The following is a 230,686-nucleotide window of genomic DNA, read 5'->3' on the forward strand; positions in this document are numbered from 1 at the left end:
GGCGTGTATCACGTCATGGGTGGCCTTTGCCGAATTAGCCAGGCCTTTGCAGAGGTTGCCCGTGAAGAGGGCGCTGAGATTCACACCTCTACACCGGTCGCTCGAGTTCTTCTTAATGGACGACGCGCCTGCGGCGTCGAGCTTGCGAGCGGCGAAAAGATCTACTGTGACGACGTCGTACTCAACGCCGACTTCGGCCATGCCATGACCATGCTGTTCGATGAGAAGGATCTTCGTCGCCACAAGCCATCGAACCTCCGCAAGCGAAAGTTCTCATGTTCGACTTTCATGATGTACCTCGGTCTCGATCGTGAATATGACGATGTCGAGCACCACACGATCGTCTTCGCGAACAACTACAAAAAGAACATCGAAGACATTTCGCATGGTCGTTCGACCTCAGAAGACATGTCGGTTTACATTCGAAACTCGAGCAAGACGGACCCGTCCAGTGCGCCCGCGGGCCACTCCGCGCTATACATCCTCGCCCCGGTGGCAAACAACACCAGCGACATCAATTGGAAGGAATATAGCCGGCAATGTCGCGAGTACGTTCTCCGCATCCTGCGCAAACGTACGCCCTACGGCGATGTCACGCCGCACATTCGTGAGGAGATGATCCTCACTCCTGAGGACTGGGAGAAGCAGCACTCCGTCTTCCTGGGTGCCACCTTCAACATGGCACACAGCTGGGATCAGATGCTCTACCTGCGCCCTCACAACAAGTTTGAAGAGTTCTCCAATTGTTACCTGGTAGGTGGAGGCACGCATCCCGGCAGCGGACTGCCCACCATCTTTGAGTCGGCACGTATCTCTGCCAATCTGATCTGCGAGCAATATGAGGTCCCATATCCCGTTGCGAAGCCGCTGGAGCCGGCACTAGTATGACCTCTGCTACCTCAGATCGGATTCTTGCCCGAGCCCGTGCTGCGCAACCCGCGTGGGCCGCACTGACGGTCTCACGCCGGTGCGCCATTCTGGGAAACTTGCGCCACGAGATCGCCCTTCAGTGCGAATCAATCGCCGATACCATCGCGCGCGAGACTTCGAAACCACTGCTGGACGCTCTCTCCGGCGACGTGTTCGTCACTCTGGAGCATCTTCGCTACTACGAGTCCTATGCCGCGCGTATATTGCGTCCGCGCCGCATCGGTAAGTCGTTTTTCTTGTTTCATGGTGCTCGCTTCGAGACATCCTTCGAGCCGCATGGTGTGGCCATGATATTCGGCCCGTCGAATTATCCTCTCCAGCTATCGGTAATTCCTCTCATCACTGCGCTCGCTGCGGGCAATGCAGTGGTGCTCAAGTGTTCCGAGCGCACACCCAAAACAGCAACTGTGATCGCGAGGCTCTGCGCAAAGGCGAATCTTCCAGTCAACCTTGTGCAGGTGTTATACGACGGCCCTAAACAATCCGCGGCCCTCATTGATGCTCGCCCTGACTTCATCTTCTTCACCGGAAGCAGCCGTCACGGGCAGCAGGTCGCAGAACGCGCTGCGAAGCACCTCATCCCCACGGTCCTTGAGCTGGGGGGAAAGGATGCAAGCCTCGTCTTTGCGGATTGCCATTTAGACCGAGCTGTTGAAGGGATCACTTACGGCGCCTTTTCCAATGCGGGACGCGTGTGCGTTGCAGTCAAACGTGTCTATGTTGAAGCGTCCATCCATGACGAGTTTCTTGCCCGCCTAAAGCATCGCATCTCGATGCTTCGCGTTAATACTGATCCAGACGCAGACTTCTTCCCGCTGACTGAGGATGCGCAATCTGATGTTCGTGCCCAGGTCGAAGACGCACTCTCCTGCGGAGCCACGCTGCACTGGCCGCAAGATCGTGCCACGGCCGCATATGAGCCGACGCTCCTCACTGACGTTCCCGCCGAGGCCCGCATCCTTACCGAAGAATCCTTCGGCCCCGTGCTCTGTGTGGCTTCTTTCCGAGACGAGGCCAAAGCCATTGCACTTGCTAACGCGAGCCCCTTCGCGCTCAGCAGCAGCATCTGGACTCACAATCAAGCGCGTGCCCGTCGCGTCGCTGCCCAGCTCTCTGCCGGAAGCTGCAGCATCAATGACGTCATCCGTAACATTGCAAATCCTCATGCTGCATTTGGTGGAAATCGTCTGAGCGGGTACGGCCGCTATCATGGCCCCGAAGGTCTGCGCTCTTTCTCGCGCATGAGGACCATCATGGTCGCCAGCGATCGCCGCACTCGCGAAATCAACTGGTTCCCATTCAATAGCCGCACTAGGCACCAACTTGCCAGCTTGATCAGATTCCGACACGGAGCGAACGGTCTCCTGGGACGCCTCAGCCGCCTGCTCCTGCCTCTCCTGGTCAGTGCGGTACTTCCTCTCACCCTCGGTGCGCGGTCCAAAACGGAGACGCATTTCACCATTGACGTCTATCTCACGCAGCAGGCACAAGGCGAGTTAGCCTATCTCGTCTTTGCTTCACCCTCCGGATTTCCTGGTGACCGCGATAAGGCACTCCGTCACGGATTTCTTCCCATCCCCTCTAACGCCCAGCATCTCCGCATTGATACCGATCTCCCACCGGGCATCTATGCTGTCACCGTTTACGAAGACCTCAACAGCAACCACAAGCTCGATCACAACCTCATCGGCCTCCCGCGCGAGCCGGTCGGCGTCTCGAACAACCCACCTGCGCGTTTTGGTCCTCCGCACTTCGATGAGTGTTCATTCCACCTTGGAGACACTGCTCAAACCATCACTATCACCTTGGTACACGCATCATGAGAGCTACTGAAAGAAACAAACGTGTCATCGTCATCGGAGCTGGGCTTGGCGGCATGTCCGCTGCCATCATGCTCGCTCGCAGAGGCTTCCAGGTCACCATCCTTGAGAAGAACGCGCAGGTAGGTGGCAAGCTCAATCAATTGCAAACCAAAGGATTCAGCTTCGATCTCGGACCCTCGATCTTCACACTTCCTGAGATCTTTCGTCCCATCTTCGAAGGTGACGGCAAGCGACTTGAAGACTATATAACCCTGCAGCGCGTCGATCCGCAGTGGCGCAATTTCTTTGAAGACGGAGTCGTCGTCGACCTCTGGGAGGATCCCGAAAGAATGCGCACGGAGCTCGAGCGCTTCGGTCCGCAGGTCTTCGGCGAGTACAAGGACTTCCTCAATTACTCACGCCGCCAATACGAAATCCTTGAACGTGGCTATCTCCGCCATGGTCTCGATACGCTTGTACAATTCTTCCGCTTTTATGGATGGAAGGAGGCCCGCGACCTCGACTATCTGCACTCGATGTCCGGCAGCATCTATAAGCGTCTGAGCAATCGTTATCTTCGCGATATCTTCGAATACTTCATCAAGTATGTCGGCTCCAGCGCACTCGACTCGCCCGCTTTCATGAACCTCATGCCGACCATCCAGATGGATTTCGGCCTCTGGTATGTTTCTGGCGGTCTGTATCAGCTGGGCCACGCATTCCGCAGACGTCTTGAAGAGACCGGCGTTACGCTGTGTCTCGAGCATGAGGTTCAGCGCATCGACTACTCCGGCAGCACCGCCACTGGCGTGCAAGTCCGCAACTCTCATGGAGATTTTCGCACCTTGCCCGCCGATTACGTCGTCTCCAACATGGAAGTTATCCCCGCAATGCAGCGGTTGCTGCATTCGCCCGCTTCCACCATGAAGAAGCTGCGTCGCTTCGAACCATCCTGCTCCGGTATCATTCTGCACCTCGGACTGGATCGGGTCTATCCGCAACTCGCACATCACAACTTCTTCTATTCTGCTAATCTGCACGAGCACTTCCGCCGCGTCTTTCGTGACAAGAACCTGCCGGACGACCCAACCATCTATGTCGTCGCCCCTACCCGCACCGATCCATCGCAGGCACCACCCGGCTGCGACAACATTAAGATCCTGCCGCACATTCCATCAATCAATGACCGTAATTCCTACACACGCGAAGATTACGTTGCGCTGAAAGAACTCTGCCTCGACAAGCTTGAGCGTATGGGCCTCAACGATCTGCGGCAACACATCGTCGTTGAGGACTTCTGGACTCCATTTGACATCGAGACTCGGTACGCCTCCAATCGAGGCTCCATCTATGGTGTAGTCTGCGATCGCCGCAGTAACTTCGCTTTCAAAGCGCCTAAGCAAAGCCCTCAGTTCCACAATCTGTTCTTCGTTGGCGGCAGCGTCAATCCCGGAGCGGGCATGCCCATGGTCACGCTGGGTGGCCAACACGTCGCTCGGATGATTATCGAGCAAGCCGCCAAAGGAAAGCCATGATCATTCCAGCCCTCCTCGGCGTTGTCGGACTTCCCGCCGGCTTCCTGCTCATCCGGCGCGTTCCTACATGCCCTTCCGCTCAGTCTCACGATGCGACCAGTCTTTCTATCGTCATTCCAGCACGTAACGAGGAAGACAACCTTCCTCGCCTTCTGCGATCGATCGCTGCATCCGTAGCACAGCCGGCAGAAATTCTTGTCGTTGACGATGCCTCTACGGATAAGACTGCACCTATTGCACGAAGTCTTGGCGCGACCGTTATCACTTCAGCTCCGCTACCCGACGGTTGGACTGGCAAGGCGTGGGCGTGTCATCAGGGAGCCCAGCGTGCCATCGGCAATCATCTGCTTTTTCTGGACGCGGACACATTCTTTGTCGACGGAGGCCTGGACCGTCTCGTTGTTCGCTGGCTCCGCGAACGTGATCCAAGACTGGTCCTATCGTTGCTGCCTTACCATGCCATGAGCGCCACATACGAGCAGTTATCGCTCTTTTTTAATGTCCTCATGGCTGGCGGAGCCGGTGGGTTCGGTTTAGTCTCTGAGCCGCGACTCTTTGGCCAGTCGCTCCTCATCTCCAAAGAAACCTACTTCGCTGTTGGCGGTCACGCTGCTGTTCGCGGCTTCGTCCTGGAGAATCTCAATCTAGCCGACCTTATCGGCGCCTCAGGGACGCGCATCCTCTGTCTGGGTGGACGCGGCACTCTTCATATGCGTATGTTTCCAGAAGGTCTCGGCCAGATGTCCGATAGCTGGACAAAAGCTTTTATCCACGGAGCCGCAGTCTCGGACAGCCTTGTTCTTGCGTCAGCCGTGATGTGGATCTCCGCTCTCTGGTCTACCGCGATACTCCTGATCGTCCCGCGTGACTATGGCCGCCTCGGCGTGGCCGTCGTTTACCTGCTGCTCAGCCTGCAACTTGTCTGGCTCGCACGTCAGCTTGGCAGCTACCGTTTCCTCACCTGCCTGCTGTATCCGCTGCCGCTCGCATACTACTGCGCTGTATTCGGCCGTTCCGCCGCGCGCCGCGCTCTCCGCCGCAAGACTGTCTGGCGAGGGCGCGAAGTATGATCGCGCTGGTGTGGACGGCGAACGTCCTCGGCTGGCCCATCCTTCACATCGCCATCGGCTTCATGTCTCTCCGCGTCCCGCCCCAAGTCTTCGTACGCGACACATGGCTCACCGCCCCGCGCTCTTGGGAACAAGATGGGCATGTGTATCGGGATTGGCTCGCCATTCGAAAATGGAAATACCTGCTCCCGGATGGTGCACCTTGGCTTGGAGGATTCGCTAAGAAAAAACTCCTCAGCCGCAATCCCACTTGCATTGCTCGATTTCTCATCGAGACACGCCGAGCCGAAATCGCGCACTGGTTCATGCTAGGCTGCCTACCCATTTTCTTTATCTGGAATCCGCCATGGGCGCGCTGGGTGATGGCCTTCTACGCTCTCGCGGCGAACCTGCCCTGCATACTTGCGCAGCGCTATAACCGATTGGTATTTAACCGCATCGCTCGCTCTCGATGCCGCACTTTCGTCCGACTATGAACCCACCTGCACAGAAAATCAATCCAGGGTCTCGCAGGCGACGCTACCTGATCCATCTGTGCTGCACGTACGATGAAGGCAGTCATGCCTGCCGCTATGCCGCTCGCATCCAACTCTGGAGAGCCCGCAGCAGCGTTCACGCGAAGACCCAAGAGCGTGTCTTCACAGACGAATATGAACTCATTGAAAGCATTAATCCCCTGCTCCCTCAGGGCTCCGATGTCCGTAACGTTATCAGCCACATTGAAAATCCAGATGGCTTTCTTTATCTTCTCAATCTCAGTTCCGAGGAAGCGAACAGTCTGGGATGGCGGGAATAAATCGAGATTGTCTGATTATAGAGTTTGAGGATGAACAGAAAATCATGTTCGGTGAAAACGCTCAAGGAGTACTAACCCTTCGATGTATTCATCGAAGACTCGTCTGTAACGGTAAGCCGCCTTGTCTCTACTGATCGCTAGTGAAGCGAAAGCTCACTCGGCGTAACTGGCCGTAGCGCTCATTGAGTCTTGTGCCGAAAGCCTTGTGAGTTCCTGATCGATTGCGAGCCGTCCGGAACTGTCTGGTTCGGGCTAGTGCGAATGGCCAGTTGTAGCAGTGCACGAAAAAGGTGTTTTGAGGCAAGTTAGACTCTGCAGACACACGCACCAGCGTCGATGAGATTGTGAGCACTCTGCCGAGAGACTAATCAATGGCGGCGTTACGTTGCATTCGTTGGCGACATAAGAGTGTCAGGGGTAGCGGAACGATTGTATCCAGGGGCAAACTCAGACCGCTCGCCGTGCGGCTCTAAAGCGAAGCTCTTCCACATTGAGTTCTCCGATCGCCATATCTCGAAAGACTCTGTAGACCGCTGGTGTAATTAACTCGAACCCCAGCTCTTCGAAGCGGAAGACCTCGCTGATGAAGATTCTGTTTTTGTGCCAGATGATGTCGCAGCTGTTGTTCACCCGTCGCAAAAGTAGCCCCTTCGGGTACGTGAACTCCGGCAATTTGCGTGGCAGTCGAACGGAGCTGGGGTGGTAGAGACTGGTTGGGACTTGGTTGTCCAGGCCCTCATGTGGGCGCTGGTTATTGAACACGTAGCGGAAGGTTATCGAAGCGGCTCTGCTGTGCGCGAAGGGATGCCGCAGGAGGTTTAGTTGTGTCTTCCTTTAGCGTTCGATGCATCCGCTCGTGGCGACCGTTTTGCTGCGGTCGGCCCGCTTGAATGCGCTCATGCACGATCCCGAGCTTCATCCAGCCGAGCGACAGCTTCGACAGCCCTAACAGTCCTGTTCCTGCAAACGGTGCGCCGTTGTCTGTTCTGATCCGTGCTGGCACCCCGTATTCCCGCATGGCCGCTTCGCAGATTGCTCGGACCTGGCTGAGGTCCATACGCGAGACGATCTGGCAACGAATCAAATAACGGCTATGCGCGTCAGTGATGGTGAATGGATCGCAGCGCTTTCCGTCGCCGGTGGCGAAGTAGCCTTTGAAATCCATGCACCAAAGCTGATTTGGACCAGTGACCAGAGAGAACGGCTCAGAGCATGGCGTGGTGCGTTTCCGCTTCTTCTGCGGACTGGTCAAGCCAGCACGGCTCAAGATATTACCGAACGTACTAGCTGCCGGCCACGCTACGTCTGGTTGCAGCATCTCCAACCTCGCTTTGAGCTTGCGCGCGCCCCAGGACGGATGCTTGGCCCGAAGCACGAGGATGGTGTTCTCGATCGGCTCAAGCGTCGCGTGGGAGCAACTATGCGGGCGGCGGCTGCGATCCACGAGTCCTTCTGGCCTCGTCTCGTTGTAGCGGTTGATCCAGCGATAGGCCGTTGGACGCGAGATTCCGTACGCGCGACATAGGTCCGCTACCGACATCTCTTCCTTCTGATAACTCGACAAAAACTGCAAACGTTGATCCAAGATTCGACTCTCTTTCCAGGGCATACAACATCGTCGTGCGTGCCCAAATACCGAGCATCAGTAGCCGTCGCGCTCCGCTGTAAACCATGTCTCCGGTCTGTTTTGTAACGGAACTGCTATACCCGCTACGACGAACTGAACAATGAGACTCGTATACTTGGCGCGGAGTAATCGCGTGAAGGATATGAATCGATGAAGCTGATCTTCCTCTATGGTTTGCCCGCCACAGGAAAGTTGAGCGTCGCGCAGGAACTGGCAGCGATGACCGGCTACAGACTCTTCCACAACCATCTCACAGTCGATATGCTTCTGTCGGTCTTCGACTTCGGTTCGCCAGCCTTCGTCGCTCTTCGGGAAGAGATCTGGCTATCGGTCTTCGATCAAGCCGGCCTTAGCCAGCTGTCAGCCCTCATCTTTACCTTCGCGCCCGAACCGACGGTGCGGCCCGGCTTTCTTCAGAAGGTGCTGACTACGGTCGCCAAGAGAGGCGGTGAAGTTGACCTCGTCGAACTCGTCTGCCCGTTGAACGAGTTGAAGCGACGCCTGAATAGCCCATCGCGGCTTCAATATCGCAAACTGACTTCCGCCACAGTATTCGATCAAATTCACGCAACCGGGGGATTCGACGGATCTTCCCTGCCGAAGCCTCGTCTCTCGATCGATACAAGTCTCTGCACCGCCGCACAGGCAGCAGCTAAGATTGCCGAGGTACTCGGACTCGATCTGTCGCTGACCTAACTTCGTTCACGTGCCGAGGGGATGTCACTTGAGAGGTCTTATCGTAGCGCATGGTGGAAGCCGAGCGGACCAAGCAGGCCAAACGTCTGCAGAAGCCATACGATCACTGCGATGATCACCACCACTCGGATGATTTGTTTGATGGTTCCATCCATCGGGATCAACCCGATCAAGTAAAGCAGAAGGCCAACCACGATCAGAGTGACGATGACGCTAATAAGCGCGGGGGTGAGCATAAGGATTTCTTCCTCTTTCTACAGAGCTGGTTAGTGTGATGCGGAAGTGCTCTGTTTTGAGGAGGCGATGGTCAAAAAAATGTATTCGGCTTCGTTGCAGTATCCGACGATTGCTGAGACTTAGCGGCGAATCTCTCCTGGTAGACGGCTCTACCAATCGCGGCTGTGATGGGGGATCCGCCCGCAGTCACCTTCTGTGAGGTAGCAGCGGAGTATTCCAAAGAGCACAGTGGCCCCTGCCCCGATGATCATGAAGAGAACGCCGGTTGTAATTCTTCCTGTGAAGTAAGGAAAGAGGAAGACAGCAACTCCCGCGTACATCAGAATCGTAAGTAAAGTCCGCGTGACGCTCTTCGTCATTCCTCGACCTCCAGTTATACCCGCGGCCAATGCCGGAGCAAAAACGTTCGCATACGCTTCGCCACTCGAATCGAATCAAGCGGGACCGCGTTTCGCGTCACTTGCGCTCCGCGGTACTGCACATCCTACTCCGAAAAAATAACCTTTTGCTAGACTTTTTGTTTTTTGGGACGCTGCAAAGTCCTGCAACTATGTTGATTCTAAGATTCGTCGTGCGTTGGTCGCCGATCTGGAGTGCTCTATCCGGTCACTATCCCCATCGCCAAAATGGCACCGATGACGGCACTGAGGTCCTCGACGAGTGCCACAGGCCAGTCTTTGCACCCCAATCGCACCACGATCTCTCGGCGAATCAAGATGCCTGCAAAGGCCCCTATGAGGGCACCCAACAAGCAGAGAATGACGCCCTCGACTCCAGATCCATTGAGTCCTGCCGCCACGATTGCACCCACCAACCCGGCAAATACCAATCTTGCTATCAATGGGAACGGCGCCGTCCGATTTGGTGTCTTCGGCAGCTTGTCCCCGACGTATTCCCCCAGCGCCAGCACGGTAAAGACGATCGCCGTCACCACTTTTCCGGTCCAGGATGCCCAGCTGTCGCCGACAGAGAGCTGGCCCGCATAAGCAAACCAGCAAAGAACTGCCATCGCGGTCATCGTCCGAAGGCCGGTTACTAGACCAAGCAGGGGAATGGCGATCAACCAGGTCATCATTTGCATCGCCATAGCGCTCCCCCTTTTCTCCGAGACTCGAAGGCCATCAAGCCGCGACTGCACTTTGGCCAGCTTATCGACCACTCCCGTTAGTGTTCAATCGAAAACTATACTCGCAGATGGTTTCCGCGCAGCCGCCGGCGAACCAGTATTGTCACACTACCGATTGCGACTCAATCAGATGTTCGTTGAAAACGGTCTGGCTATAAGGAAGTTATTCGCCTTGCAGCCAACCGTAAAGCGGGAACTTCTCTGCCATTTCGAGCACCATGCCGCGAATCTGCCGCAACTTCCCGGGGTCGGTTCGGTGTTCGAGAGCCTCCGCAATCCAACCTGCAATGACGCGCATCTCCGGTTCCTTCATGCCCCTTGTCGTCAACGCTGGCGTACCGATTCGTATGCCGCTGGGCCTCATCGGCGGATTGGTGTCGTAGGGGATTGCGTTCTTGTTGACTGTGATCCCAGCCTCTCCCAGAGCGTGTTCTGCTTCAGAGCCGAGCATTCCCTTCTGGAAGACGTCGATAAGGATGACATGCGTGTCGGTGCCGCCGGAGACGATGCGGTAACCCTCTGCGGCCATTGCTTCTGCAAGGACCTTTGCGTTGACGACTACCTGGTTCGCGTAGGTGGCAAACTCCGGCGCGAGAGCCTCTTTGAATGCTACTGCTTTGGCTGCAACAATGTGGATGAGTGGGCCGCCCTGTTGGCCCGGAAAGACGCTGCGATCTACGCCTGCGGCGAACTCGTGATTGCAAAGGATCATGCCAGCACGTGGCCCACGCAGGGTTTTGTGTGTCGTGGTGGTGACGATGTGAGCGTGGGGAATTGGGGATGGGTGCGCGTTGCCTGCGACGAGGCCGGCGAAGTGGGCCATGTCGACCATGAAGTAAGCTCCTACTTTGTCGGCGATGGCGCGCATGCGAGGGAAGTCGAACTGGCGCGGGTAGGCGCTGCCTCCACCTACGATTACCTTGGGTTTTTCGCGGATCGCGGTGGCTTCGAGCACGTCGTAGTCAACGGTTTCGGTATCTTTGCGGACCTGGTAGCCGACGATTCTGTAGAGTTTGCCTGAGAAATTGAGTTTGTGGCCGTGGGTAAGATGGCCGCCGTGGGCCAGGTCGAGGCCCAGGATGCAGTCGCCGGGGTTGAGGATGGTCATGTAGGCGGCTGCGTTGGCCTGGGAGCCGGAGTGGGGCTGGACGTTGACGTGGTCGGCGCCGAAGAGCTGTTTGGCGCGGTCGCGGGCTATGTTTTCAACGACGTCGGCGTACTCGCAGCCGCCGTAGTAGCGCTTGCCGGGGTAGCCTTCTGCATATTTGTTGGTGAAAACAGTGCCTGCGGCCTCTAAGACTGCGCGGCTAACGAAGTTTTCCGAGGCAATCATCTCCAGGCCTTCGTGCTGGCGCTTTATTTCGTTTTCAATCTGGGCGGCGATTTCGGGGTCGGAGGCGGCCAGCGGGGCGTTGCGGTCGATGGGCATGGCGTTATTTTATGTCACGGGTTTTCGTATTTTTTTTGTGGGTGGAATTTCGCGTGGTGTTTTGTGATTTGCTGTGTTTTTGGGGGGTGTTTTGGGGAAAGAGGGTGTTTCGGCGTGGTGTTTTGGTGGTGACATTGTGGTGAGATGCATGGCTAATGTGGACGCCAGACAATGTACTTTTCGACGGCTAAGAATGTGCCACAACTTTCAACTTTATTTTTACGGGGGACAATCGGCCTGATCGCCATGGGGTTCTGGTGATCGGGTTGCCTAGAGAAAAAGAAAATTGAAGGGTGCAAGAGCCTCTGATTTTCGATTTCAAACGAATAAGGTTTTCGGGCGGGCATCCATTCGGTTGCCGTTGGCGTTCTTATTGTCAGCAGGCATAAAGCAAGCAGCAATGGAAAGGATCACCTATGCAGACCTTATATGTTGGAATTGCGTTTTCGATGATGGTGATTCTCCCGCTTCTTGTCGCCAAGTGGAGCGGAGCGCCGCAACGGGATCTTGAGTCCTTCGGCAGCAAAGATCAAAAGATCATCAGCTAGTCAGCAGAGCGGAGTTTTGAAAAGCCACGAACGTGCTCTAGTTCGTGGCTTTTCGCTGCGCGGTGTGAACTTGTGGATGGAAGGTGACGGATCTCTTCACCTGGCTGTGCTTCGGTTGCAGGTTGAGGTAGACTTCACGATCGCACCCGACGAGTGAGCGATTTTTCACAAACTGGATGCGATCGATTCTTCTTCTCACTGCTCGCTTCATGGATGGATCGATGGCCAGAGCCATGATGGAACAGTCCAAGTGCGAGAACCTGTAAGGGATCGCGGTCGCGCCGGCCCGTTACTGTGTAACGGCTGCCCTGACGGTAAGTAGCGCCGTCGTGCGTGCCTGCGTCTTCGCAATTGCCGACTTCAGGAGTAATCCCGCCCGAGTGGGAACGCAGACGCACATGGAGTTAAGGGATTTGCTGGTGCTGCCAGCGCGCCCGGGCTGGGAACCGATGGCGACGATGACGAGAAGGACGGCTATGAAGATTGCGAGACGCCGCGTGGAATTATCGGCTGATGGAGGATACGGAGGCTGTGTCATGGGATTACCCTCTGGCGGGATTATACGGAGGCCGGGTTATGGAAGTTCCATAAAAGTACGGCCAACTTCCATGGGTCTACCCTCTGCGAGCTGGAAGTCGACGAACTCATGTCAAGTCAACGCGGGGGAGGCGAAAAGATCGGCCTTTCACCTCGCTTAGACTTCTAACAAGTCTTATCACTTCTTATAAGCCGACTTATCGGACTGATCCAACAAGTAACTTAGTGATTCGCGAATCCTATTGGCCCTTGTATGCGTTTGTATAGCCCTTCACGAATGACTCACGAAACTCCGTCTTGAACTGGTCTTTATCCATCCCCTTCGGGATCTTCGCGTGAGCATAGGCCTTGTTCTCGGTAGGACGGAACGCCTGGCCTCGCGACACGTCCGCCTGGCCCTGGTTGAAGCCTGCGGCGTAGCCTTGACGAGCCACCATGTTGGGAGTTCCGTTTTCGGGATAAGCCATATCATAGCCGCGCGGCGCACTCCAGCTAGCCGAATCGTCGCTTTGCGGAGTTTGCGCTAGCCCAGCCGGCACAACGCTGAAAGAAAGTGCACATGCGAGCACTACACATGACCAAGTGTTTTTGCGAAAAATCATAACAACCTCCAGACGGGCAGCATTGCAGCGCTACTCACCTGAGAAAGTACGACTCTGTATGCATCGCCGGGGTTGCCCTGACCACCATCACAGGTAATTGAACTGAAGCACCTAAAGCAGCTTGCGAATAGCCGCTGTCCCAAAGAGAGAAGGGCGGTGGGAGACGGGGCACGCGCCTATTGTTAGCGATTGGCCGGTAGACAGAATGCGGCCTCAGAGCACACTATCGATCAGGCACGAGGTCTTATCATCTGCTTCGACTTTGAAGAAGTCTGAGTGTTTGCAACTAATTCTGCACCTAGAGGAGACTATTATGCCGTTTGCTCGTATCGATCTGCTTAGGGGAAAAACTGCTGAGTATCGCGCCATTGTGGCCGACGTCGTGTACCAAGGGATCGTCGATGTCCTGAAGGCGCCGGATGGCGACCGCTTCATCGTCATGAGCGAGCATTCACCGGACAATTTAATCTACGACCCCAAATTCCTCGGCTGGGATCGATCGCCTGACTTCATTTTGATACAAGTGACCAGCACTGTCGGAAATAATAAAGATTCAAAGCTGGCCTTCTTTCGATATATAGCCGACGAACTGAAGAGTAGGCTATCCGTGCGCCCTGATGACGTCATGATCAACTTGGTCTTCGTTGACCGCTCGGATTGGTCCTTCGGCAATGGCGAGCCGTGGGTTTAGCCGATCATTGCCTGACAGGGCTCGATGGAAAGCAGACGTAGACCCTCGCAGCCTTACATCGGCAGAGTAACGCCTTGCCTGCGGCGGCGCGGGCTGGCGTTTGGATTCAGAGCATTTATCGAGCCTTTGCTGTTTGGGGAGATTCGAGTGCCGGGGCGGTCTTTGCCTGTGCGAGATGCTTGAAGGACTTGTAGATGAAGGAGCCGAGGTACCAGCCGTCGATGTACTTGTAGGGGGTTTCGCCGGTGGTGTAGTGGCCGCAGGGAAGCACCTTTGAGATGTAGTCGATCTTGAGGGCGTCGAAGTTGGTGAGGACGTCGAGCGAGTATTTGAGCGGGAAGGTGAGGTCATAGGTGGCGTGGACGACGAGGACTCGCTTGGGGGTTGCGGCGAAGCGTTCCATGTAGGACATGGGGCTGACGATGGAGAAGATCTCGCGGACCTGATCCTGGGTGAGGCCGGACTGCTCGAAGGCAGCGCGGATGTGGCGGGTGCTTTGGCCGGCCCAGACGACGTCTCCGAACCAGGTGGAGGCGTGGTTGAATGCGCAGACTTGGAGGCGCTGGTCGAAAGCGGCGGCGATGAAGGCGTAGCAGCTGCCGAGGCTGGTGCCGAGGACGCCGAAGTGCTCGTAGCCTTGTGATTCGAGCCAGTCGATGCAGCTGCGGATGTCGACTACGGCCTGGCGGCAGGCTTCGGTGGTGCGGCCTACGTTGGAGCTTACGGCGTAGTCGGAGCGCTCGAGTTCGGCGGGGCGGCGGACGTCGTGGTAGGGCTTGGAGAGGCGGAGGCAGGAGATGCCGAAGCTGTTGAAGAGGGTGCAGAGGGCGTTGTGGGAGAAGGCGTCGGCGTTCCATTGGGGCATGACGATCATGGCCTGTTTGGGCTTTCCCTTTTGTGTGTCCGGGTGTGCGGGATACCAACGCGCGTTGACCTGGTCGTTCTCTGGATAGCGGGTGCGGATGGGTGAGGTGAAGCGGAGGAACTCGGCCTCTTCGATCTCTCCGGTTTCGGCTTGGCGTTTGAGTTCGGCATCCTCTTCCAGGGTTTCGGGGCGGACGTTGGTGGGGTAGAGCTGGGGGTGACGGCGCTCGAGGCGGAAGTCGGCGGGGGTTTGGTAGCCAAAGAACTGGTCAGCGCGGGCGACGATGTCGCTGTTGATGGCCGTCATGCGGGCAAAGTCGTCTGCCACAGGCGTGTCGCTGAGGTGCGGGTTGGCTGCACGAGCGAGCGGGCTGAAGTCCTCAAGCCAGTCGAAACCCCACTCGAGGGGGCGGACGATGCGATTGGTGTCGCGGGTGGTGAGGGCTGTCTCCCAGGAGTACATCCACTTTGCGTAAAGCTTGGAGAGCATTATGTACAAGTTTAGCAAGAGTGCCGTGCAAAATCGTCTGGCGCCGCCATGAGGGGAAGTTTAGGACTTTTGTTGAGAGGAGTTGTGGGCTAGGCTGTTGCGTAAACCTGCGTGCATCTGTTCGTCAGCCTTTAGAAAAGTTGAGCGGGAGGATGGTGTGCGATGAAGTCTTATCCCGTGCCGCTGCGAAGGCGGCCGCGTCCTAAGAGTGCGAAGCAGTTTGTGGAGAGGGCGAAGGAGTTCTTGTGGGATGCAGCAGGGAGGATCACCTTCTGGCGTCTGGTGAAGGGCTTCGTTGTCGTCTTTCTGTTTCTGCCGTTGGTTGTATATGTCGTTCGCGAGGTGAATCGCGACGTTCTCATCATCGATCCGTTCGGCGTTCCCAAGAGTCTTTCGGAGGCGGGCCTTTCGTCAGAGGTTATGGCGAACCGAGTGGGGGAGAGGCTGCGCGTTATGGAGGCGACGACAAAGACCCAAATGAAGAAGGACGTTCTTGGATCGCAGGGGGAGGAGGCGTCGATTCCGGAGGTCGAGATTCCGGGGACGAAGTTAGGCCTGAAGACGATCGTCGATATGGCGAGGAGCCTCTTTCATCGTGATCCAAAGCACATCGGCGGCGACATCGTGGTTGCCGCGGCGGATGCGGCGCCATCCACATCCGACCCGCCAACGGTCAAGAGGCCGGCGATGATAACGGTGTACTTCAAGCAGGGGAGAAACGGGAGCCAGGCGCTGAGCGGGGTTGCCGAGCGGGACGATGGGAACATGCTGGTGCAGCGGGCGGCGGAGTTGGCTCTTGAACAGGTGAATCCTTACGTGCTGGCGCTCTATTGGGAAGATCATCGGGAGTTCGACAAATCGATCAAAGTTGCACAGGCAACGGCCGAAGACGCGTCTCAGGATCTGCCGCACCGAGGGGCTTGTTTCGTTGTTTGGGGAATTGCGCTGGACGGCGAGGAAAAGCATGAGGAGGCGATTGCGGAGTACCAGAAGGCGATCGAGTTGGATCCGAAGGATGCGCATGCCTACTATGACTGGGGAATCGCGCTGGACGGCGAGGGAAAGCATGAGGAGGCGAGTGCGAAGTACCGGAAGGCGATCGAGTTGGATCCGAAGGATGCGTATGCCTACAGCAACTGGGGAAGCGCGCTGGACGGTGAGGGGAAGTATGACGAGGCGATTGCGAAGTACCGGAAGGCGGTCGAGCTGGCTCCTAAGAATGCGCTTGCCTACTACAACTGGGGAAACGCGCTGCACAGCGAGGGAAAGCATGAGGAGGCGATTGCGAAGTATCAGAAGACGGTCGAGCTGGATCCGAAGTATGTGAATGCCTACTACAACTGGGGAATGGCGCTGGACGGCGAGGGAAAATATGAGGAGGCGATTGCGAAGTACCAGAAGACGGTCGAGCTGGATCCGAAGTATGTGAATGCTTACAACAACTGGGGAAACGCGTTGAACAACGAGGGAAAGCATGAGGAGGCGATTGCGAAGTACCAGAGGGCGATCGAGCTGGATCCGAAGTATGTGAATGCTTACAACAACTGGGGAAACGCGTTGAACAGCGAGGGAAAGCATGAGGAGGCGATTGCGAAGTACCAGAGAGCGATCGAGCTGGATCCGAAGAATGCGTTTGCCTATGGAAATTGGGGCCTAGCCTTGCAAATCCTCGGTAAAAAGAGTGCGGCTGCGGAGAAGTTTGCGAAGGAGAAAGAGTTGGAGGAGTCGAATTAGTACTATGCGTGGGGGATTCGCTGCGATGCGGTTGGTGTCGCGGGTGTGAGGGCTGTCTCGGAGGGTACGCATGCGCCGGGTGGCGGCAGCAAGGCGTCAGATGATTCCGCCGCCGGTGGTACGCGGCTTTCGGTAGTTGAGGCTGGCGTGGTCAGGACTTGGGTGGTTCACCTTCGAGGCGCGGCCGCTCTGGCGCATGCGCCGGTCAGCCTCCTCCCAGGAAGGCAGGGTATTTTCTTCTTGCTCCCAATGTGCGACGGAGGCTTCATCGCACCAGTGCATCAAGTGAGGCATTGCACTCTTGTGCGCCCCTGTCGTCATATATTGGCGCATACTTTCGCGTTCGTCCCAAGCTGTCATGGTCCAGAAAGTCCAGCTTCGGTCGGGCAAAAGCGCACCGGTATGGAATCCGGGGGCCTTCTTGACCTGTCGAAGTGAGCGCACGGTGTAGATCGCAAACACGGGCAGGTAGAGGATGGAGCGAATGCGCAAGCGTGTGAGGCTGATAAAGATCATGACGGATGGCCTGACTGTCCCTATGCTATCCCGTTACACGACTGCGGTCGTCACGGTGCAGCCTTGTGTTCAAGTTGAGTTGATGTCGCTAACCATATGCCGACTTTTCGTTACTGATCTGAACTCGAGGAGCGACTCGGCGATGGTGAGTTCATGAGAAACGGAAATTTCGGTGGGCAAGGCTGCAACTTCGAAATAAATAGCGTCACGTCGCTCTTGACAAACCATAACCATATGGTTATGGTTTCAATGTGAAGCCGGCTAATGCCAATCCTGTGTTCCGCGCTCTTGCTGACCCGACTCGCAGGGCCATCTTCGAGGAGTTGACCCGGCAGGGTGAGCAGACCGTCCACGCCTTGACTCGCTATGCGGGCGTGTCGCAGCCTGCTGTCTCCAAGCACCTGACGGTGCTGAAGCGGGCGAAGCTGGTACGGCATCGACGTGCGGGACGCGAGACTCACTATCGCGCGCAGCCTGATGCGCTGGCGCCGATGGTGGACTGGCTGCGTGACTACGGCGCATTCTGGCGTGACCGGTTTGACAAGCTTGAAGCACTTTTGGAAAGGATGGAGCCATGAGCAATGCAACAGAGAGTCGCAATCCGGCAGAGAGTATACGTACGCTTGTGATCGAGAGGGTATTCCCACACCCGCCAGAGAAGCTGTGGCGAGCGCTCACGGAGCGCCCGCTCCTGGCGCAATGGATGATGAACAATGATTTCGAGCCGGTGGTCGGGCGGAAGTTCCAGTTCCGGGCCGAACCCATGCCGAATTGGAATGGTGTTGTCGACTGCGAGGTGTTGATCGTCGACCCGCTTCGACGCCTGTCCTATAACTGGGGTGTTGGGGGAGGCGAAGCCGGGCTTCAATGGGTGGTGCTCTTCACGTTGACTCCAGCGGAGGGCGGCACCCAAGTTCGCATGGAGCAGTCCGGCTTCGGTCCCGATCAGCAGGCAGCTTATCAGGGTGCAAACTACGGCTGGCAGAAGTTCTTCGGCGGCCTGGAACGTGTCCTTTGGGAGGTGGAATGACCACGAAGGCAAAAAACATTACTTATTGGACTACGACCGGACTGATCGCGTTCTTTATCGGAAGCGGCGGTTGTGCGCAGATGGTCCAATTTTTCGGCAACCCCCATGGCGTTGTGCCGGTGCTTGGCTACCCAATGTATTTCTTTGCCATCCTGGGATTTTGGAAGGCGCTTGGAGCCATTGCCATCCTTGTGCCGCGTTATCCGCGGCTCAAGGAATGGGCGTATGCCGGCATCTTCTTTGACCTGACAGGCGCGGCTGCATCCTGCGCTGCAGTCGGGGGTTACGGCGCTTACGGCTTTCACGTCCTCGCCCCGCTCATCCTTACTGTTTTTACAGCGGTATCGTGGGCGCTGCGACCCCCAAGCCGTACCATCGGCGCCCTGTTTCCTGCGACAAATGGCGAACCGGTGTAAACGCGTGAGCAGCGTTTGCGTATTGAGTTCTCGTGGGCAAGCTGGCGGGCTTGGTTGCACTGCTCGTCGCGATAGTCCCGGCACGAGGCGCGATTTGTCAGACCGCGCCGCACGGAATCGCAGCTTGCTCAGCTCAGGTTAACGCTTACCGCGAGGGTCATACTGGAAACACTGCTCGAGCGACACACCAAGCACGATTGCGACTTTGAACGCGGTCTCAAGAGAAGGCGAATACTTGTCTTGTTCGATTGCAATGACGGTCTGCCGTGTGACGCCGACTCGATCGGCGAGTTCCTGCTGGGTCATCTCGCGGAGGGCCCGGAGTTCTCGAATCTGATTGCGTATTGCGGGCATCAGAGTGCTCTCCGGTAAGCCATAATCTGCGCCGCGGTCTTCGTGATATCTGCGATGACCAGCATGCCAAAGAAGACGCTCAGGAAATGAAGTCCTATCATCCGGTTTTCTAATTCGAGATGGCCGACTGTGGAGTGAAACCACAACATGCCCAGCCCGAGGACCATGAGGGACGCGAAGGTCAGATAACCGGCACGATAGCCGCGCAGCTCAATCAAGCGATCGCGCTCGTCCGTTACACGGTTGCGGGTTACGTCGGCAATGACCGACTGCAGGATGATCTGCAATACGATGATTCCGACAATCATGCCTGCGACCTTGTTGATGGAGTTTTGCTGGTGCAGGAAGAAGTAGGGGCCGTACACGAGGAGCTCCGCCACAAGCGAGGCGTAGAGAGACTTCTCCCGGTATGAAAGGTTTGGCGCCATAGCAAATCGCTCCGTTGTCAAAAATATTTGACATTGAGAAAGATAGCGCTGCACTCAGGATATGTCAAACATTTTTTACAATTATTTCCTTTCGCAGGGCCTGCTTGGAAACGAAAGGATCGCGAAGCGGTCTGTAATGGAAAGAGGATGAGAGCGCTCTGGAAGCGGTCTATTCCTCAATGCAGGCCGCCATAAACACATGAGCGGTGTTTCCGCATCGTTGGTTTCCGAAGTTGCGATCTTCACCGCACTTCGTTGGAGTGCATAGCCAAGCCAAATGGAATTACCGTTTGCCAGGTCCAAAGCTTTTTGTGCTAGCTGTACGCTCTAGAGTGAATTCAATGGAGTCTTTGCGTACTGTGCGCATTTTCTGCGAGAATGCGTTTGGAAATCGATAGCTGCGTCGCGAACATCCGCCGGAACCGGCAAAGAATCAACTCCGAATCGTCTCGCACACGCACTGTCCGGGCCCCAGTTATCCCCATCCCCGCAACCTCTGGAGGCTTCCATGCGCCCGAATGCATGTCTTCTCGCACCCCTTGCGGTGTTCTTCGCGATATCCACCCTCACCGCCCGCGCCGACACTTTCAGCTATACCTTCTCCGAAGGTCATTTGGGTCATGACGCCTTCACTTACACAAGCCCGACGCAGATCCTGACGACCACAACGTTCACGCCTACTACCTGTACCGTGCAGGCATCACAGGCTTGCTCGACCGTCTCGTTCGACATTGCAGGCTCAGCCTCTGCTTTGATCATCGATGTAGCAGCGGGCGGAGCCGATTCGTTCAATGGTTTACCCGCGTCCTTCTTTACCAACATTGGCGTGAATACCGCATTTAGCCCCAACACGATAACTCTTACGGTCACCGATATTCCGTCCGGAGTTCCGGAGCCCTCCAGCCTGCTGCTGCTCGGCACTGGCGTACTCGGCCTTGCCGGGGCAGCCTGCCGCAAGTTTCTCGCGGCCTGAGATCGCCAAACTGACCACTACACGACGTTGGCGGAGGTTGCAGGTTACGCTGAGTGCAGTGAGAATAGGTGCGGGAGTTTGGAGCACATATGAAAAAGGCCGTCGCGGGGGAATCTGCCTCTGCATTCATCGACGCGAAGATCAACGAACTTGGGGACTGGCGCGGGAAGATGCTCGCGAAGGTGCGCGAGATCATACACAAGGCAGACCCTGAGATCGTCGAAGAGTGGAAGTGGATGGGGACTCCCGTCTTCTCACACGGTGGCATCGTCTGCACGGGAGAGACGTACAAGAACGTGGTCAAGATGACGTTTGCCAAGGGAGCCGCGTTGAAGGATCCTTCGGGGCTATTCAACTCCAGCCTCGACGGGAATGTCAGGCGCGCCATCGACATTCACGAAGGCGAGAAGATCGATGAGGCGGCCTTGAAGGAGCTCATCCGCGCTGCAGTGACGCTCAATCTCGAAGGCGAGAGCAAGCCGAAGCCCCGGCGAGCGAGCAGCAAGAGAGTCGACTAGGTTCATGGCGGCTCGGGTCTCTGCTACGGCCATATCTACTCCGGGAGGAGTTTGGGCATCTGGCTCATGCGCTGAGCGGGCCTGTGAGAAGTGGGATTCTCTGGGCGTGTCGTCGGTCCAATTGCCCTCTGCTTTCTAGTTGCTTCCCGCGTCTGACTGATGTCGGGACCTGGCTGTGGAGGTGAGCTTGCGCAGGACGAACTCCTGTATGACGCCGTTGGCCATGTCGGCGGCGATGTCAATAAACGTGGTCGAGAAGACCAGCCCCGGGCCGCGATTCGACTCTGGATAGTAGGTGTTGGAGAGGGCACCGGAGACGAGATATCCGCCGAGGCCTGAAAAGTTCGGCTGCCAGCGTCCGTTATCTCCTTTGCAGATGAAGGGCGTGGAGAGGGCGTGGAGTGCGCGCGACTTCTTTGTGCCTGTGCCCTGGTAGAAGTAGCGGGGATCCTGATGCAGAATGGATGGCAGGATGGCGCCGCCGATCAGGATGTCGGTTAAACCGTTGGCGTAGTTTGCGCCCAGACGCTGGCCGTAGCCCTTGGTGCCCTGCTGGTAGTTTGGGGTGTCGGAGGCTTGATCGATGCCAGAGACGAAGGCTGCGCCGGCGAAGGTGACGGGGTCAATCGAGGTCTTGAGAGCGAGTCTGAACTTCAGTTTGGGCGTGAGTGGCACGGCGTTGTGGTCATAGACGACGTAGAAGTTGGGGATGAATCCAAGGACGCGCTGCTTTTCCTCCAGCTTGACCTGCTCGGTGGCGAGTTCCTCGGTGGAGAGAAGCGCGTTGACTGTGGTGATCGCGGCTGCAATCTTGAGGCGAATGTCGGTCAGGTCCATGTACTGACCTGGCCGGAGGATGATCTCGGGCGAACTCCAGTCTGCGAATCCGTTGGCACTGACGGTGACATGGTAGGGTATTCCCGGAGTGAGATGGTCGAGTTTGAAGAAACCGTCATCGCCCGTCCTCACGCGCAGCGGATCGGGGAGCGAAGGCGTCTGGAGAGCGACCGTGGCTCCGGGAACGGTGGCATCATTCACATCGGTCACCGTACCGATGATCGTTCCAGTTTGAGGTTCTGGTGCGGAGATATGCTGGGCTACTGCGACACCGATGAGCGACATGATGATGACCGACATACTGAGATGAAGGAGACACAGGCGACGCCCGATACTCCTCTGGTGTCGTGTCTTATCGACAACTTGTTGGGGGACTTTTTTCACCTCTGTCACTCCGAAAAATAACAGTTGAGAATCAGCACCTCACCCTACCTGGCCGTACCGAACGACGTTTGGACACCTGATCAGATGCATGCGTCGCGACTTGTGATTCTGGATATCCAGGTGTGATCGTTCCGAGGCTTCGCTCTGCTTTGTTGGCGAGCGATTCCTCCTACCCTTGGTGATGATAGGCCCTTCGGTTCGCTGTGTGGTAGGAAAGTGGGATTTCGTTAAATCTTCGCTTGTGCTTGCTAATTGTGGGCCGCTCATCGGATTTACAGCATCAGATGGTATGTTCGTGCTCTATTTCTGAAGAAATTACCCTTCGGAAGAGAGAGTGGAAAATGTTTTCCTACTTTTGGCAATCTGGGGCATTCGACGGTGTCGGATGAATGGTAACGGGATGCGGCAGTAGCGTTGAAAACAAAGAATGACGGGCGTTTTAACAGCATTGGCAGGCCAAGTGCAACTATGCAAGATGTAGCACAGAGTTCGCGGAGACAGCGAAACGGAGGGGAGAGCTATATGGCAGCAATTACGATTTATACATGCGTTTGCGGGGTCCAGAAGAAGACCAGCAATCATTGGGTTCTGGCCAAGGTTACGTCGCACGGCGTTACATTTATGCCGTGGGATGCGGAGTTGGCGAGGAGCCGTGACATTACCATTCTTTGCGGTGAGGGTTGCGCAGCATCGATGCTGAGCCGTTCACTGGGCGATTGGAAGAAGCCTGCAGTGGGCGTGACCAGCGTTGGTTCTGTAACTGATGTCAGCGCGGAAGAGTACGAGTTGGCGGTAGCTTAGGCTGGTTTCCCCGGGGAGCCGCAAGAGGCGCTCTGCGGGGACTTCGTGCTCGGCTTGTGTTCTGGAATGGAGACGGCTGAGCGCGGTTGGGGGTTGGGTTTTATTGGGTTAGTAGATGCCGGGGATGAGGCATTTGGTGGATTTGCTGTAGATCTCGTACTCGTGGCCAAAGGCGCGGCGGAGGGCTGACTCTTCTACGTGGATCCGGTAGAACAGCGCGGCGGTAGTGGGGACGAAGATAATCGCCAGGCCAAGCCAGTTACGGGTGTAGAGTCCGACGGCGGCGAAGATGAGAATGAGACCAGAGTAGGACGGATGGCGGACGAAGCGAAATACTCCGGTTTTGTGGATGGTTTGCGTGACGTGGATGGCGACGTTGGCGCTGAAGGAACGGCCGAGGGTGATGATGGCAGTCCAACGGATGGCGAGGCCCAGGATGAGAAGAGTGAGCGCAGTGAGTCGAACCCAGGGAGCACCGTGGTTGATGGTGTGGGAGTGGGTTTCGCCGTAGAACCTACCGAGGGTGATGGCGGCTAGGATAACGAACCAGAGGATGCGAAGAGAGCCTCGGTCTTGTATGTCGGCGCTGGGATTGCCGCGGCGGGTTCGCGTGATCACGAGGATGGCGACTTCGGAGAAGATCCAGGCGAGGTAGAGGATGCGAAAGAGAGCCGATACGTCCATTCGTGACCTCGTTCTGGTTTGTGAGGCGTGGTGGCACTTCGCGCGATTCTAGGGGAGCGGTGGGGTGATGCTTTCGACGATGACGCCTTCGGTTTCGAAGTGAGAGACGCGGTGGTCGGTGGTGTGGCCCATGTGGATCGCCTTCTTGAGAAGCGTGATGAGAGGGCGGGAGGTCTCGGGGAACCAGCGATCGGAGGATTGATCCCAGTCGACGGCGAGGTTGTAGGTGGCGTCGCACCTGGGGCAGGTGAGGGGCGTTTCGAGCCAGCGTTGGAAGGATCCGGTGGCGAGCTTGCGGACCGGGTCGGTGCCAGAGCGGATGGCTGCTATGCGGAGGTTCATTGGTGGGGATAGGGTAGCACTGGAGCTGGTCGTTGTTGCTGCGGAGTGACGAGAGCGATTGTGTTGGACCAGATGTTTGCGCTTGAGTAGGCTGTTCGGCAGGGTGAGAGACCGGAAGCGATGAACGACGAGGAAAGAGAGACGAACGAGTAACGCTCAGTGAGGAGCGGACAGAGTTGGCGTTGTTTCGGACGAGTTTGTCGCTGGACAGAACGACGCTGGCGTGGATTCGAACGACCTTGACGATGACGAGCTTTGGACTGGGCACGGTAACGTTCTTCCGGTCGATCCGATGCAGGCCAATACACCGGAGAATGTGCGCCTGCATGAGGGCGCGATTCGGTTTGGTGTGGCGCTGGTGCTGATTGGCGTGGTGGCGACGTTTTTGGTGGCGGCATCGCATCTGTCTGGGCTAAGAAAGCTGCGGGCGGGAGAGATACCGAGAGCAGCGAGATGGCCGTTGAGTATTTTGATCGCATTGCTTCTGGCTTTACTGGCGCTCTGGGGTATGTGGCTGACGTTTCACGGGTGAGTGCGCTTAGAGCTCGGAGAAGACGAGGCAGACGCGGCCTACGATGTAGTCGGCCGGGGTTTCGTGCGAGGCGAGGGGCAGGAGCTGAACGGGGAAGTCGCGGGAGTAGGGACGGAGGATGAGACGGCCCTCGTCGAAGTCCACGAAGCGGAGGAGGAGGGCGGCTCCGCAGCGGACGGCGTAGAGTGTGGGTTGGTGGGCGCGGTAGGGGGCGAGGGAGTTGTAGTGGCGGTCGAGGACAGCGATGGCTCCGGGGGATAGGAGCGGGTCCATGGCGGCGGATTGCTGGGTGTCGGCGCGAATGGCGAGGAAGCGCTGCCAGTGGGCGTGCTTGGTGGAGGGACGGGCTCGGTTGTCGTGAAGCCGAGAGGCGGATACCTGGACGGTTTCGATGATGGAGGCGGGGGGGATGCGCGCGTCGTCCATGGCGGCGGAGGGGGAGACGACGGGGATGGTTTCGATGGGATCGCTGTTTTCGGGGAGGGTTGGAGTGGAGGCTGCGTTGAGGTCGAGCGGGAGGATGTGTTCGATGGAGAGTTTTTGCGAGGCCAGGACGCGGTCGAGTCCTTCTAGAGAGAGGGCGCGTTTTCGGTTGAGGAAGTTGGAGATGTGGGCTTGCTGGAAGCCGGCCTGATGGGCGAGGCGGCTGCCGGTGAGGAGACCGCGGTCGATGCGTCGAAGGAGTTCAAGCCGAAGGAGTTCGTGAAGGTCTTGAAAGTTCATAATGGAGGGTAACCCTCGGCGAACCATATCATTGGGCAAGGCGAACATAAAGCGAAATATTCGCTTGACGCAATAAGTTTGTGCTCCAAACTACTGCTAACGAGGGATATACGAGACAGCATAGCCTGAGGAAAGATTGCGGTTGACAGTAATTTTGTCAAAAGCTATAACCTTGAGACTTTCCCAATGCGGAATCGAAGCGGTAAGGCGACCTAAAACCTCGAGCTGGGGTTTCAAGTGCCGGACTGCATTCGGAGACGTGTGAGGAGGAGACAGGGTGATTGATTTTTCCCAAGGTGTGACACCGAACTGAAGCAACGAGAAACGAATGTTGTCGTTTGTCCGACGGAGCCAAGAGAGCGAAGCGGCGAAGCGAACGGCGTTCCATAGCAACTTAGGCGAGCCCACTCGACCATTGTAAAAAATTGAGGCTCGTCCGGGGGAGAAGTACGCCTTGAAAGGGAACGAAGTGAACTACTTGCGCATGGATTTGAAGGTATGTGAAGGGTGCGGGGCGCTCTGGCTCCGTGCGGGCTCTGACGGTGTGTACTGCCGGGGATGTGCTGGGCGACTGGCAGAGTTTCCGGCTCCGCGAGGCAAACATGCTGGAGGCCGGAAGCGGCGGCGTGTGCGCGTTGCGGGATGCACTGCGGCGGCGGTGGGTGTTACTGGAGGTGCTCGATGAGTGCAGCTCTTGTGATTCTGCCGGCGGTGTGGGCTACGGCTTCGCCTTCTCGTAAGAAGACGCTGCCAGAGGTGGTGCAACAGACGAAGACGGCTCCGGAGCTGGCGTTCTACCGGAAGTATACGGAGGGAATGCTGCGACGGTATGTGAGGCTGTCGATGGAGGCGGGAAGAGCGCCATCGTTGCTGGGTCGCGAGATGTTTCGCGGGAAGGTGACGAGCTACCGAGTGCACAGCTTTGAAGATGTGGTGATCTTCGTGCATGACGTAGAGACGTGTCTCAAGAAGCTGAACGAGGGGCAACAACACTTGATCCGACGGATTGCGCTGCAGGAGTTTACGCAGGCAGAGACGGCTGGTCTGCTGGGGTTGAGCCTGAGGTCGGTGCATCGGCAGTATGCGGATGCGCTGGATGAGCTGACGGAGATCTTCCTGGAACGGAAACTTCTGGAGCCTGCGAAAGCTTGTCAAGAGGCTGGAACTGTCCTGTAACACCTAAACTATTGTTTCAATTGCTGTTATTTCTGTCTTGAAGTTGGCGTATGAGTTATGCGTCGCATGCTACTCTGGTAAGGTAATAAAAATTGAGACGGGAGAGCGCCCGGTGGCTGCTCTCCCGTTTGCTTTTGGGACAAGCTGGAGTTGTTTCGTGCCGATTTGGGAGTTGAGGAAAAAGTTGTCAATAGGCAGAAAGCGACTGTGAGGGTGTAAGTCGTTGTTTCGGTGGCGATTATTTGTGCTGGAAAGTTGGCGTATTAGTTATGGTCCAACTGCTATTCTGGAAAGGTAGTAAAGAATTGAAACGGGAGAGCGCCTGATGGCTGCTCTCCCGTTTGCTTTTGGGAGGAGACCAGGTGGAACGGAAGCGGGTGGCTGGAAGGTTTGTGCGAGAGGGGCTGGACGGGGACGGTGGCGTTCAGGGTGCGGGCAATAAGGATGCGGAAGCTGGCAGTAATGCTGCGAAGGGTCCGCGCCCAAGGTTCTGCAGAACGTTCACACGGGCTCGGGTGGCGGAAGCGTTGCCGGAGATTGTGGAACGGTTTGTAGAGGAGGCCAAGAAAGGGAGCATCGCGCATGCGAAGATGCTGGCCAATCTTGGAGGCCTCGACAAAGGCGAGATGCCAGAGGCGACGAAGCGGCGGGGAAAGAGCGTTGTGGGGCAGCTGCTGGAGAAGATGGCTCGCGAGCCGGAGGAGTAGGCGAGGCGAGTACCTGGGTGGTCAGGGGTTGTTCTGCGGTGGATTTGTAACTGATCTGGATAGGGCTGCAAATAATTTGTAACTGATCTTGATCGGATGAATCGATCGCGGGAAGGCGTGGTGGGGCGCGCCGTGGATGCGTCGGCTGAGAAAAAAGGCGGCCGCGTGTCTGCGGGCGGTGGTAGCGGTGTGATCGTTGGGCGGGCTTGAAAAAAATACAGGAGGTGCAATGGGACACTCGGAAGGGCTTCATCGGCGAAGTGCTGGGCTTGCTGGATGGTCGGAGCTTGCAGGCAGGCGGGATGGTTTGCGGGGCGCGGCGGGTCTCGAGATGCGGGCGATGGCGGTGGAGTTTCCGGTAGTGCATGGACATCCGAATCGGCTGCCGTTTGAAGGAGTATTGACGTTAGTGGATGTGGCGAGCGATAAGGCTCCGAGCGGTGCGAAGGGGCATCGAGTGGTGTTGACGCGTGCGGCGGCGGAGGCGGCGCTGCCAAGTCTGCTGGGGATGGCTGTCGACTACAAGGCGGGATGGGATGGACATGATGCGCGGCAGAAGTGCGGCATCATCACGTCCGCTGAGGTGGATGGACAGAGGCTGACGGTTGCGGGTTACTTGTTTGCGCGGGACTTTCCGGAGATGGAGGCGAAGATCCAGGGGAACGGGGCTGCATCGAACCTGATGGGGATGAGCTACGAATTGGCTGATGCGCATGTGGCGGATATGCGGGCGCAGGTGTGGACGCTGACTCGTGCGACGTTTACGGGGGCTGCGATTCTGCTGCGGGAGAAGGCAGCTTACCGGAGTACGAGCTTTCGTGTGAAGCGACCGACTGCGGGACGACGGGTCGCGGTGGCTCGGTAAAACCGTAAAAACAACTACGTGGTACGCGCACGGCGCGATCTGCCATCGAGGCTGACGCGCCTTCGGCGCCTAAACGAAATGAGGGAACGATGAGTTTTGTGAGTGTGATGGAGACGATCGGGAAGGGCTTTGCAAAGGGGCTGAAGTGGGCGGTAGAGTATGCGGTTCCGGTGGAGAAGCTGGTTGGGCTTCTGTTTCCGGTTGCGGCTCCGATCGCGAATGAAGTGGCTGATGCTACTTCGCTGATTCAGACGGCCGTGCTTCTGGTGGAGCAGAAGTATGCGGCATCAGGCGCGCAGAGCGGCACGGGTGCACAGAAGCTTTCGGAGGTTCTGCTGGTGACGGAGCAGTCGGTGACTGCGTTGCTGGCGAAGGCGGGCATCACTGCCGACAGCACCTATATCGCGAATGTAGTCTCTGCTGTGGTTGCGATTCTGAATGTGCAGAATGGTCAGGGCTCGGTAGCAGCCTAACGAGATTTCAGTGGGTGGACTGATTAACTGAAGAGAAAGGCGAAAGAGCATGGAGATGGAACTCGAGATGAAGGACGAGCTGGGAAGCACAGTGGAACGTCTGGCTGCGGCGGCTGGTTTGCTGGAGCAGGCGGTCGAAAGGCTGGCACAGCGGCAGAACGACTTTGCCGTGGATGCCGAGGCTTCGATTGGCCGGATCGTCGCAACTGTTGAGAGACAACGTGAGGCCGAGCTGGAAGAGAAGCTGGCTGCTGCGGAGGCTCAGATTGCCGAGCTGAAGGCCGCCGCTGCTTCTGTGCCTGCCGAGGTTACACATGGACGGAAGACGCTTCCTGTGTCCATGGCGAACCTGCTGGCGAAGCAGGGGGTGACGGTGGAGACGATGGAGGCCGGGGCTGTCGATGCAGCGCTGGTTAGTTTGAGCGTGGAACAGAGGATTGCGGTGAAGGCTCAGTTGATGAGGTCTGGTTTGCTCGGCTAACTGCTGGACGGTTGGTAGAAAGACGATCAACTGCAAATGTGTGCTGCGCGCACGGCGCGATCTGCCATCGGCCGACGCGCTTCGCGCCGGTTTATGGGGTTTATAGATGGCGCGGCTTTGGCTACGCCTTTTTGTTTTGAAAGGGAGAAAGATGAACGCGAAGTTTACCGATATTAATGGCGCTGCAGATTTCATTGGACCTGGCGCGATTGAAGTTCCGTTGTATCAGACAGAGATTCTGGACCTGGTTCAGCGCCGTGGGATCTTTGGACGCCGGATCAAGCAGGTTCCTGCAACCGGCCATCCTTCACGCTACTTTGAAGAGACTGCGATTCCGTCGCCTTCGGCTTCGGCCGGATTCGTCGATCCGCGCAACATTGTTGCGCCGCTGGTGAGCCCGACTCGCGTGGAGCGCAGTGTTCCACTGAAGGCGCTGGTTGCACAGATCAACTACAACCTGTTCGATATCGAGCTTGGCCAGCAGCAGAGCCAGTTTGCTTATCTTCAGGCGAAGGATCTTGCCGATACCGTTGATGGTGTTCTGCGTACGCATGACGTCGCACTCTGGAACGGCAGCGATACCAGCCTTAGCTCACCTACGACTGCACAGTATTTTGGCGCGGGTGCTCAGATTGCTGCAGGCGGCAACACAGTTTCAATCGGCACCAACCAGAGCATCGTCGATGGCTTCAAGTCGACCATTGCTCAGATGGTTTCGAACAGCTCGTTCGGCGTTCGTCCTACTGCGATCTATGCCAATCCTGTTCTGCTCGATCTGATCGATCGCGAGATGAAGGCCGAGTTCAACGTTGTGCTGAACACAAGGGAGATTTCGGCTGGCTTTACCGTCAAGACGCTTTCGACACAGGCCGGAGATATCCCGCTTATCCCTGAGTGGACGCTGAGTTATACCGGTACTCCCGGTTCTGGTTCGGCTGTACTTCCGGCTTACATCGTGACCGAAGACCTGATCGAGTACCACTGGTTGAGTGATCCGAATCCTCGCATCTTTCAACTCGGCGTCCCGGGCTCTCTGGCTTCGCAGTATGTGGTCGTGAAGTTTGGCGGCGTGGTTGTGAAGGGCGCGAACTATGCACACTACCAGGTTCTGGTCGACCGCTAGAGCTTGGAGCGTCTTTCGTTTTGACTGGTGTGATAGATAACTGCGGGGACCGGTGCTATTTGTGCCGGTCCCTGTTGCTTTTTGAGAGAGGGATGCGATGGGCTATTTGTTGCCGACGGAGTATGTGCAGTATGGACTGACGGCAGAGACTACGGATGATTGGGTGACGATGGCTTCCGTTCTGATGGAGTCTTATTGCCGGCGGCCTAGTCTGCTGGTGACGCAGTATGTGGAGCGAATGCGGTTGACTGCCGGGGCGCAGACAGTGCGGCTGAGCTATCGCCCGTTGGCCGCGGCGGTGGGAGCTGCCTCGGCGTTGGTTGGCGTGAGGGCTCGGTTTGCGAGGCCGCGCAGAGGGGAGCTGCCTGATCCTTTTCGTGAGCAGATCGCGTGGGCGTTCAGTGTGCCGGGGAGTTGGAGTGCTCTGGACGTGACGACTGTGGATGTGAATGAGACGACGGCGGAGCTTACGTTTCCCAGGAATTTTCTAGGGATCGATTACAACGAGGTTGAGGTGACCTACACATCGGGGCTGGTGACGGTGCCCGATGCGGTGAAGGTGGCTTGCGTGCAGATTGTGAAGAATGCACAGGCGACGCCGGGGACAAATGTGAAACAGACCAAGATGGACACGATGTGGATGCAGTACTTCAGCGCGTCGCTGATCGACCCGCAAGTGCAGATGCTGCTGAAGCCGTATGTAGCGGAGAGGCTTGGGTGAGGCGATGGCAGAGTTCGGAGATGCATCGATAAGAGCGCAGCGGACGGCGGATGTGTTGTTGCGCTCCTGCGGAGGGCGGTCTATGTTTCTACGGATGCCGGCACCCGCGAGCTCGGGCGACACGACAGAGCAGTTGGGATTGGCGGTGCCGACGTTTCAGGATGTGTCGCTGGAGCCGGTCGTCTTTCGGAAGGCTCGGGCTACGATGACCGAGGGCAACGCCGCTAAAAGCGAGCTAGTGGTTTCGGCTACGGCTGTGAACGCGCTGGTGGGGTCAATGGGATATTCGGCTGCAAATGTTTTGTTTGCCACGGCGTTTGGAGTGCTGATCGACGACGTGCTGATGGAGATCGAGTCGGCTTCGGAGTCGGAAGTGGGTGGCGCGACCTACGTCTATCGGCTGGTATTACGGGCTCCGTTGGCGTTGATGGTTTAGTTGCGGCATACATGTCACTGGAAAGGTTACAGATAAATGCAGAATGCTAGAGATACGTTTTATGTCACGCTGCGGGACAGGCTGGCGGCGGTGAATCCGGCACGATCGATCGTGCTGCGAGGGGTGACCCGGCCTGGCGTGCTGGTGGAGGAGAACGAGCTGGCTTCTGCGACTGTGCCGGTGAACGCGTTTTGCCTGCACTGGACGGGGCTTGGCGTGGATGCGCAGGGGGCGCTCCCGCTGGCCACGATGACTTGCGAGATCAGCTATGCAACGGATGGGGACTCTGGCAACGGTGGAATGGATCGGGGCCGGTTGCTGTCGGCGATGGACGCGGAGCTGGTAGTAGCGGTGAGCGCTGCTCCACAAAGTGCGACGAAGATGAACTATGTAGGAGCGGCGGGTGGTTCGGGGTTGGCTCCGGTGGCGATGGGGACGAATGTGTTCTGGGGTGACGCTACGTTTGGGGCGGCCGTGGTGAACCGAGAGCGGCTGGAGCGGGTGGCTACAGTCGAGGTGTTTTGCTACCAGGAAGCGGGTGAGCTGTGAGTACTACTGTTACTGCGATTGGTCTGGTGGGGGCGGTGGCTCCGGTGACGCGGAGGGTGAGGGCTTACTTTGCTCCGGTGAATCGGACGGCGGGGGCACCGACCTTGTTCGATGCGGCGCAGCTGGGGACGTTTACGTTGAGTTCGCCGCCGGCGCCGTGGGTGGACCTGGGGTGGTGCTCCAAGTTTGTGCGGAAGAGCGCGACCAAGATCGGGGCGCTGACGACGGGGGCTCCGGCGGTGGTGCAGAGCCAAGTTGTGACCCAGGTGGAGGCTACGGTGCAGCTCGAATTTGAGAGCTGGGGGAAGCTTCAACTGGCGCTTGCGGCGGGGTCGCAGCAGATGAATCTATTGAAGACGGTGAATGGAGCGGCCGCAAATGGGAGTGGCGGAGTCGCTGCGACGGCTATTCCGCTGATGGCTGGATCGACAGCGACTTCTTTGAATGTTGGGGCGGCAGCGGCGGCGCAGTTTCAGGTTGGGGAGCTGGTGTCCGTCGATGAGGATTATGTGGCGCAGGTGGGGTTTGTGGGGAGCGGGGTCAGCGCGGCTTATGTGAGTTCGCCGGGGTCGGTGGCGAATGACATCAACTACATTCGACGGGTTTCATTGAACGTGGGGCGGGTGGTGTCGATTGCCAACGGAGTGCTGCAGCTGGGCGCGCCGCTGCTGGCAGGAGCAGCGCCTTCGGGGATGCAGGTGAGCCCGGTGGTGGGGTTTGTCGATCGGGAGGGCGGTGGCTTTTTTCAGGAGTGGTCGGGGCTCTTCGTAATGGGTGGGGAGCAGGGAGACCGGATGATCTACCACTATCCACGGTTGCAGGCGATGCAGGGCTCGGCGGAGATCGTGGAGCCACTGGCGGGTCCGCTTGAGAAGGTAAAGCTGGCGGGGGGATTTCGCGCCTTGCCGGTGAAAGATGCTAACGACGGCGAGATGGTTCTGTGTTTCCGCAGTTATCTGCCGGGGGCGATGCGGGCCATTTAGCAAATCAACACTGAGCCTTTGATGGGTGGAAGCGAATGCAACGCGAGGACGACTCGCGTCGATGAGTTGTGCCCGGACGGACCGTGCCCGCGGCGAACGAGAGTGAACAGGAACGAGGAGAACAACGATGCATTGGAAGCCTAAGGGATGGACGCTGATCGGGATGCTGCTGCTGGCAGTTCCCGGGGCGATGACAGTGATGAAGGTGGCGGCGGCCGCGCAGGCGACGACACCGAGCACAATTGCTACGACGCAGGTTACAGATACGATCTACCGCGGAGACGGTACGCTGGCAAATGGAAGCGTGATTGTGAGCTGGCAGGCTTTCACCGCAGCGAGCGGACAGGCTGTGCCGAGCGGCACCACTTCGGCCACGATCACGAATGGAGCTCTAAGCCTCGCTCTGGTTCCTAATGCGGGATCGACGCCGATTGGGACCTACTATACGGCTGTGTATCACCTGGATGACGGGAGCGTCAGCCGGGAGTTCTGGGTGATTCCGGTGAGCCAGGCTCCGGTACAGGTGAGCACGATCAAGAGCACGGTGCTTCCTACCTCGGTGGCGATGCAGACGGTGAGCAAGAACTACGTGGACACCGCGATTGCAGCCGCGGTGACGGGACATCCGCTAGATAGCTCTAATCCTTTTGTTGAGAAGGCTGGGGATACGATGACTGGGCCGCTGGTGCTTCCGGGCGACCCGACGGCCACGACTCAGGCGGCGGATAAGCACTATGTCGATGTGAGTGTGGCTGGCGTTGCGGCTGGGTTGGGTCAGAAGGTTTCGACTCTGCCGTCGGCGACACAGGCGGTGGTGCAGCCGGTCGGGACTCAGCTTCAGGTGAACAATCTGAATGGCGATGAGTATGCGAGCCAATATGTAAACGGGCTGGGCGGGAACGGTATCACCAATGCGTTGACGAGTCCGGATTGTGCGAGCGGCTGCGACGTGAAGGTGGAGCACAGTTATCCGGTGGGCGAGAACTACTTCCCGAGCACATGGAACAGTGGAGCGGGAGGAACGCATGTAGAGGATGACAGGAATGGAGCGCGGCGCGATACCTATTTGAATCCGACCGGCTCTTCGGCTGGCGAAGCAGATGCCGGTCAGGTAATCGATGTGACCTCGACTCGAAGCTCGCAGGCTGAAGTTGCGGCCGGGGGATCGACGGATCCGAGTTCGTATGCGTTGTCGATCCGGCATCAGGGCCTGACGGGTGGGTCGAACCTGTTTCCGGAGGCTATCGGGAGTGTTCCTTACTTCAAGACTAACTACAATGCGATGAACGTTGCGGGTAGCTACAACACGATGGGACAGCACATCCTGGATGCGCAGACCATCGACTGCTATGGCGTGGGCGATTGTTTGATTGGATCTCAGTTTATCAACTCGTCGGGAGGATTTCGCGATGAGGCCGATGAGGGCGCACACCCGTTCGATATTCAGATCCAGGAAGATTTCAACGTATTCCAAGGAGTGTGCAGCGCCGGTTGTTCTCCGGGCTCGACGGTGGTGACGGCGGGTTCGGTGATGGCGGGGGGAACACAGGGTGAGGGGCGGTTTTTGATAGACAAGAACCCCGCGAAGACGATCTCGATCGGAGTGATAACGGGCGGAACGGGCCAGGTGAACAGCGGGCCGGGGCCCGGCGCGACTTTCAGTGGGACCAACTTTCCGGTTAGCGTGTTTCTTGCCACGGCTGTAACAATTCCCTCTCAGGCCAACAATGCGGCTCCAGGACCCGTGACGATTGCCATTGCAACGACTGGCCTGACCACGGGGTTCGCGACGAATACGGCTGCAGTTGCAAGTCCGAATGGAGTTGCCTGCCTTACAGACTCGCCCGCAAACGGTGGGCCTACTAACTACGAGATGGCGAACTACTCGGTGGTGGATGGAACGCACCTGAAGTTGACGCTAAACAAACCGCATCAGGCGGGAGCGACGATTGCTTTTGGTGGATTGTGCGGCTATGGGCTGGAGCAGACGGTGGATACGGTGGGTGCGATCCGGCAGGTGTTTCCTGTGATCGGGTCTTACTCGACGACTGGTCTTTACTATGCAGGCGGACTGACTTCGCTTGTAGCTGGTCAGGGGACCGGCAGCGGCTATCTGAATGTGACGATGCAGATTGCGGCGATTGCCCGGAACAATGGGGTGGTTACGGTGACGACGGCAGGCTCGTTGCCGGTGGATGTGAATGGGTTGAGCATGAACATCTCCGGCGTGGCGGACCAGAGCTATAACGGCAATTTTGTGGTGACCACAACTGGACCGAACGCACTGACGTTCGCCCAGGCGGGCGCGAATAGCACGAGCACGGGTGGTAACGTGTCGAAGCTAACGGGGGGTTATGTTTTGTATCCCATGGCAGAGGTGCTGGGGGTCTTCGACACTGCGACGAAGAGTGTGGATGGGCAACTGACGCTGGCTCCGAACACTGTGTCGTGGGCTGTGAACGATGCGTTGGAAGAGCCACATTATTATCAACAGCGTGTTTCGGGCGACGTCGAATTTATTGGACAGACAACGCCTCGTCCTACACTGGCGCAGACTGCGGGGGTCGAATACGAGGGGAACGTTGGGCCGGGACTCAGCGGGTGGACCGTCACCAATGCTGTGCCTGCGTCGAGTTACCTGGGCAATGGAGGAACTCATACGGTGCCGGGCTTTGCTTACGTAGCGCAGGGGATCTGGCAGCGAACGATGGATGTGCAGGCTGGTGAGCAGAGTGTGTTCTCGGTTCACTGCAACTCGCATGGATGTGGACGGTGGAACTCCGGCTACGACTTGTTTGATCTCGACAGCAACGTTGGCGTGGACTCGATGTCTTTCCAGCCAACGACTAGCACGCTGCAGATGAACCTGCGTGGTTCAAGCTATCAGTTCAGCCCGCAGGCGTTTACCGCGGGGACGATCAATGCGGGGACAGTGAATGCAACGACGTTGAATGGTGCGGTGGGCGCGGCACAGCTTCCGTTGTTTGGAGCCTCGGGTACGAGCCACTCTCGCGGTGCGGTTCCTGATCCGGGCACAACGGCAGGTACGACACGGTATCTGCGGGAGGATGGGACCTGGTCAGTGCCGGCGGGGACGGGCGGCTCGGGCGGACAGTCGGTTGGAGCGGGTTTGTCTGGTGGAGCTGCACCGATTCCGGGGGCGACGGCGGACTACAACTTCCTTGAAGGTACAGGGACAGTTGTTACCGACAACAGTGGCAATGGCAATAACGGCACGCTCGGCGCGGGTGCATTGTCTCCTGCATGGACTACTGCGGGTCTGAGCTTCAGCGGGCAGGAGCAGGTGGCTTTGCCGCCGGCGCTGAACAGCTCGGAGACCTTCTTTATGGGGGTTTATCTGCAGCCTATTACTACCTCCATTCCGGGCAACTCTTTCCCGATGCTGGTGGGCTCGAGCCTCGGCGGCAATGGTCTGAACCTGCTGTATGACTACGAGAATAACGGCACCCTCTCGCAGGATACGTATATTCTCGCACCTACGATCTATGGCAGTAATGCAGTGTTTACTGGGGTTCAGAATCTGGTGTCGGGATTCCACGTACTGACTTATGTGCTGGGAACTCCGGGAAGGACAGCGGATCAGATCTATATCGACGGAGTGCAGTCCACTTCGTATGATCCTAGATATCATTTCAACGCTGCTGGACTTCAGACCTCGGGAAACCTGTTTCTGGGGTCGAGCAATACGGGGATTTTTGGAAGTTCGGGGTTGAACGGCACCTTCTATCGAATGGTGACGATGCCTACGAATACGCTGACGGCCGCGCAGGTGCAACAGATAAGCAACCAGATAAGGAACGATGTTGCGAGCCGAGGCGTGAACACGTCGCCGGCGAAGATCAAGCAGGGAACTCCAACGCTGCACTGCATCGGCGACTCGATTACGGCAGGGCTGGGTACAACGAATCCCTACTGCTCGCTTTTGAGTCTCAGCAATCAGCCTGCGTACTCGATCGATAACTGGGGAATTGTTGGTGTCAGCTTGCAGGCGATCGATGCGTCGGAGAACAATCGGGTCGGCCAGCTTTGCGAGTCGAGTCGGGGACCGAGTGTTGCGCTGGTGTTTCTTGGCACCAATGACTTCCTGAACCCGGTGCAGACGCCTACTGGGGTGATTCCAAGCCTGGCCGGCGAGGTACAGACGCTGAAGGGCGCAGGGTGTCGGGTGTTTGTCGGTACGATGCTTTCGCGATCGGGCAATGACGGGGCAGGTGGCTCCTATGATGCAGATAAGGACGCGTATGACTCGCTGATTCTAACGGGAGCGAAGGCGTTCGGAGCCGATGGTGTGGTGGACTTCGCGGCCAATCCGCTGCTGGGTGCAGATGGTGCGACAAGCAATTCGACGTACTTCCAGGGGGATGCAATTCATCCGACGCAGGCCGGTCAGCAATTGCTCGCAAATGCTGCCAGCAATGCGCTGAACTACTACTTCGGATACAACCAGATGAATCCGCATGTGGTGAGCGCGGGCAGTTACACGATGCAGGCCGGAGACGGATACATTACGGCGAGCCCTACAGCGAACCAGACGCTGACGCTGCCGGATTGTACGGGCCAGAGCGGCGCGGTGTACACGGTGACGAACCTGCAGTCTGCTTTCACGGTGGGTGTGATTGCGGGCAGCTCTGCGCAGCTGATCAATGGACTTGCGGCGAGCACGGTGGTGCCGGTGCCGGCGAACGGGTCGTTGACGCTGCGGGATGTTCCGAATCCGAAGACGGTTTCGGGATGTCATTGGGAGATGTAGTTGGTTGCAAGATGGCGCGGCCTCGTTGGGTGACGGGGCTGCGCCTTCAGTTTTTCTGGATGAGGTTTGTGGAATGGGTGATGCTCAGCGGGATGTCGAGGAGCTACTGAAGCTGGGCAAGTGGATGGATGCGAAGCCAGCGGGTTTGGTGAAGGTAGCTGCGGGTTGGTTGAAGGTTCGGGACCGCGAGGGTGTAGAGCGGCCGTTGCGGGCCAATGCAGTGCAGAGGGCGTTTGAACGCGAATGCGGACGACAGAATATCGTTCTGAAGGCCAGACAGATGGGAATTACGACCTGGGTGGCGGGACGATTTTTTTTGAAGACTATTACGGCTCGCGGTGTGATGACGGTGCAGGTGGCACAAACGAGAGAGGCGGCGGAGGGGATCTTTCGGATGGTGCAGCGGTTCTGGGAGTGTCTTCCGGAGGAGATGCGGGAGGGTGTGTTGCGGCGGAGCAAGGCGAATGCGGGGCAGATGTGCTTTCCGGCTTTGGATAGTGAGTTTCGTGTCGTGAGTGCTGGAGACGAAAATGCTGGTCGTGGGTTGACGATACAGTATCTGCACTGCAGCGAGGTGAGCCGTTGGCCGGGAGATGCGGGAGCTACGCTGGCTGGGCTTCGGGCGGCGCTTGCTCCTGGGGGCGAGATGGTGATGGAGTCTACGCCGAATGGAGCTTATGGATGCTTCTACGAGGAGTGGGGGCGGGCGCTGGAGTTGGGAGATGGGACGCATTCGGGTAGTCATCGGGATGGCGGCGTGGTGCGGCACTTCTTTCCGTGGTGGATGGAGGAGGCTTATGTGGCGGCGCCTGTGGATGCGCTGCGGGAGGATGAGCTTCGACTGGTGATGGCACATGGTTTGACGGCGCGACAGATGGGGTTTCGCAGGGGGCTGGAGGCTAGTTATCGGGGGCTGCGGTCGCAGGAGTTTGCGGAGGATGCGGAGAGCTGCTTCAAGGCTACGGGCGAGTGCTGCTTTGAGGTGGAGGCTGTCGAGGGACGGCTGGCTTCGGTTGGGGAACCTTTGGAGGTGCGGCGGGGTGGAGCGTTACAGGTTTGGCTGCCTCCGATTGCGGGGAAGGAATATGTGGTGGCGGTGGATACTGCCGGGGGTGGGGCAGATGGGGACTTCGCGGCGGTGCAGGTGATCGAGAGGGAGTCCGGGCTGCAGTGCGCGGAGTTGCAGCAGAGGCTGGGGACGCTGGAGTTGGCGAGGGTTTCGGCGGAGCTGGCGAGGGAGTATGGCGGAGCGGTGATTGCGGTGGAGAGGAATAATCATGGAGCTGGTGTGCTTGCTTATCTGGATAGCGTGGAGCGGTATGCGCGTGTGTATGAGCAGGGCGGCGTTGCGGGTTGGTTGACTACGGCGGGATCGAAGCCTGGGATGGTGAGCCGGATGGGAGCTTTGCTGGTGGAGTCGCCTGGGATGTTCTTTAGTAAGCGGCTGCTGGGGGAGTGTCGGACGTTTGTTGCTATGGCTGGGGGGAGAACTGGGGCGGTGAATGGGGCTCATGATGATTGCTTGATGGCTATGGCAATTGGGCAGGTGGTTCGGGCGGAGTTATTGGGGAAGAGATGATGTCCTACCGGACGGCCCACTGCGCGTGGGGCGGCCACTTCGTGGCTTGTGTACCTTGTTTCGGTGAGTGATCGGTTGTGGGCCTCGCGTTGCTCGGCGCTGGCTGATTCCGGCCATCGGCCGGACCGAAGATGATCGGAGCGCCAAGACCGGCATACGCGTTACGAAGTGACCGCCCTCCGCGCAGGAGGCCCGTCCGGCAGGACACGGGTTATTCTGTTGCTGGGGTGTTCGGCTTGGCGGTGTTGGCGGTACAGGCGATTAGAAGGATGCGGGGCGGGGCACAGAGCCAGCTGATGCTGGGAGCTGATGGCAAGCTTTGGGTGGTGAAGTTTCAGAATAACCCGCAGGATGTGCGGGTGCTGGCGAATGAGCTGATCGCAACACGACTGGCAGCAGCAGTAGGGCTGACGGTGCCGAAGAGCGATGTGGTCGAGGTTACCGAGTGGCTGGTGGCGAATACGCTGGATATGTTCGTCGAGATGCCGAAGGGGCAACGAGAGCGATATACGGCAGGGTTGCAGTTTGGGTCGCAGTTTGTGGGTGGGTTGATGCCTGGGCAGGTGGTGGACTATCTGCCGGAGCAGCAGCTGGACGAGGTGAGGAACCTGGCGGAGTTCGCGGGAATGTTGTGCATCGATAAGTGGGCGGGGAACTGTAACGGGCGCCAGGCGGTGTTTGAGAGGAAGCCTCGGGAGAGGAAGTACCGGGCGACGTTTATCGATCAGGGGTTTTGTTTCAACGCGGGAGAGTGGACGTTTCCTGATTCGCCGTTGCGCGGGGTTTACCAAAGGAACCAGGTGTATGCCCGCGTGACCGGGTGGGAGAGCTTCGAACCCTGGCTGAGCCGGGTGGAGGCGATGGAGGCGGGGACGCTTTGGGAGATCGCAGAGGCGGTGCCCCCGGAGTGGTATGGCGGGGATACGGATGTGATTGAGCGGCTGATGGAGCAGATGTTGAGGCGGAGGCTGCGAGTGAGGGAGTTGATCGGGGAGTTTCGGGATTCGAACAGGGAGCCATTCCCGATGTGGGCGTCGGGGAAGAAAATTGTGGTGCCGCGGCAGTTTGCTGAGATCAGTGGAGTGGGAAAATTTGTAATGTAGGGGTTGGTTGTTGTGGCGGAATTGGAGGTCGATGGCTGAGCGGGTCCAATGCGAGTTCTTCTTGATCCGGTATGTTCCGGATGTGGTGAAGGGCGAGTTCGCGAATATCGGCGTGCTGCTGCGGGAGGCAGGACGCGACGATAGCGCGGTGGTGCGCTTTACGCGGGACTGGGCTCGAGTGAAGTGCATGGATGCGGACGCGGATATCGGTTTGCTGGAGGCGCTGGAGGGGGAGATTGGAGCGCGGTTGCGGAGGATGGGTAAAGACGCTCCGGGAATCAAGCCGGTGATGGAGATCCTTGAGGATACGCTGGCGAACTCAGTGCAGATGACCGAGGTGCGGGCTTGCCTGGCGGAGAGCCTGCCGGCGGAGATCGAGCAGTTGATGAAGATGTACGTTGAGCCGTTGAAGGTGAAGACGGAGAGGAAGCGGACGGGACGGGCGGCCATCGCGGGGGCGATGCGGACGGAGTTCGAACGGGCTGGGGTGTGGGGGCTGATGCGGAAGAGGATTGCGGCTTCGCTTTATACGCGGGCAGGCGATCCGATGAAGATCGATTGTGGGTATAGGCCGAACGGGGTGATTCGAATGTTTCAGGCGGTGTCGCTGGAGGGTGATGTGGAGGCGGCAAAGGGGTTGGCCTATTCTGCTCCGCAGTTGGTTGAGGGCGTGCGAAGGGTCGAGGGGGCGAAGCTGGAGTTGACTGCTATCGTAGAACCGTTGCGGGCTGTGTCGGACACCGAGGATGAGGCGATGGAGCGTTATCGTTTTGGCGTAGAGGCGATGGAGAGACAGGAGATTCGAGTGGTGACGTTGAACGATCTGGCCCGGGTGGCGGAGACCGCGAGGGTGGAGTTGAGGGTTTGAGAGGTTAGTTCCGGCTGGAAGATATCGGCCAACATGGTTTTGATTTCAAACGGTAGGCATGGCCCAGGGGCTGTGCCTTTTTCTTTTGCAGCAGAGACGGAAAGAGAGAGGGTAGCGATGGGCGTTCGGACGATGGTCAAGGATGTTTGGCAAAGACTGGCTGGAGTTGAAGCTGCGGCTGGAGATGCGGGGATGGGCGAGAGGAAGACAGCGATGCTGCCCTCGATTTTGAGTCCCTACAGACCGGCAGGACGGCCGGGGCAAAACTCTTTGCCGAAGCCGACTGCGGCGAATCTACGGAAGTTTGCCGAGACGCCGGTGGTGCGGCGGGCGATCAACGTAGTGAAGGACAAGATCGCGAGCATGGACTGGCAGGTGAAGGTGCGGCGCGGATATTCAGGCGTGACTGTGGAGGACGCTGAGGCTCGCATGAAGGTTCTGCGGCAGTGTCTTGAAGAGCCGAATGCTTCGGACAGCTTTCGGGTGCTTTGGGAGCAGGTGCTGGAGGATCTGCTGGTGGGAGGATTCGGGGCGGTGGAGATGGAAGCTACCGGTGATCCCGAGAGGCCGTTTCATCTTTGGGCGGTGGATGGCGCGACGATCCAGATCGATACGAAGTGGGATGGCGATCCGAACAAGCCGCGCTATGCGCAGGCTACGGGACGGATGGGACAGGAGTCTCTGGTGGCTCTGCTCGACGATGAGCTGATGTATCTGAGGCTGAATCCTCGCACCTACACGCCGTTTGGTCTGGGGAGGCTGGAGGTTGCGTTTGAGACGGTGAACCAGTTTCTGAGCGCGAGCCGGTATGCGGGGAAGCTGGCCAGCAACTCGGTGGCGCAGTATGCGATCTGGTTGAACGACGCTACTCCAGAGGAGCACGACCGGTTGATTCGTTGGTGGCAGGACGAGATTGAAGGCACAGGCCGGGTTCCATTTTTGAGCTGCGAGCAGAAGCCGGAGGTGATCCAGTTTGCCGGCGGCACGGATGCTGATCTGCGGCTGCAGTGGCAGGAGACGCTGATTCGCATGATCGCCAATGCGTTCGATCTGCCACCGATGATGCTTGGGGTTGCAAGTGATGTTAACAAATCGACCGCTGGGGAGCTGGCGGACGAGGCCTTCCAGAGCGCGGTCATTCCGGTTGCAAAGCTGCTGGCTGAGCATATTACGCGGGACTTGTTCGCGAAGAAGCTGGGTTGGCGCGAGTTCGAGTTCTGCTTCAACGACCTGGATAGCAGGGACGAGATGCAGGAGCTACAGATACAGACGACGCTGCTGCAAGCCGGCGTGTTGACCGTGGATGAAGTACGTGCGATGCGGGGGTTAGGCCCGATAGAGGCGGCGGTGACACAGTGAAGCTGACGATCGACAATCTGGATGGTGCGGGTGCAGTGGACTATAGCGCTGCTCTTTGTGGGAGCGGACCGGTAAAGATTGCACGCACGCTAAACGCTCCGTCGATATGCAGCGGCATGCTGGATGTGAGTGACGCTGGCCTGACGGTACCGGTGAGGCGGGGGCGCGTTGTGGTTACGGCAGCAAAGGGGGCGGTCCTTTTCACCGGCTACATTGCGACTGACCCGGAGGCGGTGTATGCGGGTGTGGGGCTCATGGGCTCGGTTTACCGATATGCCTTTAGCGCGGTGAGCGATGAGTGGCTGCTGGATAAGCAGTCCGTTCCGCTAAGCGGAGCGGGGCTGGCGCAAAGTGGGGGACAGATGCTGACGACTCTTACGAACCGCGTAGATGCCGGATTGTTTACCACAACTGGCGTGATGAACGGGCTGTCGGTTGGAGTCTTTGAACCTTCGCAGACGGAGAGCTGGTCTGCGAATGCGGGCGGCGTTGCGAGTGCAACGTATGCGGCATATCGGGTGTTGGATGGCGCGATTGGACTGCAGCCGGCGGGGACGGTGACCCATGCGCTCAGCGACGGCGACGGTTCGCTTCAGGTGGCGGCGCTAAAGACCACAGCCGTGAAAGAACTCGCGAACGACGTTACGGTGAGCGGAGAGATGGAGCCGACCGCATACATTACCGAGACGTTTGCGGGCGATGGCACGACGACGGTGTTTCAACTTTCGGAGGATCCGTTTCGCCCGAAGAAGACAGCGAACTCCGCGCAGTTTCTTACCGATAGCTTCAACGAGGCGGTGCTGGATACGCAGATATGGCAGGTCACCGATCCGGGGTCGCATCTTGGTTTGGGCACGTCTGGGCTGACGATGACCGGCGGAAACGGCTTTGACGGGCAGACCACGTTGACTGCGATCGACCAGGTTGAGATGGGCGGTTCGCTGGTGATTGAAGCGGGAAAGCTGCAACTTGGAGGAGCAAGCGCTGGTGTGGTGTGCGGTTTGTACAAGGGAGCTACGCAGAGTGCCAACTGCTTTGTGGGTTACAACGTGCGACAGAGCGGCGGAAACACGGTAGCAGTTCCGTTTGTGAATGGAACCGAAGTTGGAACTGTGTTCTCCCTGTTGCAGGGGCACACGTACACGCTGCGTATTCGATTGCATTGCGTGGAGATGCAACGTGTGTTGCAGAGCTACTATGCGATGGTGGATGGTGTGGTGAAGTCGTTCGGCGGAGGACTGGTGACAGCGCCGATGTCTGTGGTGTTTGAACTGCAGGACCTGGGCGCGTCTTCGAACACTCCAGCCACGGTTCTCTATGACGGATCGGTGGTGACGTCGCCAGCAAGCTGCAGCTTTGTTGCGGTGAACAGTGTGCAGCTGATTGGGTCGATGGGTTATTGCAGGATCACTCAGGCGGGCTCTGGCTGGGTGGTCAGTACGTTGTCTAGCGGCGTGAAGATGACGCGCTTGATCGGGGTTGCCGGCGAGGGAGTCGACTGCAAGATATCTGCAGCAGGAAAGGTTACTTTTTTTGCGGGCAGAGTTCCTGTCGCAGGAGAACTTGTAACCGTCACGTATCGCGGGCGGCTGAGAGCTGTGGCACGGCTGGCAGATGCGGCAAGCGTTGCGGAGGAGGCTGCAGGGGGCATGCCGGGAACGGCACAGTGGCTGGGGAAGGTGGTAAAGCCAGCGGCGCGGAGTTCGATGGATTGTGAGGGTGCTGCGATGGCGGTGCTGAGTTTTTCAGCGAGTCGGGCAGCGGCTGTCTCGGGAACTTATGTAGCGGTGAATCCCCAGGACGTTTGGCCTGGAGACGTTCTCGCAGTCACGAGCGCCGGTCAGACGATGAGCGTCGTGGTGCGAAAGGTGGAGATCGCCGATGGAATGGGATGTCCCGAGATGCTCACCTATCGCATGTCGTTTGCTAACGATTGGGCCGAGGGACTGGGGCTAACGCTGTCCGAGGCGATCGCTGTAGATGCGCTGCTCCCACAGACGGCGTTGAGCTCGACGTTGCCGGCTGGTGGCAGCGTGCTGGCGAATCTGCAGCAGCTGCAGGTTGTCAGCGCGACAGGTACGGCGCTGCAGGTGGATTCAGGAACGGCTCCTCCAACCGGAGGCGGGTTCGAGGTGAGGCGGCGGGACGGTAATTTCGGGCCAGGGGTGGACCAGGACCTGGTGCTGAGGAGCCCGGTGCGGAGCTTTTCGATTCCTCGCGAGGGGCAGGTGGAGCACTACTACGTCAGGATGTTTGATGGATCGACGCCTCCGCTGTACTCGCGATTTTCGAGTGCGGTGTTTACAGATTTACCGGTAAGCGAGTAATGGGTGGAAGGAGGGGAAGATGACGGAGTTCGAAGGGCAGGTTTTAGCGGATTTGAGTGTGCTGAAGAACCAGATGGAACATTTGCTGGGGATAGGACAGCCGGGGAGACTGACTCAGCTGGAGGACAGGGTTGATCAGCATGAACGCAGCGTGCAGCGTATTAAGGGGCTGCTGGGTGCAGGTGGAGCCGTATTGGCCATGTTCCATATGGCGATTGACTACTTGAGGCGATAGGGGAGAGGTTATGAATTTTCTGAAGTTATTTTTGCGATCGATCGCCTTGCTTCCAGGCGTAGTTCAAGGGACTGAGGCTTTGTTTGGGGCGAAGACCGGGGAGCAGAAGAAGGAAGCGGCGGTAGAGATCGTAGGGGCTGCGATCAACATTACCGATGCTGTGACGATGAAGCATATCGCCGACTCAGACAAGTTTACGCAGGGACTGAGTATGACGATTGACGGTGTGGTGATGTGTCTGAACGCGAGTATCTGGGCGAAGCGTTCGTAGTACTGCTCGGGGCACGGCGTGCACTGGAAACCGTATAATCGGGCCATGGACGCCGAGCCGCTGGGCACTGTTTTGGTTGGAGTTGTGATGGGAAGCCGCAATGATTATGCGGTAATGCGAGGCGCCGTGGAGGTGCTGAAGGAGTTTGGCGTTGCGCACGAGGTGCGGGTGGTGTCGGCTCATCGGACGCCGGATCTTCTATTTGATTATGCAGATTCCGCCGTTGAACGACGACTGCGGGTGATCATCGCGGGTGCTGGTGGCGCGGCGCATCTACCTGGGATGATTGCCGCAAAGACGGTGGTGCCAGTGCTTGGCGTGCCGATTCCGGCGACAGCTTTGCAAGGGATGGATTCACTGTTGAGCATTGTGCAGATGCCGAAGGGAATTCCGGTAGGAACGCTGGCGATTGGAGCGGCTGGAGCTACGAATGCCGGACTGTTAGCTGTGGCGATGCTGGCTACTACCGATGCGGCGTTGCGGAAGAAACTGGTGGCCTGGCGTGCGGCGCGGCGGGATGAGGTTCTTGCGCAGGTAGTCGGGGAAGATGAGGTTGGCGCGTGAGCTCTGGTTCTTCGAGTGCGAAACCGATCCTACCGGGGGCAACGATTGGGATCTTTGGCGGTGGGCAGCTCGGCCGTATGACGGCGATGGCGGCTCGTGGGATGGGATATCGCATCCTCGTGCTTGATCCCGATCCGGCCTGCCCAGCCCGGTTCGTGGTGGATGGATGCATCGAGGCGGGGTGGGATGATTCGCGGGAGGCAGCGAACCTTGCGCGCGGCTGTGACGTGGTAACGCTGGAGATTGAGCAGATTTCGCCGAGGAGCATGGAAGCCGCTGCGAGCTATGCGCCGGTGCGGCCGGGCGGTGCGATGCTCGCGGTGATTCAGGACAGGATCGAGCAAAAAGACTGGCTGCGGCGAAATGGATTCCCCGTGGGAGAGTATCGTGCGGTTCGGTCGCTGGACGATTTGCGGAATGCTGTGGCCGCGCTTGGAGCCAGGTGCTTCTGTAAGAGCGCTACTGGCGGGTACGACGGACGGGGTCAGGGTAAGGTTGGATTTACTGCCGGTGCGTCTCTCGAAGATGAGGTGAGAGGTGCGTGGGAGGCTTTGGGTGAGAGGGCCGGCGTGGCTGAGAAAGCGGTTGAGCTGGCGAAAGAGATCTCTGTGTTGGTTGCGCGTGCGCCTAACGGAGAGGTGAAGGTCTATCCAGCTGCGCTGAATCACCATGAAGAGCAGATTCTGGCCTGGAGCGTGATTCCCGCTCCGCTGTCTTCGGAGATGGAAGAGCAGGCTCGGGAAATCGCGGAGGCTATTGCGGATACATTTCAACTGGAGGGAGTGTTGGCCGTGGAGATGTTTTGCACGACCGACGGGAAGCTGTTGGTGAACGAGCTTGCTCCGCGGCCCCACAACAGCTACCACGCGAGTGTGCGGGCTTGTGTGACGGGGCAGTTTGAGCAGTTGGTGCGGGCGGTTTGTGATCTGCCGTTAGGTGACGTTGATGTTGTGCAACCGGCTGCCATTGCGAATCTGCTCGGCGACCTATGGCTGAAGGATGGACAGGCTGCCGAACCCAGGTTTGATGCGGCACTTGGAGTACCCGGGGTTAGGTTGCATTTGTACGAAAAACATAAGCCGCGTAAAGGACGGAAGATGGGTCATCTTTCGGCGGTTGGTGCAACGGCAGACGAGGCGGTTGAGCTGGTGTTGCGGGCGAAGGCTCTGCTGTGACGAAAACTAAAACAAGAAGCGCGGCCGACTAAGTCAAGTCTGCCGCGCGGTTCTTGTTTGAAGCTGGTTTCGGTTAGCCGATGTCTTCGGACCAGTTCTCGAGGTATGCCTTGAAGTCGGACATGAATTTGCCGGCATCTGCACCATCGACGATGCGGTGATCGAAGCCAAGGGTGAAGCGCTGGATGGAACGGATCGCGATGGACTCGTTGCCGTCCTTATCAGTGATGACTTCGGCTTCCTTATTGAGGCCGCCGATGCCGAGGATCGCGCTCTGTGGCTGGTTGATGATGGGAGTACCGAACTGCTCGCCGAAGATGCCGGAGTTGGTGAGCGTGAAGGTGCCGCCGGAGATCTCATCGGGAGCGAGCTTCTTGTTGCGGGCGCGATCGGCTACGTCAACGATGCCGCGAGCAATACCCAGGAAGTTTTTCTCTTCAGTCTGCTTCAGAACAGGGACGATGAGGCCCCAGTCGAGGGCGACGGCGATGCCGATATTGATGTTCTTGTTGTAGCGGATCGCTTCGCCTTCAATTGAGCCGTTGACGATGGGGTGCTTACGCAACGCGACGATCGCCGCTCGGGTAATGAAGGGCATGTATGTCAGCTTGACGCCGTTGCGCTGCTCGTACTTTGACTTCTCCTTCTCGCGGAGTTTGACGATGCGCGTCATATCCACCTTGAACACAGTGTGTACATGCGGGCTGGTGCGCTTGGACTCGACCATGCGCTGCGCAATGATGGAGCGCATCTTGGTCATAGGAACAAGCTCGCCGGGCTGCGGCTGGGGAGCGGCCGGTTTTGCGGCTGCCGAGGCCGACACGGAGGCCGCCGGAGCGACAGAAGCAGCAGCAACAGGCTTTGGACCCTGCTCCAGATGGCTGACGATGTCGGTCTTCGTGATGCGGCCCGAGGCTCCTGTGCCAGGAACCTGCGAGAGATCGACGTTGTTGTCTTTTGCTATCTTGCGGACCAGCGGGGAAGAACGGACGCGCTCGCCGGCTGCTGCAGAAGCGGAAGGTGCGGCGGGCGTAGGAGCAGCCGTGGTTGTCGCGGATCCAGGCGCCGATGCAGTCGGAGCGGCTGCCTTTCCGGCCGCGCCACCGATGACCGCGACCACCGTGTTGATTGTAACGGTGGCACCCTCCTGAACCTTGATCTCGGAGAGTGTACCGGCCACGGGCGACGGGATCTCGGCATCAACCTTGTCGGTCGAAATCTCGAAAATTGGTTCGTCGCGCTGGACTGTGTCGCCCACTTTCTTGAGCCACTTGGTAATCGTTCCCTCTGTGATGGACTCGCCCATCTGAGGCATTAGAACTTCGGTTCCAGGACCTGCGGCGCCATTCGAGGCAGCAGGCGGATTCCCCTGAACCGCGGGTGGTGCGTCGGCCGCAGCGGGTGTGACGGTGTCGGCTTTGGGATTAGCCGCCGTTTCAGTCTTTGCCGGAGACGCGGCGGGTGTCGATGACGAGCCGGCTTCATCGATGCTGCAGACGACAGTGTTGATCTGGACCGTCGTGCCTTCTGAGATTTTGATCTCCTTCAGAGTTCCGGCGGCGGGCGAAGGGATCTCCGCATCGACCTTGTCCGTGGAGATCTCAAAGAGGGGTTCGTCCCGCTGAATGGCGTCGCCCGGTTTCTTAAGCCATTTTGTGATGGTGCCTTCGGTGATGGATTCGCCCATCTGGGGCATAACTACGTCAGTCGGCATGAATATCTCTTCTCCCCTGATTTCAGGTGCGGCCTAGAGGTACGAGCGGCGAACCGCCTTGTGTCTGCCCGGTCCGCTGTCGGGCGTACGCAAATGGGATTATACGGCGGCGAGGTGATTGTTGGCCGCGCGGTGCGGTTAGCGAACATCGGCGGCAGCAACGGATTTATCGGTTTTTATGGGTGCCGCGAGCAACTGGTCAACTGATTCGCACCAGAGCATCTGGCGCTCGAAAACCCGGCCGAAGTTCCGGGCTGTCGAGTTAAACGCCGCCTCCATCGTTGGCTGGCGGTCGTGATCAGCCTCCACTTCGAGGCTTGTTACTTGCCGATCGGTGATGCCGCAAGGGATGATCCAGTCAAAATCTCTTAGATCCGTGGTCACGTTCAGCGCAAAGCCGTGGGACGTCACGCCTTGAGAGACATGGACGCCTATCGCCGCAATTTTCTTCTCGCGGATGCTGCCACCGGCCATCGTCCAAACGCCTGTGAGCTTGCAGATACGCTGCGTCATGACGCCGAAGTCGCCGCAGGTGCGGATTAATGTCTCTTCGAGCAGACGAACGTAGTCGACCGGGCCGAGATGAGGTCCTTTTTTCCCTGGCAGGTCGCCGCGCAGATCGATGATGGGGTACCCGACCAGCTGGCCCGGGCCGTGATATGTGACGTCGCCGCCGCGGTTGATTTCATACAGCTCGATTCCGCGCTGAGCCAGTTCTTCGTTGCTGGCAAGAATGTTGGAGCGATGTGCGTTCCTGCCAAGCGTCAATACGGGAGGGTGCTCCACTATCAGAAGCGTGTCGCCTATCAGATTCTGCTTTCGCGCCGCGATGACCTGTTGCTGAATAGCGAGCGCTGCGCTGTACGGGACGCGGCCGAGATTGAGAAGATTGATGTACATGAGCTGCTTCGTAACGTCGACGATTGCAAAAACAGCAGCAAGCCAGATCGCCCGGCTGCTGTCTCAACAATGATTCGGGCTAGACGTTGACGGCCATACCTTCAACGCTCGAGAAGCCGTCAAGGAGGGCCTCAGCCACCGTCGGATGCGCGTGGATGGTGAACATCATCTCTTCAATCGTGGCCTCGAGCTCGATTGCAGTGACGGCTTCGGCGATGATCTCTGTCGCGGTAGTGCCGATGATGTGGACGCCGAGAATTTCGCCGTGCTTCGCATCCGAGACGACCTTGACGAAGCCATCGTGCGCATCGAGGATCGTAGCCTTGGAGTTGCCGACGAACGGAAACTTGCCGACCTTGACCTGGAAGCCTTTCTCCTTAGCCTGGGCCTCTGTAAGGCCGACGCTCGCAATCTGAGGATCGCAGTAGGTGCAGCCCGGAATGCGGGTGCGGTTTACCGGCTTGGCGAATTTGCCAGCGATTCGGGCCGCAACGACGAGTCCCGCCATACTGCCGACGTGGGCCAACTGAGGCAGGCCAGCGACAATATCCCCGATTGCGTAGATGCCAGGTTCGGTCGTTTCCATCCACTCATTGGTGACAATAAAGCCACGATCCGGAGTGATCTTCACCTTGTCGAGACCTACATCATAGGTGCGCGGAGCCCGGCCAACCGCGACCAGCACCTTCTCGGCCTGTTTGGTCTCGCCCGTTCCATCAGACTTCGTGAAGTGGACCAGCACGCCATCTTTATTCTTTTCGAACTTGTCGACCTTCGCCGACAGGTGGACATCGATGCCACGCTTTTTGAACAGGCGCAGCAACTCCTTGCCGACGTCCTCATCCTCTGCGGGCACCATGCGGGGCAGCGCTTCGAGGATGGTCACCTCGGCCCCGAAGCTCCTAAAGATCGAGGCAAACTCGACCCCGACTGCGCCGGATCCCACGACCACCAGCGACTTGGGGGCTTCGTCGATCTTCAATATCTCGTAGTTCGTCAAGATGGTCGTGTCCGCTTCGTAGCCGGGGAGCATCCGAGCGTCAGAGCCGGTCGCCAACACAACTTTCTTGGCTTTTATGGTGTCAGTTTTGCCATCAGCCGTCTTCACCTCGATGGTGTGGACGCCGTCCTTCGCGGGACCAGTCAAACGACCGTAGCCTTTGATGGCATTGATCTTGTTTTTCTTCATTAGGAAGTCGAGACCCTTGACGTGACGCGAGATCACGTCGTCTTTGCGCGCTAATACACCCTTCCAGTTCAGCTTGGGCGGCGTCACTTCGATGCCATATCGGTCGGCATGTTTCAGGTGATCCCAGAGTTCGGCGGAGAAGAGCATCGACTTGGTGGGAATGCAACCCCAGAGCAGGCACGTGCCGCCCAGCCGGTCATTCGCGTCTATCAGCGCTGCCTTCAGGCCATATTGCGACGCGCGGATTGCGCAGGTGTATCCGGCGGGTCCACCGCCAAGCACTACTAAGTCGAAAATCGTATCTGCCAAGGGAACACTCCGTAGGATGTCGGAACTCAAACAGTTTCAATTTTACCCTCAAGCGTTGAGCCATCGACAGCACGCCAAGGACACTGATTCTCGCGAAGAGAAGTTGAGGCGCATCGGAAAAGACGATGATGCATCCTGTATCACGTCGATCGATAGGTAACGAAGGAGTGTCGCGAGGCGAAGTTTCGGCGAAACTCCTTGACACAGGCTAGATAATCAATCAGGGAGAAACGTTTCGATGGTTAGCAATGTAGCCCGGCTGACGAGCGCACTTCGCAACAGCGTTTTAGAGGAGGATGCCGATTCGCCTCCTTCCCCGGAGACCACCCTCACCGAGAGGATTGACGCTGTACGGCGCGATCTGGCTGAAACCGGGGTAGCCCTCTTCACTGACGACCGAGGCCACCGCTTCCGCATCGTCCGCAAGCCCGCCTAGACTATGAGTGCGCTGGTCGCGGGATTTCTGCTGATCGGCTACCTGCTAGCGCCGGGGGTCATCTACCGGCTCTTCTTCTCTGCTTACATTCCGGCAAGAAGATACCAGCGCACCCGCACCGAAGAGGTCGTCTTCTCGTTGCTCGTTACGATCGTGCCCTTTGTTCTCTCGTGGATCCTGCTAGTGCACACACCGTTGGGCAACCTGCCGAATCTATCGATCGGACCTTCCAAGGCCGAGGCCTATCGCATCGTCTTTCGTTCACTTCTTCCTGGCCCCGAACTTACCCCGCCGAATCCTCTCACCGCGAGAGCCCATCTGGCCGATTCTTATCTGCGTGCGTTTCTTGAGCAGGGCCGCTTCCTCTCTTTGCTGTGGCTCTTTTGCGCGCTGGAGGGATGGGCGTCAGGCCTGATCGTCTCACGCTACGGCGACTACAGCACCAACCAGCGCATGCACCGGCTGTTGAAGCGCTTCTGCGATGACTTTCTTCTCACGTATGTCTCGGAGTGGGAGCTGCTCTTCACCACACGTTCCCTGCCGCGCAATCAGCAGGACTTCGACGTCGAGATCGATGCTCTCGCCGCGGGCATTCTCTATCGTGGAAAACTAGTCGACTGGTTTCTAGATCAGGATGGAAAGCTGGAGGGCATCTTCCTCGAACGTGCCGCACGCTATCAGCAGGCAGAGTTGGAGCGCGATCGAGCGCACGGGGTGCAGAAGACCCGCGAGAGCTATTGGCGCGTGATTCCAGGGGCTAAGCTCTACTTAGTAGCGAGTACCATCGCGAACTACAACATTCGCTACGCTCCACCCATGCAGCAAGACACAACACTGGCCCAGCTACGCGCCCGTTTCGGTGAGGAGGCGATCATCACTCAACTTCCTCCCGACAGCTTCGAAGATCCCATTAACTCGCCTTAGCCACTGCTCAGCCTGACGAAATCGGTCGCTACGCGAGCACCTTCGCTGCATCCTTCGCGAAATACGTCACGATAAAGTCAGCACCAGCCCGCCGAATCGAAAGCAACGACTCCATCATCGTCCGCTCCGGCTCCAGCCATCCGCGCTGAAATGCGGCGTGCAGCATCGAGTACTCACCAGACACCTGGTAGGCGCCCATCGGCAGATCGTATCGTTCCCGCGCCTCGCGAATCACATCGAGATACGGCATCGCGGGCTTCATCAGCAACATATCCGCACCCTCCGCGATATCCTGGTCGATCTCGCGCATAGCCTCTCGCAGATTCGCACCGTCCATCTGGTAACTGCGACGGTCCCCGAACTGCGGAGCAGAATCAGCCGCCTCACGGAACGGCCCATAGAACGCCGAGGCGAACTTCGACGCATAACTCATCACTGGAGTCTGTTCGTGGCCGCCCGCATCGAGAGCATCTCGAATTGCCTCTACGCGACCATCCATCATGTCTGAAGGTGCGACAATATCCGCGCCTGCCTTGGCCAGCGAAGCTGCTGTCTTCGCGATCAGCGCGACACTCGAGTCATTCTGAATCTCGTAGTGATCCCCATCCCGCGCCACGACGCCGCAGTGGCCATGCGAGGTGTACTCACACAAACAAACGTCAGCGATTGTCACCAGGGAATCAAGCGCCCCATTCTTCTTCATCGATCGGAGCGCCTGCTGAACGATGCCGTCTTCAGCCCATGCCCCGGTGGCCTCTTCGTCTTTTTCGGACGGCAGACCGAACAGCAGCAACCCGCCAAGCCCCAGCGAAGCGCAGGCCTGGGCTTCCTTCATCGCTTCATCGATCGACAAGTTGAAGACCCCGGGCATCGAGCTGATCTCTTTGCGTATTCCTTCGCCAGGACAGATAAATAGTGGGTAGATCAGCGCGCCAGGATGCAGATGAGTCTCGCGAACCAGAGACCGCATCGCCTCGGTTCTGCGCAAACGCCGTAGCCGTGTAGCAGGAAAGTTCATGATTCCAGTTTACGTCCGACCTTCAGGTTCGATCCGCGATCGCATCGTACTCCAGACCAGAAGCCCCTGGGGCCAGCACCCACAAGGTATAGATCCCCAGCGCGGTTCCAAATAGCGGCTTCAACAAAGTCAAGATTCCGACGACGATGGCGAACGTCCTCCCCCAGGGCCGCCGCGTCAAAAGGCTATACCCTACCAGGACTGCCAACGCAGCCATAACCACCGTATAAGCTGCGATCAGGGGAAACAACGCTGTCATCCAGGAGTGTTCGAGGCCACTATGGTTGTTGAACGGCCAGTCGAACCCGCCGAAGTTGCGGAACGCAAATGCCCGCAGAAAAAACATTCCCATCAACCCGCCGATAATCCGGTACGCTCCAAAAACACACCAAAGCACTCCAAGCGTCTGCAGATTCCGCTGTACCCGGGGAACCGCTATAGGCATCGGTGGCTGCGGATAAGCAGCATACATCGGTTGAGCAGCAGCGACCTGCGCCCCGCATTTCGCACAAAAATGAACACCATCGACGACGGGAGATCCACATGCCTGACAGACCATCTCACACCTCCAACCTCTCAAGGCGCCGGCCCTGCGCTCTCGTTGCTACGCATAGGTTCGATCAGCAGTTCCCTGCGAGGGTACGATAAAGAGAGTGAATTCACCAGAGCTACTGCCGATCATCCCCTCCCCTCTACGCGAAGCGAGCGCTGCTGCCTTGGAGTGGCCACGCCTCCGCGAGTACATCGCCGGTCGTACCTTCTCCCCCCTTGGTCGCGCTTGGATTCTCGCACTCGAGCCCTGCGCCGACCTCGCCTGGATCGACCAGCAGCAGCAACGCACCGCCGAGCTGCGCGCTATGCTCACTCGTGGCGGCAGCTTCGATTTCCGCGGACTCTTCGATCCCACCACTCTTCTCGACAAAGCCCGTATCGAAGGCGCTGCCCTCGAGTCCACCGAGATTCGTGATCTCCTCGCCGTCGTGGAACGCGTCGCAGCGTGGCGCAACCTCATCGACCCTCCCCCAAATGGGACCCGCTATGAGTGGCCAGGAATCGCCGCATTCTCCGCGCCTTTGCTCGCCTACGACCTCGCGCCACTCCTTCGCGTCCTGCGCGGCAAGATCGAACCCGACGGCAGCCTCAACGACGACGCCTCCCCCGAACTCAATCGCATCCGACGCGCGATGGAGCGCCAGTACCGCGCCATCGAAGCAAGCCTCCGCAGATCCCTGCAAACCCTTAGCGAAGGCGGCAGCACGCAGGAAGATCTCATTACCATCCGCGGCGACCGCTTCGTCATCCCGGTAAAATCCGAATTTAAGCGCAAAGTCCCTGGCGTCGTTCACGGTTCGTCCTCCTCCGGACAGACCGTGTTCGTCGAGCCACTCGAGACCATCGAGCAGAACAACGAGCTTGTCCGGCTCCTTGATGAAGAGCAATCGGAGATACACCGCATTCTCGTCGCGATGACGCACGCTCTCGGTCAAAACTCCGCAGCGATTCATCTCGGCGCGTGCATTCTTGCGGAGGTCGAATCGCACCATGCTCGCGCTCGTTTCGCCGAGACCCTCAACTGCTCCCGCCCAAACTTCACGCAGGAGCTAGCGCTTACGGCCGCTCGCCATCCTTTGCTGGAGCTGCGCATGCGCGCTGACGCCGTGGTCGAAGGCATCGAACCCACCGCGCCAGTTCCGCTCACCATCATTCTTCCTGCCGAAGCCAAACAGCTTATTATTAGCGGCCCCAACACCGGAGGAAAAACCGTCTCTCTCAAGACCCTCGGCCTTCTCGCACTGATGGCCCAGGCAGGCATCCCTGTTCCCGCCGAAGAGGCGAATCTTCCACTTTTCAAAAGCATCTACGCTGACATAGGCGACGCCCAATCCATCGAGCGCAATCTCTCCAGCTTCTCCGCCCACGTCGTCAATCTCGATCGGATCTCGCGGGAAGCGACCTCAGATTCGCTTGTCCTGCTCGACGAACTGGGCTCGGCTACAGATCCCGAAGAAGGTGCCGCGCTCGCAGTCGCCATCGCCACTCACTTTCTCAAGCTCAATGCATGGTGTTGCATCACGACTCACCTCACCTCCCTGAAGGTCTACGCTGCCAATCACCCGGGCGTCCTCAACGCAGCCGTCGGCTTCGATCAGCAGACCCTCACCCCTACCTACGAGTTGCGCCTCGGTGTGCCGGGAGCCTCTGCGGGTCTTAACATCGCAGCACGACTAGGCCTTGCCCCCGAAATCATCACCGCAGCCCGCGCCCAGATGACCACGCAGACCGCTGACATCGGCGCCTTTCTCGACCAACTCCACAACCAGCTCACCGCAGCTGCTGCCGAGCGCGAAACCTTGCAGCTTCGCGAACGCGAGCTGTCCCGCGAAAAGGCTCGGGTCGAAGTCGAAGGCCGGGTTGAACAAAAGACCCGCACTAAAGAGCTCGAAGCCAAACTCAGCTCTCTCCTCGAAGACTTCGCCTACCAACTCCGCGAAACCGTAAAAGCCATTGACGACAAGGCTCTTGCCCAAAAGATCGCTCGCGACTCCGACCGCCGCATGGCCACACTCCGTCGCGAGTTCTCCGAGCAGTTCAACTCCACCGTCGTGGCCCACACAACGCGCGCGGATAAGAACGACCCAGCCGCCCAACCCCACATCCCCAAGGGCATCAAGGTCGGTGATCTCGTAAAACTCAAGTCGCTCGGCCGTCAGGCAAGAGTAGACCGGGTCATCGACACAAAAAACTTCGAAGTGTCGATGGGGCCGATGAAGATGCGTGCCGCCATAGACGACATAGCGGAGGTCGAGTCTGTAAAGGTAGTCACGCCGCTCGAAGCCGCGCGAAAACGCGGAGGCATCACCGTTGCCACAGCCAACAACGACACCGACTACATGACCTCCGAGATCAACGTCATCGGCCGCACCGCAGACGAAGCTCAGACAGAGGTGGAACGCTTCCTCGACCGCGCCTTCCTCGCCGGCCTGCCGCGCATTCGTATTGTGCACGGCACCGGCATGGGCATCCTGCGCCGAACCCTGCGTGAATACCTCCGCAATCATCCTCACGTCACGACCGTCACCGAGCCGCCGCAGAATCAAGGCGGACAGGGTGCCACCGAAGTCGAACTGCGCCAATAACCGGCATGCGATAAACTGCGCACAATCGGGCCCGATCACCCACGCTCATTGCAAAGGAAGCCCATGCCCTCTCACCGCACGCGCATCACCGTCATCGGTTGCGGCCACGTAGGAACCAGCTGCGCCTATGCCCTGCTTCAAAACCACCTCGCACGCGAGATCGTCCTAATTGGTGACACCGAAAACCTTGTACACGGGGAAGCTCTCGACCTACAGCAAGCCGTCCCGCTCGGCACCCCCGTGAAGATCTTCGCTGGCACCTACAAGGACGCAGCCGCAAGCGCCATTGCGATCATCACCGTAGGCACGCCAGGAAAGTTCAGCGGTTCACGACTCGACATGCTGGCAGGCAACGCCATTATCGTTCGTAGCTGCATCGCCAAGCTCATGGCAGAGGGATTCGACGGCGTACTTATTATCGCCACGAACCCTCTGGATGTCCTCACTTACATTGCTCAAACAGAATCGGGATTGCCCGTTAGCCAGGTCATAGGCACCGGAACGCTTTTAGACACAGAGCGTCTCCGCCACATTCTCGGTGAGAAGCTTAACGTCGATGCACGCTCAGTCCACGCCGCCGTAATCGGCGAACATGGAGATTCTTCGGTCGCGGTGTGGAGCGCGGCTCAGGTCGCTGGCATCCCCCTCGCTCAATATCCTGGCGTCGACACGCTGCCATCTCAGGAAGAACTTCTGATCAGTGTTCGCCACGCTGGCCCGGAGGTCGCCGCACTCAAAGGCAACACCTGCTTTGCTATCGCCGCCTGTGTCACTCGTATTTGCGAGGCTATCCTCCGAGACGAGCGTTCTGTTCTCATAGTCTCAACTATGATGACCGGCCAGTACGGCCTTAAAGAAGTCTCACTAAGCACGCCTTGCATAGTAGGCAACTGCGGTGTCGAGACTGTCCTCGAATTACGCCTCAATGAAGTCGAACAAAAGTCTCTCGAAGCATCAGCCGCGGTGCTAAAACATGCATACGCACAACTCCAGAAAAACGAATCGCCGCTATGAACTACACCTCTTTGGCATCGATCTGTACCAACGCGGAGGAAAATCGCCGACGCTCTTGAACACGCTGAAAACAAAGGTGGGCACGCCGCGGCGTTCTCCGCCAAGGCCCGTAAGCTGAGGCGATCGCTATCCGTCGCTTATGTTCCGCAGAAGGTCTGACTGACGCGCTCCTCAGGGCGTGCGGGCGTGGCATACTTTTTCAGATCTGGCCTGTTCTCGTATGGCCGTGACACTACGTCCAGCAGTTCCTCAAATGGCTGGAAGTCTTGCCGCTCCACCGCGGCATTCAGCGTTGCCTCCACCAGGTGATTGCGCGGCATAAATGCCGGACTTGCGATTCGCATGGCCGCAGCGCGGGTCGATGCGGGTATAGGCTCCACTTCCATGCGCTGACGCCATCCAGTAGCCCACTTGTCATAGCTTGTTGGTTCATCGAACAACAAGCGCGCTCCTTCCTCGCTTTCCGATCCGTCCACGACATCGCAAAGTCGTCGAAAAGTAAGGGTGAAGTCTGCGCGGTTGGCGGCCATGCGGTCCAGCAGATCCTGTGCCAGCGCCGCATCTCCATCACTCTCTGTAAACAGGCCCAGCTTACGGCGCAGACCAGCGACGCTAGCCGCCTCGTACTGCGTTATGAAGCCGGCAAGCGCTTCCTTAGCCGAAACCAGCGCGTTCGCCTCGCTTCCCGTCTCCTGCTCCAGAATGGGCAGCAAGGTCTCAGCCAGGCGTGTCAGGTTCCAGTGTGCTGCAGGGGGCTGGTTGCCATAGGCATAGCGTCCCTGGTGATCGATCGAGCTGAACACCATGGCCGGATCGTACGCCTCCATAAAAGCGCAGGGTCCGTAGTCGATGGTTTCACCCGAGATAGAAGTGTTATCGGTGTTCATAACGCCATGGATGAAACCGAGGAGCATCCATTGTGCGACCAGTTGTGCTTGTCGACTAACCACTCCATTCAGCAACGCCCGGTAAGGCTGTTTCGTCTCTGCAGCCTCAGGATAGTGTCGCGCGATCGCATAATCCGCCAGAATTCGTGTCCCTTCCGTATCACCCCGTGCAGCGAAGTACTGGAAGGTGCCCACACGAAGGTGGCTCGCCGCCACTCGCGTCAGCACGGCACCAGGCATGACCTCTTCGCGCATCACCTGTTCGCCCGTCGTCACCGCAGCAAGTGCCCGGGTGGTCGGCACGTTCAGCGCCGCCATGGCCTCGCTCAGAATGAACTCACGCAAGACCGGACCCAGAGCGGCTCTGCCGTCGCCGCGCCGGGAGTAGGGTGTAGGCCCCGAGCCCTTGAGTTGGATGTCGTAGCGTATGCCGTCACGCCCCACCACTTCTCCCAGCAGATTGGCGCGGCCGTCACCCAGCTGAGGCACAAAATGTCCGAACTGATGTCCGGCATAGACTATCGCCAGAGGTTCAGATCCTTCAGCCACGCGGTTGCCAGCAAATATCTCGACACCTTCAGGGCTTGTCAGAGCGTCAGGATCCAGCCCAAGCTTCACGGCCAACTCCACATTTACCTTGACCAGGCGCGGAGCACGAACAGGGGTAGGATCCAATCGCGAGTAGAAGCCTTCAGGCAACCGAGCGTAGGTGTTTTCAAAGTTGAAGCGAAAGGGTTGGCGGTCGGAACCGCCTTTTACGGGCGGTTCGGCCGCATCGGTTGAACTCATAACCCATTTTACGTTGGCTGTCGCTTGTTGTTTCCCTTCAAAAAGGTTTCTCGGTCAAGCCCCCCATGCTGACTAAGACGTTGCATAGCTTCCGCCGAGTCGCTTTCGAATGAGATGTGGTGGCAGGTCCAAGCTATTTAAAACAGCATGAAAATAACCCATAAACTGGCCAAATGGCCAGTTTATGGGTTATTTTTACAATCTTCAAACTCGCTCAAAGTCAGATTCTCATGGGCATTAGGATGTATCTGTATTTCACATCCTCATTCGCATCTTCGGGCCGCATCTGCCCCGCGCTCTGTGCATCCTTGAACTCCAGACGTACCTCGCCCGTGTTGCCAATAGCCTTCAAAAAATCGATAAGATACTGGCTGTTAAACCCCACCACCAGCGGATCGTAGTTATAGGGCGTCTCAATCGTATCTTCCGACTCACCCGCATCTGTGCTCGACGACGAAAGCTTCAGCTCATTCTGCTCCAGCCGAATCTTGATCGCGCCGCTTCGCTCATCCGCAAACTGCGCCACACGCTGAATAGAACCCATCAGATCTTCACACCGGACGATCACAAACTTGTTGTTATCGCGCGGCAGCACCGCCTCATAGTTCGGAAACTGCCCGGTCAGCTTGCGGCTGGTCAGCACACGCCCACCAACCCGGAAGAACAGGGTCTGATCGTCATCGCCAAACTCTAGCGTCTCAGCTTCGGTCGAGCCTAGCAGAGAGGAGAGTTCACTCAGCGCCTTGCGCGGAATCAGCGTCTTCTTCTCGCCCGACACGCCATCCAACGTCTCCCCCAGCTTCTCGATATGCGCCAGCCGATGCCCGTCGGTCGCAACCATGGCCATGCTCTCTGCCTTCAGAACCAGCAGCGCCCCATTCAAAGTGTAGCGAGACTCTTCGTTTGAGATCGCGAAGATAGTCTTCGAAACCATGTTCTTCAGCGAAGGAACCGAGATCTTCACCGCGCCGCTAGCCGGAAACTCCGGCACCTGTGGAAAGTTCGCCCGCGCCATCCCGACCATCTTCGTATTCGACCGGCCGGCCCGGATCTGCACCCAGTGGTTGTCCATCAGCTTGATCGAGATCTCGCCCTCAGGCAGCAGCTTGATGTAGTCGTACAGTTTACGGGCGGGAATCGTGCAGGCACCCGCCTTCTTCACCTTGGCCGCGCAGCTTGTCCGGAGACTTTGATCGAGATCCGTCGCGGTAATGGTCAACCGATCGCCGCCCTCGCTCTGCGTCGCTTCGAACAAAAAGTTCGACAGGATCGGAATCGTTGTCTTCCGCTCGACCACGCTCTGGGCAGCGGTCAACTCTCGCAGCAACTCGGCGCGGGAGACGGTGATCTCGAGGTTGCCGGTTGGGGCTGGCGCTGCGCTCGTCTCGGTCGGCAAAGTCATCTCGGGCTCCTGGGTCGCACTAGTCACAGTTTTGTCTCCGTCTTCGTAGTTGGTGCTGGCCAAACTGTACACCGAATCGAACTCGCGATGCATCTCAGCCGCTCAACGTCTGCTTGATTCTAGGGGTGAACCGCCCTCCAGCGCGACAGATTTCTTTGTGGAAACCACGGTTGTTGTGTGCGATGCCGAAACCTGCCACAACTTTCCATCAACGGCGATTACTGCTTCTAAGAAACAAGAGAAAAAGAGACAAATACTAGTAGCAGTAACCGTTCTCGCTTGAAAAGTGGATATCTATCCCATCGATCTCATAAATAGGTGTTTATGCCAGTGTCCTGTTTTAGAAAACCGGCTGGCCCAAAGCGCACGTTCAGGAAGACTAGCTCCGTTCGTCTCATCAACCGCCCTCTTATCCCACTTCCTCACAGCCATACCTTTCAACTTGCGAGAAGACTCATCCCCAACCGTGGGAATATTCACCAAATAAAACAGAATCATGCATTTACCCCAACCACTTTTTTCACACCTGCGTCTCATGCCAGAGGATAATCAGTCCCGAACCCAAAGGAGCCAGCATGAAGATCGCTCTCTTCGGAGCCAGTGGTGCCACCGGAAAACTCCTCACACAGCGCTGCATCCACGCCGGCTACGAGGTCACAGCGCTGTTCCGGTCCACCCCGCCTCCCCATTTGCTCTTCACACGTCCTGCGTCTCCAGGCGCTCGGGAGCCCCTGAACTTCAAGATCGTCCGAGGCAGCGCCTTCGACCCTTCCCCCGTGCGTCAAACCATCGCGGGCGCCGACATAGTCCTGTCAGCGCTTGGCGCAAACTCCCTCAAGAAGGAAGACGTCCTCGAGCGCGCCATCCCGCAGATCATCGCCGCGATGCAGGACACCGAAACTCAGGCCAAGCCTGTCCGCCGCATCATCGTTCTTGGGTCCGCCGGCGCACTCTCCACCTCGCTCGACAAGCAGCCCGCCTGGCGTCGCTGGATCGTCCAGAACATCGTCTACAACACCCTCCTCAAGTGGCCCGTGGCGTCGCAGATCTCACAATGGAACAATCTCTCCCACAGCAGCCTCGACTGGACCATGGTGATGCCTCCCATGCTCACCAACACGCCCGGCCGCGGCGCCTATCGCATAGACGGCGACGCCTTGCCCCCAAACGGCAGCCGCATCTCTCGGGAGGACGTAGCCGACTTCATGATGCAGCAGATCGGCAGCCCTCAATGGATTCGCAAAGGCGTCTACATCACCTGGTGAAAGAAAAGAGGGGAACTTCCCAGCGGTGTTCCCGTACCTCACTCACCCCCGCATCGCAGATCGCAACAGAAAGAAAACCTCAATGATCCTAAAGCTCCCGACGAAACTCGCTGCGTCGCTCCTCGCCATCGCTCTCTTCTGTCTTCCCACCCCGGCTCCTACTCAGACGCCAGCAAAAGATCTAAACGCCAACTTCTTAGGCAAGTGGACAGGCCAGTTGGAGTATCGCGACTTCCAGAGCAACGCCCAGGTCTTCCTCCCAACCTGGTTGACCATCACCGAAACCGCCGACCAAAGGGCCCTTCAGTTCAACTACATCTACGACGACGGTCCATCGAAGACCGTTCGCGAATTCACAACCGTCACCCTGGACCCAATCGCTGCAAAGATCACCTTCACCTCCGATCGCGATAAATCCACTGACATCTACACTCTTCAGGGGCTCGAGGACTTCTCCAAACTTGGCCGTGGCACCCTCATCCTCACCGGTCCTGGCAAAGAGAACGACAGGCCTGTAGACGTCCGAATCACACTCACCCTGCGCCGCAACCTCTACACCTATCGCAAGGAGACCCGCCGCCCCGGCGAAGACTTCAAATTCCGCGACGCTTACACCTTCACCCGCGCCGAGCCGCCCTCGACGCCCTGAGTGTCGCGACTCTCAAGGGTGCACTACTAGTTGTTCATCGCAGTCTCGGCTGCCCCAGCCATCTTTACCGCATGCGCCACATCCGTCCTCTGGCTGGTCTTGCCAAAGTCCGTCTGCCGAGCCGCCGCCGTGTAGAACGCACGCGCCTCCTCCGGCTTCTTGTCCTTCTCCGCAGCCATCCCGGCGCTCAGCAGCCCGTTCAGCCGGTTCGGGCTAAGATTCAGGGCCATCTTGTACTCCACCAGCGCCTCACCCGGTCTCTTTTCCATCATCAGAAGATCACCCAGCATCTCCCGCGCTGGAATATCCACCTCGCCCTGCCCCAGCTTATCCTGCTGGTCGGCAGCCTTACGCATCGCCGTCACAGCGTTCTCAGGCTTGTTCTCCGCGAACGCCTGCCACCCCACCATCTCGTTCCTCTCCACCTCCATCGAGCTGATGCGCGACGCGTAGGGAGATTTCTTCAGCGCCTCAACTCCCTTATCAAACTCCGTCAGCGCCGAGGCGGCGAGCTTCGCATCCTTCAGGTGTCCCGCCGCTACGCCATGGCCCCAGTACGTATCGAACTTCAGATACTCCTTCGAACCCGGTGCCGGGGCCTCGGCAGCCAGAGTCTTCCAGTCATGCATCTCAATGCCGTATACCGCTCGCACCTCGTTGTCCAAGCGATTCCCGCCATGCTTCATGTCGTCCATGCCCGGCATGGCCTCCATCCGGTTGCCGACCGACCGCATGTCGTAGGTCAGCTCTTTAGCTTTCTGATCCTGTCCCACCTGCAGGTACGCATAGATCAGGAACTCCTTCGCATGCATCTGATGCGCGGCCCCCGGTTGGCCCGCGGCCTCTGCCTTCTCCGACGCCTTCACCGAAGCCACATTTGAATCGATATCCTCCTGCCACATTCCCAGCCGCGCAAAGATGTGCCCCGGCATATGCAGCGCATGGGCCGACGCCGGCGCAATCTTCGCGTATTCACGTGCCGCCTTCAGACCTTCAGGCGCCAGCGCCGGAGTATCGCACGTATGAATGATGTAGTGCGCGAGCCCTGGATGGTCTGGATGCGCCTCGAACAAAGGGATCAGAATCGCCAGCGCTTCATGCTCATGACTCAACGAGGTATCTATCGGTGACTCCGCGGCGAGGATCGCCAATGCGTCGAACGCCGCCCCTTCCACATCGTCGGGATAAGCTGCGTGGAGCGCATTCATCTTCGTTTCATATGCATCTGCCCTCTGTTGAAACGTCGCATCTTTAGGATCGAAGAACGCGCTCAAAGCCCCGATATAGGCCTGCTCGCGCGTCGTCACCACTGCAGGAGGCGCAGCCGGCCTCCGAGCCTCGGCCATCTCCTCCTCGCCGGTCTTCAGCGCTGCGGACTCTGGTTCTCCCCAAAGCTCCTGGTACTTCGTCATAGCCACACCCCAGTGCGCCATCGCGCATCCTGGGTCGTCCTTCGCGATCGCACGAAACTGCATCTCCGCCTGGGTGTATCCAAACGAGTGCAGCAAAGCCACTCCATGCTCCATCGGCCCCTGCGACCGCGCCGCACACGACGTCGGAAACGAAACCCGTCCCAGCGTCCGATCCGCATCATCGTGATGATGGTGGTGCTCCGCCGGCATTGATTGGGCATACGCGCACATCGCCGCGCACAAAGCTCCAAGGAAAAGAAAGGTCTTTCGCATGCTCCCAAGGCTATGCCTTGATCCTCCAACTCCGCAACAGCCTCATTCGTGATTAACCAGAACCTCTGTGACCTTAGTAAAGTAGGTCTGTCACTCAAGGAGTTCCCGTGAAGCCAGCGAACCGAATCGTCGCTACCCTGCTGTCCTTATCTCTCGCAACTCTCGCGCATGCGCAGACCTCTGCGGCCTCGGCGCAGCCATCAACTCCTCCTACGTTGATCGGTTCCATCGCAACGAGAACCGACTGGCCGCAGGCCAAACCCGACGACGTGAAATCACCCGAAGCGATTCTCAATGCTGTCTACAGCGTGATCTCTGGCCCCAAGGGCCAGGCGCGTGACTGGGACCGTATGCGCTCGCTCTTTATTCCTGATGCGCGCCTTATTCCTGCAACGACGTCAGCTGCTAGTGGGCGTAGTGACGCGGTTGTTCTGACGATTGACGGCTATATCTCTCGCAGTCAGGGGCGGATGACTACTAATGGATTCTTTGAGCGCTCTATTCACAATGAGATCGAGCAGTTCGGCAATATCGTTCAGGTATGGAGCACTTATGAGTCTCGGCACAGCGCTGATGATCCCGCTCCTTTTACTCGAGGGATCAATAGCTTTCAGTTGTTGAAGGATGGAGACCGCTACTGGGTGGTCAACATCTTCTGGGATTCTGAGTCTCCTGCCAACCCGATCCCTGCAAAGTACCTTCCGAAGTAGATTTTTTCTGGCTCTGGTGGAAGGCGTTTTAATTGGGGTTTTTGGGAAACAGGGTGTTTTTGTTGTGGTGTTTTGGTGGTGAAGACGTGGTGTTTTGCGTGGTAAACGTGGTGGGTTAGCAGCGTGTTTTTGGGCTGCTAAAAGTGCGCCACGTTTTTGAACTATTTTTTTCGGGCACTGTCCTGCCGGACGGGCTCCCTGCGCGGGAGGCGGTCACTTCGTGACTTGTATACCGCTTCGCCTGGTCCTCGCGTTGCTCGGAGGGAAGATCGTGCCGACCAGCGAGAGGACCTACGCTGCATATCCTGCCGAGACCGGTACACGCGTCACGAAGTGACCGCTCCGCGCGTAGCGGGCCCGTCCGGCATGACAGGGGTTTAGCTCAGCGTCTCCATCAGCTTGTTGATGGTGCGGTTCAGGTCCTTGTCAGCCCGGCGCTGTTCGTCGATCTTCGAGATCGAATGCATCACGGTCGTGTGGTGCTTACCGCCAAACTGCCGCCCGATCTCGGGCAGGGAAGCCTCGGTCAACTGCTTGGCCAGAAACATCGCGATCTGACGCGGCACGACGATCTGGCGGGAGTTGTTCTTCTGCTTCAACTCCGCGACCCGCATGCCGAACTGCTCAGCCACAGTGCGCTGAATCGTCTCAATCGTAATCTTGCGGACCTGCGTATCGATGAACTGCTTCAGGCACTGCTGCGTTACGGCAAGCGTGATCTCGACGCCATGCATGCTGCACCAGGCGATCAGCCGCACCAGCGCGCCCTCAAGCTCACGCACGTTGGTCCGCACGTTCGAGGCGATAAACATCGCGACATCAGTGGGGAGCTGGGTCTGTTCGCTTTCGGCTTTCTTCTGCAGGATCGCGACTTTGGTTTCGAGATCGGGCGGTTGAATGTCGGCGATCAGGCCCCACTCAAAACGTGACCGCAGGCGATCTTCAAAGTCGGCGAGTTCTTTCGGAGGCCGGTCGCTGGCAATGACAATCTGCTTCATGCTCTCGTGCAGCGTGTTGAAGGTATGGAAGAACTCCTCCTGGGTACGCTCCTTGCCGGCGAGGAACTGGATGTCGTCGATCAACAAGACGTCGACGTTGCGGAACTTGTCCCGGAATCCGGTCATCTTGTCGTAGCGGACCGAGTTGATCATCTCGTTGGTGAACTTTTCGCCGCTGACGTAGCTGATAGAGGCGTGCGGCTGCCGGCGCTTAACGTCGTGGCCGATCGCGTGCATCAGATGGGTCTTGCCCATACCGACGCCGCCGTAGAGGAAGAGCGGGTTGTAGGCCTTCGAAGGCCGTTCTGCCACGGCCTGAGCCGCTGCCGATGCAAACTGATTGCCGCTTCCGATGACGAAGGCGTCGAACTGGTAACGCGGGTTGAGCTGCGAGGCTGCGCTCCAGTCAAATCGCGCCTGCTCGGGCGTCGGCCCCGATACTGAGTTCGTCGATCCGCCGAGGCGCTGCTTGGGTGCGTTCTGGCTGTGGCTCGGCACAGGCGCAAAACCGCCGTCTTCCCGGACCTTGGGCGCGCGCGGGTCCTGCTCGGGTGTGGTGAACGCGACCGACTCGACGTCCAGTCCGAGGTTGTCAATAGCTTCCTGGATGAGGTCGGCGTAGCGATCGCCGATGTGCTGAAAGTCCGTGGAGGGAATTCGCACGAAGAGCTTTTTGCCCTCAAGATGTGAGAACCGTGTCGGCTTGAGCCAAGTCTCGTAAGACTGGCGGTTGATCTTCTTCTCAAGCGCAGCCAGAATACGAACCCAATAATTCAATACGGCGGTAGCCGTCGGAACGAATGACATTCTTTAGTTTCCTTGTCTTGTTTCCTGTTCCAAACCAGACGTGGCACTTCTTTCAGTCGTGCGGTTCACACGATAAGCAGCAAATAGAGGTCCATCCCTGCCCCTGAGGACAGGTGAAGACGGCCCCTGTGTTGCCAGAATTCTCTCCGCTGAGCACCCGTTGCAACACTGGCCGCGGAGAGGAGTAGTCAACGTAAAACAGAGTGCGGGACGGCTGGGCTTGCAGAAAAACGTGTTGCGAATCGGGTTCGATAGTAGCACGGAAAAGATGGCGTTTTTCAGACCTTCGCATCAAAAAAAGGAAGTTGCACCATTACCAGTGAAGAACTGAAATCAAGCGTCTGTAGCAGGGAGAAAATACGTTGCGACCAGATGTTTCTTCTCTACTACTGCGAAGTTTCTTGTGTTAAGAGATTCGCGATCCGGTCTCTTTGTATGGTGGGTTGATATCACTATCAGGATATCCGGTGTGTCTGTTTTGCGGTGCATGTGCGCGCCTTTGGTGGCAGTGATTTTCTTTTACAGGATAGTTTGTTGAGTCGTCTCATTTCGAAACTTTCGTCTCCCCATTGCATTCCGTCGTCGCTGCGAAGGAGTTCGATGGCTGATCCGATCAAGAGTCTTCGCTGAAAATAAGTTCGTCACTGGCACAAAGGACCCTTTATGGAACGCTCGGCGCGTTTCCAGATTTCGATGGACTGGGCTTTGACAGCAGAGTCCGCCGACTAGGTTTGTCCCTCAGGCGGTTGCTCAGGGTAGTAGAACGCATGTATCGCCTTAATCTGTCCATCTACGATGTGAATTCGGTCAAAAACGTGATCCACTCCATTAACAGTCTCCATGTCGAAGACGGTTGCAACGTAATCTCCCTCGACAATGTGCTGCTTTAACTGAATACCCCTGACCACGGGGAGAATTTGCGTAAGGAATCCGAGTATGGTTGCACGACCCGTCAATTTTGGCATGCGCGGCCCTTCAAATGTTACGTCTTCGGCAAAGGACACTTTGGACAAGTCCTTTGTTGCAAAGCAATCCAAATAGGCTTCGACCACAGCGACTTTCTGTTCTCGTGACATGACTGCTCCTCGCTCGCATATGATCTCAGACGCGCCACTGAGAGCCAATGAGCTTGGTTTTCGGGCAACTAACCTTATCTGAAGCGTGTGGCCAAAGGACGCAGCATTACGGCTGTGAAAATCCCGTCCGATCGGGTATACTCAGAGATTGTTGCAACAGCCTAAAAGTTTGAGCAGGTGTTCTACCCTGCGCAGGAGTTTTTTGTCATGCCGAAGCGTACTTTTCAACCCAACCGCCGCCACCGCGCCAAGACCCACGGTTTTCTTTCCCGCATGAAGACCAAGGCTGGTGCCGCTGTCCTCAGCCGCCGCCGTGCCAAGGGGCGTCACAAGATCGCCGTCAGCGCCGGGTTCCGCGACTAGTCTTTTTGCTTAGAGCCAGTTAGCCGATCAGCGTCTTGATGGGCGCTTGATATACAGGTTCCTCAGGAACTCGTAAGCAATAGAAAATCTGAAAAAAGTATATGTGGTTTGCAAAGACCATCGGGGAGAGCTATCGCTCTCGTTCGATGGTGTTTGCCTTTTGATAGCCACCGCTCTGGGTTTCGAGGTCCATCATTCAGATTCGAAATGAGTTTCCGTCTGCGGCGGGATTGCATCGGCTAAACCAACATCTACCAGCACGTAAAGCATCTGTTTTGGGGCAACCATCCGGCCGCGGCAGGTCTCTTAATGGGTGTCGGCAACGTTGAGATAGTGGTCGACGGCCGACAAAGGAGAGAATTGTCATGGCACAGAACATGAATCAGCCAAACCAGGGAAATCAAGGGAACAACCCGTCGCAGGGAAGCAACCAGGGCAACACGGCGACGAAGAAACCGGGTCAAGAGACAAACGTGAAGAGTGGAGACAGCAGCTCCACCCCTAAGAAATAGGTAGCGGTTGTTTTTGCAGGAACGCAGAGGGTGATCGTCCCTCGAGAAGCTCGCCGGGCCGGCGGGCTTCTTTGCGTGAAGAGGGTGAGGCGGCTGAGGGCGCTGGAAAGAAGGGAAGCTTGTAGGATGGAGACAGCGAGCCGTCTGCTTGTACGCCAATGACCGCGAATCCAAATTCGATCTTTCGCCTGCGGAAACACGCCGACTACCAGCGCGTGTATAAGGCCAGCCGCAAACAGTTCGCGAAACAGATGAGCTACTTCTTTACGCTTCGCCCTCAGCTTGGGGCCGATGGAACTCCATTGCGGGACGCCGATGCGTCGAGTCCGCGTGTGGGGCTGACGGTGGGGAAGGTGATGGGAAAGGCGGTTGACCGTAACCGCATCAAGCGCCGGATGCGCGAGGCCGTTCGCAAGAATCTTGCAACACTGAATACACCGGTCGATGTGGTGCTGCACCCGCGCCGCAGCGTCATCGATCTCGACTATCCGACCCTGAAGCGCGAGGTGGCAAGCGTCTTTCGCGCTATTCAGAAGGCGGCTGAACGGCAGCCCAGAGAGGGCGCGGTCCAGCCGATGTCTTCCAGGTCGCGGTGAAAGCGTGATGGACTCTCAGCCCAGTGTCGGCGTCCGCGTGGCCTACGGCCTCTACAAAGCGATCGTGTCGCCCGTGCTCCATGCCTTCAGTCCGAGCCAGTGTCTGTACCTTCCGACGTGTTCGGAGTATGCCTACGTTGCGCTGGTTCGCTTCGGTGTCGTGAAGGGGTCGTGGCTGGCGCTTCGGCGCGTCGGCAGGTGCCACCCCTTCGCTAAGGGCGGGCTGGACCCCGTGCCTCTGCAACGCTCGAAGGTTACCGTGGCCGCACCTATTTCCACAGACCATTTATCATAAAGGTAGCGTCTCCAAAGTCTGAGGAGACGGCCTTACGTTTTAGCAAAGAATAGGAAGTCTCTTTTGGCAGAGTTCAAAAACCCCAATCAACAGGGCGGCGGCGACAATAAATCGCTCCTCGTCATGATGCTCGTCCTGGTCACCGTCTTCTTTGGCCTGCAGTACTTCCGCTCGAAGAATAATCCGCAGACGGCCTCACCTAACGTTAGCCAGAGCACCGCTGCTGTGGGCGGAACGCAAGCCCCCGCGCAGACTCCGGCTCCTCCGGCGGTGACAAATTCAGCTGCAGCTGCTCCCGCAGCCTCCGGGGTTCCGGCGGTGCAGGCTCCTGCTGAGGCGACCACCACGGTCGAAAATGAGCTCTACCGCATCACCTTCACCAACCGCGGCGGTCAGGTGTCGAGCTGGATTCTGAAGAAGTATAAGGACTCGGATGGCAAGCCGCTGAACCTGGTGCACACGCAGGCTGCGCAGCAGTTTGGATATCCGCTGTCGCTGTATACCTATGATGCTGCGTTGACGGCGAGCTTGAGTAAGGCACTGTATGTGCCGTCGGCTAGCGGGGCGCTGGCAGCTCCTGCGAGTTTGACATTCAACTACTCGGACGGGGCGACGACGGTTCGCAAGACGTTCTCGTTTGACGAGACCTATGTTCTGCACGCCGATGTTGAGGTGACGCGCAACGGCGCACCGGTTCGCGCGCTGATCAACTGGCCGGGTGGGTTTGGCGACCAGGACAATGCATCCGCCTACGCGGGGGCGCAACTTGACTACGCACAGAACGCGAAGGAGCAGCACCTGGCCGCGAAGAAGGTCTCGGGCGGCGAGACGCTCAATGGGCCGTTCGACTGGGCCGGTACCAGCGATACCTACTTTGCAGCGATCTTCCTGCCGGATTCGCCAGACACGGCGACGGTGGCGATGTTGCATAACCAACTCGACGTAGCGAAGACGATTCGACGGACGGGGCTTGGGTCGGGCGCACCAGCTAAGGGTGCGATTGAGGTGCCGGTCCTTGGCGCGGCGCTCGGTGACACGAGTGGCCGCACTCAGACCCGCGTGTATGTTGGCCCTAAGGCAGTGAACGTTTTGCGCGGCATTCACGCGACCGGCAATACAATTTCGCTCGAGCCGCTGTTGGACTTCGGCTTCTTCGGGCCCATCGGCAAGTATCTCTTCCTCTCGCTGCAGTTCATCCACGCCCACATTACGTCGAACTGGGGCTGGTCGATCGTGCTGTTGACGGTGTTGATCAACCTGCTGATTCTGCCGCTGCGCGTGAAGACGATGCAGAGCGGCCTGAAGATGCAGCGCATTCAGCCGCAGATGGACGCGATCAAGGAGCGCTACAAGAAGTACAAGGCGACTGATCCGAAGCGCAATGAGATGAACGTCGAGATCATGAAGCTGCAGAAGGATAACGGCGTGAACATGTTCGGGGGTTGTATTCCGACGTTGATCCAGATGCCGCTGCTCTTCGCCTTCTTCAGCATGCTGCCGAAGGTGGTCGAACTACGCCAGGCGCACTGGTTCTGGCTGCCGGATCTTTCAAGCGCAGACCCATACCACATCCTGCCGATCGTGATGATCGTGAGCCAGTTCCTGGTGCAGTTTTACACACCCTCGCCAGGCGTCGATCCGCAGCAGCAGAAGATGATGGCGTTCATGATGCCGGCGGTGTCGGGTTACATGACCTGGAATTACGCGTCGGGTCTGGCTCTCTACTGGACGATCGGCAACCTGATCAGCATTGGGCAGCAATCTGTGATGAACCGCACCAGCCTTGGCCGTGAGATGCGCGAGATCGCCGCGAAACGAGCCCGCCGCAAGGCAGGAACGCCGACGACCATTTCGGGAAAGCGATGAGGTTTGGTGCGATAAACGCGCCATCGTCGGCAGCGCGACCCCAAAGCAGCGATACTTTGAGAGAATCAAATAACCAGGGGTTGAAACTTCATTCCCTTGAAATCGGTCTTAAGAAAATGACGAACCCCCTGATGGATCAGGGCCGTGCAGTGAAGAAGATCGCGGACTTCCTAAAAACTTTAACAGACACAGGAAGTCTCGATTTGCAGTCTCACATCCTTGCCTGCAACGGCCACGTGCAACCCAACGCTGACACTCCAACCGGCGCGAACTCCTCTGCCGTACCGGGCGCTTCCGGCTCCGAACCGTCGCCTTTGATTTGCGTCGAGTTTACCGGCACAGATACTCCTCTTCTCCTTGCGCGTAACGGCGAGCTGCTCTACGCCATCGAGCATCTTGCCGCCAAGATCCTCCGGCTCGAGCCCGAAGAACACGACCTGATCTTCTTCGACGCAGAAGGCTTCAAAGCCAAACGCGACCGGGAACTCCATCTCGCTGCCGAGACAGCCATCGAGCAGGTTCGCGCCACAGGCAGACCCTACTCCTTCCCGCCTATGACTTCGCGTGAACGCCGGATGCTTCACCTCGCCCTGACGAAGTCTGGATTGCCGACAGCCTCTTCCGGCGAAGGTCCCAGACGCTTTGTGGTTCTCTATCCAGAGGGCCCGGCGCCTGCGCAGCCGATCCCGACGGCCGACCGTACACGCGCCATTCGCAACAGTTTCCGTCGGCGCTAACGGCGCATCCATAGCGAGTTATTGGGAAGGTCAACTTTGCGAGCGAGGGAGCAGACTGCTAGCTTCCCATCTCTGCTTCACCGAACTTCCTTTGGGAGCCACCGCGATCGTCACGGATTGACCATCGAGGTAACGGTGCCAGTCTTCGGACTCTGCCACCTGCTTGAGCCCGGCATTCCGCTCCATTAGAAAGGCCGTGAGGTGGCGCTTGACCAGGATCTTCGTCGCGAGCCGTCCTATCGCGCCCCAGGGAGCGGTGAATCGAATCTCGTCGCGCAACCGGGTACCGTCATCCATGGCCGCGAAGTGATGTTCATGCTCAAAGTGTGAGAAGACACCCGTAACCATGACGTCACGAAAGTACGAATAGGGTCGCAGAACCTCGATGCGGCTCTTGTGTCGCAGTTTCAAACCGAGATGCCGGCCGCGAAAGGTTACTGTCTCGCCCTCGCTGATCAGACCCTTCGTCACCCCTTCTACTGCCTGCTCTCGGGAAGAACGCGCCGATGCAAGATGAAGATCAACACTCAGGGACAGCAAAAAACATCGTTCTACCGGTGCATCGATCCAGCTTTCTAGTCGAATCGTCTCCATGTCCATGGCCCAGTCACCGTTTACTCTTCAGTACTTGGCGTAACAGAAATAGATTACGCCAGTAATAGTATCTTTCCTATCCCACCTTTTGCTGCCGCTGCCTGAGCCTCGCCCGCTTCGGCGAGCGGCACCATCCTGTCGATTGGAATGGCAAACTGTCCGGCAACCAGGTCTTCGGCCAACGTTCTCAGTGTTTTAGCGTCTGGCACGGCCTTAACCGCCTCGACCCTGACCGTGGGATGCAACTTCGCATCTGTCGGGGGCCCCAGTACCGAAGCGAAGACTCCCCCCGGTTTCACCTTTGCCAGGAGTTTGTTCGCGGTCTGGCCGCCAACCGCGTCCGCGACCGCATCGAGAAATCCGATTTTCTCCATTGCCGCCGAGTCATCAAGCGCGACGATGTGGTCGGCCTTCAAGGTCTCCGCCTCTTGTAGCTGCGACTTTCTCACTCCCGCGATTACGATAGCCCCGGCCTTCTTCGCGGCCCATACCGCCGACCGGCCAACGCCGCCGACTGCACCGGAGACCAGCACGGTCTGGCCGGATTGAATCTTCGTGCCGCGAGTAATCAGCTGCTCCCCAGTCAGTGCCACCAGAGGCAGTGCTGCCGCATGCACGGGATCCAGCTTCTCCGGAACGAGCGCGAGATCGGTCGCTTTGACTACCACCAGCTCAGCGTAGGTTTTTGTCGCAAATCCCATCACTTTGTCGCCGGGCGCAAAGCCGCTCACGCGTTCGCCTACCTCACGAACGATCCCTGAGAGATCTCGTCCGATGATCGCGGGCAGCTCCAGCGGAAAGTGCTGCTTCGCCTCTCCGCTCCGCATCTTGTAGTCGATCGGATTGATACTGGTGGCCACAACCCTCACCAACACCTCACCCCTGCCGGCAACGGGGTCTGGAACAACTTCATACTTCAACTTATCCGGTCCACCATACTCATGCAGGACGACAGCCCTCATCGAACACCTCTAGAAGGGTGAGATGCATACAGAACCACTCCCGCACTTGAAGTGGTTAAACAGATGGAGACTAAATTTGTTGTGCCTGGGATCGAAGATCGGGACGTAGCCTTAGTCCGCTAGTGTTTCTTCCGGAAGATACTTTCGCCACTCCTGACTCTCGGCTACTTTTTTCAGCAGCTTCATCCTGCGCCGAAGCACCCGGGAGATGTAAGGCACAAGGATCGTACGGGCGACGATTCTCCCCGCCCACGAAAGCGGAAGAGTGAACCGAATCTTGTCGTTCAAAACTGTGCGTCCATCGATGTAGAAGAGGTGATGGTCGTGTTGGAACCGCTTGAAACGTCCCCTCCCCATCGTGTCCTGAAAAAACACAGGCGATTCGTATTGGGTAATGAGGGTCTCATGCATCTGCGGAAAGCCGAACTTCCATCCTGCCCACAGCAGCTTGTCTCCAGGTGCAATCGTTCCCCTGGTCTTGCCTTCGATCGGCTTCATTCCCAGCGTTTTTCCCACCAACTCAATGTTGGTCGAAAGCAGGAAACATCTCTCGATCGGAGCATTGATATGAACACTGTCGCTAATCGTAAACATCGGTCCCCTGTCGATTGTACTGCTGTTCAGCTTGCAGACTCAATCTAAACCTTTGTCCGTCAACAGATCCGCGGCGTCGCCGAACACCCTCGCCCTGCTCTATCGATACTTATCGCTTGATCATCAGTGATGGAGATCTCAGGAAACAGGTCCTCAACATCATGCGAATCCGCGTTCTGCTTCAGCCTTCTGGTGACAGCTATGGCATACCAGCTGGGTGTTTCTTGCAGTATACCCATCGATGGCACGAAAACGATCAAGTTCCGCGCCGCGTTCCGGCAACGTTGTATGGCACAACGCGCAAAGTCCAAGCTGACTCTTCCGCTTCGCCTCTTTCAGCTTGCGGCGCTGGGTCGGCGTTCCGCGCTCGTCGAACTCCAGGCGCTTGAGGATGTATCGCCGCATCTGAAACAGGCGTTCGCGATCGTCGCCGGTGACAGCAACGATTCGCTCGCGCAACTGATCGAGGATTGTAATCGCCGCTGCCCGGTCCTGATCGGAGAGCGAAGCCATCGTCAACTCCTCCACGTCGATTGAGAGTGCAACCGTCTTAAATCACAGAGCAACCGACCTTAATCACAGACCAACCGACTTCGAAGCGACCAATCCCCCGGCTCGTTCGATAAAGTCGTTGAGCGCAACACTGCCCTCATCGCCCTTTCCGCGTGTCCTCACACTCACGGCTTCCGTAGCCGCTTCCTTGTCGCCCACCACCAATACGAAAGGTACCTTCTGCAGGGTGAACTCGCGGATCTTCGCGTTCATCTTTTCATTCCGCTGGTCGAGCTCCACGCGCAGGCCCTCAGCTTCAAGCTTCGCCTTCACCGCGACGGCATACTCTACGTGCTTCTCCGAGATGGGTACGATTCCGATCTGCACCGGCGCGAGCCACAGCGGAAAAGCGCCGGCGTAGTGCTCAATCAGCACGCCGAAGAAGCGCTCCACCGAACCGAACAGCGCACGATGCACCATCACGGGTTGATGCAGCTCCCCGTCCTCGCCCTTGTACTCCAACTGAAAACGTGCGGGCAAATTGAAGTCGAACTGTACGGTCGACAGTTGCCACAGCCGTCCCAGGACGTCTACGAGTTTGATATCGATCTTCGGGCCATAGAACGCGCCCTCCCCGGGAATGGCCTTGAACGCGACTCCGCGTTTGGTAAGTACACCCTTAAGGGCCGACTCGGCTTTCTCCCAGTCGCCGGGATTGCCGACGAACTCTCCTGACTTCTTCGGATCGTGCAGCGAGAGCTCGACCCGATACTCGTTGAACCCGAAGGTCTTCAGCACAGCTTCGGCGAAGTCGAGACACCCTTCAATCTCATCGACGACCTGCTCCGGCATGCAGAAGATGTGCGCATCATCCTGCGTGAAGCCGCGTACGCGCAGCAAACCGTGCATCGTGCCCGACCGCTCGTAGCGATACACGTTGCCGAGCTCCGCGTATCGCACGGGCAGGTCGCGATAACTCTTGGGCGAGTTCTTGTAAATCAAGATGTGGCCGGGACAGTTCATCGGCTTCAGCCGGTACTCCGCGTCGTCGAGCTCCATCGGCGGATACATGTTCTGCGAATAGAAACCTTCATGTCCCGAGATCTTCCAAAGCTCTCGTCGCATGATGTGCGGCGTGTAAACCATATCGTAACCGCGACGGATACATTCTTCGCGCATCCAGTCTTCCATCGTCTTACGAATGAGTCCGCCCTTGGCATGCCAGAAGATCAACCCCGATCCCGCGACCTCCTGGATGGAAAACAGATCGAGCTGCTTGCCGAGCACGCGATGGTCGCGAGCCTTGATCTCCTCGAGCCGCTTGAAGTGGGCGTCGAGATCCTTCGTGTTGAAGAATGCAGTGCCGTAGATTCGCTGCAGTTGCTGATTCTTCTCATCGCCCAGCCAATAGGCTCCGGCAACCGATGTCACTTTGAACGCCTTCACGCGGCCCGTGGAAGGCACATGCGGGCCACGGCAAAAGTCGACAAACTTGCCGTTGCGATAGAGCGAGATCTCGTCGCCCGGCTGCGTAAACTTCTCGATGAAGTGGACCTTCATGAATTCGCCCTGCTCGGCGTAGTCCTTCAGTCCCATCTCGCGCGACTCTTCCTCACGCAGAAACTTCTCATCGCGCGCAACGACCGCGCCCATACGCGTCTCGATCGCGGCGAGATCTTCGTCGCTGAACGGCGTCTCACGGTACACGTCATAGAAGAAGCCGGAGTCCGTCGCCGGTCCATGTCCGAGCTTGGTCTCGGGAAAGAGTTCGAGAATCGCCGTAGCCATCACGTGCGCGGCGGAGTGACGCACCACCTTCAGTGCAGCCTCGTCGCTCTCCTTCAGGAGCTCGAGCGCTACATCTTCCGTTAGGGGCGCGGTCAAATCGACCAACCGCTCTCCACTCTCAGCGCCGCCATACATCGCGGCTTCTGAGGTCTCATCCGTCTCAACAGCTCCGGTAGTCGCCGGCGTCAGCGGACGAATCCGCGCTACTACCACCGCTGCAGCTAGTCGCGGCGAGATGCTCATCGCCACGTCATACGCTGTCGTACCGCGCGAAACCTCGCGCACTGAACCGTCCGGAAGCTGAATCCTGATCATCTGCTCGCTCACATCTTCAAGAATAGATGGTTGCCGCAAATCGCGTCGAGGTGACGGCTTGCGAATGGGATACGAACCTGGGCGCCGTCGGTCATAATCGCGGGCGTTACTACCGAACCATACCGTTGACACGAGCGTGCTATGGCTTCGTCCGCAGGCTCCGGCTACGGTAAGGATGTTTGAGAGTGTCCAGAAATTCGGGTGAAATCGCCCACAGGACGACAACTACATGCAGGTGTTACTTAGAAGATCCGAGTTCCGGCAGGACATTCACTGTTCGGTTTGCGGTCAGGGCTTCCGCCTCTACTGGGAATCAAGTTCCCCTGCTGAACGCGCTACCACGCGCTCCATCGTTCTCGGCGAGCTCCGCGACCATCACTCTCCGGAGCAGAGCGACGACAAAACTCCTGCAGCCCACCCCTTCGATCTGTTTCGGCTTCCGGGCTGGACGGGATCGCCGCGATTCACCAGGACGGCGATGCTTGCCGGTCCTGCTCGGATACCCAGCGAGATCTCCAAGGTGGTCATGATCTCGAGACGAGCCAAAAAAGAGCGGTAACTTCCCCGTTCATTTGAGCAGCCGTTGCAATGGCGGACAGCTATTTAGCTGTCCGCCACCTTCTTTTTGGGGAGAGATCGACTGCGGAGTCGGCCCGATCAGATCACAAATGCCAAAAAGGAAAGGACCGCACCCCTGTGGGCAACGGTCCTGTTTTCTTATTGCTGTTGCTGCTTTAGTTAAGCGATCTCTGGAACACTCTTCATCGTACGTTCTGCGGGGACATGTTTCTTCAACCACACATTCGCCCTCCACCGACCGAAAAACGGTGCCACGGCGATCATTCCAAAAGCGATACCTAGTGCTAAGCGCATAAAACGTCTCCTTTCTCCCCTTGGGTTTTAAGGACCCCTCCAGGGCTTGAACCGGCAGATTAGTTTGCAAAACATTGCATGTTGCAACTGTTGATACCCCACTATCCGCCCGCCGAACCACCCTCGATATCCCACCTTGGTGTTACAGGCGGCACGGCAGTGGAATTTGCGAGTTCGACCCGGGTCACGGTGCCCGCCGCAGTATTCAAAGCCGCGCCATCGCCTAAAATAGCCCCATGTCCTACACGGCAGCGGTCGACCATCTCTACGCTTTAGGGCAGGAACTTGCCCCCGCAACACCCAGTACGCCCCGCCGCAAATTCGACCTCGCCCACATGCGAGTCCTCGCCGCGGCACTCGGCGACCCTCAAATGACCTTTCCCTCGATTTTGATCGCTGGAACCAATGGCAAAGGCTCTACCGCTGCCACCCTGGCCAGTATCCTCACCGCCGCCGGCTACCGTACCGGCCTCTACACCTCACCCCACCTGATCCGCGTCAACGAACGAATCCAGATCGACGGTCATCAGATTCCGGACGAAGACTTCGCCCGCCTCTACTTCCAGGTCGACGAGGCCGCCCGCCATCTCGTCGAAGCCGGCGACCTGCCGTACCCGCCCAGCTTCTTCGAGGTGCTCACCGCGGTAGGCTTTCTCTATTTCGCTGGAGAGAACGCAACGCACGCGGAAAAGACTCGGGTGGACATCGCCATCCTCGAAGTTGGGCTGGGGGGACGTCTCGATGCCACCAACATCGTCGAACCGCTCCTTTCAATCCTCACCGACATCGCTCTCGACCATCAGGACTATCTCGGCAACACTATCGCAGAGATTACCCGCGAAAAAGCCGGCATCCTGCGCCCTAACGGCACTCTCATCACCCTCCCTCAACACCCCGACGCGAATCAGGCTATCGGCGAGGCTGCAGCCACTCTCAATCTCCGCGCCATCAACGCCGCCAGCTACATTCCCGGACAGACTCCAGGTGTTTCGAGATCTGTTCCTGGCCACCAAGTGGGAGCGTCAGGAAAGCAAGCGGCAACCCCGCTTCCAGCCAACCACTACAGCATTACGCTCGACGGGGAAGCCCTCGAAGTGAATTCGCCCCTCTCCGGGCATCATCAGCAGCGTAATATTGCGCTGGCAATCGCCGCTGCGGCAGAGTTACGTCACTTAGAAGGTTACAAATTAGGCCAGATTGCTGGAGAAAGTAACCAAATTGGTTACAAAATAACCAATGCCCATATCGAAGCAGGAATTCGGAATACGCACTGGCCCGGCCGCCTCGAACTCTTCACCTTCTCCGATGGTCCGCAGCTTTTGCTCGACGTAGCGCATAATCCGGCCGGTGCCTGGACGCTCCGCGCCGCGATCGCACAGCTTCCCGAAGCCCAGCCTCGCACCCTCGTCTTCAGCTGCCTCCGCGACAAGGATCTCAACGAGATGGCCCAGATACTCTTTCCGCTCTTCGACGCCTCCTCCACAGATTCCAAACGCAGCAAGGACCACATTGTCTTCGCTCCAATCGATAATCCCCGTGCCGCTCATATCGACGACCTCCTGGCCGCTGCGCACGCTCTCGATATTCCAGCTCACGCTGCGCCTCACCTTGCCGCCGCCCTCGCCCAGGCGCGTGCCGTAACGCCCTCAGACGGTCTCATCATCGCTACCGGCTCCGTCTATTTAGTGGGCGAGATTCGCCGCCTCGCCGGAGAGCTATGAACGACTCTCCTCTGGCGGAAAACCTGCCGGGCAAGAATGAGAACGGCGCCGCTTCCGTATCATCCGAACCAAAGCCGTCTGCTCAGCCTGCCTTCTCCGTAGAAGAGCCGGAGGGTCTACCCTTCACCTCGAAGCAGCCCCCGCTGTTGCTTCGCTGGTTGTCGTACCTTCTTCTAATCCCCCTTGTGGGCCTTGCGACTGCGGGTTTCGGATGCATCTCCCTCCTGGCCGGCCTTTGGGATAAGTCTGGCCGCCAGCAGCACGCGATTGCACACCTCTGGGCGCGCACGCTCCTGCTCATCAGCCTGTCTCCCGTCAAGATCATCGGCCGCGAAAAGCTCCACGAGCAGGAGACCGCCGTCTACGCCTCCAACCATCTCAGTTATATGGACACGCCAGTCCTCTTCGCCAAACTGCCCTTCCAGTTCCGCATTCTGGCCAAGCAATCGCTCTGGAAGATTCCGTTCATCGGCTGGTACCTCAATCGCTCTGGCCAGGTTCCGGTGGATTCGAAGAGTCCCCGCTCCCTGATAGCCAGCCTGAACCGGGGCGTCGCCACGCTGAAGCATGGTCTGCCACTGGTTCTCTTTCCGGAAGGGGGCCGTGCAGCGACAGGCCAGCTCCAGACGATGATGTCCGGCTGCGCTTACATGGCCATCAAGGCCCAGGTTCCCCTGGTGCCGCTCACTCTCATCGGCACCTACGAGCTTCTTCCCATCCACGTCTATGCTCTTCATCCTCGCCCCGTCTTCATCGTCATAGGCGACCCAATTCCTACCGTCGGCCTCAATGCCCGGGACGCGGACTCACTTACTCAGCGGCTCTACGACTCCATCTCCGCCACGTACTCCCAGTACTCCACCAATCAATAGTGAGTTTCACTTGTGGCCAGTTACGGAGAAGATGTTCCACGTGGAACACAGCGACAAGTCGTATGATTAATCTGCCATGAAGCCCCGCATCGCCATCCCCGTTCCCACGAGTACAGACCTCGCCTATAACCAGCGCTCATGGCCCCAGTACGCGGCCGCGGTAGAACGTAGTGGGGGCGATCCGGTTGCAATCTCACTCAACGAGACTCCCAGAGCGATCGCAGATCTCATCAACACCTGTCAGGCCGTCCTCCTTCCCGGCAGCCCCGCCGATGTAAACCCGCAGAAATACGGCCAGGAACCCGTCCCTGAGTGTTCTCCTGCAGACAACGCCCGGGAAAATGTGGACGAACTCCTCATTCAGGACGCCCACAACCTCTACAAACCCATCTTCGCCATCTGCTTTGGCCTGCAGTTCCTCAACGTCTGGCGCGGAGGAACGCTGGTACAGGATCTCTCAATCCTCCCGGTAAACCATGCCGCCGGCAGAAGTGTAGCAATAGCCCATAACGCCGCAATCGCACCAGACTCCCTCCTGGGCTCTTTCCTGGACCCCGCCGAGGCTTCCGAACAGGACGAATTCCTTCGTCTGCCCATCAACTCCAGCCACCATCAGGCTATCGGCATCCCCGGTGATGGTCTCCGCGTCGCCGCGCGCTGCCCGCAAGACGGAGTCATCGAAGGCGTTGAGGGCGGCCAGGCCAGCGAAGGCGCCACCTCACACTTCGTTCTGGGCGTCCAATGGCATCCCGAGCGGAGCTATGACCTCAGCCCCTCGTCCCGCGCTCTCTTCGATCGTTTCGTCGAGCAAGCCGCCACTTGGACCCCGCGCCATATCCACACCTCCGTCGCCTGAAGGCATCGTTCTATTCATAACGTTCCACGTGGAACACTCCTATTCCCAAGACTCAACCGCTGAGACCTAACCCTGAGATACTGGACTTCCATGCCAACCCTCTCAGAGGCGAAGATCGCCTCACTCCTGACCCCGTATCTTCCGAGTGCAGCACCCGTTATCGTCTCCCAGCTCTCCCTCTACCTAGAACTCCTCCTCAAGTGGAACGCCCGCACCAACCTCACCGCAATTCGCGACCCCGAGGAGATCGTCCGTCGTCACTTCGGCGAAAGCCTGTTTGCAGGACAACATCTAACCCCCGAAATCAGGACGCTCCTCGATTTCGGCTCCGGCGCAGGTTTTCCCGGCCTGCCCATCGCCATTCTCCGCCCCGAGATCGCCGTAACTCTCGCCGAATCTCAAAATAAAAAGGCCACCTTTCTGCGCGAAGCCGTTCGAATCCTTGGCCTGCCGGTCGAAGTATGGGCGGGCCGGGTCGAAACCATGCCAAAAACCATTCAATTTCATACAGTTACGCTTCGCGCAGTGGACAACATGGCGGCCGCCTTATCGTCTGCTGCTCCCCTCGCCGAAAAAGAACTCCTTCTACTCGTGGGAGCCCCACCAATCCAGCCTCCCGGTTTTACCCTTCGAGCCCCGATCCCCATCCCCGGTACCCAAACCAGCATCCTTCTTCGCGCTACTCGCCAATAAATGTTCCACGTGGAACAAAAGATTTCCACATCGCTTCTCCCGAAAGCCTTCAATCCAGACGCCGAAAACACGTATCCCACAAGTTCTCCACAGCCCTTGCGGGTTCTGCACAGACCAGCCGCCATTGCCACGCCGCTCGCCTCCCGATACCCTGCAACTACCGCAATGACGACTGAACAGCTCACTCCCAAGCCTGAAGACGCAGCGCAAAAGCCCGCAGACCCGGAATCTTCGCCGAAGCCTTCCAAAGTCATTGCCGTCGTCAATCAAAAGGGCGGAGTCGGCAAGACGACCACGGCCATCAACCTCGCAGCTGCCCTCGCCCTCGAAGGCCTCAATACCCTTCTCATCGACTGCGATCCGCAGGCCAACTCCACCGGCGGACTTGGCTTCGCCCGCGCCAAGGATGGCGAGGAAGCCCGTCTCAGCATCTACGACATCCTGGTTGGCCAAACCACCATCGCCGAAGCTCTTCTCTCCACCGAAATCGACACACTGAAGCTCGTTCCCAGCAGCAAAAATCTCATCGGCGCCACCATCGAGCTGATATCCCTCGACCGCCGCGAATACAAGCTCCGCGAAGCCATAGAGCCCATCCGCGCCAATTACCCCTTTATCCTCCTCGACTGCCCCCCAGCTCTCGATCTGCTCACCCTCAACTCCCTCGTCGCCGCTGACAGCCTCCTCGTCCCCATGCAGGCCGAGTACTTCGCCCTCGAGGGCATCTCGGAGCTCATGAGTACCCTGGACCGCGTCGGCCAGGCATTCAACCCCGGCCTTGTTCTCGAGGGCGTCCTCCTCACCATGTACGACGACCGCACGAACCTCTCCCAGCAAGTCTCGGAGAATCTGCAAGCCTTCTTTACGGACAAGCTCCTCAAGACCACGATCCCCCGCAACATCCGCCTCGCCGAAGCCCCCAGCCACGGCAAGCCCGTCTCGCTCTACGACCCCAGGTCTCGCGGCTCGGAGGCCTATCGCGAGTTGGCCCTTGAACTCCTGACTCGCAATAAGATGGACAGCCCAGAAGAGAAACGCAGAAAAAGGGCAGCCGCAGCGGCCGCAAGCTCTCTCAAGTCCTTCAACAAACTCGAAAAGAAGACCCGCTTCTGGCAGTCCAGCAAATAGAACAGAACTCACACCGAACAACGGGAGGGATCACTACAGATCCGCGAAGCCACAACAGGGTATACAAGTCACGAAGTGACCGCCCCACACGCAGTGGGCCCGTCCGGCAGGACAAGCCTCTCATTTCAAAAACAGAAAGCCGAAAAATCATGCCAACCGTCACCGCAGATCCCAAACGCCGCGCCTTGGGCAAGGGCCTTGAATCCCTCCTCCCCCAGCGTCCCACGCCTGCTCCTATATCTCTCTCCGCAGCGGCAGCACCTGCCGCAGAACCAACCGGCAAGCCGCTCGAGATCTCCCTGGACCAGATCGAACGCAACCCGTTCCAGACCCGCAGCCACTTCGACGAGGCCAAGTTAGCGGAGCTGGCGCAGTCCATCACAGCGTCAGGCGTAGTACAACCTATTGTCGTGCGGCCACTTAGCGGAGGCCGCTATCAGCTCATCACCGGCGAACGCCGCTGGCTGGCCAGCAAAAAGGCAAATAAAAACACCATCCCGGCTATCGTCCGTCAGGTCTCAGACGAGCAAACGCTCGAGATGACCATCGTCGAAAATCTCCAGCGCGCCGATCTCAACCCCATCGAGCAGGCTCGCGCCTACCAGCGTCTCAGCAACGACTTCAAGATGACCCAGGAACAGATGGCCATCCGCACGGGCAAAGAACGGGCGAGTGTATCTAACTTCCTTCGTTTGTTACGTTTACCAGATTCTGTCCAGCAGAAAGTCGAGTCCGGCGACCTCTCCTTCGGCCACGCGCGCACTCTCCTCGCGCTCGATTCCCCCGAAGCAATCACTGCTGCCGCCCAAAAGGTCATCGCGCTTTCACTCTCTGTCCGACAGACCGAAAGCTACGTCCAGGGCCTCATCAATCCCGAAGCTAAAGAGAAGAAGGAGTCGAAGGCCGACGCCCAACCCGAAGATCCCAACGTCCGCGAAGCGCAGGATCGTCTGCGCCGCTCCCTCGGTCTCAAGGTCCGCATCGAGGACAAAAAAGGCAAAGGCCGCGTCATCATCGAGTACTCCGGCCTAGAAGACTTCGACTCGATCCTCACCGCCTTAGGCGGTCAATAACTTCTTTGAAAACTCAGGCCGAGCAACAACGCACCAAAAATTCTCAACCGAAACGTCCAGGAGACTGCACATGCGTTACGCGAACCACGTGAAACACTATCTGCTCCTTATTTTGTTACAAATTGCAGTCTCTTCCGTGGTCGCTCAAACGACACCACGCACTCTCCTCCGCACCGGCCATCTGCTCGACGTCAAGACCGGCGCAGAACCTGCCGCGCAAACCATCATCGTCACAGGCGACCGCATTACCGCGATCGCGCCGACGGCCTCCACACCGAAACAGTCCGGCGATACCGAGATCGACCTCACCCGATACACCGTCATGCCCGGCCTCATCGACGTCCACACCCATCTCACCATGGCGCCGAACTTTGACCCCTACTACGAACTCTCCATGACGCCTGCCAAAGAAGCGATCATCGGAGTCGAAAACGCAAAGGTCACGCTCGAAGCCGGCTTCACCACCGTGCGTAACGTAGGTGCGAACGACTTCACCGACGTAGCTCTCCGCGACGAGATCAACGCCGGCCACATTCCCGGCCCACACATGCAGGTCTCCGGTCCCGCCCTCGGTATCACCGGCGGGCACATGGACGAGAACCTGCTCCCGTATGAGTACCATGTCCACGGCCAGGGTGTAGCCGACGGCATCCCCGCCGTACAGCATCAGGTGCGCGAAAACATCAAGTACGGCGCCGATCTCATCAAGATCGGAGCCACCGGAGGCGTCCTCTCCAAGGGCGACGATCCGCAAGCCTCGCAGTACACCCTCGAAGAGATGCAGGCCATCGTCGCCGATGCTCATCGTCTTGGACGCAAGGTGGCGGCCCACGCGCATGGAGCACAAGGCATCCTCTTCGCCACCGAAGCCGGTGTCGACTCCATCGAACACGGCAGCTACATCAACGACGAAGACATCGCCCTCATGAAGAAGAAGGGCACCTACCTCGTTCCTACTGCTTACCTGATCGACTGGATGCAGCAGTACGGCAACCTTCCGCCCTTCTACCAACAAAAGATGAAGGATGTAAGCGCCGTCGAAAAACAAAATGCGACTAAGGCCATCAAAGCGGGCGTGAAAATCGCGCTCGGCACCGATGCCGCTGTTTATCCGCATGGACTCAACGCGCACGAGGTCGATGTCTACGTCAATCAATTCGGTATGTCGCCACTGCAAGGCATCCAGACCGGCACCACGAACGCGGCCGATCTCATGGGCTGGACCGACCGCGTCGGCACGCTAGAACCCGGCAAGTGGGCCGACCTCATCGCCATCGACGGCGATCCGCTCAAGGACGTCAAGCTCCTGCAGCACGTCCCCTTCGTCATGAAGTCCGGCGTGGTCTACAAAGACGAGACTCACAAGTAGCAGAAAGAAATCTCCGAATCAATATGAAAGCCTCAGCCCTTGAGTTTCGTCTTCGTTTCATCATTGGCATCGTCATTTACCTGCTCGGTTTCATTGCCCCGTGGAACAGCCTGCTGCACCTGGATTCCATTCGCACCTGGCAGTACCTTGCCGCGTGGCCCGCGCGCAGCGGCTGGCTCGGCTTCAGTGCTGCCACTATCGCGGTTCTGGTCCTCGGCATCCTCTGCGCCGTTGCAGGAGCGTTCCTGCGCACCTGGGGCTCCGCCTACGTCGATCCCTCCATCGTTCAGGCTGGCGCGATGCACGGCGAAGGGTTCGTGGCGGCTGGTCCCTATCGCTATCTCCGCAATCCGCTCTACCTGGGCACCTTCTTCCACACCTTCGCGCTCGCGCTTCTCATGCCGCCCAGCGGAGCCATCTTCTGCATCCTCGCCGTCGCCTTCTTCCAACTCCGCCTCATCTTCGCAGAGGAGTTCTTCCTCACCGCAAAACTCGGTGCTCCTTATCTTGAGTACTGCGCCAAAGTCCCACGCCTCTTCCCTTCATTCACCGCACGCATCCCCGCGTTCCCCATGCGCCCCACCTGGCCCACAGCATTCCTATCCGAAATCTACATGTGGGGTGTGGCCATCTCCTTCGCGACGCTCGGCTGGCGCTACAACTCCATGCTCATCATCAAGGGTGTCCTCATCTCACTCGGCCTCTCCCTCATCGTCCGCGCCTTCCTCAAGCCCGCACCCAGGAGAGCCTAGAGAGTTTCGGGACAGCCCGGATTGATCAGCAGATAGGACAGGTGATTTGCGCCTGTAGGTGCATAGAACTCTTCGTGCGTAAAAGAAAAACCAAGCCTTCCGATGAGGCGTCGCGACGCGGCATTTTTCGGGTGATGTCCCACGAACAATCCTCGGACTTGCAGCGTCTTGAATGCGAAATCGATAACGGCTCGTGCCGCCTCTTGAGCGAGGCCCTGCCCCTGGTAACTAGGTTTCAGATGGACTCCCATCTCAAAGATGCGGCCATCGTTTTTATAGGGCCGAAGTCCGGCACACCCGGCAAAATCGTCGCTTTGAAGCAGGAAGACAGGCCAATACTGAACCTGGTGGTCGATCAACATGGTTCTCTCACGAGCTAGCCGCGCACCGATTTCACGATCGGTAAAGGGGCCGCCAATCAGCGAAGACACTCCAGGATCGCCCCATAGTTCAAGGGCGAGGGGAAGGTCTCCTTCGCTCCACTGTCCAAACCCTAAGCGATCTGTCAGAAGAAAGTAGTCGTGCGGTCGAGTCAAAGAGGAATCCGCCATCTGTAAAGGGAAAACCCGCCGCACCCACATCAGATCGTGGACACAGCGGGTTGGTGTTACTGATGCTCACGCTTCAGCAGACTAGACTCTGAGGCGCATCAATCGGGGAGGGCTTGTCTCATGCGACATCCTCGCGCCAACCGGCGCACTCAGCGTCGCAGTCGAACTACTTCTTCACCGGTGCGATCGTATCCTTCGCAACCTTGGCCACGCGGAACTTCACCACGGTCTTGGCCTTGATCTTGATGGTCTCACCCGTCTGCGGGTTGCGGCCAAGACGCGCCTTACGCTCTGCCTTTACCAGCTTGCCGATCCCAGGAATGGTGAACTCGCCATTCTTCTTGGTCTCTTTCACTGCGGTCTCTGCCAGCAGTTCCAGGAAACCAGCGGTCTGCTTGTTGGTGAGTTCGAGCTTTTCCGCCAGGTGGCGAACCAGCGCTGTCTTTGTCATTCCCTTTGCCATGTGTTGCTCCTTCTTGCTTTCGATATAGAGTCTAAGGTCTGCTCACCTTGCCCACATAAAGTTTTCGTAAAGCGCATCCAGTTTTGCAATGCGAAATCACCAGTGTTCATGCGGGTGCGGAGAACCGTACCGCAATTCACCTTCAGCCTTTCCGCGCGCTTTGTCAACTCCCTTTCTTCGGTTTCCACAGGTTTTTTCCGGTTTTTCTTGGTTTTGTTCGAAAACAGGTACATTTTTCTCATAAATTCCAAGAAAAATCCCAGATTCCAGGCGCAAAGACCTCACCAGCAGCCTCGTTTTAGGAAGGGTCTGATCCCTAAGAAAAGTGTTTTACCCAACGATCTATGCACGAAATTTCATCACGAATTCAGGCCGCGATAAACCGCGATGGCAAGCTAGCCGCAATAGCCAGATAAAAATATCGCGCCCTGCCATTCAGCCTCCATGCGCCAAAACTCGTAGCGTCCCCCCGAATCGATTCCACGAGTCAACACCGCAAAGTTTTCCGGTAGTGGGTCAGATTCCTGATTGCCGCCTTCTCGTCCAAGTGCAAACTTCCGGATTGCCGACAACCCGCGAAGTGCATCCTAACTAACCGCCGACGATAAGGCTGTGGCGTCCAGCGCTGGCGACCTGGCGCCCCTGATGACAAGCCACAGCATAAACGCCACCTCCCCGAAAGAGGCGGGCTGAGCGTAGGTAAACACCTTGTCGTAGTATTGCGGCAACAGTATGCCCGTAAGGCTCAGGATCATCCACGCCAGGCCATCGAGGGCGAGCCAGATGCCCAGGAAGCGCGGCAGCAATCGCGACCCGTACACCAGCAGCGCGAGCGGTAAGAGCCACAGACCAAAAAATATTTCGTCAACAACAAGTCCCTGAAAATGAAGATTAAGGAACAGCATAGCCAGAGCATCCCGCTGAGGCTTTTCAAATAGCGATAGCAAGTCAGCCCCGCGCACCAGAACGAGGGCAGCGATTGAGTTCAGCTCATTCAGAAACGCTATCGGGATCGAGACAACAACGAACGTCACCATGAGCGAGGCGTACCGCCGGTTGACCCCCTTGAGCAGGTCGTATAAAGCCAGCGCCACGAAGATAAAACCGGCCTGACTGATGAGTTGGGCCGCGATGCCGAGGCGAAAAAGCGTCTCGGAGGCCGCAATGTTGTTGGCCGTCGCCGCTGCGTTTCCGTGCACGAGTAGCTTGCTGGGAACATAGACCATGGCGAAGACGCCAGGTATTGAGAAGAGTAGATACAGCAGTCCTGCGAATCTGCCTGGGTTCTTCGTGGAACTCATGTTCCCTCCCTCGTTGTAAGGGGCCTTGGTAAAAGGGGTCTATCGGAGAAACGGCGAAGGCTGTCGAAATGTTACGCCACACAATGAAACCAGGTGATTTCTCACAGAACCTCTTGCAACCAGGCCTGATCCGGTTCTAGGCCGTATAAAGGGCTAACCGGAAACTGACCCACCACATCCTGGGTCCTTACAAAAGAAAATATCGAAACCATTCATTCACTAATATGAAACAAAATTATAGATATGCTCAAAATCATTTCATCTCGTTGCAGCGATGTGATATGGTCCTCCGCAGCAAATCTCCGCAGCAAATCCAAGGAGTGAAGTCATGCACAAAGCACTCTCCCCCTCGCGCGTCGACGGAGTCCTCCCTTCCGTTTCGAAATTTCTCCTCCTCGCATCCCTCGCCCTCTGCACCGCCTCTGCGCAAGTCGTCCCCGTGCCGCCGACCCCGCAGGTAGGCTCTTCGAACCCAGCCACGGCCGAGCCTCTTGTCTCTCGCCCCCCCACCAAACCCTGCGTCGTCTCTCTGCTCAGCAACGCAGCCTTTGAAAACTTCAACGGCGCGCCCCTCACCTACGCGCCTCCCGCAGCCTGCCCCGGTCCCTGGGCGAAGGTCGTCCTCACCGCCGACTTTACCGTCACCGCCGGCCGCCAGTTCGACCGCAGCGCCTGGTTCTATCTCGGCGACACCAACATCTTCTACGGCACCACCGCCGAACCCCGAGCCGCCCTCAGTCCCTCCTGGCACATCGAGCGCGACCTCACCGACCTCACGGCACTCTTCAAATCTCCGCAGACCGGCCTCGCCTCCATCGGCAACATCGTCAACTCGACCTACACCGGCATCATCTATGCCAGCGCCGCGCTCGAGTTCTACCCTGCCTCCTGGCAAGCCCCCGCTCCCGTCACGCCCGACATCGTTGTACCAGTAAGCTCCGGCAACGGCCCCGTCACCCTCAACACCACCACCGACCAGGCCACCGCCACCCTCAACCTCCCACGCAACGTTGAGAAGGTCTACCTCGACGTCATCTCGCAAAGCCAGATCGGCGACGAGTTCTGGTACCTCTGCGTCCCCAGCGCCGTCGCAGGCGAGCTCGAAACCTGCGGCAACACCGCCTTCCGCGAGACCGAAATCTCCATCGACGGCAAACCTGCCGGCGTCGCTCCCGTCTACCCTTGGATCTACACCGGAGGCCTCGACCCCTATCTCTGGGAGCCCATCACCGGCGTCCAGACCCTCGACTTCAAGCCCTACCGCGTCGACCTCACGCCCTTCGCCGGCCTCCTCGCCGACGGCAGCACACACACCGTCGCCGTCAGCGTCTACAACGCCAACGGATACTTCCTCTCCACCGCCAACATGCTCGTCTACACCGACCACGGCAGCAAAGAAGTCTCAGGCGGAGTCCTCAGCAACACCCTCACCGCCGCGCCAAATCCTGAGGTCGTGCAAAACCTCTCCACCGACTCCAGCGGCACCACCACCGGCACCGTCAACGTAGGCTCCAATCGCACCTTCTCTATCACCGGATACGTCAACACCTCGCATGGTCGCGTCGAAACCACCGTCGCTCAAAAGGTCAACTTCCTCAGCGCCCAGACTTTCAACGTCAATCCGGTAACCCAACCCGAAATCCAAAACCTGGTTCAGACCAGCACCGTCGACTCCGAGACGACAACTCGCGACAGTTTCCTGATCGAGAAGACAACCAGGCACATCTCTTTTCCCCTCACCCTCGACTACACCTTAATCAATAATCCCGACGGTACCTTCACGCAGACAGTCTCAGTCGACCAGCGGAACCTCCACACTGAAGCGAAGTCTCTTGACGGCTTTTCCTACTTTCATTCCAACACTCAAGAGCAGGTCGCTTCAAAGGACACTATTCAACTAAGCTCCGGCTTCAGCATCCTTGCGCCCGGCGTAGGCACCTCCAGCGCCTCCTACCGCAGCAACGACTCCCTCGGCGACTGCTACAGCCGCTCTCTCACCGCCGCGAACCAGAAGCTGACCTCCGTCACCGACGGCAAAGGCTGCCACGACCACAACCCCTGGTTCTAAATCACACCTGAAGCAACCCAGATCATAGGGTGCCCCATCCATCGCGCAGTTTGCGATGGGTGGGAAGTACCTCTCCCCCGCTTTGCTGTTGCTGTTGCTGTTGCCGTTGCCGTTGCTGTTGCTGTTGCCGTTGCTGTTGCTGTTGCCTGCCCTTTTGTTGTCATTCCGCAGCGAAGCGGAGGAACCTGCTGTTGTCTTTGCTGTCCCCATTAGACTTCGTCCTCTCGACCGAAGCCGTTCACAGAAGCACCGCATCTGAATCCAATCCCACTCCACATCATCCATAGGAGACAATCAATCCAGAGGACAACCGATGCAGATCGGCATTGACAGCTTCGCCGCACTTGTACCGGATCGCATCACGGGCGAAACCGTATCCGCACAGCAGCGCATCGCTCATCTCCTCGAAGAGATTAAGCTCGCCGACGAAGTGGGCCTCGACCAGTTCGGCCTCGGCGAGCATCATCGCACCGAATACCTCGACTCCGCCCCCGCAGTCATTCTGGCAGCAGCCGCCTCCATCACGAAAACCATCCGCCTCACCTCTGCCGTCACTGTACTCAGCGCCGCAGACCCCGTCCGCGTCTTCCAGGAGTTCGCAACCCTCGACCTCATCTCCGGCGGCCGCGCCGAGATCGTCGCAGGCCGCGGCTCCTTCATCGAGTCCTTCCCTCTCTTCGGCCTCAAGCTCGAAGACTACGACGATCTCTTCGCCGAAAAACTCGATCTCCTCCTTGCCCTTCGCGAGAGCAACAACATCCACTGGTCCGGCAAACACCGCGCCGCGCTCACGGGACAAGGAGTCTTCCCGCGCCCGTTGCAAAACCCTCTGCCCGTCTGGCTCGGCGTAGGCGGCACGCCGGAGTCCTTCGCCCGCGCCGGCATGCTCGGTCTCCCACTGATGGTTGCCATCATCGGCGGCGAGCCCCACCGCTTCCGCCCCCTCATCGACCTCTACCGCGAAGCAGGCAAACAAGCAGGCCACGCGCCAGACTCGCTCAAAGTCGGCATCCACGCCCTCGGCTACGTAGCCGACACAGACCAGCAGGCCTCCGACGACTTCTTCCCCGGCTACGCCGAAGCCTTCACCAAGATCGGCAAAGAACGCGGCTGGCCGCCAGTCACTCGCAGCCAGTTCGAAGCCCTCCGCCGTCCCACCGGCGCCCTCATGGTCAGTGATCCCGAAACCGTAGCCTCAAAGCTCCTCAAGATGAACGAAGCCCTCGGCGGCATCTCCCGCATCAGCTTCCAGATGAGCGTAGCCGCTCTGCACCACGACAAACTCCTCCATGCCATCGAGCTCCTCGGCACGAAGGTAGCTCCCATCATCCGCAAATCTCTCTCAGTACCCAACGCGGCAAAATAAATCGAACGCTCTAGCTTCTGCCCCAGCAGTAGCAGTAGTCGTACCGTAGTCTTGTCGTAATACTTGTCTTTGCCTTCTTGTTGTCATCCCCGTAGGGGATCTGCTGTTGCACTTGCACATCCCAAAAAAGCAGACACGCACCCCAATAAATGAAAAGATGAGATGCTGATCGCGCGCGGCAGGCTCTCTGGGCTGCCGCCGCTATCAGCCGCAATAACATTGTTCAAAGGACCACTGCAAACTCTTTCCCGTCCGGACCCGCCAGGTGCTGTCGATATTGGAGGACTTTGGTATGTCGCTGTATCGAAGAACCGGTCGCACTCTGTTCCGTTCCCTCATACTCCTCATCACTACCGGCATCACTCACAGCCAGACCATCCCTGCAACCACCCCATCTCCTGCTCCCGATCTCGCTCCAGCGACCACGGCACCCAAATCCCAGGACGCAGCCCCCACCGCCAGCCGTCATCCCCGCGTAGCCCTCGTCCTCGAAGGTGGCGGAGCCCTCGGCTTTGCTCACATCGGCGTCCTTCAGTATCTCGAGCAGCACCACATCCCAGTCGACCTCGTCGTCGGCACTAGCATGGGCGGCCTGGTCGGCGGACTCTACGCCACCGGTCGAACCCCCGACGAGATCCGAGAACTCGTCCAGGACATCGACTGGACCCGCGCCATCGGCGGCCGCGTCCCCTTCTCCGACCTCTCCTACCGTCGCAAGCAGGACCGGATCGAATACCCGAACCGCCTCGAGTTCGGCCTCCGCCACGGCATCTCGCTGCCTGAGGGACTCAACTCCGGCCATGAGGTCGGCCTCATCCTCGACGCCGCCACCCTCGCCGACTACAACCTCAAGTCCTTCGACGATCTCCCCGTTCCCTTCCGCTGCGTCGCCACCAACATGAACACAGGCAAAGCCCACGTCTTCGACAACGGATCCCTCGCCCGAGCCCTCCGCGCCACCATGTCCATCCCCGCGATCTTCGTCCCCGTCGTCATCGATGGCGTCACCTACACCGACGGCGCAGCCGTAGACAACCTCCCCGTCGACGTCGCAAAAGCCAACGGAGCAGACTTCATCATCGCCAGCTACCTAGACAACTCAGGCGGCCCACAGACAACTCCCGGCTCTTTCCTCGCCACCACCGGAAACTTCGTCAGCATCGCCATCGCCGCTAACGAGATGCACAGCATCGAAGCCGCCGACATCCTCATCACCTCTAAACTCCAGGGCTTCACTAGCAGCATGTTCACAAAATCCAGCGAGATCATCCCCAAAGGCGTGCAGGCTGCCGAAGCCAAAGCCAAGCTTCTCGACCGCTTCGCCCTCACCGACGCCGAATGGGCCACCTACGTCGCCCAGCGCAACTCCCGCCGCAAGACCGAAGTCCCCGATCCCCAATTTGTAACCGTAGCAGGTGTAACTGGCCCAGCCCGCGTCGAGATCGAACGCAGTCTTCAGCAGGTCATCCATAGACCAATCAACACTGCCTTCCTCGCCAAGGAGATGACCCGATACGTCGGCTATGGCACCCTCAACGCCGCTGGCTACAACCTTATCGACCGCAACGGCGCAACCGGGCTCTCCATCAACGCCTACCCCCGCTACAACGGCCCTCCCTTCCTTGACCTCGCCATCAACATCGATGGCGGCGACACCCAGGACGTCCTCTTCGGTATGGCGGGCCGCATCATCTTCCAGAACCTCGGAGGCTTCCGCTCCGAGTGGCGCACCGACATCTTCTTTGGCTACTCCTACGGCGTCCGCAGCGAGTACTACCGGCCCTTCACGCCCCACAGCAACTTCTTCTATGCTCCCCGCGCCTACGCCACCAGCAGCCGGTTCGACTTCTACAACGAAGGCTCCCGAACCTCGCAGTATCAAATCAACCAGAACGGCGTCGGCTTCGATGTCGGCTACACCTGGCGCCGCAACGCCGAACTCCGCATCGGTCAGGACGAGTACTGGTACTCCGTCTCCAAACGTGTCGACTTCGACAACCTCTCCATCCCGCCCCAGCAGCAAAGCGTCTCCTCTCTCCGCTACACCTACTACGGCACCGACAATGCCGTACTCCCCTTCCGAGGCGTCAACACCTTTCTCCGCGTCGAACGCCACGAGCCCTCCAAAGGCAACGACCCCTTCACCCTCGCCGAAGCTCGCGTAGCCGGATACCTTCCCCTCAACGAAAAAAACAGCGTCTTCCTTACCGCCAGTGGAGGCACCGCATTCGGCGCGCCGCCAGAGGTCACCGACCTCCAGGGCTTCCCACTCGGCGGTCCATTCCGCCTCGGCTCCTACGGCCGCAACGAACTCCTCGGCACCCAGTACTGGCTCTTTCAAGGCGGATACGAACGCAAGATCTTCCGGCTACCACCACTCCTCGGCGAAGGCGTCTATGCCGTCGGCTTTTTTGAAGGAGGCAAGGTCTACAACAATCTCAACCCCGTGGACGAACTTGAATCCGAAGCTTGGGACGGAAGCGTCGCCGTCATCGTCCGCACCGCTCTCGGCCCCATCTATATAGGCGGAGCCGCTGGCAACAACGATCACCGCAAGTGGTGGTTCGGCCTCGGCCACGTCTTCTAGCGTTATTCCCTTGACAGCGCTTCGCAGACGCCAAGTAGACTGATCCCGATTCCGAATCAAACAAAACACTCGCTTCCGCCACAATCGCGAAGCCAGCTAAACCCGCAGAAGACTCACAGCAACATCAGGAGAAGCATGAATCCCTCACGCCGTCTGTTCCTGCAACAGTCCGCTGCCGTTGGCCTCGCCTCCCTCGTTCCCTTCCGATCCGCATTCGGCGAAACCAGTCTCCCCATCGGCGTGCAGCTATACACCGTGCAGGACGAGCTAAAAAAAGATGCCCTCGCAACCCTCCACGCCCTCGCCAAGATCGGTTACCGCGAGGTCGAGTCCTTCCCCCTCCAGGACATCAACGCCGCCCAGATGCGGACCATGCTCAACGACGCGGGCCTCAAATGCCCCAGCGCCCATCTCTTCTTCGGCATGGCCGACAACGTCCAACTCTTCGATCAGGCCAACACCCTCGGCGCCCACTACGTCGTCAGCTCCGTCCTCCTTCCCGCCTCGCCGCAGGCCTTCGACGTCTCAAAGATGATGGATCTCATCAAAGCCTTCACCCTCGACGACTTCAAAAAGATCGCCGCCAAGGCCAACGAGATCGGCGCCCAGGCCCAGAAGGCCGGTCTCCAGTACGCCTATCACAACCACAACTTCGAGTTCCGCGACTACGACGGCCACACCGGCTACGAGATTCTCCTCAGCGAGACCGACCCCAAACTCGTCAAGTTCGAGCTCGATTGCGGCTGGATGGTCACCTCCGGCCACAATCCCATCGACTACTTCACCAAGTATCCCGGCCGCTATCCCCTCATGCACGCCAAGGACTTCCCCGCCGGCACTCCCGTCACCACCACTCTCGGCGTCGACCCCGCACATCGCCCCACCGAAGTCGGCCGCGGCCACATCGACTTCAAACCCATCATCGCCGCCGCCGAGAAGTCCGGCCTCCAACACATCTTCGTCGAGCAGGACCCGCCCATCGAAGGCATGACCTCGCTCGAAGCAGTCCGCGTCAGCTACGAGACTCTCCGCCCCATCGTATAAGCCAAAGAAAAGATCATCCCCGCAAACGCGTCACGCAGACAAATCTGCATCCAACAGCCAGGCAATGCTCCAGGGGGAAACATGGGAACCGAGGAATTAGAACTAGCCGAAAGCCGTCGCTCCATGAGCAAGCTGATCCTGTTCGCAACCATCGCATCGGGAGTCATCGCAGCCTATCTGATGTACCGCCGCGGCGAACCGCTGGGAACCATCGCAAAGCAGGCAATCACCAACCCCGTCGGTTCGCTGATGACCGAAGTAAAAAACAAGCTCTAATCTTGTCTGCCCCGAACTTATAAAATGTGGTCATCTCGACCAGAGCCAGTCCAGACACTCATAAACGCCGGAGCCTATCCAGACACTGATAAACGCGTCATCTCGACCGGAGGCGTGCGATCTCATCGCACGGCGCAGTGGAGAGACCCCCGCATTTCGCCTTTGCTGTTGCTTGTTCTCTCAAAAACAAAACCAATCTACTTCGCCGTATCCAGGTGGAAGGACTCTGTATAAGCCTCCACCGGATACCCCTTCTCCTTCCACGCCGCAAGGCCACCCCTCAGCAGCTTCACTCGCGTAAAGTTCAGCGCCCGCGCCTTCCCCAACACCATCTGGCTGGTCTCATCGTCGCCGCCCGTGCAATAGATAACAGAGTTCTGGTCGCGAGAAAACTCAGCCGTATGCTCAGCGATATCCTTAGGCGCGATCCTCGTCGCGCCCGGAATAATCTCCGGATGCGCCAGAAAATCCAGCGGCTGCCGCACATCGTAGAGCAGAATCTTCTTTGCCTTCAGCAGCGCATACAGGGCCTCGGGCTCAATACTCTTCTCCCTCACCTCACGCTTCGCCAGGACGCGCCGCACAATCAACCCCGCCACCACGATGCAAACTACCGCTACAACAATCGCCGTCACGCTCATCCCCATCCTCCAGCTACTTGGATCAGATGTTCGCTATCCAGCGCCAGTTGTCGGCACCATCAAATCCGCGAAACTCGCGCCGACCAACGGGAGGACCAGAGCCGATCACCAACCCAGAAAAGGTACACACGTCACGAAGTGACCGCTCCACGCGAAGTGGGCCCGTCCGGCAGGACAGGGTCTTTAAAAGAGAGGCATCTTAGCCTTCCCTAAAAGCGGAGTATTCAGCAGCCTGATCAAAGGCGCGGCCACCTTGAACCGCTCCACCACATCCTTCAGCAACCCCGGCGAAGTCGCCCGTTCCACCGGCAGAGTAGCCGACAAGCCCCACTGCTTGCACATCACCAGGTCGATCGCCGGATCATCCGCAGCAAACCCCTTAGGCGGCCGCGTCAGCGACAGCGTCTCCGTCTCCTGCATCAACGACCGAAGCTTCTTCCCCGCCATAATCTTGCGAAACTCCAGATGATGATCCACCAGGTATCGCCGTATCGCCAGCAACTGCTCCCGCTCCGGCATGTACACCCCTGCTGCGATCAGCAGCTCGGTCGAACTCACCTGCAGATAGAACCCGCCCCCCGACGTCTTCTGCAAACCATCCCTCGCCCACCACGCCGACACATGATGCTTGTAAGGCCGCTTATCCTTGCTGAACCGAATATCGCGATAGATCCGCATCAGAATCTTGTTCGCTGGCCGCAGGTGCTCCGGCGAAAACTCCGCCATCGCCTCATTCACCTCGCCGATCAGCGCCAGCATCGGCTCCTTCAGCTGCTTCTCGTAGACATCCTTCCGCTCCCCAAACCACTCGCGGTCGTTGTTCTTCTTCAGCCCCCGCAAAAACTTCAAAGCCTCATTCGAAAACTGTGTCCCCATCCTTCAATCGTACCCTCCAGATGCGTTCCGTCTTCAGCCATCGATCACCGATGCGATCGAAGAGAAAACGCCAGCCGCACCTTTCGCCTTTTCTCATGCAGGATCAAGGTTGTGTTTTCGGCCCGGAGCTACACGCGAGGAGCGCATGCTGCTGTTCTTGCTTTTCTCCCGTTGACCTTAGCTCACAGCCAAAAAGCTCTCTCTGTGATCCGTATCTCCATGCAACAAAACCTCTAGTTCCCACAAATCCGCAATTCTTTGCACGGACTCTCACTTTCACTCAAATAAATGCTTCCTTTTCAACAGCGATAGTTGGAGCCGCAATTGCAACTAGCTTCGCGTCAGCCAACAAGCTCCACTATCTGGAAAGCTTTCTTGGCGAACGCTCGATAGACACTACCGCAAACCAGACGGTTATGTCTCCGGTTCGGTTTTTAGGCCCCTTCTAAAAAAAATCAATTCTGTCTCCGCTTATGCTGTCGTTCCTCCGACGCCATTCGCCTGAGAACCTGCGGTCTTTTTCTCCCATCGCAGGGCAAGCGAAGGCTCGGGATTCGTTTACTCTTTACAACCAGCTCTGGAGGTGGTTCTTGAAAAAATTACTTGTTTTAGCCTGCCTGTTCGCCGCCGCGACCTCTTCAGCTCTCGCGGACGACTTCATCTACGGGGACAACGCCGACAACGGCGCCCCATACGTCTTCCAAATCGACAAGACCACTGGGGCCGTCACCAACACCTACACCGGACTCAGCGGCTTCAACGGTCGCGGTGTCGTGGTCGTCGGGACCACAATGTATTACACCTCGGCTACCACCAACGCCGTCTACTCCTACAATCTCACCACAAAAACAGATAACGGACCTTTGTTTACAGTCGCTGGCTCGAGAGCTCTTTCGACGATTGCCTACGACGGTACAAACTTCTGGGTCGGCGACTATAGCGGCACCAACCATGCCTACCTGTACAGCCCTACCGGAACGCTGCTGAAGACGGTGTCGCTCGCAGACTGCACTGGGTACTGCGACGGTCTCGAGTACTTCGTGATGAACGGTAAAGGATATCTTTTATCGAACGAGGCAGATGGCAGCGTAGATAACTACGACCTCTACGACACCAACGGCAACCTCATTCAGGCGGACTACATCAACGCAGCGGCTCACTCCGGCGGTACAACCGGAATCGCGTTTGATGGAACCGACTTCTTCACCTCAAACATCTTTCAGGGCTCCCTCAATGAATGGACCGAAAGCGGCACCTTCATCAAAACCATCTCCCTAACCGGCGCAACCAGCAGCAATCCTTTCCTCATCGAGGACCTGTCTGCTGACTACTCCCAGGTACTTGGACCGCCTCCTGCCGTTCCGGAACCCAGCACGTTCGCTCTCTTTGGGACCGGGCTGCTCGGGCTGGCGGGGATCGTTCGTCGCAAGCTCTCCGTTTAGTCCAGGTCGCAATACGCAGTCGACCGGGATCGCTCCGTGTCGAATCAAGAACGAATGACTCTCAACACGCGCCAGTCGCCTTCAGGTGGCTGGCGCTTCTTTTCGCGACTCGCCGGGGCAGGCTTCCCCGAAACGAGTTCAGACAGTCCGCTCTCTCCCCTACGTTCCCGCCGCTAAGTCGGTCGGAGTACCGCATCGCAAAAAAGATTTGAAAAGTTGGCATGTTTTTCACTCCTCAAAAACGTGGTCTTACTTCACCACGTTTACCACGCAATTCACCACGCTCACACCATCAAAACACCACGTTCTGCACCACGCTTTTCGCAAAAAACCCCCGAAAAGCACCACGATCACCACACAGGATTTTTTCTTCCCGCTAACATGGAAAAATCCCGGTGAGCGACTCCAACTCCAGCTTCCACTCCGAAGACACCATCGCAGCCATCTCCACCCCGTCCGGCCGCGGCGGCATCGGTATCGTCCGTCTCTCCGGCCCCGCTGCCCGCACCATCGCCGAACCCCTCCTGAAACTTCGCCATCCCTTGGTCCCCGCCCAGGCCCGCTTCGCTGAAATCCTTGATTCCACAGGCGAAGTTCTCGATGAAGCTGTAGTCACCTACTTCCAATCCCCCCACTCCTACACCTCCGAGGACATTGTAGAGATCTCCGCCCACGGATCGCCCGTCCTCCTCCATCACCTCCTCCGCCAATGCCTCGCCGCCGGCGCCCGTCTCGCCGAACCCGGTGAGTTCACCCAGCGAGCCTTCCTCTCCGGCCGCCTCGACCTTACCCAGGCCGAAGCCGTCCACGACCTGATCGAATCCACCACCCTCCATCAGGCCCGCATCGCCGCTCAGCAGCTTGGGGGCTCGCTCTCACGTCAAATCACCCCAATAAAACAACAACTTATAAGCCTCATCGCCGCGCTCGAAGCTGGCATCGACTTCGCTGAAGACGACATCGACCTCCTCGCGCAAGATCAAATCTCCTCCCAAATCACAGCAATCGAAGCCCCCCTCACCGCACTGGAGCACTCCTTTGACTACGGCCGCATCGTCCGCGACGGCTTTACCATGGCCATAGTTGGCCGCCCTAACGTCGGTAAATCCTCTCTTTTCAATCGCCTGGTCGAACGCGACCGCGCCATCGTCACATCGACTCCCGGTACGACACGCGACCTGGTCACCGAACGCGTATCACTGGAAGGCATTCCCCTCGAACTCATCGACACCGCAGGTCTGCGCGTTTCTGCCGACGAAGCCGAATCAATAGGGATCGCCAAATCCCGCGAAGCTATGTCCGAAGCCGATGTAGTACTCCTGGTCCTGGATGCCACTGCACTACCGCATGAAGAAGACGCGGCAGCAGTAGCCACCCTGACTGGCCGCCCCTTCCTCATTGTTATCAACAAGCAAGATCTTGAACACCTGGAATCGAACATCCTGAAACCTACTCTTCAAACGATTGAAACGTCTGCTCTCACCGGATCGGGTATCTCTGAGTTACGTCGAGCCATCCTGTCGCTGGTCACGAAGGAAATCCCAAACGTTGAGACCGCGGTTCTCACCAACCACCGCCAACAGCGGTCGGTATCGGACGCATTGGCGGCTCTCAATCGAGCGAGGCAAGCGGCGACCGCGATCATCCCTCATGAAATGATCCTTCTTGACCTCTACGAAGGTCTTCACGCGCTGGACGCTTTCACAGGCTCTACGACGACCGACGACATCCTAAACCTTATCTTCAGTAAGTTCTGCATCGGAAAATAACATTGCCTACAAAAGCAGTTCTGTCGGTGATACCTGAAACAACGTTCCCTGTATCCGCGCCAACAGAAGAAAGTATTGAATCCGCGAGAACGATGATGGCTAGTCGACGCTCGTCAGCGGCAGCGGGTCACTCTTGACCGAAATCCTTATGGGTCGCTTATAGGAGGACGATGATTCTTTTTGTCTGCTCGCTAATTCGCCCCAGCATACCCGATTGCGACCCAGCTCCTTTGCCTGATAGAGCGCCTTATCGGCCGCATCCAGAAGGTCCTCCTTACAGTTGACGTCGCTCGGGTAGCAGGACGCTCCGCCGCAACTTACCGTTGAAAGCCTGGGATGGCTGCCGGGCTCGGGTAGTGCTGGAGATCCAGCCACCTCGACGAGCTTGCGGATGCGTTCGGCGACGATCATGGCTCCTTCCTGTGTTGTGCCGGGAAGTAGAACCACGAACTCTTCACCACCGAATCTCGCCGCGAAGTCGTCCTTGCAGCGCAGACCTTGCAACAACAGAGAAGCAACTCGGACCAGTACTCGGTCGCCGTACAGATGGCCGCGAGTGTCATTTGTGAGCTTGAAGTGATCGATGTCGATCACGATGGCGGATAAGCAGGAGCCGGAGTCAATAGATTCGCTCCACAGTTTGGCAAACTGCAACTCGTAAGCATGCCGATTGGCGAGTCCAGTCAGGCTATCGATGCAGGAAATTCTTTGCAGTTCGACATTCAGGAAGGAAAGCTCTTTGCTTTGTATCTCGCTGCGCAGCCGCATCAGGAAGCCCAATCGTTCTTCTCGCCCGATGCTGTAATTCGCAATTGCGGTCATCGAAATGGCGCAGACCGCCAAAGTGATTCCGAGGAGCTTTTCCGACGAGTTCAGGAAATGGTCGTGTTGAATGAAGACGAGGTCGCTGGCGAGCAAAATGGCCGACGCGCTGAGAGCGTAAAAGAACTGGAGCCGCATCACGACGTTGACAAAAATGACCGCTACAATCAGGCCTACTTGAGCGTACGCGGAAGAGGCTGCATTTTTATTACTCTCGATGTAGAGGTGCGTTATTCCTATAAAGCAGCTGGCGCCGGCGATGCTTACTTCGCGATAGATCTTGTTTGGACTCCAGCGCATGCTGAGATTAATCAGCAGGGCCAGGGGCGTGACAACGCACAGTCGGATTTGTAACGGGAGCCAGGAGTTGCTGCTGTTTTGGAGAAAGTGGTCGACGAGGAGATAGATATTGAACAGACCAATCGCTACCAGACCTTCCAGCCAGAGACGCTCGGATCGTCGAGCGAGTGTTGACTGCTCGAAGGCGTTCTCAAGAGGCCGTGGCAACGCTAGTCGCTGAAACCCTCTTCGTGAAAGCCGCTCGATCTGCTGAATCGCGAGCTCGTGAATGGAAGTGCTCGGCATCTGAAGTTGCCTCTTCCCTTGCAGTCTGTCTTGCATCCTTTGCCGGTGTCCTGTCCTACGCAGCCGGCAGTTCAAGGACAAGTCGTCACTAAGATGGCGCTCCCTGAATGTTACTAAAGCGGGAACCCAATACGCGCATATTTGCAAGGGTTGCATGGTACTTCCGTGTCATTTGCGGAGCTCGCTCTGGCGCTATCGACCCGTTTGTCGGTTTCACGCGACGAGGAAGTTGTCGATCAGACGCGTTCGCCCAACATACGCTGCTACTGCGATCAGGACGTCTCTCTCTGCAGATGCGACGGGAAGGAGGGATCGGGCGTCGACGATGGCAAGGTAGTCAACCCGTATGCCCTTCGCAGTCTCCAGGGTGTTTCTCCCGATTTGCAAGAGCGTCGAACTGCGGCGTTCGCCGCTTGCGATGCTCTGCTCGATCTTAGTAAGCGATCGATGCAGAACCAGTGCCTGTTCGCGCTCCGGAATGCTAAGGTATTTATTTCTGCTGCTCAGAGCAAGGCCATCAGCATCTCGCACGATCGCACAACTCACCAGCTCAAGGTCGAAGTTCAGGTCCTGAATCATCTGTCGCAAAACGGCTAGCTGTGCGGCATCTTTCTGTCCGAAGTAGGCGCGGTGGGGGGCAACCACGTGAAATAACTTCGCTACCACGGTGGCTACTCCGGTGAAGTGACCTGGCCGGGAGGCTCCGTCTAACCGGTCGCCGATGCCGGGCACGGTGATGGTGGTTACAGCGCCGGTTGGGTACATCTCCGTGGCCTCGGGAGCGAATAGAACGGATACACCTTCGGCCTCGAGTTGCCTGCAATCTTGCTCGAAGGTTCGTGGATACTTGGCGAAGTCTTCTCCCGGACCGAACTGGAGGGGATTGACGAAGATCGATGCGATTACAGTTTGGCACTCGGCTCCGGCTCGCTGGACCAGGGAGAGATGGCCTTTGTGAAGCGCGCCCATGGTTGGGACAAAGCCCAGCAATCCATCCTGCATCCGGAGTTTGCGACAGATGCTCTGCATCTCCGCAACACTCTTTACGATCTGCATCAAATGACGGCTCCTCTCGCCCGCGTCGCTGCGGGTTTATCTTTAGTTCTTCACTTCTTCAGCGCACCAACGTGTGCCACCATAGTCCGCTCGACGCGACTGAGAGTTTCTTTCCTGCTCGTTTCGATTGTCCGGCTATCCCACCACTTCGATCGGTTCTGTCATCAATTCCCGGACCTCGCGGGAGAAGTGATAGCTCTCGGCGTCGGCGGGGAAGGTTCTGGCTTCGACGTCGTGCCGGTATTCTTCCAGTGCCTTGCGCATGACTCCTGCTACGTCGGCGTACCGTCTGACAAACTTCGCTGGAGGCGAGAAGGTCATGGTCATCATGTCGTGGAGGACGAGGATCTGTCCGTCGCAGTCGGGGCCGGCGCCGATTCCGATGGTGGAGATGTGAAGCTCTTCGGTGATGATGCGGGCGAGCTCGCGGGGCACACCCTCGAGGACGATGGCGAAGCAGCCTGCCTCCTGGAGGGCGAGGGCGTCGGTGCGTAGTTCGTCGATCGCTTCCATGGTCTTGCCTTGTACTTTGTAGCCTCCCATGCGATGGACGCTCTGGGGAGTGAGTCCGATGTGTCCCATGACCGGGATCTCGGCGGCTGTGATTCGCCGGATGAGTTCGGTGCGTTCGCGGCCACCTTCGAGCTTGACTGCTTCGGCTCCGGATTCCTTGATGAAGCGGATCGCGTTGGCAAGTCCTTCGCGGTCGTCGGTGTGGTAGCTGCCGAAGGGCATGTCGGCAACCAGCAGGGCGCGTTTTACGGCCCGCCGCACTCCGCGGGTGTAGAGAAGCATCTCGTCCATGGTGACGGCGAGGGTGTTTTCGTGGCCCTGCATGACCATGGCGAGCGAGTCTCCCACAAGGACGATGTCGAGGCCAGCCTCGTCGACGAGCCTGGCGCTGGCGTAGTCATAGGCCGTGATGGCGCTGATCGGCCGGCGTAGAAGTTTCTTTTCGAGGAGGGAGGGGACGGTTACTTTGGCGGGGGAATCGGCCTGTCGCCCACCCTGGGCTCCGGCTCGTTCCGTAGAGAACGTGGTCAAACTCATTGCAAATCTCCAGTGCAGCTCCGCCGCGTGTCGTCCTTGGTGAGGATGACTTTGGCTGGATACCACCTGTCCCAGCAGGTACCTGGGTCCGGGTTAAAACTTACGCGTCTTGTGGTCCTAATGGCAAGGGGTTGAAGGTTCGCTGCCCTGTCCTCGCAAGGTACACCCCCCCATATTACCCGCGTGTAACCTTTTTATTATCATAAGCTTACGGGAGAGTATCTCTCGCAAATATGTCATTCTAAACGAGTTACCCGCAGATACCTAGAAACAAAGGGTTAGAGTGTTTTCGGCACTTGTGGGGCTTCAGACCATCTCACACAATCTGACTGTTTCAATTGTAACGGTTTAGATGAAACTAATGCGCACAGTGCAAGCCATTGATTGCAATGGGTTTGATGGCGACGGGGCCTTGACAGCTTTTTGGGATTGCAGTCGAAGAAGAAACAAGAGCACGCAAACGATAGATGCATCCCCTCAATTCAAGTACGATGCTGGGATGGCTTGGATTGATGCCCCCCAACCATCCCTTCGCGGGAATTGCCGAGAAAATAAAACGGGCCGACGAGAGAATCTTCAATCTCCAAAGTGAGATCGCGAACTTTTCAACAGCAGCAAATACCCAACTATTCCCGATCCAAATGCGAAGGAATGGCAAGAGGAGGTTGACTATCATCGCAATCTCACCATCCCGCTGCGTTTTAGCGTTCTGAGCGGAGAGATTGTCCACCACTTGCGATCCTGCCTTGATCACATCGTCTGGTATTTCTCCAGCATTGAGTATCGGAGGGATCACGAGACAGCGATTCAGTTCCCGGTGCTCCAAAGATCTCCGACGACGTAAAACGAACTGGGCGGGTATCAAAGAAAAATAAAGGGAATTACCAACGCCAATGTTTTGAAGCTCATTGAGGACGTCCAGCCATACCAAAGAGGAAGCGACGCGGTCGATGATCCTATTTGCATCGTCCATGACATGGACAGATTCGATAAGCACCGGGAACTGACGATTGCCATTAGCTGCGCCCGAATGGTCTTCTCTCCAGGTACGGGCGACGACGGTGTTCTCGCGCTCCGTAAGTACGGTAAGGGAGAGACGCTTTCCGATGCCGAACTGCGGCCGCAAACAAGGCAATCAAGAAGAATCTTGAGTCGCCCCGCAAATCGCGTTCGCCCAGTTCGGAAACAGGCAAACGCAGCCTGTCATCCCAGCGTTGGCGCAACTCATGCGTGCCGTTGCTGATGTCGTTGACTTGTTCGCATGTGAGGTCAAGGGATAATTACCGAGGGTTATTTCCCTTTGGCAAGTTAAGGGTCAGAATGACAGGCGAGAGGCAATGGCAAAGCAGATCCCTGCGGAATGACAAGCAAAAAGAGTGACGGCTATGGCTGGAAGAACAACTGTAGCGTTGAGATGGTGGGTAAAAAGGGGCGAAAGGTTTGGCGGGACAGGCTTCGTTGGGATCCTTCGCTGCGCTCAGGATGACAGCACGAGCAGGCAACGGCAAATGCAGCGGCAACGACAACGGCAAAAGCAACGGCAAATGCGGGGTTTCTCTACTGCGCGTACCACGATGAGACTGTGGTCCGTTTCGGTCGAAATGACGATGTTCTTGGGTGAGAGACAGCAGATCCCTGCGGGATGACGCTCAGGATGACGGCGAGAACGGACAACATTTCGGTTTGGAGCGAAGGCTAGGCGCGGCCGCGGGCGGAACCTGGGGGTGGGGGGTAGTTGGGCTTGAGCTTTACGGGTTCGACGATCTCGGGTTCGAGCGCGATGGGGCGGTGGGCGGCGACCATCTCGGCGATGGCGAACTTGAGCGGCTCGATGCCCTCGCCGGTGACGGCGGAGATGATGAAGAAGGGTAACTTGCGGCGTTTGGCCATTGCGGTGAGCTTTTTGAGCTTTTCCGGATTTGCCACGTCGGCTTTGGCGGCCACAAGGATGGTGGGCTTGGCGGCGAGCGCGGGATCGAAGCTCTTGAGCTCTTCGGTGATGACTTTGTAGTCTGCGACGGGGTCGGGACGGGAGGTGCCTTCGGCGGCGCCGGAGTCGGAGACGTCGACGAGGTGGACGATGACGCTGGTGCGCTCGATATGTTTGAGGAACTGGATGCCGAGACCAGCGCCGAGGTGTGCGCCTTCGATGAGGCCGGGGAGGTCGGCGACGGTGAAGGATTCGGTGTGGGGGAAGTCGCCGACCTGGACTACGCCGAGGTTTGGTTCGAGGGTGGTGAAGGCGTAGTTGGCGATCTTGGGTTTGGCTGCAGAGAGGCGCGAGATGAGGGTGGATTTGCCGACGTTGGGGTAGCCTACGAGGCCGGCGTCGGCGAGGAGGCGGAGTTCGAGGCGGTAGGTGCGTTCTTCGCCGGCGCGGCCGAGTTCGTGCTCGCGCGGGGCCTGGTGGGTGCTGGTGGCGAAGTGCTGGTTGCCGCGGCCGCCGCGACCTCCCTTGGCGATGACGATGGTCTCGTTTGGGCGGGCGAAGTCGTGGATGAGTTCGCCAGTGGCGTCGTCGTAGAGGAGCGTGCCTACGGGAACTTTGAGGGTGGTGCTATCGCCGGCTGAGCCGGAGCAGTTGGAGCCGAGGCCGTGGCCGCCGCGCTGCGCCTTGTGCTCGGGGTTGAAACGGAAATGGACGAGGGTGTTGTGGCTGAGGGAGGAGGACATGAGGACGTCGCCTCCGTGGCCGCCGTCGCCGCCCGAGGGGCCGCCCTTGGGGACGAACTTTTCTCGGCGGAAGGCCATGCAGCCGTTGCCGCCGTCGCCGGCCTTGATACGAATTCTTGCTTCATCAATAAACATTTCTATTAACAGTGTACAAGTTTGCGCGCCTGGAGCGGGTTGCGGCGATCGCGCGAGGCTCTGTGACGATGCGAGGGTGTCATGCGGGAGCGTGTAGAAGACATCATTTTTACTTCTCGTAATCCGACGTTAACGGTCTCATGCGACGCTGGGGAGACTCACAGAAAGCAAGCAAACTTTGGCTCGTAGCAGGCGCGGAACGACGTGCAGTCTGCAGGGCGAAACAAACTCAGGAGACCAGATGAAGATTTCGGGATGGATGATGCGCGGCGCGCTGGTTGCGCTGATTGCGACGTTTTGCGCGGCTACAGGACTAAGGAGCTACGGGCAGTCAGCAGTCGACGGCGCGATCGGCGGTACGGTCGAGGATGCGAGTGGTTCCGCGATTGGGAGCGCGATCGTAGTCGTCCATTCGAACGCGACGAATGCTGAACAGAACGTGAAGGTCGATGGCTCGGGTGTCTTCCGGGTGATCCATCTACAGCCTGCAACCTACACGGTTACAATTACGGCGCCCGGGTTCCGAAGCTATCGTTCCGGTGAGGTCCTCGTCGAGGTTGGACTGCTGACAGATATCTCGCCCAAGCTGCCTGTGGGTAACGTGAGCGACACGGTTGAGGTGACGAGCGAGGCCCCGGTGCTGAATACGACGTCGCCTGATTTTTCGGGAGTCATCAATCAAAAGATGCTGCTTGATCTTCCAGTGAACAACTATCGTTGGTCGGCTTATGCGCTGTTGACACCTGGAGTGGTTGCCGATTCGAGCGGGTTTGGGCTTTTGAGTTTCCGCGGCCAGAGCACCCTGCTGAATAATGTAACCATCGACGGAGCAGATGACAATCAGGCCTACTTTTCAGAGGAGCGTGGACGCACTCGCGCGGGCTACTCGACGGCCAAAGCTTCGATTCAGGAGTTTCAGGTTAATACTTCGAACTACACGGTCGAGTATGGCCGGGCTGCTGGCGGCGTTGTGAACTCGATCACGAAGTCGGGCGGCAATAAGTTCCACGGCGAGGCGTACTTTTACGATCGCGATGCGGAGTGGGGAGCGGCGAACGCGTTTACGACGAAGACCGTGCAGGTGGTTCCGAATGGACCCTTCAGTTCGGTGAACTTCAAGCCGACGGATCGTCGCAAGCAATGGGGCGGTGCGGTGGGCGGGCCGATCTTCCGGGACAAGCTGTTCTTCTTCTTTGCGGCTGACCGCTTTCAAAGAAACTTTCCTGCGGTCGCGGCCGCGAGCAATCCGACGAGCTTCTTTGCGACGCCTGATGCGGCGCTACCGGGCGGGAAGGTGTGCGGAGGGACAGGTGCGACGGCGCCAAGCACGATCGACGCGGCGGCGTGCACATTGCAAAACAATCTCAAGCTGGCCAGTTATGGTGCGGCCGCAACGGATTACACCAGCGGTCTAGCCAATCTGAATTCGCTGCTCGGCAGTGTGCCGCGTACGGGCGATCAGACGATCTTCTTTCCTAAAGTGGACTGGCAGATCAACGGAAAGAATCATGCTTCGTTTGAGGTGAACCGGTTGCGTTGGATCTCACCGGCAGGCATCCAGACGGGCGCTACGGTCTTCGATGGTTCGCATAGTTTTGGCAACGACTATGTACGCGATACGTTCGGCATTGCGAAGCTGGATACGTTGATTACGAACAACATCAGCAACGAGGTTCGTTATCAGTACGGGCGCGATTTTGAGTTCGAGTTCGCCCAGGATCCTGCGGCCTATGAGACTTCGAACCTGGTCGGCCCGACCCTGGGAGGCTATAGCAATCCGTTTGGCGGACTTCCGCCGAGTGTATCGATTACGAATGGCTTTACGTTTGGAACACAGACGTTTCTGCAGCGTGCTGCGCTGCCGGATGAGCGCCGGAATCAGGTCGCCGACACGGTGAACTGGATTCGCGGAAACCACAGCATTAAATTTGGCGGCGACTACATTCATACGAATGACCTGATCAACAATCTCTTTGCGCAGTATGGCGGATATAGTTACTCCACGTTGACGAACTACCTAACGGACTTGTATCTCTCACAGAATCCGAAGACAGTTGCCCAGGCGCATAACTACAGCTCGTATACGCAGGGGTTTGGTCGGCCCGGCCTCGATTTCAATACGGGGGATTATGCTTTCTTCGTGCAGGATGAGTGGAAGTTGAATCCGCGTCTGAGCCTGACCGGCGGCATTCGGTATGAGTATGAACAGTTGCCGTCGCCAGTCAGCAGCCTGATCGTTTCATCGATTCCGCAGACGGGGTCGCTGCCTAGCAATAAGAGCAACATTGGTCCGCGAGTTGGCTTTGCCTACGATGTGTTTGGAGGCGGCAAGACGATTCTGCGAGGCGGCTATGGAGAGTTCTTCGCTCGTGTCATCAACTCCTCGATCTATAACGCGCTGATCAACACAGGGTCGCTCAACGGCCAGCCGAGCTTCACGTACACGTCGACGAGCGCGGGCGCACCGGTGTTTCCGGAGGTCATTCCGACGCTGGTCAACACGGGAACTCCACCGAACTCCACGTTCTTCGACAAGAATTTCAAGCTGCCGGAGATCCACCAGGCAGACCTGACGGTGGAGCAGGACCTTGGCTGGAATACGGTCGTCAGCGTGACCTGGTTGGGATCGTTTGGGCGGCGTCTGCCGAGTTTTGTCGACTTGAACCTGCCTGCTCCGACCACCGTGACCTACACCGTGGTGGACACGTTCGGGAAAGGCCCACTGCGGAACGGTTCCACGTTCACGTCGAACTTTTTTGCAAAGAGCACGACGTCTTCCAAGGTGTGTCCGAGCCAGCGTCCGGATTGCAACTTCGGATCGAAGACGAACATCTTCAGCGGGGTCAACTCGAACTACCAGGGTCTGGTGGGTCAGATCTCACATCGTCTTACGCACAACCTGCAATTCAGCGCGAACTATACCTGGTCCCATGCGCTGGATTACGGGGAGAACAACCAGACTGGTACCTCTGCCAATGCGCTGGTGGATCCGACGAATCTTCGCGGGGAGTATGGAAACTCCAATCAGAATGTTCCGAACCGATTTGTCCTGACGGCGGTGGCGACGTCGCCGTGGCGCTTTACGGGTTGGAAGAGTTATCTGCTGAACGACTATGAGGTTTCGCCGAACTTCTCGGCGCAGAGCGGATTGCCCTATTCGGTGGCCACCAGCGGGACGCTGTCGACGGGTCTTATCAACGGCGCGCAGTTGAATGCGGTGGGGAGCGGTGTGAACGGATCGGGCGGAACCGGCACTGGCAACGGAAATTTCCGGCTGCCGGGGTTTGAGCGCAATGGTCTGCAACAGCCGAGCACGAATGTGCTGGATCTTCGGCTGTCGAAGCGGTTCAATGTTGCCGAACGTGTGAAGCTGGAACTGCTTGGAGAGAGCTTCAACATTCTGAACCGGCAGAACGTCACGTCGGTGAATACTACCGGATACTTCATCGGTACTACGACCAATGTGGCCAAACAGGTAACAGCGAACCTATTGACGTTCAACACGAGCAGCGCGAACTCCGCTTTACCGCTGTTCGGCTCCGTGACGAACTCGAACGCGAGCGGATTCTCTTACACACCCCGTCAGGTCCAGTTGTCGGTTCGGGCGCAGTTCTAAACCTGGTTATTTCGAGAGGGCGGCGGCTTCGGTCGCTGCTCTTTTGTGCTTAACACGGAAGTGGCCTTTCACAATTGCCGCGTCTGCGGCTAATCTCATAGTGTCCTGTTGTTTTTGGCGTGGTGCGGACCATTTGCGGCTGCGACGCTTTGCCTGGATAGCGAAAGGGCATGGCGAGCTTTCTTTTGAATCTTCCCGTGGTTGCGGCGTAGAGCGGTACAGAATCCGCGGAGAGTGCATGTCGTTCTGTCTGGGACGCGCGAAGGTGAGCGCGGGTGTGAGGAACGTTGTCCGGGCCTGCTTGCTGTGGTTTAGTGCCGCTGCTGCCATGGGGGGCTGCGCGTGGGGCCAGAGTTCGGTGGATGGGGCGGTCAGCGGTTTTGTAGTTGACGCGACGGGTGGTGCGCTGGTGGGCGCGGTGGTGCAGGTGCAGAATCTCGCGAACGGATTGACTGCTGTTGCGAAGACCGAAGGTAAAGGCGAGTTTGTTGTGTCTCATCTGCCTGCGGGAGAGTATCGGGTACTGGTGGACTATGAGCGGTTCGCGAATCTGACGCTGGAACCGGTGGTCGTGGAGGTTGGAGGCGTGACCACGGTGGAGGCGAGGCTCAAAGTGAGTGGGGTCGTGAGTTCGGTGAACGTGACCGCAGTGCCGGAGACGCCGGCTACGGTAAGCGTCGACGAGGTGGCGTCTGCGGCCACGGCCAGTGTCGTTACACCGGAGGAGATGGAGAGGACTCCGGTGAACGGGCGGCGATGGCAGACGTTCGCTTTATTGACGCCGACGGTCAACGCCGATCCGGAGGGGGACGCGCTGTTGAGCTTCCGCGGGGTGGCTTCGACGCAGAACAGCAGCCGGATTGATGGTGGAGACGACGACCAGAGCTTTGGCGCGGTGCCGCGAGGGACGGGCGGGGAGAGTGCAGGGGAGATCGAAGACGCCGCGGAGACGGGGTCTTCACGACGGGTGAGTGCGGGGAGCGTGGATGGAGGGGGTGGGTACAGCCGGCACGCAGGAGTTGCTTCCACGTTTTCTCAGGAGGCGGTGAGGGAGTTTCGTGTGAGCGGCCAGAACTACTCGGCGTTGTATGGGCATGCGGCGGGAGGAATCATTACGACGGTCTCGAAGAGCGGTGCGAATGCGCTGCATGGGACGGGTTTTTACCTGGTGCGGTCGAGCGCGTTTGGAGCTACGAATCCTTTTTCGATAGCGACGACCTACGTGAATGGTTTGAGCACGAGTACCGCGGTGAAGCCCTCCGATCTTCGGCAGCAGTTCGGCGGCAGCGTTGGCGGGGCGGCGGTGAGGGATAAACTTTTTTACTTTTATACGTACGATCAGCAGCTGCGGTCGTTTCCGGCTGTCTCGACACCCTATGATCCGAACTTCTATTTGCTGACACCAACGCAGAGTGCGCTGCTGGGCAATCGAGGCGTGACGGGGGCGAAGGTGAGTGCTGCGTTGACCTATCTCGACAGCCTGACGGGGACCGTGGCGCGGCGACAGGAACAGACGATCAACTTCGGCAAGATGGATTGGCAGGCAACGGAGCGCCATCGCGTGAGTTTGCAGTACAACCGGGCGCGGTCAAGTGCGCCGTCGGGGGTGCGGTCTGCGCCGGTGGTGGATCTTGGAGTCGCAAGCCTGGGGAGCAGCTATGTGAAGGTGGATTCGTTGCTGGGCCGATGGACCTGGAGGGTGTCGCCGAAACTGAGTCATGAGTTGCGTATTCAGTATGGTCGGGATCTTCAGTTTGAGACGGCGTCGAAGCCGCTGCCACAGGAGCCCGCGGTAGGGCCGGGTGGATTTGCTCCCGAGATAGCGATCGGTCCGGATGGATTTACGTTCGGGACGTCGACCTCGCTGGGGCGCACGGCCTATCCGGATGAGAACAAGGTTCAGCTTGCCGATCTGTGGACGCTGGTGCGTGGGCGTCATCAAATTCAGGCGGGGGTGGATGTCAGCTTTGTTCATGACGATATTTCGACTCTCAATAATTCGCAGGGAGCATTTCATTACGACAGCGGCGTGACGTCGGGTCATTCGGGTGGGCTGGTGGATTGGATCACCGACTACACCTTCAATGTGAACGCGTATCCGAACGGCGGCTGTCCGTCGATAACAGCGCCGATCCATGATTTCTGCTTTCGCTCGTTTACGCAGAGCTTCGGGCAAAAGACGGTGACCTTTAACACCCAGGAGTGGGCGGGATTTTTGCAGGATGACTGGAGGGTGAGGCGGGGGCTGACAATAAGTGCCGGATTGCGTTACGAATACGAACTCTCCCCGCTGCCGCAACAGCCAAATGCAACGCTCGATGCGGTGTTTGGGCAGAAGGGCGCGACGAGTGTGTTTCCGGAGGATCGCAATAACTTTGGACCGAGGGCGGCTGTGTCGTGGGAGCCGTTTGGGTCGGGCCGGGGGGTTGTTCGCATTGGGTACGGTCTGTTCTATGGCAGGCTGCCCGGCGCCAAATTGAGTAACGCGCTGTCAAACACGGCGCTGCCCTCTTCGACGACGAGCGTTCTGATCTTACCGACAACGGTTACAAATTGTCCGCAGGTTGCAAATCAGGGATTTGGGTATGCCTGCTCGTACGTGACGCCGCCGCCGGCGGCTGTGGGGAAGACGACGTCGGCGATGGTATTCGATCGGAGATTTCGGCTGCCAGCGGTGCAACAAGGCAGCTTTTCGATTGAGCGTGAGGTGGGTGCGGGGATGGTTGCGAGTGCGACGTATCTGCTGAATCTTGATCGTCAACTGCCGAACTCGGTGGATATCAATATCGCTCCGTCGGTTGCGACGAAGGAGTTTCAACTGCAGGGTGGCACCGGTGTTGTCGGCGTTCGAGATGGGGAGACGTTTGTTATTCCCTTTTATTCGCAGAGGCTGAACACGAACTTTGGGCCCGTGACTGACATCCTTTCGAATGCAAATGCGACTTATAACGCTCTGGTGCTGGAGGCTCGGCGACGCAGCCGGGGCGGGTTGGAGTTTCGAGCGAGCTGGACGTGGGCGAAGGCGATTGACTATGGCCAGAGTGGCGGGGCGACGCCGCGGACCAACGGTCAGTTCGATCCGTTCGACGTGCGGTATGACAAGGGGCTCTCTGCGCTGAATTATCCGCATAAGATCGTGGCAAGCGTGGTGTGGGAGCCGAAGTTTTCGATCGAACAGCATTGGCTGAGGAGCACGGTGAACGGCTGGGCGGTTGCTCCTATTTTTACGGAGACGAGCGGGAGACCTTACAGCCTGGATATCTTTGGCGGAACCAGGCTTGCTGGTGGACACGAGAGTATCAATGGGGCAGGCGGGGCGGTGTATCTACCGACGGTGGGAAGGAATACGCTGCGGCTGCCGGATACCGGGCGCGTCGACCTGCGTTTGAGCAAGGCTGTGCTGGCGAGTGAAGGTGTGAAGGTGCGGTGGGTTGCCGAGGCGTTCAACCTGACGAATCGGGTGAACTACTCGGCGATTATGCAGCGGGCCTACCTGGTGGGGACGGAGGTAAACGGGGTGACGCCGCTGGTGTTTCAGAATGCTGCGACGGTTGCGGCGGAGGGGCTGAACGTACGGCCGTTCGGGACGTTTACGGCGGCGTCGACGGGGCAGTCGCCGGAGCGGCAGGTGCAGTTGGGGGTTAGGGTCGAGTTTTAAGTTGTATCTTCAGTTCGGCCGGATATTTCTATCGGCGCGGACAGAAGACGCTATTGTTCGCGAAGTTTATTCCGGGGCTTGGGGCGATGGCGGCTCCGTTGGCTGGTTCGTTGAACATGCGGATTGGGCGGTTTCTCCGTCTGGATGCACTTGGAGCCCTGGCTTATTGTTCGGTGTGGCTGGGTATCGGGTATGCGTTCAGCGGATCTCTGCGGGAGATTACAGAGTCGCTTGGAAGAGCGAGCCATGCTGCACTTTTTCTGTTATTGCTACTTGGATTCAGTTATGCGCTGGCGTTGGTTGTTTTTACGATGCGTGCGCAGAGATACGAGGGGATCGACCGGATTACTGCGGACAATCTCTATGGGCGCCTCCAGGAACAGACGCCGGAAAAACTGATGATCATTGCTGATGTGCGCAGCCATGGGTACTACGATCCCGGGATGCAGCGGATTAAAAACTCGATTCGAGTGGAACCGCATCGGTTGAAGGAGGAGCTGATTGCGTTGCGCGAGTTTATGGTGCCGGAGTGCGAGGTCTACTTGTATTGCAGCTGCCTTCGCGATACTACCAGCGTCAGGGTGGCGCATATGTTGATGCAGGAAAACTGCCACACGAAGGTGATTACTGGCGGGATGAAGGCCTGGATTAAAGCAGGCGGTGAAGTGGAGCTGGTTCCTGAAACAGACCTGCAGCATCTGCCAAGATTCGACTAGTTCGACTGACGGCTCAGTGCTGTGAGAGCGAGAGCGTGTTTCCGTCGGGATCGGTGAACCATGCGACCTTTGCGGCGCCGCCGGGCGCGGTCCAGACGCCGTCGGGACTTTGCTCGAAGTGGGGATAGCGGGTGAATACGAGGCCTTTGGCGGTGAGGTCTGCTACTGATTGGTGGATGTCTTTGACCTCCCAGCCGAGGATGGTGAAGGGCGCGGGAGTAAAGTTGCCGACGCGAACGATTCGGATCATGGTGCCGTTGGCTTCCATGACGAGGGCGAATTTGTCGTCGTCGACGAAGCGCAGGCCGAGGAGGTCCTCGTAGAACGCGCGGGACTGGGCGGCGTCGCGGGTGGGGATGAAGGCGATGATGGGAGTTTGGCCTAGCATGGGGACCTCGCTGGATGGCTAGTTTATAGCGATTTTGGGTTGCCGTGGGCGAAAGATATGTCCTGCCGGACGGGCCCGCTACGCGCGGGGCGGTCACTTCGAGACTTGTCTACCCTGTAGTGGCGGGTGAAGACTACTGGTCCTCCCGTTGGGCGGAAGGGAGGTGCAGATCTAGTTGTGGTCGGTTTGTTGAAGGGGATTTGGGAGCCTCTGGTCTTCCTGCGGTTGGGCAGAGCCATCTGGACGAGAGGCGAAGCGCGTGGTGGGGAAGGCGTCGGGGTAGTTCTGCTGGATCCACTCGGTCATCTTTTCGCGGACGAGGCAGCGGAGGTCGAAGTTTTCACTGGAGTTGCGCGAGCTCATGAGGCAGCGGAGCTCCATGGAGCGGTCGGTGAGGTTGGTGACCTGGAGGCCGCAGACTTGCTTGTTCCAGAGCGGCGAAGGGTGGACGATGGATTCGAGTTGCTGGCGAAGGTCCTCTACTGGGATGGAATAGTCGACGTAGAGGAAGGCGGTGCCCATGATGTCGGAGGACTCGCGGGTCCAGTTCTGGAAGGAGTTTTCGATGAAGTAGCTCAGGGGCACGATGAGGCGGCGGAGGTCCCAGATGCGGATGACGACGTAGGCGGAGTTGATCTCTTCGACGCGGCCCCACTCGCCCTGGACTACGACGACGTCGTCGATGCGGAGGGGCTCGGTGACGGCGATCTGGAGGCCGGCGAAGAAGTTTGCGGCGGTGGATTTGGCGGCAGTGGCGAGGATGAGGGAGGCGATGCCGGCGGAGGCGAGCAGTCCGGAGCCGTAGTGCCAGATGCGCGGGTCGTTGAAGGTCCAGAGGAGGGCGCCGATGTCGATGATGACCACGAAGCTGATGAGCATTCGGCGGAAGAGCTGGAACTGGGTGTGGACGCGACGGGCCTGGATGTTGTTTTCGGCGTTGAGGTCGTAGCGCCGGAGCATGATGGACTGCAGGACGTAGATGCAGCCGACGGCGAACCAGCCGAGGGCGGCGACCATCGCCATGATGAGGCCCTGACGGATGGTGTCTTCGAGCTTGTCAGGCAGTCCGGGGATGATGGGGAGGATGATGAGGAGACAGGTGAGGAAGAAGATGGCGCGGGCTGGTTTGCCGAGATAACGCTGGAGTCCCCAGCCGAGAGTTTTGTTCTCTTCTTCTTTGCGGCGCAGTATGCGGAACAGGACGTAATGCACCACGTTTGCGAGCACAATGGCGGTGCAGAAGAGGAAGATAGCCAAGAACCAGGTGTGGCGAAAGTGAGGGAACGCAAGCGCGAGCGAATCTATGTGCGATGCAGTGAAGCTGGTCGGGCTATGAGTGAGTCGATTCAAGGTTGCCCGTCTCTCCTTCGTCGGTTAGATGTAACGAAGCTGAGAGCATTTTAATATCCGGCAACTCGGCTGCGTGTGACAGCACTATTTATGTTGAAGGTAGTCGAGACCGTCGAGGACCGCCTTCTCGAGGGCGATGCGCTGGTCGGAGTAGGAGTGGTCGGTGGCCATGTGGATTGCGGTGACCTCTTGGTTGCCGGCTTTGTGGAGGGCTTCAACGAAGGCGTCGTTGGAGGGTGCGAGGCCGTCGTCAGAGGTGATGACGAGGATGGGGCGGGTGGCGAGCTTGGGGGCGAGAGCGGGGATGTTCCATGCGGTTGCGTTGGCGACGACCTCTTTGGCGAGGCTTTCGGGCGTGCATCCGGCGAGCGGGGCCATGCCTTCTGCAGCGAGGTGTGAGGCGAGAGCGGCGACTGCGGCGTCTCTCTGATCGGGTTTGATGGATTGAACCCTGTCAACGCCCATATCGGCTGCGGAGATGAGGCCGACGGCTTTGATGGCGGGGTCTTGTGCGGCGACGTAGCGGGCTATGAAGCCACCCATACTGTGGCCGACGAGAACGATAGAGGACGGATCGGAGTGAAGCTTCTTTGCGTTGGCGGGGTCGCGCAGGTAGGCGATGGCGGATTGGGTGTCCTCGATGGAGTGGGTGAAGGAGAAGTCGCCGGGGGAGCCCCAGGAGCCGCGGTAGTCGAAGTAGACGACGTCCCAGCCGTCGCGGCGGATAGCCTGTGCGAGATCGAGATTTTTCTCGTTGCCGGGGAAGCCGTGAAGGAGAAGGACGACGGGATGTGGGGCCGGGCCGGGTGCGATGTAGGCGAGCGCGTTGAGGAGGGCGCCGTGGCTGGGGATCTGGAAGGTTTCGAAAGCGGCGGGGTTGGTCTTGTCGTGAACGGGGTCGCTGGTGATAGCGGTGGGGAGCTGCTGGGCATGGAGGCAGAGAGGAAGGATAGCGCAGAGAAGCGCGAAGACGGCAAGATGGCGATGAAGGCGCATAGGGTTGATTGTTGTTTGGGATTGGTGACTTGTAAAGGTGCAATTTACAAGGAATCACCCGGCAACGCCTAAAATAGAGAGGTGAGCTTTTCGGAACAGTTCGATGTGGTGGTGGTGGGTGCTGGGCACGCTGGTTGCGAGGCGGCGATGGCCTCTGCGCGAATGGGACTTCGTACTGCGATCTTTACGTTGAATCTTGATCTAATTGCGCAGATGAGCTGCAATCCAGCGATTGGTGGGATTGCCAAAGGCCATTTGGTGCGTGAGGTGGATGCGCTGGGTGGGGTGATGGGCGAGGTCGCAGATGCTACGGGGATACAGTTTCGTCTGTTGAATACTTCGCGGGGGCCGGCGGTGTGGTCGCCGAGGGCGCAGTGCGATAAGGCGCTGTATCGCGTGAAGATGCGCGAGGTGCTGGAGGGGCAGAAGAATCTCTTCATCAAGCAGGCTGAGGTGGTGGATTTGATTGTGGAGGACAGCGAGTCGGCCAGTCAGCGAGTCAGCCAGTCAGCGAGTCAGCCAGTCAGCGAGTTTTCTCCGAAGCGAGTTGTGCGCGGGTTGAAGTTGCGGGATGGGCGCGTGATTCATGCTGCGGCGACGATTGTTACGACAGGAACGTTTCTGAATGGGTTGATTCATTGCGGGGAGCAGCAGTACACGGCGGGGCGGAGTGGAGAGCCAGCCAGTGTATTGCTGGGAGAGGCGCTGAAGCGGCTGGGGTTGCGCGAGTGCCGTTTGAAGACGGGGACGCCGCCGCGGCTCGATGGTCGCACGATCGATTGGAGCCAGTTTCAGGAGCAACCGGGGGATGAAGATCCAACGCCGTTCAGCTTTCGCACGAAGGAGATTCCGCTGCGGCAGATCAACTGCCATATCGCGCATACGACGCCGGAGACGCTGCGGCTGATTCGCGAGAATGTGCATCGGTCGCCGATGTATACGGGGCAGATCGAGGCGATTGGGCCGCGGTACTGTCCTTCGATTGAAGACAAGATCGTGCGGTTTCCGGAGAAGACGCGGCATCAGTTTTTTCTGGAGCCTGAGGGGTTGAATACCCATGAGGTCTACATCAATGGCATGAGTACGAGCCTGCCGATGGAAGTTCAGGCGGCGATGGTGCGGTCGATTCCTGGGCTTGAGAGTGCAGAGATGCTGCGTCCGGGATATGCGATTGAGTATGACGCGATTGATCCGACGGAGCTGGATCGTACGCTGCGGGTGAAGTCGTTTGCAGGACTCTATCTGGCTGGGCAGATCAATGGGACGAGTGGATATGAAGAGGCGGCGTGTCAGGGACTGATGGCGGGGATCAATGCGGCGCTGGCGGTGCGGGGCGAGGATGGCTTTACGCTGGATCGGACCGAGGCCTATACGGGGATTCTGATTGATGACCTGATCAGCAAGGGGACGAATGAGCCTTACCGGATGTTTACTTCACGCGCGGAGTTTCGGCTTCACCTGCGGATTGATAATGCGGATAGCAGGCTGACTCCGCATGGGCGGCGGCTGGGGCTTATCGATGATGCTGCGTGGGCGGAGTATGAGGCGAAGCAGGCTCGGGCGGTTGCGTTTGAGAGGCTACTGGGTTCGGCGCGGGTGAAGGCGGAGGAGTTGCCGGTTGCGCTGAAGGAGAGGCTGGATGGCGATGCGGCTGGGGTTAGCGGGCAGACGTTTGCGCAGCTTTTGAAGCGGCCTGAGGTGCCGATCGAAGAGGTTGCCCCGGTGCTTCGGGAGAGATTGCGGGATGGGGATGAGGCGCTTGGGGGTTGGGTGGCGGCGATGGATGTTGCCGGGGATTCGAAGCTGCCGGCGTGGGTTCGGAATGAGATGAAGACGGTGGAGACGGAGATCAAGTACTCGGGGTATCTGGACCAGCAGCGGCGCTCGATGGAGAAGATGCGGAGGGCGGAGAGACGGGCGATTCCGGGGTGGTTCGATTATTCGACGGTGAGTGGTTTGTCGAGTGAGATGAAAGAGATTCTTTCGCGGGTGCGGCCGCAGACGATTGGGCAGGCTAGCCGTATTGCAGGGGTTACGCCTGCGGCGGTTAGTTTGATTCACGTTTATATCGAGATTCAGGGCAGGGCGCGCGTGGCTTAGTTTTGTGCCCTCGGGTGTCCTGCCGGACGGGCGCCCTGCGCGGGCGGCGGTCACTTTCGTGACGTGTGTACCTTCTGGCTGAGTGAGGTGTGTCGGCCCTCCAGATGTAACCGCTGGCGGGGTTTGGGCGTCCAAGTTGGGAAGGGTTGGTGCATGATGGGTTCTTTCAAGACAAGTTTGATTCTGCTGGCTGTGGTGGTGGTCGCGTTGATTTTATTTGGAAGGGGAAAGAGTATGGTGATGGGCGCAGAGCGGAGAGAGCCGATTCCGGCTCCTGTGATGGATGAGCCACATGCGGCGGTCGGGCATGAGACTGCAGTGTTTGCGGGTGGATGCTTCTGGGGCGTACAGACTGTGTTTCAGCGGGTGAAAGGCGTTACGGCTACGACTGCGGGGTATTCGGGTGGATCTGCGTCGACGGCTACTTATGATCAGGTTTCGTCTGAGGGTACGGGGCATGCGGAGTCGGTGAAGATTGTGTTTGATCCGGCGAAGGTTAGCTATGGGACGCTGCTGCGAATCTTCTTTTCGGTGGTGCATGATCCTACGCAGTTGAACCGGCAGGGGCCGGATGTGGGGACTTCTTATCGGTCGGTGATTTTTTATACGACGCCGGAGCAGGAGAAGGTGGCTAAGGCCTATATCGCTCAACTGGATGCGGCGCATGTGTTTCCCAAGCCGATTGTGACCGAGGTTACGCCGCTGAAGGCTTTCTATGACGGCGAGGACTATCACCAGGACTATGCGGAGAAGAATCCCAACAATCCGTATATCCAGGTGTGCGATGTGCCGAAGATGGCGGCGTTGAAGCAGCAGTTTCCTGATCTTTTTCAGGATTACAAGCACAAATAATTTCTGCTGGCGGGCCTGGGACGGAGGCCCGCTTTTGCAGGGGTTTTTGCGAAATTGTGGTGTTTGAACGTGCTTTTTTTGTGGCTGGGTGTGGTGGGATGTGTGGTGAATGTGGTGTTTTAGCACCACAGATTCTGGGCGGCTGAAAATACGCCAGGTTTGAGAGTTTATTTTGGCGAGGTGGCAGGCGCGCGCGAAATGCGGGGGTCTTGACGGACACCGCAGCATGCATCGGTTCGCTGCAACTGAGAGATGTGGCCGCAATCCGCTGCGCGACAGACGGTGAGGCTGTCTGCCGCTTCGGTCGAGATGACGAAGATTGAGACGGGCTTAGGGGAGGAACAACGGCAAAGGACTAAATACGGGGATCCTTCACTCCGTTCAGGATGACGACTCGAAGGGGTGACGATTCGAGCAGGATGACGGCTCGAACATGATGACGACATGAAGATGATGGCAGCTCGAACAGATTGACGACTTGAACAGGATGACGGGTCGAAAAGGGCTGCAGCTCTGGGCAGGTGACGGGTTTCAACGGAGCAGAGTGCGGGTTATTGGGTGACTTCGCCTTCGGGTTCGTCGGTGGGGTTTTCGATCTCGGCTTCGAAGCCTTCGAGGAGGCGGTTGAGGAAGGCTTCGGTGTCGGTGTCGGTGTCCTTGTTTTGCAGCTGGTGGGCGAGGGCGATGTGGCGGGCGAGGTCAGCGAGGACGATGCCCCAGGCGAAGGGGTCCTCCCAGGCTCCGCTGCGAATGCTGACGTGTTGGCCCTGTTCGGCGATCCAGACGCGGAGGACCTCGAAGGAGGCTTTGTCGCGCTGGGCTTGCTCGGGAATGGCTAGAACCTTTTCGACGCCCATTATTGCTCCTGCGGAAGTTTGTTTGTCGTTAACGAATAGCCTATAACGACTTTCTGTGGAGGCTGAAAACACAGACTCACGAGGGCTGGGCGCGGGGCATCCGGCTTGGTTCTCTGTATGTGGGTGGGTGTGGCCGGGCGGCGTAGACTGAAATCTACCCGACAGCTGGGTAATCCACAGAAATGCGCCGCCTTCCGCAGGCTGGCATTCGATAGTTTAGGACTTCATGGCTACTTATCCCCACATTGTCGGCGAGCAGGAACGGCCGGCGTCGGTGCATGCCGAGATGACGATTCTCGGCGCGATGCTGGTGGAGCCGGTCGCGATTATAGATGCGACGATGCTGCTGAAGACCGATGACTTTGCGCTGGATTCGCACCGGAAGATCTACGATGCGATGCTGCACCTGGTTGAGGTTGGACATGCGGTAGACATCGTTACGGTCACCGATTATCTGGGGAAGAAGAAGGAGCTGGATTCGGTGGGTGGGCTGCCTTATCTGGCTTCGCTCAGTGAGGGCCTGCCGCGCAAGCTGAGTATTGAGAGCTATGTTCGAATCGTTCGCGATAAGAGCCTGATGCGGCAGCTGCTGACGGTGTGCGATATGGGGATGATCGAGGCCTCGGACCAGAGCCGCGAGGCGATCGATGTGTTGAACCAGGTTTCGAGCCGGTTGACGGAGATCTCTGAGCATGCGGTGACGGGCGGGTTCTCGGATATTACGGCGATTGTGAAGGACTCGTTTGGGTCGATCGATGCGCTGTATGAGCAGGGGCGCGAGGTTACGGGGCTGGCGACGCACTACATCGAGTTTGACCGGATGACGAGCGGGCTGCAGGAGTCGGAGCTGACGATTATTGCGGCTCGGCCTTCGATGGGCAAGACGGCGTGGGCGATCAACATTGCGGAGAATGCTGCGGTGCGCGGGGGCAAGGTGGTGGCGGTGTTCTCGCTGGAAATGAGTAAGGCGAGTCTGCTGCGGAGAATGCTGGCTTCGCAGGCGCTGGTGAACTCGAAGGCGATTCAGACCGGGATGTTGATGCGCGAGGACCGGGCGAAGCTGATCAATGGGCTGGAGCGGCTGATGGAGTCGAAGATGTTTATCGACGATACGCCGGGGATTACGCTGGCGGAGATGCGGGCGAAGGCGCGGCGGCTGAAGCAGCAGCATGGTGCGCTGGATTTGATTGTGATCGATTATCTGCAGCTGATGACGGGTTCGTCGGGGTCGCAGAAGGGGTTTGAGAATCGCACGCAGGAGGTCTCGGCGATCTCGCGCGGGCTGAAGGCGCTGGCGAAGGAGATGAAGGTGCCGGTGGTGGCGCTGTCGCAGCTGTCGCGTGCGAGTGAGCAGAGGGGCGGCGACAAGAAGCCGCTGTTGAGCGACCTGCGCGAGTCGGGTTCGATCGAGCAGGATGCTGACGTGGTCTGCTTTATTCATCGCGAGGAGTACTACGACCGCGAGAATGAAGATCTAAAAGGCAAGGCGGAGATCATCATCGCGAAGCAGAGAAACGGACCGACTGGAAGTATTCAGCTGGCGTATCTGGCGGACTATACGCGGTTCGAGAATCTATCGCATGGCGGGGATTCGGGCGGGTACTAGGCGCGGGGAAGCCGACGCGAAGGTTCGCGTGGGCGGTGGGCAAATGACGAGAAGCGCGTTTCTCGTTACTTATCCAATTTGGAGAAGCGTAAATCAAGGTTGATGAGTGCATAGGCCTGATGTCATCAACGTAGCAATGAAATTTCTGTCAGAGGGATCTTGTATGGTCTGAAGGTTCAGAGGGCAGCATCAACCTCATTACCGTGAGGGATGGTGATAACGATTTTCCCTTGTGCATGTCCTTCTTCGCGATAACAGAGGGCTTCAGCTACTTCGGCTAGTGGGTATCGCCTGTCTATCACAGGTACGATCTTTCTGGCTTCGAGAAGGTCCTTGAGAAGAAGCAGATCCGTTACGTTGACCTTCGCAATGAAGAAACGCACTTTCTTGTTGCCGATCAACGATAGAAGCGGCCTCAGTGAGATCGCCTGGAACATTCGAGCTAAACCACCTCCAGCCCACACAAAGATTCCGTCCTGATTGAGCGCACGCCTGTAATCGAGAATCGAATGATGGGCGTTCGCCCCGAGGATCAGATCGTATCGCAACCCGCTTAGCGTGAAATTTTCTCGTGTGTAATCGATCACATGGTCCGCACCGATTGATCGCGCCATGTCTACATTTCGCGGGCTGCATACGGCGGTCACTTCGGCCCCGAATGATTTGGCAATCTGGACAGCGAACGTACCCACGCCACCCGATGCGCCGTCGATCAGAACTTTCTGGCCGGGCTGGATCTGACCGTGATCGCGTAGACCCTGAAGAGCAGTAATCGCAGCTACGGGCACGGCTGCTGCTTGCTCGAACGACAGATTGGATGGCTTCGGCGCAAGGCTGTCTTGCTGAGTACATACGTACTCAGCAAATCCTCCCTGGCCTTTTCCCGTGAACGATGCCCCAAAGACTTCATCGCCCGGCTGAAATCGCTTTATATCCCGGCCGACCGATTCAATTCGCCCCGCATAATCAGCGCCAGCTATCTTGTGTGTCGGTCTGAGAAGCCTTCCAAGGCTCGGAACGAAAAACAAGGGCCCTCTAATTGTGAAACCGTCGAGCGGATTGACGGACGAGGCATACAGCTTGACCAAGACCTCCGCCTCAGTCGGCTCTGGTGTCGCCACCTCTCTGAGCTGCAGCACATCCAGCGGCGGGCCGTATTTCCTGGTAACGACGGCGTTCAATGAGCCACGCTCCCTACGACAATGCGAGAAATGTAGCATAGTCGTGGATGGCCACTCTACCGCACGGATTCTCAATTGGTGCTAAATCGCCAATGTACTCATCCATGAAAGGTAAGTCTCGATAAGTCGGCTTCTCGTCAGAAGCGTTCGGTGGCGAAAAGCGCGTTTGCGGTTACCGATCATAAGAGGCTTTCGATGGAGGGCGGTCACTTGGCGCGAGTGAATGGGATGGATTGGTTGTCTACAAGGAAGGTGCCGGAGTCTGGTGAATCGAAGCGCAGCTCGACTTGAGTATCCGTTGCGAAGAAGGTGTTGGGCGCGGAGGGGAAGAGCGGGCTGGAGCCGTAGTAGGAGAGGTTGGCCTGCAGGTGCCCGGATTCGAGAGCGATTTCGATTTCGCCGAGTGACTTCGTGCTGAATTTGCCGGTGTACGGAGTCAGCGCGGATGGTGCTAAAGAGATGGTGCTGCGCTGGGTGGTCTTCCAGGTGGACCAGTTGTAGACGCGGGAGATGCTGCGCAGAATGTCGGGCCAGAGCCAGCCGCCGCTGTCGCTGCTGGTCATGATGACGGCGCCGTCGCCGTTCTCGTAACCGATGTAGAAGTTTTTGTAGCCGGCATTGCCGCCGCTGTGGGCGAAGGAGGGGATGTCATTTTGTCTGGAGAGGTCGACGCCGAGACCGTAGTTGTCTTTGATGGGGGTGAGCATGGTGCGGGTCATGTCGGGTGAGAGCACGTGATTGGCGTGGCCTGAAAGCGAGCGCTGCATTTCGATGATCCACAGGGCGAGGTCGGAGGGGGTGGTCCAGAGGCCGGCGGCGGCCATTTCAGGATAGATGTGGGGACCGCCGGGGATTGGCTCGCCCTTGTCGTCGGCGGGCAGGGCGGCTTCTTTGAGGCGAGACTGCGGAAGAGGCTGCTGATAGGTGCTGTGGTGCATGCCGATGGGGCCGAGGACGAGGGACTGCATGATCTGCGGGAAGGGCTGGCCGGTTGTGTCGATCATCATCTGCTGGACGATGGTGAATCCGCCGCCGGAGTAGCTGTTGGCCTGGCCGGGGACGGCAGTGACGCGGATCGCGTCAGTGTTGGCGGGCTTGATGCCATCCAGCACTTGTTGGAGTGTCGGAACCGGAACCGTGGTGGCGTAACCGGGGAAGCCGTGTACGTTGATGCCGGCGGTGTGGGAGAGGAGTTCGCGAAGCGTAACGGGCTGCTGGGCGGTGAAGGTGTTTTGCGGGAGGGTCCAGCCTTTGAGCTCAGTCTGGACGGGGGCGTCGAGCGAGAGCTTGCCTTGTTGGACCAGGTGCAGTGCCGCCTGGGCTGTGAGGGATTTGCTGATGGAAGCAGCCTGGAAGAGGGTGTCTGGTGTGGCGGGTGGACCGCCTGCCGGGTTCAGCGTTCCCCACGCGTGGGCCCACCGTATGGTGCCGTTGTGAATGACGGCGATGCTGACGGCAGGGACGTGGCGGCGGCTCATTTCTTCGGTGAGGGAGCGCGTTGGGTGGGGGTCTCCAGAGACGGTGACAGGGGGGAGCAAGCCGGTTTCTACGGCGTGGATTTCGGCTGCGATGGATTGTGGCTGGGAGGTCTGCGAGGCGGGGGCAGGGACGGCCTGGCTGAACAGCGGAGGAACACAGAGTAAGACGGCTACGGCAGCGAGAGTGGAAGATCGCATGGAGAATAGTAAACAAACTCGACTGCTCGCAGAGATGAGGAGGTCATGCGGTTAATGCGGGACCGAGGAGCACCATGCCATGTGACGCGAAGAGAGCTTTGTCTTCACCCGGCATCGCCCCGGTCTGAGCGACCTGCTCAAAGAAGGACTCCATCTTTCCCGCCGGCGCGAAGGAGACCAGGATCTTTCCGGAGCCTTTGCCGAGGAACAACCAGCGGTGAGGTACCTGGCGCGGCCCCAGCACTGAGTCTCCTGCAGTGAGCACCTGGCGTACGCCTCCAATCTCAACCAGGAACTCACCCTCCAACACGTAGAACCATTCGTCCTGGTCCAAATGCATGTGCAGCGGTGTCCCACCCTTTGCATGCATCATCTGCTCGGCTACGAAGAGGGCTCCCTGGGTGTCGGCCGTGACGACCTTATATGCCAGCACGCTTACGCCGAGAGGATGGGCTGTGCCGCTGCGATCGTCCGGGCCATGCAGAACTGGAATCTTTGGAGAGGCTGTGCCGTTTGATTGTGCACAGGCGGCATGTCCCGCTGCTGCTGCGATGAGCGATAAGAAGTTGCGTCGTTTCAATGTCACCCCGGTCGAATGTAACCTTTTCAGGTGCAAATCGTTCACACGGCTTAGATCGCTTCGCGGATGCGAAAGTATACATGTGAAGACGCTCGAAGATCGCGCCGGATAAGGCGACGGCCAGCTCCATCCTGAGTAATGCTCATGCTCTTATTCGAGAGCGCCTCTCTTTGAGGGGAGGCGCTTCGAAGAAGAGTGCGGATGGGGCTGACCGACGGCGCTCACGCGCTTATGAGCGAGAAGTTGCGGCGGGTTATTGCTTGGGCGCTGCGGCGATTGAATTCAGGCTGGTGATAGTTTCGGGTGGGAGTTGCAGGGTAGCGGCTTTGAGGTTCTCGCGTAAGTGGGCGAGGGATGAGGTGCCGGGGATGAGGAGCACGTTGGGGGAACGCTGAAGGAGCCAGCCCTGTGCGACTTGCATGGGTGTGGATTGGAGGGAGGCTGCGGCTCCGTCGAGTACCGCGGATTGTAGGGGTGTGAAGCCTCCAAGGGGAAAGAAGGGTACGTAGGCGATGCCTTGTTTGGCGAGGTCGTCGAGGAAGGCGTCGTCGGTTCGGTGGGCTACGTTGTAGAGATTTTGAATGCAGACGATGTCGGCGATCTTCTGCGCTTCTGCGAGCTGCTGTGGGGTGACGTTGCTCAGGCCGAGATGGCGGATGAGGCCTTGGGCTTTGAGTTCGGCGAGGACGGTGAGGGGTGCTTCGATGGAGCCCTCGGTCGGTCCCATAACTCCTCCGACGCGGAGGTTTACGACGTCGAGCTTTTCGAGAGCGAGGTTACGGAGGTTGTCGTGTACGGCGTCGATGAGATCCTGGCGCGAGAGAGCGGGGTTCCAGGAGGCGTCTTCGCCGCGGCGGGCGCCTACTTTGGTGACGATGATGAGGCCGTCTTTGTAGGGGTGGAGAGCCTGCTTGATGATTTGGTTGGTGACGTGGGGGCCGTAGAAATCGCTGGTGTCGATGTGGTTGACGCCGGCGGCGATGGCCTCGCGCAGAACGGCCACGGCGGTGTCGATGTCCTTCGGCGGGCCGAAAACGTGGGGTCCGGCGAGTTGCATGGCACCGTAGCCCATGCGATTGACGGTCATCGAGGTACCGGGGAAGGTGAAGGTGCCGCCTAGATTTGTCTGTTGCGTCATTCTGTTGCTCCTTTTTGTTGGGGCGCTGCTTGCGGCCGTCGTGGTTACCTGTGGTTAGATGAAGAAAGCCTCAGGTTAGGAGTTCGCATTTGACGCAACGTTCCCAGGTGCTGCTGGAGCCGCGTAAATCGCCGGTGCAGGCGCGTTCGGCTGCGAGCGTGGATGCCATTTTGGAGGCGACCGTTCAGGTTTTGTTGAGCGTGGGCAAGGAACGGTTGACGACGACGAAGGTGGCGTCGCGGGCGGGGGTGTCGGTGGGGACGTTGTATCAGTACTTTCCGAATAAGAGCTCGTTGTTGCAGGCGGCGTTGACGCGGCATCTCGATGAGGTGGCCGGGGCGATGCGCAGGGTGTGCAGAGAGGAGCGGGGGAAGAGTCTGAAGGAGATGGCGACGGCGCTGATCAACGCGTTTCTTGAGGCGAAGATGAGGGATGCGAAGACGAGTGTGGCGCTGTACTCGGTGAGCTCGGATGTAGATGGGGCGAAGATTGCGCTGAGAAACGGCGTGGAGACGAATAAGGCGCTTGTTGGAATGCTGATAACGGCGCGCGATCGGCTGACGAAGGATCCGCAGATTGTGGCTTCGATGTTGATGAGTGCGATGGCCGGGGTGAGCCGGAGATTGCTGGAGTCGGGTGATCCGGAGAAGCATTTTGAGGGTTTGCGGCAGGAACTGGTGTTTCTGGTGTGCGTTTACCTGGAGGCTTGTACTGTGCGGGAGTCTGTTTAGGCGACGGGCTGAGTGGATGGAGATCAGTCTGAACAAGAATTAGTCTGCAGAGGGGGTATCTGATGAAGCGCACGTGGATCATCATAGGAGTAGACGATGTGCGGGGCAGCTTCAAGTGGTATCAGACGTTGTTCGGTCAGGCGGCTACCCTTCCTGCTCATGACTACTTTGGACAAATTCTTGATTCCGATGGAACTGTTTTGCTCTGCCTCCACGAGTGGGGCGCCCACGAGCATCCCTCATTGATGAAGCCCGATCACGGGACACCCGGCAATGGGCTGCTATTGTTTTTCCGCGTCGATGATTTCGACGTGACGCTTCAAAGGGCACGCTCTCTCGTCACTCAGCTCGAAGAGGAGCTTCATGTGAATCCGAACACTCAAACCAGGGAGTTCTCGCTCCGAGATCCGGACGGATATTACGTTACGATCAGTGCGCTCTCTGCGGCTTGAAAAGGCGCTGTAGTTGTAGAGCGCCGGCCGGGGGTCTGGGGCTTCGATGAAGCGGTGCCTGGGGTGAACAGAGGTCCTGGGGCTATCTGCGCGCTGCGCGAGACGGAAATTGGTGAAACCTACTGACAGTACGGTGTCAGGAGGGTGTCAGTATGCTGCCTCTGTGTTCGTAATGTCAGAGGAGGCAATATGAAGGAACAGCCGAAGTCAGGGGCAGTTTGGTTCGAGATTCCGTGTGCCGATCTGGAGCGGGCAGCGAGGTTCTACGAGACGATTCTGGATCGCAGGATGAAGAAGGATGATTTTGGGGAGCTGGGCGATCCGATGCGTTTGTTTCCAGCGGCTCCGGGTGGTGTTGCGGGGGCTTTGGTGAAGCGGCCGTTCCGAAAACCAGGTCGGGGCGGGACGATGGTTTATCTGAACTGCGATGGGGAGCTGGATGCCGTGATCGCTCGGGTTCGTGAGGCTGGGGGGTTGATGCTGATGCCTCGTACGGTGATTCCTGGAGGGCATGGCGCGTTTGCTTGCTTGAAGGATACGGAAGGGAATCATATTGGTTTGCATACTTCGGTTTGAGTGTCCTGCCGGACGGGCGCCCTGCGCGGGCGGCGGTCACTTCGTGACTTGTATACCCCTTCGGTTGGCGCTCCCGTTGGTCGCGAATGAGATATCTTCTGCCGACCATCGGGAGGCCTGGGACGAAGCCGGTATACACCCCACGAAGTGGGTAGGATAGGTGCATGCGACGGGCTGACCGACTCTTCCGGATCGTACGAGTGCTGCGCGGCGGCAGATTGCAGACGGCGCGAATGCTGGCGGAGAAGCTTGAGGTTTCAGAGCGGACGATCTATCGGGATGTGCGTGATCTGCAGATCTCGGGGATGCCGATTGAAGGAGAGGCTGGGGTTGGCTATACGCTGCGGCGGGATATGGACCTGCCGCCGCTGATGTTTACGCGGGATGAGTTGACGGCGCTGGTGCTGGGGGCGCGGATGGTGCAGGCGTGGGGCGGGGCGGCGAGTGTGGCTTCGGTTGATCAGGCGCTGCAGCGAATTGAGGCGGTGCTTCCGGCGGATCTTCGAGAGCGATTGGATTCGATTCTTATGTACGCGCCTGGGCACAGAATGGTGCAGCCTCTTAAGGAGCGGCTGGATCTGCTGCACGATGCTTGCGTGGGACGTCGGGCGGTAGCGTTTTGTTATGCGAAGGAGGATGGGCAGAGCAGCGAGCGCGAGGTGAGGCCGCTGGCGCTGTACTTCTGGGGTGGGGCGTGGACGCTGGCGGCGTGGTGCGAGCTGCGAAATGACTTCAGGGTGTTTCGCATCGACCGGATGCAGGAGGTCGATGTGCTGGGGCGCGAGTTCGTGCAGAAGAAGGGGCAGAGGCTGGAGGACTTTGTGAAGCAGGCGGGCAAGCCGCCTTATGTCTCCGAATCGGCTGCTGCGGCGGGTATTGGGTAAGGTTAGTTTACGAGGTAGGTTGCGGGTCGGGAAGAATCGTCCGTCGGGCTGTGCGTGGGGGCGAAGACGGTCTTTTGTACCGCCAGGCACTCGGAGACGCGCTTGAGCATGTCGGTGGGGTGGACGGGTTTGGTGAGGGTGGTGAAGTTGTAGCCGGCATTGCGCGCGTGTACGAGGAGATCGGCGGTTGCGGCCTGGCCGGAGAACAGAAGGATTTGGCATCCGGGGACGGTCTGGCTGACAGCGATAGCCAGTTCGATGCCGGTCATGCCGGGCATCATGACGTCGGAGATGAGAAGTTGGGGGGCGGACGTTCGTGCGAGCGCTAGTGCTGCGGTACCGTCGTAGGCGGTGAGGGTGGAGAAGCCGCTACGGGAGAGGATTATCGAGAGAGTGTCGGCGATGATTCGCTCGTCGTCGACGATGAGGATGACGGCTTTAAATTCCTCGGGCAGCGAGACTTCATCTTGCTTCGCAACTTCTGACAAGGGAACGACCTCAAAGTACGTTTTTGGGGACATAACGTAACCTCTGAAGACACCTTAGGCCAGCCGTTTCTATACGGGTTAACTCTTTTCGATCTCTCAGTTTTTGGTCGGTTCAGGCTTTGGCTGGGATAGCATCTTGACAGGTGATTTGAGCATCGGCTTAACTTTAGGTTAGTGTCACGATAGCCTGAGAGGACGAGAAGGAGGGGAAGTGAGCGGCGACGACGAGTTTGATTCAAAGGAGATGAAGTTTGAGTCGGTGCTGCAGGCGAACGTACCCAAAGGTAGAGAAGGCAAGCACAGAGAGATCATTACGCAGCTGTTGAGCGATATCGCGCAATTGAAGCCTGGCAGTGCGTTGAAGATTCCGCTCGATCAGCTTCCGGATACGAAGGAGAATGTGCGATCGGCTTTGAGCAGGGCTGCGCGGCAGCAGAAGATCAATCTGGCTACGTCTAGCAATGACGAGTTTTTGTTTGTTTGGAAGACGGATAAGTAAGGCTGCCTGTAACGACCCCTTCAAAAAAATCACCGCTTTGTCCTGCCGGACGGGCCTCCTACGCGGAGAGCGGCCACTTCGTGGCTTGTATACCGCTTTGCGTGGCGCTTTCGTTGGTCGCGAAGGAAGATGATTCCGACCAACGGGAGGACCGGGCGAAGCACTAAAGAGGCGTGCGAACGCCCGCCCTCCGCGCAGGAGGCCCGTCCGGCAGGACACCGTCTTTAGTAAGGGTTGGGTTGGTTGCTCAGGATCTCTTTGCCGCCGCTCTGGGCGATGAAGAAGGTTTTTCCGGGGAGGGTGGGGACTGGGTCGGACAGATCCTGCCAGAGGAAGATGCGGCGGGGCTCGAGCCAACGGACTTTGAGAGAGAGGGCGTCCTCGAAGATGGGTGGGGCGTCGGGGAAGAAGGACCCGTACCAGAGGTTGGAGGAGCGGCCGTTGAGGATGTGGAGGTCGTTGCGCCCGAGGTAGAAGCCGAGGGTGCTGGCGCTCTCGTACTCGCCGTGGATGACAATGAGGTCGCTGGGTTTCAGCTCGGGCTGGATGGCGGTGGCTAACTGGCGAGAGCTCAGGACCGGGGAGAAGATCTGCAGGCCGACGTGCGCGGCGAGAACGAAGGCGAAGGTGGCGGCGGCGAGGCAGAGGTTCGCGGCGTGGGGCTGATAGTTGCGGCGGAGGAGCCAGTTGGCGAGGGTTCCGGAGAAGAGCGCGACGGCGGTGAGGAGGAGCGGATCGCGGAAGGCTCCCATGGCCTGGGCGTTGAGGTCGAGGAAGTGGCCGAAGGAGAGGGCGTAGTCGCTGGGATTTTGTTTTAGGAGTGAGGCGAGGTCGGTGCCGGGGTTGGGTGGGGCGGAGTGAAGGAGGAAGAATCCCGCTGTGAGGGCTGCGAGGGAGCCGAGGACGAGAAGGACGACGGAGATGCGCTGTCCGGAGCGAACGAGGGGGTTGGGGACGGTGAAGGATTCGGCTTCGGTGGCTTCGGCGTCGAGCCAACCGGCGATGAGAAGGATCATGGCGGGGAGGGCGGGGAGGACGTAGTACTCCTGGCGGGTGGAGAGGGAGAAAAAGAGGACCGGGATGATGGCCCAGAGGCCCAGGAGGAGTAGGGTGCTTTCGGGTGGGGTGAGGGTGCGGATGGAGACTCTAGGGCGAAGGGCTTTCCGCCAGGGGACGGTGGCCAGAGCGCGATAGAGGAACGCGCTCCAGGGCATGATCCAGATGAGGATGAGGGCCCAGAAGAGGGGGAGGGGGACGGTGTCGTAGTCGCGGGGGACGCGGAGGTTGAGGTAGCGGAGGAGCTGCTCGTTGACGAAGTAGAACCAGAGCCAGCCGTGGACGTTGCCGTCGGTGGGGAGGGGGACGGACCAGTGGCCGTGCGAGAAGGAGAGAGCGCCGGGATGGCCCTGGGTGGGGTTGGCGAGGGCGATGAGGATGTGCCACGGAGCGGCGATGACGAGGAAGACGATGGTGCTGGAGAGGGGGTGGAGCTGGCGGATGCGGGTTAGGACGGCGTGGAGGTTGCGGCGCGTCAGGATGAGGTGGGTGAGGACGATGAGGAGGGGGAAGACGATGCCGATGAGGCCTTTGGTGAGGACGTTGAGGGCGCAGCAGGCGGCGAAGAGCCAGCAGAGGGTGATGCTTGCGTTGGCTTTTGTGAATGGGAAAGGAGTGCGGTTCGCTTCGCGAAGGCCCACCTTAGCTTCGCGAAGATGGGGCACCCGATTTTGGGGCATCCCATGGGTCTGTCGCTCATCGGCCTGCTCGGTGGCCCAGTAGAAGAAAAGGGCGAGGGTGAGCCAGAGGCAGACGTCGGCGTCGGGGAGGAGGATGCGGGTGAAGATGAAGATGCCGAAGCTGGAGAGGAGCATGAGTCCGGCGTAGAGGCCGGCTCGGGGGGATTGAGGTTGTTCTGGAGTGCTGAAGGCGCGGCGGGCGAAGCCCTCGAGGAGGAGGGCGAGCGAGAGGACGGTGAGGGCGATGGGGAGGCGTGCGGCCGCGGTGTTGACGCCGAAGAGTTTGAAGCTGAGGGCCATGCTCCAGTAAAGGATGGGGGCTTTTTCGAGGTAGCGGATGCCGTTGGCGTAGAGGGTGACCCAGTCGTGGCGGAGGAGCATCTCGCGGGCGACTTCGGCGTGTACGGAGTCGGCGTCGTCGAGGAGCGGGGGGACGAAGAGGGTGAGGGTTGCGTAGAAGAGGAGCCAGAGGACGAAGAGGATGAGACCGTTTCTTGCTACGGGCGATAGGGCTGTCGGCGGTCTGGATGTTTGCGACATGGGGGATGGGCGTTTCGTCTGCATGGTGGCGGAGGTGCGGGGGCGTTAGGTGAGTTTATCAATGCGTGTTAAGGCAGAGGTGTTCGGGTTGTTGAATACGCCGCTGATCGGAAAGAACGAGAAGCCGATGTTTTAGTTGACGCGAAGACGAAATGCGGTGGTCTTGACGGATACCGCAGCATGATTCGGTTCGCTGCAACTGAGAGCTGTGGCCGCAATCCGCTGCGTCGTGCGATAAACCGCACGACTTCGGTCGAGATGACGAATGTTTTTTGGTGGTGGTCGCAAGGCTATGATGAGAAGCGTGTTGTTTGAGCGAGGCGTTCAGGTTGAGTGAGTTGGTACGAGTTGCGGAGGTTGCGGGGCCGCCGACGGAGCTGATCTTTGGGGATTGGTATCCGGCGCTGCGTGCTGGGGCGCTGCGGGAGGGCAAGACGGCGAAGGCGCTGCTGCTAGGTGTTCCGCTGCTGCTGGGAAGGAAGACGGGCGGGAAGTTGTTTGCGATGCGTGATCTCTGTCCGCATCGGGGGATTCCGCTTTCGGCTGGGTGGTTCGATGGGGAGACGGTGACCTGCAAGTATCACGGTTGGAAGTTTGAGCCTTGCAGCGGGCAGTGCAGGGAGATTCCTTCGCTGACAAGCCATGAGACGCTGGATCCGACGAAGATCTATGCGGGGGCGTTTCCTTGCGAGGAGCGCGATGGGTTTGCGTGGGTTTATCTGCCGGAGGTGGGGGCGGGGCGAGTGCAGGTGGGAGAGGCTTTGCCGCCGGTGCCGGAGGTGCCGAAGTTTTCGGTGAGGTTTCGGGGTGCGCATCTGGTGGCGGAGCTGCCTTGCAATGTGGATCACGGGATTATCGGGTTGATGGATCCGGCGCATGGACCGTTTGTGCATCAGGCCTGGTGGTGGCGGTCGGCGGCGAGCATTCATGAGAAGACGAAACACTTTGAGCCATTGGAAGACAGAGAGAATAATGGGCGGAATGCCGGGTTTCGGATGTCGTCGCATGCGCCGAGCGCGAACTCGGCGCCTTATAAGCTGCTGGGAGTTTATGGCGAACCGATTACGACGACCATTGATTTTGTGCTGCCGAATCGCAGGTACGAGACGATTCGGGCGGGGGAGAAGTGGTTCTCGAGTTTGACTACGATTACGCCGGTGACTGCTTCGACTTGCAGGATCGATGTGGTTGCAGCATGGAATGTTTTTTACTGGGTTCCATTTGTAACTTCTATTGCTACGTTTTTTGGGGCTCGGTTTGTGCGGCAGGATCAGGAGACGATGATCGAGCAGGCCAAGGGGTTGAGGTTTCATCCGGGGCTGATGCTGATCGATGATGCGGACAAGCCGGCGAAGTGGTACTTCGCTTTGAAGCAGGCGCGTTTGAAGGGGACGGGGGAGCATCCGCTGAGTGGGCCGGTTACGCTGCATTGGCGGAGTTGACGAGCTGGTCTTTTGAGGGTGCCTCTCCCGTCAAAAGTTGCGCAAAGTCTTCTAAAGATTATGGTTAGGCTTGGACTCCAAGTTTGATCGCACCGATAATTGTGCGGAGGCCTGGGACAAAAAAGTAAACTTAGTGGATCGGCGAGCGGCAGGAGGCGGGCGCCGAGCGAGATTCGTGGCGTTTGCCTTGTCGAGAGCATAAAAATGTCATAAGCTCGGGTTGGTTCGCGACCTGCGATTCCGCTTCCTGTGGCATCCTCCGGCCCCTCCCCGACAAAGACTCGGCTCCGCTCCAAAACAATCACAGGCACCCTCGGAATCACTGGCCCCTACATTTCCTAAAAAAGGAGAGTCGGCCATGGCTTTTACGAGTTCAGGGCTACCGAATAATGGGAAGACGGCCCATTATCAGATTTCGTATGACACGACACTGTCGCCGGTGGATGGTGTGGCTCGCGCGCTGGATCTTTTTAACATATGCGAGGCGGACTTTGCGCTGATGTCGGGCTGGTTCGCTGGCGTCAATTTGATTTTCAATTTTCCATTGCCGGTGCAGATTGTGAATGCGTTTGGCGGGGCCAGCTGGAGTAATCCGAGTGGATTTCAACTTATCTTTGGTTCCAGTCCGACGATCACGATCAAACCGGCCTCTGGCACGTCAGTGAATGTGATTCGGTACCTGCTGGTTTCGGAGGTGACGGAGATGTTCATGGTCTCGAAGAACAACCAGTGGGCCGAGCCAACGTCGCTTTTTCAGGGCGGAGACGAGGGGAGCATGGGCGAAGGCCTATCGCGTTTTCTTGGGGTGCAGTTCCAGTTGGCGAATGGGATCGGCGGGGTGCCGCCGCCGGGAGCTGGGGTGGTTCCGGTTTGGCTGAACGGAGCGCGGCCGGACTTTGTGAACAACGATCCAGACGATAACAGGCCGGATATAGTGACTGGTTGCACGACGCTGTTTATCTACTATCTTTTCAACCAGCTCAATTTCAGTATCCAGCAAATCATCAATGCGGGCGCGTCGAACCTGGCGGGGGTCTATCAAAATCTGACTGGGCAGCCTGCTGGGTGGGCTTCGTTCATTGACCTGGTAAACAGATATTATCCGCCGGCATTTTCTCCTTATACACCGAAGGGCGACAACATCTTTCCGGTGTCGGATCTGAACGCGTTTTTTCCGCCGAATCCGATTACGTGCGGATATGGTCAAACGACCCTGATCTCGATTGATCGGCCTGCGATGGCGCAGGTCAATGTTGTGCTGACGAGCGATAATCCGGGGCTGGTTCAGGTTCCAGGGACGGTGACGATACCGGTGGGTGGCACGTCGGCTCCGGTCACGATCTCTACGACGGCGATTCCGATTCCATTCGCGCCTCAGATTGTAAATCTGCATGCGAGTTATGCGGGAAAGACGATCACGGTAGCGTGTGAGGTGGTTCCACCGTACCTTACGGGGCTTACGATTGCGCCGGCGAAGGTGACGTGCGGCGACAATGCGACTGGAACGATTACGCTGAGCCAGCCGTCGCTTTCGGGGCCAGTGGTGGTGACTATGCTCAATGGGTCGACATTTGCAAATGTGCCTGCTACGGTTACGATTCCGCCGGGGGTGGCTTCGCAGAGCTTTGTGATCACGACGCCGAATATTCCGATTCCGTTCAAGACGGCGATCTGTTCGATCTACGCGACGTATGGGAGTTCGTCGGCTTCTGCGGTGTTATTGGTTGCTTCGCGGGTGATTGCGCCGATTATGAGTTCGTTGACAGTTTTTCCGACGACGGTGACGATTGGGGAGATCAGTCGGGGGACCGTGACACTGGTGGAGGCGGTGCCGATGCCGGCTGTGATTGCGCTTGAGGCGATGGACCCTACTGTGGGGCCAGGGGGTCCGCTGCCGCTGCCGGGTTCGGCGTCATCGATTGCGAGCGTGCCAGCTTCGATTACGATTCCACCGGGGCAGACTGTGGGCATTTTTAATATCACGACACATGGGATTGTTTCCCCGGGCACGCATCATTTTGTGAGGATTGTGGCGGGAGGGATTCCGCTGATGTATGCGGCTTTGACTGTGAATGCGTGAGGGGTGATGGTTGGACGTGGTGCATGGATCCAATTATTCATCGCGAAGGAGGATCAGGGGGCATGCGGAGTCGCGGCCTCGCGTCTGGGCGGTGCTAAAAAGACTGAAGGGCGCGCGGTTAGAAGGCGCTGACGCCCTCTTCGATGACGAGCTGGTCGACTTTGATGTTCATGGTCTCGCCTAGTTTTTTGAAGCCTTCTTTCCACTCGTCGGTCCAGTAGTTGGTGTCGCTGCGGCGGAGGAGGTCGTTCCAGATGTTCTGGGCCTGCCAGATGTTTACCTCGAAGGGCATCCTGTGGGTGGCCTCTGCGACTTCAATGGCCGCGGCGAGGGCGTCGGAGGACTGGTGGTCGCCGGCGGCTGCGGCTTCGAGACGGATCATTGCGCGCTTCATGCGCTGGCCGGTGGTGTAGCTGAGGAGCTGTGTGTCGAGGGGAATCTGGTCGGCCTCAGCACGGGCGATGAGTGCTTCTATTTCGGCGGTGTCGAAGGTGTCGGACTCGATGGCCTGGCGGAGGCTGGCGTTGATGGCGAAGCGTGCGGCGGTGGCGAGGGCGGGCGGCGCGGTCATGCCGGACTCGGTGAGGAAGTGCATGAGGGAGGCGTGGTCTTCGTAGATCTTGCGGAGGGAGTCTTCCATCTCGGAGACGGTCTGGTTGAGGATGGTGCTGAGGATGCGGTGCTGCTCGTCGGCGAAGAGCGAGGTGAGGGAGTAGGCGGTCTCGCCGAAGAAGCGATCGATGAGCCGGATGACTTCGGGGAGGTTGGCGCGGCGGATGGCGGTGCTGATGTCGGTGGAGAAGGTGGCGAAGGCTTCGACTTCGGCGGGGTTGGTGGAGTTGTAGGCTTTGACGGCGGCGGAGAGGTTCTGGTCGCCGAGGTGTAGGACGGCGAAGCAGAGCTCCTCGCTCTCTTCGGTGATGCGAGAGTAGAGGAGCGCGCGGCCGAGAGCGACGCGGCCACGGCCGGAGTTGAAGACCTCCTGGCTTTCGCGGTGGACGTCGAAGCAGAAGAGCTCGCCGTGCTCGGGATAGGCGCGGAAGATGGAGCTGATGGCGTAGTGAGCGCCGACCTGTTCGAGGCCGATCTTCATGTTGGTGACGTAGCGGCGGTAGACTTCTGCGCCGTCGCCCATCTCGGGGACGTTGCTTTTGGCGCGGGCGAGGCGGCTGAGGAACTCGGCTTCGAGGGCGACGCCGGGAGGGCCGAAGAGTTTGGCGGCGAGCTGGAGGACGCGTCCCGCGTAGGCGATGATTTGCACGGTTTCGATGCCGGAGATCTCGTCGAAGAACCAGCCGCAGCTGGTGTACATGAGCTGGGTGTGGCGTTCGAGCTCCATGAGTTCGAGGGCGGTGACGCGCTCGTCTTCGGTGAGGTGGCGAGTGGTGTGGTCGGCAAAGAAGCGGATGATGGAGGCTGGGGAGCGGTCGAGGACCACGTGAATGTAGGCGTCGCGGGCGACCCAGAGGTCTTTGAAGATGGATTGGGAGAGCTGTTCGGCCAGGGGTGCGGTGGCGTCGCGGAGGTAGTCGAGAGCGTCGCGAAGGGGGGCGCGCCACTCCTGATTCCATCCGGCCTTGCCGCCGTTGCAGCCGCAGTTGGAGCGCCAGCGTTCGACGCCGTGGGCGCAGGACCAGGAGGTGTCTTCGGCGACTTCGGCCTCCCACTTGGGCGGGAATTTTTCGAGGAACTCACCGTAGTTGGTGAGCCTGGCTTGCTGACCTTCTTCGATACGGTGCATGGCGGAGGAGAGCGCCATCTCGCCGTGTTTGTGATGATGGCCGTAGCTCTCGCCGTCGGTGGCGACGTGTGAGATCTGGGCGAGCTCGGGGTCTCCGGGAGCGGCTGGGTGAAAGCCGCTGATGAGACGGTTGGCAAAGTTTTCGCCGCTGTTGAGGAGGCCTTCGAAAGCAATGGCGCGGGAGCCGGGACCGTCGTAGAAGAAGACGGCGATGCTGCGGCCTTCGTCGAGTTTGATGAGGTAGGGGTGGGTGGGATCGACGTTGGCGTTGGGGGTCTGGGTCCAGGGTTCTTCTGCGGGGGGGGCGGCGGCTGCGGCGACGGGGTCGAGGTTTGGTTTGGAGGCTGTGCCTGCTGGAGGCTCGAGGCGGCGGACGCGGGCGCATTGGACTGGAGCGAGGATGGTGAACTTGATGCCCTCCTGCGCCATGAGGTCGAGCACGTTGCGGTTGACGGCAGTCTCGGCGAGCCACATGCCTTCGGGTTTGCGGCCGAAGCGGGATTCGAAGTCGGCGATGCCCCAGCGGATCTGGGTGAGGGCGTCGCGGCGATTGGCCAGAGGCATGATGAGGTGGTTGTAAACCTGGGCGACGGCGGAACCGTGACCGCTGTAACGCTGGGCGCTGAACTTGTCGGCATCGACGATCATGCGGTAGGTGCGAGGGGCTTTGTCCTGTAGCCAGCTGAGGAGCGTGGGGCCGAAGTTGAAGCTCATCCGGGCGTAGTTGTTCATGATCCGGATGATCTCGTCCTGCTTGTTGGTGATGCGGGAGGCCCCGTTGGGGGCGTAGCACTCGGCGGTGATGCGGTCGTTCCAGTCGTGATAGGGAGCGGCGGAGTCCTGGACCTCGACGGTTTCGAGCCAGGGGTTTTCGCGTGGGGGCTGGTAGAAGTGGCCGTGAATGCAGACGAAGCGGGGGGCTTCGACGGCTGTTTGCGGCTTGGGGGACTTCGCGGCGCGAGGTTTGGCCATAAGTATTCAGTTAGAGGGTATCGCGGGTGGAGGGGTTGGGTGCGGCGCGCGAAGTAGAAATTTCGCGGATTTTACGAGAGCGAGGCCGTAAATCATTAAAGAGCGGAGTTATGCGGTCCGGGGTGAACGCTTCGCTGGTGGGATCAGATGAGTGTTCCCTTCGCTGTGCTCGCAGCGCGAGAGGGCCCAAAGAGAGAACGAAAGCGTGGAAACCGAGAGATAGAAGAAGGCGTATCGCAACTTGTCCGAGTGGAGTGCGAAGGTTACGACGAAGGGCGCAAGCATCACAAAGGTGGCAGCGCCAAAGATGAGGAAGAGGCGTGGAAGATCCATGCGAACCCAAAAAGCGGCGGACGCTACAAGAATCGCGAGCAAGGGAAGGGTCCACTGAGGGTGGATCACAGTGGGAATGTAGCGAAGCTTGTTTGCGTTCTGCTGGAGCTGCAGCAGGAGTTGCGAAAGAGGATGCGGCCAAAAGACCGGTAGAGTGATGGCACAGGTTGAGAGGAGAATGAGAAAAAACAGCACGGCGGCACGGAGGCGGAAGGTTCGCTGGAGCGTAAGCGAGAGCAGAGGGATCAGGATGACTGCGTAGAGAATGCGCGACGAGAGAGCGACACCGAGAAAGAGTGCGGCGGGGATCGAGGCGTAGAGGGAATGGTTCAGAGACCGGCTGAAGAGAGTAACGGCGATGGCGATGTAGAAGAAGTTGGTGAGGTAGTCGCCGCCTGAGGAGAAGTCGCTGAGATGGGCAGGCGCGAACAGGAGAAAGACCGCGAGATAAAAGAGTGCGGTGGAGCGATAACGGAAGAACCGAAGGGTGAAGAAGAAAAATAGCGCGAGCCACAGTAAGTTTTGCCAGGCAATGTGTCCGAGTGCATAGAAGGGTGCGGCCAGCAGCATCGCACCCGGAAGAGGGGTCGGGGGATTTCCGAGGAAGGTGCGGGTGTCGTAGGGGTATTGATGATGGCCGATGGCGAGGAGTTCGATGCGGAGGGCATCTTCGCGGTCCGATCCGATGTTCAGGGTGTGTCTCAGAGAGATGGGATAGAGGATTGCGAAGGCTGTCGTCAGGGCGAGAAAGAGAAGCAGAAGCCAAGCGATGCTGATCTCACGTGGCCTTAGGTTGAGACGAAGAATCCAGGACATGCCGATGGCGATGGAAAGAGAGCCAAGTATCAAGGCGCCTGTTGCCTTAGCCGGAGAAAGATATTTGAGAAGAGGAGCGACCGAGGTGAGCGCCCAGGCCACGCAGATGCCAAGGACAAACAGAGTTCGACGGCCGACTTCGCTCATAGGTAGGACTATACGGAGGAGATGTCAGGATTTTGTCTGCCGAGGTACGACGAGGTGGTCGAGCGCGGCGGTGAGAGTGATGGCGAGGAGGTAGGCGAGGATGTTTTTGAGAGAGAAGTAGCGGCCGAGGAGGATTTTTCCGGCGAAGGTGAGGCGGAAGGTGTCGATTGGGGCGATGGAGACGAGGCGGCTGAGTTCGAGCAGCGTGGCGACAGTGAGGGCGATTGTGGCGACGACTATTGGGCGGAGTGTTGGGAGGAGGGTCGCGAGGAACCAGTAGAGTGCCACTGTCCAGAGGGCGGAGCCGAGGTATTTATAAAGGAACCAGGGTAGACCGAGCGGGAGAAGGCGTACGGCGAGTCCGATGGGGATGGTGATGAGCAGGAGGGTGAGGGTGGTGATGGAGCGGCGCATTTTGTGGCGTTCGTGGCTGAGGCGGAGGAAGAGCATTCAAAGGCAAGAACAACAGCAGATCCCCTGCGGGATGACAACAAGAAAGACAAATGCAGAAGCAGTGCAGAAGCAAAGACAAGTGCAACAGCAACGCAAAGGGCAAATGCAACGGCAAAGGCAAAAGCGAAGGCAAGTGCAATAGGAGATTCTCCGCCTTTGGCGAAAGATGACAACAAAAAAGTAAGGGCAAGTACAACTGCAACTGCGAAGACACACGGTTAGGTCTTGGGTTTGACGAGGTCGCAGGCTCGCCAGAGATACCAGCTGGCGACCGAACACCAGGGCTCCCATTTTTTGGCTCGACGACGCATGACGTCGGGTTTGGGGAGATCCATAGGTGTGACTTTGTCAACGGGTTTGAGTTTGCCGAAGGTGAGGGCGAAGCCTTTACGGACGCCGTAGTCGTCGACGGGCAGGACGTTTGGTCGGCCTAGGCGGAAGATGAGTAGCATCTCGACGGTCCAGCGGCCGACGCCGCGGACCTGGGTGAGGTGCTCGATGATGGCTTCGTCGGACATGCGACGGATGCGGAGGAGTGTGGGGACGGTGCCGTCGATGGTCTTGGCGGCGAGGTCGCGGAGGGCGAGGGACTTGTTGTGGGAGAGGCCGGCGGCGCGGAGCTGCTCGTTGGGGCAATCGAGGAGATGCTGGGCGGCGAAGTGCTCGTTGGAAGTTACTGGGTAGAAGCTTTCGAGCAGGCGGCGGTGGATCGCGGCGGCTGCTTTGCCGTGTAGTTGCTGATAGATGATGCTTTCGACGAGGGCTTCGAAGGGGGATTGGGTGCTGGCGACTCTGAGGGTGAAGGGACCGGCGCGTTCGATGAGCTTGCCTAATTTGGGATCGGAGGTGGATAGATCCAACAGGGCCTGGCGGGCATCATAGCGGGGAGAACGAGGAGCGTGGTGTGGGCGCGGCATGACACTGACGGTATCGCAGGAGGAGCGGGAAAGTCTTGTGCGCGATTAGCAGAATTCGGACTAACTTGGTTTGCATTTACAAGTCCGATACGTTTCGGGCAGGGTAGATGTAGTGGTCGTTTTCAGCCGGTGAACAAGCATGCACGAGATGTTGTGCGTGGGATTTGAAGTGGGTTCGATAATCGGATGTTGCAGCAGGAAAATCAGTTGCGAGTTGTAGTGGATGAGTCGAGGCGGGGTTTTCCACTGCTATACTCTGAGTTTCGAAGACAGAAATTTTCGGGGCCTCCGTTTGCGGATGCTCCAGCCGCCGCGTATGGATTGCGCGGCGATCAGCCAGAAGCAGTAACTAAACCTTGACAGCAACTTCTCAACCCTTAGCTCAGGTAATGCAGAGGAAGCAGGAACGCACTCATGGCGCAAGTTTTTGACCGCAGTTCGAACGCGCTGGCTCGATTCAGCCTTGTATTGACGGGCGTAATCGTCATCGCGCTCGGCGTAACCCTGGACCAGCTACAGCGATCACCGTGGGTGACGCGGCAGGGCCAGCGGCCAGATCAGCCGATACCGTTCAGCCACAAGCACCATGTCGAGGGACTTGGTTTGCAGTGTCAGTACTGCCACACGCAAGTGGAAAAGGCTGCGTACGCCGGGATTCCTCCGACGAAGACCTGTATTAACTGCCACGCGCAAATCTGGACGAACGCGGAGCTGCTGGAGCCGGTTCGACAGAGCTGGGCGACTGGCGCATCGATTCAGTGGATTCGGGTGCACGATCTACCGGACTACGTTTACTTCAACCATGAGATCCACGTGAACAAGGGTATTGGCTGCGCGAGTTGTCATGGACGCGTGGACGAGATGCCGCTGATGTACCAGCAGAACACGCTGCAGATGGAGTGGTGTTTGAACTGCCATCGCAATCCGGCGGTAAATCTGCGGCCGACCAGCGAGATCTACAACATGGCGTGGGCTGGGCCTTCGAGCGAGAAGCCGGTGTGGTGTTCGAGCACGGCGACGGGCGCAGCTGGATCTGGACCGACGGCGCAGAATGTGAGCTGCACGACGACGAATCCTTCGGGCAAGAGTCCTGAGGTGGCGATGTTGCAGATGAACACTGAGGCGAATGGGCCGACGTCGAGCGATGTGCCCCCGCTGGGGATCACGATGCCGGCGAGCTATCAGAAGTTCACGAGCCAGATTGACCTGGGCAAGTATCTAACCGCTCAGTATCACATCCGCAATCCGGAGCAGCTGTCGAGCTGTGAGACGTGCCACCGATGAAGACGACTGGGAATCAGACTGGAACAGACGAGACGATGGCTGAGATGAGAGCACCGGAAGGACAACCCGTAGTAGTCACCCAGATTGCACCGGCGAAGATGACGCTTGCTGAGGTCCATGCGAAGTTGGATGGCAAGACGGGTCGGCGCTTCTGGAAGAATCTGGATGAGTTGGCGGATACGCCGGCGTTCCAGGAGTTGATGCAGGAAGAGTTTCCACGGCAGGCTGGAGCGGGCGAGTGGGTCGATGCGGTAAGTCGACGCGGCTTCCTGAAGGTGATGGGCGCGTCGCTGGCGCTGGCTGGACTGGCGGGTTGTACGAAGCAGCCGGACGAGCCGATCTTTCCTTACATCAAGCAGCCTGAGGACCTGATTCTCGGCAAGCCGATGTACTTTGCGACCGCTTATCCGTTCCCGACGGGCGCGATTCCGGTGCTGGTGAAGTCGGATTCGTTCCGGCCGATCAAGGTGGACGGAAATCCTGAGCATCCGATGTCGAGGGGCAAGTCGGATGCATTTACGCAGGCGACGCTGCTTGATCTGTATGACCCTGATCGTTCGCAGCATGTGCTGCATCGCGGCGAGGTTTCGTCGTGGGGTGAGTTTCAGCAGGCGTTTGCAACCGCCGCGAAGAAGACCTCTGGCGGGCAGGGAATCTACTTCCTGAGCGAGACGATTACGTCGCCTACGTTGGCGGTGCAGTGGAAGCAGGTGCAGGCGGCTTATCCCCAGGCGAAGATGGTGCAGTGGGAGCCAGTGAATCAGGACTCCTCGCGCGCAGCTTCGAAGGCGGCATTCGGCGGCTATACGGATGCGCAGTACAAGCTGGAAGAGGCGGATGTCATCCTTTCGCTCGATGGGGACTTCCTGGGTGGCATTGCTCATCCGGGGTTCCTGCCGCTGGCTTCGGGCTATGCCGAACGGCATCGGTATGAAGAGGGCAAGACGATGAACCGGCTGTATGTCGTCGAGACCATGCCGACGGTGACGGGGTTCAAGGCGGAGCATCGGCTGGCGTTGAAGCCTAGTGAGATTGCGACTTTTGCGCAGGCACTGGCGACCGGCTCGGCTCCCCAGGGTGCGACTGCGGAACAACAGAAGTTTTTTGCAGCGTTGAGCGCGGACCTGAAGAGCGCGGGCGGCAAGTGTGTCGTGATTCCTGGCGAGCAGGCTTCGCCGGCGGTTCATGCTGCGGCTTATGCGTTGAACTCTTCGCTGGGTGCTGTGGGCAAGACGGTTATCTACACCGAGACGGTGAATCCGATGCCGAGCGAGCAGGTTGCTGACCTGAAGTCTCTGGTTGCCGATATGAAGGCCGGCAAGGTGCAGTGGCTCGTGATGCTCGGCGTTAATCCAATCTATTCGGGACCGTGGGATCTTGGTTTCCGAGACGCCTTCGCGAATGTTCCGGTGACGGTGCAGCTGGCGTCGCACGTGGATGAGACGGGCGCGATCTCGAACTGGCATATCAATAAAGCGCACTACCTCGAGAGCTGGTCGGATGCGCGGGCATACGACGGAACGATCTCGATTATTCAGCCGATGATCGATCCGATGTATGGCGGCAAGTCGGCGCATGATGTGCTGCAGGCGTTGCTGGCGGATCCGCAACAGTCGGCCTATGACGTTGTCGTTGCGAATGCGAAGACTTACATCAAAGGCGACTTTGCTACCTCGTGGCGCAAGGCGCTGCATGATGGCTGGGTAGAAGGAACTGCATTCACGGCGAAGGCTGGTGGTGCGGGTAAGAGTGCTCTAGCGTCCTTCCCCGCGGCTGCGGCTCCGAGTGGACTTGAGGTTTCGTTCCGGCCTGATCCTTCGATCTACGATGGGCGGTTCGCGAATGTGGGCTGGCTGCAGGAGTTGCCCAAGCAGGTGACGAGTCTGAGCTGGGATAACGCCGCGATCATGAGCATCAACACGCTGGCCGATTTGAAGCTCGATGAGTCGGATCCGGTGAAGATTTCGTTGTATGGCCGCGAGGTGGTTGCGCCGGCGATGATGATTCCCGGACATCCGGATGGCGTGATCACGGTTCATCTTGGCTTTGGCCGAGGCGTTGAGGCGGGTCGTGTTGGTCAGGGCGTCGGCTTCGATGCTTACCAGATTCGCACTACCGATGGGTTGTTGTCGGTTTCAGGCGCGACCGCAAAGAAAGTTCCCGGAACGTACGATCTTTGCATCACGAAGGTCCACAACATCGAGCATCGCGGCAGCTTTGCGCAGCACGATCTGGAGAAACCGCTCTCGGATAAAGATGGCGTGTACTCGCTGGCCGGGCACGAGGCGGAGGAGCGGTCGATCATCCGGTACGCGACTTTGGATGAGGTCAAGAAGAATCCGAACTTCGCTCATGAGGGCGGGGCGAGCGGCACGCTGATCGACAAGGTTGGGTATTCGCCGCAGGGCGAGAAGGTGCCACACGACAACTCGTTCTTCCCGGATAACTGGAACTATGAGAAGCAAGATCCATCGACGCTGAAGATTCAGAATGCGTGGGGCATGGCGATCGACCTGAACAGCTGCATTGGCTGCAATGCCTGCATCGTCAGCTGCTATGCGGAGAACAATATCCCCGTGATAGGACGCGAGCAGGTGAAGGTTGGGCGCAATATGCAGTGGCTGCGCATCGATACTTACTTCGAAGGCGATCTGCATGCACCGAAGGCGCACTTTCAGCCAATGGCCTGCCAGCACTGCGAGAACGCGGGCTGCGAACAGGTCTGCCCGGTGGGCGCGACAGTGCATACGCCGGAGGGCCTGAACACGATGGTCTATAACCGCTGCGTTGGAACGCGATACTGCTCGAACAACTGCCCCTACAAGGTTCGCAAGTTCAACTTCCTGTTGTATTCGGACTACGACACGGAGAGCCTGAAGTTCATGCGGAATCCTGACGTTTCGGTTCGTTCGCGCGGCGTGATGGAGAAGTGCAGCTACTGCGTGCAGCGTATTGAGGCGGCAAAGATTACTGCGGATAAGGAAAATCGCGAGATTCGTGACGGCGAGATCGTGACGGCATGCCAGCAGGCCTGCCCGACGAGCGCTATCACCTTCGGCAATATCAACGACAAGGCGAGCAAGGTGGCAAAGATGAAGGCTGAGGAGCGCGATTACCAGGTACTCGCCGACCTCAACTTCCGTCCGCGCACCACCTATACGGCCGGAGTCATCAACCCGCATCCGGAGCTGGCATAATGGCGACCAAAGGACCCATGCAAGACCCGAGCGTCGATCCCGTGATTGATCCCATGATCGACCCGCGTACTGGCGAGTATGCGGTTATCGCGCCGGGCCATAACTTCAAGTCGGTGACGCAGAAGATTGCTGGCATCGTGCTGACGTCGAACACTCCGCTGGGCTGGTTCTTCGGCCTGATCGTGGCCGCCGGTGTCACTATGGGGCTGGTGATCGGCTGTACCTGGCTGTTCCTGAAGGGCGTCGGAATCTGGGGCGTTACGATTCCCGGCGCCTGGGGATTCGCCATCATCAACTTTGTGTGGTGGATCGGTATCGGCCACGCGGGTACGCTGATCTCGGCGATTCTGCTGCTGTTCAAACAGACCTGGCGCAACTCGATCAACCGGTTTGCGGAGGCCATGACAATCTTTGCGGTGGTCTGCGCGGGAACGTTTCCTCTGATTCACGTTGGCCGGCCCTGGCTTGCGTACTGGCTCTTCCCTTACCCGAACACGATGAACGTGTGGCCGCAGTTCCGTAGCCCGCTGGCGTGGGACGTCTTCGCGGTTTCGACGTATGCGTCGATCTCGATCATCTTCTGGTACATCGGAATGATTCCCGACTTCGGGACGCTTCGCGACCGGGCTACGATGCCGGCTGCGAAGTACTTCTATGGGATGCTGTCGCTGGGATGGCGCGGATCGACCCGGCACTGGATTCGCTATGAGTCGGCTTCCCTGCTGCTGGCGGGGCTTTCAACGCCGCTGGTGCTCTCGGTGCACACGGTCATCAGCTTCGACTTCGCGGTGGCTGCACTGGCGGGTTGGCATACGACGATCTTCCCACCTTATTTCGTGGCGGGAGCGGTGTACTCGGGTTTTGCCATGGTGCTGACGCTGGCGATTCCGATCCGCAAGTTCTACCACATGGAAGATCTCGTGACGCTGCGGCACCTGGACAACATGGCCAAGGTGATGCTGGCTACGGGTTCGATTGTGGCCTATGGGTACGGCATGGAGGTCTTCATGGCGTGGTATTCGGCCAGCCACTGGGAGTTCTTCATGATGTGGAACCGCATGTTCGGGCCGATGGGTTGGGCTTACTGGATTCTGATTCTCACGAACATCGCGATTCCGCTGACAACGCTGTGGTCGCGCAAGCTGCGAGTGAACGTGACGTTTCTGTTCATCCTGTCGCTCATCGTGAATACGGGTATGTGGTTTGAGCGCTTCGTCATCGTCGTTACCAGTCTTTATCGTGAGTATCTGCCTTCGAGCTGGGGTACCTACCGCGCGACGAAGTGGGACTACATGATCTACGTGGGAACGATGGGTCTGTTTACGTTCCTGTTCTTCCTCTTTGTTCGCTTCCTACCGATGATTCCGATGTCCGAGATTCGAATGATGCTGCCGCAGACGAAGGTGACGCCGGGCGGAGCAAACGCAGAGACAATCAGTCAGGAGGAGTCCTAATGCCGCCCCGCGAAGGAATTTACGGTCTGCTGGCCGAGTTCAATACCCCCGGTGAGTTGGTGCATGCGACCGAGGAGGCGCACCGTGCCGGTTATCGCAGGATGGAGTGCTACACCCCCTATCCGGTGGAACAGGCGGCGGAGGCGCTGCACTTCCACCAGACGCGCGTCCCCTTGGTTTGCCTGCTTGGCGGCTTGATGGGGGTAACGACGGCGTTCCTGATGGAGACGTGGATCAACGTGTGGGCCTATCCACTGAACATTGCTGGTCGTCCGTTGTTTTCCTGGCCTGCGTTCATTATTCCGGCCTACGAGTGGACGATTCTGTTTGCAGGTTTTTCGGCGGCTCTCGGAATGATCGCGCTCAATGGCTTGCCGCAGCTTTATCATCCGGTCTTCAACGCACCAAACTTCAGGAACGGCGCGACGACCGATAAGTTTTTCCTGTGTCTTGAGGCGGTCGATCCGAAGTTCTCAATTAGTGAGACAAGGACGTTCCTCGAACAGTTCCCTGCGGTCTCCGTGGTGGAGGTGGATCATTAATACGCAAGTGAGATTGACATCCCGGCGTCTTGGCCTCGCCACCGCAGCGTTGTCCCTGCTGGTAGTGACGGGTTGCCGCCAGGATATGCATAATCAGCCGAAGTTTTTTCCGCAGCGTGGCACAGATTTTTATGCGGATGGCCGCTCTGTGCGTCCGCAGGTAGAGAACACGGTTGCGCGAAACCAGCTGCATGAAGACGCCTACTTTTATACCGGGCTTGTGAATGGAAAAGAGGGGGACGGCATGCCCTTCCCGGCGACGATGCAGGTATTGGAGCGCGGGCAAGAGCGTTACAACGTCTACTGCACCCCGTGTCACTCGCGTGTGGGAAATGGGATCGGCATGATCGTGCAGCGTGGGTACTCCAAGGCTGGCAGCTTTCATTCGGCTCGGCTCGAGAGCGCGCCACTGGGGCATTTCTTTCACGTGATGTCGAATGGCTATGGTTCGATGCCCGACTATTCATCACAGATCACACCCGCAGACCGCTGGGCGATTGTCGCCTACATCAGGGCTTTGCAGCTGAGCCAAAAGGCGACGCAGGCGGACGTTGCATCAGGAGCTCACGTTGAGCCGCTTGCAGGCATTGCCGAACGAGAGGGCCTGCCAGCCTCTTTTGCAAATGAGTGGGTGCTACCGCCGACTGCTGTGACGGGAACACCTGATAATGGACTTTATGTGCTACCCGTCCCGGGAGCCGGGGCTGCTGGAGCGCCATCTGCTGCACCATCGCGAACCAACGCAGTTCCTCCGGCGGCGTCTGCCGGACAAACCGCACCGAAGCAGTAACCTCGGAAGCTTCCGAACGAAGGCTTGAAACGCATGTCATTTGGACACGAACATAACGGAGAAGCAGGCGGGCAACACGACCACTCCCACCACGGGCCGCGAGTACTGCCTGCGTCGCTCGCCGCGCCGGAGATTCTCTCCGCCTGGCGGACGCGTGCGCTGATCATTTTTGCGGTCGCCACGATTCTGTCGATCTTCTTCGCATTCACTCACGAGGGAAAGAATCATATTCTTCGCGCCTACCTGTTGGGCTACATGATCTGCTTCAGCTTCGCTGGTGGTGGGTTGGCAATGCTGATGCTGCAGTATGTCAGCGGCGGTAAATGGGGTCTGTTGCTGCGACGCCCGCTCGAGGCGATGACGCGCACGATCTGGCTGGTAGGCCTGATGTTCGTGCCGATCATCTTCCTTTGGAAGCATTTGTATCAGTGGGCGGCGTTTCCGACGGCTGGAGCGGTGGCTCAGGCGTTGGCAAATCACGCGGTGACGCTTGAACAGGCGATGACGCTCGATGCTAAGCGAGCCATGTTGAATCCGGCTGCGGCAATCTTTCAGACTTTCGTGATCTTCGCGATCATCGGGACGTTCGCGTTTCTTCTCAATAAATGGTCGCTACAGCGTGACGCCGATCCAGAGCGTGGGACCGAACCAAGCTTTGACCGTTGGCGAGTGAAGTTCGAGAACCTGAGCGGCATTGGAATTCTGATCTACGTCATTCTCCTTACCGATGGTGCGGTCGTCTGGATCAAGTCGCTGGACATCACCTGGTATTCGTCGATATGGGGGCTGCAGTTCCTGGTAGGGCAAGGTTACGCGGTACTCGCGCTCGGGATTCTGACGGTAATTCTGCTGTCGCGGTTTGAGCCGATGAAGACGATGCTGCGGGCGACAGAGCAGCACGACCTGGGCAAGCTGGCGTTCGCCTTCGTGATGCTCAATATCTACCTTTGCTTTGCAGAGTTCCTCATCATCTGGTCGGGGAACGTGCCGGACGAGATTCCCTGGTATCTGAACCGAATCCACGGTGGGTGGTGGTATGTCTGCTCTGCGGACTTCATCTGCCACTGGCTGATTCCCTTCTGCCTGCTGTTGTCGAGGGATCTGAAGAGGAACAAGCAGAAGATGATCTGGTTGACGTGCTTCATGATCTTCGCGCGCTGCCTGGATATGTTCTGGCTCATCGAACCGAACTTCGCAGATGCTGCGGGTAATCTGCATATCGCCGGCAATATTGGAATTCTTGCCTACATCACTGTTCCCGTGGCTGTTATTTCGCTGTGGGCCGCTTATTACATGACGCAATTGCAAGCACGTCCTCTGCTCAACGTGAACGATCCTCACGTTGAAGAGATGTTGGAGCCTGAACATGCCCACTAACGATCACGAAATGCACCAGACTCCGGGACCACACGACGTTCATGTCCGCGATGCGGAGTCTCCCGGATACGAGACGACGGACGTCAACGCCGGTGGTGTGGCAGTGTTTTTGGCCGGTCTATTTGGATCTGTTCTGGTCTTCTTTATCTTCTGCTTTGTGATGGGGAAGGTCATCAACTCGGCGATTGAAAAATCTGACGGGCCAACGACAAAGTGGAATAAGCTATCGGCGTTTGCTGGCGCGGAGACAACCAATGGGAAGCGGCAGGATCTGGCCAGCAACCCAGAGATGCAGCAGAGAGAGTTTCAGCAGATGACGTCGAGCTTCCCGGAGCCGCGACTCGATATCGATGATGGCAATCAAGCGACGGCGGACATGCATGCTCGCGAGGATCTGCTGCTGAACTACTACAGCGTGACTCCTGCCGAGAGTGGGTCGATTCGAATTCCGATCTCTCGTGCAATGGAGTTGATCGCGCAACGTGGTCTCCCGGTCAGCCCTCAGGCGGCTGCTACCGTTGAGATGGCCGGAGATGAGAAGCCAGTGGTCTTAGCTCCTTTGACCTCCGGATTTGCCCGGACCGGATATGAGCTTGAGGTTATCGAAGCACGGGAGCAAAAGATGACATACGGCAAAGCTGAAGCAGCCACGCAGGCGGAGTTTGCTCCAGCAAAGTAATGAAATTGATCAAGCAGATTTAGCATAGAGAAGAGATATGAGATACGGGCGGACAATCCGAGGTGGATGGCAGGCGGCGATTCTTTGCTGCGCCCTGTTTGGTGCACCGTTGTTTGCGCAAGTCTCAAGCTATGGCGATAAGCAGAGTGGCGATAACGCTGGCGACCAGTTGCCGCAGGTTTTGCAGAAGGTCGGGGTTTCGCAGCATTTGAATCAGCAGCTTCCTCTGGACGCGTCTTTTGTGGACGACACCGGGAAGACTGTGAAGCTGGGCGACTACTTTGGAAAGCATCCCGCTATTCTTTCGCTGGTTTACTACAACTGCCCCATGCTTTGTTCTGAGGAACTGGACGGACTGACCGGTGCGCTGGAGATGGTCAAGCTGACACCCGGGAAGGACTTCGATGTAGTAATTATCAGCATCGACCCGAGTGAGACTCCGGAGACCGCGGCGGCAAAAAAAGCCTTCTATGTGAAGCGTTATGGGCGCCCGGAGACTGCTTCGGGTTGGCACTTCCTTACAGGGCAGCGACCGGCGATTGATGCGGTAACGAATGCAGTCGGGTTTGGCTATGTCAAGGTTCCCGGACCTGATGGAAAGCTGACGCAGTTCGCCCATGCGAGCTCGATCGAGATTGTTACGACGGACGGGAAGTTGGCTCAGTACTACCTGGGAGTGGAGTACTCGCCGAAGGACATGCTGCTTGGGCTGATCGATGCTTCGGGCAACAAGATTGGTTCTCCGGTGGCGAACATTTTGACCTATTGCTATCACTACGATCCGCAGACGAATAAGCATTCGCTGATCATCGCGCGAGTGGTGCAATTTGGCGGCATGGTGACGGTCGCAGGATTAGGCGGCTTCATGTTTTTGATGTTTCGACGAGATGTCAACTCCGCGCGCGAACACGACCTGACTAAGAAAGAGAACGGATAAAGGGTAACGATGCATATCAGTCCAGTCCTGTGGCAATTTTTGGTGAAGTGGCTCAACGCTTCGGCGCTCTTTCCGCGCGAGGCGTCGACCATTGCGCCCTACGCTGACGCGCTCTACTTCTTCCTGCTGTTGATCACAGTGATTGGTCTGACGCTGGTGGGTTTACTTGTCTTCGGTTTCTCGATCCGCTACCGCAAGGAGAAGCACCCAGAGGCGATTCAGGTGGAAGGGTCGACCTTGCTTGAGGCGACCTGGACGATCATTCCCCTCGCTCTCTTTCTGATCGTGTTCGTATGGGGCGCGTTGCTGTATTTCCGGATCTACAATCCTCCGACTAACGCGATGAACATCTATGTGGTCGGCAAGCAGTGGATGTGGAAGGCTGAGCATCCGGGCGGGCAGCACGAGATCAACGCGCTGCACGTGCCGACTGGCCGCCCTGTGCAGTTGACGATGATCTCGCAGGACGTGTTTCACAGCTTTTCTATTCCTGACTTTCGCGTGAAGCGCGAGGTGATTCCGGGACGCTACTCCACAGTTTGGTTTCAGGCGACGACTCCAGGAACCTACCATATCTTCTGCACGCAGTATTGCGGGACGAATCATTCCGCAATGATCGGCGAAGTTACCGTGTTGAGCCCGGACGACTACGATAAGTGGACGCAGGAGTCCACCAGCGGCATGTCGTTGGCTCAGAATGGTGAGAGACTCTTCGCGAGTATGGGCTGCAACGCATGCCATTCGGGGAGTGCGGCTGCTCGTGGACCGAATCTCGCAGGTGTTTACGGCTCGAAGTTACAACTGACCAGCGGGTCGCAGGTGCTGGTCAATGATGCTTACCTTCGTGATGCGATCCTTAATCCTTCGCAGCACATCACGGCCGGATACGCGCCGATCATGCCGACTTACCAGGGGCAGATCAGCGAAGACGGCTTGATCGACCTGGTCGAATACATCAAAGCTATGCAGAGCAACTACCGTGTCCAGCAGACGCTGACCACGTCACAGTCGAACCAAACGGCGCCGACAACGCCAGGGGTGGTGAAGCCATGAGTGCAATGAGTTACACAATCGTCAACCTGCCAGACCAGAGAACGGCTACGATTCCGAAACGCAATTATCTGAACAACGAGGACGGGCTGCTTAGCTGGTTGTTTACCGGCGACCATAAGCGCATTGCGATGCTGTATCTGATCTCGATCACCTTCTTTTTTTTCATCGGGGGTGCGTTTGCAGGTCTGATTCGGCTCGAACTTCTGACGCCTCAGCCTGATCTTGTGGCTTCAGACACTTACAACAAGTTCTTCTCGATGCACGGAATTATCATGGTCTTCCTTTTCCTGGTTCCGTCGGTGCCGGCGACCCTGGGGAACTTCCTGATTCCGATCATGTTGGGCGCGAAAGATCTCGCCTTTCCCAAAGTTAATCTGTTGAGCTGGTATCTTTACTGGCTTGGCGGTCTCGTCGTTCTTGGAGCCATGGTGCTGGGCGGCGTAGACACTGGCTGGACCTTCACCACGCCGCTCTCCACGCACTACCTGAATACCCATGTGGTCACGGCTGCGACGGGGGTCTTCATTCTCGGATTTTCGTCGATCTTCACGGGGCTGAACTTTATCGTAACCATCCACCGTATGCGGGCGCCGGGAATGACCTGGTTCCGGATGCCGCTGTTTGTCTGGTCGCACTACGCCGCGTCAATCCTGATGGTGCTTGGCACTCCAGTGCTGGCGATTACTCTGGTTCTGGTGGCGCTCGAGAGGTTGGTTGGAATTGGAGTCTTCGATCCGACCAAAGGTGGCGATCCGCTTCTGTTCCAGCATCTTTTCTGGTTCTACTCGCACCCGGCGGTTTACATCATGATCCTGCCCGGTATGGGTGTGATCTCTGAGGTCATCAGTACCTTCAGTCGCAAGCGGGTGTTCGGTTATACGGCGGTTGCATTCTCGTCCGTAGCGATTGCTCTGTTTGGCTTCTTTGTCTGGGCTCACCACATGTTCATCATGGGCGTCTCGAACTATTCGGCGCTGGTGTTCTCGTTGCTGACGATGCTTGTGGCTGTGCCTTCGGCGATCAAGATCTTCAACTGGGCATTCACGTTGCAGAAGGGTTCGATCACCTTTGAGACTCCAATGCTTTATGCTTTCGGGTTTCTCGGACTTTTTACGATCGGTGGAATGACGGGAGTCTTTCTGGGTGCCCTGGGTATGGACATCCACCTGACGGAGACGTACTTCATCGTTGCTCACTTTCACTTTGTGATGGTGGGCGGAATGTTGATGGCGTTTCTCGCGGGTATCCACTTCTGGTGGCCGAAGATGACCGGGCGCATGTATCCTGAGTCGCTCTCCAAGCTTGCAGCGGTCACGACCTTTATCGGATTCAACTTGACCTTCCTGCCGCAGTTCATTCTTGGTTACCTTGGAATGCCACGACGGTACCATGCCTATCCGCCTGAGTTTCAGGTGCTGAATGTTCTGTCGACCGCGGGAGCCACCGTACTTGGCGTCGGCTACATGCTGCCGCTGCTTTATCTGGGGTGGTCGCTGAAGTATGGCGCGATCGCGGGCAATAACCCATGGCAGGCCACCGGACTCGAATGGCAGATTCAGTCGCCACCGCTGACCGAAAACTTTATTGAGACGCCGGTCGTAGACCATGAAGCATATGACTACGAGTGGCTCGCCCACAAGACTGCACAAGAGGTGACGACCGTTGGATAACGCGATCGTAGCTACGCATCCACACACGCACGAGACCGCGGTTGCGGCAGAACACGAACACGTCGTTCTTCCGCAGCATCGCCATCATTTTGAAACGAAAGAGCAGCAGCGCGAGGCTGCCACGTTCGGGATGTGGTTGTTCCTCCTGACTGAAATTATGTTCTTCGGTGGGCTCTTCTTCGCCTACCTGCTGTACCGCAACTGGTATCACGATGCGTTCGTCGTGTCTTCCAATCAGCTCAGTATTCCTTTGGGCGCTGCTAACACCGCTATCCTGATCACCTCGGGATTCTTTATGGCACTTGGGGTGTGGGCTGCGGAGGTACAGAAGAAGGGGCTTCTCGTCCTCTTTCTGGTCCTCACCACATTTTTCGGGGTCGCTTTTCTTGGGATCAAAGCCGTTGAATATCATGAGAAATGGGAGAAGCATCACATCCCGGGAGCGCACTTCGATGTTTCCGAGTTCATCAATCCGCAGGCTTATGGGTTGAAGGAGAAGCCGCTCGCACCTGATATGGCGCAGAAGACGCAGGTGTTCTTCTTCCTTTATTTTGCGATGACCGGAATGCATGCGTTCCACATGATTTTGGGAGTTGGGCTCTTGTTCTGGCTGACGTGGCGCGCCAATCGGGGGGAGTTCTCCTCCGGGTATGTCGCACCTATCGAGAACTTCGGACTGTATTGGCACTTCGTGGATATTGTCTGGCTCTTTCTGTTCCCCTTGCTTTATCTCATCAACCGACACCCCGGCTCCTAGCCGCGACTGTAGTTCCGTTTTGGCTGGAAGGAGAAGAGTATGTCCGAATATCATGATCCGTCGAATGTCATCAATCCGGAGCACGCTGACCATCACATCATTACGCCGGTGACTTATGGAATCGTCTTTGCAACGTTATTGGTCTTTACCGGGATCACGGTGGGCGCGGCCTATGTGGATCTGGGTATCTTCAATCCGGTCGTTGCGCTGGCTATCGCGAGCTTCAAGGCTGTTGTGGTGATCCTGTTTTTTATGCACGTCAAATATCAGTCCAAGCTGATTAAGCTGACGGTTGCTTCAGGATTTTTTACCTTTCTGGTCCTGATCACGATGACGATGAGCGACTACATCAGCCGCGCGTGGGGTCTTTGGTAGTACAGATGGTTTTCACTAGGATGCGGCCTTCGGGTCGCATTTTTTGTTGCGGTCGAACTTCGGCTAGAGCACCCCATACACTCGAGTTATGCCCTTTGCGCGATCTGCCCTGTCGGAAGAATTGATTAGCTGGTCAAAAGATTCCCGTGTGACAGTGCGGCGGGACGGAGGGCCGGATCCAGAGGGCAGGTGCGTTGTCTACTGGATGCAAAGGGCGCAGCGCGGTATCGACAATCATGCAGTCGACCTGGCCGCTAAGGTGGCGAACCTGCTCGGCCTTCCCCTTGTAGTTTATTTTGCCGGGATCTCTAACTTTCCCCATGCAAATCTGCGCCACTACGTATTTCTCAATCAAGGGCTGCCGGATATCGAGGCAGACCTTGCGGCTCGCAATATCACGTTTGTGATGCGTCGCGCTCCACGCGAGTCGCACCAGCAGATGTTGGCTGACGTGCATGCAGCGTTTCTGATTGGGGATGAAAATCCGATGCGCGTGCCGGAACAGTGGCGCAAGGATCTGGCATCGAAGATCAAGATCCCGTTCTGGACGGTCGATACGGATGTGGTGGTCCCTTCAAAGCTCATAGAAAAGGCTCAGTATGGCGCCTATACGATTCGTCCGCGCCTCTATCGTCTGCTGCCCGCGTATCTGCACCGCTACGAAAATGTGCACGCCGACCATGCATGGAAGCGGCCTAGAGGATTCTATGTCGATTCCGTCCATGAGGACATGACGCGCGACTGGAAGGAACTTGACCGTACCGTTCTGCCGGTGGAAGCGTGGAAAGGGGGAACTCATGCTGCGCTTCGGCGTCTCAAGTTTTTTACAGGAGAGCTTCTGAAAGATTACGACACGCAGCGTAATCATCCGGAGACCGATGGCACTTCTTGCATGTCGCCGTATCTACATTATGGGCATATTGGTCCAATCACGATTGCTCTCGCCGTGGATGCGGCTGCGAAGGCAAATCCGAAGCTACAGACTGCACGCGACAGCTTCTTCAACGAACTGATCGCCTGGCGGGAACTCGCGGTCAACTTTGTGCGCTACACGGCAAACTATGACTCGCCCGATTGCGCTGAGAGCTGGGCCAAGACGACTATCGCCGAACATGCTCGCGATGAACGCGAACATTTGTACACGCTTCATCAGCTGGAGAACGCGCACACTTTTGACGATCTCTGGAATGCAGCCCAGATTCAAATGGTTCGATATGGCTGGATGCATAACTACCTGCGGATGTACTGGGCGAAGAAGATTCTGGAGTGGACGCCGGACGTCGCTACCGCGATGAAGTACTCGATCTATCTCAACGATAAGTATTTTCTGGACGGACGCGATCCTAACGGATACGCGGGTATTGCGTGGGCGATCCTGGGGAAGTTCGATCGTGCCTGGGGAACTCGGCCCATCTTCGGCAAAATCCGATACATGTCCGGTGCTTCGACGGGCAAGAAGTTCAATTCCAAAGAGTACATTCGACAGATGGAAGTCCTGCCTCAGCAAGGTTCGCTAGCGTTTTAGGCGTTCGGAAGCGGCTGTCTTCTCGGCAGACGCCTTTGTCATCACCCCATTCAGGGGCCCGTCCAGGTCGAAGTCTGCTGCCTCTCTTCGACTAATAAGCCTACAACTATGATGAGATTGTGGCGATGTTGTAGCTGATGGTAGATTCGAGAAATAGCGGACGTTGTTCGATGCCTGTTACACCGTCGCCGTGGAAGACTTTGAAGAGGTGGCCACAGAGCCCCGTGATGTCCAAAAGCCAGAATGTTTATGAGAGATTCCTCATCCCGTTCTGGCACCGTCTGTCGTACTTCTCCTGCTCTAGCGTTGACTCATCCTATGTCAGCTTGCAGCATCATTGTTAGCTGTCTTTAAGTTGCGGATCAAACGCTATGGGCCTGGTCGTATCCTCACAACACGAGCGTCTTGCGGATCGTCTCCGCCACGGTGTGAGTCGCTTCTTTTATACGATTGTTCTTTTTCTCACGTTTACTGCGCCTATTCTCGTCCTTGGCCAGTGGTACCCTACACCTGCAACTGCGACGCACGAAGGCACTGTGCCCTCGGCGAATTCCATCTCTCCGCATACGGTTCGATCGCGTCGATTTCTCGGCGGCCGTACTCTTGCGGGAGATGAGCCGGCTGCGCAAGCCATGGATGCGGCTCGTCAGAAGCATGCAGGGATGCTGGTCGAGCAAGCGGCTTCGCCTCAACTGTCGAGTCTGAGCGCGCCGTGGCAGGCAGTGGGGCCGAATCAGGTCGCCAGCATTGCCTATGGCAACGTAACGGGCCGCGTCACTGCAATTGCGATTGATCCGGCCGACCCAACCGGCAATACCGTTTATCTTGGGACGACCGGCGGCGGAGTTTGGAAGTCAACCAATGCGGCCGGTCCATCTGCCAGCGTTACGTTCGTCCCCCTTACCGATACGCTGCCGGTGTTCAGCGCGAACGCCGGAACTGCGGCGATCCCGTCGCTCAGTATCGGCGCAATCAGTGTTCAATCGGGCGTGATCCTGGCTGGGACTGGGGATCCTAACGATGCATCCGACTCCTTTTACGGAAGCGGACTGCTGCGATCCGCCGATAACGGGGTGACGTGGACGCTCATTCAAGACTCGCAGGATGGTGTGGCGGGCAACCACCTTTTCAGTGGACTCGGTTTTGCGGGTTTTGCGTGGAGTTCAGCGACTCCGGGCACTGTTGTCGCAGCGGTTTCGCAGGCGGCGGAGGGTGTTCTCGTCAACGCGCCGGATGCGACGAACAGCGTGATGGGGCTTTACTACTCGATCGACGCCGGTGTGACCTGGCAGATGTCCACCATCATGGACGGCAGTCAGACCGTCCAGACTCCTCTACCTTCTAACGGAGATCTCGGTGGCAGAGCGGCGACGGCAGTTGTCTGGAACCCCATTCGTCAGCGCTTCTACGCTGCGGTTCGCTATCACGGATACTATGAGTCGGCAGACGGAGTGATCTGGACTCGCCTGGCGAACCAGCCTGGCCAGGGGCTCACCACGGCGGCCTGTCCAGTAGCTCCAACCTCGATAGGAAGCACATCGTGCCCGATTTTTCGCGGGGCTTTGGCTGTACAGCCTGACACTGGCGATACGTTCGCGCTGACGGTTGATAAGAACAATCTCGATCAAGGTCTGTGGCAGGATATATGTGGTCTTTCGGGTGCGAGCTGTGGCAACGGCAGCGTCACCTTCGGCAAGCAGTTGCCATCGGCCGCGCTGGAGGTCGGCAATGGCAGCGCGGTCGTGCCACAAGCAGACTATAATATTGCGCTGGCGGCTGCGCCGTCGGGACCGAGCGGCTCGACCCAGGACACTATTTTGTATGCCGGGACGACCGACCTTTACCGCTGTTCTCTTGCTGCAGGGTGCGTGCTGCGCGACACGACCAATGCGGTCAATGGATGTGCCGCTCCCGCGCAGGTCGCGCCTGCTCAGCATGCGATTGCGATGTTGGCTACGGCCACGCAGCCACTGATTTATCTTGGCAACGATGGAGGGCTCTGGCGGTCCACCGACGGTGTAAATGAACAGTCAACTCCATGCTCCGCCGATGACGCGACTCACTTTCAGAACCTCAACGGCGGTCTCGGTTCGCTGGCAGAGGTCATTAGCTTCGCGCAGCATCCGTCCGATGCCGGAACGCTGCTTGTCGGTCTAGGCGCGAATGGCACCGCAGCAACAGCATCGCCGAGCACAAGCTCGTGGCCGCAGCTTTCTACGGGCGAAGGCGGTACGGTCGGGATCGACCAGACAAATCCGTTGTTGTGGTACGTCTCCACTGCTGCCGGTGTGAGTATCCGTCAGTGTTCTAAAGGTGCGGGCTGCACTTCTGCCGATTTTATGGGGACGCCGACGATTGGGCCTGAGCAGATCGACGAAGATGACTCCCTGATCGATGCACCCTGGCTGCTAGATCCCGCTCTCCCGTCCAATATTCTCGTCGGGACCTGCCGGGTGTGGCGTGGACCGGCGGGCGATGGGTTCTTGTGGTCTTCGTCGAACGCGATCAGCAGCCTCCTGGGCGGCCCTCAAGGCACATCCTGCGTGAGTACAAATCCTGTTCTGCGATCTCTGGCGGCGGGTGGACTCATAAGCAATGCATCGGCTGCGCAAGATGCAGGGTCGCCGGTTCTCTACGCCGGAATGGCGGGAAGACTTGATGGGGGTGGTAGCTTTGGAGGCCATCTCTATTCCATTACCACGGCGGGGACTGCAAGCAGCGCGACGACTTGGACCGACCTTGCAACTTCTCCTGTCACCAATGGTCAAGGGACAGCCTTCAACTCAGGGGGTTTCGATCTCTCCTCCCTCGCAGCGGATCCTCATGATGCGACTGGGAACACCATTTATGCGACGGTTATGGGGTTTGCAGGAAATGGGATCAACGCCGCGCATCTCTATCGCTCCACCGATGCCGGTTCTCATTGGAGCAACATCAGCAGCAACCTTCCTGACGCCCCGGCCAATAGCGTCGTCGTCGATCCCAACGATGCCAATACGCTTTATGTTGCGATGGACACGGGTGTATATGTCACGACGGGGGTTACCACTTGCGCCACTGCTAATTGTTGGAGCGTCTACGGCACTAATTTGCCGAATGCTCCTGTGGTCGAACTCGCGGCTGCGCCAGCGATGGCTACCGGCGACGGCCGCACCGGTGAGTTGCGCGCTGCAACTTATGGTCGCGGTTTATGGCAGATTCCCCTGGTTACGGCATCTACCGCAGCGCAACCGACGATCAGCCTCAATCCCTCTTCGCTCACTTACAACGCGCAGTCGATCGGTACGGCGACTGCGGCGCAAACTATTACAGTTACAAATACAGGAGTGGCACCGCTTACAGTCAGCCTGGTGGCGGTCACGGGCGACTTCAACGAGACTGATAACTGTACGGCAGCGCCTATCGCTATCGACCTGACCTGCACGATTCAGGTAAGCTTTCTGCCGACTGCAACGGGGAGTCGTACCGGTATCTTCACTGTATACGGCAATGTTGCCGGCGGCCAGGCGACCGCGACACTATTGGGTACCGGATTGGCCGCGGCAGCTATTGTCCTCGATCCCGTTGTGCTCAAGTTTCCTTCGACACTTCTCAACGCAACCAGTCCGGTTCAGAACATCACAATCTCAAATACGAGTAGTGCCGCAGTGGGCTTGCAGGGAGCGACCATAACAGGCGGAGACTTCAGAATCACGGTCAACACCTGCGGTCCGAGCCTCGGACCGGGGGTAGGATGTACAGTCGGTATTGCATTCACGCCTACTGGGTCCGGAACGCGAAGCGGAACCTTAACCGTGACCGATGATGTGGGAACCCAGACGGCTTCACTGATTGGAGTTGGGACATCTCCTGCGACTGATGCACTCTCGCCACTGTCACTGACTTTTGGCGTACAGCAGATTGATACTGCGAGTCCTGCACAGCAGATTACCCTGTCCAATACGGGCGATCTGCCGCTGACACTGATTGCTGCACAGATTACGAGTGGAGATTTTACGGTAGTCAATGCCTGCGGCAATTCGCTGAATCCGCATTCTGCATGTTCGATGAATGTAATTTTTGCGCCGAAGAACGTTGGACCGCTCAGCGGTGTGCTTTCGGTATCGGATCAATATAGAACTCAGACAGTTGCGCTAAACGGTATCGGCGTTGCGCCGCCTGGTGTATCGCTGGCTCCCTTTTCGACGGTTGTGTTCCCCCCCACCGGTGTTGATCTTCAGTCTCCACCGCAGACTGTTACGCTGACCAACAACGTCGGTGTTCCGCTCTCGATACAAGGGATTTCGCTTACGGGAGACTTTGTGATTTTGCCGAATAGCAGCACTTGCGGTGCTAGCGTTGCGGCTAATACTGCGTGCGTGTTACAGGTTGCTTTCGCGCCGACTGTCGGTGGGCCGCGTTCTGGATCGCTTACCGTGACGGATAGTGCGGGCAATTCACCTCAGAAACTTTCACTTACTGGACCAGGTGTTGATTTCACACTCACCACGAATGGGATTACCAGCGTTAGTATCACGAGTGGTCAGAACGCTGTTTTTCCGTTGCTACTCAGTTCGTCGTCAAATGTTTCTGGCACGGTGACTTTCACCTGCGCGGGAATACCTGCTAACTCAAACTGTAACGTCACGCCCTCCAGCATTCCGCTTGGCGGTACGACTACCGTATCCGTGAGTGTGTTGACGGGCGTCGCCCCAGCGTCGCCGTCCATTCGCTCTTGGATCAACCGCCCAGGCATACTTTTATTTGCGACGTTGTTCCCGTTCGGGTTGCTGGTGCTGCGACCAGCGCGCCGCACAAGCGTGGCCGGTTTTGCTCTGCTGTGTTTACTGATCGCTGCGAGTGGCTGTGGTGCGGGACGGGAGATTCCTCTGACGAGTGGATCGAATCCTGGTGCACCGTCAGGCCCGGTGACGACGGCGGGAACCTATACTGTCGTTGCGGCGGCGACAAGCGCTGGCTTGACGCGAAGTGTCAATCTCACACTGATCGTTCAGTAAATCCTAGGAGGTTTCGATCCTGCGATGTTCAGGCAGACTCGCCTGCGCTCACTCCCGAGGCCCACGCCCATTGGAAGTTGTATCCTCCCAGCCATCCTGTTACATCGACGACCTCACCAACAAAATAGAGACCTGGTACCTTGCGGCTCTGCATCGTCTTGGCATCCAGTTCTGCGGTGTCAACGCCCCCCACTGTGACCTCGGCTTTGGCATAGCCTTCGGTTCCTGCCGGCAACAGACGCCACTGGTGTAAACGCTGTTCTAGCGCCGCTAAAGATGCGTTCGTCCAGTCGTCTGGATTATGGAGCGCAACCCATCGTTCTGCCATGCGGGCCGGCAACACAGCTCGTACGGCGTTCATCGCTGCGGCCGCATCTCTTCGCGAATTTTTTGCCAGCAAGGGAGCGAGTACTTTCAAATCGGGTGCGAGGTCTAGTGTCACGGTCTCACCCGGACTCCAGTAGGACGATGCTTGCAGAATCGCGGGCCCGCTCAGTCCGCGATGGGTGATCAACATCTTTTCGCGGAAGTTTCCTCGTCGGGGGCGGGTGCCCGACTGCGCCACGACCTCAGCTGAGACACCTGCCAGGTCGCACCATTGTTCGCGATCTTCTGCACTGAAGACGAGGGGAACCAGGCCGGGCCGGCACTCTACGACACGCAGGCCAAACTGTTCGGCCAGAGTGTAGCCGAATGGGGTTGCGCCCATCTTGGGGATTGAAAGGCCACCGGTGGCGATGACTACGGATTCGGATTGAAACACCGTATCCGAGGTGTGAACTTCGAGGTGGTCATTGCGATGAACGGAGATCGCTATAGCGCCGAGAATTATGCGAACACTCGCCTCTGCGCATTCGCGCTCCAGCATGGTGATGATGTCGTGGGCAGAGCGGTCGCAGAAGAGTTGTCCAAGCGTCTTTTCGTGGTAGCGGATGCCGTGTCTTTCGACCATGGCGATCATGTCTGAAGGCGTGAAGCGAGCTAGGGCGGATTTCGCGAAGTGGGGATTCTCTGAGAGGAAGTTTTCTGGGCGGCAGTGAATGTTGGTGAAGTTGCAGCGGCCGCCTCCTGAGATCAGAATCTTTTTTCCGACGCGTTCGGCGTGATCGAGCAGAACTACCCGGCGCCCGCGCTTGCCGGCTTCGATGGCACACATCATTCCGGCTGCGCCCGCGCCTAGTACTACGACATCAATCTTTTCCACGTGCGGTCTCGTTGTCATTCTTTATTGGAGGTTTTCGCTTGCATGATCTTAGATTTCGTCTCCGTCTGAGCAGATGTGGCGCTCCTTCCGATTGATTTGGGTGAGGAGATTTTGCGGATATTTTTTTCTTACCCCACCCGGCAGATGAGGCACTTGAGGTAGCTGGTCTCGGGGAGGGTGAGGACGGCGGGGTGATCGGGGGCGGCCCCCCGGGTCTCGAGGAGCTGGACTCGGCGGGCTGCGTCGGAGGCGGCGGAGGAGACGACCTCGGTGAACTCCTGCAGGGGAACGTGGTGGGAGCAGGAGCAGGTGATGAGGGTTCCGCCGGGGCGGAGCATCTTCATGGCGCGGAGGTTCAGCTCCTTGTAGCCGCGCATGGCGCCTTCGGCGGCGCGTTTGGACTTGGCGAAGGCGGGTGGGTCGAGGACGATGGTGTCGTACTGATGGCCGGTGGATTCGTACTCGCGGAGGAGCTCGAAGGCGTCGGCTTCGATCCACTCGACCTGGGCGGGAAGATCGGGGTTGAGCTCGCGGTTGCGGTCGGCGACTTCGAGGGCGCTGCGGCTGGCGTCTACTCCGGTTACACTGCGGCAGTGTTGCGCGAGATGGAGGGCGAATCCGCCCTGATAGGTGCAGATGTCGAGCGCGGAGCCGGTTGCGTATCGGGCTGCGGCGGCGTAGTTGAGGCGCTGATCGAGGAAGGCTCCCGTCTTCTGACCAGAGCTGGCGTCGAAGTGAAAACGAAGGCCGTTGATGGTGAAGATGGTGGTGAGTTGTGGTGTTTCGGTGGTGTTTGGGTGGTGGAGTGGACCGGGGTTGGGGTGGGCCAGTTGCTCGAGTTCGCGGATCTTGGGGTCGGGGCGCTCCCAGAGGGTGATGCCGCCGGTGTCGGGGCGGAATCGGTCGCGAAGGACTTCGGTGAGGAGGTGGCGGACGTCGTCCTGGGCGGTGCCCTGGGTGAGGAGTTGGAGGATGACGAGGTCGTTGTAGCGGTCGGCGACGATGCCGGGGAGGTTGTCGGCCTCGGAGAAGATGAGTCGGCAGGCGTCGTCTTCCATGGACTCGGGCGCTACTTCGTCTCGGAGGGCCAGGGCGGCGAGGACTCGCTCGCGTACCTGGTCAAGGTAGGCGACTCGGGTGAAGGCGGCTTCGTTCGAGACGATTCTTACTGCGATCTGCGAGGCTGCGCTGTAGAGGCCGGTGCCGAGGGGGATGCCTCGGCTATCCATTACCGTGATGAGGGCCCCGGGTTGGAGGTCGGTGGCTCCGACTGGGGGGACCAGAGACTCTATGTCCGAGCGATAGACCCAGAGGTGTCCGGCTCTCAACCGGTCCGCGGCGCGGCGGGTGATGGCTGCGGCTGGTCCGTGGGGCTGGGCCGCGACGACTCGCGGGGCCCGATCTTCTACTTTTCTAGGCATCATTCCATGGTCGCATAGCGTTTCATGGTCGCTAGACCCCTCCCCCTCTCCCCTCGGGGTATTTTGGACGGAAGTTGTTTTGTTTCAGTCGTTTGGAGGGGTATTGTGTCTGTAGACTATTGATTCTAAGTGGTTTAGCTGCAAAATATTGCAAATAAACGGGTTACGGGATGGTAAGAAAGGGCCCGGCTCGTTATGGAGCCTTTCATCTCTCTGGTTCCAGTATAGCGGTTGGAGGATAACTCATACGCCACGCGAATGTGCTGGATTGACGCGGTGATTCGCGTTTTTGGGGGTTGACAGGTTTGGTGGTCCAGATTTGAGTTGATGGCAAGAGGCTGGTGTCGCGACTAAGCCTGGGACAGCGGTTCGCGCTTTGCGCGAATGCCCACATCTCAAAATCGAGATATGGGGCACCCGGCTCTGGATTTCTTCTGCTTCTCTGGAGTTCCTGCTTCGAGACCGAGAGGATTTTCTTCATCGCTTGGTCGAATGCCCCCGAGCAGTCCCCTGTTGTACCCTTCGGTAATCGCTGCGATTGCTTGGTCATGATTTTCCTCCGGAATGGCCAATTTTAATTGCGCCTCTTCGGCTTCAGCCGTCGCTATTGCTTGGAGACGTGCAATCTCTGTCACCATCGTAATGATGAGCGAACTGCATGCGTTGATAAACACCAAAGCCCCATCAGGAGTCACGGTCTCGTCTGGATGTAGTACCGGATTTCGGTATTCATCTTTGATGTGGTCAAGCCAACCCAAAACCTTCGAGTTGGATTTTGCGCATTTGCTGAGATTCTTGTGATACACGCCCCAACTCCGCATTTTCACAGGAGGAACCGTTCCGACAACTACGGTGTAATACTTCCTGATAACGTCCTCGGTTGCTCTTGCGATATGAAATGCGGCCGCAGTTCCCAGATTGAAAGCAAGGCATCTTCCAGCCTGCCGAAAGTCATCTACGGCATCTTTTGAAAGTTGGCTTCTTATCCCGTCGGGGAGCATTATCTCCGCATGTTAAATTAAGTCTGGAGTAGAGAACGACCCCTTTTGCGATACGAAATAAGTATCGAAATTATTTAGTTCGGCGGCCAAGACCGTCTCCAAATCGCTAGCGGACTGGCGAACTGAAAACCCTCGGTACGATACCGTTTTCCATCCTTCTTCACCGCCGCCTAGATCAAGGGCGGAGAGATCGTCTGGGACTATCCGAGTCAGGGCTTCATATAATTTCTGCGCCGGATCACGTGAGATTCGAAGAGGAAAGGTCTGAAAGAATTCCGTCAGAGCTTGCTTAGTTTGATATACCTCAAACCATACTTGGCTCACCAGCTCCTCGTCTTTTATGGACTTAAGTGGATGTATTTTTTGCCCAAGTTTGAAGAACTGGAAACAGTCAACGCGCAGCATAGAACCCTCACATGCCAGCCTAGTCCGATGAGGATCATAGACGGAAACAGACACATCCCCTTCTATCTCAAATTGGGGAATACACCCACTGTAAGGAAACTACCTTGATTCGTCGAGTATGGTTATCCCGATATTCGGTATTCGCAGTAGTGGTCTCGTTCACTCACTCCGGAATGAAAACAAAGAGGCGAGTACGACAAATCAGCTGCGAAGGCCAAATACGGGGATTCTTCGCTTCGCTCAGAATGACGGCCTAGGACAGGCAGCGACAACAGCCTAGAACGGGCAACGACAGCGACAACAGCGACGACAAATGCGGGGGTTTCTCCGCTGCGCGGACCGATTTGGTTGACGCTTAAATTGACGATTTGGTTGACGGTCGAATGGCGATTTTGTCGGCGGTCGAAATGGCGGTTTTGTTGGAATGAGTTGCGGTCTACTCCGTGCGGAGGGCGAATGAGTTGCGTCTACTCTGTGCGGAGAGCGAATTAGTTGCGGGCTACTCGGTGCGGAGGGCTTGCATGGGTTCGATGGAGGCGGCTCTTCGTGCGGGGAGGACGGCTGCGAGTGTGACCATGACTGCGGCTAGAAGGACGGCTCCGGCCAGGGTCAGGGGATCGGATGTGGTGACGCCGTAGAGCTGGCTGCGGAAGAGCCTGGCCAGTAGGACGATTGAGGGCAGCGCCAGCACGATGGCGATGGCGGCGATGATCGACATCTCGCGGACGATGAGCAGGACGACGCTGGTGCGTTGTGCGCCGAGGGCCAGCCGTACGCCGATCTCGCGGGTGCGCTGTTCGGTGGAGTAGGCGAGGACGCCGTAGAGTCCGACGGCTGCGAGGATGATCGCGAGTGCAGAGAAGCCGACAGCGAGAAGTGCGAGCGCGCGCTCGTCGGAGGCGCTGCGGTCGACCTGGTCGTCCATCGTTCGCATGCCATCGACGACGAGGGTGGGATCGAGGCCATGAATGCTCTGGCGGATTGCGGTTTCGACTGTCTCGGGCGCCTGATTGGTGCGAGCGTACATCTTGACGCCGGTGGGATGAGTGATCTGGGCGATGGGCTGATAGACGGCAGGCCCTATGTCCTGACGCAGATTCTCGTGTTTGATGTCGCCGACCACGCCGACGATGGTTGCGTCGAGTTTTGCCCGGAAGTCAGAGCTCTGGGTGAGGTGATGGCCCAGTGCGTTTTGTGCGGAGCCGAAGTACTTCTTTGCGAAGGCCAGGTTGATGACGACGACCTTTGGCGCAGTGCCGGTATCCGCTGCAGTGAACTCTCGGCCGACCAGAAGAGGCTGCTTGAGGGTTGCGAAGTAGGCGGGAGTGACGGCTGGGGCTTCGAACTGCATCTTCTCGTCTTCGGCGGGTTTGTAGCCTTCGACCTGGAAGGATTCGAACTCTTTGTCTCCGGTGAGCTCGGGATCGGTGGTGGCTGCGGCGGAGGTTATGCCAGGGATTCTCTGGACTGATTCGATCGCGTTGGTGACGATGGGCACGATGCGGTCTTCTTTGTAGCCGGAGTCGGTGGGATCGAGGCTGAAGGTGGCGAGATGGCTGGTGTTGAAGCCGACCTCCTGATGGCGGAGGTTGTCGAGGGTGCGCACGAACAGACCAGCGCCGCCGAGTAAGAGGACGCTGAGAGCGATCTGAACGCCTACGGCGATCTTGCGGAAGAGTTGAGAGTTGCGGGATGCGGTGCCTGCGCTCTGGCGCAGCGTGCCTACGAGATCGGGACGCAGGAAGTGGAAGACTGGCGCCATGCTGAAGAGAAGGCTCGAGATGACGGCGATGCTGAGGGTGAAGAGAAGGACGCGGCCATCGATGGCTGCCGAGTATGGCTCTTCGCCGGGATTTGCGCTGGTGAGCAGACGCACGAGGGTGTTGGTGACCAGCGGTGCCATCAACAGTCCGGCTGCTGCACCGAGGATGCCGAGGAGTAAGCCCTCGAGGAGGAGCTGAGAGATGACCTGGGTTTGCTTGGCGCCGAGGGCATAGCGCATGGACATCTCGCGCGCGCGGCCGGCGGCTCGAAGGAGAAGCAGGGTCGCCACGTTGATGGCGCACATGGCGACGAGCAGAGTGGCCATGCTCATGAGGATGATGAGGGGCGTTTGCAGATCCATGCGGCCGGGGGAGAATCCTGTGGAGTCGTCGAGGACTTTCAGTTGCGAGTCGTCGAGGAAGTGCTTGCTGAAGCGTTCGGTTCGGTTCTTGTAGAGCGTCAGCTCGTGCGCGCGCAGAGAGTGCCACAAGGGTGCAAGTCCAGCTGCTGCCTGCGTGGGGGAGACGCCGGGTTTTAGACGGCCAACCAGCGTGAGCCAGAGCGACTGGTGATTATTGAGGTTGTCTCGGGGGATCGTCGCGGGCATGGCTTCTTCGACCATGCTGATGGGGAGGAAGGCCGCTGGTTTGTAGCCTCCGATGGCGGATTGAAAGTTCGCGGGGGCTACGCCGAGGATGGTGAAGGGCTGGCCGCCGATCAGGACGGTCTGTCCGACGACGTCGCGGGATGAGGCAAAGCGCGTCTTCCAGTAGTCGTAGCTGAGCACCAGGACTGGGTTTGCGTTTTTTGCGGTATCGTCCTGGGCGGTGAGCAGGCGTCCGAGCGCGGGTTTGAGGCCGAGGAGGTCGAAGTAGTTTCCGCTGACGAGCTCGGCGTCTCTGTCCTCGGCCTGATTTTGCCAGGAGATGGCGAGGTTGGTTCGATCGGCAGCGAGCATTCCGGCGAAGACCTGGTTTTGATCGCGCAGGTCTTTGTACATGGGATAGGAGAAGTAGTTTTCGAGATCGCCGCCGAAGCTGCTGGCTGAGCCGGAGAATCCTCCTGTCCACTGGAAGCGCACCAGCTCTTTGGGCTGCTGGACGGGCAGCATGCGGAGGAGTACCTGGTCGAAGAGGGTGAAGACGGCTGCGTTGGCGCCGATGCCCAAGGCCAGTGTCAGCACTACGGTCAGGGCGAATCCGGGCGATTTGCGCAGTTGGCGTAAGGCAAAGCGCAGATTCTGAAGCAACGTCTGCATATAAAGAGATCCTCCGGCGCAGTGGGGCGCATGGAACAATGCACGTTTTGAGCCAAAGAGTTTGTGATGCAAACACTGTGTTTTGTGCGACGCGGGGAGCAGTTGGCCGTTTTCTGAGCCGAAGTTGTCCGGAAACGGAAATCTCCGTTCGCTGGTGAACACCACTGCGTGTGGTTGGCGTTTCGTGAGGAACGACTATGCCAGGCTGGGAGGAGGGTGAAGGTGTGGGCGGAGTGATTAGTACTCTGGCGGGTGGGCCGGACGCATAACGCAAATGATATTGCATTAGTGTTTGCCAAACTTTTGCGGATATACTTCTCGCAACTGGAAATTTGTCCCTTGGAGAGTGTGAGGATGTCGAGGAAGCTGGTTCGGATCGGTGTGTCTTGTGGAGTGTTGCTTGCGTCTGCTGCTGTCGCGATGGGGGCCGGGCCGCAGGAGAAGAAAGAGAGCGATAAAAAGAAAGAACAGAAGCTGGTGGTAACGGGGACCTCAGTGGTAGAGCCTGCGGAGCCGCCGTCGGACTCGACGACGGATGGCTCGGTGACGGTTGCGGGACAGGCGATCGCGTACCGGGCGGTGGCGGGTACATTGACGGTGGGGTCAAGTGATTCGCAGGACGCGATGCTGGGGCTGGATGGGAAGATGCTGCCGGATACGGGAGAGAAGACGCCTGATCCCGAGAAGCCGGACGAGGCTCCGGCGACGGCGCGGATGTTTTATGTGGCGTACTTCAAGAAGGATGCGCCGGTAGGGCGGCCGGTGACGTTTTTGTACAACGGCGGGCCGGGGTCGGCGACGATGTGGCTGCATATGGGATCGTTTGGGCCGAGGCGTGTGGTGACCACCGATGCGCAGCATGATGAGGGAGCGCCTTACAAGATCGTCAACAACGAGTACAGCCTGCTGGACGTGAGCGATGTGGTGTTTATCGATGCGCCGGGGACCGGGTTCAGCAGGATTATGGGCAAGGACAAAGAGAAGGCGTTCTGGGGTGTGGATCAGGACGCGCATGCGTTCGACCGGTTCATTCGGAGATTTTTGACGAAGTACAACCGGTGGAACTCGCCGAAGTATTTGTTTGGCGAAAGCTATGGGACGCCGCGCAGCGCGGTGCTGTCAGCTGCTTTGCAGAATGTGGATCTGAACGGGATTGTTTTGCTGTCGCAGATTTTGAGCTTCGATAACAGCATCGATGGGCCGAAGTGGAATCCCGGTGTGGATCAGGCGTATGCGCTGGGGCTGCCTACGTTTGCGGCGAGCGCGTTCTATCATCACAAACTGCCGACGCAGCCTGCGGCGCTCGAGCCGTTTCTCGCCGAGGTGGAGCAGTATGCGATCGGCGACTATATGAGCGCGCTGCTGCAGGGGGCGGAGTTGCCGGAGACGAGGAAGCAGGCGGTGGCGGAGAAGCTGCATCAATATACCGGGCTCCCGGTGACGTATCTGATGCGGGCGAATCTGCGGGTGACGGGTGCGGCGTTCAGCAAGCAGCTGCAGTTGGATGACGAGACGACGACGGGGCGGCTGGATACGCGCTATAAGGGGCCGGATATTGATCCGCTGAGCGCGGACGCAGAGTATGACCCGCAGAGCAATGCGATCTCGTCGGCGTATACGGCGGCGCTGAACCAGTACATGCGGACGGAGCTGAAGTATGGCGAGAACCAGACGTACAAGCCGGGAGCTTATGGAGATCCGGACTTTACGTGGGATCTGCGGCACCAGGCTCCGGGTGGTCCGCCGGCAAACTTTCAGGAGGGCGGGACGAATGTGATGCCGGACCTGGCGTACACGATGAAGTCAAACCCGAAGATGAAGGTGATGCTGGCAGGCGGGTACTTCGACCTGGCGACGCCTTATTTCGAGGGCAAGTTCGAGATGCATCATCTGCAGATTCCGCAGAAGCTACAGGCGAATATCAGCTATCACTACTACCAGAGCGGGCACATGGTCTATGTGAACGAAGATGTGCTGAAGCAGTTTCACGCGGATGTGGCGGCGTTTATCCGGGGGACGGAGGACGGGAAGTAGACTCGCGTGATGCTTCCCTGCGGGCACGAGGGTTAGAGGGGCGACTTGCGTTTGTTCTTGAGGCTCTTCATGCGCCACTTCGACTTGGTGATCATCTCTGACAGAATGTATCTGGGTCGAAGGAGGACGGCTAGAGTTGCATTGCCGACGGTGCGGATGTACCTTCGACCAGCGAAGTGGCCAACCGCTGCTTTGTAGAAGATCTGTGAGAAGTCGACTCTCTCCTCGTTGATTCGCCGGCGAAGGGGAGTCTGTCGCCGGAACGCGAGGAACTGGTCCCATGTAAGTTCGGGCTCGTTTCTTCTGCGGCGCAACATGCATTCTCTCAGCCAGCGGACTTTTTTTCGAGTAAGGTGCGCACGAGAGATAGAAGCCGAGCCGCCATGGATGCGGTAATCGAGAAGGATTTCGGGCTGGACGAGGATCTTATGTCCTTGTTCTGCGAGACGGTTCCAGAGATCAATGTCCTCGGCGGGCCAAAACTCCTGACGGTATCCACCTGCAGCTTGTACTACGCTCTTGCGAAGTACGACGGCCGGATGATTGAAACCGATCAGCTTGTTGAGTTGAATTTTTTCTTCAATCTCCTCGTGGGTGAACAGAAAGGAGTTGTCCTGTCCGATGACTCTTCCCTTCTCGTCGATGTGATTAACGAGGCTGCTGGCGACGGCCAGCTCAGGGTGCACTTCGAGGAAGGCCAATTGTCGTTCGAGACGGTTCGCGTGCATGACGTCATCCGCGTGCATGATGAAGACCCTGTCCGAAGAGGCGAGGTCTATGGCTCGATTGAGTGTGACTGCAGTGCCGACATTGGGCTGGCTGAAGACTTTAATGCGGGGATCGTTCTGCGCGTGAGATTGAACGATGGCCAGCGATCCGTCGGTTGATCCGTCGTCAACCACGATGAGCTCGAAGTCGGTAACGGTTTGACGGAGGACGCTGGTGATTGCTTCGTGGAGAAAGGCCTCCGCGTTGTAGGTGGGCATTACGACGGAGACGGTCATTCAGCCGGAGGCATCTCCTCGCTGTGGGCGGGAGTCGTGTGAGCCGTGAAGCGCGAAGATGAGATCAGAGGACAATCCTCCTGGAGGAAAAGCTGGCCTGTAAGGGACGATTGTAGATCACGGGGTTTACGTTCAGGTTCGCGGAGCCGCCTGGCAGCACGATAGCAGAGTAAAGCGTGTGTGCTCGTTGTGATCCGTTCGCCGGTCCGAAGTTAAGGGGAGGACGGCTGGTGCGCCGCTTTATATAAGTTGTTGATTTTACGACGGATTATATTCTTGAGAGCCCCAAGCTTTGTCCGAAGCTTCACCTGCCTCAGACTGTAAATACGGAGGACGTCACGGCTTCTGCGGACGCCGGCGTGTTGACAATCACACTGCCCAAGAAGGCGGAGGCTCAGCCAAAGCAGATCAAGGCGCAGGTGGGCAACGACACCAAGCGGGTTGAGGCGCAGACGGCTCAGTAACGCTTTGATGCGGTATTGCGGGGGGAGGCTTTCCCCTTTTTCTTTTGGGGCGGAGGCGTCACAGCATAGCCAGGGTCTGTCCACATCGCTGTTCGCAACGGGCCACCAACCGCCTAACAGGGGCAGGGCGCGCCTGGTTGGCGAGACGGGAGCCAAGAGTTATCAACGACATATACAACTGTTTCGGCGGCATGTTATAAAGCGCGGTGCGTTCTACGCCCGTGGTGCGAATGTGTTCAAAACTTTCAGTATTGATTGGTCTGTTGTGTCTATCCGCCTTTTGCTGCAGGTTCTCGCTCCCAGGCCAGATTTACCGACCGAAGACGAGTATGGCAATTATGTCGGCAACCCTGTCGGCTGGGACGGCTCTTCGGACGGCCTGAAACAGATATGCCGAATGATGCCGCGGTGCAAGATAACCTGCGGTCGCGCCGCGCTGACTCGTGAGGGTGATGGTAGCTCCAGACCTGACTCGGACCAGGGAAGGCCAGTGCTCAAAATAGAGTACCCCGACGGCAAGATTGACTATGTCGAGGCAGAGTTGCGTCGACCGACGATATCCATGGGTGGAGTTGCGGCCGGGGAAGTGAATGCATAGCCTCGCGGTTCTTGGCTGAGTGGTGCCGGGTGCGGGGAAAGATTTAGCCCGATGGGGTGGGTGGGCGTGGTTGGGCTTTCGGTGCCTTTTCGCAGAACCGGGAAGGCATTGGGCTAACGTATGTCCCTGTCGCAACAGGGCTTTGCCCACATTTCCGAATGTGAGTGAGTTGTTGTCAGATTTCCGCATCTTCTTAAGCATCTCGGACGTCTAATCTAAGCGAAAAGCTCAAAATCTGTGGATTTGGATGGGGAGATAAAGATTTATGGCGATCAAGTGGGATCGGTTGACGGTGAAGTCGCAGGAGGCGGTGCAGGCGGCTAGTGGACTTGCTGGGGAGAATGGAAATCCGGAGGTGATGCCGCTGCATCTGATGGCGGCGTTGCTGGAGGACCGCGAGGGAGTGGTGATCCCGGTGCTGGAGAAGATTGGGGTGCCGGTGGAGCAACTGTTGTCCGGGGTGAACTCGGCGATTGCGAAGCTGCCGAAGGTGCAGGGTGGGGGGCAGCCGGGGATGTCGAACGCGCTGCAGAAGGTGCTGGAGCAGGGATTTAAGGAGGCGGAGAACTTCAAGGACGAGTATGTGTCGACGGAGCATCTGCTGCTGGCCTTGTCGAAGGCGAAGAATGACCCTGTGCAGCTGGCACTGGCGGCGCTGGGGGGCACGCATGAGGCGATTCTGAAGGCTTTGAGTGCAGTGCGGGGGAGTCAGCGGGTGACGGATCAGAATCCTGAAGGGAAGTTTCAGGCGCTGGAGAAGTATGCGAAGGATCTGACGGATCTGGCGCGGCGCGGGAAGCTCGATCCGGTGATCGGGCGGGATGAGGAGATTCGCCGGGTGGTGCAGGTGCTGAGTCGCAGGACCAAGAACAATCCGGTGCTGATCGGGGAGCCGGGCGTGGGCAAGACTGCGATCGTCGAGGGATTGGCGCGAAGGATCTTTCTGGGGGATGTGCCGGAGATTTTGAAGAACAAGCGTGTGTGCTCGCTGGATCTTGGCGCGATGATCGCAGGGGCGAAGTTTCGCGGGGAGTTCGAGGATCGGCTGAAGGCGGTGTTGAAGGAGATTGAAGAGTCGAACGGCGAAGTGATTTTGTTCATCGATGAGTTACATACTCTCGTGGGCGCGGGTGCGAGCGAAGGGTCGCTGGATGCGAGCAATATGCTGAAGCCTGCGCTGGCTCGCGGTGGTCTGCGGGCGATTGGCGCGACGACGCTAAGTGAGTACAAGAAGTACATCGAAAAAGATGCGGCGCTGGAGCGACGGTTCCAGATTGTGTACGTCGGCGAGCCGAACGTCGAGGATACGGTCGCGATTCTGCGTGGGCTGAAGGAGAAGTATGAGGCTCACCATAAGGTGCGAATTAAGGATTCGGCGATTGTGGCTGCGGCGGTGCTGAGTCATCGGTATATCTCGGATCGGTTTCTGCCGGATAAGGCGATTGATCTTGTGGATGAGGCTGCGGCGGCGCTGGCGATTCAGATCGGCTCGGTGCCGGTGGAGATTGATGATCTGGAACGGCGGGCAACCTCGCTTGAGATTGAACGCGCGGCGTTGAAGCGGGAGAAGGATGCGGGCTCGCAGGAGCGGCTCGAGATTGTGGAGCGCGAGTTGGCCGAGGTGAAGGAGGCATCGGCTGGTCTGCGTGCGCGATGGCAGAAGGAGCGCGGCGCGATTGGGAAGATTGCGGAGCTGAAGGAGCAGTTGGAGTCGCTGCGGTTTCAGATGGGCGAAGAGACGCGGAAGGGGAACCTCCAGCGTGCGGCGGAGTTGCAGTATGGCGAGATTCCGAAGCGGGAGGCAGAGCTGCGCGAGTTGACGGCGGAGCAGGATGCGGCGGTCCGGGAAGATGAGGCTGAGGCGAAGTCTGGCGTTGCTGCTGGAGTTGCGAAGCGGCCTTCGCGGATGTTGAAGGAGGAGGTCGACGAGGAGGATATCGCCGCGGTGGTGTCTAAGTGGACTGGGATTCCGGTCTCGAAGATGCTGGAGGGCGAGACGCAGAAGCTGGTGCAGATGGAGGAGCGTCTGCGCGAGCGCGTAGTTGGGCAGGATGAGGCGCTGAGTGCGGTGGCCAATGCGATTCGGCGTTCGCGCGCGGGGTTGAGCGATCCGAAGCGGCCGATTGGTTCGTTTATCTTTCTTGGGCCGACCGGCGTGGGTAAGACGGAGACGGCGAAGGCGCTGGCGGAGTTCCTGTTCGATGATGAGGCAGCGATGGTGCGGATCGACATGAGCGAGTATATGGAGAGGCATGCCGTGGCGCGGTTGATTGGAGCGCCTCCCGGGTATGTCGGGTATGACGAGGGCGGACAGTTGACGGAGGCGGTGCGACGCAGGCCGTATTCGGTGATTCTGTTTGATGAGATTGAGAAGGCCCATCCGGATGTATTCAACGTGCTGCTGCAGGTGCTCGATGATGGGCGGTTGACGGACTCGAAGGGCAGGACGGTTGATTTCAAAAATACTGTGCTGATCATGACTTCGAATGTTGGCGCGGGGCAGTTGTCGACAGCGTGGGCGCAGGGCGAGGACGGGTTCGAAGAGGCGAAGGTCCGCGTGATGGATGAACTGCGCAAGCACTTCAAGCCGGAGTTCCTGAATCGCGTGGACGACATCGTGATCTTCCATCCGCTGGCTGATGAGCAGCTGACTCATATCGTCGATCTACGTCTGAAGGATCTGCAGAAGTTGCTGGCGGATCGAAAGATTACGCTGGAGCTGACCGATGGTGCCAGGAAGGCGATCTTCAAAGCGGGGTACGACCGGGCTTATGGGGCGCGTCCTTTGAAGAGAGCGATTCAGCGGCTGGTGCAGGATAAGCTGGCGGTGAAGATTCTGGACGGCAGCGTGCTGCATGGTGACCATGTGGTGGTGAAGGCTGGAAAGAACGGTCTCGAGTTCAATGTGCAGGGACGCGAGGCTCTAGTTTCGTAAGAAGGCTGCGGTTTCGTAAAGGATGAGAGGCCCACGTTTATTGGTGGGCCTTTTTCTTTGCTTAGGGGGCGGACTGCACTGCGGGGTGGTGGTACTTCGCGGTGATGAAGTGCAGCATCGGCTTTTCTATCAGGCGGTAGCAGAGCAGGCCTGCGACAGCGACCAAGAGAGTTGAAAGGAGTACGTTCGGGTCAGCGCCAAGGCTCGCCAGATGAGGGTAGAAACGTTCGTAGACGTAGAAGACGGGCAGCGAGACCAGATAGATGGAATAGGAGGCGTCGCCGAGTTGAACGCCGAAGCGTCCGAGAGGTGATCGTATCTGGGAGGAGCGGAAGACGAGGCCGGCGGTGACCATGGCGGCGGGGATGCCCCAGATCAGGAGGCGATGCCAGCTGAGCGATCCATTGAGGACATTGTTCGCCTCGATGTCGTATTTGTTAAAGAAGGTGGATAAGACGAGAGGGATTGTTCCAGCGAAGAGCAGGACTGTACCCAGGGCATGGCGCTTGCCGTAACGGGCGAAGAGGAGGCCAATCAGGCATCCTAAGACGAACTCCAGATTGATGGGATTGGCGAGCAGGATGACGACTGGCCTCTGAAGGCCGATGATGCTCCCAAGCGCGATCAGGACGAAGATGGTGAGGATGGTTCTTTCTACGACCCGACCGGCGCCGAAGAAAAGGTTGAGCGTGATGATGTAGTAGAAGAACATCTCGAAGATCAGGGTCCAGCCGACGAAGATGAGCGGAGGAGGGATGGGGAAGTGCAGGGAGGGTACTAGAAGATAGGAGTTGACCAAAGACGACAGGACGAGATGATGCTGTTTGAGGTCAACCAGAACAAAGAAGAGGGAGAGAGTCCAGTAGATAGGAAAGATGCGGATGAATCTCCGAAACAGAAAGTCGAGCGCGCTGTGAGCAGAGCTGGATTTGGGACGGATGTTCATGGCGACGGTAGAAAGAATGAATCCGCTGATGGCGAAGAAGATGTCGACCCCGCAGGCTCCCACACCAGAGAGATTGAAGAAACGGGTCTCTGCGGGGATGGCGTGATGTGAGACGCTGAAGATGGCATGAACATGGACGACGAGAAGTGCGGCGACGGCGCGAAGGATCTGGATGGAGTCGTTTTTCTTCATCGTTGAGGCGGCCTTCGCGACGGGAGTCGAGGGGGCGGGTTCGCCGATGAGGGTGGGGACCGGGATGGGCATAGGGACGCCTTCATGATACATGGGGCGCCGAGACGGAGAGGTGCGGCTCGCAGGTCGAAAGAAGATCAGAATGAAGTCGACCTCTCCTCTCAATAAGGCTGTTTGATAGAGTGAGAGCGTGACGTCCAGGACAGTAGATACTTCAGGCGCCGCTACGCACGGCAGGCGGCTTCTCCTCTTTGTTGTGTGCAGTCTGCTGCTTGCGAACGTTGTTCAGTGGGGTCTTTGCCGGGCGTTGCATCTGGGCAATCCTGGCAGCATCAAGGGCGACGTCGCAGACTTCATGCACATGCGGCAATGGACCGACTCGTGGCTGCCGATGATGAAGTCGCTGGATTACTTCGATGCGAATTCTACTAAGCCGATTTACGCGGCTCCGTTGTATGACACGCTGATCTATTCATTGGCGAGTGAGCTTCCTCTGGTTGCGCTTCGCAGGCTTGGAGTCGGTGATGCGGCGATGCTTCGTCTGCTTGCGTTGTTTTCGTGGCTGTCTGTTGTGGGCGTCGCGGCGGTGTCGCTTGAGATGGGCCGAAAGCTGTTGCGAATCCGTGGTGCGGAGTTGACGTGGCCGGCGGTTGTTGCGGTGATACTGGCTTGTCTGGGATGTTATCCGCTGCTGAAGGGGTATTCGCTGGGGAACGCGCAGACGATGCTTTCTTTTGGCTTTGCGTTGATGCTTTATCTATGGACGTCGGGGCGTGAGCGTGAGGCAGGAGTTGTGGCGGCGCTGCTTGCGTTTGTGAAGCCACAATATGTGCTACTTCTGGTGTGGATGGTGGTGCGCAAGCGTTGGGGTGCGATGTGGGCGTTCCTGATCTGCTCTGGTGTTTTGTTGGCGATGTCAGTGGCGGTCTTCGGTTGGCATAACAATCTTGACTATGTGGGCGTGCTGGCGAGTTTGAGTCATAAGGCGCAGTCGCACTACGCGAACCAGTCGATGTTCGGGACTTTGAACCGCATGATTTTTAACGGCGAGAACCTGGGGTACACGCCGCACGTTTATACCCCGTACGTTGCGTGGGTCTATCGAACAACGGTGTTGACGTCGTTGGTGCTGGTTGGGGGAGTGCTGCTGTTTCCGTGGAGAAAGCTGCGGGGATCGACGGCGGATATCGCGGCGATGGGTCTGGCATCAGTGGCGGCGTCGCCGATGGCGTGGGAGCATCACTACGGCATTGTGTTCGGAATCTTTGCGTGGTTCTGGTTTGCGTATGGGTGCTGGGAGGCCAAGAGGCCGTGGTTGTGGGGATTATCGTTTTTTCTTTGCGACAACTTTTTGGCGGCGACTAATCTGCTGGCCGACAGGCGCGGATGGAATGTGCTGCAGTCTTATATGTACTTCGGAGCGCTTCTTTTACTGGTGCTGCTGATGCGGCTAGCTCGTCGAGCTGAAGGTGCTGAGACCGTCGCGGCGTAATGGCGGTCATATTAACTCGAGGAATCACAAGATTATTTTGAGGTCTGAGAGTTAGATGAGAATCGCAGGGAGGCTGCGTCGCCTCCCATGGCGGGTCCTAGCGGCGTGATGTCGGCGTGTGCGGCTGCGAGGGCCTGGTCGGTCCAGTTCCAGCCGCTGTGCAGGAGCACGAAGACGTGCTCGCCGGGTTCATTGGTGAGTTGCTCCCAGGAGATGATGGGGAATCCGGTGAAGTGGCGCATGTGCTGTGCGGTGAGCGACTCGGTGTCGCGTCGGCTCCAGAGAAGCTCTTGGTTGCTGGAGTAGATCAGGGCCATGTGGGAGCGGATATCAGGGTCGGGTTCGTAGTAGCTGGCTACTTCGAAGGTGCCCATCTCCTGCAGGTAGAGCAGGCCGCTGGGGCTGGAGAGAATCGCCGCTTTGATCTGCGGGCTGAGTGTGAGCGAGGCCATGAAGTCTCTGGTCTTTGCCTGCTCCGCGTGGATGCGAATCGCTCCCGTGAAGACGATGGCGATTGCGAGCGCGGACAACGTAAGGATGGCGGTGTTTGTGCGGCGAAGTATTGGGAACAGGGCAATCGTCAGGAGAATGCTGAGCGCGAGGATTGCTCCGAGTACGTAACGGACCTCGATGGAGTGCGTCACGAAGAAGGCCAGCAGGAAGCCGAAGAAGGGCAGTGCGGCGAGGACGATAAGAAAGACGAGCTCGGCGGTTGGGAGTTGGACATCTTTGTTGCGTAGCTGGCGCACACTGCCGAAGACCAGGAGAGCCGCGAAGACAATGAGGCCGATGGCTGCGAGGTGCTGGATGCTGAGGCTCGCGTGGGTGTAGTCCAGGAAGAGCGAACGGTAGGCCTGGGTGATGGCGTGGTAGCCGACGTCTCCGGCGTTGTAGTAGTTCTTGCGAAACTCGGCGGCGGACTTTTCGAAGGGCAATGCGAAGGCTATGCAGGCCATGCCGATGATGATCGCGGCCACGACGGGAAGGTCCATTCGTCGACGTTGAACGGTGCGAAAGAGTTCTGCGGCGCAGAGGGGAAGGAGCAATAAGACGCCGAAGTAGTGCGTGTTCAGCGTGAGTGCGACCGCGAGTGCGAGGAGGATGAGAGAGGCAGTGCGTTGCGACTGGCGACGGGTTGCCGCCTGCCAGCTCACCATGGCGAGGCCGTAGAAGCCGAGCAACAGACCGTAGGGGCGGCCTTCGGCGGAGTAGAAGAGAGTCGCCGTAATCGCGGGAAAAGCCATTGCGAAGATCGCGGCGTTCTCGTTGGCGATGCGCCGTACGAAGTAGAAGACGCAGATCTGCATCAGGAGATAGCCGAGCAGCGAGGGCAGCCTGAGGGCGAAGGCTCCTGCGCCGAAGACGCTGATGGCGACGTGAGCGAGGGTGTGGTAGACGAGGGGGTCCAGCGAGATGGGATAGCTGCGTTGGATGTGGATGAGTTGGGCGTAGCTGGGCACGCTGTCGGTCTGTAGGACGAAGAACTCGTCCTGCGACATGAGCTTGTGGTGCGACCAGAGGAGGGAGATGGCGACGGTGAGGATCAGAGATGCGATGGCCGTCCAAGGGAGGGCAAGACTCTCGCGGCTGCTTTCAACACTGGAATTTTGCGACGAGATCATATCTTGGCGTGAATTCTAAGCCGCTGGTGCTCGAAGCCGGGTGGAGTGTAGCTGATGGGCGCGGGTTGAGCTACGGCAGGAGTGGTGGAGGGCAGGGTTGGAGTGAAGAACAACTCCAGACGCGGGATGCGGATGAAGAGTAGAAGCCCCATCACGATGGCGGTTGAGGCGAACGAGGTCATCAGCAGAGGTTCGCGATAGAGCTTTTCGGGGTTCTGTACCGCGCTGTCATGCTTGAAGGCGAGCTTGAGATAGACGGCCATGGTGAAGGCTACGAGAGGAAAGCCGAGGATGAGTTCGATGCGATAGCGGATGATGAAGGCTCCGAGGAAGAGCATCGCGGTGGAGGCGTAGAAGACAACGGATACGAGCAGCGACTCGGGCGTGTAGCGCTTGAAGGATGCGCGGTAGGCTCCTGCGATGGCGCGGTCGCCGATCTCGGAGAGCTCGCTGAAGCGCTTGAGGCCCATGAAGTAGCAGCCGAGCATCCAGTAGGCGATAAGCAGCGAGACGGGCGGCACGAGGACGCTGGTGACGGCGTACCAGCCGAGCAGCATGCGCAGTGGATTATTGATGGACTCGGTGAGGACGTCGAGGTAGGGTACGTCCTTGGTGCGGATGGGAGGAAAGTTATAGAGGCAACCCATGATCCAGAGGACGAGGGCGACGAGGGCGAACATGTGGGAGATGGTGAGACCGACTGCGATTCCTGCGACCATCATCAGGAGCCATTGCACATAGGCGGCGGGAATGTTGACCAGACCGAGTGCGGCGGGGCGGTTGCGCTTGGTGGGATGAAGGCGGTCGAAGGGTGCATCGAGAACTTCGTTGATGACGTAGTTGCTGCAGGCGACCAATGTCACCGCGACAAATGCGAGGAGCAGCGTGATGAGGAGATGGGGCGTAAAGAGCGCCGGATAGACGCTGAGCGGGACGATGACGCCGGGCAGAACGAAGAGATTCTTGATGGAATGATCGAGTCTGGCGATGGCGAGATGGGCGCGTAGGCGCTCGGACAAGGAGACGTTGCGCAGGGGAGGCTCGGTCATGTTTGTTGTAAGGGCTCCTTCGCAAGCTGCCTTCGGGCTATGGGCACAGTGTAGCAAATGGAGATGAAGCCAGCGGATCACGGTGCGCTCTGGCAGCGAGCGATTTGTTTACGATAAGCTTGGGCTTGGCGCGGTGTGCGCGTCTGGAGCAGGCGGGCGCATGTCGCGGAGAGCAGTGATTATCGGAGCGGGGCCTGCCGGGTTGACCGCAGGGTTGGAGTTGCTGAGACGGTCGGATGTGAGGCCGATCATCCTGGAGGCGAGCGAGGAGATTGGTGGAATCTCGCGCACGATCAAGTACAAGGGCAACCGGATGGATATTGGTGGCCATCGATTCTTCTCCAAGAGCGACCGCGTGATGCAGTGGTGGGTGGACCTGATGCCGCCTGATGTCGGCGATGCGGGGTCGGAGCCGGAGATCTCGTACCAGGGAAAGAAGCGGATGGTTGCTGTACCTGCGCGTCTACCGGAGGAGCCGGTGTTGCGTGGGGCGGGGCCGATTGATCCGCGTGCTGCAGAAGAGGTAGAGGACAAGGCGGAGAGCGAAGGACCGGTGGAGATGATGGTCACGGCAACGACGGCCGATCCCGATCTGGTGATGCTGATTCGTCCGCGGAAGAGCAGGATCTACTATCTGCGGAAGTTCTTTGATTATCCGATTACGCTGACTGCGACGACGTTGAAGAATCTCGGGCTGGCGAGAACGTTTCGCGTTGGTACGAGCTACATGAAGTCGCAGGTGAGCCAGATTACGCCGGAGAAGAGTCTTGAGGACTTTTTGATCAATCGATTTGGGCGGCAGCTCTATCTGACGTTCTTCAAGAGCTACACGGAGAAGGTTTGGGGAACGCCTTGCAATGAGATCTCGGCGGAGTGGGGGGCGCAGCGGATCAAGGGGTTGAGCCTGACGACGGCGGTGAAGCACTTTTTGAAGAAGGCGCTTGGAGGGAAGGCGAAGACGGGTGACCTGGCGCAGAAGGGCACGGATACGAGCTTGATTGAGCGGTTTATGTATCCGAAGTTTGGACCGGGGCAGCTTTGGGAGCACGTCGCGGATCTTATTCGCGAGGGCGGCGGCGAGATTCACATGGGTTGGAAGGTGGATCGGATTCATTGCTCAATGGAAGGTGGCGCGAAGCGGGTGATGTCGATCGATGCGGTGAATGCGGAGGGAGAGCGGCAGACTTTTGCGGGAGATTATTTCTTCTCGACGATGCCTATGCGCGAGCTGGTGGAGGCGCTGGATGCTCCCGTTCCGGAGAACGTGCGCGAGGTGAGCGCTGGGCTGCAGTATCGCGACTTTATTACGGTGGGGCTGCTGGTGGACCGGCTGAAGGTGAAGGAGCCGGATGGTGGGCTGCTGAAAGATACATGGATCTACGTGCAGGAGCCCGATGTGGTACTGGGACGGTTACAGATATTCAACAACTGGAGTCCGTACCTGGTGGCGAACCCGACGAAGGTCTGGATTGGGCTGGAGTACTTCTGCTACGACACGGACGATCTTTGGAAGATGCCGGATGAAGAGCTCAAGAAGTTCGCGATTGCCGAGGTGGCGAAGATCGGGATTTTGAACGCGGAGGATGTTTCGGACGGGCATGTGGTGCGGGTCCCAAAGACGTATCCGGCGTACTTTGGAACATATGACCGCTTCGATGAGCTGCGGGAGTTTACCGACGGGTTCGAGAATCTGTTTCTGGTGGGGAGGAACGGAATGCATAAGTACAACAACCAGGATCACAGTATGTTGACGGCGATGACGGCGGTGGATGGTATCGTGGCTGGGCATGTAGATAAGGCTGCGCTCTGGGGCATCAACACGGAGCAGGAGTACCACGAGGAGAAATAATTGAGAAAGATTCTGGTTGTGGGGACGTTGCTGCTGGTGATCTTCGTGGCGGTCTTCCGGCAGAGGATCTTTCTGCGAGATCCGCTGGGTAAGGTAGAGCGTAACGGTGTTGCGGTGGATGGGGCGCGGCTGTTTATTAACTTTTCGAACGACGTGCTGGTGGAAGAGCCGGGGACGGAGCGGCGGTATCTGGTGCAGGGATGGAGCGGCGTGCCTGGGGTGCCGCAGATTCTGGGTTGCGTCCAGGGGTTGGTGTGCTGGACTGATGCGGACCATGCGGCGGTCTATCCGTTGGATGGCCGAGGGGCTGGAGCGAAGGCGGTGATGAGCGCAAAGGAGGTTACGTTTGCGGATGAGACGGGAGCACAGGTGCGGGTGCAGCTAAGGTAGGGCTCATCGGCACGTAGAGAAATGGCGTAACCTTTGCCGCGGGAAGAACTCTAAAGATTCGGAGAGTGCTGAGTTGTAAATGCTGTGTGCGCGAGAGCGCACGATGGGAGCTCAAATGCCTGAGAAACCTAGAGACAGAAGTGAGCCAGGCGAGACCTTGCAGCCTGCCGCTGAGATCCCAGCAGAGACGGTCGATGCAGCTCCGGAGGGATTGCGGGTTCCAATAGCGACGACGGCCGGCGGTAAAGCGGTGGATGAGCCCGTTGCGGCAGCTGCTTCCGTAGTTCCGGAGCCACTGGCTTCGCCTGTTGGAGTTGTTGCGGCGCCTGTCGAGGCAAGAGAGCCCGCCGTGGCAACGATCAGGTTGGAGAAGAAGCATCCCTTGGCGATTCGGTGGATGCATTGGGTGAACTTCCCGGTTCTGTTCACGATGATCTGGAGCGGGTTGCTGATCTATTGGAATGACTCGGATAATGCCTATCAGCATCCCCATGCGGTGTATCGAGTGGGGGTGGGTTCGCTGACGTTGGTGCGGTTGTTTCCTCCGTGGTTCTGGAAGCTGATCAATGCGCCCTATCGTGTGACCGAGGGGCTGGGATATCACTTCTTCTTTATGTGGATCTTTGCAATCAACGGGATTCTCTATGTGGCTTATCTGTTGATCTCAGGGGAGTGGCGGGTGCTGGTACCGGAGCGAAGATCCTTTCTGGATGCGATTCTGGTGACGTTGGTGGATTTGCATCTTCGCAAGGGATTGCCGCCGCAGAAGAAGTACAACGGGGCGCAGAAGATCGCTTACTCCTCGGTAGTTTTGATGGGTCTGGGATCGCTGGTCACGGGTCTCTCGATCTACAAGCCGACGCAGGTGCACTGGATCACATCGCTGCTGGGCGGATACGAGATGGCGCGATGGGAACACTTCTGGCTGACGATGGGCTTTTGCGCGTTCTTTGTGGTGCACGTGGGGCAGGTGATTCTCGCGGGGTGGAATAACTTCCGGTCGATGGTGAGCGGGTATGAGATTGTGCCGGCGGTCAAGGCTTCGCTAGACGAGGAAAGGAGGACGGGATGAGCGACGGACGGGAGGAGCGAGAGGAGCAGGAGCAGCGCCGCAAGTGGGAGAAGGAGAAGAAGGAACGCGAGGATGATCTTGACCGCGACTGGGAGCGCGATGGAGAGCGGGAGCGGAGAGATTCGCGTGCGGTAGAGACGCTGGATGCGGAGGTGAGGGCGCAGTCGGGGAAGAGGACGCGCCGCAGCTTTCTGGTTGCAGCAGCGGCGGCGGCTGGTGGTTACGGATTTTATCGATGGATCGATCGCAGTCCGGGCGACCAGCTCATCCGGAAGCCGCTGCGGAAGATGCTGGAGTTCAATGCAAAGTTGTCGCGCGGGGTGTTTGATGAGCGCGGGCTGGCGCCGACGTATCCGGTCGCGCGATCGATGGAGCTGCGGACGAACGGCAACTACGGATTGAAGATGGACCTGATGCCGGAGAGCTATCGGCTGCAGATGGTGGGGGTGGCGAATGCGAAGGGTCTTCCGCAGTATGTGGCCGATGTTACGGCGTGGGAGTACCAGTACGTCGCGAAGAAAGAAGCTGGGCCCGTCGAGCACGATACGAAAGTAGCTCCCAAAGCAGCCGCAGGGCCAGAGGCTAAGGTCGATCCGAATGGCGACGCGGGCATGGGCGAAGGGCCGATGATGCAGGGCGGCCCGGCGAGCACGATGGTCGGCGGGAACGGCGAGAAACAAAGTGTGAAGATGCCACCTGCGTTTGAGGCTGCGTTTGCGGAGTTGAAGAAGGCGCAGGGGAATAAACGGCCGCGCGGGCAGGAAGAGGCAGGCATGTCGGATAACACGCTCGACCCGGGGACGCCAGGGCTGCTGCTGAAGATGGACGACGTGACAAGTCTGCCGCACCACGAGTTGGTGACGGAGTTCAAGTGCATCGAGGGTTGGAGCCAGGTGGTGCACTGGGGTGGGTACCGGCTTGCGGATTTGATTGAGAAGTATCCGCCGGAGAAGAAGCAAGATGGCTCGTTGCCGAAGTACGTCTACATGGAGACGCCGGATGGAGACTACTACTGCGGGTACAGTCTCCAGGCGTGCATGCATCCGCAGAGCCTTCTGGTGATCGAGATGGCAGGGCGGCCGTTGGCGCAGTGGCATGGCGCACCGATACGGTTACATATGCCGATCAAGTACGGTTACAAACAGATCAAACGAATTGGATTGATCGCCTACACCGATATGCGGCCCGACGATTATTGGACGAAGCTGGGGTATGACTGGTACGCGGGGCTTTAGGAAATCTAAGACTACATTTAATGACTTGTGTCCTGCCGGACGGGCCTCCTGCGCGGAGGGCGGTCACTTCATGACGTGTATACCTTGTTTCGTTTGAGCGAACATCATCGGTCCTCCCGTTGGTCGGAACGAAAAATTTAAATGGCCGACCAACGGGAGGCTCGATGCAGATCATCCTGCCCAGACCGGTACACGCGTCACGAAGTGACCGCCCTCCGCGCAGGAGGCCCGTCCGGCAGGACACTAGAGTCCTTAGTGTGCGTGCAACGCTCCGGAGGTCGCTTGCTGGGTAGATTGGGCTTTTTGAGCGGCTATCCAGCGATCCGTACGGTGGTCGAGAAGGTCGAGGGGCAGCACTCCGGCGCTGAGCATCTCATCGTGGAAGGCGCGGAGGTCGAACTTCGGGCCAAGCTCCTTTTTTGCACGTTCGCGGAGTTCAATGAATTTTAGCTGGCCTATCTTGTAAGCAAGGGCCTGTCCGGGCCATGCGATGTAGCGGTCGGTCTCGGACTGGATCTCCGGACCTTGAAGACTGTCGGTCTGCTCGAAGAGAGCGACGACCTGCTCGCGTGTCCAACCCTGTGAGTGGATGCCAGTGTCGACGACGAGGCGCACGGCGCGGAAGAGTTCGGAGGAGAGCCGCCCATAGTCGCTGACCGGGTCCTGGTAGAAGCCGACATCCTTGCCGAGTTGTTCGGCGTAGAGTGCCCAACCTTCGGTGTATGCGGTGAAGCCTCCGCCGTGGATGCGGAACTGTGGGAGACCTTTGAGTTGCTGCTGGACAGAGCGCTGCATGTGGTGTCCGGGAACGCCTTCGTGATAAGCGATGGCCTCGTCGTTGATGAGCGAGCGATGAGCGAAGTCGCTGGTGCCAACGGAGACGCGACCGGGGTGTTTGCAGTCAGGAGTGCCGGTCTGGTAGTGAGTGGCGGCAGCGGCCTGGTAGGCGGGAATGGCTTCGACCGTTACGGGGCAATCGGGAAGTACCGTGAAAAGTTCGGGGAGCTTCGGCTGCATCTGGGCGATGTAGTGGCGGAAGGTGTCGAGGATCTGCTCGGATGAGGTGGGGGTGTATTTCGGGTTGGCCTTGATGGAGGCGCGGAAGCTTTCGAGATCTTTGAAACCGGCCTTGTGGGCGAGGGTGGTCATCTCGGCGGTGATGCGGGTGATCTCGTCGAGTCCGAGTTGGTGGATCTGCGCCGGGGTCATGTCGGTGGTTGTCTGTTCGCGTACTGCGACCTCGTAGCGGTGCTTGCCGTCGGGTAGTGTCGAGACGCTGATAGAGGTGCGGCCGTGGGGTGCGTAGTCCTTTGCGATAAATGTGGCGAAGGTGCGGTAGGCTGGCGAAACTTCAGTGTCGACGGTCTGCTGGATGGCCGTGGTAAGGCGTTGACGGTTGGCGCTGGAGAAGGTCGCCGGAATTTTGTTGATAGCGAGCAGGAAGGGGCTTTTGGCGGCGATGTCTGAGGCCTGCTGGGCGACTTTTTCGAGCAGGAAACGTGGCGGCATCAGACCATCTTTGACTCCGAGGCGCAGAACGTCCTCGGATTGGGCGAGGGCGCGAGGAATCTGGTGGAGGCGCGCGATGTAGTCGTCGTAATGCTGGACGGTGTCCAGCGGAACGGCCAACGGCAAGTCGGAGAGAGAGGTGTGGATGCCGTTCTGCTGATTGACGGACATCTCGTAGTTCTTGAGATCGAAGTTTTCGATGCTCTGCTTGAGCCTGCGCTCCATGAGCTGGTGGGAGAGAAGGTCCTGTTCGGGGAAGCCGGCGGCGTTGATGGCTAACAGGCTGCGCAGGTTCGCCTGATTGGCGGCGTTCTGCTGGATGATGGCTTCGAGGGAGTAGTCGGCGAGCTTGTCGTTGTAGCGATAGTCGCCCACGGCGGTGGCGCGCTCGGGATTGTTTTTCAGGTCGGCCTGGTAGATCTCTTCGAAGAGAGCATTCTGGGCGGTGATACGCGTTTCGACCGAGGGAGTCTGGGCGATCAGGGAGAAGGGCGCGACGGCGTAGAGACAGGTCGCCAGAAGGAGATTCAGGACTTGGGGGCGCATGATGGGAGGGTAGCAGAATCTGATATCTGATTTGTGGGAGCCGCACAATTTCTGGTGTCGGATGTTAGAGCGGTCAGCTGGCGATGGTGCCCTGATGAAAGACGAGCTGCCAGCGGTTGTCGCGAAAGATCCACAGGGAGGAGCGGTGGGAGACGGCGACTGAGGTGGTGGCGCGGTAGGTGGCGAGAACGATGTTCTCTGCGAGTTGTGCGATGTAGAAGTGGTGGATAGTCGCGTGGCGGGCGGCGCTGGTGAGCAGAACGTCTATGACTTGCTGGCGGTTGAAGACGCGGCCGGAGGTGCAGAACTCTCTGTACTCTTCGGCGAAGAACGGGATGAGCGCGGTGCGGTCAGCCTCGCGGTCAGGGTGGAGGAGACGCTCTTCGAGCGCGTAGAGATGGTCTTGAAGTTCGGTCTTTTTCATGGAACACAGGCTCCAACTGTTATACGAACAACAGAGTAGAGGGTTTCATTGTGACAGATTTTAGTGTTCCGGGTGGAAGGAGTTCGGCCTGCGCGCGAGGGCGACGCGTGGGATCTGCCGGAGATCGTTGACGAAGGTGACGTCGTTCCATCCGGCGAGTAGGTGGGTGAGCGGTTTCTGCTGTCCGTGGCCGATCTCCAAGGCTAGTATGCCGTTTGGTTTGAGTGCGCTCGCGGCCGCCGGAATGAGTCGGCGGTAGATGTCGAGGCCGGTTTCGCCTGCGAAGAGTGCAGTGGCGGGCTCGTGGTCGCGAACCTGGGGATGCAGGGTGGGTCGGTCGGATTCGGGGATGTAGGGCGGGTTGCTGAGGATGGCATCGAAGGTCTGGCCAAGAGATTTGATGGTGGCGAGGAGATCGGATCGAACGAAGTGGATGCGATTGGCTACGTCGTGTTCTCGCGCATTGCGCTCTGCGATGGCGAGAGCCTCGGAGGATAGGTCGAGGGCTGTGATCTCGGCGAGCGGAAGATGGACGGCGAGCGCGATGGCGATGGCTCCCGATCCGGTGCCGATATCGACGAGCTTCACGGGCCGGTTCGCGGGGAGCAGCTTGAGGACGGCTTCGACGAGATGTTCGGTCTCGGGGCGTGGGATGAGGACAGCGGGGGTGACGTGGAGACGCAGGCCGTAGAACTCCTGCTCCCCGATGATGTACTGGATGGGCTCGAGCTTGAGACGTCGCTGGACCGCGATCTGATAGAGAGCGTCTTGTTCGGGGGAGAGATCGCGGTCGGGATATGCGATGAGGGTCACGCGAGAGATCTGCAGCGTGTGGAGGAGGAGGTGCTCGGCGTCGCGGTGGGCGTGTTCGCTGAGGTGTGGGTTGGCGGCCAGCTCTGCAGCGGCGTTGGTGATGGCCTGGCGGAGGGTCATGCTGACGGCTACCTTGACTGCGGCTGGGTGGAGTCTGAGGTTGTGGGGAGGATGGTCGAGCTGGCGGCGAAGCGATGGTAGTTGGTGTACTTCGCGGTGAAGCGGAAGGCGTTCGTCTTTGGGGTCTCTGTGGTGAAGGCGACGATCGTGGAGGGGAGCCAGAAGGATCTTCCCTTGAGGGTGACGGGGGCGAAGTCAACCGAGGCTGTGCCTAGAACTGCTTGATCTTTGCCGATGGGATGAGGGACTGTGCGTTCGATGTGCGTGACTTGCATGGAGGCGTCGATGACGAATTTGCCGGCGGTGCCCGGTTGAATCGAGACACAGGCAGGTTGTTTCGCGGCGGCCTCGCGAGCGGTGAAGGTGAAGGCTTGGGTGCCGGGAGATGCAGGGGAAGAGGGATCGGCCTGGTAGTCGAAACACTCGCGCCGATCAGCGGAGAGAAACTTCGCGAGTGCGCCGCTGAAGCCTCCGTTGAACGAAATGGGCATGTCGAGTTTTTTGCTGTTCGATGGTTTGCCGTTGATTGACTTCACTTCGCGGGACTCTTCGAGGGTGGCAGCCGGTGGGGCTGATCGAGAGACGCGGAAGAGCGCTTCGACGGTGGTTTCGTGCTTGAGCTTGCCGTCACGGATCTCCTGTGAGCTGATGCGCTCGTCGCAGAGGAAGCTGGGGACGGTGGCCTTGTACTGCTCGGTGTTGGCTTCGACGCGGGAGAGGATCTGGTCGAGCGCGGGGGCGGGCTGCTGGGCCAGGGCAGTGGCGAAGCATCCGAGTAGGCTGGCGAGAGGTGTGCGTGCGAAGAGTGAAGAGAGGCGCATGCGTGACTTTACGGTAGCAGAGGGGAGATGGTTGCTAGCGAGTTTCGAGGATCAGGACGTTGCCGTCGGGGTCGATCACAGTGAGGGTGGTTCCGTTTTTCACGGTGAAGACGCCTTCTTTGTGGAGGTGGCGTGCTGCCTTGCCGAGATTGGTCGATTCCATAGTGATGCGTGCGTGACTCCCGGGGGTCGCAGGCATGATTTCAACCTCCTGACCACTTTCGCCGGGCATGTGAAGACTCATCGGATCGTTGGCGATGGGCTTGAAGTTGAGCTGGTTAATGTAAAAGTCGCGTGCGGAGGAGGGGTCGGCCATGGGGAGCGAGATGGCAATCAGCTTTTCGGCGACGCGGTCCGGGCCGAGGTGCTTGCCCTGGTCTTCGCTGTGGAGTGAGCCCGGCATGTACTGGGTGTACTCGATGGTCTGCGGCCCGGAGAGCTGGGTGGGGCCTCCCATGATGAAGCGCAGGTTCCCGGTATCTGTTTTGCGAACGGGTGTGGGGGTGAGGCCGTGGCTGAGGTAGTTGTCGTTGATTGCCTGGACGTCTGCGCCTTCGAAGCAGAGGCTCAGGAAGCCGGTGTCGGTATCCGTTGGGGTGGACGCGTGGAGTTCGATGAACTGCGTGTCGTTGATCTTGATGAAGGACTCATAGGGGACATTGTCTTTGCGAAGGTCAAAGGCCTGTTCGAAGCCGAGTTTTTCGTAGAAGGCGACGGAGTTGGCGAGATCGTGGACACGAAGCGCGACGTGGGCGATGCCGTTGAAGGGTGGTGTTTTGGTATCGGGCTGCGCGTAAAGCAGGGGTACGAGAAGGATTGAGACAAGTGCGAAGAGGATGAGGTGCATCGCGGGACGGGCAGAGCGGCGGCCGCTCCGGTGCTGCCTGATCATAGGTCGATCCTTTTGGAGGCGCTGACCGGGTTTTCGCTGTGGAGATGCGAATACCAGGTCAGCCGCCTCCTCGTTCGTTGCTGGCGGAGGCAGGTCAGGCGGCTTCCGCTTCGGCCTTGAGTTTTTCGGCGGTGTAGTGCGCGATGAGGGCGTCGATGGTGGGTTGGATCTGCCCTTCCATCACCATCGCGAGCTGGTGGTTGGTGAGGCCGATGCGGTGGTCGGTAAGGCGGTTCTGCGGGAAGTTGTAGGTGCGAATCTTCTCGCTGCGGTCGCCGGAGCCGATCTGCTGCTTGCGGTCCTTGGCCTGGAGCTGATGGATGCGTTCTGCCTCCACCTCATAGAGGCGGGCGCGGAGCACGCGCATACCCTTCTCGCGATTCTTGATCTGCGATTTTTCGTCCTGGCAGCTGACGACGGTATTGGTCGGGAGATGTGTGATGCGCACGGCCGAATAGGTCGTGTTCACCGACTGGCCGCCGGGTCCGGAGGAGCAGAAGGTGTCGATGCGCAGATCCTTCGCTTCGATCTTGATGTCGACCTCTTCGGCCTCGGGGAGCACAGCGACGGTAATGGCTGAGGTATGGACGCGGCCTTGAGTTTCGGTCGCTGGAACGCGCTGTACGCGATGTACGCCGGATTCGTACTTCAACTGCGAGTAGACGTTTTCACCTTCGATGATAGCGGTGATGTCCTTGAGGCCGTGGCCGATGCCGGATTCGGTCTGGGAGAGGATCTCGACCTTCCATTTGTGTTGCTCGGCGAAGCGCATGTACATGCGGAAGACCTCTGCGACAAAGAGTGCGGCTTCGTCGCCTCCGGTTCCGGCGCGCAGCTCGAGGATGACGTTCTTCTCGTCGTTGGGATCCTTCGGGAGGAGCAGAACCTTTAGCTGCTCTTCCACGGGCTCGAGACGCGGCTCCAGCGTGTCGAGCTCGGCCTGTGCCATCTCCTTTACTTCGGGGTCGGGGTCGGCCAGCATGGCCTTGGCTTCGGCGATGCCATCCCTGATCTTGCGGTACTCGCGAAACTTCTCGACGGTGGGCTCCATGTCGCGGTGCTGCTTGGCGATGGCCTGAAACTTCTTCTGGTCGTTGACCAGGGTCGGGTCTGACATCTGCTTACCGAGGTCTTCGTAACGGGCTTCGAGTTGGTCGAGGCGGTCGAACATAGCTACTCCATTGATTGAAAGGTGATTAGGGTTCAGGAGAATCGGATAAAAGGAGAGGCGCAGCTAGGCAAAGTCGTGACGGTCGGGGGACTCGGTCACGTGGGGGGTGTACACCGGATTTGCAAGTGCGTTCATCTCTGTTTAGATGTTACTCCTGACCTGGATGATGCGAAATGCATCTTTTACAGGGAAGTTCCATTTTCGAACTCAATTTCGGCAAGGGGTCTGCTTCTAAATGGGTTTATTTGCTGCAGTGGCAGGCTTGGCGGAGCAGTTGGCTGGTGAGCCTGGGCGCCTGAAGAAGCGGGCAGCGATCTCAGCGGCGATTGCGGCCGCGCATAAAGCTGCGCCCGAAGGTGAAGATGCGGGGTGGTTTGCACTGTATGTTGCCGGAACGCCGTTTGCGGAGGCGGATTCGCGCAAGCTGAACGCTGGCGGGGCGTTGTTGTCGAAGACGCTGCTGGCTGTGAGCGGGGCCAGCGATCAGGCTTTGACTTTAGCTTATCGGCGGCATGGGGATATGGGTGCCGCGGCATACGATCTGCTGGTCGCTGCCGGAGCTGCCGGTGCGGCCAAGACGGCTGAGCTATCGCTTGCCGAGGTAGCCGAGGCTTTTGCGGCGATGGCGGTGGCGAAGACGACGGCGATTCGGGCGGCTCTGGTCGAAGGTTTGCTGCGGCGGGCGACTCCGCTCGAGGCGAAGTATCTGCTGAAACTGATGCTCGGCGACATGCGGATTGGAGTGAAGCAGAGCCTGGTGGAGGAGGCGATCGCCGTCGCGGCTGGAGCTTCGGTGGAGGCGGTGCGGCGAGCGGTGATGCTGGAGGCGGATCTCGGCAGCGCGGTGCGCCGAGCGTTTTCCGGGACGTTGAATGAGGCGAGAATGCGGCTGTTTCATCCGCTGGGATTCATGCTGGCCTCGCCGGTCGAGACGCCGGAGGAGGCGGTGGAGCGATTCACCGAGAAGCCTGCAAAGGTGCCGGTCGTAAAAACTAAGAAACCGCGAAAGAGCAAAAAGGCGGAGGACAGTCTGAGGCGGGCGATGGAGCTCGATCCTGACCGCGAAGCCGAAGTTGCGCTCGCCGTGGAGGCTGAAGGCGACACGCCTGGTGAGGTTGTTTCCCCGCAAAAGCTCGATGTCGATGCCGAGGAGTTTGAGGATGCTCCCCCGGAAGATGTGATTGCAAAAAGCATACCGGAGGAGGGAGATGAGACGGCGGCGAACGCTCAGCAGACGCAGGGTATCGAAGCGTTTCTCGAGGATAAGTACGACGGCATGCGGGCGCAGGTGCACTGCGGAGATGCCAGTCAGCCAGGGCGGGTGGCGATCTACTCTCGCAACAAGGAAGATGTGACAGAGAGCTTTCCGGAGTTAGAGGAGGCGTTTGCGCAGGTCTGCTCGGAGGTAAGCGGAGCGACGGGCTCGCTGATTTTGGACGGTGAGATTCTGGGGTGGGACTTCGAACAGGGACGTGCGCTGCCGTTCGCGGTGTTGGGGCAAAGGATCGGACGCAAGCGGGTTTCAAACGAATGGCGTCAGCAGGTGCCGGTAGTGTTTATGGCCTTCGACCTGATGTGCGAGGATGGCGAACTGCTGCTGGAGTTCCCGTTGCGTGAGCGGCGCAATCGGTTGGAGGCGGCGGTGGAGCGGCTTGTTGAGCGGGTGGTGTCGCCGCTGATAGTTGATGAACGGGCTCGCGATTCGCAGGCGGTGTTGTTTGCAGGTGAGGAGAGCGCAGGTATGGAGAGACTGATGATCTCGCCGTCGCGCCTGGTGGAGTCGGCCGAGGATATTGATCGGGCGTACTCAGACGCGAGGGCGCGGGCAAACGAAGGCGTAATGCTGAAGGCGGCGGGGTCTGTGTATCAGCCGGGGCGGCGTGGCCTCGCGTGGGTGAAGCTAAAGCGTGAACTGGCGACGCTGGATGTTGTGGTGACAGGGGCGGAGTTTGGGCATGGGAAGCGTGCAGGGATCTTGAGTGATTACACGTTTGCGGTGCGAGGAGCTGATGGCGAGTTACTCAATGTGGGCAAGGCTTATTCGGGTCTCACCGATGTCGAGATTGCCGAGATGAGCGCATGGATGATGGAACACACTCTCGAAGATCAGGGATTCTTCCGCACGGTCGAACCGTTGATGGTGCTGGAGGTAGCGTTCAACAACATTATGCGCAGCGGACGTCATGCGAGCGGCTTTGCGCTGCGGTTTCCACGCATACTGAAGATCAGGACAGACAAGCCGGTGAGCGAGATTGACACGGTCGCACGGGTCGAAGAGGTCTATCAGTCGCAGGTGGATAAGCCGGTGGAGTAACCACTCCATCGTCATTGACCGGGGTCTTCTGCATTTACTGATTGATCTGGCACGGTCAGCCTGCTACAGTCCGTTCGATAACCACCTAGCTCGTTGGGGGGATGATGCTCGAAGACAGCCGTGCGCCAGGCAAGGTAACGGGATTTCTTGTCATATTGATCAGCTTCTTAGCGCTCGACCTTTTGTCGTGGCCGATCTTCTTTTCGTACTATCTCTGGGTCTTCGCGGACAGGAGTAATTTCCTCAACCTCGATTACATGCTGGCTGAACATCTTCATCTGGGAGTCGATGCCTTTTATCAGTACGGGCTTCTCCCGGTCTTTATTCAGCACCTCTTGTTTGCGATGTACGGACGGGGCTACTGGCCGATGATCGGTTGCACCATCGTGGTCCTCATCCTGATGGCCGCGTTTTGGTCTCTCTTCCTGCGCTACGTTTCCAGGCGATGGCTTTACCTCCTGGCTGTTATCACGGTCACTCCATTTCTTTTGTGGGTGAATCCCAATTTTCCTTACTCGCTGGTGCAGTTGTCGATGCTGTTTGCCCTGCTCTTTCTTTTGGAGGGGCGAGCAGACGCTGCCCTTGCAGTCTCCGTGATTGGTTGCTTCAGCGTTCCGTCGCTACCTCTGCTTCTGACCGGTCTCCTCGCTCTATATATCGCCGCGGATTGGTGGCTTAACAGCGACCGTTCAATCTCACTTTTAGTCCGGCGGTTCGCTCCCGGTGTACTAACCTACGTTTTATTGTTTGCTGGCCTGAGTGCGTTCTTTGGCTTCAGATCAGCCGTGGCGACGGCGTTCCCCATGCTGGGCGTCAAGTTCTACTACGGGTCGGGCAAGATGGATTACAGCGACCTCAAAACGTTCCTGCACCCTGCCGGACACAGTCTCAAGTACTACATCGCGTATTACATCGTTACACCAGTCACATGGTGGATCCTCAGCACGCTGGCGTTGATTGTCATGGGAGTGCAGTCCTTCGTGACCATGGTGCGCACCCGTAGACCCGATCCCAAGTATGCGGTCGTTGCATTTTGCGCGGCCTTGCAGGTCTTCTTTGCCGTTGTCGCTTACAAGGGTGACGGGCAGCATATTATCTACGATCCTATCGTCGCAGTAGGTGTCCTACTGGGGATCTCAGTTCTCGCGACTCCCCGGTGGCAAAATCGCCTTCTGATTCTCTTTATCTCTGTTGGATTGTGTGCGCAGGCAGCGCAGGCCAGGGCCACACTCACGGCGTGGAAGGAAACTCACCGCTCCCCGATTACGAAGAACCTTTACGCTGAACCTGAGTATGTTCCGCAGATGGCGAAGATTCTCGAGATCGCCTCGAAACACAAGGTGCTGATGATGTCCAATGCGACCGGAGTTCACAACTATTACCCGGCCATCGGCTCTCCCGACACATGGTTTCTGATGCCCAATCAGCAGCTTCCTACAGACCGCGAACGGATCCTTGCTGACGTCCGGGCTGCCGAGGTGGTAGTCGAGGACACGACGCATGTTCCGTACTTTACCGACCGCGATCCGGACGTTCAGGCTGAACTTCGCTCGATGTGTCTGACAGATGTGACACGCGACTTCCAGATATGGTGGCGGCACCCGCCGGAGTCCGCCGCCTGCAAGGTCAACATGCGCAATACGCGAAGTGGCCCTCAGTAACCTGCGTCGCCGAACGATGACATGCTTTTTAAAGCGGAGTCATGCACTACGCGAGCTAATCTTCAGAGCCGCGATCGGCCTCGTTCATCCCAGCACGTGACAGATCTATCCACCCGGGCGGAGAATGCTGGAGTGAGCTTCAAGATATCCAGACGGGAGCTATTGCGAGGCGGGGCCGCTGTGGTGGCAGGCGGAGCGTTGCAACAGGTTGGGTTCGCTGCGTTTGCCGCGCGGCCGCTGGAAGAGGTGGGCTACGGACAGGTAACGCTCAAGAGTGCGCCACACCTGGCTCAGATGGAGAACGCCCGCTCCGTTCTGATGGGACTCAGCGATGACAGTCTATTAATGCCCTTCCGAAAGATGGTGGGACAGGATGCGCCGGGCGAAGATATCGGCGGGTGGCATCAGTACCGGGCGGACTACGACTACAGAAAAGAAGACGCAGGGTTGGCTCCGAGTGCAACGTTTGGCCAATGGGTATCGGCCCTGTCGCGAATGCATGCGATCACTGGCGATCCGGCGCTGCGTGAACGAGCTGTGCGTTTGAACCGCCTCTACGCCCAGACGATTGCAACCGAATACTACGCAAAGAACCGCTTTCCAGCCTACTGCTTCGACAAGCTTGTGTGTGGGTTGATGGATGCGCACCGGCTTGCTGGGGACGGCGATGCGTTGGAGATTCTCGAGCGCACCCGAAAGGCCGCGTTGCCGGAGTTGCCAGGGCACGCAGTAGACCGGGAGGTGGTCTGGCGGGAGGGTAAGGATGTCTCCTGGGTCTGGGATGAGAGTTACACACTGCCGGAGAATTTGTATCTTGTGTCGGCACAAATGGGAGTGCAAGGGACCGCGTATCGCGAGATGGCGGAGCGTTACCTGGACGACGCGAGCTACTTCGACCCGCTTGCACGGGGAGAGAACGTGCTGGGGGGCAAGCATGCGTACAGCTACGTGAATGCGTTGTGCTCGGCGATGCAGGCGCACATGGTCGGCGGAAGCGAAAAGCACCTGCGCGCAGCGAAGAACGGCTTCGACATGCTTCTCGCCCAGAGCTTTGCGACCGGTGGATGGGGACCGGACGAGATGCTGCAAGCACCCGGATCGGGGAAGGTCTTCGCAAGCCTCGCAAAAAGCCACAATAGCTTCGAGACGCCGTGCGGAGCCTATGCGCACATGAAGCTGACGCGTTATCTGCTGCGTTGCACTCGCGAGGGGCGCTATGGAGACAGCATGGAACGCGTGATGTACAACACCGTTCTTGGAGCCATGCCGCTGCAGCCCGATGGACACGCTTTTTATTACGCGGACTATCATTCGCAATCTTCGATAGATAATGCGGCGGACACGGCGGACACGCCGAACGACGCGTTGGGCTCTGGAGGCAAGCGGGTATATTCGGATCATCGGTGGCCCTGCTGTTCGGGGACGCTGCCGCAGGCCGCCGCTGACTATTGGATCAACGGATACTTTCACGAACCCGGAGCGGTGTGGGTGAATCTCTATCTGCCTTCTGTTTTGCGGTGGAACGAAGGTAACGCAAAGATCGAGATGGAGCTGGAAGGAACGTATCCGGAGACGCCGGAGGTGCGCCTTCGCATGAAGACCTCGCACGTGGTTTCGTTTGCACTCAAGCTGCGGATTCCGGCGTGGGCGGATGGAGCCACGCTGCAGGTGAATGGTCGTTCCGTCCAGATGGCGGTAGCGTCGGGGTTTGCCACGGTTCAACGCAAATGGCGGACCGGCGATACGGTGAAGCTGGAACTGCCAATGAAGCCGCGGCTCGAGATGCTGGACGAGGCACATCCTGAGACGGTCGCGGTGATGTTCGGACCGAGGGTGTTGTTTGCACTAGCTTCGGAGCCGGTGGCGGCGAGCAGTGCGCACGCGCTTGCCATACAGCAGACCGGGGGCGAAGAATGGATGCTGCAGAGTTTGAATGGCCCGGTGAAGATGGTGCCTTTTACCTCAGTACAGAGTCAGACTTACTTGACTTACATTCGGGTGATTTAGCTCCAGCGACCCGTGAGCGGCCTCGATCACGAAGGCCGAATGTGAAGGCTCAAAATTTAGAGCGAAATGGGTGCTGGCTGCATCTCAATCTGAATGGAATACAGACAACTTGGTAAATCGGGTTTGAAGGTGCCGGAGCTATGCTTCGGTGCGGGGACGTTTGGCACTGCCAACGAGTTTTTCAAGGCCTGGTCGGAGACGACGCAGGAGGAAGCGAACCGGATCGTCGATATCTGCATGGATGCGGGGATGAACCTGTTCGATACGGCAGATGTCTATTCGGACGGTGAGAGCGAAAAGGCGCTGGGCAAGGCTCTGGCGAAGCACAATCGTGACGATGTGATGATCTCGACCAAGGCGACCTTTCGGCTCGGCAAGGGACCGAACGATGTGGGGTCATCCCGCTACCATCTGATCCAGTCAGCGGAGCGCTCGCTGAAGCGGCTCGGCACCGACTATATCGACATCTATCACCTTCACGCCTTCGATGCGACGTCGCCTGTGGAGGAGACACTGCGTGCGCTCGATGACCTCGTTCGCGAAGGCAAGATCCGCTACATCGCGTGCTCCAATTTTTCGGGATGGCATCTGATGAAGTCGTTGAGTGTAAGCGAGCGCTATGGTTGGTCGCGTTATGTTGGTCATCAGGTGTACTACTCGCTCGTTGGCCGCGACTACGAGTGGGAACTGATGCCCCTGGCAGCCGATCAGGGTGTGGGTGCCCTGGTATGGTCGCCGCTTGGTTGGGGACGTTTGACTGGCAGGATCCGCCGCGAGACTGGCATACCGAAGGACAGCCGTCTGAATTCAAACATCGTGAATGATGCAGGTCCGCAGGTCCCCGAAGAGTATCTCTATACCGTGGTCGACGCCATCGACGAGATCGCGAAGGAGACCGGCAAGACGGTACCGCAGATCGCGTTGAACTGGCTGCTGCGGAGGCCTACGGTTTCAACTCTAGTTGTCGGCGCAAGAAACGAGGAGCAGTTGAAACAGAACCTTGGGGCCATCGGCTGGGAGCTGACCAAAGAGCAGGTGGCTAAGCTCGATAAAGCCAGCGCGCTGCCGAAGGCTTATCCGTACTGGCACCAGGTGCAGTTCAAAGAGCGCAATCCTTTCCCCGTATAACCGCGTAGAATTGGCGATGATTTCGAGGCTCGCAGACTACCGCGGGCCTCGATCAATGTTGCGTGTGTGAGGATTGAATGCGACTACTCGTCTTGTTGCTTGCCGGCCTTCTTAGTGTCAACGGATTCGCGCAGGCTCCAAAGGCGCATCGATTCACCGTGGAAGGCGATCACTTCGCGCTGGATGGCAAGCCGTTTCAGGTGATCTCGGGGGAGTTGCATTATCCAAGAATTCCGCGAGCCTACTGGCGTCAGCGATTCCGAATGGCGAGAGCGATGGGATTGAACACAATCACAACGTACGTCTTCTGGAATGTACATGAGCCGAAGCCGGGTGTGTTCGACTTCTCCGGAAACAACGATATCGCAGAGTTTGTGCGTGAGGCTCAGCAGGAGGGTCTCTATGTGATCCTGCGCCCCGGTCCGTATGTGTGCGCGGAGTGGGAGTTCGGCGGCTATCCGTCGTGGCTGCTGAAGGATCACACCACAAAGGTGCGCACCAGCGACCCGAAGTTCATGGCGCCAGTGGCACGATGGATTGCGCGGCTGGGCAAGGAACTGGCTCCGTTGCAAGTGGGTAACGGCGGTCCGATCATCCTGACTCAGGTGGAGAACGAATACGGATCGTTCGGCAATGACCACGCTTACATGGAGCAGATTCACAAGCTTCTAATCGATGCAGGATTCACGCAGTCGCAGCTGTACACCGCCGACGGCCCGGAGAAAGTGCAGGATGGCTCGCTGCCCGAGCTTCCGGTTGGGATCAACTTTGGCGGCGAAGAAGATGGTGCAGCAGAGCGGGCGTTTGCGACGCTGAAAAAGGTTCGTCCCAACGGTCCGTTTATCAACAGCGAGTACTGGGCCGGGTGGTTTGATCACTGGGGCGCAGACCACGCGAACACACACGCGGATAAGCAGGCAGACAATCTGCAGTGGATGCTGGCGCATGGCTATTCCGTGAGCTTCTACATGTTTCACGGCGGCACAAGCTTCGGAGGCATGAATGGAGCCAACGGAGATGTACCGGGAACTTATGAGCCGGACGTCACCAGCTACGACTACGACGCCGCGTTGGATGAAAGCGGACGGCCCACACCGAAGTACTTCGTGTTTCGCGACATCATCGCAAAGTCCACTGGAGTCACACCGCCTACAGTGCCTGCGGTTGCACCGGCGATCCAAACTCCGGAGATGAAATTTGTTGAATCAGTGTCGTTGTGGAAGAGCCTGCCCGCGCCGATCCGATCGGAGCATCCGTTGAGCATGGAAGATGTCGACCAGGCCTATGGCTACATTCTGTACCGCACCACTCTGAAGGCAGCGGCGCAGAGCGAGCTTGTTCTTGATGAACTTCACAGCTATGCCCAGATCTATCTGGACGGCAGACTGATCGGAACGCTGGATCGACGATTGAAACAGGATCGTCTTACGGTTCCCGCGGTAGTGAGCAATGCACGTCTGGATATTCTGGTGGAGAATACGGGCCGGATCAACTTCGGCAAAGCCATCGGTGGCGAACGTGCCGGCATTACAAAGCAGGTGACGTTAGGTGGAAACGAGCTAACAGGCTGGGAGATTTATCCGTTGCCTCTGAAGGACACTGCCAGCCTGAAGTTCTCAAAAGAGCCCTGCGAAGGCGCTTGTTTCTATCGCGCCAGCTTCAAACTAAGCGCCGTTGGCGATACTTTCCTGGACACCAGCGAATTTACAAAGGGGCAACTTTGGCTCAACGGCCACGCGCTGGGCCGCATCTGGAATATCGGTCCACAGAAGACGCTCTACGCACCGGCACCATGGATGGTGAACGGAAGCAACGAAGTGATCGTGTTCGATCTACAGGGGAAGATCGGTGCGACTGTTCGAGGCTTGGACAAGCCTGAGCTTGGATCACCGACCAAAGAGTCACCCGTAGCGCAGTGAGTCGTTTCGACAAAAAGAGAGAGCCTCAGGTCGATGACCGGAGGCTCTCTTGAACTGCATTTACGGGTGTATCGGCGTCTAGAACTTCATGAGGAATGCCAGCGTCAGGCGGTTCTCGCTGTTACGCAGATCCGGGCTCCAGCCTGGAACGAGAGAACCTAGTGCACCGGTGTTGCCACCTGGCGGCGTAACGCCACCGGGTCCGGCAAAGTAGGGGACGTTCGCCGCGCGATGGTTGTACTCCAGCCGATAGGTAAAGTACTGGCTCGGCATGTAGTCCGCTGTCACCGAAGCGTCCCATGCCTTGAACGGATCACCCGGGTTTTCCGTGAAGTAGGGAGTTCCGGAGGCTGCAGTTGCACCATTGATCGGCGGGAGGAGCACGAGGTAGCGGCCGGGGTTGTTGATGCGTCCACCGCCGAGTGTCAGGCCAAAACGATCACGATCAAACCAGAAGCGATTGTAGGCCATGAAGCCGAGAAAGCTCTGCTTCGGTCCAGTCTTCCCGTTGCCAAAGCAGCTCACGCCGCCGCCGCTCTCGCAGCCTGCGTCGCCGGTCAGAGTTGCGGCGGCCTTACCAAGGAAGGAGTCGGGCCGCTCGTAGTACTTGTACTGAACACTATCGTCGGTGTGGTAGCGGGTACGTGAGCCTATGCCCAGCGCATCCTCTCCAAAGCCGTACTGATTGCCGACGATCGACCAATTTCCGTTTGGCCGATAAAGGATCGATCCGCCCAGACCGGGTCGATTGTTGAACCGGCCGTAGGATTGCCAGCCGTTGATGAACCATGGTTCGATCTTCAGTTTGGCAGTGGGAAACCATTGCACGCGCACACCATTGAAGAACCAAGGCGTGTTTGACGACACATAGGACGGCTGATAAGCCCAGTTATCGAACTGATAAAACGAGAACAGTCCGATGTAGGAGAGGAAGATGCCAGCATCCACGTTCAGGCCGTGTTGCACATTGAAGTGGTAGCCGGCGTTGGCCTCACCTACATAACGATAGGCGTCGGCAAGGTCCCACTGGCCGCGCGAGGGGCTGGCATCATTGCGCGGCGTAGCCGTGGCGTAAAGACCGATCTGGCTCAAAACGCGGGCGCGCACATTGTTGTAGTGGAAGTCGCCGCCGATTCCAAGGTCCGTCAGTGCAACCTCACTCGAGCGAAATACTTCGCTCGACCCGACGATCGTGTCGTCCTGCGGATGGCGGAAGTCGTAGGTGTAACTCACATCCGAGCGTATATCCGGCGTGAAGAACTTGGTTGCATACGGCGTGTCCTTGGTCCGTGGGTTGCCGGTGAGCCAGGTGAAATCGGCAAAGGCGAATGGCTCTGAGTGCGGGCTGGCCGGGTCGGTCACCTCCGGCTCTGTTTCACTCAGATCGGCCGCCGCAACTGAGGCCTTCGCCGTCGTGGTGTGATGAGTCTCCGGAGCCGAGGAGCTAGCCTGCTTGAGCTCCATCAGCTGCTTCTGAATTTGCTCCAATTGGTCCTGTAGCTGTTGAATCTTCTGATCCTGGGCTGTCTGATGCTCCGGTGTGGCTTGTGTATTTTCTACGGCCGTCTGCAGATTCGGCTCTGTAGCCTGAGCTCGGAGATCGCTTGTACAAAGAGCCATCCCCGCTGCAAAGGTGAACGCTGCCAGACCAAATCGCTGACCGCATGTCGTTATTCTGTTTTTCACTGACGCTCTCCATTCCATACAGCCGCCGTGGCTGATGAATGGAGCTGCCAGGCCGCCGGACGCTGATATCCAGAGCCTAGCGAGCCGGCTATAACGAATTCGTCAAGAAGGCATAATGAATTCGTAAAGGGACTGTGCGCGTCTACGACAACGTTGCAGTCAAATAGAGTCGCATCAGCACGGCTGCGAGCCTCTTTGCGCAGATATTACTACTGATCGGGATTGGAGGTGGTCGTTTGGCCGCAGTGGCTGAAGTTAGTTTCCAGAAGCCGTCCTCTTTCCCCAGCGTTCGTCCGGATGACAGATCTTCGGATTGAAGGCGAATAAGTTAGTCGGGCTTGACTCAACGCAGGAGACTCTCCACTTCCTCAACTTCTTCGGCTCGCCTTCGCTCAGTGAAGTGGTGAACTTCTTTTCGTCGCCGAGGCCGTGGTCATCGTCAGCCAAAGACTTCATCGGGTTGAAGACCAGGTAAACGGCGCGCCATTGTCCACCCCGTACCCCTCTCGAAGGTGACCCCGCGTTCATTTGGCACGGCTTTTTTCAATCGACGATTTGTAACTGGAGAAGGTCTAATGGCCGGCGGAAGGACTCGCGTGTTTGGGTGGCCGCGGGATGAAGAAGAGCAGAGGCAGCATACACGCGCAGAAGACCGCCATGTACTGGATGATGTCGAGGTAGGCGAGCATGCCCGCCTGACGGTGCAGCTCGTTGTAGAGATAGGCCTGCGCGGTGTGGGAGCCAGTGCCCGTCATGGGGTTTCCGCTGCTGTGGCCGCCAAACATGCCTTTCAGCTTTGCCACCCGGTTCATGAAGGAAGCACTGCCAGTCGTAAGATTGCGTACCATGTTCGTCTCGTGGGCTGCAGTGCGGCGTGTGAGCATGGTGGCGACGAACGCCGTTCCCACAGAGCCGCCGATATTTCGCGCAAGATTCGTCAGGCCCGACACGTCGTTATTCTCAGACTGCTTTACCCCGATGTACGAGATCGTATTGATCGGGATAAACAGGAACGCAAGTCCTGACGCCTGGAAGCAGCGCACAAAGACCAGGTATCCGTAGCTCACGCCGAGGTTCAGCGTATGCATTGTGATCAGCGACAGTGTCAGCATGATGAAGCCGTAGCCGATAAGTTTGCGCGGATCGACCTTGCCGACCAGAACGCCGACAATGGGCATCATGCACATCATCATCAGGCCCGCAGGCGAAAGTACCAGACCGGCAAGTTCCGCTGTGTAGCCTAGCAGCGTCTGCACAAACTGCGGGATCAGAATGGTGGTGCCGTAGAGGGAGAAACCCAGCACGAACATCAGCAGAAAACTGATCGAAAAGTTGCGGCGCTTGAAGAGCGTCAGGTTGAGGATGGGGCGATGGCCTTCGCGGAGTTGTTTGAGCTCCCACCAGATCATCGCGACAAACGCAATGACCATGGCGACGGCGAAGAAAGTGATGAGGTTCGAGGAGAACCAGTCATCCTCCTGGCCCTTGTCGAGAATGAACTCGAGCGAGCCGAAGGTAAGGCCCAGCAGGCCGAAGCCGAGAAAGTCGAGCTTGATGCCGCCCTTCTGCGACAGTTCAACCTGCTTCTTTACGTAGGGAGGATCTTCGACAATGCGCGAGGTGAGGAACAGCGAGATCAAGCAGATGGGAACGTTGAGAAAGAAGATCCAGCGCCAGTCGAAGTTGTCCGTGATATAGCCACCCAGGGTCGGTCCGATTGCGGGAGCGCAGACAACGGCGAGGCCATACATCGCGAAGGCCTGTCCGCGTTTCTCAGGTGGGAAGGTGTCGGCGAGGATCGCCTGTTCCGAAGGTGCGAGACCGCCCCCTCCAACGCCCTGCAGAACGCGGCAGAAGATCAGGATCGGAAGCGAAGGAGCAAAGCCGCACAGAGCGGAGCTGATGCCGAACAACGCGACGCAGATCATGTAGAACTTCTTGCGCCCGATGAAGGTTGTCATGTAAGCCCCGGCGGGCAGAATGATGGCGTTCGCGACCAGATACGCGGTGAGGACCCAGGTGGCCTCATCCTGCGTCGCTCCCAGACCACCGGCGATGTGCGGCAACGCAACGTTGGCGATCGAGGAGTCCAATACCTCCATGAAGGTCGCGAGCGTTACCGTCATGGCAACGATCCACGGGTTGATCCGCGGACGCCAGGGCCGTTCCACAGTCGGATGGTGCTCGGGACTATGCGCTTCAGAGAGCTGCGCCTCGGGGAGTTCGATTACTGTAGCTGCCATGTGTGGTTTATTCGATTGTATCGGCGCACGCCGGGATTCAGAGAGTTGCAGCGAAATTCCGGCCAATCCACACGACGGCCTACCGTTTCGATACGGTGATAACTTCATAACCAAGGCTTCTGGGAGAAGCGGAAATGTACATTCCTCGGGCAAATAGCGAAACCCGCACTCCGGTCATCCATAAACTGATCGAAGAACATCCATTTGCGTCTCTCATCACCATGGGGACGGCCGGCCTCTTCGCATCGCATATCCCAATGGTTCTCGAACGCGATGGCACACCCTTGGGCCGCCTGAAGGGTCACCTCTCGCGAGCGAACCAGCAGTGGCGAGAGTTCTCACCCGAGGTCGAAGCGCTTGCGATCTTCTCCGGTCCACAGCACTACATCACGCCCAACTGGTATCCGGAGAAACAGGAGAGCGGGAAGGTGGTGCCCACCTGGAACTACGTCGTGGTTCATGCGTACGGTCATCTGCGTGTCGTCGAGGACAGCCAATGGTTGATGGCCCATCTGCACAGCCTCACAACGATCCACGAGGCCGATTCCCCAGCTCCGTGGAAGATCGAAGATGCCCCCGCAGACTATATCGCCTCGCAGATAAAGGGCATCGTTGGGCTTGAGATGGTCATCGATCGACTAGAGGGCAAATGGAAGGTCAGCCAGAATCGCTCCGAGCAGGATCGCAACGGAGTAGCGAACGGCCTCGCCGACTTGAACACAACGGACAGCCATGCGATGAAATCTCTTGTCGAGAAGCGCAGTTGATCCGCAATCCAACTTGGGGCAAATCGCGATAGGCTAAAGTCAATGCTCTCAGTCGCCCTTCGCAACTCTTCTCTAAGCGTCTTGTTGTTAGGAATCGCCATCCCGATCTCTGCCCAGACGTCGCAGCCCACTGCCCCGGCCCCCCCGCCGCCTGCGATCAAAGAGCCTACCCACGCCGATCTTTTGCGCGGATCCTACGGGCCGTATCGCGCCAACAACGATCTCCTCTTCTATCACCTCGACCTTCGCGTCAATCCCGAGAAGAAGTTCATCAGCGGCAGCAATACGATCCGCTTCAAAATGCTCGCGGACGGCACACGCATACAGCTCGAGCTCTTCCCTACCCTGCAGATCGACAAGATCGAGATGGGCAAAACTTCGTTGAAGTATGCGCGCGACGGTGGCACCTTCTTCGTCGACTTCCCGAAACCTCTGCGTACCGGCCACACCTACTCCATCGACGTCCACTACTCAGGAAGCCCCGTCGAAACTGGCCGCTTCGGCTGCTTCACCTTCAAGCAGGACACCGCCGGCCATCCCTGGATCAACACCGCCTGCGAAGAGACGGGCGCCAGCGTCTGGTGGCCGAACAAAGACCAGTGGCGCGACGAGCCCCAGGACGGAATGGAGATCAACGTCGCCGTTCCGAACGGCCTGATGGATGTCTCGAACGGAAAGTTCATCGGCAAGAAAGATCTTGGCGACGGCTACACGCGCTGGGACTGGAAGGTTCACTACCCCATCAACAACTACGACGTAGCGCTCAACATCGGCAACTACGTTCACTTTGACGACAAGTTCGGCGATCTTCCTCTCGACTACTATGTTCTGCCCGAAGACCTCGACGGAGCGAAGCGTCAGTTCGCCCAGGTGCCGGGCATGATGAAGGCCTACTACCACTACTTCGGCGAGTATCCCTTCAAGAAGGATGGCTACAAACTCATCGAAGTTCCATACGCGGGTATGGAGCATCAGAGCGCCGTCGCCTACGGCAACCACTTTCACAACGGCTATCTCGATCGCGACTGGACCGGCGTCGGTATCAGTCCGCGCTTCGACTTCATCATCATTCACGAGAGTGGCCACGAGTGGTTCGGCAACGCCATCACCGCAGCCGACAAGTCCGATATGTGGATCCACGAAGGCTGGACCACCTACCTCGAGTGCCTCTACGTCGAGTACAACTACGGCCACGAAGACGAGGTGAAGTATGTCAACGCGCTGAAGAAGAAGGTGAAGAACGACCGTCCCATCATCACGGCACACGGCACCAACGCCGAGCCGCCGCAGGATCAATACTTCAAGGGCGCTCTCTTCATCAACACCCTGCGCAGTATCGTGGACGACGACGCCCGCTGGTTTGCGCTGATCCACGACTTCTATCAGCACTTCGAATATCAGAACATCATGACGGAAGACGTCGAGCAGTACTTCAACCAGCAGACCGGTATGAACCTGACGCCCGTCTTCGATCAGTATCTGCGTCACACCGCGATCCCCGCGCTGGAGCTGAAGTTCGACGAGGCCGCAAGCACGGTCCAATACCGCTGGAAGGCAGACGAAAAAGCTTTTGCCATGCCAGTGCGCGTAGGCTTGAAGGAGCACTGGGAGACGATTCATCCCACAACGGAGTGGCAGACCATGAAGACGCCGCTCACCGAAGATCAGTTCGAGGTGGCGACCGATCTGTACTACATCACCGTAGATAAGCTAGCCAAACAGTAAGGCGCATACTTAACAAGTGACGAGAGCAGTGCTAGACTTCGAGTTTTCCGCTGTAGTTGAGCCTCTTCAGCGATCGAACCGAGTGGAAAGAGAGACGTCAGATGCATCCGGACCTTGAGAAACTAATCGTATTGCAGGCACACGACGTAGAGGCCAAACGCCTCCGCGATGAGATGGTCGCGCTGCCGAAGCACGTGGCGGCGCTTGACGCGAAGGCAAAGGCGACACAAGGGCAACGCGCAGTTATCGTTGACTTGATAGCCAAAGAAGAGGCACTGCGACGCCGGCAGGAGTCTGACGTCAAGGACCAGAAAGCCAAGATCGACCGCACGCGCAAGCACATGGACCTGGCCACAACGACCGTGCAGGTAACCGCATTCGAGCACGAGATCGCCTTCGCTCAGGCGGAGATCAGCAAGCTCGAAGACGCTGAGATCGAAAGCATGGAGCGCAGCGAAGGACTCGAGTCGCAGAAGAAGCTTGCCGACGAAGCCGTCACCGACGCGTCCGCCACTTTGGAGCGCGAGCGAATCCGAGCCACCGACACCATCGCCGCTGATAAGACGCTGCTGGCCGCGGTGGAGCAGAAACGCACCGCGGTTCGCGCAGAGGTCGGCGAGGCTGCACTCTCCACCTATGATCGCATCGCAAAGGCGAAGGGAACCGCGGTAGCCGAGGCGCTCAACCAGAAGTGCATGGCCTGCCAGATGATGGTGAGGCCACAACGCTGGAACGACCTTCGCGACCGCGGCAATGACGAGACCATGATGACCTGCGAGAGTTGCGGCCGCTTGCTCTACTACGATCCCGCGCGTGACGCTCCGCAGCGCAAGACGGTTCCGGTAGAGAGCATCGCGGCATCAATCATTCGATCCCTCTAAAATCAGCAAACACGATTCAGCAAGGGCCAGCGTGAGATCTTGAAGAGAATTTGCATAGACATGGACGAGGTGATGGCCGATGCGCTCGGTGAGCATCTCCTCCGCTACAACCAGCACTTCAGCGAAAACGTTACGCTCAAAGACCTGCAGGGCAAGTGGCTTTGGGATGTGGTATCGGTAGACCGCCATGCCGTGCTCGACGCCTATCTGCGTTCGGAGGACTTCTTCGAAGTGCTGTCCGTCATGCCGGAGTCGCAGCGTGTGCTGCAGCGGCTGCACATGAACTACGAAGTCTTTATCGCGACCGCGGCGATGGAAGTTCCAACCTCTTTCCAGGCGAAGTATCGCTGGCTAGCGAAGCACTTCCCGTTTATCCCGGCATCCCACATCGTTTATTGCGGCGACAAAAGCATTCTGCGCGCAGACTATCTCATCGACGACAACCCGCGGCAGTTGCGACGGTTCATGGGCGAAGGTATCCTCTACAGTTCGCCCCACAACGCCGGTGTCACTGGCTATAAACGCGTCAATGACTGGCTCGACGTGGAGAAGCTGTTTCTCGGCTGACCTTGAGCCGCTTCGTCAGGCGTAGAGGTTCGACTCAAAACGTTGCAATGCAGCATCGGACCACGCATGGCTCGACTTGCGCCACGTATCCCCCTGCTCCGACATGAAGTTTGGAAAGTCCATGCGACAGTATCCGCAGCGCGCCTGAAAGTCATAAAGTGCCTGCGCGGTCCCATCAAGATAAAGCACCGCCTGCAGACCATCGCGCGACCACTCCACCGAGGCGATGCGCTGTGGCTCAGGACGCTGGAGCTCGACGTCGCTCTTGGCCAGCGCGGCTACGTTGTAGATCAGCATTGCATCCATAATGCTGTGTTCATGCACCTCCTGCGAGCGATCGCAGGCATAGAAGTATCCCGCGACGCCTTCATCCTCAAAGACCACGGTCCAAGGGACGATCGGCGAATTGACAGAAAGAAACGCACGGCCAGGAGTAAAAGAAAGCGACTGCATATCTCTCACGATACACTCGATGAGGCGGCTGCTGAAACGTCTCCGGCAGTGCTAGCTGCGCAGCAAATTGCTCGCCAGTGCACCCGGACAGCCCGATCGGAAATCAGACTTGAGGAAAGATAAAGGCCGGCCTACTTCAGAATGGGAATGAAGCTCCCCCGCATTAAGTTCGGACGACCGCAGCAGTGGGCTGCGCTGCTGTTACTAGTCTTTCTGGCCGAGTGCCTCTGGGTCGTGGGCCGGCAGCAGCTCTCCCAACAGGACTACCGCTACGCGGAGTGCGGGCGCGAGATGTGGGAGCGGCCTTCGCCTTTGGCCGGTTACTTCACCACCTGCGGCAATCTCAACGGAGACGGTACCTTTGCGTATCGCGTCGCTGGGCTACCTCTTACCGTGCAGCGTCTGGCCATGCTCGGTGCGGACAAGCTTCGCAAACCGGAGAACCGCCTCTACGCGCAGAGCTCGCTGAACGGCTCAACGTGGGAGGCGCGGCACGAGCTCTTCAGCGTCAAATATCTCCTCCACCTGCCCTTCATCTTCTTCGCGATCTGGCTTGGTGGCGGTCTGTGGTGGGTCTGTCGGCGGCTCTTCGGAAATGAAGGCGGATTCTTTGCGCTGGGACTTTACTGCTTTTGTCCCGCCATCGTCCGGTCCGCCGTAACCCCAAATAACGAAGTGCTGGCGATGTGGGGACTCTACGGGCTCGTCTACACCGCCATGGGAGTCGCCCACGCGATGCAAGGGCCGCGAAGCAAGTGGCGGCCGCGAATCGCATTGCTCACCCTCGCACTGGGACTTACAGCGGCCGCGCATCTACTCGCTGCAATCATCGGCTTCGCGATGGCAGTCGTGTGGATGATGTATCTCGCGCAGCGTCGCCGCAGCTATGTCATGCAGATCCTCGTCTTCTCTGCGATCGGCGCCCTGGCGATTCTTTTCGCGTCTTACGCCTTCCGTCCAGCGCCATTCAGCTACGTCTTCACCGGCGGCGGCGCACGTTTCTGGTTTGCGCTCGATGGAGCAAAACGCTTCTTCCTGAGCACGGCGAATGCACCCATCATAGTAGCGACGCTTGTATCGCTCCTGCTCTACATTTCAACCCGCCGCTGCCGCTACTTTGGCAACACCGCGCCGCTCGTCATGGTTCTCCTGTTGTTTCCGCTAGTAACGACGCAGACTATATCGCAACCATGGCTGTGGGCACTCCCATTCCTCTTCACCTTTGTCGGCGGAGTCTTCGCAGATGTCCTGGAGATGCGTCAACGGAAGATGTTTCTAGCTCTGTCAGGGGCAATCCTTCTCATGCAATTCATTCTCTGTCTGTCGCTGTTACCGGAAATCGCACGTTAGACCTCTCCCCGTAGCGAGGGCCGCCTGTATCCCGATTCGCTACTGGTTAGCCGGCTGATTTGCGCGAAATTCTCTGCAGATACTGCATAATAGGTCCGCACCCTCATAAATTGTCGCGTCCTGAAGGATGGTCTTGTCCGTAATGATGAAAGTCTCTCTTCGCTCCGCCTGTACCGCATCGGCCCTTACTGTTTTGCTGCTGGTCGGCGGATGCCATCGCCACCGTAAGTCGAAGTCTCAACCCAACACGACGGCGTACGCGGATAAGCTGCACGAGCTCGTCGAGAAAAAAGCGCTGCCGCCCGAAAAGGTCGACACCACCAAAGTCCCCAATCTCCGCTGGCCAAACTTCTCCGACTACGAATCCATCATCAAGACCTTCTACGACGACCGCAACTACGAGGTCGCGTGGACCCGCGACGGAGCACCCACCGCCTCCGCGAAGGGTTTCATCCAGGCATTTCAGGACGCTGCAGCGAAGGGCCTCATCCCCGAGGACTATGATGCGCCGCGCTGGGCCGACCGCGTGCAGGCTCTAAATAGTAAATCCGAGGACGCCATCTCGCTCTTCGACGTGGCGATGACTGTCAACGTCATGCGTTACATCTCCGATCTGCGCATAGGCCGCGTCAACCCATCGCATTTCAACTTCGAGATTCCCGTCCAGGACAAGAAGTACGACCTCGCCGAGTTCGTCTCCGACAACGCTGTAGACGCTGCCGACGTGCCGAAGCTTATCGCTGGCGTCGAACCTGGCTCCGAAGAGTACCGCCAGACCGAAGCAGCCCTGGCACACTACATGGATCTCGCGAAGCGACAAGGCCAGACGCAGGCAGAGCCACTGCCCACAGTGCCAAAGGCGATCTCAACGGGTGGCGCCTATCCCGCGCTACCCGCCCTGCTCGCCAGGCTCCAGCTCGAAGGCGACGCCGAATCCAACGCCACCCTCGCGTCTCCCGCCACCTTCGACGCCACTCTCTCCGACGCAGTCAAGCACTATCAGCATCGCCACGGCTTCACCGAAGACGGCAAGCTCACGCCGCAGACCATCAAATCTCTCAACGTCCCCATGGACCTCCGCGTAGCCCAGTTGCAGGACTCCCTCGAGCGCTGGCGTTGGCTCCCCGAGCCCTACCTGCACGCCCGCCTGATGGTGAACCTGCCGGAGTTCGTTCTGCGCGGCTATGACCCCGACCACAAGCTCGACTTCACCATGCGCGTCGTCGTAGGCAAAGTAATGGGCCAGCACGAAACCCCTGTCTTCACACACATGATGAAGTACCTCGTCTTCCGCCCCTACTGGAGCGTTCCGGTCGACATCGCCCGCAAGGAGCTGGTACCGCACATCGAATCCAACCACGGCTATCTCACCAGCAAGAACTTCGAGGTCACCAACAACAAGGGCGTCATTCAAACCGACTACACCGCCCACCAGGTGGCGCAAGGAGCCGTGATGGTGCGCGAAAAGCCCGGCCCCAAGAACTCGCTCGGTCTGGTCAAGTTCATCTTCCCCAACCAGTACGACATCTACCTCCACTCCACGCCGGCCGTCTCGCTCTTCGAGCAGACTCGCCGCGACTTCAGCCACGGATGCATCCGCGTCCAGAAACCTGCCGACCTCGCCGCCTGGGTCCTCCAGGGCCAGGGTGACTGGGATCTCGACAAGGTGAACGAAGCCATGAACAGCGGCCCGGACAACAAAACCGTCAGCCTCAAAACTCCTCTGCCCATCGTCATCTTCTATCTCACCGCCATCGTCGAAGACGGCGGCGAAGTCCACTTCTTCGACGACATCTACGGCTACGACTCAGAGATGCAGAAGGTCTTCTCCAAAGGGCCGCCCTATCCGATCAAGCCTGAACCCATCGTGCCCAAAACCAAGGAGGGCGACACGGTCTAGCGCCGTGTAAACTGCTGTCCTGAAAACAGGGAGAGAACGCATGCCAGCGGCAAACTTCAACGCCAGAGTAGACATGTACATCGCGAAGTCCAAACCCTTCGCGCAACCAATCCTCGAGCATCTCCGCGAGCTCATTCATAAAAGCTGTCCACGCGTCGAAGAGACCATCAAGTGGAGCATGCCGTTCTTCGAGTACGGCGGCGTCATCCTCGGCAACATGGCAGCATTCAAAGAGCATTGCAGCTTCGGTTTCTGGGGCAAAGAGATCGGCGCCGTGTTGACCGAGGCCGGCATCGTCCAGCGCGGCGGCATGGGCACGCTCGGCCGCATCACCAGCATCAAAGACCTCCCCTCCGACAAACAGATGCTCTCCCTCATCCGGCAGGCCACAGCCTTCATCGACCGCGGCGAGTACACCAGCCCCATGGCAGCCAGGGGCAAAGTCGTAAAAGCTCCAAAGCCCGCAGTCGAAACACCCGAGGAGCTCACCGCCGCCTTGAAGAAGAACAAGAAAGCCGCCTCAGTCTTCGCCGCCTTCAGCCCAAGCTGCAAGCGCGAGTACACCGACTGGATCGCCGACGCCAAGCGTCCCGAGACACGCGAAAAGCGCGTCGCAACCGCAGTCGAATGGATCGCCGAAGGGAAGCAGCGCAACTGGAAGTATCAGAACTGCTAAGGACCTTCGCACAAAGATTCGCCTCATCGCCTGCGATCACCGCCGCACCGAACGCTCTTTCATTCACGAAAATTTTCAGGGTGTATTCTTCCACGACGCTATAGACTTGCAGCGATGTCTTCTCTGCCCAGGCCAGCAATCACGAACGAGGATCGAGTGCACCCCGCTGTTCCGAGAAGCGCATCCCTCGACCCCGCTCTCTTCCGGCGAAGACTGATGAGCTGGTACCGGACCCACGCACGCGAGCTTCCATGGCGCCACGTCAGCGATCCTTATCGGACTTGGCTCTCCGAGGTCATGCTGCAGCAGACGCGTGTAGCCGCTGTCATCGATCACTATAAGAGCTTTCTCCGGCGTTTCCCTACTATCCTTGCTCTCGCGCTCGCGCCTGAGGCCGAAGTTCTCGCCATGTGGTCGGGCCTCGGCTACTACCGTCGTGCGCGCATGCTGCACAAGGCCGCGCAGTTTCTCACCGAGGAGCGCGGCGGCATCCTGCCCAACACTGCCGCGGAGCTGCGCACCCTACCTGGCATCGGCGAGTACACCAGCGCCGCCATCGCCAGCATCGCCTTCGGAGAAAGTATCGCTGTCGTCGACGGAAACGTGGAGCGAGTGTTGTTGCGCCTCACCGGACGGCCAGAGCAAAGAGACGCCGCCGGTCGAGCCTTCGTCCAGAAACAGGCGTCTGCCCTTGTACCAAACCGGCGCATCGGCGAACAAACCAACGCCGCCGGCGATCACAACCAGGCCATGATGGAACTCGGCGCGACCATCTGTCTGCCCAAGGCTCCCCTCTGTCTCAATTGCCCTGTGTACGCAATGTGCAAAACTCGCGGCGAACACCTCACGCCGCCGCGTGTCGCGCAGCTCAGCCGCCCCGCCGCGTACCTGCTCAGTCTGCGAAAGCGCGGCACCCTCACCGAAGTTCTCCTGCAGCTTCGCGCCGAAGACGCCAGCCTGATGCCGAACATGTACGAGCTGCCACCGCTGCCGCAGGACGCAATCCAGGGCCGAGAACCCATGCTGCGTGTCCGGCACTCCATCACAACCACGAACTATTACGTGCAGGTGTACGCTGCCAGCGGACCGCAGGACCGTGGATTGCGCCGGGCTGTTCCGGCTGCAAAGAGTGATCTGCACTGGGTCCTGACCAGCAGGCTGAACTCAAAGCCCTTGACTGGGTTGACGCGCAAAGTCCTTCAGCGTCTCGACGTCATGAAAGTAAATCTACCGAAGCTGCCGGGAGTGAAAACCTTCTCGCCCCCACGCTGAGAAGCCTCACTCGCAAAAGCTTTGCCGGTATAGGGTCGTCCGAACTACTGCATCTGCGAAGACATCTTCTTGGCAGCAGGAGTCTGCGGCAGAATCGAGCCCGGAATGCCGCGCACCTTCCCGTTGGTCGTATTCGACGACCGCGTGCCACTCCCGAGCTGCAGCAACAACGGATGCTGCAACGTTACGATCACGGCTGTGGCGGCCGTCTTGCCGGTGCACATGTAGCTGTGGATCGTGTTCGCGTCGAAGTAGATCGCATCGCCCGCCCCTACATGGTGAACCGTCTCGCCATGCCGCACATCGAGTGTTCCCGAGAGCAAATAGAGAAACTCGCACCCGACGTGCTGGTGAGCGCGCGGCGAACGGCCCTCCTTCTCCGGCAGAAACTCCGCGAAGTAAGGATCGAGTTGACGGTCGGGAACCAGGTATCCCAGGCTCTCGAAGAAGTAGGCAGGGTCGTCGGCCCCGGTCTGCGGCAGGCGCACACGCTCATCGCGGCGATGCACCCGGAACAGGGTCTGCGGCTCCGGATCGAAAAAATAGCTGAGGTCTTTGGAGAACACCATCGAAATCCGCGCCAGGTTCCGCAGCGTCGGCACCACGCGCCCGGTCTCCAATTGCGACAGAAAGCTCGCCGACAGTCCGGTATGGCGACCCAGTTCCACCAGGCCCATCGACTTCTTCAGCCGCAGGTGCTTGATCCGTTCCCCAATGCGCTTTTCAGCGATGAACGACTCAGCCGCCTCCCCGTCGACCTGGAGGTGCCGGACGTTTACCGCCGAATTTGCTTCGCCGCCGGGGACGAAGCTATCGGTTTGAACTGAGATCTCAGCAGTGGCAAGAGTAGGGGAAGAGATTGTTTTGCTCATAAGATTTATTCGCTACACCAACAGACGTTGAAACCCGATCAAAAGATGTACGGATTAGCTCGCTTTTTGGATTGGATGCGAAATTTTTACCTGCATACATCCCCCTCTTCGCAAAAAGATCTTCGGCCAGAAGATTTCGCGTTCGTCATCTCGATCTCGGCGGTCTTTCCTGACCGCACCGTGCAGGTCCTGACCCCAGGTTCTCTAACTCTCTGGCCTATGATGGTCACAGACCATGAAGTTTTTGCTCATCCCTTGCCATTCGCAGATCCGGCGATGGTTATCCCTCAGCGCCGTCGCGCTATCGATTGTGTTTGCTGCAGGCTGCGCCAGTCCGGGACCGCCTCATGCCCCCTCCCTCGATCTGCCCGAGGTCGTCAAGGACCTCACCGCCGAGAGGGTGGGCGACAAGGTCACTCTCCACTGGACGACCCCGGAGAAGACGACCGATCACATCGCCATCAAAGGCACAATCACCGCGGAGATCTGCCGTTTCTCTGTCTCGGCCTCCCCTGCAACTCCAGCCTGTACCGTAGTTAAGCGTCTCCCGGTACAAAGCGGATCGAGCCATGCGGAGGAGCTTCTCCCTCCAGCCATGACCGCGGATCCGGCCTCTCTCCTCGCCTACAGGGTTCAGCTCTTCAACGTCCACCAGCGCTCGGCAGGTTCTTCGTCCGAAGCCTTCGCCGCTGCCGGCGCTGCCCCTCCGCCGGTCGAGCAGCTCCGGGCGACGTCCATCCGCGAGGGCATTCAGCTCGAGTGGCAGCAGCAGAAGGACGCCGCCCCGGGGTACTCCCAGGTGCAGCTTGACCGCCATCTGGTCGCACCCGCCGCTACCGCTGCAACTCCTGCCCCGCCTAATTCAACCTCTTCCACTGCGCGGAAACCCACGCTCCGAAGCAAATCCAGAAAGACCTCCCCTCCCGCCGCGTTCGCCTCTGCAAAGCCGCAGGCGACGTCAACGACCAAGCCAGAGACTCCGGATGACGTGAAGCTGGAAACTCCCAAACGCGCCGCAGACGCAGGCGGCACGATCGACCAGACCACGCAGAAGGGCGAGAGCTACCGCTACACGGCCAGACGGGTTCGCGAGATCTCCCTTGCAGGCCACGCGCTCGAAGTTCGCAGCGAACTCTCCGCTCCGGTCGCCGTCACTATGCTCGACACCTTCCCGCCCGGCGTCCCAACCGGCCTTGAAGCAGTACCCGGAGGAGCCACCGCATCCGATCGCTCCATCGATCTTTCATGGACCCCTGACACAGATCCCGATCTCGCCGGGTATAGTGTGTATCGACAGGAAGTTACCTCGACAGGCCAAGTTGCGGGACCAGCAACGCGCCTGAACCCATCCCCGATCGTCGGTCCTGCCTACCGCGATCAAACCGCAATCCCCGGCCATCGCTACGCCTATCGCGTTACCGCGGTCGATGCCACCGGAAACGAGAGCGCGCCGAGCGCCGACGTGCAGGAAACATTAAGGGAGCAATAAAAAACAAATGCGTTACTGCAAGTACCTGTCGTCTGAAAACGGCACCTTTCTCCCTCGTTACGCCCTGGTAGAGAAGCGCAATGGCATCCTCTGGGCCACGCTTCCCATGCAAGCCCCGCAGGAAGACCTGACCGCCCGCATCCTCGGCGGAGTTCCCGTTCCAACCCTCGCCGTCGACTTCGAACCCACTCCCCTCGACGACCTGCATCTCCTGCCCCCGGTCACCCCCTCGAAGATTCTCTGCGTAGGCCGCAACTACCGTGACCACGCTGCCGAGCTCGGCAACGAAGTCCCCGCCGAACCCCTCCTCTTCCTCAAGCCGCCCTCCTCGCTGCTCGGCCCCAAAGGAACCATCCGCATCCCTGCGATCTCCAATCGCGTTGATTATGAAGGAGAACTAGGCATCGTCATCGGCCGTCGCTGCTACCGGATCGGCCCCGACGAAGACGTCCGCCCCTACATTCGCGGCTACGTCTGCGTCAACGACGTCACCGCCCGCGACATCCAGAAGTCCGACAGCCAGTGGACACGCGGCAAGGGCTTCGACACCTTCTGCCCCGTCGGCCCCATCGTCTCGGACGAGATCGACCCCGTCGGCTTCGGAGACAAGGATCCCTCGCCCGTCACCGTCACCACCCGCCTCAACGGCATCGTCAAGCAGCAGGGCAGCACCCGCGACCTCATCTTCCCCATCGCCGACCTCCTCCGTTACATCACCGCCACCATGACCCTCGAGCCCGGCGATCTCATTCCCACAGGAACTCCCGCAGGAGTAGGAGCCGTTCAGCCCGGGGACCGCATCCAAGTGGAAATAGACAGCCTGGGCGTGCTCGAAAATCAGTTTGCCTCCAGTTAGCATCCGCCGCGCTCTAACAGACAGCGCAATCCCTCAGAGCTTGATAAAATCTGTACCAACAGCCAAGGAGAAAGATTATGGCATCGTTACTCGAACAGCTTCGCGGATACACTACCGTCGTCTCCGATAGCGGAGACTTTAACGCCATCCAGCAGTTCCGCCCGCAGGATGCGACCACGAATCCATCTCTGATTGCCGCCGCCGCCGAGAAATCTGAATACCAGTCCGTCGTCGACGACGTGCTCAAAGCAGTGCGCAAAGAAGCAGGCCCCAACGCTTCGGACAAAGAAATCGCCGCAACCGCCTTCCGGCCTCTCGAAGTCGCCTTCGGCCTCAAGATCCTCGACATAGTCCCCGGTCGTGTCTCCACTGAGGTTGACGCCCGCCTCTCCTACGACACCCAGAAGTCCATCGACGAGGCCCACGCCATCATCGCGCTCTATGACAAGGCCGGCATCTCACGCGACCGCGTCCTCATCAAGCTTGCCTCCACCTGGGAGGGGATCCGTGCCGCTGAAATCCTCGAGAAGGAGGGCATCCACTGCAACATGACCCTGCTCTTCGGTATTCATCAGGCCGTCGCTGCGGCCGAAGCCAAGGCCACCCTTATCTCGCCCTTCGTCGGACGCATTCTCGACTGGTACAAGAAAGACACCGGCAAGGACTATGTTGGCGCCGACGACCCCGGCGTTGAGTCCGTCACCACCATCTACAACTACTACAAGAAATTTGGCTACAAGACTGTCGTCATGGGTGCGAGCTTCCGCAACATCGGCGAGATTACTGAACTCGCCGGCTGCGACCTTCTCACCATCGCACCGAAGCTGCTCACCGAGCTTGAAAGCACTCAGGCCCCGCTGCCCCGCAAGCTCGATCCCGCCAAAGCACAGAGCCTGGACATCAAGAAGATCCCGATGGACAAAGCCGCCTTCGACAAGATGCACGCCGAAGACCGCATGGCCACCGACAAGCTGAAGGAAGGCATCGACGGCTTCTCCAAGGCCATCGTCGATCTCGAAGTGATCCTCGAAAAACGTCTCAGCGAAATCGGCGAACCCGCCGCAGCAACTCGCTAATCCTCAACAAAATCCATTGCATATCTCTCGGCGGCCTATCAAAGGGCCGCCGAGTTGCCTTAGAACGGGATTTATTTTTGGCAACCCCCCACACTTTCGTTCTGCTCTAAACAGGCAGAGGTGAAAAATGCACGTTGCAAAAATTCTCGCCGCAACTACAGTTGCTGTTTTCAGCTTCGCAGTTGCAGCTCCTAAAACCCAGGCTCAGATCAGCGTCAACATTGGACCCGCTCCCAGCTGCCCATACGGCTACTATGAAGCTCCTCCCTATAACTGTGCTCCCTATGGCTACTACGGTCCCGAGTGGTTCACCAGTGGGGTCTTCATCGGTGCCGGTCCTTGGTTTCACGGCCCCGAACACTTCTATGGACACGTCGATAACCACTACCATCCCGAGCACGGATATCACGGCCCATACCCTGCCCGTGGCGAGGCCCCGCGACCCGAGTACCACGTCGATCACAATGAGAACTTCCACGGCAACGAGATGCGCGACGGCCACGGTCATGTAGGCGGCGAACACCACTAATTCGATTCGTCACAAAACGGTTACAAAAAGGGCAGAGACCGATCCAGCCAGGTCTCTGCCCTTTTTCGTTTCACCTCGTCACACACTCGAATAGAACCACGCCCTACCTCTGCGCACTCGCCACCGCAGCCATCTGCGAATCGCTCACCGCGGCCGTCAGGGGAGCCACCGCCTTGGCCGTCTGGACTCCCGGCCTTTGCTTGGATGCGTACATCCTCTGGTCTGCCACCCGCAGCAACCGGATCGAGTCGTGGGCATCCTCCGGATATACGGCCATGCCTACGCTCGCCGACAGCACCATCGGCTTGCCCTCCACCACTATCGGACGGTCCAGCGTTCTCTGCACCGTCTCCAACAGGTGATCCAGTGACTTTCCCGGTTCCACATCCGCCGCCACAATCACAAACTCATCCCCGCCCAGCCGCGCCAGCGTATCCGACGCTCGCACGCCCCTGCGCAGAGTCGCTGAGACCTCGCGCAACACCTGGTCGCCCGCCTGGTGTCCCATCGTGTCGTTGATTCTCTTGAAGCCGTTCAGATCCAGAACGATCAGCGCCAGCCGGTTGTGCGTGCGTTCAGCGCGGTCGAGCGCCATCATCAGCCGGTCCGCAAACAGACGCCGGTTCGGCAGCCCAGTCAACTCATCATGCAGCGCCAGCCACTCGTTGCTCGAAACCTGCTCCTCCAGCATCACCAGAATCATGCCGATCGAGATCAGCGACTTCTGCATATTCCATATGTGCGAAGCGATATCGGCATACTCGCGATACTGCACAATCCACGGATGCAGAAACAGGCACAGCGCCCAGATCGTGAAGCCGGTTACAATCGCCAGCCTGCCGGTGCTTCCCGTCGGCAGCCGCCGCTGGAAGTTCACCGCCGCGGTTGCGTATACGCAACACAGGCTCCAATACACTGCCGACCTGTAGTCGGAGATGTGGATCAGATAGCCCATCGCCATCCACCCGCACACATGCAGCACCGCCGCAACCCAGCTGCGGCGAAGATACAGCGAGGTCGAAACGCCAATCACCATACCTGCGGCCATGCACGGGAAAAAGACAATCCCCCGGTTAAGGTGCAACCCATAGACCGTGCACAACGCCAGCAGTGGCAGCGAATTCAGCGAGAGATAAAGCAGACGCGAAGCCTTGGAGACAGGGTAAACTCCCGACGCCCACACAAAGATCATGCCCGTCAGCAGGTAGCAGTCCATCACGATCACATGCAGAATCTTCTGCGGCGGTCCATTCGCTGCGTAAAACGTATGCGCAGCCGCTTCCACCAGCGTAAAGAAAAGGCCCAGCAGCCACAGATCGGCTCGCTCCTGAGGATGCCGTTTTCGCAGCAGCATCAGGATCACAATCAGGATCATCAACGCCAGAAGATCGGGAAGAAACGCAAAGTTCATCGCGGACCCGGGCATCGTCGCACTTGGATTTGGCCCCAACTGCAGGCCACGCGGGATGCGTTTGCTACCTCTTCGGTGACAGAACGAGTGCCGTCACCTTTAATCCTCAAACCCTGAACCAGAACAATAGTCCACAAAGCATCATCAGCGCGATGGCAAAAGTCATTTATTTCAGGACTGAGAGATTCGAAACAAACAACAGTCCAGAATAAGAACTGTGCAGAGCCTTCCTGCAATGGGCGAGTTGCTGCCTCGGTCAACTCTTCTAAAGACAGCAGAAAAATTACAGAGCAAAATCTCTGACCCTCCCGCCGGGTCTTTAAAATTCACTGCAGCTGCTTCGCGGGGGCCCTGGTAACTCGTCGGTCTTACAGAGATAGAAACGCTGTTTGTTGCACAATTATGCGGTATCCCTGACAAAGTCAAACATAAAAATCAACTACGCCGACGCCTCGAAATTACTCCTGCAAGCCGCCGGATTCTGTCTCCAACTCAGCTAACTCAAGCCCTTCAATCGGATAGGCCACTCCTCCGCGCCAGCCTGCTCCGCTAAAACACCAGGCTGGCGAAAGAGTGGCAACGCACTGGTAGTGACCCTTACGTTCAAAACGTTACACAACAATTCGTTTAGAAACAGCACTCACCTCGTTGAGGACAATCGGAGATAGGGAAGGCCATCGATTTCAGTCGATTCAAATCGCCACCTATCCCCACGAAATAGACAGGGCTGGAGACCGTCTTCGGCCATCCAGCCCTTCTTGCTCTAACTCCTTTTCCTGTCTGACTTACCGGTGGCCACCGCCACCACCGCCGCCTCCGTGAAAGCCCCCTCCGCCCCCGCCTTGGAATCCGCCGCCATGGAATCCTCCACCAGCAACCGACGCCCCACGGTAGCCTCCGCTGACGCCGCGGAATCCATATCCGCCACGGTAGCCGTAGCCGCGCCCATAGAAGCCACGGCCATACACAAAGCCGCCGCCATATAGGTAGTACGGAGAGTAGAAGCCATATCCAAAGGGGCTGAAGAACGGGCCGCCACCAGGCAGCCAGTCATACCCATACAGATAAGGATCCCAGGCCCAGCCAGGCGCGAACCCGCCGTAGCCGTACGCAGGCCCATATCCGGCATACTCCGCCGCAAGATCGACGTTCGCCTCGCCCAGATACTGCGACCGCAGCTGACTCCAGCGATACAGATCGTCTTCCGAGCGGTCCTTGTTGAAGCTCACAGGCTTCACCGCCTCCCCAACGAGCGTGATCTGCTTGCCGCCCTTCACATCCACAGGCTTTACACTGCTCTCGAGGTTATTGCCTGGATAAACCGCCGCCTTCCCGTCGAAGGTGCGTACCGTATTCGCATCCGCGTTGAACTCATACAGCCCGTTCTTCAGGATCTGCGTCTGACCTCCCTTCTGATCGATCAGGATCATGTTCTGCGGGTAGAGTTGATCCGCCTCCACCTCGGCGCGTCCCTGCTCCACACTCACCTCGGTGTGGGTAAGGTCGGGCTTGATCATCTTCACAGTGCTGTTCTTGTCCAGCCGCAGAAACACGCCCGGCGTCAGGAGCATCTCCGCCTTGCCGTCGGCAGTCGCAAGGTATTGACCCGGCCCCACCTCCGCCTGGCCCACAGAATGCGCCGTTACTTGGTGTCCATCGATGGAGGCTTGGCCTTCAACATAATTGAGAGTTCCCGGGCGGGCTGGGTTCGCGCCTTGCTGCTGTGCAAAGACAGGCGTAAACAGAGTCGCCAGGGAAAGGAGAAGAATTGATTTGAGCCCTGACATATTCAAAAACCTCTGTTGTTTAGATGAAACAGAGGAGGAAAAGTCACAGTAGGCTCAAACTGTGCCTGACCATTGAACCCGATGTAGCTCAACAAGTTGCTACCGCTGACCGACGAATGACAACGCCGAGACAACACTCCATCAAAGACCACAAAAACGAGCCTTTCCACACCAAAAACCGCTCGAAACAGAGCTATAAGTCAGTTGTAAAAGTTATGTCTTCTCAGAAGCCGTTGAACCAGGCGATCAATCATGAAAATTAAAGTGAAAAGCTGGCGCATTTTTACGCCAGCTCTTTCCTGCACTTCCAGCCATACAAAACACCACAACTTCACCACGTTTCACCATCCAAAACACCACGTTTGGACACCGTAAAACGCAGAAACCCCTGCAAAAACACCGCCTCCACCACGCGAAAAAAACTACAAAATATACCGCGAAAGATCCTGATCCTTCACAATCGAAGCCACCTGCTGACGCACATACTCCGGATCGACAACGATCACCTTCTCCACGCCCGTAGCAGTCTGCCGCTCAATCACAGGCAGAGGCGGCGACGGCATCTGCGGCTCCGATGTAAGCGATGCAGACACAGGTACTTCGCCCACAACACCCTCCTCCGTAATCTCCGCCCGCGGACTCTTGAACAGGTCCGGCGCCTGAAAACTGATCTCATCCAGCACCCGCTCCAGAATCGTATGCAGCCTTCGAGCCCCAATGTTTTCGGTAGTTTCGTTCACCCTGAAAGCAAACTGCGCCATCTCCGCAATCGCCTCCTTCGTAAACTCCAGCTTCAGTCCTTCCGTCTCCAGCAGCGCCGTAGACTGCTTCACCAGCGACGACTTCGGTTCCGTCAGAATGCGAATAAAGTCATTTACCGTCAACGAGTTCAGCTCAACGCGAATCGGAAAACGTCCCTGCAACTCCGGAATCAGATCGCTGGGCTTCGACACATGAAACGCCCCAGCCGCAATGAACAAGATGTGATCGGTCGAAACCATTCCGTACTTCGTGCTAACCGTAGTCCCTTCAACGATCGGCAGAATATCGCGCTGCACGCCCTCGCGCGAAACATCCGGCCCGTGCCCGCCTTCTCGTCCTGCTATCTTGTCGATCTCATCGAGAAACACAATCCCCGAGTCCTCAACCCGCTCCACCGCAAGCCGAGTCACCTGATCCATATCGATCAGCCGGTTCTCCTCCTCCTGCACCAAATAGTCGAAGGCCTCTGCCACCTTCATCTTGCGCTTCTTCGTGCGCTGTCCAAAGAGCCCCGGCAGCATGTCCTTCAGGTTGATATCCATCTCCTCCGAGCCCTGATTGGAGATCACCTCAAAGCTGGGCTGGTTGCGGTCGCGTACATCCAGCTCCACCGTGCGCTCATCCAGCTTGCCCTCGCGAAACTGTTGCCGGAGCTTCTCTCTCGTCCTATGCTCCCGATCCCCCGGCTTCTCCTCAGAGTCATCAACAGGCGCAGCCACCGGAAGCTGAATGAGATTGCTCCCTGGCTCGTGCATGGCCGCCGGGGCAGTCGCAGCAGATGCCGCGTTAGGCGTCGGAGGCAGCAGCAGATCGATCAGCCGATCCTCAGCCGCAAGCTCCGCTTTATCCTCCACCTCTTCCATCTTCTCTTCGCGAACCATGTCGATCGCGATCTCCACCAGGTCACGCACAATCGACTCGACATCCCGCCCCACATAGCCGACCTCAGTAAACTTTGAGGCTTCCACCTTCAAAAACGGAGAGTTCGTCAGCTTCGCCAAACGCCGGGCAATCTCCGTCTTCCCCACGCCCGTCGGCCCAATCATGATGATGTTCTTCGGCATGATCTCATCGGCGAGCTCCGGCGGAAGCTTCTGCCGGCGCATTCGATTACGCAATGCAATCGCCACGGCCCGCTTTGCGGCATGCTGCCCCACAACGTACTTATCAAGCTCGGTGACGATCTCGCGCGGCGTCATCTCATCGAGTGCGAGTGCCTGATCTTCAGCAGCTCCAGGTAGAAAAATTGCCATAGTGCGGTACTCCTTGTCGCATATCCCAGCGACGAAACCTTCTATAAACTTCTACGAACAGTCGACGCTACTGGTTCTCCGGCGTCTCGGCTTTCAACTCTTCGACCGTCATCTGATCATTGGTATAGATGCAGATCTGCCCGGCGATCTTTAGACTCTTCACCGCGATCTCCCGGGCGCTTAAATCTGTGTTCTCCATCAGAGCCCTCGCGCTTGCCAGCGCAAAGCTGCCACCCGACCCGATTGTCGCGATCCCCTCATCGGGGTCGATCACGTCACCAGTACCGGAGATCAAAAAAGTCTGCTTCGGATCCGCCACAATCAACAGCGCTTCCAGCTGACGCAGCATCTTATCCGTGCGCCAGTCCTTCGCCAGCTCCACCGCCGCTCGTCCCAGGTTGCCGGCATACTGCTCCAGCTTTGCTTCAAAACGCGCAAACAGCGAGAACGCATCCGCAGTCGATCCCGCAAATCCCGCCAGCACTTTGTCCTGATAGAGGCGGCGGATCTTCTTCGCCGTCCCCTTCATAATCGTCGCGCCAAGCGACACCTGCCCATCGGCAGCCATCACCACCGAGTCGCCGCGACGCACACAGATCACTGTAGTAGAACGAATTCGCCGCCCTTCGCCCAGATCCAACGGATGGGCAAGACCGGAGGGCAGAGTGGAGACTTTTTTAACAACAACAGACCTGGTGCTGGAAGAGGAGAGAGGCTTCATGGGCAACCTTCAGTATATCTTCAAACCCTCAATCCTCTATAACGTCGATCTCCCTCCATTGCACGCCTGCCAAACTCAACCGAATGCGATCCTTAATCAAAGCCTGAATCAACGGCAGGCCGCGTTCTTCGCGTTAGGAAACGCCAGGAACGTGATGCTCGCAGGGGCAAGCTGAACCGCTCCCGCGGCCTGCGCCTGCCCTTCAAGCGAAGGAAGATCGCCGTCGGAACTCACCTTCAGCTCCGCCCCGTTCAACTCCACCTTGTTATCCATAAGGTCCTTCGCCGTCAACGTGTAGCGCATCCCCTTCACAGGCACATCCAACGCCTGAGGTGTCGTACGATCCGCATTGATCGCCAGCAACGCCACGCCTCCTGGTTGTTTCCTCAGGCAATGCGCGTACAGATGCAGATTCGGAGAAGGGGAAGCGCCAGCGTCGAGCACAGTCGTTCCCATCATCTTCCTCCACAATAGAGTCGACCAGTAGTTCGGCCGGGGAATTAGTGTCGTCTCATCCACCAGCGCATAATCGCTCGCTGCCAGCGTGTTATGCATCACCACCTGCACGCCCCGCTTTGCCAAACTTCCAAGTTGGTTCAGATACCGAAAGCTGTCAATAAAGTCCGACGCCCAAGGATTGCCTCCGCACGCTGTCTCTCCGGTCTCGGTCAACCACATCGGCTTCCCCGGCGCGAACCGATCGCGCAGCTTCGCATAGAAATCCTCATCCCGATTCGTTCGCGACAGCCAATCATCCGTCAGCGCAGCCTCCGGTGTTGTCTGCGCCGCCGGACCCATCATCTTGCATCGCTGCGACACGCCCCCGTAGAAGTGATACGAGAACGCATCCACCCCGGGCCCGGACGCAGCCATCATGTCCTCGGTCTTAATCAGGGAATCCGGGGGCAGGCCCACTGCGAGCCCTATCTCCCCCACCGATCCCGGACCGAGAATCGTCATCTCCGGCGCAGCTTCTTTCACAAAGCCACGAAACACTTTGAAGTCTCTTCCATACGCCGCCGCGTTATATCCCTTCGGCGCGCCGCCCATCCCTGCAAAGGTGGGTTCATTGAACATCTCTGCTGCCGCGATACTGCCTCCAACCGACTTCGTATACGAAAGCACCTTCTTCGCCTCTACCGGAGTCCACACTCCCTCCGCATCTCGCACGCCAGGACTTATCGCGAACGACGTAACGATCTTCGCATCCACGGCCTTTGAAAAATCGACGACACCCTTCCACTCCGGTCGCGTCAGCACGCTGTTGAAACCCGTTGGCGGAGTCACCGGCGCAGCATCATCCGAATCATGGAAGTAAGTCGTGTTCTCCCAGGTCCCGCTCACCCTTACATAAGACGGCGCCAACCCCGCGGCAAGCTTGCGCAGCCGCGGGTTCGCAAGGTTGATCGGCTCCCTGTACCGAAATGCCGACGGATCCATCCCTGCAGGCGCCGAGTTCTTCGCGCTTGCCGGCACCTCTTGGTCAGCGGTGCCTTGCTTTTTATACGGTGCCCAGAAGCGACCGCCTGTTACCTCAACCATCTCGATGTTGAACGATTGAAAGCGCTCGTCGACCGTGCCGGTCTTCGGCATCTTCGCAGGCGAAATCGCAACCGGTGTCTGAGCGAAGGCATTCAGCGGCAAGCCGAGCGCGATCAACAGAACTCCCTGCAGGGAGGTAAACCATGTATTTTTAGCCATTTTTGATCATCCGCATTATTTAGTTCGAAGTTCGCCGTAATACTACTCCACCCTGCCCACAAAGGGGAACCTGCAATTCCATTTTTTTTCTGGGGGTCGAATCCGCATCGCAATCCCCCAAAAGAACGTTACTGAGACAGCACCTTCCCCTCACGACCGCCTCGGCATGGTCTATGCTTTTGGGCAGAGACTGTGTTTTCGCTGATTCCAACTCACCTGCCGCTTGCCCTCCGTTCGCCGCGAGTCCTCATCGCCATTGGAGCAACGACTGCGGCAGCAATAGGCGTCGCCAGTTACGCCCTTACCCGTCGCAGGCCCTCTGCCGAAGAGATAGAGCGAGAGCGTCGAGAGCTGCTGGCGCGAGTTGGACGCATCACCGATGGAACCATCATGGACACCATGGTTGCGGAGGTTCGTCAGCCCGCTTTGGACCTTGCAGACGATCCTGAGCCGGTCCGTCCGGGTCCTCTGACACCAGACATGATCGTCTATGTCTACCGCATCGCCGGCGTAACCTACGAGTGCGCGCAGGACGTCACCATGCTCGCCGACCTGGTCCATGGCATTCGCACCGACCTTCCCATTCAGGTACGCTACGCCCCGCAAAACCCTGCGAACAGCATCGTCGTAGCGGAAACATGGAGCGGCCTGCGGCTAGGCACCTACCCCAATCAAACCGAAGTTGAGCGCCGCGATGCGATCTAGTCGGCCAGTCCCGCCAGATTGCCGCTGCAAAGCGCCTTCATCCTCTTTGTAATAAGTCCTCGGGTTTCGAAGCGGATAAGGAATAAACGCTGAGAAGTCGCACCGGTGTGGTTCGTTTGATTGAACCCGGACCGCGCGCAGACTACACTTGTTGTTATGCACATGGTTGCCAGCCCGAACAGCAAGATGCAGCGCGTTCTGCAGCTTTCCATGGTGCTCACGCTGGCATACGTCGGGGCGACTTTCTACTTCGGGCTGCGCGCACACTCCCTGGCCCTTATCTCTGAGGCCGGACACAACGTCAGTGACCTGCTTGCCATCGTGTTGTCCTTCGTAGCCGTTTATTTTCAAGCACGTCCCGCAACCGACCAGAAGACCTTCGGGTACCAGCGAGCGGGCGTTTTGGCCGCCTTCGTCAACGCCGCAACCCTCATCGTGCTCTCTATCTGGATCGCCTTCGCTGCCATCCATCGTTTCAGCGTGCCGGTCGAGGTGCAGCCCAAACTGATGATGTATGTGGCCGCGGCGGGCGTGCTAATGAACGGCACTATCGCAACCCTGCTTTGGAAGTTTTCAGGCGACGTCAACATTCGTAGCGTCTTCCTGCACATGCTTGGCGACACGCTTTCCACCGCCGCAGTGATCGCCGGAGGCGCAGCCATCTTCTTCACCCACATGTCGTGGATCGATCCGGTGCTCTCTATCCTGATTGCCGGAATGATCCTCTGGAGTTCGATCGGCATCATTCGCGAGACCCTGAACATCCTGCTTGAAGGCACGCCGCGTAATCTCGAGCTCGGCGAGATTCGTCAGGCCATGGCCTCGGTTGACGGCGTCCTCAACGTTCACGACCTCCATGTCTGGAGCCTCGGCTCACAGTCGCACGCACTCGCTAGTCACGTCACCATCGCCGAGATGCCTATGTCCGAGTGCAGCAGCATCCTCGCAGACATCAAGTGCGCCCTGCGCGACCGTTTTCACATCACTCACACGACCATCCAGTTCGAGATCACCGGCTGCGAAACCACGCATGGTTGCGCTGCGCCTCCCGAACTCGAGGCAATCGGTGCCCACAGTCACGGGCATGACCATCACGGCCACGCTCACTGATTAGTCCTCCCGGACGGGGCCGCTGCGCGCGGCGCGGTCACTTCGTGACTTCTATACCTTGTAATGGCGGTCCTCCAGTTGGTCGGAAGGAAGTTAGATCCGACCAACGGGAGGACCAATGCAGTCTGTCACCCCAAACCGGTACACCCGCCACGAAGTGGCCGCCCCGTGCGTAGCGGGCCCGTCCGGCCGGACAGCCCCTCTTCTAAAGCAGCGTAGCGTCGAGCGTAATCGTCGCCGCCTTCAGCACCTTCGACACCGGGCATCCAACCTCGGCATTGTGCGCAAGCTCATCGAATTTAGCCTTATCAATCCCAGGAATCTTCGCCTTCGTGGTCAGGTGAATCTTGGTGATCGTTGGCGCGCCATGAACATCGAGCGTTAGCACCGCAG

General features: G+C 58.2%; 200 protein-coding genes and 2 pseudogenes (2 of these 202 running past the window's edge). 123 read left to right on the forward strand and 79 right to left on the reverse strand.

Annotation, left to right across the window (positions count from 1 at the left end):
- The 5 genes in view from HDF12_RS01465 to HDF12_RS01485 are tightly spaced (each overlapping or abutting the next) and all read left to right on the forward strand, a layout consistent with a single transcriptional unit that may run on beyond the window.
- A protein-coding gene (locus HDF12_RS01465) for a phytoene desaturase family protein (protein WP_179580663.1) crosses the window boundary here: on the forward strand, positions 1–888 show its 3' portion. Its footprint begins 657 nt before the window's first position; the window shows 888 of its 1,545 coding nt (coding positions 658–1,545); its start codon lies beyond the left edge, outside the window; it ends in the stop codon at positions 886–888.
- Complete coding sequence (locus HDF12_RS01470; RefSeq protein ID WP_179580666.1) at positions 885–2,753, forward strand: aldehyde dehydrogenase family protein; 1,869 nt, start codon at positions 885–887, stop codon at positions 2,751–2,753. Before HDF12_RS01465 ends, HDF12_RS01470 begins: the two co-directional genes overlap by 4 nt.
- Positions 2,750–4,267 (forward strand): phytoene desaturase family protein, encoded by a 1,518-nt coding sequence (locus HDF12_RS01475; RefSeq protein WP_179580668.1) that lies wholly within the window; start codon positions 2,750–2,752, stop codon positions 4,265–4,267. The genes HDF12_RS01470 and HDF12_RS01475 overlap by 4 nt, the downstream gene beginning before the upstream one ends.
- Entirely contained in the window at positions 4,264–5,337 is a 1,074-nt protein-coding gene (locus tag HDF12_RS01480) for a glycosyltransferase (RefSeq protein WP_179580670.1), read from the forward strand. The genes HDF12_RS01475 and HDF12_RS01480 overlap by 4 nt, the downstream gene beginning before the upstream one ends.
- Positions 5,334–5,813 carry a glycosyl-4,4'-diaponeurosporenoate acyltransferase CrtO family protein gene (locus HDF12_RS01485; protein WP_179580672.1) on the forward strand — a complete coding sequence of 160 codons (480 nt, stop codon included), beginning with the start codon at positions 5,334–5,336 and terminating at the stop codon, positions 5,811–5,813. The genes HDF12_RS01480 and HDF12_RS01485 overlap by 4 nt, the downstream gene beginning before the upstream one ends.
- Positions 5,814–6,580: 767 nt before the next feature.
- Here the strand turns inward: HDF12_RS01485 and HDF12_RS01490 are convergent.
- Positions 6,581–7,742: pseudogene (locus tag HDF12_RS01490) on the reverse strand (IS481 family transposase).
- Between the two features lie 168 nt (positions 7,743–7,910).
- Between HDF12_RS01490 and HDF12_RS01495 the strand changes: the two are divergent.
- On the forward strand, positions 7,911–8,456 hold the full coding sequence (locus HDF12_RS01495) for an AAA family ATPase (RefSeq protein WP_179580674.1): 546 nt from the start codon (positions 7,911–7,913) through the stop codon (positions 8,454–8,456).
- 38 nt (positions 8,457–8,494) lie between these two features.
- On the opposite strand, the gene HDF12_RS01500 is transcribed toward HDF12_RS01495, so the two are convergent.
- From HDF12_RS01500 to HDF12_RS01515, 4 genes are all read right to left on the reverse strand, one after another.
- Positions 8,495–8,692, reverse strand: coding sequence for a Thivi_2564 family membrane protein (locus HDF12_RS01500; protein ID WP_179580676.1), 198 nt, complete (start codon positions 8,690–8,692; stop codon positions 8,495–8,497).
- Between the two features lie 150 nt (positions 8,693–8,842).
- On the reverse strand, positions 8,843–9,052 hold the full coding sequence (locus HDF12_RS01505; protein WP_179580678.1) for a hypothetical protein: 210 nt from the start codon (positions 9,050–9,052) through the stop codon (positions 8,843–8,845).
- Between the two features lie 239 nt (positions 9,053–9,291).
- A complete protein-coding gene (locus tag HDF12_RS01510) occupies positions 9,292–9,780 on the reverse strand; it encodes a DUF4126 family protein (protein ID WP_218892280.1) in 489 nt (162 codons plus the stop codon).
- 202 nt (positions 9,781–9,982) lie between these two features.
- On the reverse strand, positions 9,983–11,248 hold the full coding sequence (locus tag HDF12_RS01515) for a serine hydroxymethyltransferase (protein ID WP_179580680.1): 1,266 nt from the start codon (positions 11,246–11,248) through the stop codon (positions 9,983–9,985).
- Between the two features lie 416 nt (positions 11,249–11,664).
- Between HDF12_RS01515 and HDF12_RS22135 the strand changes: the two genes are divergently transcribed.
- Entirely contained in the window at positions 11,665–11,796 is a 132-nt protein-coding gene (locus HDF12_RS22135) for a hypothetical protein (protein ID WP_257025302.1), read from the forward strand.
- Positions 11,797–12,085: 289 nt separating this feature from the next.
- Here HDF12_RS22135 and HDF12_RS01520 read toward each other — a convergent pair whose 3' ends face one another.
- On the reverse strand, positions 12,086–12,334 hold the full coding sequence (locus tag HDF12_RS01520) for a hypothetical protein (RefSeq protein WP_179580681.1): 249 nt from the start codon (positions 12,332–12,334) through the stop codon (positions 12,086–12,088).
- 238 nt (positions 12,335–12,572) lie between these two features.
- A complete protein-coding gene (locus HDF12_RS01525) occupies positions 12,573–12,800 on the reverse strand; it encodes a hypothetical protein (RefSeq protein WP_179580682.1) in 228 nt (75 codons plus the stop codon).
- A gap of 448 nt (positions 12,801–13,248) precedes the next feature.
- Here HDF12_RS01525 and HDF12_RS01530 point away from each other — a divergent pair, with 448 nt between their 5' ends.
- Positions 13,249–13,626 (forward strand): tautomerase family protein, encoded by a 378-nt coding sequence (locus HDF12_RS01530; RefSeq protein WP_179580683.1) that lies wholly within the window; start codon positions 13,249–13,251, stop codon positions 13,624–13,626.
- A gap of 115 nt (positions 13,627–13,741) precedes the next feature.
- Here HDF12_RS01530 and HDF12_RS01535 read toward each other — a convergent pair whose 3' ends face one another.
- Positions 13,742–14,980 carry an alpha/beta hydrolase family protein gene (locus HDF12_RS01535; protein WP_179580684.1) on the reverse strand — a complete coding sequence of 413 codons (1,239 nt, stop codon included), beginning with the start codon at positions 14,978–14,980 and terminating at the stop codon, positions 13,742–13,744.
- A gap of 162 nt (positions 14,981–15,142) precedes the next feature.
- Here HDF12_RS01535 and HDF12_RS01540 point away from each other — a divergent pair, with 162 nt between their 5' ends.
- A complete protein-coding gene (locus HDF12_RS01540) occupies positions 15,143–16,714 on the forward strand; it encodes a tetratricopeptide repeat protein (RefSeq protein WP_179580685.1) in 1,572 nt (523 codons plus the stop codon).
- A gap of 96 nt (positions 16,715–16,810) precedes the next feature.
- Here HDF12_RS01540 and HDF12_RS01545 read toward each other — a convergent pair whose 3' ends face one another.
- Complete coding sequence (locus HDF12_RS01545) at positions 16,811–17,230, reverse strand: DUF3291 domain-containing protein (protein ID WP_179580686.1); 420 nt, start codon at positions 17,228–17,230, stop codon at positions 16,811–16,813.
- Between the two features lie 251 nt (positions 17,231–17,481).
- Here HDF12_RS01545 and HDF12_RS01550 point away from each other — a divergent pair, with 251 nt between their 5' ends.
- The 3 genes from HDF12_RS01550 to HDF12_RS01560 are packed head-to-tail and all read left to right on the forward strand — an operon-like array spanning position 17,482 to position 18,676.
- Positions 17,482–17,808: a metalloregulator ArsR/SmtB family transcription factor gene (locus HDF12_RS01550; protein ID WP_179580688.1), complete on the forward strand. Its 327-nt coding sequence runs from the start codon at positions 17,482–17,484 to the stop codon at positions 17,806–17,808.
- Complete coding sequence (locus tag HDF12_RS01555) at positions 17,805–18,260, forward strand: SRPBCC family protein (protein WP_179580690.1); 456 nt, start codon at positions 17,805–17,807, stop codon at positions 18,258–18,260. The genes HDF12_RS01550 and HDF12_RS01555 overlap by 4 nt, the downstream gene beginning before the upstream one ends.
- Positions 18,257–18,676, forward strand: coding sequence for a DoxX family protein (locus tag HDF12_RS01560; RefSeq protein WP_179580692.1), 420 nt, complete (start codon positions 18,257–18,259; stop codon positions 18,674–18,676). The genes HDF12_RS01555 and HDF12_RS01560 overlap by 4 nt, the downstream gene beginning before the upstream one ends.
- 138 nt (positions 18,677–18,814) lie before the next feature.
- Here the strand turns inward: HDF12_RS01560 and HDF12_RS01565 are convergent, their stop codons facing one another.
- Complete coding sequence (locus HDF12_RS01565; RefSeq protein ID WP_179580694.1) at positions 18,815–19,030, reverse strand: helix-turn-helix transcriptional regulator; 216 nt, start codon at positions 19,028–19,030, stop codon at positions 18,815–18,817.
- Complete coding sequence (locus HDF12_RS01570; RefSeq protein WP_179580696.1) at positions 19,030–19,458, reverse strand: hypothetical protein; 429 nt, start codon at positions 19,456–19,458, stop codon at positions 19,030–19,032. The genes HDF12_RS01565 and HDF12_RS01570 overlap by 1 nt, the downstream gene beginning before the upstream one ends.
- A 508-nt stretch (positions 19,459–19,966) precedes the next feature.
- Here HDF12_RS01570 and HDF12_RS01575 point away from each other — a divergent pair.
- Both HDF12_RS01575 and HDF12_RS01580 read left to right on the forward strand, forming a co-directional pair.
- The gene (locus HDF12_RS01575; RefSeq protein WP_179580698.1) at positions 19,967–20,431 is read left to right on the forward strand and encodes a PEP-CTERM sorting domain-containing protein; all 465 of its coding nucleotides are present in this window, start codon (positions 19,967–19,969) and stop codon (positions 20,429–20,431) included.
- An 89-nt stretch (positions 20,432–20,520) separates the two neighbouring features.
- Positions 20,521–20,949, forward strand: coding sequence for a DUF1801 domain-containing protein (locus HDF12_RS01580; RefSeq protein WP_179580700.1), 429 nt, complete (start codon positions 20,521–20,523; stop codon positions 20,947–20,949).
- A 135-nt stretch (positions 20,950–21,084) separates the two neighbouring features.
- On the opposite strand, the gene HDF12_RS01585 is transcribed toward HDF12_RS01580, so the two are convergent.
- A complete protein-coding gene (locus HDF12_RS01585) occupies positions 21,085–22,170 on the reverse strand; it encodes a carboxypeptidase-like regulatory domain-containing protein (protein ID WP_373563828.1) in 1,086 nt (361 codons plus the stop codon).
- A 522-nt stretch (positions 22,171–22,692) separates the two neighbouring features.
- On the opposite strand from HDF12_RS01585, the gene HDF12_RS01590 reads away from it, so the two are divergent.
- Positions 22,693–22,971, forward strand: coding sequence for a hypothetical protein (locus HDF12_RS01590; RefSeq protein ID WP_179580702.1), 279 nt, complete (start codon positions 22,693–22,695; stop codon positions 22,969–22,971).
- Positions 22,972–23,079: 108 nt separating this feature from the next.
- On the opposite strand, the gene HDF12_RS01595 is transcribed toward HDF12_RS01590, so the two are convergent.
- Positions 23,080–23,655: a methyltransferase family protein gene (locus HDF12_RS01595; RefSeq protein ID WP_179580704.1), complete on the reverse strand. Its 576-nt coding sequence runs from the start codon at positions 23,653–23,655 to the stop codon at positions 23,080–23,082.
- Positions 23,656–23,703: 48 nt separating this feature from the next.
- Complete coding sequence (locus tag HDF12_RS01600; RefSeq protein WP_179580706.1) at positions 23,704–23,997, reverse strand: hypothetical protein; 294 nt, start codon at positions 23,995–23,997, stop codon at positions 23,704–23,706.
- A gap of 239 nt (positions 23,998–24,236) precedes the next feature.
- On the opposite strand from HDF12_RS01600, the gene HDF12_RS22735 reads away from it, so the two are divergent.
- Together HDF12_RS22735 and HDF12_RS01610 are read left to right on the forward strand one after the other, a co-directional pair.
- Positions 24,237–24,362 carry a hypothetical protein gene (locus HDF12_RS22735; RefSeq protein ID WP_373563902.1) on the forward strand — a complete coding sequence of 42 codons (126 nt, stop codon included), beginning with the start codon at positions 24,237–24,239 and terminating at the stop codon, positions 24,360–24,362.
- The gene (locus HDF12_RS01610; RefSeq protein ID WP_179580710.1) at positions 24,314–24,529 is read left to right on the forward strand and encodes a hypothetical protein; all 216 of its coding nucleotides are present in this window, start codon (positions 24,314–24,316) and stop codon (positions 24,527–24,529) included. The genes HDF12_RS22735 and HDF12_RS01610 overlap by 49 nt, the downstream gene beginning before the upstream one ends.
- 6 nt (positions 24,530–24,535) lie before the next feature.
- Here the strand turns inward: HDF12_RS01610 and HDF12_RS01615 are convergent, their stop codons facing one another.
- Positions 24,536–25,252 carry a hypothetical protein gene (locus tag HDF12_RS01615; protein WP_179580712.1) on the reverse strand — a complete coding sequence of 239 codons (717 nt, stop codon included), beginning with the start codon at positions 25,250–25,252 and terminating at the stop codon, positions 24,536–24,538.
- Between the two features lie 500 nt (positions 25,253–25,752).
- Between HDF12_RS01615 and HDF12_RS01620 the strand changes: the two genes are divergently transcribed.
- The 21 genes from HDF12_RS01620 to purK all read left to right on the forward strand — a co-directional run bounded on the left by HDF12_RS01620 (position 25,753) and on the right by purK (position 47,018).
- Complete coding sequence (locus HDF12_RS01620) at positions 25,753–25,992, forward strand: hypothetical protein (protein WP_179580714.1); 240 nt, start codon at positions 25,753–25,755, stop codon at positions 25,990–25,992.
- A complete protein-coding gene (locus HDF12_RS01625) occupies positions 25,934–26,428 on the forward strand; it encodes a sigma factor-like helix-turn-helix DNA-binding protein (protein ID WP_179580716.1) in 495 nt (164 codons plus the stop codon). The genes HDF12_RS01620 and HDF12_RS01625 overlap by 59 nt, the downstream gene beginning before the upstream one ends.
- 362 nt (positions 26,429–26,790) lie before the next feature.
- Positions 26,791–27,135 (forward strand): hypothetical protein, encoded by a 345-nt coding sequence (locus HDF12_RS01630; RefSeq protein ID WP_179580718.1) that lies wholly within the window; start codon positions 26,791–26,793, stop codon positions 27,133–27,135.
- A gap of 229 nt (positions 27,136–27,364) precedes the next feature.
- Positions 27,365–28,000: a hypothetical protein gene (locus HDF12_RS01635; protein ID WP_246373699.1), complete on the forward strand. Its 636-nt coding sequence runs from the start codon at positions 27,365–27,367 to the stop codon at positions 27,998–28,000.
- A gap of 89 nt (positions 28,001–28,089) precedes the next feature.
- A complete protein-coding gene (locus tag HDF12_RS01640; protein ID WP_179580720.1) occupies positions 28,090–28,473 on the forward strand; it encodes a hypothetical protein in 384 nt (127 codons plus the stop codon).
- A gap of 49 nt (positions 28,474–28,522) precedes the next feature.
- A complete protein-coding gene (locus HDF12_RS01645) occupies positions 28,523–28,954 on the forward strand; it encodes a hypothetical protein (protein ID WP_257025304.1) in 432 nt (143 codons plus the stop codon).
- A gap of 151 nt (positions 28,955–29,105) precedes the next feature.
- Positions 29,106–30,077 (forward strand): hypothetical protein, encoded by a 972-nt coding sequence (locus tag HDF12_RS01650; protein WP_179580722.1) that lies wholly within the window; start codon positions 29,106–29,108, stop codon positions 30,075–30,077.
- A 97-nt stretch (positions 30,078–30,174) separates the two neighbouring features.
- Positions 30,175–30,798, forward strand: coding sequence for a hypothetical protein (locus HDF12_RS01655; RefSeq protein WP_179580723.1), 624 nt, complete (start codon positions 30,175–30,177; stop codon positions 30,796–30,798).
- A gap of 4 nt (positions 30,799–30,802) precedes the next feature.
- The gene (locus HDF12_RS01660; protein ID WP_179580725.1) at positions 30,803–31,234 is read left to right on the forward strand and encodes a hypothetical protein; all 432 of its coding nucleotides are present in this window, start codon (positions 30,803–30,805) and stop codon (positions 31,232–31,234) included.
- A 36-nt stretch (positions 31,235–31,270) separates the two neighbouring features.
- Positions 31,271–31,783, forward strand: coding sequence for a hypothetical protein (locus tag HDF12_RS01665; RefSeq protein ID WP_179580728.1), 513 nt, complete (start codon positions 31,271–31,273; stop codon positions 31,781–31,783).
- Positions 31,780–32,766: a hypothetical protein gene (locus HDF12_RS01670; protein WP_373563829.1), complete on the forward strand. Its 987-nt coding sequence runs from the start codon at positions 31,780–31,782 to the stop codon at positions 32,764–32,766. The genes HDF12_RS01665 and HDF12_RS01670 overlap by 4 nt, the downstream gene beginning before the upstream one ends.
- A gap of 127 nt (positions 32,767–32,893) precedes the next feature.
- On the forward strand, positions 32,894–37,537 hold the full coding sequence (locus HDF12_RS01675) for an SGNH/GDSL hydrolase family protein (RefSeq protein WP_179580730.1): 4,644 nt from the start codon (positions 32,894–32,896) through the stop codon (positions 37,535–37,537).
- A gap of 73 nt (positions 37,538–37,610) precedes the next feature.
- Positions 37,611–39,116 (forward strand): terminase large subunit, encoded by a 1,506-nt coding sequence (locus tag HDF12_RS01680; protein ID WP_179580732.1) that lies wholly within the window; start codon positions 37,611–37,613, stop codon positions 39,114–39,116.
- 269 nt (positions 39,117–39,385) lie between these two features.
- Complete coding sequence (locus tag HDF12_RS01685; protein WP_257025305.1) at positions 39,386–40,219, forward strand: HipA family kinase; 834 nt, start codon at positions 39,386–39,388, stop codon at positions 40,217–40,219.
- A gap of 31 nt (positions 40,220–40,250) precedes the next feature.
- On the forward strand, positions 40,251–41,087 hold the full coding sequence (locus HDF12_RS01690) for a DUF3037 domain-containing protein (protein WP_179580734.1): 837 nt from the start codon (positions 40,251–40,253) through the stop codon (positions 41,085–41,087).
- Between the two features lie 117 nt (positions 41,088–41,204).
- On the forward strand, positions 41,205–42,446 hold the full coding sequence (locus tag HDF12_RS01695; protein ID WP_179580736.1) for a phage portal protein: 1,242 nt from the start codon (positions 41,205–41,207) through the stop codon (positions 42,444–42,446).
- Positions 42,443–44,773 carry a hypothetical protein gene (locus HDF12_RS01700; RefSeq protein WP_179580738.1) on the forward strand — a complete coding sequence of 777 codons (2,331 nt, stop codon included), beginning with the start codon at positions 42,443–42,445 and terminating at the stop codon, positions 44,771–44,773. The genes HDF12_RS01695 and HDF12_RS01700 overlap by 4 nt, the downstream gene beginning before the upstream one ends.
- 19 nt (positions 44,774–44,792) lie before the next feature.
- On the forward strand, positions 44,793–45,008 hold the full coding sequence (locus HDF12_RS01705; protein WP_179580740.1) for a hypothetical protein: 216 nt from the start codon (positions 44,793–44,795) through the stop codon (positions 45,006–45,008).
- 10 nt (positions 45,009–45,018) lie between these two features.
- Positions 45,019–45,279 carry a hypothetical protein gene (locus tag HDF12_RS01710; protein WP_179580742.1) on the forward strand — a complete coding sequence of 87 codons (261 nt, stop codon included), beginning with the start codon at positions 45,019–45,021 and terminating at the stop codon, positions 45,277–45,279.
- Positions 45,280–45,366: 87 nt separating this feature from the next.
- Positions 45,367–45,843 carry a 5-(carboxyamino)imidazole ribonucleotide mutase gene (gene purE / locus HDF12_RS01715; RefSeq protein ID WP_433963364.1) on the forward strand — a complete coding sequence of 159 codons (477 nt, stop codon included), beginning with the start codon at positions 45,367–45,369 and terminating at the stop codon, positions 45,841–45,843.
- Entirely contained in the window at positions 45,840–47,018 is a 1,179-nt protein-coding gene (gene purK, locus HDF12_RS01720) for a 5-(carboxyamino)imidazole ribonucleotide synthase (protein WP_179580746.1), read from the forward strand. Before purE ends, purK begins: the two co-directional genes overlap by 4 nt.
- Before the next feature lie 73 nt (positions 47,019–47,091).
- Here purK and HDF12_RS01725 read toward each other — a convergent pair whose 3' ends face one another.
- The 3 genes from HDF12_RS01725 to lpdA all read right to left on the reverse strand — a co-directional run bounded on the left by HDF12_RS01725 (position 47,092) and on the right by lpdA (position 51,130).
- A complete protein-coding gene (locus HDF12_RS01725; protein ID WP_179580748.1) occupies positions 47,092–48,732 on the reverse strand; it encodes a 2-oxo acid dehydrogenase subunit E2 in 1,641 nt (546 codons plus the stop codon).
- Between the two features lie 138 nt (positions 48,733–48,870).
- On the reverse strand, positions 48,871–49,656 hold the full coding sequence (gene lipB, locus HDF12_RS01730) for a lipoyl(octanoyl) transferase LipB (RefSeq protein WP_373563903.1): 786 nt from the start codon (positions 49,654–49,656) through the stop codon (positions 48,871–48,873).
- Positions 49,657–49,711: 55 nt separating this feature from the next.
- Positions 49,712–51,130 carry a dihydrolipoyl dehydrogenase gene (gene lpdA, locus HDF12_RS01735; protein ID WP_179580751.1) on the reverse strand — a complete coding sequence of 473 codons (1,419 nt, stop codon included), beginning with the start codon at positions 51,128–51,130 and terminating at the stop codon, positions 49,712–49,714.
- 238 nt (positions 51,131–51,368) lie between these two features.
- Here lpdA and HDF12_RS01740 point away from each other — a divergent pair, with 238 nt between their 5' ends.
- Entirely contained in the window at positions 51,369–51,566 is a 198-nt protein-coding gene (locus HDF12_RS01740; RefSeq protein ID WP_179580753.1) for a hypothetical protein, read from the forward strand.
- A gap of 3 nt (positions 51,567–51,569) precedes the next feature.
- Complete coding sequence (locus tag HDF12_RS01745; protein ID WP_179580755.1) at positions 51,570–52,490, forward strand: hypothetical protein; 921 nt, start codon at positions 51,570–51,572, stop codon at positions 52,488–52,490.
- A gap of 28 nt (positions 52,491–52,518) precedes the next feature.
- Here the strand turns inward: HDF12_RS01745 and hemB are convergent, their stop codons facing one another.
- Together hemB and HDF12_RS01755 are read right to left on the reverse strand one after the other, a co-directional pair.
- Positions 52,519–53,508: a porphobilinogen synthase gene (gene hemB, locus HDF12_RS01750; RefSeq protein ID WP_179580757.1), complete on the reverse strand. Its 990-nt coding sequence runs from the start codon at positions 53,506–53,508 to the stop codon at positions 52,519–52,521.
- Between the two features lie 22 nt (positions 53,509–53,530).
- Positions 53,531–54,067, reverse strand: a complete 537-nt coding sequence (locus HDF12_RS01755) for a zinc ribbon domain-containing protein (protein ID WP_179580758.1) — start codon at positions 54,065–54,067, stop codon at positions 53,531–53,533.
- Positions 54,068–54,161: 94 nt separating this feature from the next.
- Between HDF12_RS01755 and HDF12_RS01760 the strand changes: the two genes are divergently transcribed.
- On the forward strand, positions 54,162–56,645 hold the full coding sequence (locus tag HDF12_RS01760) for an endonuclease MutS2 (protein WP_373563830.1): 2,484 nt from the start codon (positions 54,162–54,164) through the stop codon (positions 56,643–56,645).
- 63 nt (positions 56,646–56,708) lie between these two features.
- Positions 56,709–57,659 carry an L-lactate dehydrogenase gene (locus HDF12_RS01765; protein ID WP_179580760.1) on the forward strand — a complete coding sequence of 317 codons (951 nt, stop codon included), beginning with the start codon at positions 56,709–56,711 and terminating at the stop codon, positions 57,657–57,659.
- Between the two features lie 137 nt (positions 57,660–57,796).
- Here the strand turns inward: HDF12_RS01765 and HDF12_RS01770 are convergent, their stop codons facing one another.
- Entirely contained in the window at positions 57,797–59,335 is a 1,539-nt protein-coding gene (locus HDF12_RS01770; protein WP_179580762.1) for a protein adenylyltransferase SelO, read from the reverse strand.
- Positions 59,336–59,555: 220 nt separating this feature from the next.
- Positions 59,556–60,737: a DNA polymerase III subunit beta gene (gene dnaN / locus HDF12_RS01775; protein WP_179583232.1), complete on the reverse strand. Its 1,182-nt coding sequence runs from the start codon at positions 60,735–60,737 to the stop codon at positions 59,556–59,558.
- Positions 60,738–61,312: 575 nt separating this feature from the next.
- On the opposite strand from dnaN, the gene HDF12_RS01780 reads away from it, so the two are divergent.
- Complete coding sequence (locus tag HDF12_RS01780) at positions 61,313–62,002, forward strand: NAD(P)-dependent oxidoreductase (protein WP_179580764.1); 690 nt, start codon at positions 61,313–61,315, stop codon at positions 62,000–62,002.
- An 82-nt stretch (positions 62,003–62,084) separates the two neighbouring features.
- Positions 62,085–62,651: a hypothetical protein gene (locus HDF12_RS01785; RefSeq protein WP_179580766.1), complete on the forward strand. Its 567-nt coding sequence runs from the start codon at positions 62,085–62,087 to the stop codon at positions 62,649–62,651.
- Positions 62,652–62,677: 26 nt separating this feature from the next.
- On the opposite strand, the gene HDF12_RS01790 is transcribed toward HDF12_RS01785, so the two are convergent.
- Positions 62,678–64,336, reverse strand: coding sequence for a tetratricopeptide repeat protein (locus HDF12_RS01790; protein WP_179580768.1), 1,659 nt, complete (start codon positions 64,334–64,336; stop codon positions 62,678–62,680).
- A gap of 107 nt (positions 64,337–64,443) precedes the next feature.
- Here HDF12_RS01790 and HDF12_RS01795 point away from each other — a divergent pair, with 107 nt between their 5' ends.
- Complete coding sequence (locus HDF12_RS01795; protein ID WP_179580770.1) at positions 64,444–65,046, forward strand: hypothetical protein; 603 nt, start codon at positions 64,444–64,446, stop codon at positions 65,044–65,046.
- Between the two features lie 377 nt (positions 65,047–65,423).
- On the opposite strand, the gene dnaA is transcribed toward HDF12_RS01795, so the two are convergent.
- Both dnaA and HDF12_RS01805 read right to left on the reverse strand, forming a co-directional pair.
- Positions 65,424–66,851, reverse strand: coding sequence for a chromosomal replication initiator protein DnaA (gene dnaA / locus HDF12_RS01800; protein ID WP_179580772.1), 1,428 nt, complete (start codon positions 66,849–66,851; stop codon positions 65,424–65,426).
- A gap of 725 nt (positions 66,852–67,576) precedes the next feature.
- Positions 67,577–67,927: a nuclear transport factor 2 family protein gene (locus tag HDF12_RS01805; protein WP_179580774.1), complete on the reverse strand. Its 351-nt coding sequence runs from the start codon at positions 67,925–67,927 to the stop codon at positions 67,577–67,579.
- 207 nt (positions 67,928–68,134) lie between these two features.
- Between HDF12_RS01805 and rpmH the strand changes: the two genes are divergently transcribed.
- From rpmH to HDF12_RS01835, 6 genes are all read left to right on the forward strand, one after another.
- A complete protein-coding gene (rpmH, locus tag HDF12_RS01810) occupies positions 68,135–68,290 on the forward strand; it encodes a 50S ribosomal protein L34 (RefSeq protein ID WP_123490004.1) in 156 nt (51 codons plus the stop codon).
- A 365-nt stretch (positions 68,291–68,655) separates the two neighbouring features.
- Positions 68,656–68,802, forward strand: a complete 147-nt coding sequence (locus HDF12_RS01815) for a hypothetical protein (RefSeq protein ID WP_179580776.1) — start codon at positions 68,656–68,658, stop codon at positions 68,800–68,802.
- Positions 68,803–68,960: 158 nt separating this feature from the next.
- Positions 68,961–69,398, forward strand: coding sequence for a ribonuclease P protein component (gene rnpA, locus HDF12_RS01820; RefSeq protein ID WP_179580778.1), 438 nt, complete (start codon positions 68,961–68,963; stop codon positions 69,396–69,398).
- Positions 69,399–69,405: 7 nt separating this feature from the next.
- On the forward strand, positions 69,406–69,693 hold the full coding sequence (gene yidD / locus HDF12_RS01825) for a membrane protein insertion efficiency factor YidD (RefSeq protein WP_179580780.1): 288 nt from the start codon (positions 69,406–69,408) through the stop codon (positions 69,691–69,693).
- 63 nt (positions 69,694–69,756) lie between these two features.
- On the forward strand, positions 69,757–71,559 hold the full coding sequence (gene yidC / locus HDF12_RS01830; protein ID WP_179580782.1) for a membrane protein insertase YidC: 1,803 nt from the start codon (positions 69,757–69,759) through the stop codon (positions 71,557–71,559).
- A gap of 203 nt (positions 71,560–71,762) precedes the next feature.
- On the forward strand, positions 71,763–72,296 hold the full coding sequence (locus HDF12_RS01835; RefSeq protein WP_257025306.1) for a Jag family protein: 534 nt from the start codon (positions 71,763–71,765) through the stop codon (positions 72,294–72,296).
- 30 nt (positions 72,297–72,326) lie between these two features.
- On the opposite strand, the gene HDF12_RS01840 is transcribed toward HDF12_RS01835, so the two are convergent.
- From HDF12_RS01840 to thrS, 5 genes are all read right to left on the reverse strand, one after another.
- A complete protein-coding gene (locus HDF12_RS01840) occupies positions 72,327–72,767 on the reverse strand; it encodes an SRPBCC family protein (protein WP_179580784.1) in 441 nt (146 codons plus the stop codon).
- Between the two features lie 176 nt (positions 72,768–72,943).
- Positions 72,944–73,852, reverse strand: coding sequence for an NADP-dependent oxidoreductase (locus HDF12_RS01845; RefSeq protein ID WP_179580785.1), 909 nt, complete (start codon positions 73,850–73,852; stop codon positions 72,944–72,946).
- Positions 73,853–73,963: 111 nt separating this feature from the next.
- Positions 73,964–74,446 carry an SRPBCC family protein gene (locus HDF12_RS01850; protein WP_179580786.1) on the reverse strand — a complete coding sequence of 161 codons (483 nt, stop codon included), beginning with the start codon at positions 74,444–74,446 and terminating at the stop codon, positions 73,964–73,966.
- Between the two features lie 159 nt (positions 74,447–74,605).
- Positions 74,606–74,959: a hypothetical protein gene (locus HDF12_RS01855; protein ID WP_179580787.1), complete on the reverse strand. Its 354-nt coding sequence runs from the start codon at positions 74,957–74,959 to the stop codon at positions 74,606–74,608.
- A 63-nt stretch (positions 74,960–75,022) separates the two neighbouring features.
- Positions 75,023–77,041 carry a threonine--tRNA ligase gene (gene thrS / locus HDF12_RS01860; protein ID WP_179580788.1) on the reverse strand — a complete coding sequence of 673 codons (2,019 nt, stop codon included), beginning with the start codon at positions 77,039–77,041 and terminating at the stop codon, positions 75,023–75,025.
- A 229-nt stretch (positions 77,042–77,270) separates the two neighbouring features.
- On the opposite strand from thrS, the gene HDF12_RS01865 reads away from it, so the two are divergent.
- The 9 genes from HDF12_RS01865 to HDF12_RS01905 all read left to right on the forward strand — a co-directional run bounded on the left by HDF12_RS01865 (position 77,271) and on the right by HDF12_RS01905 (position 86,378).
- On the forward strand, positions 77,271–77,600 hold the full coding sequence (locus tag HDF12_RS01865) for a hypothetical protein (RefSeq protein ID WP_179580789.1): 330 nt from the start codon (positions 77,271–77,273) through the stop codon (positions 77,598–77,600).
- Between the two features lie 550 nt (positions 77,601–78,150).
- Positions 78,151–79,635 (forward strand): bifunctional folylpolyglutamate synthase/dihydrofolate synthase, encoded by a 1,485-nt coding sequence (locus HDF12_RS01870; RefSeq protein ID WP_179580790.1) that lies wholly within the window; start codon positions 78,151–78,153, stop codon positions 79,633–79,635.
- A complete protein-coding gene (locus tag HDF12_RS01875; RefSeq protein WP_179580791.1) occupies positions 79,632–80,507 on the forward strand; it encodes a lysophospholipid acyltransferase family protein in 876 nt (291 codons plus the stop codon). Before HDF12_RS01870 ends, HDF12_RS01875 begins: the two co-directional genes overlap by 4 nt.
- Before the next feature lie 76 nt (positions 80,508–80,583).
- Positions 80,584–81,363: a gamma-glutamyl-gamma-aminobutyrate hydrolase family protein gene (locus HDF12_RS01880; RefSeq protein WP_179580792.1), complete on the forward strand. Its 780-nt coding sequence runs from the start codon at positions 80,584–80,586 to the stop codon at positions 81,361–81,363.
- A 90-nt stretch (positions 81,364–81,453) separates the two neighbouring features.
- Positions 81,454–82,056: a 16S rRNA (guanine(527)-N(7))-methyltransferase RsmG gene (rsmG, locus tag HDF12_RS01885; protein WP_179580793.1), complete on the forward strand. Its 603-nt coding sequence runs from the start codon at positions 81,454–81,456 to the stop codon at positions 82,054–82,056.
- Between the two features lie 165 nt (positions 82,057–82,221).
- On the forward strand, positions 82,222–83,184 hold the full coding sequence (locus HDF12_RS01890; protein WP_179580794.1) for a ParA family protein: 963 nt from the start codon (positions 82,222–82,224) through the stop codon (positions 83,182–83,184).
- Positions 83,185–83,333: 149 nt separating this feature from the next.
- Positions 83,334–84,257 (forward strand): ParB/RepB/Spo0J family partition protein, encoded by a 924-nt coding sequence (locus HDF12_RS01895; RefSeq protein WP_179580795.1) that lies wholly within the window; start codon positions 83,334–83,336, stop codon positions 84,255–84,257.
- Positions 84,258–84,327: 70 nt separating this feature from the next.
- Positions 84,328–85,626 carry a metal-dependent hydrolase family protein gene (locus HDF12_RS01900; protein WP_179580796.1) on the forward strand — a complete coding sequence of 433 codons (1,299 nt, stop codon included), beginning with the start codon at positions 84,328–84,330 and terminating at the stop codon, positions 85,624–85,626.
- Positions 85,627–85,649: 23 nt separating this feature from the next.
- Positions 85,650–86,378, forward strand: coding sequence for a methyltransferase family protein (locus HDF12_RS01905; protein ID WP_179580798.1), 729 nt, complete (start codon positions 85,650–85,652; stop codon positions 86,376–86,378).
- Here the strand turns inward: HDF12_RS01905 and HDF12_RS01910 are convergent.
- From HDF12_RS01910 to HDF12_RS01920, 3 genes are all read right to left on the reverse strand, one after another.
- Positions 86,375–86,959 carry a GNAT family N-acetyltransferase gene (locus HDF12_RS01910; RefSeq protein ID WP_218892281.1) on the reverse strand — a complete coding sequence of 195 codons (585 nt, stop codon included), beginning with the start codon at positions 86,957–86,959 and terminating at the stop codon, positions 86,375–86,377. The two genes, HDF12_RS01905 and HDF12_RS01910, sit on opposite strands and share 4 nt — an antisense overlap.
- Before the next feature lie 136 nt (positions 86,960–87,095).
- On the reverse strand, positions 87,096–87,392 hold the full coding sequence (locus HDF12_RS01915) for an HU family DNA-binding protein (RefSeq protein WP_158792936.1): 297 nt from the start codon (positions 87,390–87,392) through the stop codon (positions 87,096–87,098).
- Positions 87,393–87,979: 587 nt separating this feature from the next.
- Positions 87,980–88,693: a DUF4386 domain-containing protein gene (locus HDF12_RS01920; RefSeq protein WP_179580800.1), complete on the reverse strand. Its 714-nt coding sequence runs from the start codon at positions 88,691–88,693 to the stop codon at positions 87,980–87,982.
- 328 nt (positions 88,694–89,021) lie between these two features.
- Between HDF12_RS01920 and HDF12_RS01925 the strand changes: the two genes are divergently transcribed.
- The 5 genes from HDF12_RS01925 to HDF12_RS01945 all read left to right on the forward strand — a co-directional run bounded on the left by HDF12_RS01925 (position 89,022) and on the right by HDF12_RS01945 (position 96,034).
- Entirely contained in the window at positions 89,022–90,761 is a 1,740-nt protein-coding gene (locus HDF12_RS01925; RefSeq protein WP_179580802.1) for a peptide-N4-asparagine amidase, read from the forward strand.
- Positions 90,762–91,074: 313 nt separating this feature from the next.
- Positions 91,075–92,127, forward strand: coding sequence for an LLM class flavin-dependent oxidoreductase (locus HDF12_RS01930; RefSeq protein ID WP_179580803.1), 1,053 nt, complete (start codon positions 91,075–91,077; stop codon positions 92,125–92,127).
- A gap of 292 nt (positions 92,128–92,419) precedes the next feature.
- Positions 92,420–94,714, forward strand: a complete 2,295-nt coding sequence (locus HDF12_RS01935; protein WP_179580805.1) for a patatin-like phospholipase family protein — start codon at positions 92,420–92,422, stop codon at positions 94,712–94,714.
- Positions 94,715–94,849: 135 nt separating this feature from the next.
- Positions 94,850–95,758 carry a sugar phosphate isomerase/epimerase family protein gene (locus HDF12_RS01940; protein ID WP_179580807.1) on the forward strand — a complete coding sequence of 303 codons (909 nt, stop codon included), beginning with the start codon at positions 94,850–94,852 and terminating at the stop codon, positions 95,756–95,758.
- Positions 95,759–95,839: 81 nt separating this feature from the next.
- The gene (locus HDF12_RS01945) at positions 95,840–96,034 is read left to right on the forward strand and encodes a hypothetical protein (protein WP_179580180.1); all 195 of its coding nucleotides are present in this window, start codon (positions 95,840–95,842) and stop codon (positions 96,032–96,034) included.
- A 197-nt stretch (positions 96,035–96,231) separates the two neighbouring features.
- On the opposite strand, the gene HDF12_RS01950 is transcribed toward HDF12_RS01945, so the two are convergent.
- Together HDF12_RS01950 and HDF12_RS01955 are read right to left on the reverse strand one after the other, a co-directional pair.
- Complete coding sequence (locus tag HDF12_RS01950) at positions 96,232–96,675, reverse strand: rhodanese-like domain-containing protein (RefSeq protein WP_179580809.1); 444 nt, start codon at positions 96,673–96,675, stop codon at positions 96,232–96,234.
- Between the two features lie 183 nt (positions 96,676–96,858).
- Positions 96,859–97,551: a DUF2461 domain-containing protein gene (locus HDF12_RS01955; RefSeq protein WP_179580811.1), complete on the reverse strand. Its 693-nt coding sequence runs from the start codon at positions 97,549–97,551 to the stop codon at positions 96,859–96,861.
- A 590-nt stretch (positions 97,552–98,141) separates the two neighbouring features.
- Here HDF12_RS01955 and HDF12_RS01960 point away from each other — a divergent pair.
- Both HDF12_RS01960 and mnmE read left to right on the forward strand, forming a co-directional pair.
- A complete protein-coding gene (locus HDF12_RS01960) occupies positions 98,142–98,993 on the forward strand; it encodes a PEP-CTERM sorting domain-containing protein (RefSeq protein WP_257025308.1) in 852 nt (283 codons plus the stop codon).
- A gap of 395 nt (positions 98,994–99,388) precedes the next feature.
- Positions 99,389–100,762 carry a tRNA uridine-5-carboxymethylaminomethyl(34) synthesis GTPase MnmE gene (mnmE, locus tag HDF12_RS01965; RefSeq protein WP_179580813.1) on the forward strand — a complete coding sequence of 458 codons (1,374 nt, stop codon included), beginning with the start codon at positions 99,389–99,391 and terminating at the stop codon, positions 100,760–100,762.
- Positions 100,763–100,861: 99 nt separating this feature from the next.
- On the opposite strand, the gene HDF12_RS01970 is transcribed toward mnmE, so the two are convergent.
- The 5 genes from HDF12_RS01970 to obgE all read right to left on the reverse strand — a co-directional run bounded on the left by HDF12_RS01970 (position 100,862) and on the right by obgE (position 107,083).
- The gene (locus tag HDF12_RS01970) at positions 100,862–102,325 is read right to left on the reverse strand and encodes a GGDEF domain-containing protein (protein ID WP_218892282.1); all 1,464 of its coding nucleotides are present in this window, start codon (positions 102,323–102,325) and stop codon (positions 100,862–100,864) included.
- Positions 102,326–102,382: 57 nt separating this feature from the next.
- The gene (gene panC / locus HDF12_RS01975) at positions 102,383–103,225 is read right to left on the reverse strand and encodes a pantoate--beta-alanine ligase (protein ID WP_179580817.1); all 843 of its coding nucleotides are present in this window, start codon (positions 103,223–103,225) and stop codon (positions 102,383–102,385) included.
- 135 nt (positions 103,226–103,360) lie between these two features.
- On the reverse strand, positions 103,361–104,275 hold the full coding sequence (panB, locus tag HDF12_RS01980; protein WP_179580819.1) for a 3-methyl-2-oxobutanoate hydroxymethyltransferase: 915 nt from the start codon (positions 104,273–104,275) through the stop codon (positions 103,361–103,363).
- Between the two features lie 358 nt (positions 104,276–104,633).
- Entirely contained in the window at positions 104,634–105,401 is a 768-nt protein-coding gene (locus HDF12_RS01985; protein WP_179580821.1) for a hypothetical protein, read from the reverse strand.
- Positions 105,402–105,970: 569 nt separating this feature from the next.
- Entirely contained in the window at positions 105,971–107,083 is a 1,113-nt protein-coding gene (gene obgE / locus HDF12_RS01990) for a GTPase ObgE (RefSeq protein ID WP_179580823.1), read from the reverse strand.
- A 241-nt stretch (positions 107,084–107,324) separates the two neighbouring features.
- On the opposite strand from obgE, the gene HDF12_RS01995 reads away from it, so the two are divergent.
- The 3 genes from HDF12_RS01995 to HDF12_RS02005 all read left to right on the forward strand — a co-directional run bounded on the left by HDF12_RS01995 (position 107,325) and on the right by HDF12_RS02005 (position 115,073).
- Entirely contained in the window at positions 107,325–110,699 is a 3,375-nt protein-coding gene (locus HDF12_RS01995; protein WP_257025309.1) for a TonB-dependent receptor, read from the forward strand.
- A gap of 238 nt (positions 110,700–110,937) precedes the next feature.
- Entirely contained in the window at positions 110,938–114,357 is a 3,420-nt protein-coding gene (locus tag HDF12_RS02000; protein ID WP_179580825.1) for a TonB-dependent receptor, read from the forward strand.
- Between the two features lie 53 nt (positions 114,358–114,410).
- Entirely contained in the window at positions 114,411–115,073 is a 663-nt protein-coding gene (locus HDF12_RS02005; RefSeq protein WP_179580827.1) for a rhodanese-like domain-containing protein, read from the forward strand.
- A 13-nt stretch (positions 115,074–115,086) separates the two neighbouring features.
- On the opposite strand, the gene HDF12_RS02010 is transcribed toward HDF12_RS02005, so the two are convergent.
- The 3 genes from HDF12_RS02010 to HDF12_RS02020 all read right to left on the reverse strand — a co-directional run bounded on the left by HDF12_RS02010 (position 115,087) and on the right by HDF12_RS02020 (position 117,807).
- A complete protein-coding gene (locus HDF12_RS02010; protein ID WP_179580829.1) occupies positions 115,087–115,461 on the reverse strand; it encodes a VOC family protein in 375 nt (124 codons plus the stop codon).
- 171 nt (positions 115,462–115,632) lie between these two features.
- Positions 115,633–116,811, reverse strand: coding sequence for a mechanosensitive ion channel family protein (locus HDF12_RS02015; protein ID WP_218892283.1), 1,179 nt, complete (start codon positions 116,809–116,811; stop codon positions 115,633–115,635).
- Between the two features lie 84 nt (positions 116,812–116,895).
- Complete coding sequence (locus HDF12_RS02020) at positions 116,896–117,807, reverse strand: alpha/beta hydrolase family protein (protein ID WP_179580831.1); 912 nt, start codon at positions 117,805–117,807, stop codon at positions 116,896–116,898.
- 81 nt (positions 117,808–117,888) lie between these two features.
- On the opposite strand from HDF12_RS02020, the gene mnmG reads away from it, so the two are divergent.
- Together mnmG and msrA are read left to right on the forward strand one after the other, a co-directional pair.
- Positions 117,889–119,907, forward strand: coding sequence for a tRNA uridine-5-carboxymethylaminomethyl(34) synthesis enzyme MnmG (gene mnmG, locus HDF12_RS02025; protein ID WP_179580833.1), 2,019 nt, complete (start codon positions 117,889–117,891; stop codon positions 119,905–119,907).
- 234 nt (positions 119,908–120,141) lie between these two features.
- On the forward strand, positions 120,142–120,759 hold the full coding sequence (msrA, locus tag HDF12_RS02030) for a peptide-methionine (S)-S-oxide reductase MsrA (RefSeq protein WP_373563904.1): 618 nt from the start codon (positions 120,142–120,144) through the stop codon (positions 120,757–120,759).
- A 551-nt stretch (positions 120,760–121,310) separates the two neighbouring features.
- Here the strand turns inward: msrA and HDF12_RS02035 are convergent.
- Positions 121,311–121,616: a DUF5076 domain-containing protein gene (locus HDF12_RS02035; protein ID WP_179580834.1), complete on the reverse strand. Its 306-nt coding sequence runs from the start codon at positions 121,614–121,616 to the stop codon at positions 121,311–121,313.
- A 226-nt stretch (positions 121,617–121,842) separates the two neighbouring features.
- Here HDF12_RS02035 and dnaB point away from each other — a divergent pair, with 226 nt between their 5' ends.
- A complete protein-coding gene (dnaB, locus tag HDF12_RS02040; RefSeq protein WP_179580835.1) occupies positions 121,843–123,222 on the forward strand; it encodes a replicative DNA helicase in 1,380 nt (459 codons plus the stop codon).
- Positions 123,223–123,398: 176 nt separating this feature from the next.
- Here the strand turns inward: dnaB and HDF12_RS02045 are convergent, their stop codons facing one another.
- From HDF12_RS02045 to HDF12_RS02060, 4 genes are all read right to left on the reverse strand, one after another.
- The gene (locus HDF12_RS02045; RefSeq protein ID WP_179580836.1) at positions 123,399–124,403 is read right to left on the reverse strand and encodes an NAD(P)-dependent alcohol dehydrogenase; all 1,005 of its coding nucleotides are present in this window, start codon (positions 124,401–124,403) and stop codon (positions 123,399–123,401) included.
- Positions 124,404–124,609: 206 nt separating this feature from the next.
- A complete protein-coding gene (locus HDF12_RS02050) occupies positions 124,610–126,079 on the reverse strand; it encodes a serine hydrolase domain-containing protein (RefSeq protein WP_179580837.1) in 1,470 nt (489 codons plus the stop codon).
- Positions 126,080–126,122: 43 nt separating this feature from the next.
- Positions 126,123–126,659: a cupin domain-containing protein gene (locus HDF12_RS02055; protein WP_179580838.1), complete on the reverse strand. Its 537-nt coding sequence runs from the start codon at positions 126,657–126,659 to the stop codon at positions 126,123–126,125.
- A 253-nt stretch (positions 126,660–126,912) separates the two neighbouring features.
- Positions 126,913–127,797, reverse strand: a complete 885-nt coding sequence (locus tag HDF12_RS02060; protein WP_179580840.1) for an aldo/keto reductase family oxidoreductase — start codon at positions 127,795–127,797, stop codon at positions 126,913–126,915.
- A gap of 89 nt (positions 127,798–127,886) precedes the next feature.
- On the opposite strand from HDF12_RS02060, the gene HDF12_RS02065 reads away from it, so the two are divergent.
- The 4 genes from HDF12_RS02065 to HDF12_RS02080 all read left to right on the forward strand — a co-directional run bounded on the left by HDF12_RS02065 (position 127,887) and on the right by HDF12_RS02080 (position 130,440).
- On the forward strand, positions 127,887–128,528 hold the full coding sequence (locus tag HDF12_RS02065) for a TetR/AcrR family transcriptional regulator (RefSeq protein WP_179580842.1): 642 nt from the start codon (positions 127,887–127,889) through the stop codon (positions 128,526–128,528).
- Positions 128,529–128,590: 62 nt separating this feature from the next.
- Positions 128,591–128,980 carry a VOC family protein gene (locus tag HDF12_RS02070; protein WP_179580844.1) on the forward strand — a complete coding sequence of 130 codons (390 nt, stop codon included), beginning with the start codon at positions 128,591–128,593 and terminating at the stop codon, positions 128,978–128,980.
- Between the two features lie 189 nt (positions 128,981–129,169).
- Complete coding sequence (locus tag HDF12_RS02075; RefSeq protein WP_179580846.1) at positions 129,170–129,556, forward strand: VOC family protein; 387 nt, start codon at positions 129,170–129,172, stop codon at positions 129,554–129,556.
- 164 nt (positions 129,557–129,720) lie between these two features.
- Positions 129,721–130,440, forward strand: coding sequence for a helix-turn-helix transcriptional regulator (locus HDF12_RS02080; protein WP_179580848.1), 720 nt, complete (start codon positions 129,721–129,723; stop codon positions 130,438–130,440).
- A gap of 2 nt (positions 130,441–130,442) precedes the next feature.
- Here HDF12_RS02080 and HDF12_RS02085 read toward each other — a convergent pair whose 3' ends face one another.
- Positions 130,443–130,961, reverse strand: coding sequence for a response regulator (locus HDF12_RS02085; RefSeq protein ID WP_179580850.1), 519 nt, complete (start codon positions 130,959–130,961; stop codon positions 130,443–130,445).
- Positions 130,962–131,139: 178 nt separating this feature from the next.
- Between HDF12_RS02085 and HDF12_RS02090 the strand changes: the two genes are divergently transcribed.
- The gene (locus HDF12_RS02090) at positions 131,140–131,427 is read left to right on the forward strand and encodes a hypothetical protein (RefSeq protein ID WP_179580852.1); all 288 of its coding nucleotides are present in this window, start codon (positions 131,140–131,142) and stop codon (positions 131,425–131,427) included.
- 224 nt (positions 131,428–131,651) lie between these two features.
- Here the strand turns inward: HDF12_RS02090 and HDF12_RS02095 are convergent, their stop codons facing one another.
- The gene (locus HDF12_RS02095; RefSeq protein ID WP_179580853.1) at positions 131,652–133,703 is read right to left on the reverse strand and encodes a phospholipid carrier-dependent glycosyltransferase; all 2,052 of its coding nucleotides are present in this window, start codon (positions 133,701–133,703) and stop codon (positions 131,652–131,654) included.
- A gap of 329 nt (positions 133,704–134,032) precedes the next feature.
- Here HDF12_RS02095 and HDF12_RS02100 point away from each other — a divergent pair, with 329 nt between their 5' ends.
- A complete protein-coding gene (locus HDF12_RS02100; protein WP_179583244.1) occupies positions 134,033–135,145 on the forward strand; it encodes a Rieske 2Fe-2S domain-containing protein in 1,113 nt (370 codons plus the stop codon).
- 358 nt (positions 135,146–135,503) lie between these two features.
- Positions 135,504–137,225, forward strand: coding sequence for a hypothetical protein (locus HDF12_RS02105; protein ID WP_179580854.1), 1,722 nt, complete (start codon positions 135,504–135,506; stop codon positions 137,223–137,225).
- A 118-nt stretch (positions 137,226–137,343) separates the two neighbouring features.
- On the opposite strand, the gene HDF12_RS02110 is transcribed toward HDF12_RS02105, so the two are convergent.
- From HDF12_RS02110 to HDF12_RS02120, 3 genes are all read right to left on the reverse strand, one after another.
- A complete protein-coding gene (locus HDF12_RS02110) occupies positions 137,344–139,938 on the reverse strand; it encodes a DUF3536 domain-containing protein (protein WP_179580855.1) in 2,595 nt (864 codons plus the stop codon).
- Positions 139,939–140,046: 108 nt separating this feature from the next.
- A complete protein-coding gene (locus tag HDF12_RS02115) occupies positions 140,047–141,234 on the reverse strand; it encodes a hypothetical protein (protein WP_257025310.1) in 1,188 nt (395 codons plus the stop codon).
- 24 nt (positions 141,235–141,258) lie between these two features.
- Complete coding sequence (locus HDF12_RS02120; protein ID WP_179580856.1) at positions 141,259–141,648, reverse strand: ribosomal maturation YjgA family protein; 390 nt, start codon at positions 141,646–141,648, stop codon at positions 141,259–141,261.
- 3 nt (positions 141,649–141,651) lie between these two features.
- On the opposite strand from HDF12_RS02120, the gene HDF12_RS02125 reads away from it, so the two are divergent.
- Entirely contained in the window at positions 141,652–141,909 is a 258-nt protein-coding gene (locus tag HDF12_RS02125) for a hypothetical protein (protein WP_179580857.1), read from the forward strand.
- On the opposite strand, the gene HDF12_RS02130 is transcribed toward HDF12_RS02125, so the two are convergent.
- Complete coding sequence (locus HDF12_RS02130) at positions 141,906–142,604, reverse strand: DNA-3-methyladenine glycosylase family protein (protein ID WP_179580858.1); 699 nt, start codon at positions 142,602–142,604, stop codon at positions 141,906–141,908. The genes HDF12_RS02125 and HDF12_RS02130 overlap by 4 nt on opposite strands.
- A 414-nt stretch (positions 142,605–143,018) precedes the next feature.
- Between HDF12_RS02130 and HDF12_RS02135 the strand changes: the two genes are divergently transcribed.
- From HDF12_RS02135 to HDF12_RS02200, 14 genes are all read left to right on the forward strand, one after another.
- Positions 143,019–143,888, forward strand: coding sequence for a cytochrome c3 family protein (locus tag HDF12_RS02135; protein ID WP_179580860.1), 870 nt, complete (start codon positions 143,019–143,021; stop codon positions 143,886–143,888).
- Positions 143,885–147,085, forward strand: coding sequence for a TAT-variant-translocated molybdopterin oxidoreductase (locus HDF12_RS02140; protein WP_179580862.1), 3,201 nt, complete (start codon positions 143,885–143,887; stop codon positions 147,083–147,085). Before HDF12_RS02135 ends, HDF12_RS02140 begins: the two co-directional genes overlap by 4 nt.
- Complete coding sequence (nrfD, locus tag HDF12_RS02145; protein ID WP_179580864.1) at positions 147,085–148,539, forward strand: NrfD/PsrC family molybdoenzyme membrane anchor subunit; 1,455 nt, start codon at positions 147,085–147,087, stop codon at positions 148,537–148,539. The genes HDF12_RS02140 and nrfD overlap by 1 nt, the downstream gene beginning before the upstream one ends.
- Complete coding sequence (locus tag HDF12_RS02150; RefSeq protein ID WP_179580866.1) at positions 148,539–149,081, forward strand: DUF3341 domain-containing protein; 543 nt, start codon at positions 148,539–148,541, stop codon at positions 149,079–149,081. The genes nrfD and HDF12_RS02150 overlap by 1 nt, the downstream gene beginning before the upstream one ends.
- Before the next feature lie 7 nt (positions 149,082–149,088).
- Positions 149,089–149,871: a c-type cytochrome gene (locus HDF12_RS02155; RefSeq protein ID WP_373563831.1), complete on the forward strand. Its 783-nt coding sequence runs from the start codon at positions 149,089–149,091 to the stop codon at positions 149,869–149,871.
- Positions 149,872–149,904: 33 nt separating this feature from the next.
- On the forward strand, positions 149,905–151,248 hold the full coding sequence (locus HDF12_RS02160; RefSeq protein ID WP_179580868.1) for a hypothetical protein: 1,344 nt from the start codon (positions 149,905–149,907) through the stop codon (positions 151,246–151,248).
- A complete protein-coding gene (locus HDF12_RS02165) occupies positions 151,238–151,927 on the forward strand; it encodes a hypothetical protein (protein ID WP_179580870.1) in 690 nt (229 codons plus the stop codon). The genes HDF12_RS02160 and HDF12_RS02165 overlap by 11 nt, the downstream gene beginning before the upstream one ends.
- A gap of 37 nt (positions 151,928–151,964) precedes the next feature.
- A complete protein-coding gene (locus HDF12_RS02170) occupies positions 151,965–152,864 on the forward strand; it encodes an SCO family protein (protein ID WP_179580871.1) in 900 nt (299 codons plus the stop codon).
- 9 nt (positions 152,865–152,873) lie between these two features.
- Entirely contained in the window at positions 152,874–153,917 is a 1,044-nt protein-coding gene (coxB, locus tag HDF12_RS02175) for a cytochrome c oxidase subunit II (protein ID WP_179580873.1), read from the forward strand.
- Entirely contained in the window at positions 153,914–155,587 is a 1,674-nt protein-coding gene (locus tag HDF12_RS02180; RefSeq protein ID WP_179580875.1) for a cytochrome c oxidase subunit I, read from the forward strand. The genes coxB and HDF12_RS02180 overlap by 4 nt, the downstream gene beginning before the upstream one ends.
- Positions 155,580–156,344: a cytochrome c oxidase subunit 3 gene (locus tag HDF12_RS02185; RefSeq protein WP_179580877.1), complete on the forward strand. Its 765-nt coding sequence runs from the start codon at positions 155,580–155,582 to the stop codon at positions 156,342–156,344. Before HDF12_RS02180 ends, HDF12_RS02185 begins: the two co-directional genes overlap by 8 nt.
- A 39-nt stretch (positions 156,345–156,383) precedes the next feature.
- On the forward strand, positions 156,384–156,719 hold the full coding sequence (locus HDF12_RS02190) for a cytochrome C oxidase subunit IV family protein (protein ID WP_179580879.1): 336 nt from the start codon (positions 156,384–156,386) through the stop codon (positions 156,717–156,719).
- 205 nt (positions 156,720–156,924) lie between these two features.
- Entirely contained in the window at positions 156,925–158,244 is a 1,320-nt protein-coding gene (locus HDF12_RS02195; RefSeq protein WP_306457987.1) for a deoxyribodipyrimidine photo-lyase, read from the forward strand.
- Between the two features lie 371 nt (positions 158,245–158,615).
- Positions 158,616–163,241: a choice-of-anchor D domain-containing protein gene (locus tag HDF12_RS02200; protein WP_179580883.1), complete on the forward strand. Its 4,626-nt coding sequence runs from the start codon at positions 158,616–158,618 to the stop codon at positions 163,239–163,241.
- Between the two features lie 28 nt (positions 163,242–163,269).
- On the opposite strand, the gene HDF12_RS02205 is transcribed toward HDF12_RS02200, so the two are convergent.
- The 5 genes from HDF12_RS02205 to HDF12_RS02225 form a co-directional block, all read right to left on the reverse strand.
- Positions 163,270–164,445, reverse strand: coding sequence for a BaiN/RdsA family NAD(P)/FAD-dependent oxidoreductase (locus HDF12_RS02205; protein WP_373563832.1), 1,176 nt, complete (start codon positions 164,443–164,445; stop codon positions 163,270–163,272).
- Positions 164,446–164,573: 128 nt separating this feature from the next.
- Entirely contained in the window at positions 164,574–165,869 is a 1,296-nt protein-coding gene (locus HDF12_RS02210; protein WP_257025311.1) for a class I SAM-dependent rRNA methyltransferase, read from the reverse strand.
- A gap of 392 nt (positions 165,870–166,261) precedes the next feature.
- Positions 166,262–166,867 (reverse strand): hypothetical protein, encoded by a 606-nt coding sequence (locus HDF12_RS02215; RefSeq protein WP_179580886.1) that lies wholly within the window; start codon positions 166,865–166,867, stop codon positions 166,262–166,264.
- Positions 166,868–166,879: 12 nt separating this feature from the next.
- On the reverse strand, positions 166,880–167,272 hold the full coding sequence (locus HDF12_RS02220; protein ID WP_179580887.1) for a hypothetical protein: 393 nt from the start codon (positions 167,270–167,272) through the stop codon (positions 166,880–166,882).
- A gap of 499 nt (positions 167,273–167,771) precedes the next feature.
- Positions 167,772–170,294: an ABC transporter permease gene (locus tag HDF12_RS02225; protein WP_179580888.1), complete on the reverse strand. Its 2,523-nt coding sequence runs from the start codon at positions 170,292–170,294 to the stop codon at positions 167,772–167,774.
- A 354-nt stretch (positions 170,295–170,648) separates the two neighbouring features.
- On the opposite strand from HDF12_RS02225, the gene HDF12_RS02230 reads away from it, so the two are divergent.
- The gene (locus HDF12_RS02230) at positions 170,649–172,328 is read left to right on the forward strand and encodes a S10 family peptidase (protein ID WP_257025312.1); all 1,680 of its coding nucleotides are present in this window, start codon (positions 170,649–170,651) and stop codon (positions 172,326–172,328) included.
- A gap of 32 nt (positions 172,329–172,360) precedes the next feature.
- On the opposite strand, the gene HDF12_RS02235 is transcribed toward HDF12_RS02230, so the two are convergent.
- A complete protein-coding gene (locus HDF12_RS02235) occupies positions 172,361–173,332 on the reverse strand; it encodes a glycosyltransferase family 2 protein (protein ID WP_179580889.1) in 972 nt (323 codons plus the stop codon).
- 308 nt (positions 173,333–173,640) lie between these two features.
- On the opposite strand from HDF12_RS02235, the pseudogene HDF12_RS22740 reads away from it, so the two are divergent.
- The 3 genes and pseudogenes from HDF12_RS22740 to clpB all read left to right on the forward strand — a co-directional run.
- A pseudogene (locus HDF12_RS22740) lies at positions 173,641–173,691 on the forward strand (hypothetical protein); the annotation flags it as partial.
- Between the two features lie 370 nt (positions 173,692–174,061).
- Complete coding sequence (locus HDF12_RS02245) at positions 174,062–174,394, forward strand: hypothetical protein (RefSeq protein ID WP_179580890.1); 333 nt, start codon at positions 174,062–174,064, stop codon at positions 174,392–174,394.
- A 265-nt stretch (positions 174,395–174,659) separates the two neighbouring features.
- Positions 174,660–177,329 carry an ATP-dependent chaperone ClpB gene (gene clpB, locus HDF12_RS02250; protein ID WP_179580891.1) on the forward strand — a complete coding sequence of 890 codons (2,670 nt, stop codon included), beginning with the start codon at positions 174,660–174,662 and terminating at the stop codon, positions 177,327–177,329.
- Between the two features lie 61 nt (positions 177,330–177,390).
- Here clpB and HDF12_RS02255 read toward each other — a convergent pair whose 3' ends face one another.
- Positions 177,391–178,539, reverse strand: a complete 1,149-nt coding sequence (locus HDF12_RS02255) for an acyltransferase family protein (protein ID WP_179580892.1) — start codon at positions 178,537–178,539, stop codon at positions 177,391–177,393.
- 118 nt (positions 178,540–178,657) lie between these two features.
- Between HDF12_RS02255 and HDF12_RS02260 the strand changes: the two genes are divergently transcribed.
- A complete protein-coding gene (locus HDF12_RS02260; protein ID WP_179580893.1) occupies positions 178,658–179,959 on the forward strand; it encodes a glycosyltransferase family 87 protein in 1,302 nt (433 codons plus the stop codon).
- Positions 179,960–179,991: 32 nt separating this feature from the next.
- Here the strand turns inward: HDF12_RS02260 and HDF12_RS02265 are convergent, their stop codons facing one another.
- Positions 179,992–181,581: a glycosyltransferase family 39 protein gene (locus HDF12_RS02265; protein WP_179580894.1), complete on the reverse strand. Its 1,590-nt coding sequence runs from the start codon at positions 181,579–181,581 to the stop codon at positions 179,992–179,994.
- Positions 181,578–182,630, reverse strand: a complete 1,053-nt coding sequence (locus tag HDF12_RS02270) for a UbiA prenyltransferase family protein (protein WP_179580895.1) — start codon at positions 182,628–182,630, stop codon at positions 181,578–181,580. The genes HDF12_RS02265 and HDF12_RS02270 overlap by 4 nt, the downstream gene beginning before the upstream one ends.
- A gap of 160 nt (positions 182,631–182,790) precedes the next feature.
- Here HDF12_RS02270 and HDF12_RS02275 point away from each other — a divergent pair, with 160 nt between their 5' ends.
- From HDF12_RS02275 to HDF12_RS02290, 4 genes are all read left to right on the forward strand, one after another.
- Positions 182,791–184,479: an NAD(P)/FAD-dependent oxidoreductase gene (locus tag HDF12_RS02275; protein ID WP_179580896.1), complete on the forward strand. Its 1,689-nt coding sequence runs from the start codon at positions 182,791–182,793 to the stop codon at positions 184,477–184,479.
- On the forward strand, positions 184,480–184,869 hold the full coding sequence (locus tag HDF12_RS02280; protein ID WP_179580898.1) for a hypothetical protein: 390 nt from the start codon (positions 184,480–184,482) through the stop codon (positions 184,867–184,869).
- Between the two features lie 115 nt (positions 184,870–184,984).
- Positions 184,985–185,941, forward strand: a complete 957-nt coding sequence (locus HDF12_RS02285; protein WP_306457988.1) for a cytochrome b/b6 domain-containing protein — start codon at positions 184,985–184,987, stop codon at positions 185,939–185,941.
- A complete protein-coding gene (locus HDF12_RS02290) occupies positions 185,938–187,176 on the forward strand; it encodes a molybdopterin-dependent oxidoreductase (RefSeq protein WP_179580900.1) in 1,239 nt (412 codons plus the stop codon). The genes HDF12_RS02285 and HDF12_RS02290 overlap by 4 nt, the downstream gene beginning before the upstream one ends.
- A 252-nt stretch (positions 187,177–187,428) precedes the next feature.
- Here the strand turns inward: HDF12_RS02290 and HDF12_RS02295 are convergent, their stop codons facing one another.
- The 6 genes from HDF12_RS02295 to prfA form a co-directional block, all read right to left on the reverse strand.
- Entirely contained in the window at positions 187,429–189,231 is a 1,803-nt protein-coding gene (locus tag HDF12_RS02295; RefSeq protein ID WP_179580902.1) for a DUF885 domain-containing protein, read from the reverse strand.
- A gap of 73 nt (positions 189,232–189,304) precedes the next feature.
- Positions 189,305–189,655, reverse strand: coding sequence for a nuclear transport factor 2 family protein (locus HDF12_RS02300; protein WP_179580904.1), 351 nt, complete (start codon positions 189,653–189,655; stop codon positions 189,305–189,307).
- 60 nt (positions 189,656–189,715) lie between these two features.
- Positions 189,716–190,588, reverse strand: a complete 873-nt coding sequence (gene prmC, locus HDF12_RS02305) for a peptide chain release factor N(5)-glutamine methyltransferase (RefSeq protein WP_179580906.1) — start codon at positions 190,586–190,588, stop codon at positions 189,716–189,718.
- Positions 190,589–190,596: 8 nt separating this feature from the next.
- A complete protein-coding gene (locus HDF12_RS02310; RefSeq protein WP_179580908.1) occupies positions 190,597–191,409 on the reverse strand; it encodes a hypothetical protein in 813 nt (270 codons plus the stop codon).
- Positions 191,410–191,443: 34 nt separating this feature from the next.
- Positions 191,444–192,301: a VOC family protein gene (locus tag HDF12_RS02315; protein ID WP_179580910.1), complete on the reverse strand. Its 858-nt coding sequence runs from the start codon at positions 192,299–192,301 to the stop codon at positions 191,444–191,446.
- 94 nt (positions 192,302–192,395) lie between these two features.
- On the reverse strand, positions 192,396–193,472 hold the full coding sequence (prfA, locus tag HDF12_RS02320) for a peptide chain release factor 1 (protein WP_179580912.1): 1,077 nt from the start codon (positions 193,470–193,472) through the stop codon (positions 192,396–192,398).
- Positions 193,473–193,707: 235 nt separating this feature from the next.
- On the opposite strand from prfA, the gene HDF12_RS02325 reads away from it, so the two are divergent.
- From HDF12_RS02325 to HDF12_RS02345, 5 genes are all read left to right on the forward strand, one after another.
- Positions 193,708–195,786, forward strand: a complete 2,079-nt coding sequence (locus tag HDF12_RS02325; RefSeq protein ID WP_179580914.1) for an ATP-dependent DNA ligase — start codon at positions 193,708–193,710, stop codon at positions 195,784–195,786.
- Between the two features lie 101 nt (positions 195,787–195,887).
- A complete protein-coding gene (locus tag HDF12_RS02330; RefSeq protein WP_179580916.1) occupies positions 195,888–197,447 on the forward strand; it encodes a hypothetical protein in 1,560 nt (519 codons plus the stop codon).
- 132 nt (positions 197,448–197,579) lie between these two features.
- The gene (locus HDF12_RS02335) at positions 197,580–199,454 is read left to right on the forward strand and encodes a beta-L-arabinofuranosidase domain-containing protein (protein WP_373563833.1); all 1,875 of its coding nucleotides are present in this window, start codon (positions 197,580–197,582) and stop codon (positions 199,452–199,454) included.
- 93 nt (positions 199,455–199,547) lie between these two features.
- Positions 199,548–200,582, forward strand: a complete 1,035-nt coding sequence (locus HDF12_RS02340) for an aldo/keto reductase (protein ID WP_179580920.1) — start codon at positions 199,548–199,550, stop codon at positions 200,580–200,582.
- A 77-nt stretch (positions 200,583–200,659) separates the two neighbouring features.
- Complete coding sequence (locus HDF12_RS02345; RefSeq protein WP_179580922.1) at positions 200,660–202,501, forward strand: glycoside hydrolase family 35 protein; 1,842 nt, start codon at positions 200,660–200,662, stop codon at positions 202,499–202,501.
- 78 nt (positions 202,502–202,579) lie between these two features.
- On the opposite strand, the gene HDF12_RS02350 is transcribed toward HDF12_RS02345, so the two are convergent.
- Together HDF12_RS02350 and HDF12_RS02355 are read right to left on the reverse strand one after the other, a co-directional pair.
- Entirely contained in the window at positions 202,580–204,187 is a 1,608-nt protein-coding gene (locus tag HDF12_RS02350) for an outer membrane beta-barrel protein (protein ID WP_348641607.1), read from the reverse strand.
- Between the two features lie 572 nt (positions 204,188–204,759).
- Positions 204,760–206,430 (reverse strand): DHA2 family efflux MFS transporter permease subunit, encoded by a 1,671-nt coding sequence (locus HDF12_RS02355; RefSeq protein ID WP_179580924.1) that lies wholly within the window; start codon positions 206,428–206,430, stop codon positions 204,760–204,762.
- Between the two features lie 134 nt (positions 206,431–206,564).
- Here HDF12_RS02355 and HDF12_RS02360 point away from each other — a divergent pair, with 134 nt between their 5' ends.
- From HDF12_RS02360 to HDF12_RS02375, 4 genes are all read left to right on the forward strand, one after another.
- Entirely contained in the window at positions 206,565–207,197 is a 633-nt protein-coding gene (locus HDF12_RS02360) for an FMN-binding negative transcriptional regulator (protein ID WP_179580926.1), read from the forward strand.
- 42 nt (positions 207,198–207,239) lie between these two features.
- Positions 207,240–208,922, forward strand: coding sequence for a M1 family metallopeptidase (locus HDF12_RS02365; protein ID WP_179580928.1), 1,683 nt, complete (start codon positions 207,240–207,242; stop codon positions 208,920–208,922).
- A gap of 101 nt (positions 208,923–209,023) precedes the next feature.
- A complete protein-coding gene (locus tag HDF12_RS02370; RefSeq protein WP_179580930.1) occupies positions 209,024–209,803 on the forward strand; it encodes a zinc ribbon domain-containing protein in 780 nt (259 codons plus the stop codon).
- A gap of 60 nt (positions 209,804–209,863) precedes the next feature.
- Positions 209,864–210,370, forward strand: coding sequence for a 5' nucleotidase, NT5C type (locus HDF12_RS02375; RefSeq protein WP_179580932.1), 507 nt, complete (start codon positions 209,864–209,866; stop codon positions 210,368–210,370).
- A 15-nt stretch (positions 210,371–210,385) separates the two neighbouring features.
- Here HDF12_RS02375 and HDF12_RS02380 read toward each other — a convergent pair whose 3' ends face one another.
- Positions 210,386–210,823: a DUF2251 domain-containing protein gene (locus HDF12_RS02380; protein WP_179580934.1), complete on the reverse strand. Its 438-nt coding sequence runs from the start codon at positions 210,821–210,823 to the stop codon at positions 210,386–210,388.
- Between the two features lie 147 nt (positions 210,824–210,970).
- Between HDF12_RS02380 and HDF12_RS02385 the strand changes: the two genes are divergently transcribed.
- From HDF12_RS02385 to HDF12_RS02400, 4 genes are all read left to right on the forward strand, one after another.
- A complete protein-coding gene (locus tag HDF12_RS02385; protein WP_179580936.1) occupies positions 210,971–212,173 on the forward strand; it encodes a hypothetical protein in 1,203 nt (400 codons plus the stop codon).
- Positions 212,174–212,315: 142 nt separating this feature from the next.
- Positions 212,316–214,073, forward strand: a complete 1,758-nt coding sequence (locus HDF12_RS02390) for a L,D-transpeptidase family protein (protein ID WP_179580938.1) — start codon at positions 212,316–212,318, stop codon at positions 214,071–214,073.
- 40 nt (positions 214,074–214,113) lie between these two features.
- Entirely contained in the window at positions 214,114–214,749 is a 636-nt protein-coding gene (locus HDF12_RS02395) for a YdeI/OmpD-associated family protein (RefSeq protein WP_179580940.1), read from the forward strand.
- 216 nt (positions 214,750–214,965) lie between these two features.
- Positions 214,966–216,021 carry an A/G-specific adenine glycosylase gene (locus HDF12_RS02400; protein WP_257025313.1) on the forward strand — a complete coding sequence of 352 codons (1,056 nt, stop codon included), beginning with the start codon at positions 214,966–214,968 and terminating at the stop codon, positions 216,019–216,021.
- 44 nt (positions 216,022–216,065) lie between these two features.
- Here HDF12_RS02400 and HDF12_RS02405 read toward each other — a convergent pair whose 3' ends face one another.
- Positions 216,066–216,893, reverse strand: a complete 828-nt coding sequence (locus HDF12_RS02405) for a helix-turn-helix domain-containing protein (RefSeq protein ID WP_179580944.1) — start codon at positions 216,891–216,893, stop codon at positions 216,066–216,068.
- Positions 216,894–217,128: 235 nt separating this feature from the next.
- Between HDF12_RS02405 and HDF12_RS02410 the strand changes: the two genes are divergently transcribed.
- The 4 genes from HDF12_RS02410 to HDF12_RS02425 all read left to right on the forward strand — a co-directional run bounded on the left by HDF12_RS02410 (position 217,129) and on the right by HDF12_RS02425 (position 220,843).
- On the forward strand, positions 217,129–218,382 hold the full coding sequence (locus HDF12_RS02410) for a fibronectin type III domain-containing protein (protein ID WP_179580946.1): 1,254 nt from the start codon (positions 217,129–217,131) through the stop codon (positions 218,380–218,382).
- A gap of 7 nt (positions 218,383–218,389) precedes the next feature.
- Positions 218,390–219,238, forward strand: a complete 849-nt coding sequence (locus HDF12_RS02415) for a fumarylacetoacetate hydrolase family protein (protein ID WP_257025314.1) — start codon at positions 218,390–218,392, stop codon at positions 219,236–219,238.
- Between the two features lie 77 nt (positions 219,239–219,315).
- A complete protein-coding gene (locus tag HDF12_RS02420; protein ID WP_179580948.1) occupies positions 219,316–220,314 on the forward strand; it encodes a transaldolase in 999 nt (332 codons plus the stop codon).
- 127 nt (positions 220,315–220,441) lie between these two features.
- On the forward strand, positions 220,442–220,843 hold the full coding sequence (locus HDF12_RS02425) for a hypothetical protein (RefSeq protein ID WP_179580949.1): 402 nt from the start codon (positions 220,442–220,444) through the stop codon (positions 220,841–220,843).
- 103 nt (positions 220,844–220,946) lie between these two features.
- Here the strand turns inward: HDF12_RS02425 and HDF12_RS02430 are convergent, their stop codons facing one another.
- The 5 genes from HDF12_RS02430 to HDF12_RS02450 all read right to left on the reverse strand — a co-directional run bounded on the left by HDF12_RS02430 (position 220,947) and on the right by HDF12_RS02450 (position 228,478).
- A complete protein-coding gene (locus HDF12_RS02430) occupies positions 220,947–222,254 on the reverse strand; it encodes a GGDEF domain-containing protein (RefSeq protein WP_183790519.1) in 1,308 nt (435 codons plus the stop codon).
- A gap of 785 nt (positions 222,255–223,039) precedes the next feature.
- Complete coding sequence (locus HDF12_RS02435; protein WP_179580953.1) at positions 223,040–224,041, reverse strand: hypothetical protein; 1,002 nt, start codon at positions 224,039–224,041, stop codon at positions 223,040–223,042.
- Positions 224,042–224,463: 422 nt separating this feature from the next.
- Positions 224,464–226,056 (reverse strand): ATP-dependent protease ATPase subunit HslU, encoded by a 1,593-nt coding sequence (gene hslU / locus HDF12_RS02440; protein ID WP_179580955.1) that lies wholly within the window; start codon positions 226,054–226,056, stop codon positions 224,464–224,466.
- Between the two features lie 67 nt (positions 226,057–226,123).
- Positions 226,124–226,777 carry an ATP-dependent protease subunit HslV gene (gene hslV, locus HDF12_RS02445; RefSeq protein WP_281376766.1) on the reverse strand — a complete coding sequence of 218 codons (654 nt, stop codon included), beginning with the start codon at positions 226,775–226,777 and terminating at the stop codon, positions 226,124–226,126.
- Between the two features lie 108 nt (positions 226,778–226,885).
- Entirely contained in the window at positions 226,886–228,478 is a 1,593-nt protein-coding gene (locus HDF12_RS02450; RefSeq protein WP_179580957.1) for a hypothetical protein, read from the reverse strand.
- A 192-nt stretch (positions 228,479–228,670) separates the two neighbouring features.
- Here HDF12_RS02450 and HDF12_RS02455 point away from each other — a divergent pair, with 192 nt between their 5' ends.
- Positions 228,671–229,183 (forward strand): hypothetical protein, encoded by a 513-nt coding sequence (locus HDF12_RS02455; RefSeq protein WP_179580960.1) that lies wholly within the window; start codon positions 228,671–228,673, stop codon positions 229,181–229,183.
- A gap of 156 nt (positions 229,184–229,339) precedes the next feature.
- Entirely contained in the window at positions 229,340–230,293 is a 954-nt protein-coding gene (locus HDF12_RS02460) for a cation diffusion facilitator family transporter (protein ID WP_179580963.1), read from the forward strand.
- A 205-nt stretch (positions 230,294–230,498) separates the two neighbouring features.
- On the opposite strand, the gene HDF12_RS02465 is transcribed toward HDF12_RS02460, so the two are convergent.
- Positions 230,499–230,686: the final stretch of an OsmC family protein gene (locus HDF12_RS02465; RefSeq protein WP_179580966.1), read on the reverse strand. Its footprint extends 235 nt past the window's final position; the window shows 188 of its 423 coding nt (coding positions 236–423); the start codon falls outside the window, past its right edge; the stop codon is at positions 230,499–230,501.

The organism is Tunturiibacter gelidiferens (assembly GCF_013410115.1).
Classification (GTDB): domain Bacteria; phylum Acidobacteriota; class Terriglobia; order Terriglobales; family Acidobacteriaceae; genus Edaphobacter; species Edaphobacter gelidiferens.

What these genes read in the sequence shown, in the direction of transcription:
- HDF12_RS01895 (WP_179580795.1), top strand. Translation starts at nt 83,334, where the DNA reads ATGCCAACCGTCACCGCAGATCCCAAACGCCGCGCCTTGGGCAAGGGC.
- HDF12_RS01595 (WP_179580704.1), bottom strand. Translation starts at nt 23,655, where the DNA reads ATGGACGTATCGGCTCTCTTTCGCATCCTCTACCTCGCCTGGATCTTC.
- HDF12_RS02120 (WP_179580856.1), bottom strand. Translation starts at nt 141,648, where the DNA reads ATGCGCCGCTCCATCACCACCCTCACCCTCCTGCTCATCACCATCCCC.
- HDF12_RS02085 (WP_179580850.1), bottom strand. Translation starts at nt 130,961, where the DNA reads ATGTCCCCAAAAACGTACTTTGAGGTCGTTCCCTTGTCAGAAGTTGCG.
- HDF12_RS02180 (WP_179580875.1), top strand. Translation starts at nt 153,914, where the DNA reads ATGAGTGCAATGAGTTACACAATCGTCAACCTGCCAGACCAGAGAACG.
- dnaB (WP_179580835.1), top strand. Translation starts at nt 121,843, where the DNA reads ATGGCTACTTATCCCCACATTGTCGGCGAGCAGGAACGGCCGGCGTCG.
- HDF12_RS01880 (WP_179580792.1), top strand. Translation starts at nt 80,584, where the DNA reads ATGAAGCCCCGCATCGCCATCCCCGTTCCCACGAGTACAGACCTCGCC.
- HDF12_RS02075 (WP_179580846.1), top strand. Translation starts at nt 129,170, where the DNA reads ATGAAGGAACAGCCGAAGTCAGGGGCAGTTTGGTTCGAGATTCCGTGT.
- HDF12_RS02010 (WP_179580829.1), bottom strand. Translation starts at nt 115,461, where the DNA reads ATGCTAGGCCAAACTCCCATCATCGCCTTCATCCCCACCCGCGACGCC.
- HDF12_RS01540 (WP_179580685.1), top strand. Translation starts at nt 15,143, where the DNA reads ATGAAGTCTTATCCCGTGCCGCTGCGAAGGCGGCCGCGTCCTAAGAGT.
- rsmG (WP_179580793.1), top strand. Translation starts at nt 81,454, where the DNA reads ATGCCAACCCTCTCAGAGGCGAAGATCGCCTCACTCCTGACCCCGTAT.
- HDF12_RS01765 (WP_179580760.1), top strand. Translation starts at nt 56,709, where the DNA reads ATGCCCTCTCACCGCACGCGCATCACCGTCATCGGTTGCGGCCACGTA.
- HDF12_RS02130 (WP_179580858.1), bottom strand. Translation starts at nt 142,604, where the DNA reads ATGCCGCGCCCACACCACGCTCCTCGTTCTCCCCGCTATGATGCCCGC.
- HDF12_RS01505 (WP_179580678.1), bottom strand. Translation starts at nt 9,052, where the DNA reads ATGACGAAGAGCGTCACGCGGACTTTACTTACGATTCTGATGTACGCG.
- dnaA (WP_179580772.1), bottom strand. Translation starts at nt 66,851, where the DNA reads ATGTCATTCGTTCCGACGGCTACCGCCGTATTGAATTATTGGGTTCGT.
- HDF12_RS01920 (WP_179580800.1), bottom strand. Translation starts at nt 88,693, where the DNA reads ATGAGTTCCACGAAGAACCCAGGCAGATTCGCAGGACTGCTGTATCTA.
- HDF12_RS01480 (WP_179580670.1), top strand. Translation starts at nt 4,264, where the DNA reads ATGATCATTCCAGCCCTCCTCGGCGTTGTCGGACTTCCCGCCGGCTTC.
- HDF12_RS01570 (WP_179580696.1), bottom strand. Translation starts at nt 19,458, where the DNA reads ATGGCGCCAAACCTTTCATACCGGGAGAAGTCTCTCTACGCCTCGCTT.
- coxB (WP_179580873.1), top strand. Translation starts at nt 152,874, where the DNA reads ATGCATATCAGTCCAGTCCTGTGGCAATTTTTGGTGAAGTGGCTCAAC.
- HDF12_RS02210 (WP_257025311.1), bottom strand. Translation starts at nt 165,869, where the DNA reads ATGATGCCTAGAAAAGTAGAAGATCGGGCCCCGCGAGTCGTCGCGGCC.
- HDF12_RS02060 (WP_179580840.1), bottom strand. Translation starts at nt 127,797, where the DNA reads ATGACGCAACAGACAAATCTAGGCGGCACCTTCACCTTCCCCGGTACC.
- hslV (WP_281376766.1), bottom strand. Translation starts at nt 226,777, where the DNA reads ATGAAGCCTCTCTCCTCTTCCAGCACCAGGTCTGTTGTTGTTAAAAAA.
- thrS (WP_179580788.1), bottom strand. Translation starts at nt 77,041, where the DNA reads ATGATCAGGATTCAGCTTCCGGACGGTTCAGTGCGCGAGGTTTCGCGC.
- HDF12_RS02450 (WP_179580957.1), bottom strand. Translation starts at nt 228,478, where the DNA reads ATGGCTAAAAATACATGGTTTACCTCCCTGCAGGGAGTTCTGTTGATC.
- HDF12_RS01745 (WP_179580755.1), top strand. Translation starts at nt 51,570, where the DNA reads ATGAGTGCGCTGGTCGCGGGATTTCTGCTGATCGGCTACCTGCTAGCG.
- HDF12_RS02215 (WP_179580886.1), bottom strand. Translation starts at nt 166,867, where the DNA reads ATGCTCCCCGACGGGATAAGAAGCCAACTTTCAAAAGATGCCGTAGAT.
- HDF12_RS01995 (WP_257025309.1), top strand. Translation starts at nt 107,325, where the DNA reads ATGAAGATTTCGGGATGGATGATGCGCGGCGCGCTGGTTGCGCTGATT.
- HDF12_RS02080 (WP_179580848.1), top strand. Translation starts at nt 129,721, where the DNA reads ATGCGACGGGCTGACCGACTCTTCCGGATCGTACGAGTGCTGCGCGGC.
- HDF12_RS02370 (WP_179580930.1), top strand. Translation starts at nt 209,024, where the DNA reads ATGCATCCGGACCTTGAGAAACTAATCGTATTGCAGGCACACGACGTA.
- HDF12_RS02345 (WP_179580922.1), top strand. Translation starts at nt 200,660, where the DNA reads ATGCGACTACTCGTCTTGTTGCTTGCCGGCCTTCTTAGTGTCAACGGA.
- HDF12_RS02360 (WP_179580926.1), top strand. Translation starts at nt 206,565, where the DNA reads ATGTACATTCCTCGGGCAAATAGCGAAACCCGCACTCCGGTCATCCAT.
- HDF12_RS01970 (WP_218892282.1), bottom strand. Translation starts at nt 102,325, where the DNA reads ATGCAACCCTTGCAAATATGCGCGTATTGGGTTCCCGCTTTAGTAACA.
- HDF12_RS02095 (WP_179580853.1), bottom strand. Translation starts at nt 133,703, where the DNA reads ATGTCGCAAACATCCAGACCGCCGACAGCCCTATCGCCCGTAGCAAGA.
- HDF12_RS01910 (WP_218892281.1), bottom strand. Translation starts at nt 86,959, where the DNA reads ATGTGGGTGCGGCGGGTTTTCCCTTTACAGATGGCGGATTCCTCTTTG.
- HDF12_RS02340 (WP_179580920.1), top strand. Translation starts at nt 199,548, where the DNA reads ATGGAATACAGACAACTTGGTAAATCGGGTTTGAAGGTGCCGGAGCTA.
- HDF12_RS02110 (WP_179580855.1), bottom strand. Translation starts at nt 139,938, where the DNA reads ATGGCCAAACCTCGCGCCGCGAAGTCCCCCAAGCCGCAAACAGCCGTC.
- HDF12_RS02165 (WP_179580870.1), top strand. Translation starts at nt 151,238, where the DNA reads ATGCCCACTAACGATCACGAAATGCACCAGACTCCGGGACCACACGAC.
- rnpA (WP_179580778.1), top strand. Translation starts at nt 68,961, where the DNA reads ATGACCGCGAATCCAAATTCGATCTTTCGCCTGCGGAAACACGCCGAC.
- HDF12_RS02220 (WP_179580887.1), bottom strand. Translation starts at nt 167,272, where the DNA reads ATGCTGCGCGTTGACTGTTTCCAGTTCTTCAAACTTGGGCAAAAAATA.
- HDF12_RS02160 (WP_179580868.1), top strand. Translation starts at nt 149,905, where the DNA reads ATGTCATTTGGACACGAACATAACGGAGAAGCAGGCGGGCAACACGAC.
- HDF12_RS01845 (WP_179580785.1), bottom strand. Translation starts at nt 73,852, where the DNA reads ATGAGGGCTGTCGTCCTGCATGAGTATGGTGGACCGGATAAGTTGAAG.
- HDF12_RS02375 (WP_179580932.1), top strand. Translation starts at nt 209,864, where the DNA reads ATGGACGAGGTGATGGCCGATGCGCTCGGTGAGCATCTCCTCCGCTAC.
- HDF12_RS01575 (WP_179580698.1), top strand. Translation starts at nt 19,967, where the DNA reads ATGCGCCCGAATGCATGTCTTCTCGCACCCCTTGCGGTGTTCTTCGCG.
- HDF12_RS02285 (WP_306457988.1), top strand. Translation starts at nt 184,985, where the DNA reads ATGCCTGAGAAACCTAGAGACAGAAGTGAGCCAGGCGAGACCTTGCAG.
- HDF12_RS01785 (WP_179580766.1), top strand. Translation starts at nt 62,085, where the DNA reads ATGATCCTAAAGCTCCCGACGAAACTCGCTGCGTCGCTCCTCGCCATC.
- HDF12_RS02275 (WP_179580896.1), top strand. Translation starts at nt 182,791, where the DNA reads ATGTCGCGGAGAGCAGTGATTATCGGAGCGGGGCCTGCCGGGTTGACC.
- HDF12_RS02235 (WP_179580889.1), bottom strand. Translation starts at nt 173,332, where the DNA reads ATGACCGTCTCCGTCGTAATGCCCACCTACAACGCGGAGGCCTTTCTC.
- HDF12_RS02135 (WP_179580860.1), top strand. Translation starts at nt 143,019, where the DNA reads ATGGCGCAAGTTTTTGACCGCAGTTCGAACGCGCTGGCTCGATTCAGC.
- HDF12_RS02290 (WP_179580900.1), top strand. Translation starts at nt 185,938, where the DNA reads ATGAGCGACGGACGGGAGGAGCGAGAGGAGCAGGAGCAGCGCCGCAAG.
- HDF12_RS01500 (WP_179580676.1), bottom strand. Translation starts at nt 8,692, where the DNA reads ATGCTCACCCCCGCGCTTATTAGCGTCATCGTCACTCTGATCGTGGTT.
- HDF12_RS02300 (WP_179580904.1), bottom strand. Translation starts at nt 189,655, where the DNA reads ATGAAAAAGACCGAACTTCAAGACCATCTCTACGCGCTCGAAGAGCGT.
- HDF12_RS01915 (WP_158792936.1), bottom strand. Translation starts at nt 87,392, where the DNA reads ATGGCAAAGGGAATGACAAAGACAGCGCTGGTTCGCCACCTGGCGGAA.
- HDF12_RS01660 (WP_179580725.1), top strand. Translation starts at nt 30,803, where the DNA reads ATGGCAGAGTTCGGAGATGCATCGATAAGAGCGCAGCGGACGGCGGAT.
- HDF12_RS02435 (WP_179580953.1), bottom strand. Translation starts at nt 224,041, where the DNA reads ATGTCAGGGCTCAAATCAATTCTTCTCCTTTCCCTGGCGACTCTGTTT.
- HDF12_RS01625 (WP_179580716.1), top strand. Translation starts at nt 25,934, where the DNA reads ATGAGTGCAGCTCTTGTGATTCTGCCGGCGGTGTGGGCTACGGCTTCG.
- yidD (WP_179580780.1), top strand. Translation starts at nt 69,406, where the DNA reads ATGGACTCTCAGCCCAGTGTCGGCGTCCGCGTGGCCTACGGCCTCTAC.
- HDF12_RS02255 (WP_179580892.1), bottom strand. Translation starts at nt 178,539, where the DNA reads ATGCCCATCCCGGTCCCCACCCTCATCGGCGAACCCGCCCCCTCGACT.
- HDF12_RS02400 (WP_257025313.1), top strand. Translation starts at nt 214,966, where the DNA reads ATGAGCTGGTACCGGACCCACGCACGCGAGCTTCCATGGCGCCACGTC.
- HDF12_RS01675 (WP_179580730.1), top strand. Translation starts at nt 32,894, where the DNA reads ATGCATTGGAAGCCTAAGGGATGGACGCTGATCGGGATGCTGCTGCTG.
- HDF12_RS01850 (WP_179580786.1), bottom strand. Translation starts at nt 74,446, where the DNA reads ATGTTTACGATTAGCGACAGTGTTCATATCAATGCTCCGATCGAGAGA.
- HDF12_RS02140 (WP_179580862.1), top strand. Translation starts at nt 143,885, where the DNA reads ATGAAGACGACTGGGAATCAGACTGGAACAGACGAGACGATGGCTGAG.
- HDF12_RS01560 (WP_179580692.1), top strand. Translation starts at nt 18,257, where the DNA reads ATGACCACGAAGGCAAAAAACATTACTTATTGGACTACGACCGGACTG.
- HDF12_RS01510 (WP_218892280.1), bottom strand. Translation starts at nt 9,780, where the DNA reads ATGGCGATGCAAATGATGACCTGGTTGATCGCCATTCCCCTGCTTGGT.
- HDF12_RS01680 (WP_179580732.1), top strand. Translation starts at nt 37,611, where the DNA reads ATGGGTGATGCTCAGCGGGATGTCGAGGAGCTACTGAAGCTGGGCAAG.
- HDF12_RS01900 (WP_179580796.1), top strand. Translation starts at nt 84,328, where the DNA reads ATGCGTTACGCGAACCACGTGAAACACTATCTGCTCCTTATTTTGTTA.
- hslU (WP_179580955.1), bottom strand. Translation starts at nt 226,056, where the DNA reads ATGGCAATTTTTCTACCTGGAGCTGCTGAAGATCAGGCACTCGCACTC.
- HDF12_RS02430 (WP_183790519.1), bottom strand. Translation starts at nt 222,254, where the DNA reads ATGAACTTTGCGTTTCTTCCCGATCTTCTGGCGTTGATGATCCTGATT.
- HDF12_RS02310 (WP_179580908.1), bottom strand. Translation starts at nt 191,409, where the DNA reads ATGCGCCTCTCTTCACTCTTCGCACGCACACCTCTCGCCAGCCTACTC.
- HDF12_RS02425 (WP_179580949.1), top strand. Translation starts at nt 220,442, where the DNA reads ATGCACGTTGCAAAAATTCTCGCCGCAACTACAGTTGCTGTTTTCAGC.
- HDF12_RS02385 (WP_179580936.1), top strand. Translation starts at nt 210,971, where the DNA reads ATGAAGCTCCCCCGCATTAAGTTCGGACGACCGCAGCAGTGGGCTGCG.
- prfA (WP_179580912.1), bottom strand. Translation starts at nt 193,472, where the DNA reads ATGTTCGACCGCCTCGACCAACTCGAAGCCCGTTACGAAGACCTCGGT.
- HDF12_RS02405 (WP_179580944.1), bottom strand. Translation starts at nt 216,893, where the DNA reads ATGAGCAAAACAATCTCTTCCCCTACTCTTGCCACTGCTGAGATCTCA.
- HDF12_RS01545 (WP_179580686.1), bottom strand. Translation starts at nt 17,230, where the DNA reads ATGATCTTTATCAGCCTCACACGCTTGCGCATTCGCTCCATCCTCTAC.
- HDF12_RS01725 (WP_179580748.1), bottom strand. Translation starts at nt 48,732, where the DNA reads ATGCCGACTGACGTAGTTATGCCCCAGATGGGCGAATCCATCACCGAA.
- HDF12_RS02190 (WP_179580879.1), top strand. Translation starts at nt 156,384, where the DNA reads ATGTCCGAATATCATGATCCGTCGAATGTCATCAATCCGGAGCACGCT.
- HDF12_RS01955 (WP_179580811.1), bottom strand. Translation starts at nt 97,551, where the DNA reads ATGGGGACACAGTTTTCGAATGAGGCTTTGAAGTTTTTGCGGGGGCTG.
- HDF12_RS01535 (WP_179580684.1), bottom strand. Translation starts at nt 14,980, where the DNA reads ATGCTCTCCAAGCTTTACGCAAAGTGGATGTACTCCTGGGAGACAGCC.
- HDF12_RS01870 (WP_179580790.1), top strand. Translation starts at nt 78,151, where the DNA reads ATGTCCTACACGGCAGCGGTCGACCATCTCTACGCTTTAGGGCAGGAA.
- HDF12_RS01665 (WP_179580728.1), top strand. Translation starts at nt 31,271, where the DNA reads ATGCAGAATGCTAGAGATACGTTTTATGTCACGCTGCGGGACAGGCTG.
- HDF12_RS02270 (WP_179580895.1), bottom strand. Translation starts at nt 182,630, where the DNA reads ATGACCGAGCCTCCCCTGCGCAACGTCTCCTTGTCCGAGCGCCTACGC.
- HDF12_RS01925 (WP_179580802.1), top strand. Translation starts at nt 89,022, where the DNA reads ATGCACAAAGCACTCTCCCCCTCGCGCGTCGACGGAGTCCTCCCTTCC.
- HDF12_RS02395 (WP_179580940.1), top strand. Translation starts at nt 214,114, where the DNA reads ATGCCAGCGGCAAACTTCAACGCCAGAGTAGACATGTACATCGCGAAG.
- HDF12_RS02315 (WP_179580910.1), bottom strand. Translation starts at nt 192,301, where the DNA reads ATGATCAGGCAGCACCGGAGCGGCCGCCGCTCTGCCCGTCCCGCGATG.
- HDF12_RS01640 (WP_179580720.1), top strand. Translation starts at nt 28,090, where the DNA reads ATGAGTTTTGTGAGTGTGATGGAGACGATCGGGAAGGGCTTTGCAAAG.
- HDF12_RS01805 (WP_179580774.1), bottom strand. Translation starts at nt 67,927, where the DNA reads ATGTCACGAGAACAGAAAGTCGCTGTGGTCGAAGCCTATTTGGATTGC.
- HDF12_RS02325 (WP_179580914.1), top strand. Translation starts at nt 193,708, where the DNA reads ATGGGTTTATTTGCTGCAGTGGCAGGCTTGGCGGAGCAGTTGGCTGGT.
- HDF12_RS01790 (WP_179580768.1), bottom strand. Translation starts at nt 64,336, where the DNA reads ATGCGAAAGACCTTTCTTTTCCTTGGAGCTTTGTGCGCGGCGATGTGC.
- HDF12_RS01655 (WP_179580723.1), top strand. Translation starts at nt 30,175, where the DNA reads ATGGGCTATTTGTTGCCGACGGAGTATGTGCAGTATGGACTGACGGCA.
- HDF12_RS02105 (WP_179580854.1), top strand. Translation starts at nt 135,504, where the DNA reads ATGGCTTTTACGAGTTCAGGGCTACCGAATAATGGGAAGACGGCCCAT.
- HDF12_RS01580 (WP_179580700.1), top strand. Translation starts at nt 20,521, where the DNA reads ATGAAAAAGGCCGTCGCGGGGGAATCTGCCTCTGCATTCATCGACGCG.
- HDF12_RS01855 (WP_179580787.1), bottom strand. Translation starts at nt 74,959, where the DNA reads ATGGCTTCGCTCTCCGATCAGGACCGGGCAGCGGCGATTACAATCCTC.
- HDF12_RS02295 (WP_179580902.1), bottom strand. Translation starts at nt 189,231, where the DNA reads ATGCGCCCCCAAGTCCTGAATCTCCTTCTGGCGACCTGTCTCTACGCC.
- HDF12_RS01470 (WP_179580666.1), top strand. Translation starts at nt 885, where the DNA reads ATGACCTCTGCTACCTCAGATCGGATTCTTGCCCGAGCCCGTGCTGCG.
- HDF12_RS01685 (WP_257025305.1), top strand. Translation starts at nt 39,386, where the DNA reads ATGCGGGGCGGGGCACAGAGCCAGCTGATGCTGGGAGCTGATGGCAAG.
- HDF12_RS01615 (WP_179580712.1), bottom strand. Translation starts at nt 25,252, where the DNA reads ATGAACTTTCAAGACCTTCACGAACTCCTTCGGCTTGAACTCCTTCGA.
- obgE (WP_179580823.1), bottom strand. Translation starts at nt 107,083, where the DNA reads ATGTTTATTGATGAAGCAAGAATTCGTATCAAGGCCGGCGACGGCGGC.
- HDF12_RS01695 (WP_179580736.1), top strand. Translation starts at nt 41,205, where the DNA reads ATGGGCGTTCGGACGATGGTCAAGGATGTTTGGCAAAGACTGGCTGGA.
- HDF12_RS01905 (WP_179580798.1), top strand. Translation starts at nt 85,650, where the DNA reads ATGAAAGCCTCAGCCCTTGAGTTTCGTCTTCGTTTCATCATTGGCATC.
- nrfD (WP_179580864.1), top strand. Translation starts at nt 147,085, where the DNA reads ATGGCGACCAAAGGACCCATGCAAGACCCGAGCGTCGATCCCGTGATT.
- HDF12_RS02195 (WP_306457987.1), top strand. Translation starts at nt 156,925, where the DNA reads ATGCAAAGGGCGCAGCGCGGTATCGACAATCATGCAGTCGACCTGGCC.
- HDF12_RS01565 (WP_179580694.1), bottom strand. Translation starts at nt 19,030, where the DNA reads ATGCCCGCAATACGCAATCAGATTCGAGAACTCCGGGCCCTCCGCGAG.
- HDF12_RS01520 (WP_179580681.1), bottom strand. Translation starts at nt 12,334, where the DNA reads ATGACACAGCCTCCGTATCCTCCATCAGCCGATAATTCCACGCGGCGT.
- HDF12_RS01475 (WP_179580668.1), top strand. Translation starts at nt 2,750, where the DNA reads ATGAGAGCTACTGAAAGAAACAAACGTGTCATCGTCATCGGAGCTGGG.
- HDF12_RS02460 (WP_179580963.1), top strand. Translation starts at nt 229,340, where the DNA reads ATGCACATGGTTGCCAGCCCGAACAGCAAGATGCAGCGCGTTCTGCAG.
- HDF12_RS02265 (WP_179580894.1), bottom strand. Translation starts at nt 181,581, where the DNA reads ATGATCTCGTCGCAAAATTCCAGTGTTGAAAGCAGCCGCGAGAGTCTT.
- HDF12_RS01890 (WP_179580794.1), top strand. Translation starts at nt 82,222, where the DNA reads ATGACGACTGAACAGCTCACTCCCAAGCCTGAAGACGCAGCGCAAAAG.
- HDF12_RS01865 (WP_179580789.1), top strand. Translation starts at nt 77,271, where the DNA reads ATGCAGGTGTTACTTAGAAGATCCGAGTTCCGGCAGGACATTCACTGT.
- prmC (WP_179580906.1), bottom strand. Translation starts at nt 190,588, where the DNA reads ATGACCCTCCGCCAGGCCATCACCAACGCCGCTGCAGAGCTGGCCGCC.
- panC (WP_179580817.1), bottom strand. Translation starts at nt 103,225, where the DNA reads ATGCAGATCGTAAAGAGTGTTGCGGAGATGCAGAGCATCTGTCGCAAA.
- HDF12_RS01815 (WP_179580776.1), top strand. Translation starts at nt 68,656, where the DNA reads ATGGCACAGAACATGAATCAGCCAAACCAGGGAAATCAAGGGAACAAC.
- HDF12_RS01645 (WP_257025304.1), top strand. Translation starts at nt 28,523, where the DNA reads ATGGAGATGGAACTCGAGATGAAGGACGAGCTGGGAAGCACAGTGGAA.
- HDF12_RS02415 (WP_257025314.1), top strand. Translation starts at nt 218,390, where the DNA reads ATGCGTTACTGCAAGTACCTGTCGTCTGAAAACGGCACCTTTCTCCCT.
- HDF12_RS02070 (WP_179580844.1), top strand. Translation starts at nt 128,591, where the DNA reads ATGAAGCGCACGTGGATCATCATAGGAGTAGACGATGTGCGGGGCAGC.
- HDF12_RS02410 (WP_179580946.1), top strand. Translation starts at nt 217,129, where the DNA reads ATGAAGTTTTTGCTCATCCCTTGCCATTCGCAGATCCGGCGATGGTTA.
- HDF12_RS02230 (WP_257025312.1), top strand. Translation starts at nt 170,649, where the DNA reads ATGTCGAGGAAGCTGGTTCGGATCGGTGTGTCTTGTGGAGTGTTGCTT.
- clpB (WP_179580891.1), top strand. Translation starts at nt 174,660, where the DNA reads ATGGCGATCAAGTGGGATCGGTTGACGGTGAAGTCGCAGGAGGCGGTG.
- HDF12_RS02170 (WP_179580871.1), top strand. Translation starts at nt 151,965, where the DNA reads ATGAGATACGGGCGGACAATCCGAGGTGGATGGCAGGCGGCGATTCTT.
- HDF12_RS01710 (WP_179580742.1), top strand. Translation starts at nt 45,019, where the DNA reads ATGAATTTTCTGAAGTTATTTTTGCGATCGATCGCCTTGCTTCCAGGC.
- HDF12_RS02115 (WP_257025310.1), bottom strand. Translation starts at nt 141,234, where the DNA reads ATGAGCGAAGTCGGCCGTCGAACTCTGTTTGTCCTTGGCATCTGCGTG.
- HDF12_RS02050 (WP_179580837.1), bottom strand. Translation starts at nt 126,079, where the DNA reads ATGCGATCTTCCACTCTCGCTGCCGTAGCCGTCTTACTCTGTGTTCCT.
- HDF12_RS02035 (WP_179580834.1), bottom strand. Translation starts at nt 121,616, where the DNA reads ATGGGCGTCGAAAAGGTTCTAGCCATTCCCGAGCAAGCCCAGCGCGAC.
- hemB (WP_179580757.1), bottom strand. Translation starts at nt 53,508, where the DNA reads ATGAACTTTCCTGCTACACGGCTACGGCGTTTGCGCAGAACCGAGGCG.
- HDF12_RS02390 (WP_179580938.1), top strand. Translation starts at nt 212,316, where the DNA reads ATGATGAAAGTCTCTCTTCGCTCCGCCTGTACCGCATCGGCCCTTACT.
- HDF12_RS01690 (WP_179580734.1), top strand. Translation starts at nt 40,251, where the DNA reads ATGGCTGAGCGGGTCCAATGCGAGTTCTTCTTGATCCGGTATGTTCCG.
- HDF12_RS01875 (WP_179580791.1), top strand. Translation starts at nt 79,632, where the DNA reads ATGAACGACTCTCCTCTGGCGGAAAACCTGCCGGGCAAGAATGAGAAC.
- panB (WP_179580819.1), bottom strand. Translation starts at nt 104,275, where the DNA reads ATGAGTTTGACCACGTTCTCTACGGAACGAGCCGGAGCCCAGGGTGGG.
- HDF12_RS01635 (WP_246373699.1), top strand. Translation starts at nt 27,365, where the DNA reads ATGGGACACTCGGAAGGGCTTCATCGGCGAAGTGCTGGGCTTGCTGGA.
- HDF12_RS02150 (WP_179580866.1), top strand. Translation starts at nt 148,539, where the DNA reads ATGCCGCCCCGCGAAGGAATTTACGGTCTGCTGGCCGAGTTCAATACC.
- HDF12_RS01935 (WP_179580805.1), top strand. Translation starts at nt 92,420, where the DNA reads ATGTCGCTGTATCGAAGAACCGGTCGCACTCTGTTCCGTTCCCTCATA.
- HDF12_RS02380 (WP_179580934.1), bottom strand. Translation starts at nt 210,823, where the DNA reads ATGCAGTCGCTTTCTTTTACTCCTGGCCGTGCGTTTCTTTCTGTCAAT.
- HDF12_RS01525 (WP_179580682.1), bottom strand. Translation starts at nt 12,800, where the DNA reads ATGGCTTATCCCGAAAACGGAACTCCCAACATGGTGGCTCGTCAAGGC.
- HDF12_RS01530 (WP_179580683.1), top strand. Translation starts at nt 13,249, where the DNA reads ATGCCGTTTGCTCGTATCGATCTGCTTAGGGGAAAAACTGCTGAGTAT.
- HDF12_RS01555 (WP_179580690.1), top strand. Translation starts at nt 17,805, where the DNA reads ATGAGCAATGCAACAGAGAGTCGCAATCCGGCAGAGAGTATACGTACG.
- HDF12_RS01770 (WP_179580762.1), bottom strand. Translation starts at nt 59,335, where the DNA reads ATGAGTTCAACCGATGCGGCCGAACCGCCCGTAAAAGGCGGTTCCGAC.
- HDF12_RS01495 (WP_179580674.1), top strand. Translation starts at nt 7,911, where the DNA reads ATGAAGCTGATCTTCCTCTATGGTTTGCCCGCCACAGGAAAGTTGAGC.
- HDF12_RS01485 (WP_179580672.1), top strand. Translation starts at nt 5,334, where the DNA reads ATGATCGCGCTGGTGTGGACGGCGAACGTCCTCGGCTGGCCCATCCTT.
- HDF12_RS02000 (WP_179580825.1), top strand. Translation starts at nt 110,938, where the DNA reads ATGTCGTTCTGTCTGGGACGCGCGAAGGTGAGCGCGGGTGTGAGGAAC.
- HDF12_RS01650 (WP_179580722.1), top strand. Translation starts at nt 29,106, where the DNA reads ATGAACGCGAAGTTTACCGATATTAATGGCGCTGCAGATTTCATTGGA.
- HDF12_RS22135 (WP_257025302.1), top strand. Translation starts at nt 11,665, where the DNA reads ATGCAGACCTTATATGTTGGAATTGCGTTTTCGATGATGGTGATTCTC.
- HDF12_RS02330 (WP_179580916.1), top strand. Translation starts at nt 195,888, where the DNA reads ATGATGCTCGAAGACAGCCGTGCGCCAGGCAAGGTAACGGGATTTCTT.
- HDF12_RS01740 (WP_179580753.1), top strand. Translation starts at nt 51,369, where the DNA reads ATGGTTAGCAATGTAGCCCGGCTGACGAGCGCACTTCGCAACAGCGTT.
- msrA (WP_373563904.1), top strand. Translation starts at nt 120,142, where the DNA reads ATGGTGATGGGCGCAGAGCGGAGAGAGCCGATTCCGGCTCCTGTGATG.
- HDF12_RS01600 (WP_179580706.1), bottom strand. Translation starts at nt 23,997, where the DNA reads ATGAACCTCCGCATAGCAGCCATCCGCTCTGGCACCGACCCGGTCCGC.
- HDF12_RS02420 (WP_179580948.1), top strand. Translation starts at nt 219,316, where the DNA reads ATGGCATCGTTACTCGAACAGCTTCGCGGATACACTACCGTCGTCTCC.
- HDF12_RS02200 (WP_179580883.1), top strand. Translation starts at nt 158,616, where the DNA reads ATGGGCCTGGTCGTATCCTCACAACACGAGCGTCTTGCGGATCGTCTC.
- HDF12_RS01930 (WP_179580803.1), top strand. Translation starts at nt 91,075, where the DNA reads ATGCAGATCGGCATTGACAGCTTCGCCGCACTTGTACCGGATCGCATC.
- HDF12_RS01755 (WP_179580758.1), bottom strand. Translation starts at nt 54,067, where the DNA reads ATGGTCTGTCAGGCATGTGGATCTCCCGTCGTCGATGGTGTTCATTTT.
- HDF12_RS02365 (WP_179580928.1), top strand. Translation starts at nt 207,240, where the DNA reads ATGCTCTCAGTCGCCCTTCGCAACTCTTCTCTAAGCGTCTTGTTGTTA.
- HDF12_RS01950 (WP_179580809.1), bottom strand. Translation starts at nt 96,675, where the DNA reads ATGAGCGTGACGGCGATTGTTGTAGCGGTAGTTTGCATCGTGGTGGCG.
- HDF12_RS01945 (WP_179580180.1), top strand. Translation starts at nt 95,840, where the DNA reads ATGGGAACCGAGGAATTAGAACTAGCCGAAAGCCGTCGCTCCATGAGC.
- HDF12_RS02225 (WP_179580888.1), bottom strand. Translation starts at nt 170,294, where the DNA reads ATGCAGACGTTGCTTCAGAATCTGCGCTTTGCCTTACGCCAACTGCGC.
- HDF12_RS01590 (WP_179580702.1), top strand. Translation starts at nt 22,693, where the DNA reads ATGGCAGCAATTACGATTTATACATGCGTTTGCGGGGTCCAGAAGAAG.
- purE (WP_433963364.1), top strand. Translation starts at nt 45,367, where the DNA reads ATGGGAAGCCGCAATGATTATGCGGTAATGCGAGGCGCCGTGGAGGTG.
- HDF12_RS02020 (WP_179580831.1), bottom strand. Translation starts at nt 117,807, where the DNA reads ATGCGCCTTCATCGCCATCTTGCCGTCTTCGCGCTTCTCTGCGCTATC.
- HDF12_RS01940 (WP_179580807.1), top strand. Translation starts at nt 94,850, where the DNA reads ATGAATCCCTCACGCCGTCTGTTCCTGCAACAGTCCGCTGCCGTTGGC.
- HDF12_RS02355 (WP_179580924.1), bottom strand. Translation starts at nt 206,430, where the DNA reads ATGGCAGCTACAGTAATCGAACTCCCCGAGGCGCAGCTCTCTGAAGCG.
- HDF12_RS01705 (WP_179580740.1), top strand. Translation starts at nt 44,793, where the DNA reads ATGACGGAGTTCGAAGGGCAGGTTTTAGCGGATTTGAGTGTGCTGAAG.
- HDF12_RS01515 (WP_179580680.1), bottom strand. Translation starts at nt 11,248, where the DNA reads ATGCCCATCGACCGCAACGCCCCGCTGGCCGCCTCCGACCCCGAAATC.
- dnaN (WP_179583232.1), bottom strand. Translation starts at nt 60,737, where the DNA reads ATGACTTTGCCGACCGAGACGAGCGCAGCGCCAGCCCCAACCGGCAAC.
- HDF12_RS01780 (WP_179580764.1), top strand. Translation starts at nt 61,313, where the DNA reads ATGAAGATCGCTCTCTTCGGAGCCAGTGGTGCCACCGGAAAACTCCTC.
- rpmH (WP_123490004.1), top strand. Translation starts at nt 68,135, where the DNA reads ATGCCGAAGCGTACTTTTCAACCCAACCGCCGCCACCGCGCCAAGACC.